The 222,989-nt window shown below is 59.1% G+C and carries 225 protein-coding genes, 1 tRNA gene, 1 pseudogene and 2 riboswitches (2 of these 229 only partly in view); of the genes and pseudogenes, 96 read left to right on the top strand and 131 right to left on the bottom strand.

Annotated elements, in window-relative coordinates; all coding sequences use genetic code 11:
* The 4 genes from ACR0B5_RS08600 to ACR0B5_RS08615 form a co-directional block, all read left to right on the top strand.
* Window positions 1–1,232, top strand: the 3' portion of a protein-coding gene (locus ACR0B5_RS08600; RefSeq protein ID WP_480539937.1) for an SLC13 family permease. The gene continues 541 nt to the left of window position 1, outside the view; the window shows 1,232 of its 1,773 coding nt (coding positions 542–1,773); its start codon lies beyond the left edge, outside the window; it ends in the stop codon at window positions 1,230–1,232.
* 16 nt (window positions 1,233–1,248) lie between these two features.
* On the top strand, window positions 1,249–1,983 hold the full coding sequence (locus ACR0B5_RS08605) for a glutamine amidotransferase (RefSeq protein WP_480539939.1): 735 nt from the start codon (window positions 1,249–1,251) through the stop codon (window positions 1,981–1,983).
* Between the two features lie 73 nt (window positions 1,984–2,056).
* Window positions 2,057–2,914, top strand: coding sequence for a bile acid:sodium symporter family protein (locus ACR0B5_RS08610; protein ID WP_480539940.1), 858 nt, complete (start codon window positions 2,057–2,059; stop codon window positions 2,912–2,914).
* Between the two features lie 11 nt (window positions 2,915–2,925).
* Window positions 2,926–4,587, top strand: a complete 1,662-nt coding sequence (locus tag ACR0B5_RS08615; protein WP_480539942.1) for an FAD-binding dehydrogenase — start codon at window positions 2,926–2,928, stop codon at window positions 4,585–4,587.
* Window positions 4,588–4,591: 4 nt separating this feature from the next.
* Here the strand turns inward: ACR0B5_RS08615 and ACR0B5_RS08620 are convergent, their stop codons facing one another.
* From ACR0B5_RS08620 to ACR0B5_RS08630, 3 genes are all read right to left on the bottom strand, one after another.
* A complete protein-coding gene (locus ACR0B5_RS08620) occupies window positions 4,592–5,326 on the bottom strand; it encodes a YbaY family lipoprotein (protein WP_480539944.1) in 735 nt (244 codons plus the stop codon).
* 98 nt (window positions 5,327–5,424) lie between these two features.
* On the bottom strand, window positions 5,425–7,203 hold the full coding sequence (locus ACR0B5_RS08625) for an SLC13 family permease (protein ID WP_170660019.1): 1,779 nt from the start codon (window positions 7,201–7,203) through the stop codon (window positions 5,425–5,427).
* A 77-nt stretch (window positions 7,204–7,280) separates the two neighbouring features.
* The gene (locus ACR0B5_RS08630; protein WP_480539946.1) at window positions 7,281–8,093 is read right to left on the bottom strand and encodes a TIGR00282 family metallophosphoesterase; all 813 of its coding nucleotides are present in this window, start codon (window positions 8,091–8,093) and stop codon (window positions 7,281–7,283) included.
* 89 nt (window positions 8,094–8,182) lie between these two features.
* Here ACR0B5_RS08630 and ACR0B5_RS08635 point away from each other — a divergent pair, with 89 nt between their 5' ends.
* A complete protein-coding gene (locus ACR0B5_RS08635) occupies window positions 8,183–8,416 on the top strand; it encodes a putative hemolysin (protein WP_170377990.1) in 234 nt (77 codons plus the stop codon).
* Window positions 8,417–8,426: 10 nt separating this feature from the next.
* On the opposite strand, the gene ACR0B5_RS08640 is transcribed toward ACR0B5_RS08635, so the two are convergent.
* Window positions 8,427–8,984, bottom strand: a complete 558-nt coding sequence (locus ACR0B5_RS08640; protein WP_480539948.1) for a 5-formyltetrahydrofolate cyclo-ligase — start codon at window positions 8,982–8,984, stop codon at window positions 8,427–8,429.
* Window positions 8,981–10,372, bottom strand: a complete 1,392-nt coding sequence (gene mgtE / locus ACR0B5_RS08645; RefSeq protein WP_170665608.1) for a magnesium transporter — start codon at window positions 10,370–10,372, stop codon at window positions 8,981–8,983. Before mgtE ends, ACR0B5_RS08640 begins: the two co-directional genes overlap by 4 nt.
* 143 nt (window positions 10,373–10,515) lie before the next feature.
* On the opposite strand from mgtE, the gene guaD reads away from it, so the two are divergent.
* Window positions 10,516–11,805, top strand: a complete 1,290-nt coding sequence (gene guaD / locus ACR0B5_RS08650) for a guanine deaminase (protein WP_480539951.1) — start codon at window positions 10,516–10,518, stop codon at window positions 11,803–11,805.
* A gap of 61 nt (window positions 11,806–11,866) precedes the next feature.
* Here guaD and ACR0B5_RS08655 read toward each other — a convergent pair whose 3' ends face one another.
* The 3 genes from ACR0B5_RS08655 to ACR0B5_RS08665 form a co-directional block, all read right to left on the bottom strand.
* Complete coding sequence (locus ACR0B5_RS08655) at window positions 11,867–13,204, bottom strand: 8-oxoguanine deaminase (protein WP_480539953.1); 1,338 nt, start codon at window positions 13,202–13,204, stop codon at window positions 11,867–11,869.
* Window positions 13,205–13,318: 114 nt separating this feature from the next.
* A complete protein-coding gene (gene hisN, locus ACR0B5_RS08660) occupies window positions 13,319–14,110 on the bottom strand; it encodes a histidinol-phosphatase (RefSeq protein WP_480539955.1) in 792 nt (263 codons plus the stop codon).
* Window positions 14,111–14,155: 45 nt separating this feature from the next.
* Complete coding sequence (locus ACR0B5_RS08665) at window positions 14,156–14,527, bottom strand: helix-turn-helix domain-containing protein (RefSeq protein ID WP_170377978.1); 372 nt, start codon at window positions 14,525–14,527, stop codon at window positions 14,156–14,158.
* Window positions 14,528–14,853: 326 nt separating this feature from the next.
* On the opposite strand from ACR0B5_RS08665, the gene ACR0B5_RS08670 reads away from it, so the two are divergent.
* Window positions 14,854–15,810 (top strand): NADPH:quinone oxidoreductase family protein, encoded by a 957-nt coding sequence (locus tag ACR0B5_RS08670; RefSeq protein WP_480539957.1) that lies wholly within the window; start codon window positions 14,854–14,856, stop codon window positions 15,808–15,810.
* Here ACR0B5_RS08670 and ACR0B5_RS08675 read toward each other — a convergent pair.
* Window positions 15,807–16,688, bottom strand: a complete 882-nt coding sequence (locus ACR0B5_RS08675) for a LysR family transcriptional regulator (RefSeq protein ID WP_480539959.1) — start codon at window positions 16,686–16,688, stop codon at window positions 15,807–15,809. The two genes, ACR0B5_RS08670 and ACR0B5_RS08675, sit on opposite strands and share 4 nt — an antisense overlap.
* A gap of 123 nt (window positions 16,689–16,811) precedes the next feature.
* On the opposite strand from ACR0B5_RS08675, the gene ACR0B5_RS08680 reads away from it, so the two are divergent.
* Both ACR0B5_RS08680 and ACR0B5_RS08685 read left to right on the top strand, forming a co-directional pair.
* Window positions 16,812–17,027 (top strand): YjiS-like domain-containing protein, encoded by a 216-nt coding sequence (locus tag ACR0B5_RS08680; protein WP_170377972.1) that lies wholly within the window; start codon window positions 16,812–16,814, stop codon window positions 17,025–17,027.
* A 178-nt stretch (window positions 17,028–17,205) separates the two neighbouring features.
* A complete protein-coding gene (locus tag ACR0B5_RS08685; RefSeq protein ID WP_170377970.1) occupies window positions 17,206–17,982 on the top strand; it encodes a Bax inhibitor-1/YccA family protein in 777 nt (258 codons plus the stop codon).
* 113 nt (window positions 17,983–18,095) lie between these two features.
* On the opposite strand, the gene ACR0B5_RS08690 is transcribed toward ACR0B5_RS08685, so the two are convergent.
* Window positions 18,096–18,275, bottom strand: a complete 180-nt coding sequence (locus ACR0B5_RS08690; RefSeq protein WP_170665619.1) for a CTP synthetase — start codon at window positions 18,273–18,275, stop codon at window positions 18,096–18,098.
* A 709-nt stretch (window positions 18,276–18,984) separates the two neighbouring features.
* Between ACR0B5_RS08690 and ACR0B5_RS08695 the strand changes: the two genes are divergently transcribed.
* A complete protein-coding gene (locus ACR0B5_RS08695) occupies window positions 18,985–19,767 on the top strand; it encodes a hypothetical protein (protein ID WP_480539961.1) in 783 nt (260 codons plus the stop codon).
* A gap of 48 nt (window positions 19,768–19,815) precedes the next feature.
* On the opposite strand, the gene lepA is transcribed toward ACR0B5_RS08695, so the two are convergent.
* Window positions 19,816–21,615, bottom strand: coding sequence for a translation elongation factor 4 (lepA, locus tag ACR0B5_RS08700; protein WP_480539963.1), 1,800 nt, complete (start codon window positions 21,613–21,615; stop codon window positions 19,816–19,818).
* A 162-nt stretch (window positions 21,616–21,777) separates the two neighbouring features.
* Here lepA and ACR0B5_RS08705 point away from each other — a divergent pair, with 162 nt between their 5' ends.
* From ACR0B5_RS08705 to ACR0B5_RS08715, 3 genes are all read left to right on the top strand, one after another.
* Complete coding sequence (locus ACR0B5_RS08705; protein ID WP_480539965.1) at window positions 21,778–22,878, top strand: Hint domain-containing protein; 1,101 nt, start codon at window positions 21,778–21,780, stop codon at window positions 22,876–22,878.
* A 2-nt stretch (window positions 22,879–22,880) separates the two neighbouring features.
* Entirely contained in the window at window positions 22,881–23,189 is a 309-nt protein-coding gene (locus tag ACR0B5_RS08710; protein WP_480539967.1) for a hypothetical protein, read from the top strand.
* A 66-nt stretch (window positions 23,190–23,255) separates the two neighbouring features.
* Window positions 23,256–24,209 (top strand): LysR family transcriptional regulator, encoded by a 954-nt coding sequence (locus tag ACR0B5_RS08715; RefSeq protein ID WP_480525234.1) that lies wholly within the window; start codon window positions 23,256–23,258, stop codon window positions 24,207–24,209.
* On the opposite strand, the gene ACR0B5_RS08720 is transcribed toward ACR0B5_RS08715, so the two are convergent.
* Window positions 24,206–24,649, bottom strand: a complete 444-nt coding sequence (locus ACR0B5_RS08720) for a low molecular weight protein-tyrosine-phosphatase (protein WP_170377955.1) — start codon at window positions 24,647–24,649, stop codon at window positions 24,206–24,208. The genes ACR0B5_RS08715 and ACR0B5_RS08720 overlap by 4 nt on opposite strands.
* A gap of 28 nt (window positions 24,650–24,677) precedes the next feature.
* Here ACR0B5_RS08720 and ACR0B5_RS08725 point away from each other — a divergent pair, with 28 nt between their 5' ends.
* The gene (locus ACR0B5_RS08725; RefSeq protein ID WP_480540219.1) at window positions 24,678–25,370 is read left to right on the top strand and encodes an NAD-dependent deacylase; all 693 of its coding nucleotides are present in this window, start codon (window positions 24,678–24,680) and stop codon (window positions 25,368–25,370) included.
* A 62-nt stretch (window positions 25,371–25,432) separates the two neighbouring features.
* The gene (locus ACR0B5_RS08730; protein WP_480539969.1) at window positions 25,433–26,041 is read left to right on the top strand and encodes an HdeD family acid-resistance protein; all 609 of its coding nucleotides are present in this window, start codon (window positions 25,433–25,435) and stop codon (window positions 26,039–26,041) included.
* 97 nt (window positions 26,042–26,138) lie between these two features.
* Here the strand turns inward: ACR0B5_RS08730 and ACR0B5_RS08735 are convergent, their stop codons facing one another.
* The 4 genes from ACR0B5_RS08735 to meaB all read right to left on the bottom strand — a co-directional run bounded on the left by ACR0B5_RS08735 (window position 26,139) and on the right by meaB (window position 28,894).
* Window positions 26,139–26,621 carry a copper chaperone PCu(A)C gene (locus ACR0B5_RS08735; RefSeq protein ID WP_480539971.1) on the bottom strand — a complete coding sequence of 161 codons (483 nt, stop codon included), beginning with the start codon at window positions 26,619–26,621 and terminating at the stop codon, window positions 26,139–26,141.
* Between the two features lie 45 nt (window positions 26,622–26,666).
* Complete coding sequence (locus ACR0B5_RS08740) at window positions 26,667–27,017, bottom strand: hypothetical protein (protein ID WP_480539972.1); 351 nt, start codon at window positions 27,015–27,017, stop codon at window positions 26,667–26,669.
* Between the two features lie 396 nt (window positions 27,018–27,413).
* Window positions 27,414–27,701: a 50S ribosomal protein L28 gene (gene rpmB, locus ACR0B5_RS08745; protein ID WP_085794823.1), complete on the bottom strand. Its 288-nt coding sequence runs from the start codon at window positions 27,699–27,701 to the stop codon at window positions 27,414–27,416.
* Between the two features lie 221 nt (window positions 27,702–27,922).
* Entirely contained in the window at window positions 27,923–28,894 is a 972-nt protein-coding gene (meaB, locus tag ACR0B5_RS08750) for a methylmalonyl Co-A mutase-associated GTPase MeaB (RefSeq protein WP_480539975.1), read from the bottom strand.
* A gap of 120 nt (window positions 28,895–29,014) precedes the next feature.
* Here meaB and hrpB point away from each other — a divergent pair, with 120 nt between their 5' ends.
* The 3 genes from hrpB to ACR0B5_RS08765 all read left to right on the top strand — a co-directional run bounded on the left by hrpB (window position 29,015) and on the right by ACR0B5_RS08765 (window position 33,647).
* The gene (gene hrpB, locus ACR0B5_RS08755) at window positions 29,015–31,465 is read left to right on the top strand and encodes an ATP-dependent helicase HrpB (protein WP_480539976.1); all 2,451 of its coding nucleotides are present in this window, start codon (window positions 29,015–29,017) and stop codon (window positions 31,463–31,465) included.
* Window positions 31,466–31,628: 163 nt separating this feature from the next.
* The gene (locus ACR0B5_RS08760; RefSeq protein ID WP_170377943.1) at window positions 31,629–32,087 is read left to right on the top strand and encodes an NUDIX hydrolase; all 459 of its coding nucleotides are present in this window, start codon (window positions 31,629–31,631) and stop codon (window positions 32,085–32,087) included.
* Window positions 32,088–32,168: 81 nt separating this feature from the next.
* Complete coding sequence (locus ACR0B5_RS08765) at window positions 32,169–33,647, top strand: inorganic phosphate transporter (protein ID WP_480539978.1); 1,479 nt, start codon at window positions 32,169–32,171, stop codon at window positions 33,645–33,647.
* Window positions 33,648–33,709: 62 nt separating this feature from the next.
* On the opposite strand, the gene ACR0B5_RS08770 is transcribed toward ACR0B5_RS08765, so the two are convergent.
* Window positions 33,710–34,684, bottom strand: coding sequence for a 2-dehydropantoate 2-reductase (locus ACR0B5_RS08770; RefSeq protein ID WP_480539980.1), 975 nt, complete (start codon window positions 34,682–34,684; stop codon window positions 33,710–33,712).
* A 74-nt stretch (window positions 34,685–34,758) separates the two neighbouring features.
* Window positions 34,759–35,721, bottom strand: a complete 963-nt coding sequence (locus tag ACR0B5_RS08775; protein WP_480539982.1) for a pirin family protein — start codon at window positions 35,719–35,721, stop codon at window positions 34,759–34,761.
* Between the two features lie 283 nt (window positions 35,722–36,004).
* Here ACR0B5_RS08775 and ACR0B5_RS08780 point away from each other — a divergent pair, with 283 nt between their 5' ends.
* Both ACR0B5_RS08780 and ACR0B5_RS08785 read left to right on the top strand, forming a co-directional pair.
* On the top strand, window positions 36,005–36,484 hold the full coding sequence (locus ACR0B5_RS08780) for a peptidase associated/transthyretin-like domain-containing protein (RefSeq protein WP_425083831.1): 480 nt from the start codon (window positions 36,005–36,007) through the stop codon (window positions 36,482–36,484).
* A gap of 8 nt (window positions 36,485–36,492) precedes the next feature.
* The gene (locus ACR0B5_RS08785) at window positions 36,493–37,089 is read left to right on the top strand and encodes a ferric reductase-like transmembrane domain-containing protein (protein ID WP_480540220.1); all 597 of its coding nucleotides are present in this window, start codon (window positions 36,493–36,495) and stop codon (window positions 37,087–37,089) included.
* Here ACR0B5_RS08785 and argF read toward each other — a convergent pair.
* Together argF and ACR0B5_RS08795 are read right to left on the bottom strand one after the other, a co-directional pair.
* Window positions 37,086–38,012, bottom strand: a complete 927-nt coding sequence (gene argF / locus ACR0B5_RS08790) for an ornithine carbamoyltransferase (protein WP_480539984.1) — start codon at window positions 38,010–38,012, stop codon at window positions 37,086–37,088. The genes ACR0B5_RS08785 and argF overlap by 4 nt on opposite strands.
* A 68-nt stretch (window positions 38,013–38,080) precedes the next feature.
* Entirely contained in the window at window positions 38,081–39,268 is a 1,188-nt protein-coding gene (locus ACR0B5_RS08795) for an acetylornithine transaminase (protein WP_480539986.1), read from the bottom strand.
* A gap of 302 nt (window positions 39,269–39,570) precedes the next feature.
* Here ACR0B5_RS08795 and ACR0B5_RS08800 point away from each other — a divergent pair, with 302 nt between their 5' ends.
* Window positions 39,571–40,461, top strand: a complete 891-nt coding sequence (locus ACR0B5_RS08800; protein ID WP_480539988.1) for a DMT family transporter — start codon at window positions 39,571–39,573, stop codon at window positions 40,459–40,461.
* Here ACR0B5_RS08800 and ACR0B5_RS08805 read toward each other — a convergent pair.
* Window positions 40,443–41,246 (bottom strand): ABC transporter permease, encoded by an 804-nt coding sequence (locus ACR0B5_RS08805; RefSeq protein ID WP_170462123.1) that lies wholly within the window; start codon window positions 41,244–41,246, stop codon window positions 40,443–40,445. The genes ACR0B5_RS08800 and ACR0B5_RS08805 overlap by 19 nt on opposite strands.
* 125 nt (window positions 41,247–41,371) lie before the next feature.
* Here ACR0B5_RS08805 and ACR0B5_RS08810 point away from each other — a divergent pair, with 125 nt between their 5' ends.
* Window positions 41,372–41,947: a GcrA family cell cycle regulator gene (locus tag ACR0B5_RS08810; RefSeq protein WP_170377923.1), complete on the top strand. Its 576-nt coding sequence runs from the start codon at window positions 41,372–41,374 to the stop codon at window positions 41,945–41,947.
* A gap of 227 nt (window positions 41,948–42,174) precedes the next feature.
* On the opposite strand, the pseudogene gntH reads toward ACR0B5_RS08810, so the two are convergent.
* The 3 genes and pseudogenes from gntH to ACR0B5_RS08825 form a co-directional block, all read right to left on the bottom strand.
* A pseudogene (gntH, locus tag ACR0B5_RS08815) lies at window positions 42,175–43,281 on the bottom strand (guanitoxin biosynthesis MBL fold metallo-hydrolase GntH); the annotation flags it as partial.
* Window positions 43,282–43,644: 363 nt separating this feature from the next.
* A complete protein-coding gene (locus tag ACR0B5_RS08820; protein WP_170766120.1) occupies window positions 43,645–44,721 on the bottom strand; it encodes a T6SS phospholipase effector Tle1-like catalytic domain-containing protein in 1,077 nt (358 codons plus the stop codon).
* 3 nt (window positions 44,722–44,724) lie between these two features.
* Window positions 44,725–44,949: a hypothetical protein gene (locus ACR0B5_RS08825; RefSeq protein WP_480539991.1), complete on the bottom strand. Its 225-nt coding sequence runs from the start codon at window positions 44,947–44,949 to the stop codon at window positions 44,725–44,727.
* A 361-nt stretch (window positions 44,950–45,310) separates the two neighbouring features.
* On the opposite strand from ACR0B5_RS08825, the gene ACR0B5_RS08830 reads away from it, so the two are divergent.
* The 3 genes from ACR0B5_RS08830 to ACR0B5_RS08840 all read left to right on the top strand — a co-directional run bounded on the left by ACR0B5_RS08830 (window position 45,311) and on the right by ACR0B5_RS08840 (window position 50,151).
* Window positions 45,311–48,472, top strand: a complete 3,162-nt coding sequence (locus ACR0B5_RS08830) for a valine--tRNA ligase (RefSeq protein ID WP_480539993.1) — start codon at window positions 45,311–45,313, stop codon at window positions 48,470–48,472.
* Window positions 48,473–48,615: 143 nt separating this feature from the next.
* Entirely contained in the window at window positions 48,616–49,779 is a 1,164-nt protein-coding gene (locus ACR0B5_RS08835) for a benzoate/H(+) symporter BenE family transporter (RefSeq protein ID WP_480539995.1), read from the top strand.
* A 39-nt stretch (window positions 49,780–49,818) separates the two neighbouring features.
* Entirely contained in the window at window positions 49,819–50,151 is a 333-nt protein-coding gene (locus tag ACR0B5_RS08840; protein ID WP_480539997.1) for a DnaJ family domain-containing protein, read from the top strand.
* On the opposite strand, the gene ACR0B5_RS08845 is transcribed toward ACR0B5_RS08840, so the two are convergent.
* The gene (locus tag ACR0B5_RS08845) at window positions 50,152–50,934 is read right to left on the bottom strand and encodes a crotonase/enoyl-CoA hydratase family protein (RefSeq protein WP_480539999.1); all 783 of its coding nucleotides are present in this window, start codon (window positions 50,932–50,934) and stop codon (window positions 50,152–50,154) included.
* 125 nt (window positions 50,935–51,059) lie between these two features.
* Between ACR0B5_RS08845 and ACR0B5_RS08850 the strand changes: the two genes are divergently transcribed.
* Window positions 51,060–52,169: a pyridoxal phosphate-dependent aminotransferase gene (locus ACR0B5_RS08850; protein ID WP_480540001.1), complete on the top strand. Its 1,110-nt coding sequence runs from the start codon at window positions 51,060–51,062 to the stop codon at window positions 52,167–52,169.
* An 80-nt stretch (window positions 52,170–52,249) separates the two neighbouring features.
* Here ACR0B5_RS08850 and ACR0B5_RS08855 read toward each other — a convergent pair whose 3' ends face one another.
* The 6 genes from ACR0B5_RS08855 to ACR0B5_RS08880 all read right to left on the bottom strand — a co-directional run bounded on the left by ACR0B5_RS08855 (window position 52,250) and on the right by ACR0B5_RS08880 (window position 61,071).
* Window positions 52,250–53,440 carry a pyridoxal-phosphate-dependent aminotransferase family protein gene (locus ACR0B5_RS08855; protein ID WP_480540003.1) on the bottom strand — a complete coding sequence of 397 codons (1,191 nt, stop codon included), beginning with the start codon at window positions 53,438–53,440 and terminating at the stop codon, window positions 52,250–52,252.
* A gap of 51 nt (window positions 53,441–53,491) precedes the next feature.
* On the bottom strand, window positions 53,492–54,124 hold the full coding sequence (locus tag ACR0B5_RS08860; protein WP_480540005.1) for a bifunctional 4-hydroxy-2-oxoglutarate aldolase/2-dehydro-3-deoxy-phosphogluconate aldolase: 633 nt from the start codon (window positions 54,122–54,124) through the stop codon (window positions 53,492–53,494).
* A gap of 3 nt (window positions 54,125–54,127) precedes the next feature.
* Complete coding sequence (gene edd, locus ACR0B5_RS08865) at window positions 54,128–55,933, bottom strand: phosphogluconate dehydratase (RefSeq protein ID WP_480540007.1); 1,806 nt, start codon at window positions 55,931–55,933, stop codon at window positions 54,128–54,130.
* 2 nt (window positions 55,934–55,935) lie between these two features.
* Window positions 55,936–57,381, bottom strand: a complete 1,446-nt coding sequence (gene zwf / locus ACR0B5_RS08870; RefSeq protein WP_480540009.1) for a glucose-6-phosphate dehydrogenase — start codon at window positions 57,379–57,381, stop codon at window positions 55,936–55,938.
* 161 nt (window positions 57,382–57,542) lie between these two features.
* Window positions 57,543–59,786 (bottom strand): phosphoenolpyruvate--protein phosphotransferase, encoded by a 2,244-nt coding sequence (gene ptsP, locus ACR0B5_RS08875; protein ID WP_480540011.1) that lies wholly within the window; start codon window positions 59,784–59,786, stop codon window positions 57,543–57,545.
* A 46-nt stretch (window positions 59,787–59,832) separates the two neighbouring features.
* Window positions 59,833–61,071, bottom strand: coding sequence for an aspartate kinase (locus tag ACR0B5_RS08880; protein ID WP_170377908.1), 1,239 nt, complete (start codon window positions 61,069–61,071; stop codon window positions 59,833–59,835).
* Between the two features lie 165 nt (window positions 61,072–61,236).
* On the opposite strand from ACR0B5_RS08880, the gene ACR0B5_RS08885 reads away from it, so the two are divergent.
* Complete coding sequence (locus tag ACR0B5_RS08885; RefSeq protein WP_170377907.1) at window positions 61,237–61,593, top strand: hypothetical protein; 357 nt, start codon at window positions 61,237–61,239, stop codon at window positions 61,591–61,593.
* Here ACR0B5_RS08885 and ACR0B5_RS08890 read toward each other — a convergent pair.
* The 5 genes from ACR0B5_RS08890 to ACR0B5_RS08910 all read right to left on the bottom strand — a co-directional run bounded on the left by ACR0B5_RS08890 (window position 61,587) and on the right by ACR0B5_RS08910 (window position 64,631).
* Window positions 61,587–62,225: an SDR family NAD(P)-dependent oxidoreductase gene (locus ACR0B5_RS08890; protein WP_170639340.1), complete on the bottom strand. Its 639-nt coding sequence runs from the start codon at window positions 62,223–62,225 to the stop codon at window positions 61,587–61,589. The genes ACR0B5_RS08885 and ACR0B5_RS08890 overlap by 7 nt on opposite strands.
* A gap of 3 nt (window positions 62,226–62,228) precedes the next feature.
* A complete protein-coding gene (locus ACR0B5_RS08895; protein WP_170471911.1) occupies window positions 62,229–62,684 on the bottom strand; it encodes a DUF1178 family protein in 456 nt (151 codons plus the stop codon).
* A 72-nt stretch (window positions 62,685–62,756) separates the two neighbouring features.
* On the bottom strand, window positions 62,757–63,218 hold the full coding sequence (locus ACR0B5_RS08900; RefSeq protein WP_480540013.1) for an NUDIX hydrolase: 462 nt from the start codon (window positions 63,216–63,218) through the stop codon (window positions 62,757–62,759).
* 121 nt (window positions 63,219–63,339) lie between these two features.
* Window positions 63,340–64,083, bottom strand: a complete 744-nt coding sequence (locus ACR0B5_RS08905; RefSeq protein ID WP_480540015.1) for an EcsC family protein — start codon at window positions 64,081–64,083, stop codon at window positions 63,340–63,342.
* A 53-nt stretch (window positions 64,084–64,136) separates the two neighbouring features.
* Complete coding sequence (locus tag ACR0B5_RS08910) at window positions 64,137–64,631, bottom strand: GNAT family N-acetyltransferase (protein WP_480540017.1); 495 nt, start codon at window positions 64,629–64,631, stop codon at window positions 64,137–64,139.
* Window positions 64,632–64,703: 72 nt separating this feature from the next.
* On the opposite strand from ACR0B5_RS08910, the gene ACR0B5_RS08915 reads away from it, so the two are divergent.
* Window positions 64,704–65,309 carry a flavin reductase family protein gene (locus tag ACR0B5_RS08915; protein WP_170377900.1) on the top strand — a complete coding sequence of 202 codons (606 nt, stop codon included), beginning with the start codon at window positions 64,704–64,706 and terminating at the stop codon, window positions 65,307–65,309.
* A 141-nt stretch (window positions 65,310–65,450) separates the two neighbouring features.
* Here the strand turns inward: ACR0B5_RS08915 and ACR0B5_RS08920 are convergent, their stop codons facing one another.
* On the bottom strand, window positions 65,451–67,085 hold the full coding sequence (locus tag ACR0B5_RS08920) for a SulP family inorganic anion transporter (RefSeq protein WP_480540019.1): 1,635 nt from the start codon (window positions 67,083–67,085) through the stop codon (window positions 65,451–65,453).
* Window positions 67,086–67,303: 218 nt separating this feature from the next.
* Here ACR0B5_RS08920 and ACR0B5_RS08925 point away from each other — a divergent pair, with 218 nt between their 5' ends.
* Entirely contained in the window at window positions 67,304–68,176 is an 873-nt protein-coding gene (locus ACR0B5_RS08925; protein ID WP_480540021.1) for an S-methyl-5'-thioadenosine phosphorylase, read from the top strand.
* A gap of 2 nt (window positions 68,177–68,178) precedes the next feature.
* Here ACR0B5_RS08925 and ACR0B5_RS08930 read toward each other — a convergent pair whose 3' ends face one another.
* Window positions 68,179–69,015, bottom strand: coding sequence for an alpha/beta hydrolase (locus tag ACR0B5_RS08930; protein ID WP_480540023.1), 837 nt, complete (start codon window positions 69,013–69,015; stop codon window positions 68,179–68,181).
* Between the two features lie 167 nt (window positions 69,016–69,182).
* Here ACR0B5_RS08930 and ACR0B5_RS08935 point away from each other — a divergent pair, with 167 nt between their 5' ends.
* On the top strand, window positions 69,183–69,812 hold the full coding sequence (locus ACR0B5_RS08935; RefSeq protein ID WP_480540025.1) for a LysE family translocator: 630 nt from the start codon (window positions 69,183–69,185) through the stop codon (window positions 69,810–69,812).
* Here the strand turns inward: ACR0B5_RS08935 and ACR0B5_RS08940 are convergent.
* Window positions 69,809–69,982: a hypothetical protein gene (locus ACR0B5_RS08940; RefSeq protein WP_170377890.1), complete on the bottom strand. Its 174-nt coding sequence runs from the start codon at window positions 69,980–69,982 to the stop codon at window positions 69,809–69,811. The two genes, ACR0B5_RS08935 and ACR0B5_RS08940, sit on opposite strands and share 4 nt — an antisense overlap.
* Before the next feature lie 324 nt (window positions 69,983–70,306).
* Here ACR0B5_RS08940 and ACR0B5_RS08945 point away from each other — a divergent pair, with 324 nt between their 5' ends.
* Window positions 70,307–70,846: an adenine phosphoribosyltransferase gene (locus tag ACR0B5_RS08945; RefSeq protein WP_480540027.1), complete on the top strand. Its 540-nt coding sequence runs from the start codon at window positions 70,307–70,309 to the stop codon at window positions 70,844–70,846.
* A 169-nt stretch (window positions 70,847–71,015) separates the two neighbouring features.
* Window positions 71,016–71,498, top strand: a complete 483-nt coding sequence (locus tag ACR0B5_RS08950; RefSeq protein ID WP_170377886.1) for a fasciclin domain-containing protein — start codon at window positions 71,016–71,018, stop codon at window positions 71,496–71,498.
* Window positions 71,499–71,534: 36 nt separating this feature from the next.
* On the opposite strand, the gene ACR0B5_RS08955 is transcribed toward ACR0B5_RS08950, so the two are convergent.
* The 11 genes from ACR0B5_RS08955 to coxB form a co-directional block, all read right to left on the bottom strand.
* Window positions 71,535–72,950, bottom strand: a complete 1,416-nt coding sequence (locus ACR0B5_RS08955; protein ID WP_480540029.1) for an FAD-binding oxidoreductase — start codon at window positions 72,948–72,950, stop codon at window positions 71,535–71,537.
* 38 nt (window positions 72,951–72,988) lie between these two features.
* Window positions 72,989–73,825: an MBL fold metallo-hydrolase gene (locus tag ACR0B5_RS08960; RefSeq protein WP_480540031.1), complete on the bottom strand. Its 837-nt coding sequence runs from the start codon at window positions 73,823–73,825 to the stop codon at window positions 72,989–72,991.
* 83 nt (window positions 73,826–73,908) lie between these two features.
* Window positions 73,909–74,493, bottom strand: a complete 585-nt coding sequence (locus ACR0B5_RS08965) for a GNAT family N-acetyltransferase (protein ID WP_170378135.1) — start codon at window positions 74,491–74,493, stop codon at window positions 73,909–73,911.
* Complete coding sequence (locus ACR0B5_RS08970) at window positions 74,493–75,755, bottom strand: M16 family metallopeptidase (RefSeq protein WP_480540033.1); 1,263 nt, start codon at window positions 75,753–75,755, stop codon at window positions 74,493–74,495. The genes ACR0B5_RS08965 and ACR0B5_RS08970 overlap by 1 nt, the downstream gene beginning before the upstream one ends.
* On the bottom strand, window positions 75,752–77,140 hold the full coding sequence (gene thrC, locus ACR0B5_RS08975; protein WP_480540034.1) for a threonine synthase: 1,389 nt from the start codon (window positions 77,138–77,140) through the stop codon (window positions 75,752–75,754). The genes ACR0B5_RS08970 and thrC overlap by 4 nt, the downstream gene beginning before the upstream one ends.
* A complete protein-coding gene (locus tag ACR0B5_RS08980) occupies window positions 77,137–77,814 on the bottom strand; it encodes an SURF1 family protein (protein WP_480540036.1) in 678 nt (225 codons plus the stop codon). The genes thrC and ACR0B5_RS08980 overlap by 4 nt, the downstream gene beginning before the upstream one ends.
* A gap of 154 nt (window positions 77,815–77,968) precedes the next feature.
* A complete protein-coding gene (locus tag ACR0B5_RS08985) occupies window positions 77,969–78,784 on the bottom strand; it encodes a cytochrome c oxidase subunit 3 (RefSeq protein WP_170377876.1) in 816 nt (271 codons plus the stop codon).
* 22 nt (window positions 78,785–78,806) lie between these two features.
* Window positions 78,807–79,382 (bottom strand): cytochrome c oxidase assembly protein, encoded by a 576-nt coding sequence (locus tag ACR0B5_RS08990; RefSeq protein WP_170377874.1) that lies wholly within the window; start codon window positions 79,380–79,382, stop codon window positions 78,807–78,809.
* Entirely contained in the window at window positions 79,382–79,543 is a 162-nt protein-coding gene (locus ACR0B5_RS08995; RefSeq protein ID WP_170462197.1) for a hypothetical protein, read from the bottom strand. Before ACR0B5_RS08995 ends, ACR0B5_RS08990 begins: the two co-directional genes overlap by 1 nt.
* A complete protein-coding gene (cyoE, locus tag ACR0B5_RS09000) occupies window positions 79,543–80,496 on the bottom strand; it encodes a heme o synthase (protein ID WP_480540038.1) in 954 nt (317 codons plus the stop codon). Before cyoE ends, ACR0B5_RS08995 begins: the two co-directional genes overlap by 1 nt.
* Before the next feature lie 81 nt (window positions 80,497–80,577).
* Window positions 80,578–81,489 carry a cytochrome c oxidase subunit II gene (gene coxB / locus ACR0B5_RS09005; protein ID WP_170471948.1) on the bottom strand — a complete coding sequence of 304 codons (912 nt, stop codon included), beginning with the start codon at window positions 81,487–81,489 and terminating at the stop codon, window positions 80,578–80,580.
* A 176-nt stretch (window positions 81,490–81,665) separates the two neighbouring features.
* Between coxB and tldD the strand changes: the two genes are divergently transcribed.
* From tldD to ACR0B5_RS09030, 5 genes are all read left to right on the top strand, one after another.
* Window positions 81,666–83,087: a metalloprotease TldD gene (tldD, locus tag ACR0B5_RS09010; protein WP_480540041.1), complete on the top strand. Its 1,422-nt coding sequence runs from the start codon at window positions 81,666–81,668 to the stop codon at window positions 83,085–83,087.
* Between the two features lie 239 nt (window positions 83,088–83,326).
* Entirely contained in the window at window positions 83,327–84,451 is a 1,125-nt protein-coding gene (gene dprA / locus ACR0B5_RS09015; RefSeq protein ID WP_480540042.1) for a DNA-processing protein DprA, read from the top strand.
* Between the two features lie 168 nt (window positions 84,452–84,619).
* Complete coding sequence (gene topA, locus ACR0B5_RS09020) at window positions 84,620–87,271, top strand: type I DNA topoisomerase (protein WP_480540044.1); 2,652 nt, start codon at window positions 84,620–84,622, stop codon at window positions 87,269–87,271.
* 101 nt (window positions 87,272–87,372) lie between these two features.
* Entirely contained in the window at window positions 87,373–88,077 is a 705-nt protein-coding gene (locus ACR0B5_RS09025; RefSeq protein WP_170377861.1) for a CoA transferase subunit A, read from the top strand.
* On the top strand, window positions 88,077–88,703 hold the full coding sequence (locus tag ACR0B5_RS09030; RefSeq protein WP_170554670.1) for a CoA transferase subunit B: 627 nt from the start codon (window positions 88,077–88,079) through the stop codon (window positions 88,701–88,703). Before ACR0B5_RS09025 ends, ACR0B5_RS09030 begins: the two co-directional genes overlap by 1 nt.
* A 33-nt stretch (window positions 88,704–88,736) precedes the next feature.
* Here the strand turns inward: ACR0B5_RS09030 and ACR0B5_RS09035 are convergent, their stop codons facing one another.
* Complete coding sequence (locus ACR0B5_RS09035) at window positions 88,737–89,603, bottom strand: lytic transglycosylase domain-containing protein (protein ID WP_480540047.1); 867 nt, start codon at window positions 89,601–89,603, stop codon at window positions 88,737–88,739.
* 353 nt (window positions 89,604–89,956) lie between these two features.
* On the opposite strand from ACR0B5_RS09035, the gene ACR0B5_RS09040 reads away from it, so the two are divergent.
* The 15 genes from ACR0B5_RS09040 to pdeM all read left to right on the top strand — a co-directional run bounded on the left by ACR0B5_RS09040 (window position 89,957) and on the right by pdeM (window position 105,587).
* Entirely contained in the window at window positions 89,957–90,193 is a 237-nt protein-coding gene (locus tag ACR0B5_RS09040; RefSeq protein ID WP_170659952.1) for a hypothetical protein, read from the top strand.
* 290 nt (window positions 90,194–90,483) lie between these two features.
* Window positions 90,484–90,723, top strand: coding sequence for a hypothetical protein (locus ACR0B5_RS09045; protein ID WP_480540049.1), 240 nt, complete (start codon window positions 90,484–90,486; stop codon window positions 90,721–90,723).
* A 247-nt stretch (window positions 90,724–90,970) separates the two neighbouring features.
* Entirely contained in the window at window positions 90,971–91,879 is a 909-nt protein-coding gene (cpaB, locus tag ACR0B5_RS09050) for a Flp pilus assembly protein CpaB (protein ID WP_480540051.1), read from the top strand.
* A 193-nt stretch (window positions 91,880–92,072) separates the two neighbouring features.
* Window positions 92,073–93,479, top strand: coding sequence for a type II and III secretion system protein family protein (locus ACR0B5_RS09055; RefSeq protein WP_170659950.1), 1,407 nt, complete (start codon window positions 92,073–92,075; stop codon window positions 93,477–93,479).
* Between the two features lie 17 nt (window positions 93,480–93,496).
* A complete protein-coding gene (locus ACR0B5_RS09060) occupies window positions 93,497–94,123 on the top strand; it encodes an OmpA family protein (protein WP_209254200.1) in 627 nt (208 codons plus the stop codon).
* Window positions 94,124–94,322: 199 nt separating this feature from the next.
* Window positions 94,323–95,558, top strand: coding sequence for a CpaE/TadZ family protein (locus tag ACR0B5_RS09065; RefSeq protein ID WP_480540054.1), 1,236 nt, complete (start codon window positions 94,323–94,325; stop codon window positions 95,556–95,558).
* 23 nt (window positions 95,559–95,581) lie between these two features.
* Entirely contained in the window at window positions 95,582–97,018 is a 1,437-nt protein-coding gene (locus tag ACR0B5_RS09070) for a TadA family conjugal transfer-associated ATPase (RefSeq protein WP_480540056.1), read from the top strand.
* 11 nt (window positions 97,019–97,029) lie between these two features.
* On the top strand, window positions 97,030–97,998 hold the full coding sequence (locus tag ACR0B5_RS09075) for a type II secretion system F family protein (RefSeq protein WP_170377839.1): 969 nt from the start codon (window positions 97,030–97,032) through the stop codon (window positions 97,996–97,998).
* Between the two features lie 10 nt (window positions 97,999–98,008).
* Window positions 98,009–98,983: a type II secretion system F family protein gene (locus tag ACR0B5_RS09080; RefSeq protein ID WP_480540058.1), complete on the top strand. Its 975-nt coding sequence runs from the start codon at window positions 98,009–98,011 to the stop codon at window positions 98,981–98,983.
* Between the two features lie 67 nt (window positions 98,984–99,050).
* Window positions 99,051–99,575, top strand: a complete 525-nt coding sequence (locus tag ACR0B5_RS09085; RefSeq protein ID WP_480540060.1) for a tetratricopeptide repeat protein — start codon at window positions 99,051–99,053, stop codon at window positions 99,573–99,575.
* A gap of 30 nt (window positions 99,576–99,605) precedes the next feature.
* Window positions 99,606–100,457, top strand: a complete 852-nt coding sequence (locus tag ACR0B5_RS09090) for a tetratricopeptide repeat protein (RefSeq protein ID WP_480540062.1) — start codon at window positions 99,606–99,608, stop codon at window positions 100,455–100,457.
* Window positions 100,458–100,460: 3 nt separating this feature from the next.
* Entirely contained in the window at window positions 100,461–101,006 is a 546-nt protein-coding gene (locus tag ACR0B5_RS09095) for a prepilin peptidase (protein ID WP_480540064.1), read from the top strand.
* 117 nt (window positions 101,007–101,123) lie between these two features.
* Window positions 101,124–102,431 (top strand): ATPase, encoded by a 1,308-nt coding sequence (locus tag ACR0B5_RS09100; protein ID WP_170377831.1) that lies wholly within the window; start codon window positions 101,124–101,126, stop codon window positions 102,429–102,431.
* Window positions 102,432–102,471: 40 nt separating this feature from the next.
* Entirely contained in the window at window positions 102,472–104,883 is a 2,412-nt protein-coding gene (locus tag ACR0B5_RS09105) for a ligase-associated DNA damage response DEXH box helicase (protein WP_480540066.1), read from the top strand.
* 41 nt (window positions 104,884–104,924) lie between these two features.
* Window positions 104,925–105,587, top strand: coding sequence for a ligase-associated DNA damage response endonuclease PdeM (pdeM, locus tag ACR0B5_RS09110; protein WP_480540068.1), 663 nt, complete (start codon window positions 104,925–104,927; stop codon window positions 105,585–105,587).
* Window positions 105,588–105,611: 24 nt separating this feature from the next.
* On the opposite strand, the gene ACR0B5_RS09115 is transcribed toward pdeM, so the two are convergent.
* From ACR0B5_RS09115 to ruvC, 18 genes are all read right to left on the bottom strand, one after another.
* Window positions 105,612–106,250, bottom strand: a complete 639-nt coding sequence (locus ACR0B5_RS09115) for a LytTR family DNA-binding domain-containing protein (protein ID WP_480540069.1) — start codon at window positions 106,248–106,250, stop codon at window positions 105,612–105,614.
* 317 nt (window positions 106,251–106,567) lie between these two features.
* Window positions 106,568–107,458, bottom strand: a complete 891-nt coding sequence (gene folD / locus ACR0B5_RS09120) for a bifunctional methylenetetrahydrofolate dehydrogenase/methenyltetrahydrofolate cyclohydrolase FolD (protein ID WP_480540071.1) — start codon at window positions 107,456–107,458, stop codon at window positions 106,568–106,570.
* 51 nt (window positions 107,459–107,509) lie between these two features.
* Window positions 107,510–107,815 carry a chorismate mutase gene (locus ACR0B5_RS09125; protein WP_480540073.1) on the bottom strand — a complete coding sequence of 102 codons (306 nt, stop codon included), beginning with the start codon at window positions 107,813–107,815 and terminating at the stop codon, window positions 107,510–107,512.
* A 60-nt stretch (window positions 107,816–107,875) separates the two neighbouring features.
* A complete protein-coding gene (locus ACR0B5_RS09130; protein WP_170471992.1) occupies window positions 107,876–109,552 on the bottom strand; it encodes a formate--tetrahydrofolate ligase in 1,677 nt (558 codons plus the stop codon).
* Window positions 109,553–109,717: 165 nt separating this feature from the next.
* The gene (locus tag ACR0B5_RS09135) at window positions 109,718–110,293 is read right to left on the bottom strand and encodes an MOSC domain-containing protein (RefSeq protein WP_480540221.1); all 576 of its coding nucleotides are present in this window, start codon (window positions 110,291–110,293) and stop codon (window positions 109,718–109,720) included.
* A 95-nt stretch (window positions 110,294–110,388) separates the two neighbouring features.
* Complete coding sequence (gene ftsH, locus ACR0B5_RS09140) at window positions 110,389–112,305, bottom strand: ATP-dependent zinc metalloprotease FtsH (protein ID WP_170639309.1); 1,917 nt, start codon at window positions 112,303–112,305, stop codon at window positions 110,389–110,391.
* Between the two features lie 76 nt (window positions 112,306–112,381).
* Window positions 112,382–113,641 (bottom strand): tRNA lysidine(34) synthetase TilS, encoded by a 1,260-nt coding sequence (gene tilS / locus ACR0B5_RS09145; RefSeq protein ID WP_480540075.1) that lies wholly within the window; start codon window positions 113,639–113,641, stop codon window positions 112,382–112,384.
* A complete protein-coding gene (gene ybgF, locus ACR0B5_RS09150) occupies window positions 113,632–114,456 on the bottom strand; it encodes a tol-pal system protein YbgF (protein ID WP_170677039.1) in 825 nt (274 codons plus the stop codon). Before ybgF ends, tilS begins: the two co-directional genes overlap by 10 nt.
* A gap of 4 nt (window positions 114,457–114,460) precedes the next feature.
* A complete protein-coding gene (gene pal, locus ACR0B5_RS09155; RefSeq protein ID WP_170462258.1) occupies window positions 114,461–114,967 on the bottom strand; it encodes a peptidoglycan-associated lipoprotein Pal in 507 nt (168 codons plus the stop codon).
* An 84-nt stretch (window positions 114,968–115,051) separates the two neighbouring features.
* Window positions 115,052–116,371, bottom strand: coding sequence for a Tol-Pal system beta propeller repeat protein TolB (tolB, locus tag ACR0B5_RS09160; protein WP_480540077.1), 1,320 nt, complete (start codon window positions 116,369–116,371; stop codon window positions 115,052–115,054).
* On the bottom strand, window positions 116,368–117,471 hold the full coding sequence (locus ACR0B5_RS09165) for an energy transducer TonB (protein WP_480540079.1): 1,104 nt from the start codon (window positions 117,469–117,471) through the stop codon (window positions 116,368–116,370). Before ACR0B5_RS09165 ends, tolB begins: the two co-directional genes overlap by 4 nt.
* Before the next feature lie 15 nt (window positions 117,472–117,486).
* Window positions 117,487–117,957, bottom strand: coding sequence for a protein TolR (gene tolR / locus ACR0B5_RS09170; RefSeq protein ID WP_170472004.1), 471 nt, complete (start codon window positions 117,955–117,957; stop codon window positions 117,487–117,489).
* A 2-nt stretch (window positions 117,958–117,959) separates the two neighbouring features.
* Entirely contained in the window at window positions 117,960–118,655 is a 696-nt protein-coding gene (gene tolQ / locus ACR0B5_RS09175) for a protein TolQ (RefSeq protein WP_170377803.1), read from the bottom strand.
* Between the two features lie 107 nt (window positions 118,656–118,762).
* The gene (ybgC, locus tag ACR0B5_RS09180; RefSeq protein WP_170554706.1) at window positions 118,763–119,146 is read right to left on the bottom strand and encodes a tol-pal system-associated acyl-CoA thioesterase; all 384 of its coding nucleotides are present in this window, start codon (window positions 119,144–119,146) and stop codon (window positions 118,763–118,765) included.
* Entirely contained in the window at window positions 119,143–119,766 is a 624-nt protein-coding gene (locus tag ACR0B5_RS09185) for a hypothetical protein (RefSeq protein WP_480540081.1), read from the bottom strand. Before ACR0B5_RS09185 ends, ybgC begins: the two co-directional genes overlap by 4 nt.
* 61 nt (window positions 119,767–119,827) lie before the next feature.
* The gene (ruvB, locus tag ACR0B5_RS09190; protein ID WP_170462271.1) at window positions 119,828–120,847 is read right to left on the bottom strand and encodes a Holliday junction branch migration DNA helicase RuvB; all 1,020 of its coding nucleotides are present in this window, start codon (window positions 120,845–120,847) and stop codon (window positions 119,828–119,830) included.
* 4 nt (window positions 120,848–120,851) lie between these two features.
* A complete protein-coding gene (gene ruvA / locus ACR0B5_RS09195; RefSeq protein WP_480540083.1) occupies window positions 120,852–121,529 on the bottom strand; it encodes a Holliday junction branch migration protein RuvA in 678 nt (225 codons plus the stop codon).
* Window positions 121,526–122,023, bottom strand: coding sequence for a crossover junction endodeoxyribonuclease RuvC (ruvC, locus tag ACR0B5_RS09200; RefSeq protein WP_170377793.1), 498 nt, complete (start codon window positions 122,021–122,023; stop codon window positions 121,526–121,528). Before ruvC ends, ruvA begins: the two co-directional genes overlap by 4 nt.
* Window positions 122,024–122,355: 332 nt before the next feature.
* On the opposite strand from ruvC, the gene ACR0B5_RS09205 reads away from it, so the two are divergent.
* Window positions 122,356–122,571 (top strand): DUF1127 domain-containing protein, encoded by a 216-nt coding sequence (locus ACR0B5_RS09205; RefSeq protein WP_170472013.1) that lies wholly within the window; start codon window positions 122,356–122,358, stop codon window positions 122,569–122,571.
* A 98-nt stretch (window positions 122,572–122,669) separates the two neighbouring features.
* On the opposite strand, the gene ACR0B5_RS09210 is transcribed toward ACR0B5_RS09205, so the two are convergent.
* From ACR0B5_RS09210 to ACR0B5_RS09225, 4 genes are all read right to left on the bottom strand, one after another.
* Complete coding sequence (locus ACR0B5_RS09210; RefSeq protein ID WP_170377788.1) at window positions 122,670–123,014, bottom strand: hypothetical protein; 345 nt, start codon at window positions 123,012–123,014, stop codon at window positions 122,670–122,672.
* Between the two features lie 108 nt (window positions 123,015–123,122).
* Complete coding sequence (locus ACR0B5_RS09215; protein WP_480540085.1) at window positions 123,123–123,995, bottom strand: 50S ribosomal protein L11 methyltransferase; 873 nt, start codon at window positions 123,993–123,995, stop codon at window positions 123,123–123,125.
* Window positions 123,996–124,061: 66 nt separating this feature from the next.
* Window positions 124,062–125,294 (bottom strand): MFS transporter, encoded by a 1,233-nt coding sequence (locus tag ACR0B5_RS09220; protein ID WP_170477551.1) that lies wholly within the window; start codon window positions 125,292–125,294, stop codon window positions 124,062–124,064.
* 80 nt (window positions 125,295–125,374) lie between these two features.
* Window positions 125,375–127,570 (bottom strand): primosomal protein N', encoded by a 2,196-nt coding sequence (locus ACR0B5_RS09225; protein ID WP_480540087.1) that lies wholly within the window; start codon window positions 127,568–127,570, stop codon window positions 125,375–125,377.
* 88 nt (window positions 127,571–127,658) lie between these two features.
* Between ACR0B5_RS09225 and fsa the strand changes: the two genes are divergently transcribed.
* The 4 genes from fsa (at window position 127,659) to ACR0B5_RS09245 (ending at window position 130,937) form a co-directional block, all read left to right on the top strand.
* The gene (fsa, locus tag ACR0B5_RS09230) at window positions 127,659–128,312 is read left to right on the top strand and encodes a fructose-6-phosphate aldolase (RefSeq protein ID WP_480540089.1); all 654 of its coding nucleotides are present in this window, start codon (window positions 127,659–127,661) and stop codon (window positions 128,310–128,312) included.
* 198 nt (window positions 128,313–128,510) lie between these two features.
* The gene (locus tag ACR0B5_RS09235; RefSeq protein ID WP_480540091.1) at window positions 128,511–129,218 is read left to right on the top strand and encodes a DUF484 family protein; all 708 of its coding nucleotides are present in this window, start codon (window positions 128,511–128,513) and stop codon (window positions 129,216–129,218) included.
* Complete coding sequence (locus ACR0B5_RS09240) at window positions 129,215–130,135, top strand: tyrosine recombinase XerC (RefSeq protein WP_480540093.1); 921 nt, start codon at window positions 129,215–129,217, stop codon at window positions 130,133–130,135. The genes ACR0B5_RS09235 and ACR0B5_RS09240 overlap by 4 nt, the downstream gene beginning before the upstream one ends.
* 88 nt (window positions 130,136–130,223) lie before the next feature.
* Window positions 130,224–130,937 carry a CDP-alcohol phosphatidyltransferase family protein gene (locus ACR0B5_RS09245; RefSeq protein ID WP_480540095.1) on the top strand — a complete coding sequence of 238 codons (714 nt, stop codon included), beginning with the start codon at window positions 130,224–130,226 and terminating at the stop codon, window positions 130,935–130,937.
* On the opposite strand, the gene ACR0B5_RS09250 is transcribed toward ACR0B5_RS09245, so the two are convergent.
* From ACR0B5_RS09250 to ACR0B5_RS09280, 7 genes are all read right to left on the bottom strand, one after another.
* Window positions 130,922–131,389 carry a hypothetical protein gene (locus ACR0B5_RS09250; protein ID WP_480540097.1) on the bottom strand — a complete coding sequence of 156 codons (468 nt, stop codon included), beginning with the start codon at window positions 131,387–131,389 and terminating at the stop codon, window positions 130,922–130,924. The genes ACR0B5_RS09245 and ACR0B5_RS09250 overlap by 16 nt on opposite strands.
* A 76-nt stretch (window positions 131,390–131,465) precedes the next feature.
* A complete protein-coding gene (locus tag ACR0B5_RS09255; RefSeq protein WP_480540099.1) occupies window positions 131,466–131,921 on the bottom strand; it encodes a methylated-DNA--[protein]-cysteine S-methyltransferase in 456 nt (151 codons plus the stop codon).
* Window positions 131,922–132,059: 138 nt separating this feature from the next.
* Entirely contained in the window at window positions 132,060–134,972 is a 2,913-nt protein-coding gene (ileS, locus tag ACR0B5_RS09260) for an isoleucine--tRNA ligase (protein WP_480540100.1), read from the bottom strand.
* Window positions 134,973–135,188: 216 nt separating this feature from the next.
* Window positions 135,189–135,899: a VIT1/CCC1 transporter family protein gene (locus ACR0B5_RS09265; RefSeq protein WP_170377767.1), complete on the bottom strand. Its 711-nt coding sequence runs from the start codon at window positions 135,897–135,899 to the stop codon at window positions 135,189–135,191.
* A gap of 59 nt (window positions 135,900–135,958) precedes the next feature.
* A complete protein-coding gene (locus ACR0B5_RS09270) occupies window positions 135,959–136,948 on the bottom strand; it encodes a YcjF family protein (RefSeq protein WP_170377765.1) in 990 nt (329 codons plus the stop codon).
* Window positions 136,941–137,396 carry a GNAT family N-acetyltransferase gene (locus ACR0B5_RS09275; RefSeq protein WP_170677002.1) on the bottom strand — a complete coding sequence of 152 codons (456 nt, stop codon included), beginning with the start codon at window positions 137,394–137,396 and terminating at the stop codon, window positions 136,941–136,943. Before ACR0B5_RS09275 ends, ACR0B5_RS09270 begins: the two co-directional genes overlap by 8 nt.
* Window positions 137,393–138,808, bottom strand: a complete 1,416-nt coding sequence (locus ACR0B5_RS09280) for a YcjX family GTP-binding protein (protein WP_480540104.1) — start codon at window positions 138,806–138,808, stop codon at window positions 137,393–137,395. Before ACR0B5_RS09280 ends, ACR0B5_RS09275 begins: the two co-directional genes overlap by 4 nt.
* A gap of 107 nt (window positions 138,809–138,915) precedes the next feature.
* Between ACR0B5_RS09280 and truA the strand changes: the two genes are divergently transcribed.
* Window positions 138,916–139,680 (top strand): tRNA pseudouridine(38-40) synthase TruA, encoded by a 765-nt coding sequence (gene truA, locus ACR0B5_RS09285; RefSeq protein ID WP_480540106.1) that lies wholly within the window; start codon window positions 138,916–138,918, stop codon window positions 139,678–139,680.
* Window positions 139,681–139,686: 6 nt separating this feature from the next.
* On the opposite strand, the gene ACR0B5_RS09290 is transcribed toward truA, so the two are convergent.
* From ACR0B5_RS09290 to ACR0B5_RS09305, 4 genes are all read right to left on the bottom strand, one after another.
* Window positions 139,687–140,646, bottom strand: coding sequence for a nickel/cobalt transporter (locus ACR0B5_RS09290; protein WP_480540108.1), 960 nt, complete (start codon window positions 140,644–140,646; stop codon window positions 139,687–139,689).
* Window positions 140,631–141,278: a DUF1007 family protein gene (locus tag ACR0B5_RS09295; RefSeq protein ID WP_480540110.1), complete on the bottom strand. Its 648-nt coding sequence runs from the start codon at window positions 141,276–141,278 to the stop codon at window positions 140,631–140,633. The genes ACR0B5_RS09290 and ACR0B5_RS09295 overlap by 16 nt, the downstream gene beginning before the upstream one ends.
* Before the next feature lie 73 nt (window positions 141,279–141,351).
* On the bottom strand, window positions 141,352–142,155 hold the full coding sequence (locus tag ACR0B5_RS09300; protein ID WP_480540111.1) for a thioesterase family protein: 804 nt from the start codon (window positions 142,153–142,155) through the stop codon (window positions 141,352–141,354).
* Between the two features lie 8 nt (window positions 142,156–142,163).
* Window positions 142,164–143,399, bottom strand: coding sequence for an acyl-CoA dehydrogenase family protein (locus ACR0B5_RS09305; RefSeq protein ID WP_480540112.1), 1,236 nt, complete (start codon window positions 143,397–143,399; stop codon window positions 142,164–142,166).
* A gap of 126 nt (window positions 143,400–143,525) precedes the next feature.
* Here ACR0B5_RS09305 and ACR0B5_RS09310 point away from each other — a divergent pair, with 126 nt between their 5' ends.
* Entirely contained in the window at window positions 143,526–144,461 is a 936-nt protein-coding gene (locus tag ACR0B5_RS09310) for a 2-hydroxyacid dehydrogenase (protein ID WP_480540113.1), read from the top strand.
* 6 nt (window positions 144,462–144,467) lie between these two features.
* On the opposite strand, the gene ACR0B5_RS09315 is transcribed toward ACR0B5_RS09310, so the two are convergent.
* Window positions 144,468–144,818 carry a hypothetical protein gene (locus tag ACR0B5_RS09315; RefSeq protein ID WP_170377750.1) on the bottom strand — a complete coding sequence of 117 codons (351 nt, stop codon included), beginning with the start codon at window positions 144,816–144,818 and terminating at the stop codon, window positions 144,468–144,470.
* 210 nt (window positions 144,819–145,028) lie between these two features.
* On the opposite strand from ACR0B5_RS09315, the gene ACR0B5_RS09320 reads away from it, so the two are divergent.
* From ACR0B5_RS09320 to ACR0B5_RS09335, 4 genes are all read left to right on the top strand, one after another.
* Window positions 145,029–145,352: a hypothetical protein gene (locus ACR0B5_RS09320; RefSeq protein ID WP_170472050.1), complete on the top strand. Its 324-nt coding sequence runs from the start codon at window positions 145,029–145,031 to the stop codon at window positions 145,350–145,352.
* 54 nt (window positions 145,353–145,406) lie between these two features.
* Complete coding sequence (locus ACR0B5_RS09325; protein ID WP_480540114.1) at window positions 145,407–146,393, top strand: type I glyceraldehyde-3-phosphate dehydrogenase; 987 nt, start codon at window positions 145,407–145,409, stop codon at window positions 146,391–146,393.
* Between the two features lie 253 nt (window positions 146,394–146,646).
* Complete coding sequence (locus ACR0B5_RS09330; protein WP_480540115.1) at window positions 146,647–148,452, top strand: autotransporter assembly complex protein TamA; 1,806 nt, start codon at window positions 146,647–146,649, stop codon at window positions 148,450–148,452.
* Window positions 148,449–152,528 carry a translocation/assembly module TamB domain-containing protein gene (locus ACR0B5_RS09335; protein WP_480540116.1) on the top strand — a complete coding sequence of 1,360 codons (4,080 nt, stop codon included), beginning with the start codon at window positions 148,449–148,451 and terminating at the stop codon, window positions 152,526–152,528. The genes ACR0B5_RS09330 and ACR0B5_RS09335 overlap by 4 nt, the downstream gene beginning before the upstream one ends.
* 4 nt (window positions 152,529–152,532) lie before the next feature.
* Here the strand turns inward: ACR0B5_RS09335 and ACR0B5_RS09340 are convergent, their stop codons facing one another.
* From ACR0B5_RS09340 to ACR0B5_RS09360, 5 genes are all read right to left on the bottom strand, one after another.
* Window positions 152,533–153,069, bottom strand: coding sequence for a thioesterase family protein (locus ACR0B5_RS09340; RefSeq protein WP_480540117.1), 537 nt, complete (start codon window positions 153,067–153,069; stop codon window positions 152,533–152,535).
* Window positions 153,066–153,851: a cyclase family protein gene (locus ACR0B5_RS09345; RefSeq protein ID WP_480540118.1), complete on the bottom strand. Its 786-nt coding sequence runs from the start codon at window positions 153,849–153,851 to the stop codon at window positions 153,066–153,068. Before ACR0B5_RS09345 ends, ACR0B5_RS09340 begins: the two co-directional genes overlap by 4 nt.
* Before the next feature lie 111 nt (window positions 153,852–153,962).
* Window positions 153,963–156,749 carry a formate dehydrogenase subunit alpha gene (gene fdhF / locus ACR0B5_RS09350; protein WP_480540119.1) on the bottom strand — a complete coding sequence of 929 codons (2,787 nt, stop codon included), beginning with the start codon at window positions 156,747–156,749 and terminating at the stop codon, window positions 153,963–153,965.
* Window positions 156,750–156,763: 14 nt separating this feature from the next.
* Window positions 156,764–158,467: an NAD(P)H-dependent oxidoreductase subunit E gene (locus ACR0B5_RS09355; RefSeq protein WP_480540120.1), complete on the bottom strand. Its 1,704-nt coding sequence runs from the start codon at window positions 158,465–158,467 to the stop codon at window positions 156,764–156,766.
* An 85-nt stretch (window positions 158,468–158,552) separates the two neighbouring features.
* Complete coding sequence (locus ACR0B5_RS09360; RefSeq protein WP_170378123.1) at window positions 158,553–159,434, bottom strand: LysR family transcriptional regulator; 882 nt, start codon at window positions 159,432–159,434, stop codon at window positions 158,553–158,555.
* 159 nt (window positions 159,435–159,593) lie between these two features.
* Between ACR0B5_RS09360 and ACR0B5_RS09365 the strand changes: the two genes are divergently transcribed.
* On the top strand, window positions 159,594–159,950 hold the full coding sequence (locus ACR0B5_RS09365) for a YybH family protein (RefSeq protein WP_480540121.1): 357 nt from the start codon (window positions 159,594–159,596) through the stop codon (window positions 159,948–159,950).
* Between the two features lie 22 nt (window positions 159,951–159,972).
* Here ACR0B5_RS09365 and ychF read toward each other — a convergent pair whose 3' ends face one another.
* Window positions 159,973–161,070 (bottom strand): redox-regulated ATPase YchF, encoded by a 1,098-nt coding sequence (gene ychF / locus ACR0B5_RS09370; RefSeq protein WP_480540122.1) that lies wholly within the window; start codon window positions 161,068–161,070, stop codon window positions 159,973–159,975.
* Window positions 161,071–161,269: 199 nt separating this feature from the next.
* Here ychF and ACR0B5_RS09375 point away from each other — a divergent pair, with 199 nt between their 5' ends.
* The 8 genes from ACR0B5_RS09375 (at window position 161,270) to ACR0B5_RS09410 (ending at window position 167,570) form a co-directional block, all read left to right on the top strand.
* Window positions 161,270–161,758 (top strand): acyloxyacyl hydrolase, encoded by a 489-nt coding sequence (locus ACR0B5_RS09375; RefSeq protein WP_480540123.1) that lies wholly within the window; start codon window positions 161,270–161,272, stop codon window positions 161,756–161,758.
* Between the two features lie 79 nt (window positions 161,759–161,837).
* Window positions 161,838–162,629: a tryptophan synthase subunit alpha gene (trpA, locus tag ACR0B5_RS09380; protein ID WP_170719482.1), complete on the top strand. Its 792-nt coding sequence runs from the start codon at window positions 161,838–161,840 to the stop codon at window positions 162,627–162,629.
* Window positions 162,630–162,763: 134 nt separating this feature from the next.
* Window positions 162,764–163,930 carry an alpha-hydroxy acid oxidase gene (locus ACR0B5_RS09385; protein WP_480540124.1) on the top strand — a complete coding sequence of 389 codons (1,167 nt, stop codon included), beginning with the start codon at window positions 162,764–162,766 and terminating at the stop codon, window positions 163,928–163,930.
* Between the two features lie 235 nt (window positions 163,931–164,165).
* Window positions 164,166–164,819 carry a 50S ribosomal protein L25/general stress protein Ctc gene (locus tag ACR0B5_RS09390; RefSeq protein ID WP_170472082.1) on the top strand — a complete coding sequence of 218 codons (654 nt, stop codon included), beginning with the start codon at window positions 164,166–164,168 and terminating at the stop codon, window positions 164,817–164,819.
* A gap of 137 nt (window positions 164,820–164,956) precedes the next feature.
* The gene (pth, locus tag ACR0B5_RS09395) at window positions 164,957–165,640 is read left to right on the top strand and encodes an aminoacyl-tRNA hydrolase (RefSeq protein ID WP_480540125.1); all 684 of its coding nucleotides are present in this window, start codon (window positions 164,957–164,959) and stop codon (window positions 165,638–165,640) included.
* A gap of 81 nt (window positions 165,641–165,721) precedes the next feature.
* The gene (locus ACR0B5_RS09400) at window positions 165,722–166,885 is read left to right on the top strand and encodes a serine hydrolase domain-containing protein (protein ID WP_480540126.1); all 1,164 of its coding nucleotides are present in this window, start codon (window positions 165,722–165,724) and stop codon (window positions 166,883–166,885) included.
* Between the two features lie 10 nt (window positions 166,886–166,895).
* The gene (locus tag ACR0B5_RS09405; protein ID WP_170377719.1) at window positions 166,896–167,273 is read left to right on the top strand and encodes a DUF2237 domain-containing protein; all 378 of its coding nucleotides are present in this window, start codon (window positions 166,896–166,898) and stop codon (window positions 167,271–167,273) included.
* 84 nt (window positions 167,274–167,357) lie between these two features.
* Window positions 167,358–167,570, top strand: coding sequence for an antibiotic biosynthesis monooxygenase family protein (locus ACR0B5_RS09410; RefSeq protein WP_480540127.1), 213 nt, complete (start codon window positions 167,358–167,360; stop codon window positions 167,568–167,570).
* A 156-nt stretch (window positions 167,571–167,726) separates the two neighbouring features.
* On the opposite strand, the gene trpB is transcribed toward ACR0B5_RS09410, so the two are convergent.
* From trpB to ACR0B5_RS09450, 8 genes are all read right to left on the bottom strand, one after another.
* Entirely contained in the window at window positions 167,727–168,974 is a 1,248-nt protein-coding gene (trpB, locus tag ACR0B5_RS09415; RefSeq protein ID WP_170676958.1) for a tryptophan synthase subunit beta, read from the bottom strand.
* 68 nt (window positions 168,975–169,042) lie between these two features.
* Window positions 169,043–169,378 (bottom strand): hypothetical protein, encoded by a 336-nt coding sequence (locus tag ACR0B5_RS09420; RefSeq protein WP_480540128.1) that lies wholly within the window; start codon window positions 169,376–169,378, stop codon window positions 169,043–169,045.
* A 46-nt stretch (window positions 169,379–169,424) separates the two neighbouring features.
* On the bottom strand, window positions 169,425–170,066 hold the full coding sequence (locus ACR0B5_RS09425) for a phosphoribosylanthranilate isomerase (protein ID WP_480540129.1): 642 nt from the start codon (window positions 170,064–170,066) through the stop codon (window positions 169,425–169,427).
* Between the two features lie 9 nt (window positions 170,067–170,075).
* Window positions 170,076–170,426 carry a lipopolysaccharide assembly protein LapA domain-containing protein gene (locus tag ACR0B5_RS09430; RefSeq protein WP_170378121.1) on the bottom strand — a complete coding sequence of 117 codons (351 nt, stop codon included), beginning with the start codon at window positions 170,424–170,426 and terminating at the stop codon, window positions 170,076–170,078.
* Between the two features lie 7 nt (window positions 170,427–170,433).
* A complete protein-coding gene (gene ihfB / locus ACR0B5_RS09435; protein ID WP_008758048.1) occupies window positions 170,434–170,718 on the bottom strand; it encodes an integration host factor subunit beta in 285 nt (94 codons plus the stop codon).
* Window positions 170,719–170,987: 269 nt separating this feature from the next.
* Window positions 170,988–172,664, bottom strand: a complete 1,677-nt coding sequence (gene rpsA / locus ACR0B5_RS09440; RefSeq protein ID WP_170377709.1) for a 30S ribosomal protein S1 — start codon at window positions 172,662–172,664, stop codon at window positions 170,988–170,990.
* 278 nt (window positions 172,665–172,942) lie between these two features.
* Complete coding sequence (locus tag ACR0B5_RS09445) at window positions 172,943–174,628, bottom strand: tryptophan halogenase family protein (RefSeq protein WP_480540130.1); 1,686 nt, start codon at window positions 174,626–174,628, stop codon at window positions 172,943–172,945.
* Window positions 174,629–174,890: 262 nt separating this feature from the next.
* Window positions 174,891–175,427 (bottom strand): hypothetical protein, encoded by a 537-nt coding sequence (locus ACR0B5_RS09450; protein WP_170659897.1) that lies wholly within the window; start codon window positions 175,425–175,427, stop codon window positions 174,891–174,893.
* Window positions 175,428–175,645: 218 nt separating this feature from the next.
* Between ACR0B5_RS09450 and ACR0B5_RS09455 the strand changes: the two genes are divergently transcribed.
* Complete coding sequence (locus tag ACR0B5_RS09455) at window positions 175,646–176,122, top strand: YHS domain-containing (seleno)protein (protein ID WP_480540131.1); 477 nt, start codon at window positions 175,646–175,648, stop codon at window positions 176,120–176,122.
* A gap of 23 nt (window positions 176,123–176,145) precedes the next feature.
* On the opposite strand, the gene cmk is transcribed toward ACR0B5_RS09455, so the two are convergent.
* The 11 genes from cmk to miaB all read right to left on the bottom strand — a co-directional run bounded on the left by cmk (window position 176,146) and on the right by miaB (window position 187,786).
* Window positions 176,146–176,760, bottom strand: a complete 615-nt coding sequence (cmk, locus tag ACR0B5_RS09460; protein ID WP_480540132.1) for a (d)CMP kinase — start codon at window positions 176,758–176,760, stop codon at window positions 176,146–176,148.
* A complete protein-coding gene (gene aroA / locus ACR0B5_RS09465; protein ID WP_480540133.1) occupies window positions 176,757–178,103 on the bottom strand; it encodes a 3-phosphoshikimate 1-carboxyvinyltransferase in 1,347 nt (448 codons plus the stop codon). The genes cmk and aroA overlap by 4 nt, the downstream gene beginning before the upstream one ends.
* An 85-nt stretch (window positions 178,104–178,188) precedes the next feature.
* Window positions 178,189–179,262 carry an amidohydrolase family protein gene (locus ACR0B5_RS09470; RefSeq protein WP_480540134.1) on the bottom strand — a complete coding sequence of 358 codons (1,074 nt, stop codon included), beginning with the start codon at window positions 179,260–179,262 and terminating at the stop codon, window positions 178,189–178,191.
* Window positions 179,263–179,347: 85 nt separating this feature from the next.
* Window positions 179,348–180,061 (bottom strand): tRNA (guanine(46)-N(7))-methyltransferase TrmB, encoded by a 714-nt coding sequence (trmB, locus tag ACR0B5_RS09475; protein ID WP_480540135.1) that lies wholly within the window; start codon window positions 180,059–180,061, stop codon window positions 179,348–179,350.
* A 108-nt stretch (window positions 180,062–180,169) separates the two neighbouring features.
* Window positions 180,170–181,351, bottom strand: coding sequence for a methionine adenosyltransferase (gene metK / locus ACR0B5_RS09480; RefSeq protein ID WP_475218646.1), 1,182 nt, complete (start codon window positions 181,349–181,351; stop codon window positions 180,170–180,172).
* A 5-nt stretch (window positions 181,352–181,356) separates the two neighbouring features.
* Window positions 181,357–181,405: riboswitch (SAM-SAH riboswitch) on the bottom strand.
* Between the two features lie 41 nt (window positions 181,406–181,446).
* Window positions 181,447–182,952 carry an apolipoprotein N-acyltransferase gene (gene lnt, locus ACR0B5_RS09485; protein ID WP_480540136.1) on the bottom strand — a complete coding sequence of 502 codons (1,506 nt, stop codon included), beginning with the start codon at window positions 182,950–182,952 and terminating at the stop codon, window positions 181,447–181,449.
* Window positions 182,949–183,830 carry a hemolysin family protein gene (locus ACR0B5_RS09490; RefSeq protein WP_170640489.1) on the bottom strand — a complete coding sequence of 294 codons (882 nt, stop codon included), beginning with the start codon at window positions 183,828–183,830 and terminating at the stop codon, window positions 182,949–182,951. Before ACR0B5_RS09490 ends, lnt begins: the two co-directional genes overlap by 4 nt.
* 36 nt (window positions 183,831–183,866) lie before the next feature.
* Window positions 183,867–184,361, bottom strand: a complete 495-nt coding sequence (gene ybeY / locus ACR0B5_RS09495) for an rRNA maturation RNase YbeY (protein ID WP_480540137.1) — start codon at window positions 184,359–184,361, stop codon at window positions 183,867–183,869.
* 34 nt (window positions 184,362–184,395) lie between these two features.
* Complete coding sequence (locus ACR0B5_RS09500) at window positions 184,396–185,418, bottom strand: PhoH family protein (RefSeq protein WP_170691052.1); 1,023 nt, start codon at window positions 185,416–185,418, stop codon at window positions 184,396–184,398.
* A 122-nt stretch (window positions 185,419–185,540) separates the two neighbouring features.
* Window positions 185,541–186,293 (bottom strand): outer membrane protein, encoded by a 753-nt coding sequence (locus ACR0B5_RS09505; RefSeq protein WP_480540138.1) that lies wholly within the window; start codon window positions 186,291–186,293, stop codon window positions 185,541–185,543.
* Window positions 186,294–186,463: 170 nt separating this feature from the next.
* Complete coding sequence (miaB, locus tag ACR0B5_RS09510; RefSeq protein WP_480540139.1) at window positions 186,464–187,786, bottom strand: tRNA (N6-isopentenyl adenosine(37)-C2)-methylthiotransferase MiaB; 1,323 nt, start codon at window positions 187,784–187,786, stop codon at window positions 186,464–186,466.
* A gap of 122 nt (window positions 187,787–187,908) precedes the next feature.
* Here miaB and ACR0B5_RS09515 point away from each other — a divergent pair, with 122 nt between their 5' ends.
* Window positions 187,909–188,772 carry a hypothetical protein gene (locus ACR0B5_RS09515; RefSeq protein ID WP_170665833.1) on the top strand — a complete coding sequence of 288 codons (864 nt, stop codon included), beginning with the start codon at window positions 187,909–187,911 and terminating at the stop codon, window positions 188,770–188,772.
* A gap of 56 nt (window positions 188,773–188,828) precedes the next feature.
* Here ACR0B5_RS09515 and ACR0B5_RS09520 read toward each other — a convergent pair whose 3' ends face one another.
* Window positions 188,829–189,626: a phytanoyl-CoA dioxygenase family protein gene (locus ACR0B5_RS09520; RefSeq protein ID WP_480540140.1), complete on the bottom strand. Its 798-nt coding sequence runs from the start codon at window positions 189,624–189,626 to the stop codon at window positions 188,829–188,831.
* 84 nt (window positions 189,627–189,710) lie between these two features.
* Between ACR0B5_RS09520 and ACR0B5_RS09525 the strand changes: the two genes are divergently transcribed.
* Window positions 189,711–190,634 carry a LysR family transcriptional regulator gene (locus ACR0B5_RS09525; protein WP_480540141.1) on the top strand — a complete coding sequence of 308 codons (924 nt, stop codon included), beginning with the start codon at window positions 189,711–189,713 and terminating at the stop codon, window positions 190,632–190,634.
* On the opposite strand, the gene irrA is transcribed toward ACR0B5_RS09525, so the two are convergent.
* Complete coding sequence (irrA, locus tag ACR0B5_RS09530; protein WP_170378119.1) at window positions 190,603–191,028, bottom strand: iron response transcriptional regulator IrrA; 426 nt, start codon at window positions 191,026–191,028, stop codon at window positions 190,603–190,605. The two genes, ACR0B5_RS09525 and irrA, sit on opposite strands and share 32 nt — an antisense overlap.
* A gap of 187 nt (window positions 191,029–191,215) precedes the next feature.
* Here irrA and fabA point away from each other — a divergent pair, with 187 nt between their 5' ends.
* From fabA to ACR0B5_RS09550, 4 genes are read left to right on the top strand one after another with little or no spacing between them, the layout of a single operon-like run.
* Window positions 191,216–191,725 (top strand): bifunctional 3-hydroxydecanoyl-ACP dehydratase/trans-2-decenoyl-ACP isomerase, encoded by a 510-nt coding sequence (gene fabA, locus ACR0B5_RS09535; protein WP_170378117.1) that lies wholly within the window; start codon window positions 191,216–191,218, stop codon window positions 191,723–191,725.
* Between the two features lie 47 nt (window positions 191,726–191,772).
* Window positions 191,773–193,002: a beta-ketoacyl-ACP synthase I gene (gene fabB, locus ACR0B5_RS09540; RefSeq protein WP_480540142.1), complete on the top strand. Its 1,230-nt coding sequence runs from the start codon at window positions 191,773–191,775 to the stop codon at window positions 193,000–193,002.
* 5 nt (window positions 193,003–193,007) lie between these two features.
* Window positions 193,008–193,799 (top strand): enoyl-ACP reductase FabI, encoded by a 792-nt coding sequence (locus tag ACR0B5_RS09545; protein WP_170377661.1) that lies wholly within the window; start codon window positions 193,008–193,010, stop codon window positions 193,797–193,799.
* A gap of 59 nt (window positions 193,800–193,858) precedes the next feature.
* Window positions 193,859–194,038 carry a hypothetical protein gene (locus ACR0B5_RS09550; protein WP_480540143.1) on the top strand — a complete coding sequence of 60 codons (180 nt, stop codon included), beginning with the start codon at window positions 193,859–193,861 and terminating at the stop codon, window positions 194,036–194,038.
* Between the two features lie 12 nt (window positions 194,039–194,050).
* Here ACR0B5_RS09550 and ACR0B5_RS09555 read toward each other — a convergent pair whose 3' ends face one another.
* On the bottom strand, window positions 194,051–194,479 hold the full coding sequence (locus ACR0B5_RS09555) for an FKBP-type peptidyl-prolyl cis-trans isomerase (protein WP_480540144.1): 429 nt from the start codon (window positions 194,477–194,479) through the stop codon (window positions 194,051–194,053).
* A 249-nt stretch (window positions 194,480–194,728) separates the two neighbouring features.
* Window positions 194,729–194,930, top strand: a riboswitch (cobalamin riboswitch).
* Between the two features lie 128 nt (window positions 194,931–195,058).
* Between ACR0B5_RS09555 and ACR0B5_RS09560 the strand changes: the two genes are divergently transcribed.
* Genes ACR0B5_RS09560 through ACR0B5_RS09580 form a run of 5 tightly spaced genes read left to right on the top strand, consistent with a single transcriptional unit; the run spans window position 195,059 to window position 198,466 of the window.
* Window positions 195,059–195,844: a DUF4198 domain-containing protein gene (locus ACR0B5_RS09560; protein WP_480540145.1), complete on the top strand. Its 786-nt coding sequence runs from the start codon at window positions 195,059–195,061 to the stop codon at window positions 195,842–195,844.
* 6 nt (window positions 195,845–195,850) lie between these two features.
* On the top strand, window positions 195,851–196,462 hold the full coding sequence (cbiM, locus tag ACR0B5_RS09565; RefSeq protein ID WP_170477725.1) for a cobalt transporter CbiM: 612 nt from the start codon (window positions 195,851–195,853) through the stop codon (window positions 196,460–196,462).
* Window positions 196,459–197,037 (top strand): cobalt ABC transporter permease, encoded by a 579-nt coding sequence (locus tag ACR0B5_RS09570; protein WP_480540146.1) that lies wholly within the window; start codon window positions 196,459–196,461, stop codon window positions 197,035–197,037. Before cbiM ends, ACR0B5_RS09570 begins: the two co-directional genes overlap by 4 nt.
* Window positions 197,037–197,819, top strand: coding sequence for a cobalt ECF transporter T component CbiQ (gene cbiQ, locus ACR0B5_RS09575; protein ID WP_480540147.1), 783 nt, complete (start codon window positions 197,037–197,039; stop codon window positions 197,817–197,819). The genes ACR0B5_RS09570 and cbiQ overlap by 1 nt, the downstream gene beginning before the upstream one ends.
* The gene (locus ACR0B5_RS09580; RefSeq protein ID WP_475218683.1) at window positions 197,816–198,466 is read left to right on the top strand and encodes an energy-coupling factor ABC transporter ATP-binding protein; all 651 of its coding nucleotides are present in this window, start codon (window positions 197,816–197,818) and stop codon (window positions 198,464–198,466) included. Before cbiQ ends, ACR0B5_RS09580 begins: the two co-directional genes overlap by 4 nt.
* A 105-nt stretch (window positions 198,467–198,571) precedes the next feature.
* Here the strand turns inward: ACR0B5_RS09580 and rplQ are convergent, their stop codons facing one another.
* From rplQ to dgcN, 12 genes are all read right to left on the bottom strand, one after another.
* Window positions 198,572–198,991: a 50S ribosomal protein L17 gene (rplQ, locus tag ACR0B5_RS09585; RefSeq protein ID WP_170334079.1), complete on the bottom strand. Its 420-nt coding sequence runs from the start codon at window positions 198,989–198,991 to the stop codon at window positions 198,572–198,574.
* A gap of 118 nt (window positions 198,992–199,109) precedes the next feature.
* Complete coding sequence (locus tag ACR0B5_RS09590) at window positions 199,110–200,126, bottom strand: DNA-directed RNA polymerase subunit alpha (protein ID WP_170377644.1); 1,017 nt, start codon at window positions 200,124–200,126, stop codon at window positions 199,110–199,112.
* A 114-nt stretch (window positions 200,127–200,240) separates the two neighbouring features.
* On the bottom strand, window positions 200,241–200,630 hold the full coding sequence (gene rpsK, locus ACR0B5_RS09595; RefSeq protein ID WP_008757289.1) for a 30S ribosomal protein S11: 390 nt from the start codon (window positions 200,628–200,630) through the stop codon (window positions 200,241–200,243).
* Between the two features lie 15 nt (window positions 200,631–200,645).
* Entirely contained in the window at window positions 200,646–201,014 is a 369-nt protein-coding gene (rpsM, locus tag ACR0B5_RS09600; RefSeq protein ID WP_170377641.1) for a 30S ribosomal protein S13, read from the bottom strand.
* Between the two features lie 208 nt (window positions 201,015–201,222).
* Entirely contained in the window at window positions 201,223–202,239 is a 1,017-nt protein-coding gene (locus tag ACR0B5_RS09605) for a DUF1254 domain-containing protein (RefSeq protein WP_480540148.1), read from the bottom strand.
* A gap of 79 nt (window positions 202,240–202,318) precedes the next feature.
* Window positions 202,319–202,963 carry an adenylate kinase gene (locus ACR0B5_RS09610; RefSeq protein ID WP_170377639.1) on the bottom strand — a complete coding sequence of 215 codons (645 nt, stop codon included), beginning with the start codon at window positions 202,961–202,963 and terminating at the stop codon, window positions 202,319–202,321.
* Window positions 202,960–204,324 carry a preprotein translocase subunit SecY gene (gene secY, locus ACR0B5_RS09615; RefSeq protein WP_170665849.1) on the bottom strand — a complete coding sequence of 455 codons (1,365 nt, stop codon included), beginning with the start codon at window positions 204,322–204,324 and terminating at the stop codon, window positions 202,960–202,962. Before secY ends, ACR0B5_RS09610 begins: the two co-directional genes overlap by 4 nt.
* A gap of 109 nt (window positions 204,325–204,433) precedes the next feature.
* On the bottom strand, window positions 204,434–204,907 hold the full coding sequence (rplO, locus tag ACR0B5_RS09620; RefSeq protein WP_170377635.1) for a 50S ribosomal protein L15: 474 nt from the start codon (window positions 204,905–204,907) through the stop codon (window positions 204,434–204,436).
* A 206-nt stretch (window positions 204,908–205,113) separates the two neighbouring features.
* Window positions 205,114–205,329 carry a DUF1127 domain-containing protein gene (locus ACR0B5_RS09625; RefSeq protein WP_170472137.1) on the bottom strand — a complete coding sequence of 72 codons (216 nt, stop codon included), beginning with the start codon at window positions 205,327–205,329 and terminating at the stop codon, window positions 205,114–205,116.
* Window positions 205,330–205,718: 389 nt separating this feature from the next.
* Window positions 205,719–206,579, bottom strand: a complete 861-nt coding sequence (locus tag ACR0B5_RS09630; RefSeq protein WP_480540149.1) for a D-amino-acid transaminase — start codon at window positions 206,577–206,579, stop codon at window positions 205,719–205,721.
* 10 nt (window positions 206,580–206,589) lie between these two features.
* A complete protein-coding gene (gene dgcA, locus ACR0B5_RS09635) occupies window positions 206,590–207,555 on the bottom strand; it encodes an N-acetyl-D-Glu racemase DgcA (RefSeq protein ID WP_170640515.1) in 966 nt (321 codons plus the stop codon).
* A gap of 66 nt (window positions 207,556–207,621) precedes the next feature.
* A complete protein-coding gene (gene dgcN / locus ACR0B5_RS09640; RefSeq protein ID WP_170640517.1) occupies window positions 207,622–208,623 on the bottom strand; it encodes an N-acetyltransferase DgcN in 1,002 nt (333 codons plus the stop codon).
* A gap of 296 nt (window positions 208,624–208,919) precedes the next feature.
* Here dgcN and ACR0B5_RS09645 point away from each other — a divergent pair, with 296 nt between their 5' ends.
* The gene (locus ACR0B5_RS09645) at window positions 208,920–209,882 is read left to right on the top strand and encodes an L-malyl-CoA/beta-methylmalyl-CoA lyase (protein ID WP_170555683.1); all 963 of its coding nucleotides are present in this window, start codon (window positions 208,920–208,922) and stop codon (window positions 209,880–209,882) included.
* Between the two features lie 53 nt (window positions 209,883–209,935).
* On the opposite strand, the gene ACR0B5_RS09650 is transcribed toward ACR0B5_RS09645, so the two are convergent.
* Both ACR0B5_RS09650 and ACR0B5_RS09655 read right to left on the bottom strand, forming a co-directional pair.
* Entirely contained in the window at window positions 209,936–210,514 is a 579-nt protein-coding gene (locus tag ACR0B5_RS09650) for a PA14 domain-containing protein (RefSeq protein WP_480540150.1), read from the bottom strand.
* A 107-nt stretch (window positions 210,515–210,621) separates the two neighbouring features.
* On the bottom strand, window positions 210,622–211,074 hold the full coding sequence (locus ACR0B5_RS09655; protein WP_480540151.1) for an Lrp/AsnC family transcriptional regulator: 453 nt from the start codon (window positions 211,072–211,074) through the stop codon (window positions 210,622–210,624).
* Window positions 211,075–211,147: 73 nt separating this feature from the next.
* Between ACR0B5_RS09655 and ACR0B5_RS09660 the strand changes: the two genes are divergently transcribed.
* Window positions 211,148–211,744: a LysE family translocator gene (locus ACR0B5_RS09660; protein ID WP_480540152.1), complete on the top strand. Its 597-nt coding sequence runs from the start codon at window positions 211,148–211,150 to the stop codon at window positions 211,742–211,744.
* On the opposite strand, the gene ACR0B5_RS09665 is transcribed toward ACR0B5_RS09660, so the two are convergent.
* On the bottom strand, window positions 211,745–212,578 hold the full coding sequence (locus ACR0B5_RS09665; protein ID WP_480540153.1) for an AraC family transcriptional regulator: 834 nt from the start codon (window positions 212,576–212,578) through the stop codon (window positions 211,745–211,747). It lies immediately after the preceding gene.
* A gap of 123 nt (window positions 212,579–212,701) precedes the next feature.
* On the opposite strand from ACR0B5_RS09665, the gene ACR0B5_RS09670 reads away from it, so the two are divergent.
* Window positions 212,702–213,664 (top strand): acetyl-CoA carboxylase carboxyltransferase subunit alpha, encoded by a 963-nt coding sequence (locus tag ACR0B5_RS09670; RefSeq protein ID WP_170639227.1) that lies wholly within the window; start codon window positions 212,702–212,704, stop codon window positions 213,662–213,664.
* Window positions 213,665–213,668: 4 nt separating this feature from the next.
* On the opposite strand, the gene ACR0B5_RS09675 is transcribed toward ACR0B5_RS09670, so the two are convergent.
* From ACR0B5_RS09675 to ACR0B5_RS09685, 3 genes are all read right to left on the bottom strand, one after another.
* Window positions 213,669–214,799: a lytic murein transglycosylase gene (locus tag ACR0B5_RS09675; RefSeq protein ID WP_480540154.1), complete on the bottom strand. Its 1,131-nt coding sequence runs from the start codon at window positions 214,797–214,799 to the stop codon at window positions 213,669–213,671.
* A 112-nt stretch (window positions 214,800–214,911) separates the two neighbouring features.
* Window positions 214,912–215,559, bottom strand: a complete 648-nt coding sequence (locus ACR0B5_RS09680; RefSeq protein ID WP_170377611.1) for a GntR family transcriptional regulator — start codon at window positions 215,557–215,559, stop codon at window positions 214,912–214,914.
* A gap of 30 nt (window positions 215,560–215,589) precedes the next feature.
* The gene (locus ACR0B5_RS09685; protein ID WP_480540155.1) at window positions 215,590–216,285 is read right to left on the bottom strand and encodes a M48 family metallopeptidase; all 696 of its coding nucleotides are present in this window, start codon (window positions 216,283–216,285) and stop codon (window positions 215,590–215,592) included.
* 100 nt (window positions 216,286–216,385) lie between these two features.
* On the opposite strand from ACR0B5_RS09685, the gene ACR0B5_RS09690 reads away from it, so the two are divergent.
* The 9 genes from ACR0B5_RS09690 to ACR0B5_RS09730 all read left to right on the top strand — a co-directional run.
* On the top strand, window positions 216,386–216,712 hold the full coding sequence (locus ACR0B5_RS09690; protein ID WP_480540156.1) for a TIGR02300 family protein: 327 nt from the start codon (window positions 216,386–216,388) through the stop codon (window positions 216,710–216,712).
* Window positions 216,713–216,850: 138 nt separating this feature from the next.
* Window positions 216,851–216,926, top strand: a tRNA-Ala gene (locus ACR0B5_RS09695).
* A 240-nt stretch (window positions 216,927–217,166) separates the two neighbouring features.
* A complete protein-coding gene (locus ACR0B5_RS09700) occupies window positions 217,167–217,853 on the top strand; it encodes a haloacid dehalogenase type II (RefSeq protein WP_480540157.1) in 687 nt (228 codons plus the stop codon).
* Entirely contained in the window at window positions 217,853–218,680 is an 828-nt protein-coding gene (locus ACR0B5_RS09705; RefSeq protein ID WP_480540158.1) for an alpha/beta fold hydrolase, read from the top strand. Before ACR0B5_RS09700 ends, ACR0B5_RS09705 begins: the two co-directional genes overlap by 1 nt.
* Complete coding sequence (locus ACR0B5_RS09710; protein ID WP_480540159.1) at window positions 218,677–219,651, top strand: threonine ammonia-lyase; 975 nt, start codon at window positions 218,677–218,679, stop codon at window positions 219,649–219,651. The genes ACR0B5_RS09705 and ACR0B5_RS09710 overlap by 4 nt, the downstream gene beginning before the upstream one ends.
* Window positions 219,652–219,706: 55 nt before the next feature.
* Entirely contained in the window at window positions 219,707–220,495 is a 789-nt protein-coding gene (gene pcaD, locus ACR0B5_RS09715) for a 3-oxoadipate enol-lactonase (RefSeq protein ID WP_480540160.1), read from the top strand.
* A gap of 11 nt (window positions 220,496–220,506) precedes the next feature.
* Window positions 220,507–221,220: an alpha/beta fold hydrolase gene (locus ACR0B5_RS09720; protein ID WP_480540161.1), complete on the top strand. Its 714-nt coding sequence runs from the start codon at window positions 220,507–220,509 to the stop codon at window positions 221,218–221,220.
* A gap of 97 nt (window positions 221,221–221,317) precedes the next feature.
* A complete protein-coding gene (locus tag ACR0B5_RS09725) occupies window positions 221,318–222,517 on the top strand; it encodes a TCR/Tet family MFS transporter (protein WP_480540162.1) in 1,200 nt (399 codons plus the stop codon).
* 81 nt (window positions 222,518–222,598) lie between these two features.
* On the top strand, window positions 222,599–222,989 hold the 5' end (the start) of the coding sequence (locus ACR0B5_RS09730; RefSeq protein ID WP_425083952.1) for a Zn-dependent alcohol dehydrogenase. 701 nt of this gene lie beyond the right edge of the window; only the first 391 of its 1,092 coding nucleotides appear in the window; it begins with the start codon at window positions 222,599–222,601; its stop codon lies off the right edge, out of view.

Consider the following 222,989-nt stretch of genomic DNA (forward strand, 5'->3'; position numbering starts at 1 on the left):
GAGGGATCGCGGCCATCGCCGGCTTGGCGTTCGTGTCGCTGATTGGCTGGCGGCTGATCCCAAACCGAGGCGCGCAGGAAGAAGCCTCCGAGGCACTGGCCGAATACATCGCCGAACTCACCCTGCCCTCCGAGTCGCCCCATATCGGCAAGCGTGTCAGCGAGCTGTACGAAGATGCCGAGAAATCCGACGTGGCAATCATTGGCCTGATCCGCGACGGCAAACGGCGCTATGGCCGATCTGCCCACGCCACTCTGAAAGAGGGCGACGCGCTGGTTCTAGAGGCGCGACCCGAAGCGCTGGATGAGTTCCGCGCGGCGCTCAAGCTGGATTTCTCGGACACTCGCCGACAAGAGATGCTGACGGCAGAAGGCGACGGGCTTGAGGTGATCGAAGTTGTCGCCACTGAGAGCGCGCGCATCACCGGCCGTACCGCACAGGGGCTAGGGCTAGCGTGGCGGCAAAGTACGGTTCTGATGGGCATCTCGCGCCAGGGTCGCCGCATCACTGAACAGGTCCGCAAGACCGAGGTCGAGGCCGGCGATATCCTGCTTCTGCTCTGCCCCCGCGACCGGGGTGTCGACGTGACAGAATGGCTGGGCTGTCTGCCATTGGCGCAGCGGGGCCTGAACGTAACGGCAAACGAAAAAGCCTGGCTCGCCATCGGCCTCTTCGCTGCCGCCGTTCTGGCGGCTAGCATCGGGTTGATCTACCTGCCCATCGCGCTGGGTTTTGTCGTGGTGGCCTACGTCCTGACCAAAATCATGCCGATCAGTGACATCTACAACCATATCGAATGGCCGGTCGTGGTGCTGCTCGGCTCGATGATTCCACTGGGCAGCGCGCTAGAGACCTCAGGCGGCACAGAACTGATCGCCAACGCCCTGATCCAGCTGACCAATGGCCTGCCCGCCTGGGCCATCCTCACCGTGCTGATGGTCGTGACGATGACGCTGTCGGACGTCTTGAACAACACGGCCACGGCTATTGTTGCCGCTCCGGTAGGCATCCAGATGGCCCGCACGCTCGAGGTCTCTCCCGATCCGTTCCTGATGACGGTTGCCGTTGCCGCCTCGGCCGCGTTCCTCACGCCGATCGGGCACAAGAACAACACGCTGGTTCTGGGGCCCGGAGGCTATCGGTTCGGTGACTATTGGCGCATGGGTCTGCCGCTTGAGATCCTGATCATCGCCGTTTCGATCCCTTCGATCCTTGTCTTCTGGCCGCTTTGATAGGTAAAGCCCGACTATGAAACGCTTTCTGATCCTCCAATTGCGCCCCGAGGCTGATGCATCGGATGCCGAATATGCCTCGATCCTCGACAAAACCGGCCTGACGCCCGAGCAAACCCACCGCATCCGGCTGGATTGCGAAGACCTGCCCAAAGGCTTGAATGTCACCGACTACGCGGGTGTCATCGTTGGCGGAGGTCCCGGCTGCGTCAGCGACGATCCAGCAACGAAATCCGAGTTGGACACAAAGATCGAAAACGCGGTCATGGGGCTGATGCCGCAGATCACCGCGCAGGATCACCCCTTTATGGGCTGCTGCTATGGGTTGGGCGTTCTGGCCGCGCATTTGGGTGGCGACGTCAGCAAGGCCAAGTTCGGCGAGCCGGTCGGCCCGTCGGCCTGCCGCCTGACAGAGGACGGCGCCGCCGATCCGTTGACTGAGGGCCTTTCGCCCAAGTTCGACGCCTTCGTCGGCCACAAAGAGGCCGTCCAGACCCTGCCCGATGGATGCGTGCATCTTGTCGCCTCGGACCCCTGCCCGTTTCAGATGATCCGCTGGGGGCAGAACGTCTACGCCACTCAGTTCCATCCGGAAGCCGATGCCAAAGACTTTGAGCAGCGCATCAACATTTACAAACACCACGGATATTTCCCTCCCGAGGACGCCCAGCGCCTGATCGATATCTGCAACGCGGCAGACGTCACACAGCCGGGCGAAATCCTGCGCCGGTTTGTAGAACGCTATAGATGACCTAACGACGCGGTTGCCTGACGGTTTCCCCCTCGCTTAGTCTGCATTGAAACGACTTTGGGAGGAGTTGTTCTTGGATTTTCTAATCAATGTCGGCCTGCCTGTTTCGCTGGCTATCATCATGCTGTCTTTGGGTATCGGGCTTGAGATCGCCGATTTCCGACGCGTCCTGACCCGCAAATACCCGTTTGCAATCGGTGCGCTGTGTCAGGTCGTGCTGCTGCCAATCGCGGCGTTTGCAACCGTTAAACTACTTGGCCTGCCGCCAGAGATTGCCGTCGGTTTCATGCTGCTCAGCTTTTGTCCGGGTGGTGTGACCAGCAACATCCTGACGAAATTTGCCAGGGGCGATGTGGCGCTTTCGGTCAGCCTGACAGCGGTGATTAGTATCCTGTCGATCCTGACTGTGCCGATCCTAGCCGCATGGACCATCGCGCATTTCATGGGCGAAGACGCGCCCGAAGTGTCGATCACTGGGCTGGCGGTTGCCATGTTCCTGATCACGACCCTGCCCGTCGCCATCGGCATCACGGTCCGCAGGTTTGCAACGGGGTTTGCAAACCGTATCGAGGGCGGGTTGTCCAAACTGGCTGGCGCTCTGTTCCTGCTGATCGTCATCGCCGCCGTGGCCGGAAACTGGCAGCTCTTTATTGAGAACCTTGGCATCATGGGCACCGGGTTGGTGTCTTTGAATATCGCCCTGCTTCTGATCGGTTTGGGCGTCTCACGCGCGGCGAACCTGTCCTGGGCCGAGTGTAAAAGCATCTCGATTGACACCGGCATCCAGAACTCGACCCTCGGGTTGACCTTGGCGGCATTGATCACGGGAACCGAGACCGGGTTCAGCACTCTGGCTTTGCCCTCGGCGGTTTATGGCGTCACTATGTATGTCGTTGTGTTCCCCTTCCTCCTTTGGTTTCGCAAACGCTGAAAGGATCTGACATGGCCAATAACACGGCAGATGCCATCGTTGTCGGAGGCGGATTGGCCGGGCTGGCGGCTGCGGCTGAGCTGGGCGACCGGGGCAAGACGGTGATCGTTGTGGATCAGGAACCAGAGAGCTTCCTGGGCGGACAAGCGTTCTGGAGCCTCGGCGGCCTGTTCATGGTCGACACGCCCGAGCAGCGCAGGATGGGCATCAAAGACAGCCACGACCTGGCTTTGCGGGATTGGATGGGCAGCGCGCAGTTTGATCGCGACGACGATCTGTGGCCTCGTAAATGGGCCGAGGCCTATGTCGAGTTCGCCGCAGGGGAAATGCGTCCTTGGCTGCACGATATGGGTCTGCGCTGGTTCCCGGTGGTTGGTTGGGCCGAGCGTGGAGGCTCCTATGCGGACGGGCATGGCAACTCGGTGCCGCGGTTTCACATCACTTGGGGCACCGGCCCAGGCGTGTTGGAACATTTCATCCGCCGCGTGAAAGAGCATGTCAGCGCCGGGCTGATCCAGCTGAAGTTCCGCCATCAGGTCAGCCACATCATCATGCAAAACGGCTGCGCCAAAGGTGTCTCGGGCGAAGTTCTGGCCGAGGATACGGTCCAGCGCGGCGCCAAAACCAACCGTGAAGAGCTGGGCGAGTTCGAATACTACGCCCCTTCGGTCATCGTCACTTCGGGCGGGATCGGAGGGAATTTTGAGATGGTCCGCAAGAACTGGCCCCGCGACCGTCTGGGCGAACCTCCGCAAGACATGGTCGCAGGTGTCCCGTTTCACGTCGATGGGCGCATGATCGCGATCAGCGAAAAGGCGGGCGGCCATGTGATCAACGGCGACCGCATGTGGCATTATACGGAAGGCGTCCGAAACTGGGATCCGATCTGGCCCGCACACGGAATTCGTATCCTGCCCGGTCCAAGCTCGATGTGGTTCGATGCCAAGGGCAACCGCTTGCAACCGCCCTGCCTGCCGGGGTTCGACACGCTAGGGACGCTGCGCGAAATTCTGAAAACAGGACACGAGTACAGCTGGTTCGTTCTGACCCAGAAGATCATCAAAAAGGAATTCGCCCTGTCGGGGTCGGAACAGAACCCAGATTTCACCTCAGGCAGTTGGAAAGAGGTAATCCGCCAGCGCATCCTGTCGGGCAGCAAAGCCACAGCCCCGGTTGAGGCGTTCAAGGAAAAGGGCGAGGATTTCATCGTCGCGAACACTCTGACCGAGCTGGTCAGCGGCATGAACCAGTTGGGCGGAGGTCTTATTGATGAGGCCCATCTGAGGGCGCAGATCGAGGCGCGGGATTCCCAGGTCGACAATCCGTTCTCGAAAGACGCTCAGATGATGGCGATTCTGGCGGCACGCAACTATCGCGGTGACAAGCTGATACGGACGGCCAAGCCGCACAAGTTCCTAGATCCCTCAAACGGCCCGTTGATTGCGGTCAAACTGCACGTGCTGACCCGCAAGACACTTGGCGGGCTGCAGACCAATCTGGACAGTCAGATGATCGGAGCGGACGGGCAAGTGGTGCCCGGCCTGTTTGCTGCCGGCGAGGTCGCCGGTTTCGGCGGCGGAGGCTATCATGGCTACAACGCGCTTGAGGGCACCTTCCTTGGCGGCTGCATCTTCTCAGGCCGCAACGCAGGGCGATCCCGCGCTGTGGCCTGACGCGTCACTGCTTGCGGACCAGTTTGATGACGGGTTCGCCCGCCTCATCCAAAAGGGCCAACGCGTCGCCCTGCACAGCGAAGGTTGTGACGCTCTGCATTGTTTTCAGGAAGGTGCGTTCGATCTCATCCAAAGGTGGCGGGCAAGCCATAAGGGTGGCCGCCATATTATCAGGAAACTCGATGCGGTTGCCTGAGATCTCGGCCTGACCAGTGAACCGATTGCACCCGCCTGTGCCCGAGAACGCGCCGCCTTGGCCAAAGATCAGCTCCGGCCGTCTCTCCGTTTCGATGGGCTCACCGTTTAGCGAGGCGGCGATCCATTCTGAATTCTCCAGCATTGTCGCCCCCTGCGCCTGAACTTGCACGAGCATCAAATCGACGGAGTTCCCGGCCTCATCTGAAATTACCGGATAGGCCGTGTCCGTGGTGAACAGCAGCTTTTGCCCTTGAGTAATCGTCGCCCTCACAGAATAGCGGTGCCCGTCCTTGATCAGGGCATCGTCATAGCTCAGCTTGAACGGAGCAGGAACGGCTGACAGAGCGTAGCGTTGCGCCGCCAGCGTCACGGCTGGCGCATCGGCAAGCGAGACATCCTGAAGCTCAACAAACAGGGTTGCATCGGGCGGAACGGTGATCCTTTCGCGATAACTGGCCGAGCCTTCGACTGTTCCGGCAAAGCCGGTGCTCGCCATCATCGCGCAGGCGATCGCGGCAATTGCGGTTCCTTTTGCAGGCATGGTCCAATCCTCTTGTCGCAAAATACATTCATAAAGCTTTGTGTATCGGCCAAGATTTGCAAGAGGCACCGCAAAATGACGGCGGGTCAGTGCCGATCTTACAGAGGCCAGAACAGCGGAATGAGAAGCGATGCCAACAGCCCAACGGTCAGGTTCAGCGGAATACCCACCTTCATGAAATCCGTGAACCGATAGCCGCCGGGTCCGTATACCATCATGTTTGTCTGATACCCGATCGGCGTCGCGAAAGAAGCCGAAGCCGCGACCATGACAGCAACCACAAGTGGACGCGGGTCCATCCCAACGGCTTGCGCCAGACCAATTGCAATCGGCGTGACAACCACGGCGACCGCGTTGTTTGAAACCAGCTCGGTCAGAACCGAGGTCAGCAGGTACACTGCCCAGATGATCAGGAACGGCGGCAAAACACTCAGCGACGGTGCAATCGCTTCGACAATCAGGGACACTGCGCCCGACGCGTCCAAGGCGGCCCCGATGGCCAGCATGGCAAAGATCAGCGCCAGCAGGCGACCCTCGACAAAGGAGAACGCCTCATCCGCGTCGATGCAGCGCGTCAGAAGAACGGCAGCAACCGCAAGGATTGACAGTAGCAGGATCGGCGCAACGCCCAGCGCCGCCAGAACCACGATCCCGACCAGAGAGCCAATCGCAATTGGCGCATGGCTTCGGCGGAAGGCCCGCGCCGAGGGTTGGGTGACATCGACCATGTCCATGTCGGCGGCCAGCTTCTGGATGTCAGCCGGAGACCCTTCGAGCAGCAGAGTATCCCCCACCCGCACGACAAGCTCATCGAGCTGCAAACCGATATTCTGGTTCCGCCGATGCACGGCCAGCACGTAGACACCATAACGACGGCGCAGACGCATGGTGCCCAGCGCTCGCCCCACCATCCGACAGCCCGGAGTGATCAGAACTTCGACCGTTTTGGTCTCGACGGCCGAAAGCTGATCAACCCGCTTGAGCTCCTTGTTGCTCTGCAGGCTCAGCAGCTCGGTCATTTCCGTGCGCAGAACCACCCGGTCGCCGACATTTAGTGTTACACCCTTGAGATTACGTCGCAAGGAATCGTCTCCGCGCAGAACGTCGATCAGGCGCACACCCGGGCGCTTGAATAGCTGTACGCCGGTGACCTCACGCCCAATCAGGTTACTTTCCGGGGGAATGACGGCCTCGGTAAAGAACTTCATCTTGGACCGGTCGCTCAGCATCGAGGCCATGCTGTCCCGCTCCGGCAAAAGGCGCGGCGCGATGAAGCGCAGGTAGACCATGCCATAGATCACCAGCACGATACCCAGCGGCGTGACTTCGAAAATCGTGAACGCTTGCATGCCCTGTGCCCGGGCCACACCGTCCACCAGCAAGTTGGTCGAGGTCCCGATCAGGGTCAGAGTACCGCCCAGAATGGCCGCATAGCTGAGCGGGATCAGCAGCTTAGAGGCAGGTACGTTCAGCGTGCGGGCGATCTGAACAAAAACCGGGATCATCACGACGACCACCGGCGTGTTCGACACCACCGCGGACGCCACCACCACAAACCCCATCAGCAAGGCAATCGCTATGCGCGGGTTTACTTGCGCCTGCTTTTGGGCCGTTGAGGTGAACGCATCCAGCGCTCCGGTCCGCACCAAGGCTCCCATGATGATGAACATCGCGGCAATCGTCCAAGGCGCGGGGTTCGACAGCACGGCCAGCGCGCTTTGATAGGGCAGAATGCCGGTCACTAGCATCAATGCGACGCCACCAATGGCCACGACCTCGGTCGGGTAGACCTCGCGAAGGAACATCACGAACATACCTGCGACCACCAAAAGCGCCAGTATCGCGCTGCCCGTGTCTGTCAGTGAGAGGAATTGCATTCGTGGTTTTCAGTCCGAACCCTAGGCCCAAGCGCCTGACTTTCAGTTTCCCGCATTGCGAGGATCAGGGCAAGCATTTACGGCCCGGCCTGCTCTAGTCGCCCGCCCACGCGGACCATGCGCACTGATTTTGCGCTGCCATCCTGATCATTGGTTTCGACAAACACCCCGCTGAGGGTTGCCTCACCATTGGCCGGGGAAAAGCGCGCCTTAGGCATACCGGTGATGAACCGACGCATCGGCTCGACCTTGTCCATGCCGATGACCGAGTCGTAGTCGCCGCACATCCCCGCATCTGTCAGATAGGCCGTGCCGCCGGGCAGAATCTGCGAATCCGCCGTAGGAACGTGCGTATGCGTGCCCACAACAAGGCTCGCACGCTTGTCACAATAGTGGCCCATCGCCATTTTCTCGGATGTCGCCTCGCAATGCATATCCACGATGATAGCATTGGCCTGTCCGCCACGCGGGTGGGACTTCAGGATCGGCTCGATCGCCGAGAACGGATCATCAAAGGGTCGCTTCATGAAAACCTGGCCCAGAACCTGAACCACCAGAACCTTGCGCCCTCCGGGTGCGTTGAACAGGCGATGACCCCGCCCCGGCGCGCCTTTGGCAAAGTTCACCGGGCGCAAGATTCGCGACTCTTTCTCGATGTGTTGCAGCATGTCTTTCTGGTCGAAGGCATGATCGCCCAGCGTCACGCAATCCGCGCCCGCATCAAGCAGCAGTTTGGCATGATCCCCGGACAGCCCCATCCCGTTCGAGGCGTTTTCGCCATTGACCACAACAAAATCCAAACGCCATTCGTCGCGCAGACGCGGCAGATGCTCTTGGATGGCCGTGCGTCCCGCGCGGCCCATGACGTCACCCAGAAAAAGTATCCTCATCCCATTGGTCGTAAGTCTGGTCAACGCGAAGCACAAGTGGTTATGCTGCCGTAATAAACCGTCAAAGCCCTTTAGATCGGAGAAACTTGATGTCGCGTATCCTATTGTCTGCCCTTGGCCTCACTGCGCTAGCCGCTTGTGACCAGGCGGGAACGAGCGATTCCAACACGCAGATTGCCAACCCTGCAGCCACATTCTGCGTGGAAAGCGGTGGCAAATATGAAATCCGCGACGGTGCCGACGGGCAAACCGGCGTTTGCATATTGGCCAGCGGCCGCGAGGTAGACGCTTGGGAGTACTTCCGCGAGAACCACTCGATCTAAGGAAGGAGCCTTAGAACGTCAGAACACGGCTTTCCGTAACGACCATATCCAGCGGCTGATCGGTGGGCTCCAACGGCAGCCCTTCGGCCTCTTGCGCATCGAAGGCAAAGCCGATCGCCAGGGTTGGGCGTTTGGCGCGTAGCCCTTCCAAGGTACGGTCGTAGAACCCGCCGCCGTAGCCCAAACGGCCGCCCTTGGCGTCAAAAGCCACCAGAGGGACGATCAGGATTTCGGGGTCGAAGTAGTCATCGACCTCGGGCACTTTCGCCCCGAACGGCCCGTCCTTCAACGCGCCCTCAGGCGTCCAACGCGAGAATTTCAGTGGCTGCCCCGCGGCCTGAATCACCGGTACACCAACGGGACCGTAGGCTGTGGCCTCAGCCATTGCAGGCAGCGGGTCAATCTCTGTCCGGATTGGCATATAGCCGGACATGGGCACGCCTCGATGGCCTGCCAGTATCTCGGACAAACGGCCCGCAGCACCCGGCACAGAAGCGTCAAACGCCGTTTTGCGACGAGCAAACGCGGCCTTGCGCGCCATCGCCTTGATTTCAGTCAGATCGGTCACAGAAGCACCACGCTGGCAAGTCCCAAGAAGATGAAGAAGCCCATGACATCCGTTGTGGTTGTCACAAACGTCCCCGATGCCAGCGCCGGGTCAATGCCCATTCGGTCCAGCAAGACCGGTACTACCGTACCTGCAAAGCCCGCGATGATCATGTTCACGACCAAAGCAGATCCGATCACGACCCCAAGCAGCGGCGAATCGAACCAAAGCATCCCGACGGTGCCCAGAACGATTGCAAAGCACAGGCCGTTCAGCATGCCGACCAACAGCTCTCGTCGGATGACACGCATGACGTTCGAGGCGGTCAGGTCGCGCGTGGCCAACGCCCGCACAGCAACCGTCAGCGATTGCGTCCCCGCATTGCCACCCATCGAGGCCACAATCGGCATCAGGATCGCAAGCGCCACCAGCTGATCAATCGCAGCCTCGAATTGCGAAATCACCAGAGAGGCACAGATCGCCGTACACAGGTTCACCGCAAGCCACGGCAAACGCCGACGGCTGGTCGCGGCGACACTGTCCGAGATCGAGCTTTCGTCGCTCACACCCGCCAGACGCAGAATGTCTTCCTCATGTTCTTCGTCCAGAACCACCATGGCGTCATCGATAGTGATGACACCGACCAAACGGCCATCGGCATCGACCACTGGCGCCGAGATCAGGTGGTACTGGTTGAAAGCATAGGCCACATCCTCTTCGTCCTGATCGACGGGGATGATGTGGAATTCCTCTTCCGCCAGATCCCGCAGCGGTACTTCGCGCCGCGCGGCCATCAGCTTACCCAAGGTGATCTGCGCAACAGGCTTCAGGCGCGGATCAACCAGCACAACATGATAGAACTGTTCCGGCAGGTCATCATTGGCGCGCATGAAATCAATGGCCTGCCCCACCGTCCAATGCTCGGGCGCCATGACGACCTCGCGCTGCATCAAACGACCGGCCGAGTTTTCGGGGTAGGACAGCGCCTGCTCTGCCGCGACCCGCTCGGAATCCTCAAGCGCGTCCAGGATCGTCTCTTGTTGCGGCTCTTCAAGATCCTCCAGCAGGTCAACGACATCGTCGCTGTCCATGTCCCGTACGGCTTCGGCCAGAACGTCGGGTTTCAGGACACCAATGACCTCTTCCCGGACGGCCTCATCCAGTTCCGAAAGGATGTCGCCATCGAACTCTTTGTCATAGAGACGGATCAGGCGCGCACGGTCATAGGGATTGATCTGTTCCAGAAGGTCAGCGATGTCGGCTGCGTGCAGCGGCTCCATCAACTCGACCAGCTTGTCGCGATCATCCACGTCCACGGCAAACAGGATCGCCGCAACGGTTCGGCGGTCCAGTGCGTAGACGTCTTCGTCAGCGGAGTCGGTTACGGGATCATCAATGCCTGTGGTCATGTGCTGCTCCCGTTCTTTATCATGCCATTGGCCCCTAATTAGAAGAAGCAGCTACCGGAAAACAATGACAATGCGCCGATTTACCCTCATCTTTCGCACGCATATGCTGATGAACGGGCTCAAACAGCTAAGGAACAAGGCGAATGGCGCAAAAGACGCTTTTGAAAGGGCGCGTTCTGAGTTTTGACGGCTCCCCTTTTGAGGGAGAGCCAACGGATTGCACCAAACTCGACGAAGCGGTCGTGATCGAGGATGGGCGCGTTCAGGCCGTTGGTGCGCTGGATCGCTTGCGTGCCGCGCATCCGGATGCCGAGGTTACGGACTACGGCTCTCACCTGATCATGGCCGGGTTCGTCGACCCGCATGTGCATTTCCCTCAGACCGCCATGATCGCGAGCTGGGGCAAGCGGCTGATCGACTGGCTGAACACCTATACCTTCCCCGAAGAGATGAAGTTCGGCGATATCGATTACGCCACCGAGATCGCCAACCGTTACCTCGACCTAACAGCCGCGCATGGAACGACGACCATGTGCAGTTTTTGCACGATTCACCCCGAAAGCGTCGATGCCTTTTTCTCGGCCGCCCAACAGCGCGGTCAGCGGGTTGTCGCAGGCAAAACCTGCATGGACCGCAACGCGCCAGAAGGGCTGCAGGATACGGCGCAAACGGCCTATGATCAGTCCCTGGTCCTGCTGGAGAAATGGCACCGCGTGGATCGTTTGTCTTACGCGATCACCCCACGGTTCTCGCCCACCTCGACACCCGAACAGCTTGAGGCTTTGGGCGCACTTTGGGCGGAGCATCCGCATTGTCTGATGCAAACCCATCTGAGCGAGCAAACTGATGAGATTGAGTGGGTCCAGTCCCTGTTCCCGGATGCGCGCGACTATCTGGATACCTATGAGAAGTTCGGCCTGCTGGGACAGAATGGCCTCTATGGTCACGTCATTCATTTGGAAGATCGTGAGCGGGATCGGCTGCGCGAGGTGGACGCCGGTTTGGTGCATTGCCCGACCTCGAACACCTTCATCGGGTCGGGCCTATTCGACATGAACGGGTTGATCCGAGATGGCCACCGCGTTGGCCTGGCCACCGATACCGGCGGCGGATCCAGCTTTTCGATGCTGCGGACCATGGCCGCGGCTTATGAGATCGGCCAGCTGCGCGGTCGCCCCTTGCACCCGTCGCAATTGCTTTGGCTGGGTACAGTCGGGTCGGCTCGAACGCTGCGAATGGACGACTGCATCGGCAATGTCGCCCCGGGGATGGAGGCCGATCTGGTGGTGATCGACCTCGCCTCGACCCCGGCTATCGCCCAGCGCGAGGCCCATGCGGAGGATCTGTGGGAGGCCGTGTTCCCCACCATCATGATGGGAGACGACCGCGCCATTGCCGAGGTTTGGATCGGAGGGGCGCAGGTCGCCCGTTGAATGCGCCTTCGGCACATGCCTCCGGCGGGGATACTTTTAGCCAGATGAAGGGCGGATCCCACTATTGGGCAAGCGCGCGGGCCAGACGGTTTTGGGTCTCGATGGTGCGCGGGAGCTCAATCGTCGTGATCTGACCATCGCGCACGATCTGGCGGCCTTCGACAAATAGATGTTTGACCTGCATTGGCCCCGCCAGAAGCAAGGCCGCCGGGTCCCAACTGCCCGCGCTTTCGAGGCTTGTACGGGTATCCCAAACGGCAATATCGGCCCGTTTGCCCGGCTTCAGCCGCCCGCAATCGGGCCGCCCAAGCACGTCGGCTCCGCCCCGTGTCGCGATCTCAAGCGCTTCGCGAGCGGACATTGCGTCTGCGCCATTCGTCACGCGTTGCAGCAACAAAGCTTGCCGCGCCTCGAGCATCAGGTTGCCGTTGTCATTGCTGGCCGACCCGTCCGCGCCAAGCCCCACCTTCACGCCCTGATCCCGCATGGTCCTTACTGGCGCTATGCCGGACCCGAGGCGACAGTTCGAGCAGGGGCAATGGGCCACGCCGGTTCCCGTCCTTGCAAACAGGTCGATCTCGACCCCGTCCAGTTTGACGCAATGGGCATGCCAGACATCTGCGCCGGTCCAGCCCAGCTCTTCGGCATATTGGCCGGGACGACAGCCGAATTGAGCTTCGGAATAGGCGATATCTTCATCATTCTCGGCCAGATGCGTATGCAGCATCACCCCCTTGTCGCGCGCCAGCAGTGCTGCGTCTCGCATCAGGTCGCGACTGACGGAAAAGGGTGAACAGGGGGCAAGACCCACCCGGCACATCGACCCCTCGGAAGGATCATGGAAGGCATCCACCACGCGGATCATGTCGTTGAGAATGTCCTGCTCACGCTCGACCAAACTGTCGGGCGGCAGGCCTCCGTCACTTTCGCCGATACTCATCGCCCCGCGCGTGGGATGAAAACGTATCCCCAATTCCGAGGCGGCGGAAATCGTGTCTTCGAGCCGCGCTCCGTTCGGGTAAAGGTACAGGTGATCGGAGCTGAGTGTGCAGCCCGACAAGGCAAGTTCGGCCAGACCGATCTGCGCCGAAGTGAACATCTCATCCGGTCCGAACCGCGCCCAGATCGGGTAGAGCGTCTGCAGCCAGCCGAAAAGCAAGGCGTCCTGCCCGCCCGGAACCGCCCGTGTAAGCGTTTGGTAAAGGTGGTGATGCGTATTCACCAACCCAGGTGTGATGACGCAGCCCGAGGCATCGTGGACCTCTCCGGTTGTTGTCAGACCCTGGCCGATTTCGGCGATCTGGCCGCCTCGGATCAGGATATCTGCGCCGTGCAGCTCTTGGCTATCATCATCCATTGTCAGGATGGTGTCGGCGTTTTTGATCAGTATTTCGGGCATTTCACGCTCCTGCTTCTGCCCGTCTCAAGCAAGGAGTGCATCAGCCAGCGGAAAACGGGCGCAAGAACTGGCTCAGACCAGTCTACCCACGCGTGGCAATTGCGGCAATGGCATTCAATAGTTACGCAGGATTTCCAACGCCGCGGCGTGAATTTCAGCGTTGGCGGCTGCCAATGCCCTTCCGCCATTGTGGGCCGGGCCACCCTGCCAATCGGTGACGATACCGCCTGCGGCTTCAATCACTGCAATCGGCGCCTGAATGTCATAGGCGTTCAACCCGGCTTCGATCACCAGATCTGCCTGACCGGCAGAAAGCAGAGCATAGGCATAGCAGTCCATGCCATAGCGAGTCAGCTGAACTTGCTCAGCTACGGCTTGAAAACCCTCACGATCCTCTAACGTGCCAACCTCGGGGAAGGTCGTGAACAGTGTCGCCTGCTCCAACACCTTTGTGCCACGCGTTTTCAACGCAGTTGTGCCCAAAGGCCCAGTCAGTTGAGCTATGTCTGATCCTCCCACAAAACGCTCACCGATATAAGGCTGATCCACAATGCCCATGATCGGACCATCTTTAGTGGACAGAGCGATCAGCACGCCCCAGGTCGGTGTACCGCTGACGAACCCGCGAGTGCCGTCGATCGGATCAAGCACCCAGGTCCGGCCCGAAGACCCCTCAACCTGCCCGAATTCTTCACCAAGAATGCCATCTTCTGGCCGACGCTGCGCCAGAACCGCCCGCATGGCTTGTTCCGCCGCGCGGTCAGCGACAGTAACGGGGTCGTAACCGCCAGCCAGCTTGTTGTCAGTTTCGAGATTGGTCTGTCTGAAATACGGAAGGATGGCTGCGCGCGCGGCGTCAGCCATTTCTTCGGCAACTTCAAGGTCGGTTAGTTCGGTCTGGCTCATGCAGCACAGGTGCTGCGAACACAGGCCGGTGTCAAGCCGTAGTGATCAGGCAACGTCGCTGAGAACGCGTGCCAGTTCAAACAGGCGGCGACGCTGGTTTTCCGGAATCGCGTAGTAAGAGCGCACCAGATCCAGAGCTTCCTTGTCACCCATCAGGTCAGCAGGAAGCGCGCTCTTGTCGGATTTCTCTTTTTGGCCTTCTTCAAGACCTTCAAAGAAAAAGCTGACCGGTACGTCCAGCGCATCGGCAATGTCCCACAGACGGGAGGCACTGATTCGGTTCGCCCCGGTTTCATATTTCTGGATTTGCTGAAACTTGATACCAACTTGTTGCGCCAACTGCTGTTGGGTCATGCCAATCAGCCAGCGGCGATGTCGGACACGCTTGCCCACATGGACATCGACGTGATGAGTCATTGGTATTCTCCTCTACTACACACACATCTGTTGCGGGACTTCGCGCCGTTCACATAAACAGAAGTTAGAGAAGTCCCCATAAGCATCCCCCAACCAGACATGTGCGATCCCCCGATACAGCACTGCCGTCCAATATTGCCGCTTTTGACTTTTTTTTCAAGTTGGTTGAATTGGAATCTCTGTACATTGGTTTATGGTTGTGCATCTCTGGGATTTTGGCGGCGCGGCCTGACCAAACTGTCTTCGTTAGCGCGCTCAATCAGCTGAACGCATTGACAATTTCGCTCATACTGCGACCTATTCTCTGAAAACCGAGATGAACCATCATGCTTGCATATCGCATTGAATCCAAAGGCGTCGACGCGCGAATTGTCGAATTGCCCATGCCAACACCTGCCGAGGGACAGGTCAGAATCGCCATCAAAGCATGCGGCCTGAACTTCGCCGATTTGCTGATGCAGAAGGGCACATATCAGGATACGCCAAACCCTCCGTTTACTTTAGGCATGGAAATTGCCGGCGTTGTCGAAGAATTGGGGCCAGCAGTCTCTGGCTTGAAGGTTGGTGACCGTGTCGCCGTGTACTCGGGCCAGGACGGGTTGGCCGAGTACGGAGTGTTCGACGCGGATCGGGCCATCCCCATCCCGGATGATACCAGTTTTGAAGAGGCTGCCGCCATTCAGATCGCCTACGGGACCAGCCATCTGGCACTGGACCATCGCGCCCGATTGCAGCCGGGTGAAACCCTGCTCGTGACCGGAGCAGCCGGTGGCGTCGGACTGACCGCGGTGGAGATCGGCAAACTGATGGGCGCGACAGTGATCGCGCAGGCGCGCAGTGCGGAAAAGCTGGCGGTTGCAAAGGCCGCCGGGGCGGATCACCTGATCGACGCCTCGGAAGACCTGCTCTCCCGCGTCAAAGAGTTGGGAGGCACTGATGTCGTCTATGATGCGATTGGCGGCGACGTATTCAAAGCCGCCTTCCGCGCCACCAACCCCGAAGGTCGTCTGCTGCCAATCGGCTTTGCCGGTGGCGATGTCCCTCAAATCCCGGCCAACCACCTGTTGGTCAAGAACCTGACGGTGATCGGCTTCTATATCGGCGGCTACCTCAGGTTTCGCCCGGATATCGTGCGCAACAGCTTTCAGACGCTGTTCCAATGGCATGCCGAAGGGAAGATCACACCTCATATCAGCCACACCCTGCCGTTGAACGAAGTCGAACACGGCCTCCGCCTGTTGAAAGAGCGCAAATCCACCGGCAAGATCGTGGTTACGCCCTAGCCCACCACAGCCCGAAGGGGTGTGCCGCCCAGCATGCGGAAATTCTGTCGCACCAGTTGCGCCAACGCTTCGATGATTGCATCGCGCCCCGGCTCTCCTCCGTAGAGATTGATCATATGCGCTGGCAGCTCGGGCAAAACACCACCCGAGTCGATCTGTTCAAGATGTGCGGCCTCGGTGCCGTCCAGCATCGCGTGAATCGCCAGATCAGCGCTGACGGTGGCTTCGATGGTGCGGTCATTCTCGGTTTCGACCGAAAGCTCCCACGGGATTCCTGCGGCATCCAGCGCCGCGATAACCTGGGGGCGGAACATACAGCGCCGCCCCAGCGCAATCGGCAACGGATTCTTGCGCCAGGCGGACCCACCCGGCGCCCCGATCCAGCGCAGAGGCAACTCGGCAATGGTCTCAGAACCGTCGGATGACGAAGGTTCGGTCGTCAGGATCAGGTCACATTCTCCGCGTTTGAACATATCCTTAAGTTGCAACGAATAGGACGAGATCAACTGCACGCGCACACGTGGGAAATCGGCGTTGAACCGCTGAAGAACACGCGGGATCGCCGGGTAGACAATGTCATGAGGCACACCCAGAACCACCTCGCCCTCAAAGGCCTGATCCGTGAGTTTTGAGATCACCTCATCATTTAAAGCGATCATCCGGCGGGCATAAGCCAGCAACTGCTCGCCCGAGGCGGTTAGCGCGATGGTCCGCCCACTGCGATCCAGAAGCTCCAGATCCAAAAGCTCTTCCAGGCGTTTCAGCTGCATGGAGACGGCTGATTGCGTCAGATGCAGAAACCCTGCCGCCCGCGTGACGCCGCCCTGATCGGCCACAGCCACAAAGGATCGCAATGTGGTGATGTCCAGATTTCTCATGTTCACGAATCCTTATGCATCCAATCAAAAATATTCGTTTTTAAAATGTGCACCAACTCGCCATATAAATCAAGGAAGTTGATGAGACCAATTCAAACCATCTGAAAAACGAAAGGATAGACCATGAACTCGATCGCCCTGAACCGACCCTGCCCTCAACACAAACAATCCCTGTTTGCGCGTATACGGTCCGTCCTGTCCGTACGACGTCAACGTCAACAACTGGCTCGGCTGGATGCCCGCGCCCTGAACGACATCGGCATCACCCGTGCCCAGGCCGACGCCGAGGCCCGCCGTCCCATCTGGGATGCCCCGCAGTTCTGGAAAAGCTGCCTTTAAAACTCATGTTTTTTCAGCGATAGGCGATCTGCGGCAGCAGGTCGCCGTTTTTGTTGCGTATTTTAGGCGGAAATACTGCAGAAACTCTTGAAACACAGCCTGCAGTTGCCGATATTCAGCAGGAAAGTGGCCAATACTTACGGGCCGCACGCAGATACGTTTAGGGAGACCTTTGTAAATGGCACAATTCGATACGATTCGGACGGCCGCAGGCGCACGCGCCGCCGAGATTGATGAGGGCCTTCGCGCCCATATGAACAAAGTCTACGGCACGATGTCCGTGGGTATGTTCATCACCTTCCTCGCAGCCTGGGCGATCTCGGGTCTGTCGATAACTACCGATCCGTCGGCGGCCGTGGCGCAGCTGAACGCGAACACCTACCTGACCGCGCTGGGTCATTCGATCTACGTCTCGCCTCTGAAATGGGTGATCATGTTCGCACCGTTGGCCTTTGTGTTCGGCTTCAGCGCCATGATCAACCGCATGTCGGCTGCGGCTGCACAGCTGGTGTTCTACTCGTTCGCCGCCGTGATGGGCCTGTCGATCAGCTGGATTTTCATCGCCTTCACCGGCCAGTCGATCATTCAGGTCTTCCTGATCACTTCGATCGCCTTCGCGGGTCTGTCGCTCTACGGCTACACGACCAAGAAAGACCTGTCGGGTATGGGAACCTTCCTGATCATGGGCGTTATCGGTCTGATCGTCGCGATGGTGGTCAACATCTTCCTGGCCTCGTCGGCCATGGCCTTCGCGATCTCGGTAATCGGCGTTCTGATCTTCGCCGGCCTGACCGCCTATGACACGCAGCAGATCAAGAACACCTACCTGCAGATGGCACATGCCGGTGATCAGGAATGGCTGGGCAAAGCCGCCATCATGGGCGCGCTGAGCCTGTACCTGGACTTCATCAACATGTTCATGTTCCTGCTGCAATTGCTGGGGAACCGAGAGTAAACCTCTCCCCCACTGCAGAAACCATTCAAACCTGCCAGGACGCGATCTTGGCAGGTTTTTTGTTTCCGGAATTTGCGTGACGGCCCCTACAACTGGCAGACGATGGCCGAGCGTCATCCCTCCAGCTTGCGCGCCACCAGATACGAGGCCGGGAAGGCCGCCACAAACCCCACCACAGCCGCCAGCACGATTGGAAGGACTGCGGTGTATCCCATCACCAGAACAGCAATAACTGCTGTGCCTGCGAGGGTAGAGCCGAGGAAGATATGAACGATCAACATCAGGGGGAGCATTGCGACCTCATTCAAGTATTCAACTGTGCGTAAACACTAGAGCGTTGATCGAACTCGGTCCTTGATCTGGGTCAGAGGTTTGGGGGTCACAGATCACTTACAACGGTCGTTGGATATCTATTCGAGGAAACACGCGGAGTGGATGAATGGAGGGGGAAGAACCGTGACCAATCTCAGCGGGTGCGCGGCGTCCCGGAAATCGTCCAGTGGACGAATTCAGCCACGAATGGGCGAAGTCCCGGAAGGTAGACGCTTTTTGAACGGTTCATCAGCATAACTGAGGGCCGAGATTGACACCCCGGTTTTTCCAGCAGAACTCCATCGTAATCATGTCAAAGGTATAGAAACCAGCCGATCCAAGCGCGAGGATCGGACTCATGGATGTGGAAATCTGCGCCACCCGCCGTAGGCTCCGTTGCGTCAAGTGAGCAGGAGGGCGGTTGGCACCGTGAGGTGAGTCTCATCCTTTTCGGAAAGAGCAGTGTTATCCCTCCCAGGAACCATTTGACAAAGACAGAACGCTGTCGCTTCACTGGATCACGAGATGGAGTTGATCTGCTGTATCTAAATTGCTTTGACTAGCGACTTGGAAAGCGCCGGAAAAATCGATGACAATGATTGCTGTTCAATTCGACGGAAATAAGTGAATATAGGATCAAAATGATATTTTACTTCAGACCTCTACCTTAAACTGTTTGCGAGATTGTTAATGAGCTCACTTGATCATAACTTTGGATATTGGAGTCCTCTTGAGAAATATGTCCCGGACTGGCGTTTAATCTCTAGCGTGTTACGAATTAAGTTCTTTTCTCGCCTTTATATTTGGTTGTTCTTGGTGCCTGTAGCTGCGAGGGCAACACAGGAATTGCCAGATATCTTGGATGTTTCAAATTTACTAGGACCCAACGCACTAATTGTATTTGAGATTCCATTCAATTGGCTTCTACTTTATGTTTCGGCCGTATTAATCTCTATCTCCCATTTACTTTATTCTGTGTTCTGCCCGAAATTCATTAGAGCCTACGATAATCCAGGAGAAGCAGTTGAAAAAGGTCTGACCGCACAAGCAATTCGTGACTTCTGCATAACTCACTTACGAACTCAACTGACTAGATTGACGAATAGGGAAAAGTTCTTCCTTCTAAAAGTGGCTTATCGCTGGGGCCTTGATGGGGACAAAGCAATTCAAACACTGGATCAAGATTCACGAGAGACCGCAGGTAAAATGGCGATCCTTTTCTCAAACACGGAAATCAAGCCTGCGCCTGATGGCGGCATCTACAACCTTCAAAATCCGGTTCACACGATCAGTCGTGAACATTTTGTCAAACTTGCATTTAGATCTCTTGAACGATTTCTGAATACGACTTCGCTAAAATTGAGGGCGTTAATCACACTAGCACTGGCTGTTAGCTTTCTACTAATTGCAATAGTATTTCTTCAAAGTTTTGTCGTTGTGCTAACTGTTTTCTACGAGAACCATATTGTCTAACTGCGCGTTTCCTTCCAAGTTGTTCGCCTCCAAAAAGGTAAAAGAACACTAGCTGTCCATCTTTAGCGCTGAAATAAACGCCTCCTGCGGGATATCTACCTTCCCGAACTGGCGCATCTTCTTCTTACCCGCCTTCTGCTTGTCCAACAGTTTGCGTTTCCGCGTGGCGTCGCCTCCGTAGCACTTCGCGGTCACGTCCTTGCGCAGGGCCGAGAGGGTCTCGCGGGCGATGACCTTGCCTCCGATGGCGGCCTGGATCGGGATTTTGAACATGTGGCGCGGGATCAGGTCTTTGAGCTTTTCGCACATCGCCCGGCCCCGCATCTCGGCCCGGTCGCGGTGAACCATGGTCGACAGCGCATCGACCGGCTCGTCATTCACCAGCACTGACATCTTGACCAGATTATCCTCGGTATAACCGGTCATCTGGTAGTCGAACGAGGCATAACCCTTGGTCACCGATTTCAGGCGGTCGTAGAAGTCAAAGACGACCTCGTTCAACGGCAGGTCGTAGACGACCATGGCGCGGGTGCCTGCATAGGTCAGGTCCAGCTGGATGCCGCGGCGGTCCTGGCAGAGTTTCAGCACGTCGCCGAGGTACTCATCCGGTACCAAAATGGTCGCCTTGATGCGCGGCTCTTCAATATGGTCAACCTTGGACGGGTCGGGCATGTCGGCGGGGTTGTGCAGCTCGATCATCTCGCCGTCTTTCATGTAGACGTGATAGATCACCGACGGCGCGGTTGTGATGAGCTCGATATCATATTCGCGTTCGATGCGGTCGCGGATGACCTCAAGGTGCAAAAGCCCGAGGAATCCGCAGCGGAAGCCAAAGCCCAGCGCGGCTGAGGTTTCCATTTCGAACGAAAATGAGGCGTCGTTCAGCGCCAGCTTATCGATGGCGTCGCGCAGGTCTTCGAATTCTGACGAATCCACGGGGAAGAGACCACAGAACACCACCGGCTGCGCGGGTTTGAAGCCTGTCAGCGCCTCTTCGGTGCCGTTGCGGTCATTGGTGATGGTATCCCCGACGCGGGTGTCGCGGACCTGTTTGATCGAGGCGGTCAGGAAGCCGATCTCACCGGGGCCGAGGCTGTCGACCATTTCCATCTCGGGGCGGAATACGCCAACGCGGTCGACATGGTGCAGGGTGTTGTTCGACATGAACTTGACCCGCATCCCCTTTTTCAGCGTACCGTCCATGATGCGGACCAGAACGATGACGCCGAGATAGGCGTCGTACCACGAATCCACCAGCATCGCCTTGAGCGGCGCGTCGAGATTGCCCTGAGGTGCGGGCAGTTGCTGCACGATGGCCTCAAGCGTCTCGTGAATGCCCTGCCCCGTCTTGGCGCTGACCTGAATGGCGTCGGTCGCGTCAATGCCGATCACGTCCTCGATCTGTTCGGCCACGCGGTCACAGTCGGAGGCTGGCAGGTCGATCTTGTTCAGCACCGGTACAATTTCGTGGTCGGCGTCGATGGCCTGATACACGTTCGCCAGCGTCTGTGCCTCGACCCCTTGGGTCGAGTCCACGACCAGCAGCGAGCCCTCGACCGCGCGCATGGACCGGCTGACCTCATAGGCAAAGTCCACGTGGCCGGGGGTGTCGATAAGGTTCAGCACATATTGCTCGCCATCATCGGCAGTATAGTCGATGCGGACCGTGTTGGCCTTGATGGTGATGCCGCGCTCACGCTCGATATCCATGCTGTCGAGCAGCTGTTCCTTCATGTCGCGATCCTTGACTGTCCCGGTCTCTTGGATGAGCCGGTCAGCAAGGGTGGATTTGCCATGGTCGATATGCGCGACGATGGAGAAATTGCGGATATGAGCGAGGTCTGTCATGAATTGGGATATGTCCGGAGTTTGTAGTCTCGTCAAGCGCTGAAGCGTTGCAAAAAAGGCCATCCTCGCAGCTTTCTGACCAGTAGCATTTACCGGATTCTAGCCAATGGGTAGAATGATTAAAGCGACTGATCCGAATAAGAACCAGAAAGCAGCTGTCAGGTGGCCGACTATTCTATCTTCGTTTTGGGCGAAAGCCAGCTTACGATTTCGGTCGCGCAAGGGCTGGACGGCCTCACCCAGGGCACCGGCATCCATCTGATTGGCGAAACAATCACGATCGACACTCTAGCTGTTACAGAAGTCTTCATCACGGACGCAGGTTCAGACACGAGCTTTGCAGACAATGATGGCAATCAGCGCTTGGACGGTGACCAAACAATTGATGGGACCCTGTTTTCCAGTGGTACGCGGGTTGAGGCCGAATATGGAATTACCCTGACAGATGGAACCAATACCTACCAGGCTGTTGCCTTCAATGTGAATAACTCCTCCCCCGCCTTTGGTACAGTTGAAGGGATAGCTTTCATCGGCGGCCCGGGCGAGTTTCCTCCGTCAGGTATCCCACTGACCGTCGTCAGCACACAAGAGGGTCCGAGCTTTGAATCCTCAGATTATGTGAGCCCCATCTGCTTTTGCCGCGGAACACTCATAGAGACCCCAGAGGGTGCTATCCCGATTGAGAATCTTCAGGTGGGCGACTTGGTCTGGACAAAAGACGACGGGTACCTGCCAGTCACTTGGGTCGGATCCCAAGATGTCATCGCGAGCGGCAGTTTTAGAGCTGTCGAAATCCCCCCCGGCCCATTGCAAAATCCAATTGCGATAAGCGTTTCACAGCAACATCGCCTGCTGATCACGCATCCTGCGGCTGAGCTAATGTTTGGGGCACCGGACGTTTTTATTCCTGCAATCAGCCTTGTTGATGTTGGCCTTGCCCGCTTTTCCGATGCACGCGCCGTTTCCTATCATCACATCTTGTTTGATCGACATAGCATCCTAAAAGCCAACGGGATTGAGTCAGAAAGCATGTTTGTTGCGAAAGCACCTCGGGACGCAGAGCCAGACGCTTTGTTTTTTCAGAATTTCAGCCCCCTAGCGACCGGGCCGATGCAGATCGCGCGAATGCCACTAAGACGTCGTGAGGCCACGGTCTTGCTTTGTGAAGTCCTACGTATTGATCCCAAGCCCCGTTTGATTCATACTCCCTCGCAGATTGAGAGGGGCACAAGATCCCTCCAAGCAGGCAAAAACGAGGCATGAGCATGAAACAGTTCCTCCTAATCGCATTTTGTGCGGCATCGCTGACGGCTATGGCTCCGATTGCAGAGGCATCGCAGATTAAGCGGGCGTGTTTGGCGTCGGATCGTCAGGCGGCGACGCGGGACCGGTGTAGTTGCATCCAGCGCGTGGCAGATCAAGCGTTGACGCGCAGTGATCAGAAGACCGTCTCGAAATGGTTCACAGACCCCCATCAGGCGCAACAATTGAAGATGTCTCAGACTGCACGCGATGACGCGCTGTGGGACCGGTATCAGAACTTTGGCCAGATGGCGCAGGCGATCTGCAGCTAGGCCCTTCTGAAACCTTGACCTGATGCCCGCTGCGCCCCAGAAAAGGCGCAGCGAAAGGTGTATCTTATGGTGATGAAAGGGCTGACCCTGCGGGGCCTTGAGGTGTTCGAGGCGCTGGCCCGGACAGGATCGGTGGCGCAAGCGGCCGAGATCACGGGGCTCAGCCAGCCCTCGGTTTCTCAGCAATTGCGCAATCTGGAAAAGGCCATCGGCACCGATCTGGTGGACCACGGGCGCAGGCCGATGCGGCTGACGCAGGCCGGGCGCAGCTTTCTCACCCGCGCGCAGGCGGTTCTGTCCGAGCTGCAGATGGCCCAGAGCGAGCTGACTGTGATGGATCTTGGCCATCTCACTACGCTGTCCATCGGCTTAATCGACGATTTCGACAACGACCTGACACCGCGGCTTGCGACCCTTCTAGCCGACAGCCTGACGCGCTCGAAATTCAAGCTGATCACCCTGCCCAGCCTTGACCTGTTTTCCGAACTTGAGGCACAGCGCCTGCATATGGCCGTCTCGGCCCATAGCGGCGAGGTACTGGAGGGTGTGGTCGAGTACCCTTTGGTGCAGGACCCCTTCATTCTGGTCGCGCCGAGCAGCGTCGGCAATGGAACCGAGGCCGTCGAGAAGCTGCCTTTCCTGCGATATGCGCGAGAGCAGCTGATCAGCCGTCAGATTGAAAGCCATATCGCCCGACAGCAAATCGAGTTCGAGGAGCGGTTCGAGATCGGCTCACACCTGGCCCTGATGGCGATGGTGGCGCGGGGCTTGGGCTGGGCGATCACCACACCGCTGGGATATATGCGCGCGGCCCGGTTCCACGAGGACCTGCAGGCCCATCCCTGCCCGCTTGGCGCGTTTTCGCGCACGATATCGCTGTTCACCCGCACCGACTGGTCCGATCAGGTTCCGCAAGAGGTTTCGGGCATGATGCGACGGCTGATGCAAAGCCAGATGATCGATCCAGCCATTGCCAAGCTGCCCTGGCTCAGCGGGCAATTGAAGGTGATGGACAGCTAGCCCTCAAGATGCGTGGCAAGCCCTTCAACTGCGGTTTCGATCAGATCCAGCGCGCCGTCGAAATCCCGCGTGTAGTACGGGTCAGGTACGTGATCCGCGCCGGCATGAGGCGCAAAATCAGTCAATAGACGCACTTGGGTCTGATTGCCGACCGGGCGCAGGGCCTCAATATTCGCGATGTTCTCGGCGTCCATTCCAACAATCAGGTCGAACCGCTCGAAATCCTCAACCACGAATTGCCGGGCCCGCAGATCGTCCAGCTTGATATCCCGCGCTTTTGCCGCGGATTGCATCGGGCCATAAGGCGGCTTGCCGATATGCCAGCCTGCCGTCCCGGCGCTGTCGGTTGCGTGATGGGGCGCACGAGCGCGAAAGGCACCCTCGGCCGCAGGAGACCGACAGATATTGCCCAGGCAAACAAAGAGGATACGATGTGTCATGGGCCAATCTGTAGCGCGTGAGGGGCATATGGAAAAGATCGTCATTCTGACCGGGGCCGGGATTTCCGCCGAAAGCGGCCTCAGCACCTTTCGCGATGAGGGCGGCCTATGGGCGCAACACCGGATCGAGGATGTGGCAACGCCCGAAGGTTTCGCCCGCGACCCCGCCTTGGTTCAGGGGTTCTACAACGCCCGCCGCGTGCAGGCCGCCAAGGTGGAACCCAACGCGGCGCATAAGGCGCTGGCCAAGCTGCAACGGGACTTTCCGGGGGACGTTGTGATCGTCACGCAGAATGTAGACGGGCTGCACGAGGCCGGCGGCGCGCAGGATGTGATCCACATGCACGGGAAACTATCCGGCGCGCTCTGCGCATCCTGTGGCCACCGCTGGACAGCACCGCCTGAGATGGAGGTGGGCGAGCCCTGCCCGGCCTGCAACGCCCCCACCGCACGCCCTGACGTGGTCTGGTTTGGAGAAATGCCCTATCATATGGAGGAGATTTTCGATCAACTTGCCTCTGCCACGATCTTCGCTGCGATAGGCACATCAGGCCAGGTCTATCCGGCGGCAGCTTTTGTCCACGAAGCTCAAGCGGTTGGGGCGCGGACAGTTGAAATCAATCTGGAGCCGACAGGCGGTGGCTTCGACGACCATCTTCTGGGCAAAGCGTCCGAAATTGTGCCAAAATGGGTTGATCGCTTACTACAGATCCAAACCTAGTGCGAACGACATAGCGGGACTATCCCGCTCTATTTAAACAAGGTTTTTCAAGAGGCCACAAAATGACCGACCCAAACCCCCAATCCGGTGAGATCCTGGACGATGACAGCATGACCGAGCGTGACAGACTGAGCGCGCAGCTCTCAAGCCTGTGGTGGACGTTCCTGATACGTGGGGTGCTGGCGGGTGCGGTTGGTATCGCTGCGCTGTTCTGGCCCTCGGGCAGCATCGCGCTGTTGCTACGGCTGGTTGGGGCACTGTTGATCATCGACGGCGGGTTGACCCTGTTGGGGGTTGGTCGTCGCGGGCTGTTGGGCGGGGCGGCCATCGGCGCTGTTCTGATCGGCCTGGTCCTACTGATTTGGCCGGAAGGCACCGTCAAGCTGGCCTTCTTCCTGCTGGGCGCCTGGGCATTGATCATTGGCATCGGCTCACTGGCCGCTTCACAACAAATGAGTGAGCGCGACCCTCAACGCGGCTCGATGCGTGGATCGGGGATCGCAGCTTTGATCATCGGTCTGGTCCTGATGATATGGCCAGCCGTTGCATTGATTGCACTGGGATGGGCCATCGCCTTTTCAGCTCTTGCGATTGCAGCCGTGATGTTCTGGCTGGCAAACCGCCTGCACAGCGCAAGCGACCGGGTCGGCATGAAAACCATAAATCGTTAGAACGCCAACATCGGCCTAGGAACGCAAAAGGCCGGGCTACGTGCCCGGCCTTACGCATGGATGACGGCCGCAATGCGGCCCGAAGACAGGCGTTCACCTAGTTCGAATGCGACCCGTGGTTGTCATGGCCGTGCTTGTCCTGGCGTTCCAGATCAACCGGAATCTCAACCACGACCTCACCTGCATTTTCAAAAACCAGCGTAACCGGCAGCATCTTGCCTTGCTCAAACGGGTTCTTCAGCCCCATGAACATCACATGGGCGCCCCCGCGCTTGAGCGTAAAGCTCTCACCCGCTGGAATCACAAAGCCTTCCTCGACATGCACCATCTTGGCCACGCCCGCATCGTCGATCATATGGGTGTGAAGCTCGACCCGAGCCGATACGTCCGAAGCCGCACGGATTAGGCGATCGTCGGTGTCACTGGTGTTCTGTATCACCATAAAGGCCGCGCCCGCCTTGGCCGCCTTACCAGACGACCTCGCATATGCGTCGTCTACAACGATGATATCGGCGGCAAGGGCTGGAACGGCCAATAAGCACCCGGCCAGTGTTGCGAACAGAGTGGATTTGAGGGACATCTCGCCTCTCCTATTTCTTTTGGTCTGACTTGTATCGAAAGGAAATCAGACCGTTGCCGGAGGGGCTCGCGCCGGTTTCCGCGGCAACGGCAGCGCGATCAGGTTTTCATCGCGGCTGAGCGGCTGAACACCACCCATCAGAGGCACATCGGGCATGACCAGAGGATGCGGATTAACCGCCCCCAGCAGAACTAAAGCATAGTCAGGACAATAGTGCGGAGGCGCTGTCGGCTGCCCGTCCGCATCCATATAGACAACAATGGGTCCTGTGCCCGTACACAGCACCATCTGGCCTACGGCGCGGTCAACTCCGCGCGAAACGGCCAATCCCTGCCCTGTCAGAACAACCAACAGGCACATCACAAAAGGCAGGATTCGAGGCACGAAACGTTTCATTCGGCCTCGATATAGGCCGCTGAGCTAACGGGCTTCAAGCGCCAAACCGTCGCGCCCGAAATCGCTTCAGTATTCCAGGCCGCGCCGCTTTACTGTTCCCTTTGTGAGGCTGGTATGAGACCGGTTCACCCGGCGCTGCATCCGGGAACATGCGGAAATTGTCTTACTTGCCAGCTTACTCAGCAAAAGAAAGAAATAAAAACTCTTAAATGACATTGGACAACACTCGTTGTTGATGAACCAATAATGGCAAAAGTAGGGCGACCTGGTCTGTGAACAAGATCACTCAAGAGGATTTTGTTTCCTAAATCTTCACAGTTCCCACCAATCATTTCCAAACAAAAAGCCCCGAACCACTAAGGTTCGAGGCTTTGAAATTTTAGTAAGTGTAAGGACTTAGGCCGCGGCTTGTGCCTTGGCGATTTCCTTTTTCACTTTCAGAGCGTTTGCCGACAGCTCTTCGTCCTTGGCTTTCGCCAGGAACGCGTCCAGACCACCACGGTGGTCGACCGAGCGCAGGGCGGCCGCCGAGATGCGCAGCTTGACGCCGCGACCCAGGGTCTCGGACTGCAGGGTAACGTCGTTCAGGTTCGGCAGAAAACGACGACGAGTTCTGTTTTTGGCGTGGCTGACATTGTTGCCAGTCATCGGGCCTTTTCCGGTCAGTTCGCAACGGCGCGACATGGTTTCTTCCTTTGTTTCTGGAGGCCCGGCAAAATGCCTGCGGCCAAATCACAAGGGGCACAACCCGAAGTCGCGCCCGAAAACTGGTTGGATGCGTGTAGTGGGAATCGCTGGAAGGGTCAAGACACGGCGGACGAATTCTTTTCCGAAACCTCTTGCAACCGAACGGCCCGCCGGACCGTGCCTGTGGCACGCGTATTTTGGAAAAGGTGAAAGCACCTTTAGACCAGACTCGCCAGCATTTTCTCGGCCGCGGCGGCAGGGCTGAGGCGACCTTGGGATACCTCGGCATCAAGCTGCGCCATCTGCGCCTTGGCCTGCGCCGTTTCTAGGCGTGCAAGTAGCGAATGCCGCACCTCCTGATCGAACCAGTAGCGGGCTTGTGCGGCGCGATTGGATTGCCAGTGCCCCGCCTCTCGCCGCCAGTCCGTCAAGGCCTGAATCTCCACCCATGCTTTGTCCAGCCCATGTTCCTCAACCGCTGAGACAGCCATGGCCTTCGGGAAACCTTCGGGGTCCTGAGGCCGCTTGCGCAAAAGGCGCAGGGCACCAGCGTAGTCGGCGCAGGTGCGGGTTGCGGTTGCCTTAAGGTCTCCGTCGGCCTTGTTGATCAGGATGATGTCGGCCATTTCCATGATACCGCGCTTCACGCCTTGCAACTCATCCCCGCCTGCCGGGGCCAGCAGCAGCAGGAACAGGTCCGACAGCTCCGAAACCACGGTTTCTGACTGGCCGACGCCCACGGTTTCGATCAAGACGACGTCGTAGCCCGCTGCCTCGCACAGGGCGATGGCTTCGCGGGTTCGGCGGGCGACGCCGCCAAGGTGGCTCTGGCTTGGGGACGGGCGGATAAAGGCGTTTTTCTCGCGGCTCAGACGCTCCATCCGGGTTTTGTCGCCCAGAATGGACCCACCCGAGCGGGCCGAGCTTGGATCCACAGCCAGAACTGCAACGCGCAGCCCCTGCCCAATCAGCATCATGCCGAAGCTTTCGATGAAGGTGGACTTGCCGACACCCGGCGTACCCGACAGGCCGATCCGCAGGGATTGCCGCCCGGACTGCGCCAGATGGGACAGCAACTCGGTCGCTTGCGCCCGGTGATCTTCGCGCTGGCTTTCGACCAAGGTAATCGCACGCGCCAAGGCCCGACGCTCGCCCTGCAATATCCTGTCGCCCAAGTCAGCTATGTCCATCCGTCCGGTCCCTTTAGAATCCGCCCTAGATGAATGTGCGGCGCGGGGTTTGTCCAGAGGCCCTGCGGGATTAACTGCGCTGCTTCTGGACGTCGGGTCCCGCTTTGGCGATAAGGCCGCATGAGCCGTTTGCCGATAGATGACGCCCTTCCTGACTTGCTGGAGGCCCTGAGAGCCCGTGGTCGTGCCGTGCTGCAGGCCCCGCCGGGTGCGGGCAAAACGACACGGGTGCCTCTGGCGATGCTAGAGGCCGGAATATGCGCCGGTCGGATTGTGATGTTGGAGCCCCGGCGGCTGGCCGCCCGCGCCGCAGCCGAACGGATGGCCGAGACGCTGGGCGAACGCGCCGGGCAAAGGGTAGGTTACCGCGTCCGGGGTGATGCGAAAGTGTCGAAATCCACCCGGATCGAGGTGGTCACCGAAGGCATCCTAACCCGCATGTTGCAATCTGAGCCCGACCTACCCGGCGTAGGTGCAGTGATTTTCGATGAGTTCCACGAACGCTCTCTGAACGCCGATCTGGGGCTGGCGCTGTGTCTTGAGGTGACCGGAGCCCTGCGCGATGATCTGATCCTATTGGCCATGTCTGCGACGCTGGATGCAGACCCCGTGGGGAGGTTGATGAAGGCCCCGCTGGTGACCTCGGAAGGTCGCAGCTATCCGGTTGAAACGCGATGGTTGGAGAAACCACTGGGTGCGCAGGCCCGGCGGCTGGATGCGCTGATTGATCTGGTCGTTAGGGCGGAGCGGGACAGCCAGGCCATCGGTGGCGGTATCCTCGTGTTCCTCCCAGGCGAGGGTGAGATCCGCCGCGCAGAAAGCGCACTGTCCGGGCGACTGCCACAGGATTGCGTTGTGCGCCCTCTCTTTGGGGCCATGCCCTTTGCCGCCCAGCGCGCGGCCATTGCGCCGGTTGAGAGCGGGCGGAAGGTGGTACTGGCAACCTCGATTGCCGAAACCTCGCTGACGATTCCCGATATCCGCGTCGTGGTCGATGTGGGACAGGCACGGCGGGCGCGGTTCGATCCTGGCTCGGGCATGTCGCGGCTGGTGACGGAACGAGTCACGCGCGCTGAAGCAACCCAGCGCGCTGGTCGGGCGGGTCGGGTTTCAGACGGGCTGTGCTATCGGTTGTGGTCGAAGGGCGAAGAGGGCGCATTGGCCGCCTATCCGCCTGCCGAGATTGAGGCCGCCGACCTGACCGGGCTTGCGCTGGAACTGGCGCTCTGGGGGGCCGAAGCCGGTGATCTGGCATTTCTGACGGCTCCGCCCGAGGGCGCTCTGGCCGAGGCGCAGGCGCTGCTGACCCTACTGGGCGCTCTGGATGACAAGGGGCGGATCACGGATCATGGGCGAGCGCTGGCTGCCCTACCCCTACATCCCCGCTTGGGTCATATGTTGGTTACGACGGGGGCGCAGGCAGCCCCTCTGGCCGCACTGATGGCGGAACGTGACCCACTGAAGGGCGCCCCGGTTGACCTGTCCTTGCGGCTTGAGGCACTGCGCGACGCCCGTGCGTTTCAGCGCAACCGGGTCTGGCAGGTCAATATGGGCGTGTTGGACCGGGTCAAGGCCGAGGCCAAACGGCTGCGGGCGCAGGCCGAAACTGAGGCGGAAAACCTAAGCCCCGCGTCAATAGCGGCACTGGCCTATCCAGACCGCATTGGCCAAAGGCGCAAGGGCGAGGCACCGCGCTATGTGTTGTCCGGCGGTAAGGGCGTTGTGCTGGACAGTGGCGATACGCTGGCAGGCGCGCCCTATTTGGTGGTCATAGATACGGACGGTAATCCGCGCGAGGCAAAGGCTCGCATGGCTGTACAAATCAGCGACGGCGAAATCCGAGACCTGTTTGCAGATCAGATCGGATGGGAGACTAGCTGCGTCTGGTCAAAACGCGACCGACGGGTCGTTGCACGACGGCAAGAACGCCTCGGCGCAATCACGCTAGAGGACCGGATCTGGAAAGACGTTCCCGAAGACGCGATCGCCCGCGCCATGCTGGACGGCGTGCGCGATCTGGGGCTGAGGTTGGAAGGCGCAGCCGCCCGGCTGGCGGCGCGGGTTGAACTGGTGCGCGCTGATGGGGTCGACCTGCCCGACTTCTCGGACCAAGGGCTGATCGACACGCTGGAAGGTTGGCTGCTTCCCATGCTCTCGGGTGTACGCAGTGCAGAGGACTGGAAGCGCTTTGACCTGCTGCCCGCGCTGCGGGCCCGTCTGGACTGGGCGCAGACGCAAGAGCTGGACCGCCGTGCGCCGGGATCCTTCGTCACCCCGCTGGGCCGCAAGGTTCCCATCGACTACGGCGGCGATGCCCCTGAAATCTCGGTGCGTCTACAAGAGCTGTTCGGTGTCACGCGCCATCCGGTGGTCGGAGGCACTCCGCTGAAGATCACCCTGCTGTCACCCGCGCAACGCCCGATCCAGATCACCCGCGACCTGCCGGGGTTCTGGGCTGGCTCTTACGCGGATGTACGCAAGGACATGCGCGCGCAATACCCCAAACACCCCTGGCCCGAAGATCCAACACAGGCCGATCCGACGTTGCGAGCCAAACGAAGGCCCGGCTGAGGCATCAGCAAGCGCCGGATTTTGTCTAATTACCCCCAAATTGCGACAAAATTGCCGCCAAACCCCTAAGAAAAGCCGTTTTTTCGGGGTTACGTTGCATTCATCTATTCCGACGACTATCTGAACATGCATTGAGGTAAAATGTTTTCCGAGCGGCAGAACAATGAAAGCGCAGTTGCAGAGAATCTGGGATGAGGTCGGACGACCTATGATACAGCGACCTAAGCGCGTGCAGGTGGCCGCCCTCTGTACGCGTCAGACCAAATCAGGCCACGAGGTTCTTTTGGTGACCAGCCGCGATACCGGGCGCTGGATCATTCCCAAAGGCTGGCCGATCGACGGACTGGACGGTGCCGGAACTGCCCTGCAAGAGGCCTGGGAAGAGGCCGGCGTGCGCGAGGCCAAAGCCAAAAAAGAGCCGGTGGGTCACTTCACCTATGACAAGGTCCTCAAAGACGGCTCGATCGAAGCGGTGTTGACCAGCGTGTACCATCTGCGCGTGACGAAACTGCTGGATGACTTCCCCGAAGCAGATCAGCGGCAGCGGAGCTGGGTGACGCCGAAGATTGCCGCTGAACGAGTTGATGAGCCCGAACTCAAGGCCCTGCTAAGGCATCTTTAAAGGTCAAGTGGCGTCATGGTTGCCCTCAGGTCGCTAAACCTGTAGGGACCGGCGTCAATCTTTTTGGACCTTATCACACCCATGTCGAACACGAACTCCAAACCGCGCTGGAAAGCGCTGGATAGCGACCTGCATCGCATCTCGCGGGTCGAGACAGCAAATGCGCATGTCGCCCGCCCCTTGCTGGCGCCGGGCATCGCGCTGGCCTTCATGGCACTGGCCGGGCTGACGGCGGCGGTTCTGTTTGGGCAGGCGGATGGTGGCGTGATCGTCGTCGCAGCGGCGGCGTTCGGGGCCTATATGGCAATCAATATCGGCGCCAATGACGTGGCCAACAACATGGGCCCGGCCGTGGGTGCAAATGCCCTGACCATGGGCGGCGCGATTGCCATCGCGGCCATTGCCGAAAGCGCAGGCGCGTTGCTGGCAGGCGGTGATGTGGTCTCAACCATCTCCAAGGGGATCATTGATCCGGCCTCGGTCCAGAACAGTAATGTGTTCATCTGGGCGATGATGGCGGCACTGATCTCCTCGGCCATGTGGGTCAATCTTGCGACCTGGCTGGGCGCGCCTGTTTCGACCACCCATTCCGTCGTGGGCGGAGTCATGGGTGCTGGCGTCGCCGCGGCAGGGCTGAGCGCGGTCAGTTGGGGCACAATGGGAGCCATCGCGGCCAGTTGGGTGATCTCTCCGGTTCTCGGCGGCGTGATTGCGGCAGTGTTTCTGGCGCTGATCAAGGCCAAAATCCAGTATCAGGATGACAAGATTGCAGCCGCGCAGCGCTGGGTCCCGATCCTTGTGGGGCTGATGGCCGGTGCGTTCGCCACCTATCTAGCGGTGAAGGGGCTGAAGAAGATCGTTGCGATTGATCTGAACACAGCTGTTCTGCTCGGTTTGGCCGCCGGTCTGCTGGCATGGGCGTTGACGGTGCCTTGGGTGCGCCGTCGCTCGCAAGGGCTGGAGAACCGCACGCGGTCGCTGAAAACCCTGTTCGGGTTGCCTCTGGTGATTTCTGCGACCTTCCTCAGCTTTGCGCATGGAGCCAATGACGTGGCGAATGCGGTTGGCCCTCTGGCCGCTATCGTGCACGCAGCCGAGTTCGGAGATTTCGCCGCCAAAGTCACCATTCCCACATGGGTCATGGTTATCGGAGCCTTTGGGATTTCTTTCGGCCTGTTCCTTTTCGGGCCTAAACTGATCCGAATGGTGGGCAGTCAAATCACCAAGCTGAACCCGATGCGCGCTTTCTGCGTCGCTCTGTCTGCCGCCATCACCGTAATCCTAGCAAGTTGGCTGGGCCTACCAGTCAGCTCGACCCATATCACGGTGGGCGCCGTTTTTGGCGTTGGCTTCTATCGTGAATGGCATTCCGACCGACGCTGGGCACACTCCAACCGCCAACGCCCGCCCGAGCAGCGACTGGCACGGGAAGAGCATCAGCGACGCAAGCTGGTTCGCCGCTCGCATTTCATGACGATCGTGGCCGCTTGGGTCGTGACCGTTCCGGCAGCGGCTGTGTTGTCCGCCGTGATATTTTGGATGCTGACCGCATTTGGGTAAGCTGGGGATTTGCGAGGCTCTGCCTCGCGCTCCGGGATATTTTTAGCCAGATGAAGAGCGGATCAGGGTCTGATCTGGGCAGGCCGCATGGGTTCTGTGGGGGTTGCACGGATCAATTCGGCAACCCGGCTGTTTATCGGGGTTGGTCTGTTTAGGGACTCGCCTAGGCGGATGATTTCGCCTTGCAGGCTGTCGATTTCCGTGGGGCGGCCGGCGCTGAGGTCATAGGCCATCGAGGTTCGCGCACTGGGGTCGATGGTCAGCATTTTAGACGCGATGCGCTTGAAAAGAGGTGTCGGCAGGCGCAGGACATGCGGCGTCATCCACGCGGGCAGCGGCGTGGTCGAGGTAACCGGGTGACCGGCGGCTTTAAGAACTGAAAGCGCCTCGGTCATCTGATCTGCCATCAGGCGACGCCAATTGCGGTCCGTCAGTTGTTCGACCAACGTAAGGCCAGATAGGGCATTCAGCGCGTTGTTGAGGTTGATGACGAGCTTGCCCCACTGAATGGCCTCGATCTGGTCGCTCTCGGTGATTGGAAGCTGGGCACTGGTCAGCTGTTCGGCCAAAGACCCTGGGCCCGCTTGTATGACGATATCCCCGGACGTGGCGCGGTGATAGGTGGCCGGTCGGTTTGGAACCACGTTGAAAGGCACCATCCCCGCGCGAACATCGTGGTTAGGCAATGCGGCGCGCAGGGTTCGGGCGTTCTCCATCCCGTTTTGCCACGAAAGGACCGGGGTCGACTGCGACGCATGCGAAGCGATCAGTGTAGCCATTTCTTCGGTTGCGCCGGATTTCACGGTGACGATGATCAGATCGGCATTGGCCAGACAGCTGGGATTTTCGCTGAGCGTCAGCGATGCTGCCGAAATCGTAAGAGTGAGACCCGAGAAATCGGTGACCGTCAGTCCCTGCTCTCGGATCGGGTCCAAGACGCGGGCGCGGCCGAGCAGAGTGACCGTATGCCCGGCGTCAACCAGCAACGCGCCGCAATAGCAACCGATACTGCCCGCTCCTGCAATGACAATCTTCATGGCGATCCCTCCGTTGCGGGAAGGATCACCGGGTTGGCGCGTCGGGGCAAGCCCAGCGCGAGGTAACGTGGCGTTCAGCGGGCCAGTCTGGGTTTAGTGCGCTCCAGTTCTGGCGAGATTGGAATGAACTCCTGATCATCGCCGGGGGGCAAGTGGAAGGCTCCGTTCGCCCAGTCGGCGTTCTTCCATTCGCGCGTCGCGTGCTCGATCTTTTCCTTCGACGAGGACACGAAATTCCACCAGATATATCTCTCTTCATTGAGGGTCGCGCCGCCGAGCAACATAAGCCGCGCCCCCATTGGCCCGGCCGTGACCGAGAGCTTGTCGCCCGGACGGAAAACCATCATGCGACCGGCTTCGAATTTATCGCCCGCAATCTCGACGGAGCCTTCGGTGACATAGACGCCCCGATCCTCATGGTCATCCGGCAGTGGGAATGATGCCCCAGAATCCAGTTCGACATCCAGATAGAAAGTCTCGGACAGCATGGTAACCGGGCTTGTCTCACCATAGGCCGAGCCGAGGATCAGGCGGGCGCTGACGCCTTTGTCCTGAATATGGGGCAGCGCGCCTTGTTTGTGATGCTCGAAATCCGGTGCCATATCCTCATGCGCTTCGGGCAAGGCGATCCAGGTCTGGATACCGAAAAGCTTGTTTTCGCGGGCGCGTGTTGCGGCACTTGTGCGTTCAGAATGGGTCACGCCGCGACCGGCGACCATCCAGTTGACCTCACCGGGGTAGATCATTTGGTGCGTACCCAGACTGTCTCGATGTTCGAACTCGCCCTGATACAGATAGGTCACGGTCCCCAGCCCGATGTGAGGATGCGGGCGGACATCGATGCCGCCTTCGGTGATGAACTCGGCTGGACCCATCTGATCGAAGAAGATGAACGGTCCGACCAGCTGGCGTTCGACCGATGGCAGCGCCCGGCGCACTTCGAACCCACCCAGATCGCGAGCACGTGGGATGATCAACGTCTCAAGCGCCGGGTTTTCCGTGACGCAGTCGGGGGTGTGAGTCGGGTTCCAGCTCATGCCTGATCTCCTTTGGTCGGACGGGCTAACTTTCTAACGTTCCTGGATGCACTGTAGCGCAGATTTCACGACATGTATCGCGCAAATATGCACATACTTGGTGCGGCATCTGGTTCGTTGAAGCTCGGTGGGCCATGCACCCTCACATAGCCGTGAACATTAAATCGTCCACGCTTGGACGGCGCGCGCTCGGTTTTCCAAACAAGCGTGCTATATTTTGGAATAGGCGAACCCGGCCTGTCAGGTCGGGGTAGAATGTGGGCCACATGACAGGAGAGTTTCCATGACGCGCCTTCAAATAACCCGCCGGTCTTTAATTGTTGCCGGCATTGGCACCCTCGCGACAGGTCTATCGGGCGGAGCGCATGCCAGCGGGCTTGCTGCGACCCAGTCTATGCGCGGTGGGTCCAACAATTATCGCCCCGGCGCGCCGGTCGTCGACAGGATCGGTGGCGGAGGGTTCTGGATGACAGGCTCCGTGCGACGCGCCGGAGACGGAGCGCCCCTGCCCGGTCAACGTATCCAGATCTGGGCGCACACGACCGAAGGGCACGAGCGCGATCTTCACAGTCACGGAGCTACCTTGACCGACGCTAATGGTGAGTTTCGGCTGGAAATGCCCCAGATCGTGCCTGCCTTCGGCCAACCGCATGGGCATCTGGCCTATGACAGCGGTGAGTTCCAGACGGTGTTCCTGCGGCCTGTGATGTCTAGCGCGAAAGACAAGACGCTGGCCGCACATTTCGTGCTACAACCTGCCTGAACCACGTGATCCGCAGCGCTCTGATTTGGCTGGGGATTGGGGCGGCGTTGCTTGTTCCGTTGATCACGGCCGCAACCAGCCCTTACTTGGCTTGGCGTGACCCCATCTACATCCTGGCAGGGTTTGCCGGGGTTCTGAGCCTTGGGTTGCTTTTGCTGCAACCTCTGCTGGCGGCCAGAATCTTGCCGGGACTTTCCCCAATGACCAGCCGTCGCGCGCATAGATGGGTCGGGATTGCGTTGATCCTGGCGATCTTTATCCATGTTGGCAGCCTTTGGATTACCAGCCCTCCCGATGTGGTGGATGCGTTGCTCTTCGTATCAGCGACCCCGTTTTCGGCCTGGGGAGTGATCGCGATGTGGGCGGCTTTTATCGCGGCGTTTTTGGGTATCTATCGACAACGCATGGCCTTGCGGTTTCGCGTCTGGCGGTTAACCCATACGACCCTGGCTTCTGCGACGATCGTCGGCAGCGTTGTGCATGCCATGCTGATCGAGGGCACGATGGAGATCATTACCAAGACCGCCCTCTGCGTTTTGGTGCTATTAGCGAGCGGGCGGGCGCTCGCCAAACTGCGTGTTTGGGACGTGAGGAGACGGGCTTAAACGCCCAGACACCACCGCATCACTGCCTTTTGCGCATGAAGGCGGTTCTCGGCCTCATCAAAGATCACGGAGTTCGGGCCGTCCATCACCTCGGAGGTCGCTTCTTCCTCGCGGTGGGCGGGCAGGCAGTGCATGAACAGTGCATCCGGCTTGGCATGGGACATCAGCTCGGTATTGACCTGATACGGGCGCAGCATGTTGTGGCGACGCTCTTTCGCGGATTGGCTGTCATGCATCGAAACCCAGGTGTCGGCAACCAGTAAATCCGCGCCCTCAACGGCCTTGTAGGGATCACGTTCAACGACGATTTGCGAGCCCTTCTGACGGGCAAACCCCATGAATTCTTCCTCGGGGTCAAACTGTGCCGGGCCGGTGAACGTAAGGTCAAAGCCGAACTGCCCTGCCGCGTGAAGGAACGAGGCGCATACATTGTTGCCGTCACCGGTCCAGACCACCTTTTTACCCGCAATCGGGCCGCGGTGTTCTTCGTAGGTCAGGATATCGGCCATGATCTGGCAGGGATGGGTGCGGTCGGTCAGGCCGTTGATCACAGGCACGTCCGAGTATTCGGCCATCTCGGTCAAGACGGTCTCGTCAAAGGTGCGGATCATGATCATATCCACATAGCGTGACAGGACACGGGCTGTGTCGGCGATGGTTTCGCCATGGCCAAGTTGCATGTCCTTGCCAGACAGAACCATCGTCTGACCGCCCATCTGACGAACACCGACATCAAAGGACACGCGCGTCCGGGTCGAGGGTTTTTCGAAGATCAGCGCAACCATATGGTCTTTGAGCGGCTGTTCATCATCCAGCGCGGCTTTTGGCCGTCCAAGGCGGGCCTTTTTCATCGCACCCGCTTGATCAATCATGTTGCGCAGGTCGGCTGCGCCGGTTTTGTGGATATCAAGGAAATGGTTCATATCGTTTCGCTTTTGGCTATCAACGGTCGGGGGCGCTGCCCCCGAGGTATTTGTGAACAGGAGAAGGATCAGGCGGTGGCCAGGTTGGCTTCGATTTGCGCTGCGGCCTTGTCGAGGCGGATCATCGCCTGGGCAATATCGTCTTCGGTCAGGGTCAGTGGCGGCAGCAGGCGAATGACGTTGTCGGCAGCGGGAACCGTGATGACCTCGTTATCATAGCCCGCGTTGACCACTTCGATATTTGTCGCTTTGCACTTCAGACCCAGCATCAGGCCGGCGCCTCGCACCTCTTCGAAGACATCCGGGTGGTCGGCCACCAGGCCTTCGAGCTTTTGGCGCAACAGGCCTGCCTTGCGGTTAACACCTTCGAGGAAGGCAGGCGTGGCGATCTGGTCGATCACGGCGCAGCCAACGGCGCAACCGAGCGGATTCCCCCCATAGGTCGAACCATGAGTGCCTGCGGTCATGCCACTGGCGGCCTCTTCCGTTGCCAGCACCGCGCCCAGAGGGAAGCCTCCGCCGATGCCTTTGGCGACCATCATGATATCCGGTGTGATACCCGCCCATTCATGGGCAAAAAGCTTGCCAGTCCGGCCCACGCCACACTGGACCTCGTCAAGGATCAACAACAGGCCGTGTTCGTCGCATATCTGACGCAAGGCCTTGAGTTCGGCGTCGGGAACGGGGCGAATGCCGCCCTCGCCCTGCACCGGCTCGATCATGATTGCCGCTGTTTTTTCGGTAATCGCGTTGGTGATGCCGTCCAGATCTCCGAAAGTTAAATGCACGAAGCCAGGCAACAAAGGGCCGAAGCCTTTGGTCATCTTCTCGGACCCGGCGGCGGCGATACCAGCCGAAGACCGTCCGTGGAACGAGCCATCGAAGGTGATGATCTCGACCTTCTCGGGCTGGCCTTTGTCATAGAAGTACTTGCGGGCCATTTTTACGGCCAGTTCGCAGGACTCGGTGCCCGAGTTGGCAAAGAACACCGTGTCCGCAAAAGTATGTTCCACCAGCTTGTCGGCCAGCGCCTGCTGCTGCGGAATGTGGTAAAGGTTCGAGACATGCCACAGCGCATGCGCCTGCTCGGTCAGCGCGTTTACAAGCGCCGGATGCGCGTGGCCCAGCGCGTTCACCGCGATGCCCGCTCCGAGGTCCAGAAAACGTCGGCCATCCGCCTCGGTCAGCCAGGCGCCTTCGCCCTTCACGAAAGTCAGGGGCGCACGGTTATAGGTCGGCAGAACGGACGGGATCATCGGATCATCCTTTTAAGATAGCTTAAGCCCTGTGAGTGATACACCGGGGCCATGGTCGTCAACTGATTTGGTGGAGAATGCGCGGATTTGGTCAGCGCAAATAGATCAAACGGGCCGGTTATGCGGTCAGGCGTCGGCGTCGAAGGCGCAGGATATGTGCGGTTTTGATCATGGCGGCTCGTATAGCGAGGTTCGATCTGTCTGGGAAGACCAATAATTGGAAAGCCCTGAAATTTCACAATGAGATGAGAAGCCGCTATTTCACGCTTGCTATTTCAATTCCTGTGGCGCACCGCTTGGCCATGACACCTACGCCCCAGAACCCGCCGCTTGCGGCCCTGTTGATCTTTGCCGCCAGCGCCCTGCTGGCAGGGACAACATTGCTGGCCAAAGCGTTGGGGACAGACACGCTTGGCCCTGCGTTGCATCCGATGCAGATCAGCCACGGGCGGTTTCTGTTTGCTTTTGTCGTGATCGTGACCGCCACAGCTGTTCTGCGCCCGGCGCTGAGGCGCCCTCATTGGGGGCTGCATATCGGCCGCACCAGTTTCGGATGGCTGGGGATCACGCTGATGTTTGCATCCGTTGCTTACATCCCGATCGCGGACGCCACGGCGATTTCCTTCTTGAACCCGGTTTTTGCGATGGTTCTGGCCATCCCGCTGCTAAAAGAAGGTGTCGGCCCTTGGCGTTGGCTGGCCGCAGCGGTGGCTTTGATCGGGGCACTGATTCTCTTGCGCCCGACGCCTGCCAGTTTCCAACCAGCCGCCCTATTGGCCCTGACGGCGGCCGCGGTGATCGGGATGGAGCTGATTTTCATCAAAAAACTCTCAGGCCGCGAGATTCCGATCCAGATTCTGTTGGTGAACAACGGATTGGGTCTATCCATCGCCTCGGTCGCGGTGATCGCAGTATGGCAGGCGCCGACCCCTGCACAATGGGCAGCTTTGGCCGGAATCGGGGGGTTGATGGCCTGCGCGCAGGCCTGTTTCGTAAACGGAATGGCCCGTGCCGATGCCTCGTTCGTTGCGCCCATCAGCTATGCCACATTGATCTTCGCGGCGTTCTACGACTTTGCGATCTTTAGCGTGATCCCAGATCGGATCAGCATCATCGGCTCATCCATCATCCTGACAGGCGCGCTGATTCTGGTCTGGCGCGAAACCATTCACCGTCAGGCCTTGAGCCGGTAGCCCGTCCGCAACATCTGCCAGGTCACCGCACCAACGAACAGAGTCGCCCCAGTGCACACCGCCATTCCCAGCCAAGGTGAGCTATCGGAGACGCCGATCATCCCAAAGCGCAGACCGTCGATCAGATAGAAAACTGGGTTCAAGTGGCTGAGTTTGTTCAGTACAGGCGGCAGCGCCTCGACCGAGTAGAAGGTACCCGACAGGAAGGCCAAAGGCGTGACGATGAAGTTGGTGATCGCCGCCATCTGGTCGAATTTATTGGCGAAAATCCCCGCAAACAGGCCCAACGCGCCCATGAAAGCGCCGCCCAGAATGACGAAGATCAGGGTGATGAACAGGTTCTGCGGCGCAATCGACAGAAACACCAGAAACGCGAGGGCCACGACACAAGCGATCAGAACGCCGCGCGCAATGCCGCCTGCCAAATAGCCAAGCAGGATCTCTAGCGGGGACAGCGGCGGCATAAGGGTATCCACGATGTTCCCCTGAACTTTCGAGATCACCATCGAGGACGAGGTATTGGCGAAGGCATTCTGGATCACCGTCATCATCATGATACCGGGCGCCAGAAAGATCAGAAACGGCACACCCATAACGTCAGGCCGGCTTGGACCGATGGCAATGGTGAAGATCAACAGGAACAATCCAGCCGTCACCAGCGGGGCCAGCAGGGTCTGGGTCCACACCGCCATAAAGCGCAGGGTTTCGCGTTTGGCCAGCGTGTAGAGGCCCATCCAATTGACCGCGCCAAACCGGCGCGCGTCCTGATCCATAAGATTCTGCATGAGAGCCTCTTAACTGATTCGAAGACCGCTTGTAACTCGGCCCGCAGTGATTAGAATAGGGCGCTGAGACGAATTCCCAAGGCGGCCCGAATCCGGGGCCGCTTTCCGCTTTTGAAAGGCAACCGATGTCCTGGACTGACGAGCGCGTAGAACTGCTGAAGAAAATGTGGGGCGAGGGCCAGTCGGCCAGCCAGATCGCCAAGGAACTGGGCGGCGTGACCCGCAACGCGGTGATCGGCAAGGTCCACCGTCTGGGCCTGTCCAACCGCGCAACCGGAGCAACGCCCGCCAAGGCTGAGCCAAAAGAAAAACCGGCACCCGCGCCCAAGGCCGAGGCGAAACCAAAGCCCGCCCCCAAGACCGAACCCGCGCGTCCCGCCCCCGCCCCGGCAGCCGAAGCGAAACCTGCGGTTCCCGCCCGCCGTCAGATCATCCCGGCCGGTCAACCTCTGCCCCCGCAGCCTTCGGCGAATGAGATCAGCCCCGAGGCACTGGCCAAGGTCAACGAGGTTGAGAAGAAAGCCAAAAAGCTGACGCTGATGGAGCTGACCGAAAAGACCTGCAAATGGCCCGTCGGCGACCCCGCGACCGAGGATTTCTGGTTCTGCGGCCTGCCGGTTGAAGCGGGCAAGCCCTACTGCGAGGCGCATGTCGGCGTGGCCTTCCAACCCATGAGCTCGCGCCGCGACCGTCGGCGGTGATTGGGAACGCCAGAACCATATTTCTATTCTGGAATGTGGGAAGGGTACGGGGTTTCTCCGAGCCTCTTATCAGAAGAGTTGCGAAGTCAGAACAACGCTAGGCGTAACGGGCGCTTTCAAAAACACCCTCGCAGCTTTCTGCAAAGGTGTTTTAGATCGGGGCGTCGGATGTGCGGGCAAAGCCGACCTCAGAACTTCCAATTCTTTGGGGTGATCCGACGCCTTATTCACTCTTGGAAGGGAATGCTTGTATAAGCTCCGACTTCGTCATTTCCTGTGCGTTCGTTGAATGCCCTGATCATTTCGTTTGTAGCTTCAGCTGCTCCGATATCCATGCTCTCGAGATCAAATTCGGAGAACGGGAACTCTGCAGCTGAGTCAGGCGGTTGCTTGGGCATTTGTACTGGTGCCGGGAAAGACTCTTCATTGGGCACTCCTTGACGAGTACGAATACTATCTTTGGTTACATTCCAGGTCATAAAATCAGCCGCCAAATCCAATGGCCCATCATATGTCTCTCGGATTGCTGAATAGACGGCCAGCGCAATGTCATGATCGTTTTGGAAGTGGTAGCAAACCGCCAATCTTGGTTCCGTTTCGGACATAATCTTGCCGAATGCTTGCGCGGAAGTGTGCCCTTGAGAACCAACAAATATTGCTTCGGAAGGGGCAAACCCATATTTCTCGATCATGAAATCTGGAGGGGTGAAGCATTCATGAATTGCAAGGTCCGCACCTACCGCATGCTCTCTCCACCATCGCGTAGGTAGCGTGTCGGATGAAAAAGCAAACTTCAGACCGTTCCATTCAAGTAGAAAACTAACTGATTGTTCACCATGTATGGCTGGCAGGGTTCTGACCTGAACACCGTTTTCGTCAAAAATGACGTTATTTACGATTTTCCAATCGAATTCGTTAACCTCAAGTTGCAGCCCTCTGGGGTCGACCGCCGCCCCACGAGTGGCTTCTTCCCATGCCCACATTTTCTTCATGTGATCTGCCCAAGACTTTGTTCCCCACTCAGGCTTGATGCCTTCGGGCCCCCAAAGGCGAACAGGCGTTAGGCGGTTGTTTACGGGACCGGTGAAGTAAAAGGCTGGAAAATCGCCAGCATGATCTAGGTGCAGGTGACCCAAGAAGACTTTATCCAGCTGATCCAGTGGAATCCCAAGCGCCATGATCCTTTCAAAGGATCCCTCTCCCATATCGAAGATAAACTTTTCGCCATTTCCCAATTCAACTAAGAAACATGCCGCAGCTTGTTTCAGACGCGGCTGAGGCATACCGGTGCCACAGGCGACAACTCGCATTTCGTCAGGACCCAGAGCCTCGGTTCCTGGATAATAAACAGTTTAGTTAGGAAACGGTTCCGTCCTAGACCACTCGGTTGGATCATTACTTTGCGCGCCTAAAGTATTCGCCGAGGCCAAAAAAAACGAAGATATTAACGCCAAAATACAGTTTCTGTTTTGGGCGGAAAAAGCCATTGCAATTGCCTCCGATTAGGACCACCGGGAATTTTCAATAGTTTGAAGCCGACTCATAATAAGATTGCAGATTTTGAATTCGTCTGGCAAGGCTTCAAGAAATCGGCGGATTTAGGGTAGGGCTTTCATTAAATTTCGGTTGCTGCATTGGGCTCGAACCTGACATTGAAGTGTCAGTGATCTTGGAGCCGCGGGCACATGATCGGCATTTTACTGCGCCGGATGGGATGGTAGGTCTGGTTCAGGTTGCCACCCAGGCACATCCTCGGGCGCGACCGAGGCGTGGAGGTGTTCGGACTGGTCCTTGCCCACTATCCGTCTTTTGCGCAGAAGAAAAATCTTGCCCCACCCGCGCCACGTTCCAACCGACGCCCCCTGAGCATTGGTCGGAAAACGAGCGCGCCATCCCTCCGGCAGCTGCAGCCCATGCCGCTCGGCCTTGTCCAGCATCCAGATGAGAGAGATGTTGCTGAGGGCGCGTGCTTCTTCATAGCCGTTCAACTGACCACCCACATCGCCATGGGTGCCCCGGAACCAGACCTGTTCAACATGGCCTTTGAACTCTGGTGTGCATTTCCACAGGACAGGTTCATAGACCTCGCGGGTCTCATTCAAGGCCATCGCGTGATATCCGTGGCGGATCGCGCGGCCCAGTTGATGATTGTGGAAGGCGTGCTTTTCCTCGGCCCAGCGCCACAGCAGCGGCAGGCGCAGACCCAGCGCTTTGACCGTGTCCCACACCCCGACCATCTCAATTGCCACATCCTCATGGCAAAATTTGCGGCGGAAATCGCGGGCCGCCGTGCCACTCGGGTTGCATTCATAGTGGCGGTAGGCCTGCTTGATGTTCCGCTCGGTCGCGTGTTCCGCCTTCAGCAGGCCGATCATGTCGATCACGCCCGCAAGGCTGCGAACACCGTAGGCCCCACGGGAATATCCTATAAAGTAAATCCGGTCTCCGGGTTTGTAGCGCGAGGCCAGATAGCCATAGGCACGACGGATCTGCCGATTGATCCCCCGCCCCATCATCACATCGAGCGAAGACTTCCAGCTTTCCCACTGCACGCCAGCCTCATAAAATACGGAAACCTGAGGCCCCATTTCCTGACACAGGCGAAACGTCTGCCCGGCATGGGTTTCGAGGCCGGGTTCCAGCGTCGACATGGTTCCGTCCAGAATGACAACATGGCTGATCGGCTCACGGTGCAGCGCTTCGGCGGAATGCTCAGAGCGTAAGGGCCGCCCGAGCCATCCAAGTACCTTTCTGCTTAACCGTGACAGAATCATATCTCAGCCACTCCTGTACTCTTCGAGGGTGCGCGCGCGTCTCAGCATTGCGCCGCGCTGGCCTTCACGGTGCATCGGCAACTGAGGCCCATGCGCCCATATCCCGCCTCCGTTCGACCGCCGGCCCATCACTTGCCCGCGCACCGGTAGGGGCGAGGTATACTCAAGGATGGGTATCATCAGCATGCCGCACAAGAGATCCAACGAAACCGTGAGACGTTGAAGCATAGCTGCAAGCCTAAGCGGGCATTTGGGCATCATCATGACCAAGGCGTGCGGCATGCGTGACCTCATCGTTAATGCCACCATATGTCTGAATATATTACGAAAGCTCAAACGCATTGCAAAATTCCCGAAACCGTCTGACGACAGATCACGAAACGAGCAGTGAAGCCGCATCTTATCGGGTCGCACCGTCTCGTGACTGCACGCTACAAGTGTAGCTGAACAACCCACTGGCCGTCTGTGGCCTGGTTCACGGTCCCGGCGGATCGAATGCCTTGTGGATTTGAGCGCAAAGCCTTCCCCTTTTGCCATCCTTTCGCTATTGCACGCACTAACCCAAGATTGATGACGCAGGACGCACCCCATGGCGATGGAAAAGACATTCAACGCGGCCGAGGCCGAGGCCCGCATCTACGAGGCCTGGGAACAGGCCGGAGCCTTCAAGGCAGGCGCGAATAAGTCGCGTGACGAGAGCTTTACCATTATGATCCCGCCGCCCAACGTGACAGGTGCTTTGCACGTGGGCCACGCGTTCAACAACACGCTGCAGGACATCCTGATCCGTTGGCACCGGATGCGTGGCTTCGACACGCTCTGGCAGCCCGGCCAGGACCACGCAGGCATCGCCACACAGATGCAGGTGGAAAAGATGCTGGCCGCCACACAGCAACCGGGTCGGCGCGAGTTGGGTCGCGAGAAATTCCTTGAGAAAGTCTGGGAATGGAAGGGCGAATACGGCGGCACGATCATCGAGCAGCTGAAACGTCTCGGTTCCTCCTGCGACTGGTCGCGCAACGCGTTTACTATGGCGGGAGCGGCAGGCGATCCGCGCACTGGCCATGAGAACTCGGCCAATTTCCACGATGCCGTGATCAAGGTTTTCGTCGACATGTACGAAAAGGGCCTGATCTATCGCGGCAAGCGCCTGGTCAACTGGGACCCGCATTTCGAGACCGCGATCTCGGACCTCGAAGTCGAGAATATCGAAGTCGCGGGCCACATGTGGCACTTCAAATACCCGTTGGCCAGGGGCGAGACCTATACCTATGTCGAGAAGGACGAGGACGGGAGTATCGTGCTTGAGGAAGAGCGCGACTATATCTCGATCGCCACGACCCGACCTGAGACCATGCTGGGCGACGGCGCGGTCGCGGTTCATCCCTCGGATGAGCGGTATGCGCCCATCGTGGGCAAGCTCTGCGAAATCCCGGTTGGTCCGAAAGAGCATCGCCGTCAGATTCCGATCATCACCGATGAGTATCCGGACCCCGATTTCGGCTCGGGCGCGGTGAAGATCACCGGCGCGCATGACTTCAACGACAACATGGTCGCCAAGCGCGGCGGCATCCCGATGTACCGCCTGATGGACACCAAAGGCGCGATGCGGGCCGATGGTGCGCCATACGCGGAAGAAGCGGACAAGGCGCAGGAATACGCACGTGGCAAAGACTTCACTGAGAACGAGATCGACGCGATCAACCTGATCCCCGATCACCTGCGCGGCCTCGATCGGTTCGAAGCGCGCGCGAAGGTGGTTGAAGAGATCACTGCGGACGGTCTAGCCGTTATGACCCGCGCGGATGATCCGCGTCTGGGTTCAACCGCTCTGAAGCCCGATCATGAGGGCGCGGACAAGCTGGTCCCTCTGGTCGAGAGCAAACCGATCATGCAGCCGTTTGGCGACCGCTCTAAAGTCGTCATCGAGCCGATGTTCACTGACCAGTGGTTTGTCGACGCGGCCAAAGTCGTCGGCCCTGCGCTGGATGCGGTCAAGGACGGTACAGTCAAGATCATCCCCGAGTCGGGCGAGAAAACCTATTACCACTGGCTGGAAAACATCGAGCCCTGGTGCATCTCGCGTCAGCTGTGGTGGGGGCATCAGATTCCGGTTTGGTATGGCCTCGATCTCTCGGCTGAGAACTTCAAGGACGACGAAAACGACGGCGACCTTGATCTGGTCGAATTGGGCCGTTTGCTGAACGAAGGCGGCATGTTGCATCGTGGCAATGTCATGGAATGCGCTGCTAGCCTTGAAGCTGTCACCGAGAAATTCCTCGACGACAACGCAAACATTCCCAGCCCTCTGAGCCACGCGACGGTTGTCGAAGTCGCTGACAAGCAGGAAGCGATACATCAGTTCGCTGAAAGCCTTGCTCAATACGCGGTCGAACAAGACCCGACCAAGCTGGTCTATCCGGTCTGGCGCGACCCCGACGTCCTCGACACCTGGTTCTCTTCCGGCCTTTGGCCCATTGGAACACTGGGCTGGCCTGAACAGACAGAAGAACTGGAGCGCTATTTCCCGACGGACGTTCTGGTTACTGGTTTCGACATCCTGTTCTTCTGGGTCGCCCGGATGATGATGATGCAACTGGCCGTCGTCGATCAGATCCCGTTCCACACGGTCTACCTGCACCAGCTCGTCCGCGACGAGAAGGGCAAGAAGATGTCCAAGACCACCGGCAACGTCATTGACCCGCTGGAGATCGTGGACGAATTCGGTGCCGACGCGCTGCGCTTCACCAACGCCTCGATGGCGGCAATCGGCGGTGTGCTGAAACTGTCCCGCGAGCGCATCACCGGCTATCGGAACTTCGGCACCAAGCTTTGGAATGCCGTCCGCTTTGCTGAGATGAACGAGGTCTTCACCGACGACGTCCCGCAACTGGATGTGGCTGACCTGCAGCCCAAGGCGGCCGTCAACCGCTGGATCATCGGTGAAACTGCCCGCGTGCGGGAAGAGGTCGATGCTGCGCTGGAAAGCTATCGTTTCAACGATGCTGCGAATGGGCTTTATGCCTTTGTCTGGGGCAAAGTCTGCGATTGGTATGTGGAGCTGTCAAAACCACTGCTGCAAGGCGACGACACCGAGGCACAGGCCGAGACCCGCACCACCATGCGCTGGGTTTTGGATCAGTGCATGGTCCTGCTACACCCGATCATGCCTTTCATCACCGAAGAGCTTTGGGCGCTGACCGGCACGCGGCCCAAGATGGTTGTCCACGCCGACTGGCCGACCTACGCCGCTGCCGAACTGATCGACGCTGACGCGGATCGCGAAATGAACTGGGTGATCTCGGTGATCGAAAACACCCGCTCGGCCCGTGCGCAGATGCGGGTTCCGGCTGGCCTCTACGTGCCGATGCTGGTGACCGAGATCGACGATCACGGCCAAGCCGCATGGGACCGCAACGAAGCGCTGATCAAGCGTCTGGCCCGGATCGACAGCCTGACCAAGGCAGACGAACTGCCCAAAGGCACCATCTCGATTGCTGCTCCGGGCGCGAGCTTTGGCCTGCCGCTGGCCGACATCATCGACATCGGCGCCGAGAAGGAGCGGTTGGAGAAAGCCAAGGGCAAACTGGCCAAAGAACTCGGCGGTTTGCGTGGGCGTCTGAATAACCCCAAATTCGTGGCTTCGGCCCCGGAGGAGGTGGTGGAAGAAGCCAAAGCCAACCTCGCTGCGCGCGAAGAAGAAGAGACCAAGCTGAACGAAGCCCTCGCTCGTCTGGCCGAACTCGCCTGATCTTCTTCTCGTTCCAAGTACGGAAATCCCGACCTCATCACCCGAGCCGGTGGTGAGGTTTTTCTTTACCTTCAGAGCTTTCCCCTTGTTCGCGCCAGCCTGCGCTTGTTAGCACTTCGGAATAACAACCCTCCGAGGCCCCTATGGCACGACCTTTCCCTCCGATGCAGACCGTCTCAACTGGACTGGTAGTCGCCATTGTCGGGTTCTTCAGCTCATTTCCCATCGTGCTGCAAGGGCTGGCTGCAATGGGCGCATCAGCTGCCCAAGCAGCCTCGGGCCTGATGACCGCCGCGATTGCCATGGGGCTGGCCGCGATTGTTCTCAGCCTGCGTTACCAGCAACCCATCAGCGTGGCCTGGTCCACCCCCGGAGCGGCGCTGCTGGCGGTTTCAGCCACCCCTGCCGCAGGCTTCTCAGGCGCAATCGGAGCCTTCCTCTGCGCCGGAGCCTTGACGATTCTAGCCGGGCTTTGGAAACCACTGGGGCGTCTGGCCGCTGCGATCCCGACCACTCTGGCACAGGCAATGCTCGGCGGTGTTCTTTTACCCCTTTGCATTGTCCCGTTCAAAGCAGCTGTTGAGCTACCTTGGCAGGCACTGCCCGTGATCCTGACATGGTTCATCGCCGGACGTCTGAACCGGCTGTTTGCCGTTCCCGCAGCCGTCGTAGCCGCAGCTCTCGTGGTAGTGTTCAGCGCCGAAGGTGCATCCGTCCGGCCCGAGGCTTATCTGGCCGCGCCCGTCTGGACGATGCCCTCATTCCCACTTGCGTCAGCTATCGGCATCGGCCTGCCGCTGTTCGTCGTCACAATGGCAACCCAAAACATCCCCGGCATCGCCGTGATGCGCAGCTTTGGCTACACGCCCGCGCCCGGCAAGCTGTTCTCTTCCGTCGGGGGGGCAAGCATGTTGTCGGCCCCATTTGGAGCCCCCGCCACCTGTCTGGCGGCCATCACCGCCGCGATGTGTTCGAACGGAGACAGCCACCCAGACCGTAGTTTGCGCTATTGGTCTGCAATCATGGCGGGCGTGTTCTACTGTGTCTTCGGTATCTTTGCTGTGGCGATCACAGGCTTTGCCGCCCATGCCGACCCGCTGCTGATGGGTACGCTGACCGGCGTGGCCCTGATTGGCGTTATGGCCAACGCCACCTTCGCAGCACTGGAAATACCCGCAGAACGCGAAGCCGCGATCCTGACCCTCGCCATCACGGCCTCAGGGATCACGGTGTTTGGTCTGGGCGCTGCGGTCTGGGGCTTGATAGCTGGGGGCGTCGCCTACCTCTTGACCACCAAGCTGCGATGATCCCTTTCTCCCCACGCCTGAAAAAGCTATCCTGCACTCATGTTCGGATCGCTTGGAAAACTGGTGGAACGCCAGATCAAGAAGGCTCAGGCCGAGGGTCAATTACAGGGTCTTGAGGGCGAAGGTGCGCCTCTGCCCGATCGCTCGGGCGAAGCGCAAAGCGATCCCGCCATTGCGGCCGGTCATCGGATCATGGCGCAAGCCGGGGTACTGCCCGAGGAGTTCGACATCAAAAAACAGTTGGACGAGGCCCGTAGACAGTATGCTAGGCTAACTGATCCCGAGGCCCGCAAATCCATGATGTCAAAGATCGCCGATCTCGAAATGCGCTACAACATGGCCCGAGACGCGCGGCGCGCCTTCATGCGGTGATCACTTGAACTCGGGCTTTCGGCCTTGCATCTGCGCCATCACGACCTCCATCTGATCAGGCTTTCCAATCAGATCCACCTGTTCCGAGGACTCGGCCAGCAAAACATCGGCGCGCGGATTAGTTTCGGCAAAGTCGATGAGGCGCTTAGCGGCACGGATGGCCGAGGGGCTTTGTGAGGCGATGTTTTCAGCCAAGGCAAGTGCTTCGGTCTGCGGATCATCGGACAGCTTGGTGACCAAACCCCACTCGGCCGCCTGTGCAGCCCCAATGGGACGCGCTGTATAAGTCAGCAGCCGCAAAACGTCTGAGCGGACCAGTTTCGGAAGCAGAACCATGCCACCCATGTCTGGGATGATGCCCCATTTCATCTCCATCACTGCAAGTTTCGCCTCGGGGTGGGCGATGCGGATATCCGCGCCCAGAGCAATTTGCAGGCCGCCCCCATAGGCCGCGCCTTGGATTGCGCAGATTACAGGAACAGGGATGCGCCGCCAGATTAGGGCCAGTTCTTGCATCTCATTGGCGTCCTCATGGCTGCGGGTCATCAGCCATTCGGTCGGGTCCATATGGGCCATTTTCGCGAAACTCGCCATGTCGAGACCGGCGCAGAAGCTTTTGCCTTCACCCGATAGGACAACAGCGCGGGCGTCCGAGGCGGCAACCTCTTGCCCGGCGGCCAGCAGCGCCTTGATCATCGCCTCGTCCAGAGCATTCATCTTGTCACCGCGCGTCAGCGTGACATGAGCGATGTGATCCTTGTAATCGACAGATACGCGCGCCATTCCGGACCTCCTTGTTTTGCAGTCTTGATAAGACTGCCCCGAATGTGAGTGTAGTTCCACCGCGACGTTGAGGCATGTCGAGGCTCGGGCTTGCAGCAACCCGCACGGTGGGCTTATCTGCGCCTATGACCAAACCTCGCTACACATCGCTCGCCCAATCCCTGCCCGCAACCGTCCCGTTTGTGGGGCCGGAAACGCAGGAGCGCCAACGCGGTGCCCCCTTCAAGGCACGGCTTGGTGCGAATGAAAGCGTGTTTGGCCCCTCGCCTCGTGCCATCGAAGCGATGCAACGAGCTGCCGGTGAGATTTGGATGTACGGCGACCCCGAGAATCACGATCTGCGCCATGCGTTGGCCGCACATCACGGTGTTGCCCCCGAGAATATCGTGGTGGGCGAAGGCATCGACGGGCTATTGGGCTACCTGGTGCGGCTGTTAATCGAGCCGGGCGATGCGGTTGTGACCTCTGACGGGGCCTATCCCACCTTTAACTACCATGTAGCGGGCTTCGGAGGAGAGTTGCACAAGGTTCCCTATCGCGACGATCGTGAAGACCCTACCGCTTTGTTTGCCAAGGCCGCAAAGGTGGATGCCAAGCTGGTCTATCTGGCCAACCCCGACAACCCGATGGGAAGCTGGCATTCGGGCGCCGATATCGTTGTCGCGCTGGAAGCTCTGCCCGCAGGATGCCTGCTGGTTCTGGACGAGGCTTATGTCGAATGCGCGCCTGACGGCACTGCTGCGCCTGTTGCCGCTGATGATCCGCGCGTGATCCGGATGCGGACATTCTCCAAGGTGTATGGAATGGCCGGGGCGCGGGTTGGTTATGCCATCGGTGCCCCCGAATTGATTGCGGCGTTCAACAAGGTGCGCAACCATTTCGGCATGAACGGGGCGGCACAAGCCGGAGCACTAGCCGCGCTTGAGGATGGCGACTGGCTGTCAAAGGTGCAGGCTCGGATAGCTGAGGCGCGGGTGCGTATTGAGCGTATTGCGCAGGCCAACGGTTTGACCCCGTTGCCTTCGGCCACGAATTTCGTTGCGATTGACTGCGGGCGTGACGGGGTGTTTGCGAAGGCTGTTCTGGACTCGCTGGTCGAACAGGGTGTGTTTGTGCGGATGCCATTTGCGGCCCCGCAGAACCGCTGCATCCGGGTAAGTTGTGGTGGAGAGGCAGAGATGGCGGCTCTCGAAGCGGCCCTACCATTGGCGTTGGCGCTGGCTCGAGCGTTATAGGGGGGCTGTCTGCCCCCCATCGCGCCAAGGCGCGATTCCCCCCGAGGATATTTTCGGCCAGATGAAGAGGCGGATCAGTACTATGTGGCCAATGTGGCGGCGGCGGCCTCCAGCGCGCCTTGGCCGCGGGGGATTTCGAGTGCCGCCATGGCGGTTTCGATGCCGCCCAGCATCGCCATGATCATCTGAGCATTTACATGGCCCATGTGGCCCAGGCGGAAGCAACCGTCCCAGTCCTCCATCCCCAAGCCGATGCCCAGCGTCAGACCAAGCTGGTTTTCGGTGTAGTCGCGCAGCGGCGTGCCGCGCCCCTCGGTCAGGCGGAGGGCGGTGACCGCGTGGCTGCGATGGGTCGGGTCGGTGACGTTGAAATGAAGCGCTCCGCTTTGCGCCCAGACATCGCAGGCGGCCCAGATGGCTTTGGCGAGGCGCTCATGCCGGGCCCAGACGTTTTCGAGCCCCTCACCGTGGATCAGGTCCAGCGCGGCGCGCAGCCCGTAGAGGTGATGAGTGGGCGCGGTGCCGTTAAAATACTGATAGAACAGCTCGGGGTTGGCGCGCGGTTGCCAATCCCAATATTGCGAAACGCGGGGCATTGCAGCACGTTTCGCCTTCGCTTTGTCGTTGAAGAAGACAAAGCCGGTGCCCGCCGGGGTCATGAGGCCCTTCTGGCAGGCTGTCACGGTGACATCGACTCCCCAAGCGTCCATCTCGAACCGGTCGCAACCCATCGAGGCGATACAGTCGGCCATTAGCAACGCTGGGTGGTTCAAGTCATCCAGCAGGGCGCGCAAGGCTGGAATGTCATTTCGGATCGAGGTGGAGGTATCCACGTGGACGGCAAGCACAGCTTTGATTTTGTGCTCATTGTCGGCGTTCAGAGCCTCGGCGATACGGTCGAGATCCCAGGGTGAAGACAAGCCGAAGTCTATCAGGTCGATCTTTGCGCCGATCCCCTCGGCCATCTCGGCCCAGCCATGGGTAAAACGACCCGAGGCTGGGGCCAGAACGGTTTCTCCGGGGGCGATCACATTCGACAGCGCGGCCTCCCACGTGCCGTGGCCGTTGGCGATATAGATGGCGACGTTGTGCTGGGTTCCGGCCACGCGCTTTAGGTCCTGAGTCAGCGCGGGCATCATCTCAATCAACGCGCCATCGTAGATGTTGGGAGACGGGCGGTGCATAGCCTGCAGCACCGCGTCGGGCATCACCGAAGGGCCCGGAATGGCCAGATACTCGCGCCCATGCACGAGGGAGGTTTGGTTTGTCATGAGGGTAACCTGCTTAACTTGTGGCCTACCCTAGCGTTTCGCCTTGCGGCGTCAATCCGTCAGGTGGGTCGCCTCACGCGCAAGCGCTTCGATCCCGGACCAGTCGCCCTCTTGAACCATCTGCTTGGGCGCGACCCAGCTTCCACCGGCGCAGGCCACGTTGGACAACGAAAGGTAGTCGCGGGCATTTGAGGGCGATACGCCCCCTGTGGGGCAGAAGGTGATCTGCGGCAGAGGTGCCCCTATCGCTTTGAGGGCCGGCGCGCCGCCCGAGGCCTCGGCAGGGAAAAATTTCAGCATGTCATAGCCCTTTTCCAGCAGGGCCATCACCTCACTCGCGGTGGCCGCGCCAGGCAGAAGGGGCAGGCCTTCGGCTTCACAGGCGGCGATCAGGGCATCGGTTGCGCCAGGCGAGACGCCGAACTGCGCGCCCGCCTCTTTGGCGGCGCGGACGTCTTCGGGAGTGACCAGCGTGCCTGCGCCCACGACGCCTCCGGGCACAGCGGCCATGGCACGGATCACGTCCAGTGCCGCAGGAGTGCGCAGAGTGACTTCGAGCGCGGGAAGACCGCCTGCGACCAGCGCCTCGGCCAAGGGGCGGGCGTGTGCGGCGTCATCGACAACCAGCACCGGAACGATGGGGGCCAGCGCGCAGATCTCGCGGGTGCGTTGGGTTTTGGTCATGGGTTAAACTCCGAAAATGCTGGCACCTGTGTCGGCGGACCCGACATTCTGGCGGAAAGCGCCGAAAAGGTCGCGGCCGACGCCGTGCTGGTTGGCAGACAGATCAGCAGTCGCTGGGCTGCGGTCGAGGACGCCGGGTGTGAGGATTTCCAGCTCACCCTTTACGGCATCGACGCGCAGTAGATCGCCGTCTTGCAGATAGCCGATGGCACCACCGTCCAGCGCCTCGGGGCAGACATGGATGGCGGCGGGAACCTTGCCCGACGCACCAGACATGCGGCCATCGGTGACCAAAGCGACTTTTTGGCCTCTGCCCTGAAGGATCGACAATATCGGCGTCAGCGAATGCAGCTCGGGCATACCGTTGGCCTTCGGGCCCTGGAACCGAACAACGACGATGACGTCATCGGTGAACTCTCCGGCCTTGAAAGCGGCTTTGACGTCGTTCTGGTCGTGAAACACACGGACGGGCGCTTCGACCACGTGGTGCTCGGGGGCCACGGCCGAGACCTTCATGACGCCCGTGCCCAGATTTCCGGTCAGGCGCGACAGGCCACCTGTAGGCTGGAACGGGTCCTTGGCCGGGCGCACAATCTTTTCATTCAGGCTGTGACCCGCGCCGTCTTCCCAGACCAACTCGCCGTCTTTCAGCTTGGGTTCTTTGGTGTAGTTGTGAAGCCCCTGCCCCGCGACGGTCAGTGTGTCGGGGTGCAACAACCCATCGTCCAACAGCGTGCTGATGGTAAAGCCCAAGCCTCCGGCGGCGTGGAAGTGGTTCACATCGGCCAGACCGTTGGGATAGACCCGCGCGACCAGAGGAACCACTGCGGAGATATCCGAGAAATCCTCCCAATCCAGCACAATTCCGCCCGCGCGCGCCATGGCGATCAGGTGGATCAGCAGGTTGGTCGACCCGCCCGTGGCCATCAGGCCAACGATACCATTGACGAAGGCGCGTTCGTCGAGGATCTGACAGACTGGTGTGTGGTGATTGCCCAACGCGCTGAGAGACAGGGCGCGGCGCGCGCCTTCTTCGGTCAGGGCATCGCGCAGAGGCGTGTTGGGGTTGACGAAGCTGGAGCCCGGCAGGTGCAGGCCCATGAACTCCATCAGCATCTGGTTGGTGTTGGCGGTACCGTAGAAGGTGCAGGTGCCGGGGCCATGGTAAGCTGCCATTTCAGCCTTCATCAAGGCGTCCCGACCCACTTCTCCGGCAGCGAATTGCTGGCGGACCTTGGCCTTTTCGTCGTTGGGCAGACCGCTGGTCATCGGACCAGCCGGCAGGAAGACGGCCGGCAGATGGCCAAAGGCCTGCGCGCCGATGATCAGGCCGGGCACGATCTTGTCGCAAACCCCAAGAAACACCGCCGCGTCATAGGTGTTGTGGCTGAGAGCCACGCCCGTCGCCAGCGCGATCACATCGCGCGAGAACAGCGACAGTTCCATCCCCGCCTCGCCTTGGGTCACGCCGTCGCACATGGCGGGAACCCCGCCTGCGACCTGCGCTGTACCGCCTGCCGCGCGGATCGCCTGACGGATCAATTCGGGATACCGCTCGAACGGTTGGTGGGCCGAGAGCATGTCGTTATAGGCGGTGACGATACCAAGGTTTCCAGCCGTCCCGGTTGCCATCGAGTTTTGATCCTCACCGGCACCGGCATAAGCATGCGCCTGACCGCTACAGGACAGATGCGCACGGGCGGGGCCTTTGGATTTGGCCTGTTCCATCCGCTCAAGATGCGGGCCACGCAAGTCGGCGCTGCGGTCCATGATCCGTTTGGTGACGTCCGAAATAACTGTATTGACCATGATTACCCTCCGATCTGACGCCAGCGGCGTCCATCGCGATGCATCAGCATCAATGCTTCTTCGGGCCCTGAACTGCCCTGATCGTATTTTGCGGGCTTGTCGCCATGCTCTTCCCAACCGCGAATGATGGGATCAACCCAGGCCCAGGCGGCCTCGGCCTCATCCCCGCGCATGAACAGGGTTTGATCGCCGCGGATCACGTCCATGATCAGGCGTTCATAGGCGTCAGGCGATTGCGCGCCATCGCCCAGCGCATCGGCAAAGCTCATGTCGAGCGCCACGTCGGACAGACGGAACCCGCCCTGCCCCGGTTCCTTTATCGTGGTGCGCAGAGTGATGCCCTCGTCCGGCTGCAGACGGATCACCAGAACATTGCCGTGCAGAGGCCCCACATTGGGGAAAATCGTATGCGGCGGGTCGCGGAAAAACACGGCGATCTCAGACTCGCGCGCCCTCAGGCGTTTGCCGGTGCGTAGGTAGAACGGCACCCCCGCCCAGCGCCAGTTGCCTATATGAGCCTTGAGCGCAATGAAGCTTTCGGTACGGCTGGCGGGATCGCCGACATGATCGAGATAACCGTCGCCGCCCTTATCTGTGCGATACTGACCACGCGCGATATCCTTCGGCTCGACAGGTTCGAGCGCTTCGATCACCTTGACCTTTTCATCGCGCACCGCGTTTGGCGCGAATTTCGAAGGCGGCTCCATCGCGGTCAGACAGAGAAGCTGCACCAGATGGTTCTGGATCATATCCCGCATCGCGCCGGATTGGTCGTAGTAAGCACCGCGCCCTTCGACCCCGACAGTCTCGGCCACAGTGATCTGCACGTGATCGACATGGGTCGCGTTCCACAGCGGCTCGAACAGCGAATTGGCAAAGCGCAGCGCCATCAGGTTCTGCACAGTTTCCTTACCCAAGTAGTGGTCGATCCGGTAGATTTGATGCTCTTCGAAACAGGCGCGTAGCCCCTCGTTTAGTGCCTTGGCCGAGGCCAGATCATGACCGAAGGGCTTTTCCACCACGATCCGACTGTCAGGCGTGGCAAGCCCGTGATCATTCAGACGCTGTGCAATGCCTGAGAACAGGCTGGGACCCACAGACAGATAAAAAGCCCGCACCACGTCAGGCCTCAAGGCTTTGGCCAGATCAGACCAGCCCGCATCGCCCAGCGCATCCACCGGCACATAGTCAACATGCGTCAGAAATCGATCCAGAGTGTCCTTGTCGTAGCTTGGCGCGAATTTGTCCATCGACGCGCGCAACTGGTCACGAAACCCGTTACTGTCCATATCGGACCGGGCGGTCCCGATGATCCGCGCATCCTCCGGCATTTGGCCCATTTCAAACCGGTGATACAGCCCTGGCAAGATCTTGCGCTGCGCCAGATCGCCCGTCGCGCCAAACAGCACGAGGTCGAACGGGTCTACCGGGATGACGCGTGAAACCATGATCAGCTTCCTTTTGTGCTTCCTGCCTCAAGAAGCAGAATCTCAGTCGCGATGGGGGTCGCTGGTGCGACCACGAATGTTATCGCTAACATTTCCACGGTTGGATACGGAACCTTGAAATAAAAATCAAGCCCGGAATCCCCAATAGGCCGACTGATGGGTCACGTTTGAGACCGCAACCACTCCATAACCGCCGGGCGCACGGATTGCTCACCGCGATGACGTGCATCCGCGATGATCTTGCGGACGTCCTGCAGGTTCGATCTCAGCAACAGGCTTTTGACTGGGCCGATCGAAGCCGGACGCATGGACAAGGTGCGGATACCCATCGCCGCCAAACACAGCGCCTCAACCGGGCGACCGGCGTCCTCGCCACAGAAACTCAGCGGCGTATCCGAGATGTTGCAGCGTTCCACGATCCGTTCGATGAAGCTGAGGAAGCTGACGTTCAACGTGTCATATCGACGTCGCACCAGCTCGTTTTCGCGGTCGGCGGCAAAGAAGAACTGTTTCAGGTCGTTGCCACCGATCGAGATGAAATCCACCTCGTCAAAGAACTTTTGCGGTGAGAACGCCAGCGACGGCGTTTCCAGCATCGCCCCCACTTCGAGCGTTTCCGGCAGGATATGGCCAAGACGTTTTTCACGCTCGATGGTTTTGTTGACCTCCCAGCGAGCCTCGCGGAACTCCTCGGCCTGTGCGACAAAGGGGAACATGATGGTCAGCGGGCGACCATTGGCAGCGCGCAACAGGGCCTGCAACTGCATCCGCATCACGCCACGCTTGTCCAGACCGACACGGATCGCACGCCAACCCAGCGCCGGGTTCGGTTCCGCCACGTGCTTCATGTAGGGTAGAACCTTATCCGAGCCGATATCGAGAGTCCGGAACACAACTCGTTTTTCTCCGGCCGCGTCCAAAACCCTCTGGTATTGGGTCACCAGCTCAGACCGTTTCGGCATCTGGTTACGGATCAGGAATTGCAGCTCGGTCCGGAACAAACCAACCCCTTCCGCGCCCGAGTTCCCGAGCGAGGGCAGATCGGCCATCAGGCCCGCATTCATCGCCATGTTGATCCGCGCGCCATCCTGCGTAACGGTTGGCGTTTCCCGGATCGAAGCATAGCGCTCCTGCGCTTTGGCCTGCATCGCGATCTTGTCGCGAAACGCGCTGACCACAGAGTCTTCGGGGCGCAGATGGACGACGCCATTGTCCCCATCAACAAGGATGTGGTCGCCGTTCAGAGCCTCTGTCGTGATCCGCCCGACATGCACGACCAATGGGATCGCCAATGCGCGGGCAACAATCGTGGCGTGGCTGCCGACCGAGCCTTCCTCGAGCACGATCCCCTTCAGAGACCGTCCGTATTCCAGCAGGTCTCCGGGGCCGATATTGCGGGCGATGAGGATCGGATCGGGCGGCAGATCGGCGCTGTCAGTCTTACCCTGTCCGGTCAGGATACGCAGCAAACGATTGCTGAGGTCATCCAAATCCGCCAGCCGTTCCCGCAAATAGGGATCGGTCACCTGCCCCATACGGGCACGGGCCTGCGATTGCTCTTTCTCGACCGCAGCCTCGGCGCTGAGGCCGAGGGCGATGTCTTCCTCCATCCTCCGCATCCAGCCCTTGGAATTGGCGAACATACGGTAGGCTTCCAGAACTTTCAGTTGCTCTTTGTCACCGTTCTGCGAGATTTCGAGCATCTTGTCGACGCCGACGCGCAGCTCCTCGACCGCCTCATTCAAACGCTCGCTTTCACGGTGCGGGTCTTCGGCAATCGGGTTGGTCACAACAACGCGCGGCTCATGCAGCCAGACATGTCCCTCGGCAGACCCTTCCTGCGCCGGACCGCCGGTCAATTGCACTGATTGCTGGTGCAAAGGAGACAGCGCCGCGCCTTCACCTACGAACGCGCCCAGTTCGGCCATCTCAGCCAGAACCATTGCCACCACTTCCAGCGCATAGATCTCATCCGCGGAGAATTCACGCGCGTCACGGGACTGCACCACCAGAACGCCCAGTTTCTGACCGAGCCGCTGTACCGGCACCCCGAGGAATGAGGAAAAGCGCTCCTCGCCCGTTTCCGGCATGAACCGGAACCCTTTGGCTGCGGGCGCATCCGCTGTGTTAACCACCTTGCCGGATTTGGCCACCCGGCCCACGAGACCTTCGCCCAAACGCATCCGGGTCTGGTGAACCGCCTCGGGCGATAGGCCCTCGGTCGCGCAAAGCTCAAGTGTTTCTTCGTCACGGAACAGGTAGATCGAGCAGACCTCGCAACGAATGCTATCGGCAATCAGCTGCGTGATGCGGTCGAGACGCTCCTGACCGGCTGCCTCGCTCGCCATTTCCTCGCGCAGCCGAACCAGCAGCTTGCGGGATTCTGTTTCCGTACCGTCCGCCATGGCCCAACCCAATTAGTGCGTCAGGCGAAACCTTTGGCTGATCAGCTTAGGCCGCCTTGTCCAGTTCAAAGGCATCATGCAGTGCCTGAACAGCAAGTTCCATGTATTTCCTGTCGACGAGGACGGAAATTTTTATCTCAGAGGTTGTAATGACCTTGATGTTGATCCCCTCATCCGAGAGAACCTTGAACATCTTGGCCGCAACACCCGATTGCGATCGCATGCCGATGCCCACCACCGAAACCTTGCAAACGTCTTCGTCGGCCACCAGCTCGGCATAGTTCAACTCACCCGCATCCTTGATCGCCAGCAGCGCCTTTTCAGCCCGCGCGACCTGATCGGTCGGGCAGGAGAAGGTCATGTCCGTACGCCCTTCGTCCGAGATGTTCTGGACGATCATATCCACATTCACGCCCTCATCGCTGAGCGCAGTGAAGATGATCGAGGCGATGCCGGGGCGGTCGGCCACGGAAACGACGGTCATCTTGGCTTCGTCACGGGAATAGGCCACACCGGCCACAACATTGGATTCCATGATATCCTCCTCGTCGCAGACCAGCGTACCGGCCTCGTCGGATTGTTCTTCGAAACTTGAAAGAACGCGCAGTTTCACCTTATAGCGCATCGCCAGCTCGACCGAGCGGGTTTGCAGCACTTTCGCGCCTAGCGACGCCAGTTCGAGCATTTCCTCGAACGAAATCCGATCCAGCTTGCGTGCCTTTTCGCAGATACGCGGGTCGGTCGTGTAGACGCCATCGACATCCGTGTAGATATCACAGCGCTCGGCCTCGAACGCGGCAGCAAAGGCCACAGCAGTCGTGTCCGAACCGCCACGGCCCAGCGTCGTGATCCGGCCTTCGGGGCTGATGCCCTGGAAACCGGCAACCACGGCCACTCTCATGCCTTCGCCGAACTTTTGGTTCAGGTTGTCCGTCGGAATTTCCTCGATCCGGGCCGAGGAATGTGCACCATTGGTCAGTAGAGGCACTTGCCAGCCCTGCCAGCTGCGCGCCGGAATTTCCATCTCCTGCAACGTCAGCGCCATCAGACCTGCGGTGACGTTTTCGCCCGATGACACCACAGCATCGTATTCGCGGGCGTCGAACAGTGGCGAGGTCTCGTTCACCCACCCCACCAATTCGTTGGTTTTGCCGGACATGGCCGAAACGATGACGATGACGTCATAGCCCTTTGCCACCTCAACGCCGATACGTTTCGCCGCGCGGCGGATGCGGTCAAGATTGGCAACCGATGTGCCACCGAATTTCATCACGAGTACGGGCATGGGGGCAAGTGTCTCCGCGCCTTGGATTTAAAGTCCCGAGCCTCATATGCGAGGGGGACACCAAGAGCAAGGGGCGCTGCATAACAGATATTGCGTCAAGGGGCCGCTTTACTTTCCGAAAACGCAATGTCAGCCTAGCGCTAAAGCAATTCCAAGAGGTTATTCATGCTTCGTTTCGCAACCGTCCTTGCCGTGATCGCATCCCCAGCCCTGTCCCAGCAGGCCAGCGTGGCTGGCACCGATGGACAGAACGCGCTGGGTACGGTTCCCTGCGCCGGTAGAGCCGGTGATCCGCTGCAAAGCTGCAACGCCGAGCTGCGCCGCCGTGATGATGGCACCGCAACATTGGCCGTGATGTTGCCCGGTGGTGATGTTCGCAGAATTTACTTCACCGATGGCATTCCGGATTCCAGCAGCTCGCCCTCACCGATCAACCATGAAGTTCGGGGCGACATCATGGTGATTTTCATCGAACCCGGCGAAGTGTATGAACTGCCCAAGGCCGCGCTGAACACTCAGTAGGCGTGAGGCTTCCCGTCGTAGGTTTCGAAACAACCTGTGCTGTCCAGCGACAGCGCATCGAAACGCTCCATCAGGCCAGCGACGGCCTGATCCACATGGATGTCCGCCGCTGCGCCACCCATGTCGGTCTTCACCCAACCGGGGTGATAAATGCCCACTGCAATCCCATCCGCCTTTAAGTCGGCCGCCAGATTACGCCCCAGATTCAAGGCCGCCGCCTTGGAGGCGCGGTAGATGTAGCTGCCGCCCGGCGCGCGGGTGTGCGAGGCCATCTGAGACGACATGATCGCAATCCGTCCGCCAGCCGCGCGCAGATGGGGCAGCAATGACTGCACAGTCAAGAAAACGCCAGTGACATTGGCCGCAAAACTCTGCGCCCACATCTCGGCGGGGTAGTCATCAATGCTGTGACTTTTGTCCAGATAAACGCCCGCATTGCAAATCAACAGGTCGACCGGCTGCCCTTTTAGCTGGTCCGCCATCGCCGCTTGCTGCGCCGGATCGGCTACGTCCAACTGAACCTCGGCGCTGCCATCACGCGCAGTTCCCGTGACGCCATGACCCTGCGCGCGATATCGCTCCGCCAGAGCCCATCCAATTCCCCGATTGGCTCCGGTAATCACGATATGCATGGGTCAGTTTGTCTTTCTGCTGGGAATAAAGGGAAGTGGCGCAACCGGTACCCCGTCTTCGATCAGGGATTTCGCCTCATCCGGTTTCACCTCGCCGTAGATCGAGCGCTCGGGTGCCTCGCCCAGATGCATCTTGCGCGCCTCCGAGGCGAAGTCATGGCCCACATAGTCCGAGTTTTCTTCGACCTTGCGGCGTAGTTCGGCCAAGACACGTTCAACTTCAGTGGGGGTGCTGGTTACGTTGATATCATCCGATGACGGTTTTGGCATTTGCGCGGTCTTCTGGGCATCCCGCGCAGGCCGGACACGCGGAGTCATGATCGCCTTTTCAACATGCGCACATCCACATACCGCGCATGTCACCATGCCCGAGGCTGCCAGCTTGTCGTAGGCTTCAGCAGATTGGAACCAGCTGTCGAAACTATGGCCCTTGCTGCACTTCAACGCGTATTGAATCATGGTCCTTCCAAAATGTCGGTTGGCGAATAGATACCGACCGAAACTCCAATATCAAGTCTCTCAGTATTAAGTTTAGTGTATCCGGGGCGCGAATTTGCGCAAAATAGCGGCAAGATCGGGCGAGTTGACTTTCGATGCGGCCTTTTGAAGCGTACTCCATTTGCGTTTCCGCTGCCCTGTCTCGGGAAACTGATTCTGAACCTGATCCACATGCAGCGGGTAAACATCCACCACGCAAAGAACCGGTCCACGCTTGGCGCAGGTTTTGGCCATCGAGAACTGGCCAAGCTTAACCGGCACACATGTGCCAATCACGCCCGCCTCTTCCCAGGCCTCCTGAGCGGCAGTTTCCGAGGCGCTTAACCCATCAATCAGCCACCCTTTCGGGATGATCCAGCGCTGCGCCTTGCGGGAGGTGATCAAAAGAACCTCAGGATGACCCCGCGACAGCCGATAGCACAATGCAGCTGCCTGAGGCAGGACCGGCACCTGCCCCATATTGAGGTCTAGACTGGACGCCCGAGAAACTTTCATCGCGCCGCACTCACTTTCGCATCAGATCAGTGCCTGTATACCGCGTCTTCCGTTAAGCTTTTGTATCGCGGCCTGTTAAACTTAGTATACCACATGATGCGACAGCGACCAAATTTAACCGCTACATACGCGCGCTGAGCCTGCGAACCAGAACATCGTGCGAGATATCCGCGTCCATCGCCAACCGGCGCAAACCAAAGTGAACATGGGCGATCTGCTGGTAGTAGCGGGTATAGATGTAATTCGTCCCACCACCCGCAAGCGCCCCCAGAACTGGTACGGATTGCGCTGCCAATTTCTGACCCAACACAACCGAGAGCTTCGGAGCCACCGCTGCAATCAGTTTCTTCATCGCGGGGCCTGTCAGCGTCAGACGCACGGAAAAGAACCCTAGATCCGCTCCGTCATCGTGTGACAAGGGACCCGCAGCCGCCAACACCCGAACACAGTCGAATTTCACGTTTTCTTCAGCCGGATCAAAGCCTTCGCGCGCTGCCGCCCCCTGGATTGAGCGCAATAGCATCGCCGTGGTCGCTGGCAGCTCAACCAAAGCGGTAGACAGGCCACCCAATCCGCCCGCAGCGCCCATCGCCGTTGTCACGGCAGTGTTCACCCAAGGCGCCTGATCTGGCACGACCTGACGCGATCCTTGTGCCGCCTGCATCGCCATCCAAAGGGCTTGCTCGGTCGCTCCGGTCAAGCCGTCGCGCAGGGGTTCGGGCAGTTGTTCCAGCAACGACTCCGCGGACCCGCCCAAAGCGTTGAGCAGTTTGACACCCGCCCCACCGGCCGAGCGGTAGTGTTTCGCCAAGCGATCCAATTCCGCATCCGCGTCAACATTGTCGATCAGTACAACATCCTGCATCCGAACCCTCCGTTCCTTGAAAGATCGGTACTTCGGCGCGGTGTTTCAATAGCTCAGCGCGTCCAGCGGGTTACGGCTCCGGCAATATTGTCCCATTTTCCGGGGTTCAGGGCCATGCCCAAAACACGGTCGGGGTTGGTCGGCGGAGGCATCTCAACCTCCGTCAACGGCGTGAAACCGAACCGGGCATAATATGGCGCGTCGCCGACCAGCATGACGCGATCCCACCCCTTGTCCCGTCCTGTTTCAACACCGGAGTGGATAAGGTAACCGCCAAGCCCCTCGCCTTGATGCGTTGGATGAACCGCGACAGGTCCCAACAGCAAGGCGTCATGATCGCCAACGTGGATCGGCCAGAACCGGATCGCTCCGGCCAGTATTCCCTGCCCGTCACGCGCAACCAAAGACAAACCCGCCACCGGAGGTACATCATCGCGCAAACGGTAAGAGGAAAGCGCCTCACGCCCCGGCGCAAAGCACAGATCATAGAGGGCTTCGACCTCCCACCAATCCTGCGGCTCTTCCGGCCTGATCGCGAAGTGCTGCACGCCTGCCCTCTTTTCCTAGCTGGCAATCGCCCTAGCACTTCGTTACGCCTTGGGCAAACGCTTGGAGACCATATGTTCTATCGCCCCGAAGACGGCCACGGCCTGCCTCACAACCCGTTCAACGCCATCATCACCCCGCGCCCCATCGGATGGATTTCGTCGCGCGACGCAAATGGGATCAACAACCTGGCCCCCTACTCATTCTTCAACGGGGTTGCCTACACCCCGCCACAAGTGATGTTTGCCACAACAGGAACCAAGCACGATCAGGACGGCGGCAAGGATAGCATCGCCAATATTGAGGCAACGGGCGTATTCTGCGTGAACATCGTAGCCTTTGCCCACCGGGATGCGATGAACGCCAGTTCTGCCGGACTGCCAAAGGAAACCGACGAATTTGCCCATGCAGGCCTGACGGCGGTCGAGTGCGAAACCATCGCCTGCTCACGCGTAGCAGATGCGCCCGCTGCGCTGGAATGCAAGCTGACCGAGATCACGACTCTACCCGGTGAGGCGAACCGCGTTGTCTTTGGCGAAGTGACCGGGGTCCATCTGCGTGACGATTGCCTGAAGGATGGCAAATTCGACGTGACAACCTTCCAGCCTTTGGCGCGGCTTGGCTACCGAGACTATGCCGTCGTCACCGAGTTGTTTTCACTGAACAGGCCTGATGATTGAGGCCTGCCCCCAAGGGGCGCTGCCCCCGCCGCCCTGCGGGGCGACTCCCCCGAGATATTTCTAGCCAGATGAAACAGAGGGATCCTTCATTCATCTGGCCAACAAATATCTCGGAGCGCGAGGCAGAGCCTCGCAAATTACTCAGTGGCCGCCCAGGATGCCGGTACGGACCGAGTAGTCCACGGCCAAGCCGTAATCCGGGTCATCGTCGCTATCGACCATCAAGTGGCCTGCTTTGTTCAGCAGCTTGTGGCAGTCGTGGCTAAGATGCCGCAGCATCACACGCTTGCCTGCGGCCTCGTATTTTGCAGCGACGTTTTCGATGGCCTGCAGGGCGGATTGATCGACCACGCGGCTTTCGGCGAAATCCACAATGACCACGTCGGGATCGTTCGGAACGTTGAACAGTTCGACAAATCCGTCCGACGAGCCAAAGAACAACGGCCCCTGAATTTCATAGACTTTCGCGCCCTTTTCCGTCTCAGAGTCGCGGGTGACAGCATGGATACGCTTGGCATTATTCCATGCATAGGCCAGGGCCGAAACGATCACGCCGACGACAACCGCAACCGCAAGGTCTTCCATCACCGTAACTACAGTCACCAGAACAATCACGAAGGCGTCCATCAAAGGCACCTTGCGCATGATCTTGAATGAGTTCCAGGCGAAGGTCCCGATCACCACCATGAACATTACACCAACCAGCGCAGCCAGCGGGATTTGCTCGATCAGCGGCGAGGCGAACAAGATGAAGATCAGAAGGAACAGAGCAGCCGCGATACCTGCGATCCGGGTACGACCGCCAGATTTCACGTTGATCATCGACTGGCCGATCATGGCGCAGCCACCCATGCCTCCGAAGAAGCCGGTGGCGACGTTCGCGACACCCTGCGCGATGCATTCCTGCGAGGCTCCGCCGCGTTTGTTGGTGATCTCACCCACAAGGTTCAGAGTCAGCAGGGACTCAATCAGGCCAATGGCGGCCAGAATGACCGCGTAGGGCAAGATGATCTCAAGCGTTTCGAAGTTCAGCGGTACCATCGGGATGTGGAAGGCAGGCAAGCCGCCCTCGATCGAGGCCAGATCACCGACGCGTGGCACGTCCAGACCAAAGCCAATCACAAGCGCTGCAACGACTAGGATACCCGCCAGAGGGGCCGGAATAATACGCGTGATCCGCGGCATGACCCAAATCACCGCCATTGTCAGCGCGACGAGGCCCAACATGGTATAAAGCTGCATGCCCGAAAGCCACTCGCCCCCGCTCATCCCGTGGCCGGTGTTTTCCATGGTTCCGGGGACCTTAAACTGGCCCATCTGCGCCAGAAAGATCACAATCGCCAGACCGTTCACAAACCCCAACATCACCGGATGCGGCACAAGGCGAATGAAACGCCCCCAATGCATCGCGCCGGCAATCACTTGCAGAATGCCCATCAAAACCACGGTTGCAAACAAGTACTCGACCCCGTGCTGCGCGACCAACGCCACCATCACGACCGCCAAAGCCCCCGTCGCTCCCGAAATCATGCCGGGGCGGCCTCCGATCAGCGCGGTAATCAGGCCAACCATGAAGGCCGCGTAGAGACCCACAAGAGGATGCACGCCCGCGACAAAGGCAAAGGCCACAGCTTCGGGCACCAGCGCCAGGGCAACGGTCAGGCCCGACAGCAGCTCAATCCGCAGGCGCGACACGGTCAGGCCCTCATCTGGCACCCAACGGAGATCGGGCTTGGCAATACGGTTGGCAAAGCTTGCCAGCATGGCTCGGGGCATGGGACGGTCCTATGGGTCTTTATGTTCGCGCGAAAGGGGGCCTTTTACCTGTCAAAGCACCCAAGAGATACCGCGCCCAACGGGACCCTGATATGCGTCCATCGCATAGCTTTACAGAGCGGCTCGCAGCGAAAAGGTGCAAATGGCTGAGACCACTTGCCAATTTCGTCTGTGACCCGCAGAGTTTTCCCGCATGGATTGAGCAGCGGAGACCCAACGTGACCCAAACAAAAATCGCCGTCATCGGCGGATCAGGCATTTACGACATCGACGGGCTGGAAAATGCGGAGTGGGTTCGGGTCGATACGCCATGGGGGGCGCCCTCCGATGAGGTTTTGACCGGCTCATTGGAAGGGGTCGATATGGTGTTCCTGCCGCGCCATGGGCGTGGACACATCCATTCACCAACCGAAGTGCCTTATCGCGCCAATATCGACGCGTTAAAGAGGCTGGGTGTGACGGATGTGATCTCGGTCTCGGCCTGCGGATCTTTCCGAGAGCATATGGCGCCCGGTGATTTCGTAATCGTGGATCAGTTCATCGATCGGACCTTTGCACGTGAGAAAAGCTTTTTCGGAACCGGCTGCGTCGCCCATGTCAGCGTGGCGCATCCGACCTGCCCGCGCTTGTCGAATGCCTGCGAAGAAGCCGGAATAGCTGCTGGCATCACCGTGCATCACGGCGGCACCTATCTGGCGATGGAGGGGCCGCAGTTTTCGACTCTGGCCGAGTCCAAGAATTACCGCGAACAGTGGGGCTGCGATGTGATCGGCATGACCAATATGCCCGAGGCAAAACTCGCCCGCGAGGCCGAGCTTTGCTATGCCTCGGTCGCGATGGTCACTGACTATGACAGCTGGCACCCCGATCATGGCGAGGTAGACGTGACCTCGATCATCGCAACCCTCACCGGGAATGCAGAAAAGGGCCGGGCCTTGGTAAAAGGACTACCGGCCTTGCTGGGCCCAATCCGGACGCCCTGCCCGCATGGGTGTGACCGGGCCCTGGACCACGCGATCCTCACGGCCCCGGAAGATCGCGACCTGACCGTGCTGGCAAAGCTGGACGCGGTGGCTGGCAGGGTTTTGTAGTCTTACAATGGGGGCAGATTGTCCTGCGCGGTCTGCCACAAGCCATGCGACCAGAGATCGTTGTGGGTGCCGCCCTCAATCATGAACAACTGCGCTTCGCTACCTTCGGCAAGCCCTGTTCCGTGATGCGGCGGGACCACGATGTCCTCGGTGCCGTGGAAGATCAGCGTCGGCACCTCGATCTGGTCGATAATGTCGCGTGTGGCGAACTTGTCGTGCATGAGAAGTGAGACGGGCAGCCAAGGGTAGCGCTCGGCCGCGACATCAACGGTTGCGGTAAAGGGTGCTTCCAAGACCAGCAGTTCCGCATCGGGGCGCTGCGCAGCAACAGCGGCCGCGACGCCGGTTCCAAGGCTCTGACCGTGGAGCACAACTGATTGGCCCTGTACGATTAACTGGTCATAAAGGGCCAAACCGTCAGCGACGAAAGCGGCTTCGGACGGAGTGCCATCGCTGCCGGGGAACCCTCGATAACTTGGCGCGAGCAGACCGAAGCCGCTGTTCAGGATTTCGCGCAGCCGGTCGGCGCGGTCCCCAAGATTGCCGCTTTGCCCGTGGAAAAACAGAACGGTCGGCGCACCCTCAGCCACTGCAGGCGCGAACCAAACCGTCAGGTCGGTGCCATCCGACATGGGCAGCGACAGGACCTCGACATCCGCCAAGCCGACCGCGCTGGGTTCAGGCAACACGCCGGATGGTTTGAACAGCAGATCGCGCTGTTTCACATACATATAAACCACGGCCAACACATAGAGCGCCGCAATCACCGCAATCAGGACAAACGCGCCTTTTCTCAGCCGCGCTGCGTGGTCGTGCGTCAGGTTCTGAGTCTGCTCCATCGGGGCCTCCATTCATCCGTCTTATCAGTCTGGGCATCGTTGCGTGGGATTCAAGAGAGATGTACCAGGCTTAATCCGGCCTTTAGAATTACTGGGCGAGGCTGAAACCGCTTGACGCCTGCCCCGTGGGAGGGCTTGCTGCGAGGCGAACAGGAACAGGATGACCCATGTCTTTAGAACTCTGGCTGGCTTTCGTGGCCGCATCGACCGCGTTGCTGCTGATCCCTGGACCGACCGTGCTGCTGGTTCTCAGCTATGCGCTATCAAAAGGGCGCAGCGTGGCGGTTGCCTCGGCCACCGGAGTCGCCGTTGGTGATCTTGTCGCGATGACAGCTTCTCTATTAGGGCTGGGCGCGTTGGTTTTGGCGTCCGCCGCGTTGTTTTCTGTGTTGAAGTGGATCGGGGCCGCATATCTGGTCTGGCTGGGCATCAAACTGTTGCGCAGCGCGCCATCGGGCGGGCTGGACCCACTTGAAACAGGGCGAGACGTCACCGCACGTGGAGTTTTCGGGCATGCGGCGGCGGTTACAGCCCTGAACCCGAAATCAATCGCCTTTTTCATCGCCTTCGTCCCGCAGTTCCTGCGCCCAGCCGAACCCTTGGGCCCTCAATTCGCGATTGTGATTGCGACCTTCGTAGGTCTCGCGTGGCTGAACGCGCTGGCCTATGCGCTTTTGGCGGATCGACTGCGGCTCATGATCGGGCGCGCGGGTGTGATCAATGCGATGACCCGGTTCGGAGGTCTGGCTCTGATCGGTATGGGCGTTGCGACGGCTGTTCTGCGGCGACCCGCCTAATCGTCTGCGTGTTCTTTCATGAACCCGCGGATAAAGCGGCGGATTTCGCGTGCAGCTGACGTGTCTAGCTCTTTGCACAATTCGACAAAGGCATCACGTTCGTCCTTGTCTAGACGCAACACCAACTGACTGTTTTTCTTGGTAGAACCCTTACCGTCTTTCTTCGCCACGCGCCTAAATCCCGCAAACTACTTGATTCTCTCCGCGATGCAATGTATATACATAGCATATAGGATGTAGATATCGGGCACCTAACAACAAAAAAAGGATTTTGGCAATGAACCTTCATGCGGCTCAGGCATTTCTTTTGAGAGACCAGCGCAATTGGCGCAAACCTCACCTGTCGTGGCTGCCCGCTACGCTGTACCGGTATTATGGGCTATCAAAGGCCGTCCCGAACCGGCGCAGATAGGCGCTGGCGGCAATCTCTCCTTGCAAGGTTGACCCCAATGGGCCAAACACCCCGGCGTGTTCTGATGCCAAAGGGGTGCCTAATGTCCAGAAACAACTCGATCAAGGATTACATCCGAACCATCGTCGATTTCCCTCATGAAGGGATCATGTTTCGCGACGTCACCACCCTGTTTGCCGATCCGCGCGGATTTCGCATGGCCATCGATCAGATGCTGCACCCCTATGCGGGCGAGCGGATCGACAAGGTCGTCGGGCTTGAGGCGCGCGGTTTTATTCTGGGCGGCGCAATTGCACACCAGTTGAGCGTCGGTTTCGTTCCCATCCGCAAAAAGGGCAAGCTGCCCGGCACCACGATCAGCCAAGACTACAAGTTGGAATATGGCGAGGCGATCGTCGAGATCCATGATGACGCCATCCAAGCAGGCGAGAAGGTCTTGGTCGTCGATGATCTGCTGGCAACCGGCGGCACCGCTGGCGCTGGCATCAAACTGATCGAACGGTTGGGGGGCGAGATCATCTCTTGCGCGTTTATTGTGGATCTGCCTGAGCTGGGCGGGCGCAAAGTGCTTGAGGATATGGGCATGGATGTTCATGTCCTATGTGAATTCGAAGGTCTGTGAGCCGAAAAAACTCACATATTATTGTATTGAAATTTGAAACAGCGTTGGCTTAGCGCTGTTTCGCGACGGTTCAAGGCAATTCTTTGCGCAAAACGCGTGATCCGTATGCGCAGATCGCCGTATCCCGATTGATGCTGCTTGAAGCATTTCTAATTTGGGAGACCACAAAATGTTCCGCAAACTCGCAGTCGCTAGCGTCGCAACGATCCTGTTGGGCACATCCGCAATGGCAGACGGTCATGGCAAAGACATCGTCGATACCGCCGTCTCAGCCGGTAGCTTCGAAACCCTCGTCGCCGCCGTTCAGGCCGCCGAGCTGGTAGACACGCTGAAAGGTGAAGGCCCATTCACCGTGTTCGCACCGACGGATGAAGCATTCGCAGCCCTGCCCGAAGGGACAGTGGCCGACCTGCTGAAGCCGGAAAACAAAGACCAGTTGGTTGCCGTACTGACCTACCATGTGGTGCCGGGCAAAGTGATGTCGGGCGATCTGTCCGACGACATGACCGCGGCCACGGTACAGGGCGGCGATATCACGATTGATCTGGATTCGGGCGTGATGGTGAATGACGCCAACGTCGTTCAGGCTGATATCGAGACATCAAACGGCGTGATCCACGTGATCGACAAGGTCATTCTGCCCGCGTCATAAAGCAATCAGACACGGTCCGGACCGTTCGGGCCGTGTCTACGCCTTCAGGATCGCTCCGGGATTCATAATCCCTTTTGGGTCCAAGGCAGCCTTGATCCCTCGCATCGCCTGAAGTTTGACGGGATCGCCATAGCGCTCCAAGTCCTCGACCTTCAACCGTCCCACCCCGTGTTCCGCGCTGACCGAGCCGTCAAACGCGTGAACAAGATCGTGAACCGCGTTCTTCACCGCTTTGCGGTGGCCATCAAAGGCATCGCGGCTCTGACCCTTGGGCGGGAAGACGTTGTAGTGCAGGTTGCCATCGCCCAAATGCCCGAAACAGTTGATACGGAACGGGCCCAGGGCGCCGATCACCTCGGCACCTTGCCGAATGAATTCGGGGATGGTCGAGATCGGGACCGATATATCATGGCTCGAGACGGACCCGACCAGGCGGTTGGCCTCAGGGATACGCTCACGCACGGCCCAAAGCGCGCGGCGCTGCGCCTCGCTCTGGGCAATCACGCCATCTTGGACAAGGCCCCGAGGCTCCGCACTGGCGAAAATCGCCTCCAAACGCTCAGACGCGGTCTGTCCGGCCGCCAATCCAAGTTCAATCAGCACGCTCCATTCGGGCGGCGTATCGAATGGCTGGCGCACATCGGGCAGCACCTCGGTCAGGAAATCCAACCCTTGCCGGTGGATCAGTTCAAACGAACTGACCGTCTCGCCCACCAAATCGCGCGCAAGGGCCAGCAGGTCGATCGCGGCCTCGGGCGAGGCCACTTGAAACATCGCTGTCCCTACCTCAGTCGGACGTGGAAACAGCTTAAGGGAGGCGGCGGTTATGATCCCCAGCGTCCCCTCGGACCCGATCAACAGATTGCGTAGATCATAGCCCGTGTTGTCTTTTCTCAACCGGCTCAGCCCATGCCAGATTTCACCGCAGGGCAACACCGCCTCTAGCCCCAGACACAGATCACGTGCATTACCATATCGCAGCACGTTGACGCCCCCGGCGTTGGTCGCAAGGTTGCCGCCGATCCGACACGAACCCTGCGCGGCCAGAGACAGGGGAAACAGCCTGTCCGCCGCCTCTGCTGCGGCCTGAACGTCCTCTAGAACGGCCCCAGCCTCGGCAATCAGGACGTTTTCGGTGGGATAAACCGCACGAATGGCGGTCATACGCTCCAGTGAGATCAACAAAGGTGCCGGACCAGAGTTCATGACCTGACCGCCGACCAAGCCCGTGCCGCCGCCATAGGGCACAACCGGCACGCACGCACCCGAGGCAAGCCGTACCAGCGCCGCCACGTCCTGCACGTTGCGCGGCAGGGCCAACAGCCCAATTTCGCCTGCAAAACGGTTGCGCGGCTCTTCCAGGTAACGTTCAGAAACCGGACGCAACACATCATCGCCCAATTCAGCGCGAATGGCGTCAGCCAGCTTGGCATCTGCGGGGTTCAAATCCATACGCCTTCCTTGCCCAACATGCGCGCGACCGGCAAGCCCTATTCCAGATCGATCAGGTATTGCGGCTCTAGCACGACAACTGTGGGCCGGTCCGGCAAACTGCGCAGCGAGACGGTCAGCTCAGACAAACCTTCGCGCACGACCGGGAAGTCATTACGAATATCAACGAGAAAGCGATCCAGCGAGAAACCGGAGAACCAATGCATTGGAATAATTACCGAGCTTTTCAACCGTTTGAGGACCGAGATCATCTCGGGCAGAGGCATGGTCGTCCCGCCATCCACGGCCGCCATCACAACATCCAACCGCCCCAGCGCGGCAAACTGCTCATCCGAAGGCACGTGATGCAAGTGTCCCAAATGACCGATGCACAGCCCTTCGACCTCGAACACGAAAATCGAGTTCCCCTTCTCCTCGACCCCACCATAGGACGACCGGATATCGGTCGAGACATTGCGAACCATCATCTCGCCCAGATCCAGATGATGGTCGATCCCCTGCCCGAACTCACCCCACCCCGGCAGCACATGGGGAATGGCAGGGTCCGGATGCGCCGTCCAATGGGTGCTGTGTGCATGGTTCATCGTCACGACATCGGGGATCAGATCGGCGCTGCCGATGAACCCGGTGAAATCCGTGACCGCGTTCAACCCACCCGCAGTCTGGATCAGAAAGGAGGCATGCGCGACATAACTGATCCGCACCGAAAACTCCGGCACCGGATCCTGCCACGCGGCTTTGTGCAGATATTCAATCCCAGGTGCTGCATCGGCGATGGCGATGCAGTGGCTCGGCCGCCGCTCCTGCGCCGCAGCCGCACCCGAGAGAAATATCAATACAGCCACAATCCAGCGCATAGGAGTAGTGTAGCGCATCCCTCCGCCAAGTCATGCCCCTTGTTCATCTGGCCAAAAATATCCCGGGGGAGGCGCGGCTTGCCGCGGCGGGGCAGAGCCCCCTAACCTGCGTCCGTCCTGCCCCGCCGATCCGACCTCAAACTGGCGTAAAGAACATGCGTCCGCCACCGCCCGTTGATCTGCAGATATGACTGCGCCACGCCCTCGTATTTGAAACCCGAGCTTTCAAGCAGCCCGCGAGAGGGTTTGTTTTCAGGCAAGCAGGCCGCCTCAATCCGGCTCAGGTCAAGACGGGTGAAGGCGTGGTGAACGACCGCTCCGATGGCCTCGCGCATGTAGCCGTTACGCGCAAAGCTCTGCCCGGTCCAATAGCCAAGCGTTCCAGCCTGCGCAGGGCCGCGGCGGATGTTGTCTAGCGTGATCGCCCCCACAAGTACGTCATCCGAACGGCGGAACAGAAACAACGGTATCGCGGTTCCGCTGGCCACCGAGCGCTGCGCCCAATAGACCCGGTTGGTGAAAGACTTGCGGCTTAAATGGTCCTGCGCCCAGATCGGCTCCCAAGGGGTCAAATACTCCTCTGAGGCGCGGCGCAGAGCGGCCCATTCGTTGAAGTCGGAATGCACAGGCGGGCGCAGCCTTAGCCGCGCAGTTTCAAGTTTCAGCTTGCGCCTGCCTAAAAGCATCACGCCGCACGCCTCTCCTGCAATTCTGCCAAGGATGGCGCGCCTGAGACCGGACCGTATAGCGCCAAGGCCGCCGGAGCCTGAACAGCCATACGTTCGGCGAAGGCCCGGACATCCTCGGTACTGACGGCATCAATCTTTGCGACGGTATCTTCCAACGAAGGCACCCGCCCCCAGATCTGCACCAGACGCGCCAGACGCTCCGCCCGGTTCGAGGGGCTTTCAAGACCCATCAGCATCCCGGCTTTCATCTGCGCGCGGGCACGAGCGACCTCTTCTTCGCTCATGTCTTCGGCGGCGCGCTTCATCTCGTCTATCGTGATGGTTGCCAGCTCTGCGACCTGATCGGCAGACGTTCCCGCGTAAATCGTGGTCGTCCCAGTATCCGCATAAGCCCCGGTCTGTGCAAAGATCGTGTAGCAGAGCCCGCGCGACTCACGCACTTCCTGGAACAGGCGTGAGGACATGCCGCCGCCCAACGCCGTCGAATAGATCTGAGCGGTATAGATCCCATCGTCGCGATAGCCGGGGCTTTCCAGCGCCAGAGCAAAATGAGCCTGCTCCAGATCCTTTTCTTGCCGGGCTTCACCACCGGTGAACCGAGCGGCCTCGGGGATCAGACCTTTGCGCGGTTGCAGATGACCGAACATCTCTTCGGCCATTTTCATCAGTGCGTCATGATCTACGGCGCCCGCCGCAGACAGGATCATTTGTTCGGGGCCATAATGCTCGGCTACGAAGCCGGAAAGATCCTCTCGCGAGAAGGAACTCACCCGCTCGGTCGGCCCAAGAATGGTGCGGCCGAGTGGCTGATCGTGATAGCTTTGTTCCTGCAGCCAATCGAAAATCACATCGTCGGGCGTATCGTAAGCCTGCCCGATTTCCTGCAGGATCACGCCACGTTCAACCTCAATCTCGCGCGGATCAAAAACCGGGTTCAGAACGATGTCACCGATAACGTCCATCGCCAGCGCCACGTCATCCTTCAGAACACGGGCGTAGTAGGCCGTCACCTCGCGCGAGGTATAGGCGTTGATGTACCCACCTACATCCTCGATCGCCTCGGCGATTTGCAGCGAAGAACGCCGCTCGGTTCCCTTGAACGCCATATGCTCAAGGAAATGCGCAATCCCGTTCTGTTCGATCCGCTCATGCCGCCCGCCGGCGGTCACCCAGATGCCGATGGCTGCCGATTGCAGCCCCGGCATATGTTCACTGACGATACGAAAGCCGTTCTTCAGCTGGTCTTGTCTGACTGTCACTCAGCGATATGCCTTCTGATATGATCCTCGAGGGCACCCAGATCATTGGCAATCCGCGTCACCCGTTCCGGACGTTCATACAGATCAGACATGCGGGATGGAAGAGGCGGATGTTCCCCGCTCGCCTTCTCGACCGCCGCCGGGAATTTCGCTGGGTGCGCGGTGGCCAGAGTGATCATCGGCACATCTGCTGCGCGGTGGTCCTCAGCCACTTTGATGCCGATGGCCGAATGCGGGCAGACCAGCTCGGCACTATGGGCCAGAGTGTGTTTGATCGTCTCAAGCGTCTCATCCTCGGAGACGCGGCCCGAATCAAAGCTCTCGCACAGGGCCTCCATCGCGCCTTGGCTAACGTTGAAGCCACCGGATTTCAGCTCATCCATCAACTGAGCGACCGCGCTGCCATCCTCGCCATAGGCATAGTACAAGGCGCGTTCGAAGTTTGAGCTGACCTGAATATCCATCGACGGGCTGATCGAGGGGATAGTCTCGCCTTTGAAATAGCCCTCACCCGATAAACAGCGGTGCAGAATGTCGTTCTGGTTGGTCGCCGCGACCAGACGGTCGATGGGCAGGCCCATACGTTTGGCCAGATAGCCAGCGAAGATGTCCCCAAAATTGCCTGTTGGCACGGTGAAGCTGACCTTGCGATGCGGCGCGCCAAGGCTGACAGCGGCCGAGAAGTAGTAGACGATCTGCGCCAGAACGCGGGCAAAGTTGATCGAGTTCACGCCCGCCAGTTTGACCTCATCCCGGAAATCGAAATCGTTGAACATATCCTTCAACGCGGCCTGACAATCGTCAAAATCACCATCCACCGCCAGAGCATGCACATTGCTGTCCGCAGGGGTCGTCATCTGACGGCGTTGCACCTCAGACACCCGTCCGTGCGGATAGAGGATGAACACATCCACCGCATCCAGCCCCCGAAACGCCTCAATAGCTGCCGAGCCGGTATCGCCACTGGTCGCGCCAACGATGGTCACGCGGTCATTGCGGCGCTTCAGGGCCACCTGGAACAGCTGACCGATCAGCTGCATGGCGAAGTCCTTGAAGGCCAGAGTGGGCCCGTGGAACAGCTCCAACAAGAAGTGGTTTTCGTTCAACTGCTTTATCGGCGCGCGGGCGTCGTGGCCGAAGCCTTCATAGGCGCGGGCGATGATCTGTTTGAACTCATCCTCTGCGAAGGAACCGCTGACATAGGGCCACATCACGCGGAACGCGATCTCCTCGTAGGAAAGGCCGGGCATGGCGGCGATCTCATCATGGCTGAGCGTTGGGATTTCGGCGGGTAGGTACAAGCCACCGTCACGGGCCAGTCCAGTCAGCATCGCCTCTTCAAAGCTCAGTTCAGGCGCTTGGCCACGGGTCGAGATGTATTTCATTGCGGGTCACTCTCAGAAGGGGCGCGATTGCGCCACAGGAAGTATCCGGTCATCGCGGCCCAGACGAGGGCCAGTCCAAACCATGTGATTGCATATTGCAGGTGATCATTGGGAATCCCGGCCGTGTCGACAGGCAGTGGGGTTACGCCTGGATCGGTCCGAGATCGGGCGATCAGCAGAATCGGCTCAGCCCCCAGAGCGGCAGCCAGATTGGGCACGTCGCGGGCAAACCAGATGTTGCTGTCTATATCGGCATCGGGCGTGTAGCTGTCGATCTCATCGGGCCAATGCAGGTTGCCTGTCACCTCCATCGGACCGGTCAAACGATCGGTCTGCTTGGCCGTGGTTGGCACAAACCCCCGGTCCACCAGAATGGTACGATCCTCGGTGCTGAACGACTGGATGATACGATATCCGGCCCCGACCTGCTTGACCGAGACCAGAACGTGGATCTCGCCTGGCTCCATATCACCAGAGATCGTCACAGGCAGATATTTGTCCTCATCCTCTGACACCTGTTGCGGCAGAGGAACCGGTTCAGCCGCGATGCGGCTGTCAATCTCGGACAGAATCTCTTGTTTCCACGCCAGACGCTGGACCTGCCAAGTACCAAGCCACAGCAAGACGCCCAAACCGGCGAGACTGAAGATCAGCAGAAACAGAGTGCGGCGCATGGAAGGACTATCGCTCGTTGCAGGAACCGGCGTCTTGTTAAGGGGGGCAGGCACGAGAATGCAACCACGCAATTGTATGGGGCGCAATCTTGCCCTCGAAAATGCGAAAAAGCCGCCCCGAAGAGCGGCTTTTGCAGTTCAAAAACAGTGTCGCTTAGAACAGCGGCGCCTGTCCCCAGATGTAGACTGCGAAGAACAGGAACAGCCAGACCACGTCAACGAAGTGCCAGTACCAGGCTGCGGCCTCGAAACCGACGTGCTTCTCGGGGGTGAAGTCCCCTTTCAGCGCACGGATCAGGCAGACTGTCAGGAAAATCGTACCGATGACCACATGGAAGCCGTGGAAACCGGTTGCCATGAAGAAGTTCGAGTAAAACTGGTCACCGCCAAACTGCCAGTCCTCATGAGCCAGCAGTTCGTAATATTCAAACGCCTGAAGCGCCGTGAACAGGATACCCAGCACGATACCGATGGCCAGACCGTTGATCAGCGCCTTGCGGTCATTGTCGTGGACCAGAGCGTGGTGCGCCCATGTAATGGCACAGCCCGACAGCAGCAGGACCAGCGTGTTGATCAGCGGCAGGTGGAACGGGTCAACCGCGTGGATATCCGGCTGGATATATTCGGTGCCAGCATAGTCGTACATCGGGTACATGCGATGTTTGAAGAACGACCAGAACCAGGCGAAGAAGAACATCACCTCGGACATCACGAACAGGATGAAGCCATAGCGCAGACCGATGCGCACAACCGGCGTGTGGTCGCCTTGGCGGCTTTCCACCACAACTTCGGACCACCAGGCGAACATGGTGTACAGCACGGCAACGAGACCGGCCCAGAAGAGCCACGGGGTCACACCGTGCATCCAAAGGACGGCTCCGAACAGCATCACAAAGCCACCGACAGCGCCGATCAGCGGCCAGATCGACGGGGCCAGAATGTGATAATCATGGTTTTTTGCGTGTGCCATCAGCGTCCCTCACCTAAAGGCGTTAGTTCGTGTTTGTGTCTTCCTGCGTTTCAAGGGCGGCATAGCCCTCGGGCAGGTCAATTTCGTAGAATGTATACGACAGAGTAATCGTATGCACATATTTCGCTTCAAGGTCTTCGACCATTTCCGGGTCAACAAAGAAGCTGACCGGCATCTCTACCCGCTCACCGGGTTGCAGAACCTGCTCTTCAAAGCAGAAACAGGCGATCTTCTGGAAATACCCACCTGCCGAATACGGCGCGACGTTGTAGGACGCCTGTCCGGCAATCGGGCGATCAGTCGGGTTGTAGGCCTCATAGAAGGCCAGCCCGGTTTCACCGATGCGCACCTCCATCTCACGCTCGACGGGCTTGAACTCCCACGCCATGTCCTTGGCTTTGGATGCGTCGAAACGGACCGTCACTTTGCGGTCGAGGATATCATCAGGCGCGGCTTCGGCGACGCCGGTGGTGCCTCCGAATCCGGTAACACGGCAGAACCAGTCGTAAAACGGCACAGCCGCCCAGGCGAGGCTGCCCATCAGGACAACCACACCCACGGTTTGCACAACAGTTTTCTGAGGACCGGACAGAGCCATCAGTTTTGCACCTCCTGCACGGGTTGCCCCAGGCTGGTGCCCGAGACCTTGACGATTGTGAGGCCGAAGATGATCACGATGAAGGCCGCAAGTGTCAGGCCAACACCCAGATTTCGGCTGAAACGACGTTGGTGGATTTCGTGGCTTTTGCGCAGGCTCATCACCAGCCCCCCATGCCGTAGGGTTTCAGCAGCGCCTCAACCAGAATCGCGCCAAAATGCAGGAACAGGTACAGCAGAGACAGTTTGAAAAAGCTCCGCTCGACCTTGAAATTGTCTGCTTCCGCGTCGTCTTCGATGCGGCGTGAGATCTGCCATGCGCCGCGCAGGAACAGGGCGTTCAGCACCAGGGCAACCGCCAGATAAATCGGTCCACCGATGTCTGAGAACGCGGTGCCAACGGCCAGAAAAGCCAGAAGGCCGGTGTAAACGAGAATATGCTTACGGGTCGCGCGACGACCATGGGTCACGGTCAACATGGGCACGCCCGCATCGTCATAGTCCGAGCGCATGAAAAGCGCCAGCGCCCAAAAATGCGGAGGCGTCCACATGAAGGTCAGAGCGAACATCAACCATGGCTCAAGCGTCATCGATCCGGTTGCGGCAACCCAGCCGATCACCGGAGGGAACGCCCCTGCCGCGCCACCAATCACGATGTTCTGCGGCGTCGAGCGCTTCAGCCACATCGTGTAGACCACAACGTAGAAGAAAATGGTGAAACCCAGAAACGCGCCGGCGAACCAGTTGGTCGCAAGGCCCAGCATGATCACCGACAGGCCGGACAGCGCCAAACCCAGCGACAGCGCCTCGCCTTCCTGTACCTTACCGGCGGGAATCGGACGGCCTTTGGTCCGCTTCATCACCCGGTCGATATCCGCATCCCACCACATGTTCAGTGCACCAGACGCGCCGCCACCGATGGCGATAAACAGGATGGCGCAGAAACCCACGAAAGGATGCACCGACGCCGGAGCCGCCAGCAAGCCGACCAGAGCCGTAAACACGACCAGAGACATCACACGCGGCTTCAGCAGGGCGAAATAATCGCCAAAGCTGGCCTCATCCGCGTATGCCTTGGCGGTCGATGTGCTGGCATTGATGCTTGCGTCAGTCATCTCGGGTCCTTTTGGGGCGAAAGCTGCGCGGTTTAGCGCGCAGCCAACGAGTATTCTAAGGCGCGAACGCCCAGTCTACGCTCAGTTCGAGGCCACCTGGAAGTTCTGCGGCGTGCCCGCATATTCTTCGATCGCGCCATTCAGCCACTGTTCATAGGCCTCTTCGCTGACCACTTTGACGGTGATCGGCATATACGCGTGGTCCTTGCCGCAAAGCTCGGAACACTGGCCGAAATAGACGCCCTCTTTGTCAGCTTCAAACCACAGTTCGGCCAGACGACCGGGAACGCCGTCCTGCTTCACTCCGAAGGACGGGATCGTCCACGAGTGGATCACGTCAGATGCGGTAACCTGCATCACGATGACCTTGCCGACCGGAACCACAACGGCGGTATCGGTGGCCAGCAGCCATTCATCGTCGCTGTAGCCCGCATCAGCCAGTTTGGCGCGCATAGCGTCATCCAGAACGAAGGGGGTTACGTCCGCATCTGCAGGGCGTGCGCCCTCATCCAGCGTGGCGGGGTGGCCAAGCAGGTAGCTGTCGAATGCGAAATCGTGATCAACATATTCGTAGGTCCAATACCACTGGTTGCCGACCACTTTGATAACCACGTCACCTTCGGGGATTTCCTGCTGCTTGAACAGAACCGGCAGAGAGAAGGCGCCGATGAACACCAGAATCAGGATCGGACCTAAAGTCCAGGCGATCTCAACCGGGGTATAGTGCGAGAACCGCGCCGGTGTCGGGTTGGCGCGCTGATTGTAGCGCACGATGCAGTAAACCAGCAGCGCAGCAACAAACAGGCAGATCACGGTGATAATCACCAGAATCATCGCGTCCAGCCTGTGAATCCCGTCTGCAAGGCTGGTCGCTGCGGGTTGAAAGCCCATTCCACCGTCAACCGGCTTGCCAATTATCTCAAGCTCCTGAGCCATGGCGGGAAGGCTGGAGAGGGCCGTAGCAAGCCCGGAAAGCATCAAAGCATTCTTCATGTCTTGTCCTGATCGTTTGATCTTTGCGTCTCTGGCGAAAAGGTATGAATCGGTGAAACCACACCCGTTGTCTTTGGCCGCGTTAAAAACCATATTCCTGCGGGTAGATAAAGCAAAATGCTTGCGTCAAACAGACGCTATTTTTGATCTGGATCAAACCGGAAAGGTCACAACCCATGACTCAGGCCCCGTTTCGCCCTTTTGAAAGCGCTCTCCCGCATGATGAAGCGCTCTCCATTTTGCAATCGGCGACCGCCGGGGCCGAGGACGGAGAATTGTTTGTCGAACGGCGGAAATCTGAGTCTCTGGTCTTTGACGATGGTCGGTTGAAGACCGCCTCCTACGATGCGTCCGAGGGATTCGGGCTGCGGGCCGTTCAGGGCGAAGTAGCAGGCTATGCACATTCGACAGACGTTTCGATTCCCGCGTTGAAACGCGCGTCCGAGACCGCTCGGCTGGCCGTTGGCGACGGAGGGGGCACCTTGGCCGAGGCCCCTATGGCAACAAACAAACGCCTCTATACCGATGAAGATCCCATCGAAACCGCCAGCTTTCCGGTCAAAGTCGAGACCCTGCGCGAGATCGACGCCTTCGCTCGCGATCTGGACCCCCGCGTCGTGCAAGTCAGCGCCACGATCGCCGCCGCGGTGCAAGAGGTCGAGATCCTGCGCCCCGACGGCGTGCTGGTGCGCGACGTGCGCCCGATGACCCGGGTAAATGTCTCAGTCATTGTCGAGCAGAATGGCCGCCGTGAAAGCGGCTCGGCTGGTGGCGGTGGCCGTGTAGGGCTGAGTGGGCTGATCGACCCTGCCGACTGGCAGAGCAAGGCGCGTGAGGCCCTGCGGATCGCACTGGTCAACCTCGAAGCTGTCCCCGCCCCGGCCGGAGTGATGGAAGTCGCCTTAGGCCCCGGCTGGCCCGGTATCCTGCTGCACGAAGCCATCGGGCACGGGCTGGAAGGGGATTTCAATCGCAAGGGCAGCTCGGCCTTTGCAGGTCTGATGGGGCAGCAGATTGCCTCCAAGGGCGTGACCGTAGTGGATGATGGCACGATTGCTGATCGGCGCGGCTCGATCACAGTGGATGACGAGGGAACGCCAAGCTCTCGGACTGTGCTGATCGAGGACGGTATCCTGACTGGGTACATGCAAGACCGCCAGAACGCGCGCCTGATGGGCGTCGCGCCTACCGGCAATGGACGGCGCCAGAGCTACGCGCATAAACCGATGCCGCGCATGACCAATACGGTGATGCTGGGCGGCGATTCCGACCCGGCCGCTCTGGTTGCTGATATCAAGGACGGGATCTGGGCCGTGGGTTTCGGTGGCGGTCAGGTCGACATCACCAACGGCAAATTCGTCTTTTCCTGTACCGAGGCCTACCGGGTCGAAAACGGCAAGATCGGCGCTCCGGTCAAAGGCGCGACGCTGATCGGGGATGGACCCTCTGCGCTGAACCGCATCCGTGGGTTGGGCAACGACATGGCGCTGGATCCGGGAATGGGAACTTGCGGCAAGGATGGTCAATGGGTGCCGGTAGGCGTCGGCCAGCCAACGGTTCTGATGGACGGACTGACCGTTGGAGGTTCCGCCGCCTGAGTCGGAATCACCTGAGTTAAGAAAGGCGCAGGGTTAACGCTGCGCCTTTTCGCCAGAGGGGTGGAGGTCAATTGGAATTTCGATCTCCGCATTCGGGAGATTTTTTTATCATTATTATTCAATAATTTAGAAACGTCACCTAAAGATTTCATCAGGAAAATTGCATCTAATTTTCGACGATTTACAGGCTGTTAACCCCGACACCCGTAAACCAGTTCTGCAATTAGGCGGAGCATCGGATGACCGAAGATCAGCATTCTTCCAATCACCCCCCACTCCCACCCACCACGGAAGAGGATCGGTTTTCGTGGCTCCGCCTATTGCGCTCACGCAAGGTTGGTCCGGCGACGTTTCGTCGGCTGTTAAGCGAACATGGCTCAGCGCAGAACGCGCTGACCGCGCTGCCTGAAATAGCACGCGCTGCCGGAATAAACGGGTATGAAATCTGCCCTCCCGGCGTGATTGAGGCGGAACTCAAGGCCGCACAAGCCGCCAAAGCGCGGCTTGTGTGCATTGGGTCCGCTGATTTTCCAAAAGCTTTCCAGGATGTATCTGACGCGCCGCCGCTTCTATGGGCTGTTGGCGATCTTACGATGCTGCAGAAACCCGCAATCGCAATGGTGGGCGCGCGCAATTGTTCCTCGCTCGGCGCGCGTATGGCCCGTGGTCTGGCGAAAGAACTCGGGGATCTCGGCCATGTCATTGTCTCCGGTCTTGCCCGAGGGATCGACACTTCGGCCCATCTGGCGTCGCTGGACACCGGCACAATCGCCGTGATGGCCGGAGGGGTCGATGTTATCTACCCGGCCGAGAACACAGAGCTGGCGCATAAGATCGGTGAGGCCGGCCTGCGTCTGTCGGAGCAGCCTATGGGGATGACACCACAAGCCCGCCACTTTCCGCGCCGCAACCGGATCATTTCAGGATTGGCGCAAGCGGTCGTGGTGGTTGAGGCCGCGGCTAAGTCAGGCAGCCTGATCACTGCAAAGGACGCGCTGGATCAGGGGCGCGAGGTTCTCGCCGTACCCGGTCATCCGTTCGATGCACGAGCCTCTGGATGCAATTTGTTGATTCGGGACGGCGCGACCTTGATCCGGTCTGCGGAAGATGTGATCGAAGCCCTGCCCAAGGGGGAAGACCTCTTCCAAACGCGTAGTGAGCCCCCTGCTCCGCTCACATCGGCACCCGCTGTAGCGCTGCACGATCAAATCCTGCAACGACTCGGCCCATCGCCTATCGCCGAAGACCAACTGCTGCGCGATATCGCCGCTTCGGCCGGTGATCTTGGTCCCGCTTTGGTAGATCTGGAACTTGAAGGCCGAATCCAGCGCCAACCGGGTGGGCTTTTGTCGCTCGCAAGCTGAAGCCACGCGGCACCCTGTAAGGCTTCGCCTGCCCCAAAGGCCTATAGGACGCTGAAATATTGGGGTTTTTCACACTGCAAAAGGAACGCATTGACATTCCGGCCTTGCCCCACACATTTTGCACGACCATAACAGGCGCCCTATTCGTCGAGCGAGGTTTCCCCTTAAATGCCCGTAGTTGTTGTAGAATCTCCGGCCAAAGCAAAAACAATCAATAAATATCTCGGCCCCGACTACACGGTTCTGGCCTCCTATGGCCATGTGCGGGACCTGCCGCCCAAGGACGGATCGGTCGATACCGACCACGAATTCGAGATGAAGTGGGAGGTCGGCAATGACAGCAAAAAGCACGTCAAAGCGATTGCCGATGCGCTAAAGGAAGACAACGCGCTAATCCTCGCAACCGACCCTGATCGCGAGGGGGAAGCGATCAGTTGGCACTTGCAGGAAGCGCTGACCAAGAGGCGCTCAATCAAGAAAGATACGCCGGTCAGCCGCGTGACCTTCAACGCGATCACCAAAGAGGCCGTCACCCAGGCGATGCAAAACCCGCGCGAGGTCGACATGCCGCTGGTTGAGGCCTACCTGGCCCGTCGCGCGCTGGACTATCTGGTGGGCTTCAACCTATCGCCGGTTCTGTGGCGTAAATTGCCCGGCGCGAAATCGGCAGGTCGGGTTCAATCTGTCTGCCTGCGGCTGATCGTCGAACGCGAGATGGAGATCGAGGCTTTCAAGCCGGTCGAATACTGGTCGGTCAAGGCCCTGTTCGAAACGCCACGCGGCCAGACCTACGAGGCGCGCCTGGTCACCTATGCCGGCAAAAAGCTGGACAAGCACGATCTGAAAGACGCGACGCAGGCAGAGCTGGCTGTTCAGGCCATCACCAGCCGCGCGCTGAGTGTCACCTCGGTCGAGGCGAAACCTGCGGCACGCAACCCCAGCGCGCCCTTCATGACCTCGACCCTGCAACAGGAGGCCAGCCGCAAGTTCGGCATGGGTGCGCGGCACGCGATGCAGGTGGCGCAACGCCTCTATGAGGCGGGCTACATCACTTATATGCGAACCGACGGCATCGACATGGCCCCCGAAGCGGTCGCCGCCACGCGCGATGCAATCTCGGACCGGTTTGGCGCCGAATATGTGCCGGACAGCCCGCGCATCTACAAGAACAAGGCCAAGAACGCGCAGGAAGCGCACGAATGTATCCGCCCGACGGATATGACGCGCGATGCAAAAGAACTGAAAGTGACCGATGAAGATCAGCGCAAGCTTTATGATCTGATCTGGAAGCGCACGATTGCTTGCCAGATGGCTGCTGCGCGCCTGGAGCGCACAACCGTTGAAATCGGCAGCGACGACGGTCAGGTCGGCCTGCGCGCAACCGGTCAGGTGGTGCTGTTTGACGGCTTCATGCGCGTCTACGAAGAAGGCCGAGACGATGTGGCTGATGACGACGAAAAGCGCCTGCCTCAGATCATGCAGGGCGATCCTGCGCGGTTTGCCAAGGACTCTCTGATTGGCCAATTCGAAAAGGCGACAGGTGAGGCTCAGGTCACAGAAGGCGCAAAAACCGCGAAAGAGGCAATCCTGTCCGAAAACGAAGCCGTTCTGGCGCTGCAGCACCACACGCAGCCGCCTCCGCGCTATACTGAGGCCACACTCGTCAAGCGGATGGAGGAGCTGGGGATCGGTCGTCCTTCGACCTACGCTTCAATCGTGACCACGATTCAGGACCGCGAATATGTGCGCAAGGACAAGAACCGCCTGATCCCTGAGGAAAAGGGCCGGATCGTCACCATCTTTCTGCTGAACTTCTTCCGCCAATATGTGGGCTACGAATTCACAGCGAATCTGGAAGAAGAGCTGGATGACGTCAGCGCCGGCGATCGCGACTACAAGGATCTGCTGGGCAAGTTCTGGCGCGATTTCTCAGCCGCGATTGGCGAAACGTCTGAGCTGCGAATCTCGGAAGTGCTGGACAAGCTCGACGAAGCACTGGCCCCGCAATTATATCCGCCTCGTGAGGACGGGTCGGACCCGCGCATTTGCCCGAAATGTGGGACGGGGCAACTGCATCTTAAAACTTCTCGTACCGGCGGGTTCGTTGGCTGCGGCAACTATCCCGAATGCACCTATACTCGCCCCATCGCGGGCGAGGGGGCCGAAGGAGATGAACGTCTTCTCGGTGAGGATGCAGGCGATGAGATCTGGCTGAAATCCGGCCGGTTCGGTCCCTATGTCCAGCGCGGAGAGCCGACGCCAGAGAACAAGAAACCCCCGCGCGCCTCTCTGCCCCGTGGGTGGAGCAAGGATGACATGGACCTTGAGAAGGCCCTGACCCTGCTGTCCCTGCCCCGCCAAATCGGTGAACATCCCGAAGGCGGTATGATCAGCTCGAACTTCGGGCGGTTCGGGCCGTATATCATGCACCAACTGCCGGAAGAGGCGAAACCGGTCTACGTCAATGTCAAAGACCCCAATGACGTGTTCGAGATCGGCATGAACCGCGCGGTCGAGATGCTGGCAGAAAAACGCGCCAATCCGGGACGTGGTCGGCGCGCGGCGGCAGCCCCCCTCAAAGAGCTGGGCGAACACCCTGATGGTGGTGTCATGCAAGTTCTTGATGGGCGCTATGGACCTTATGTGAAGTGGGAAAAGGTCAACGCCACCATTCCCAAGGACATCAAGCCCGAAGATGTGACGCAGGAAATGGCCATCGAATTGGTCAATGAACGCGCCGCAAAGAAGGGAACAAAGAAGAAGGCTGCCCCAAAGAAGAAGGCCGCTGCTAAGAAAACAACTAAGAAAACGGCAAGCTAGGGTTGGATAGGTAGAAATACCACCAGCCCTTTGGATTCGTTGACTTCCCCCTGACGCGGCGGCACAACCTGCCCATCACCATGTCATTGGGGGAGTTTTCCATGAAGAAAATCTATGCCAATGCCTCTGACGCGCTCGACGGAGTGCTTTCGGATGGCATGATGATCGCGGCGGGCGGTTTCGGCCTTTGCGGCATCCCGGAACTGCTGCTAGAGGCGATCAAAGACTCTGGCGCTCAGAACCTGACCTTTGCGTCAAACAACGCAGGCGTCGACGATTTCGGCATCGGCATCCTGCTGCAAACCAAGCAGGTCAAGAAAATGATCAGCTCTTACGTCGGCGAAAACGCCGAGTTCATGCGCCAATATCTGGCCGGAGAGCTTGAGCTGGAATTCAATCCGCAGGGAACTCTGGCCGAACGGATGCGCGCAGGTGGCGCAGGTATCCCCGGTTTCTACACCAAAACCGGCGTGGGCACCGTGATCGCTGAGGGCAAGGAACACAAAGACTTCAATGGCGAGACCTACATTCTGGAAGAAGGCATCTTTGCCGATCTGGCCATTGTCAAAGCCTGGAAGGCCGATGACACCGGCAACCTGATCTTCCGCAAGACCGCGCGGAACTTCAACGTGCCTGCCGCGACCTGCGGCAAGATCTGCATCGCCGAAGTCGAAGAGATCGTCCCCCGCGGTTCAATGGACCCGGATGCGATCCACCTGCCGGGCATCTATGTGCATCGGATCATTCAGGGCGATCACGAAAAGCGCATTGAACAGCGCACCACCCGTAAGAAGGAGGAAGCATAATGCCTTGGGATCGGAACCAGATGGCCGCCCGTGCGGCGCAAGAGCTTGAAGACGGCATGTATGTGAACCTTGGCATCGGTATTCCGACGCTGGTGGCAAACTATGTGGGCGACAAGGACATCACCCTGCAATCCGAGAACGGCATGCTGGGCATGGGCCCCTTCCCGTTCGAAGGTGAAGAAGACCCCGACCTGATCAACGCGGGCAAGCAAACCATCACTGAGCTGTCGCGCACCGCATATTTCGACAGCGCGACCTCGTTCGCGATGATCCGGGGCGGCAAGATTGCTGCCGCGGTTCTGGGCGCAATGGAAGTGGATGAAGAAGGCGATCTTGCCAACTGGATGATTCCCGGCGTGCTGGTCAAAGGCATGGGCGGCGCGATGGATCTTGTAGCTGGTGTCGGCCGTGTAATTGTAGTGATGGATCACACCAACAAACACGGCAAATCCAAGCTGCTGAAAAAGTGCACCCTCCCGCTGACCGGGAAAAAGGTTGTGAATCGCATCATCACCAACCTCGGGGTTCTGGATGTGGTTGAAGGCGGTCTGAAGATCGTCGAGATCGCAGAAGGCGTCACCGAAGACGAGATCCGCGCCGCGACTGAGGCGAACATCGTCAACTAAACAAAGATCAGGGCCTGCTGCGACAGGCAGGCCCTAGTTCAACGTCTGGAATACGCACCCATCCGAGGCATAGACCGGCGGCGTTGCGCAGAGCGCACGCGCGACCTGAAAAGCCGCGAGCACCTTGGGCACGTAGTCCCGCGTCTCTGCATAGGGCGGCACACCGCTGTGTTTGCGAACAGCACCCTCACCGGCGTTGTACCCGGCAAGCGCTAATATCGGGTCATTGTCGAACTCACCCATCAGCCAATCCAGATATTTGACCCCACCTGAGATATTCTGAGAGGGCTGGAAGCTGTCCTGCACGCCAAACCGCTCGGCCGTTGCGGGCATCAGCTGCATCAATCCCTGCGCCCCGGCCGAGCTGACCGCGTCGGCCCGTCCAGCCGATTCCACCGAGATAACCGCCAGCACCAGTGCAGGCGAAACATTAGTGCCAATGGTCGAGCGTAGGATATCGCGCCCCTGGTTGTTCACGATACCCTGCAGAGTCTGCAAACGGGGTGTCGAGACGCTTGTAGCGGCCAGGGCGTTGATCGCCGAATCCAGCCTACCTGGTCCGGCTTGTGCCAGTTCGGGCGAGATCTTCTCCCAAAACGCTTTATACGCGCCTTTCGGCGTCGCCTTAGTCGCAACTACGGGCGTGGTCGATGGCGGCACTTTGGCACGTTTGATGATATCGGGGACCACAAGCTCAGATCCCGTGCTCGGAGCCGAGGGTCTGGAGGCATGTTCTTCAGCAGAAATCTGGATGTTGATCTTTGGCCTTTGACCTGGCTGGGGCGCCTTGATCCTTTTATAGACACCACGCGGTTCGACCTCATCGGCGCGCACGGTGTCTGGCGTGCACACCAGAAACGCCAATACGCCGGCGCATGTGACTGCGTCCCGGAGATTCATTTGCCTGCCTCATGTTTTCGTTTTGATTGATTTGAACCCCGAATCTTCGCGTAAAGCCAGAAAAACCAAGCAAATTGGGGCAGTTTCGCCTCATTTGCCGCAAATTTGCATCGCTCTGGGGTTTCCGCAAAAAACCGAAGGCATTTTTAAGCACATATTTTCAATGACTTACCCATTTTATGACCAAAAAGTTAAGCCTCGGGCAAAATTTTCCCTGTTTGGCCTAATTCCTGCCACGCACAACAGGCAAACATAGATGCATACCGAGACGATCGGGAGCGGACTGAGAGAGAAAGCTCTGGAAGACGCCGAGGTTTAGAAGACTTTTTTAGATCCTTTAGGAGGGACGTAACATGATCAAGTTCATCAAGAACTTCCGCAAAGACGAAGACGGCGCAGTAACAGTTGACTGGGTTGTTCTGACCGCAGCAGTCATCGGTCTGGGTACCGTTGCTTACACCCAGATTTCGAACGGTGCAGTTGGCATGGCCACTGACGTTAACGCTGCCCTGTCCGGCGCGACCATCAGCACAGGTGAAAACGACGGCACCGCAGGTGGTATCGTAACCGCTGGTGAGAACACTAACTAATACAAGACTATCTAGTCTTGAAAATTTGACGTCGCGCCGGAAATCGGCGCGACGTTTTTTTGGGGCCTTACGAAATGCATACGGTGTCCACTCAATCAATATTTTCCCGCCCCTCTACTTTTAGTGTGGTGGTGCAAATCCGGCAAAGAATGCGGCGGACAAATCACTTTTTCGCCAAATTCGCGCCATTCCCGCAAGCCAACATTGAAATCAGGTGCTAGCAAGAAACGTCCTCGGATTTGTTCGCTCGGAAGGCAAAGCGGATACAAGACGACGTCGATAGGTATGAGATGAAAAAGATGTTTAGGACATTTAGAGCCTCTGAAGAGGGTGCCGTCACTGTCGACTGGGTCGTTTTGACTGCGCTAATTATTGGTCTGGCCACGCTTCTCTACTTTGCCATCCAAACAGCCACGATTAGCCTGAGCGGGAACACGAGCCAAGCTCTCAGCAGCGCAACCATTAGCACGGGAACATCCACCGGTGGCGGAGGCGGTATAGCAACTGAAGGCACCGCTGGCGGCAACTGACCGCACTCAAGTCAGCAACGCAACCAATCAAACAAGTCGCCATCAAAGGATGGCGATTTTGGCTTTTTTTACATGTCGTTACTGCGGCGGTTCGCGGCCAGATACTGTCGCGACATGGCTTGAAAAATCTGCACGAAAAGTCTGATTTGTCCCACATTTCGACACAATTCCATCTTACGAATACGATGAACAAATTTGACCCCCTGGCCTTTGGAAGCAAAGCCAGACAGAAATATGAGGTGGATGTATGCGAGCGGTATTCGGACTTGTCCTGATTGTCGGGCTAGCTCTGGCTGGCGGCGCTGTCTACATGGCGCGGAACTATATCTCAGCGTATCAAAACGAACTCGCCCGCGAGCGGCAGGCGACAGCGGCCGCGCTCGAGGCTGCCGCAGCCGAAAAAGCCGAGGTCGAAGTGATCCCGACAGTCAGTGTTATTGTTTCCAATCGAACCCTGAAATACGGAGAACGTTTGGCAGAAGAGGACGTACGCGTCGTTGACTGGCCAGAAAACGCAATACCGGAAGGCAGCTTTACAGACCTTGCAGTTTTGTTCCCAGCCTCCGGCGGCAAAGACCGTTTCGTTCTTCGCACGATGGAAAAAGACGAAGCATTGATGGAAGTCAAAATCACCAAGCCTGGTGAAGGGGCGGGCCTGACGTCTCAGTTGGACAAAGGCATGCGCGCTTTTGCGATTCGGGTTGATGTGGCGTCGGGCGTTTCCGGTTTCTTGCGCCCCGGAGACTATGTTGACGTCTACTGGACTGGTTCGCGTCGCGGGACTACCGCCGAAGCGAACGGCGAGATTACTCGCCTGATTCAGCCCCGAGTTGAATTGATCGCCATTGACCAAATCGCAGGCACAGATGTAACCGGAACGACCATCGCGCGTACGATCACCGTTGCGGTTACACGTGAACAGGTTGCTGTGCTCACTCAAGCGCAGAACACAGGTCGCCTTACGCTTGCCCTTGTCGGAATCGAAGACGAAACCGTGTCATCCGAAGTTATTGAGATCGACCAACGCGCTTTGCTCGGGGTTGTCGAGGAAGAAGCTGCCCCGGTCCCAGAACGCGTAGAACAACCGGTGTGTAAAACTCGAATCCGTCGCGGCGGAAGTGACATAGCAGATGATGTAATCGCCTGCACAAACTGACGCCTATTCAGGACCTTACACCTGCTGAGCCGCGCATTGAGCGCGGCTCTTTTCATTCTTATGTTGCCAATTGCCCACATAAGGAAACTTCCGGAAACCCTTGATTATTGCAATAAATTCCGTTTTCGCGCAGTGTTTCGCCTATAGGGCATAAGACCCATAAAAACGAGGCGTGATCGGAGAGGCAGGTCACATGAAAATACGTTCCTGGATCAGCGCAACCCTGCTGGGGTTGTCGCTCGTTGTAAGCCCAGTCGGCGATGCCGCTTGGGCCGAAACTCTTCGCGTGGTGAAGAAAGGCACAGTGGAAACGCTGGAAGTACCTGTAAACCGCGCGATCGTTGTTGAAAGTGAAGAGCCGTTTGCTGAACTGAGTATCGCGAATGCCGGCATTGCCGACATCTCGTCGCTTTCAGATCGCACGATTTATGTTTTGGGTAAGGCGCCCGGTCTGACGACGCTGACTCTGTTCGATGGCGCAGGCATGCTTCTGGCCAATGTTAGAGTTCGCGTAGCTCCAGACATTACAGAGTTCAAAGAACGCCTGCGGCAGATTCTGCCTAATGAGCAAATCGAAGTGCGCACAGCTAATGATGGAATCGTTTTGTCCGGGACAGTCTCGGGCTCAGCCAAGCTTGCGCGTGCTCTGGAACTGGCGGAACGCTATGCCCCGGATCGGGTGTCAAACCTGATGTCGGTTGGCGGCGTTCAGCAAGTCATGCTGAAGGTGCGTTTCGCTGAAATGAACCGTTCGGTTGCCAAAAACCTGTCTACGTCGCTTGGCTTTGGTGGCAGTGACGTCACGGCGGGTTTCAACACCCTCAACACTCAGGGTGCTTTAAGTAATGCGCTGGCCAACAACATTCCGATCGCACAACAAAATACCGGCGCCATTCTGTTCGGTTTTGGGGCTGGATCAACGCAAGTAAGACTTCTCCTTGAAGCCTTGGAAACCAAAGGGCTTGCACGCACTCTAGCCGAACCGAACCTCTCCGCACTTTCTGGCCAACAGGCGACCTTCCTCGCCGGTGGTGAAGTTCCGATCCCGGTACCTGCGGATGACGGTGTTGTTGCCATCGAATACCGCGCGTTCGGTGTTGAAATCGATTTCATTCCACGCGTGGTCGATGGTGATCTGATCAACCTGGAACTTGGCACTGCGGTTTCGAGCATTGATACGTCGTCGGACTTTACAATCAACGGTGATTCGGTCCCGAGCTTCATCACCCGCCAGACCTCAACCACCATTGAACTGCGCGACGGGGAAAGCTTTGCGATTGCAGGCCTGATTCAAGATGACTTCACGGATCTGAGCAATCAGGTTCCATGGTTGGGCGACGTGCCCGTTCTGGGCACCCTGTTCCGGAGCGCGCAATATCAGCGCGAACAGAGTGAGTTGGTTATCATCATCACCGCGCATCTGGTCTCGCCGACCCGTGGGGAAACGCTTGCTTTGCCGACAGATCGAGTAAAACCCCCCAGTGAGTTTGATCTGTTTATCAACGGTCGCGTTGCTCGGACCGAGCGCGCAGGCGCAGGTGGCGCATCGGAAGTGGCCAAGCAAGATTTTGGCAGTTCCTACGGCTATATTCTGGATTGATGAGGAGGTTAGGACCAATGAAAACGTTGATACTCACCTTAGGTCTTTCGGTTGCAGTAACCGCGTGCACTCGCGAAGCCGGGTATGAAATTGATGCGGGAACCTTTGGCAACGCGACGTTGAACAACTCGCAGGTCATGAACGGTGAGCTGACATACGCTCAGATTCTGAGCCGCCGGTTCGCCGCTGAAGTCCCCAGCCAAGTGAACTTTGCCTTCAACAGTTCTCAGCTCGATGCATCTGCGCAGCGTATTCTGTTGCAGCAGGCGGATTGGATCAAACAATTCCCCGAAGCACGGTTCCGTGTTTATGGCCATACCGACGCGGTCGGCTCTGCCAGCTACAACAAGAGCCTTGGTTTGCGCCGGGCACAAGCAGTTGTGTCCTTCTTTGCCCAACAGGGAATCTCGCGGTCCCGCCTAGAGGCGGTGGTTTCTTTCGGCAAAACGCGTCCACTGGTTGCAACAACAAATCGCGACCGCCGGAATCGCCGGACAGTGACTGAGGTTTCGGGTTTTGTAGACCGCGCGCCGCAGACTCTGGATGGCAAGTACGCCGAAATCATTTACCGCGAATACGTCGAAAGCGCGGCGGCTGGATCGAGTGTCGAGCAGGTCGATGCGACTGGCGGCGGCGGTGGATAATCCCATCTGAACGGGCGACATCGTCGCCCGTTTCCCTACAATTGGTTCTTTTGCGCCAAATTCTCGCCCAACTTCCAAGCGACATTGTGAACAATAGGGTGACCTGCGGCCAAAATTGACCGCATTGGGGCGACAGCAAATCTACCCGAGCGTACTCGTTCGCAAGAAATGCCAAGCCCTCTCTACGAGGATTGTGTATATGAGTAGCGCGACGCCGCAAGACAACGACTCGGGAATTCTGGCCTGCACCATCAGCCGGGATGTCCAGAACTTTGATCTATTGATCGAAGACATGGAAACCATTCTTGGTGAGCGTTGGGGCGATCTTGGCTTTGCCGAAGCTCTCGCGTTTTTCAGCCAACCCGAAGCGGAAACACTGGAATTCGTTGCCCTGGCCATTGATGGTGAGGATGAAGACAACCTCTCGTTGATGGGCGAAATCATCACCCAGGCAAAAGACAAGAAGATCAAAGTGGTGCTTATTGCCGAGGACGTGACCCCCGCCTCGCTACACCAGCTTTTGCGCAAAGGCGCGGATGAATTTGTCCCCTACCCTCTTCCCGAAGGCGAACTGAACGAAGCGATCGAGCGAATGAACAAGCCCGATCCTGTGGTTGCAGCACAAGCGGCCGCCGCCAATCTGACCAGTGGCGAATCAAAAGAAGGCGCTCTGTTCGTTGTACAAGGTCTGGCGGGCGGCGTCGGTTCCACGACACTGGCTGTGAATCTGGCTTGGGAACTTGCAACAATCTCAGACAAGGAAGCGCCTTCTGTCTGTCTGATCGACCTGGATCTGCAATACGGCACGGTCTCGACCTATCTGGACCTGCCCCGCCGTGAAACCGTTTTCGAGATGCTGTCCGACACCGCATCAATGGACGATGAGGTCTTCTCTCAAGCGCTTCAAAGCTATGAAGAAAAGATGCAGGTTCTGACGGCCCCATCCGACATGGTGCCGTTGGATCTGATCACACCCGAAGACATCCAGCGCGTGATAGATACGGCGCGCAAGCATTTCGACTATGTGATCGTGGACATGCCCAAGACATTGGTTTTGTGGTCAGAAACCGTTCTTCAGGCTGCTCATGTTTATTTCGCCATGATCGAACTGGACATGCGCTCGGCTCAGAACGCATTGCGTCTGAAACGCGCCTTGCAGGCCGAAGAGCTGCCGTTCAACAAATTGCGTTTCGCCCTAAACCGGGCCCCGAAATTCACCGATCTGAACGGTAAGGGGCGCATCAAACGTATGGGCGAAAGCCTCGGAATATCGATCGACCTGCAATTGCCCGATGGGGGCAAGCCGGTGATGCAAAGCGGCGATCATGGCCTGCCATTGGCTAGTTCGGCCGCTAAAAACCCTCTGCGTCGCGAAATTGCCAAGCTTGCAAAGTCGCTCCACAGCCTCGGCAGTAACGACGCCGAGGCCGCATAACACAACCCAAGGGAAGAGCCGCCATGTTTTCCAGATATAAGAAAGCGTCTGATGTGCAGCCGGTCGAGACTCCGGCCAAAGCGCCCGAAGCGGCCTCCGCAGCGCCAATGGCAACGGCAACGGCAGTTGCACGCAAGCCCGTTCAGAAGAAAGCTGGCGAAGTCACGAGCGCCGACCGCGACCGAAAACGGAAAGAGCGCCTGAGTGAGATCAAGATTGAACTGCACCGGGAGCTACTGGAAAACCTGAACCTCGCCGCCCTTGAAAACGCGGGTGAGGCCGAGCTTCGCACCGAGATCAGCGCAATTGCCAGCGAGGTTCTGGAAGCTAAAAGCATCGTTTTGAACCGAGACGATCGCACTCAGCTGAACAAAGAGCTTTATGACGAGGTCACAGGCCTAGGCCCGCTTGAAACCTTGCTACGCGACGAAACGGTCAACGATATTCTGGTGAACGGCCCGCAACAGATTTTTGTCGAACGCGCGGGTAAGCTAGAACTCAGCGATATTACGTTTAAGGACGAAAAACACCTGATGCGGATCATCGACAAGATCGTGTCCGCTGTGGGTCGTCGTGTTGATGAATCCAACCCTTATGTTGACGCCCGTCTGGCCGATGGCTCGCGTTTCAACGCGATGGTCCCTCCGATCGCTGTTGATGGCTCGCTGGTCTCAATTCGTAAGTTCAAAAAAGACAAGCTAGGTATCGATGATCTGGTCAATTTCGGTGCGTTCACCGAAGAAATGGCCGCCTATCTTCAAGCCGCGGTTTCGACACGCCTGAATATCATAGTCTCGGGCGGTACGGGTTCCGGTAAAACGACCACTCTGAACGCGCTTTCGAGTTTTATTGACGACGCTGAACGTATCTTGACCATCGAGGATACGGCGGAACTTCAACTGCAGCAGACTCACGTCGGACGGATGGAAAGCCGCCCGCCAAACGTTGAGGGAAAAGGTGAGGTCAGCCCTCGCGATTGTCTGAAAAACGCCCTGCGGATGCGTCCCGACCGCATCATCGTGGGTGAGACTCGTGGCGCCGAGGTGATCGACATGCTCCAAGCGATGAACACCGGCCACGACGGCTCAATGACCACAATCCACGCAAACTCGGCAAGGGATGGTATCTCACGTCTCGAGAACATGATCGCGATGGCGGGGATCGAAATGCCGATCAAGGCGGTTCGCAGCCAGATCTCAAGCGCTGTGAACCTGATCGTGCAGGCCAGCCGTTTGCAGGATGGCTCGCGTCGCATGACCTCGATTACCGAAATTACCGGGATGGAAGGCGATGTGATTTCGATGCAAGAAATCTTTCGTTTCCAACGCGTTGGCCTGACACCCGATAACAAAATCATCGGTCACTTCACCGCCACTGGCGTGCGCAGCCACTATTCTGAGCGCTTCCGCCTGTGGGGCTTTGACCTGCCCTCGTCCATCTACGACCCAACCACAATGTAGGAGATCACGACATGCAATTGCCTATGGAGGCTCTCATCTATGTCGCCATCTTCGTGGGTGTCCTTGCCCTGGTGGAAGGCATCTATCTTGTGGCGTTCGGCAAATCCATCAGCCTGAACAGCCGAGTCAACCGACGCCTAGACATGCTCGACAAGGGCGCGGGCCGCGAGCAGGTTCTGGAACAGCTGCGCAAGGAAATGCAGCAGCATATGAAAACGCAGAGCATCCCTCTGTATTCGTTGCTTGCTGACAAGGCCCAAAAGGCTGCCATCGCGTTTACGCCAAGACAACTGATCATGATAATGGGTCTTGTTTCGGCCGCGGCTTTTGTAGCTCTCAGCATTGGTACGGCAACCGACACTGTCTTGCGTACGGCGATTTCAATTGCCATCGGCGTCGGTGCTGTTTTCATGTGGGTCAGCAGAAAAGCCAATAAACGCATGAGCATGATCGAAGAGCAGCTTCCCGATGCGGTCGAGCTGATGGTCCGCTCGCTGCGGGTCGGTAACCCTTTCGTATCTTCGGTTCAGATCGCGGCGAACGAGGTTCAGGATCCCCTTGGGACCGAACTGGGCATCATCGCCGATGAATGCGCCTATGGTCGAGATGTGGGGGAGGCGCTCAAAGACATGGCCGAGCGCTTGGACATGCAGGATTTGCGCTTTCTCGCTGTCGCAGTCGGCATTCAGCAGCAGTCAGGTGGTAACCTAGCTGAAATTTTGGCCGGCCTGGCACAAGTGATCCGCGCCCGTTTCCGCTTGTTCCGCCGGGTCAAGGCAATCACGGCCGAGGCGCAATGGTCCGGAAAGTTCCTGTCGGGGTTCCCAGTAGCGTGCCTCGTCTTCATTCTGGTCAAAGACCCCGGCTATTATGACGAAGTACTGGACCACCCGTGGTTCATTCCGCTGTGTTTCTTTGTCGGCATCATGCTGACACTGAACCTGATCGTCATGAAGATCATTACCAACATCAAGGTCTGAGGTCAGTTCAATGGAATTCCTTTCCTCCATCAACAATGTCCTAACGCAATACCTTGGTGAGTTCGGCCCCCTGATCGTGGTCGGCGTGCTTGGTTTCGTGTTGATTGCCGTGGCCGTTCTGCTGATGTTGAACCAGCCCGAAGATCCGCTAAAGAAGCTGCAACGTAGCACAACGGCTCCGAAGAAAGAGAAGAAACCTAAAAAAGACCAACTGCGAAACGGCGGTCGGAATGAACAGCTCGAGAAGTTCGCCACCTTTCTTGAGCCCAAAAGTGAAGAGGAACTTTCCGCCGTTCAACTGACGATGCGGCAGGCTGGCTACCAGTCGAAAGATGCCGTTCGTTTCTATCACTTTGCTCAGTTCGCGCTTGGCATATTGGGCATTTTGTTCGGAGTGTTGTGGGTAACGGCGTTCTCGGGCGGTCAGGAATTTACCGGAACACAATTGTTGATCCGCGTTCTGATCCCCGGCGCGATTGGCTACTACATCCCCAAATATTGGATCACACGCCGCGTGGAAGAGAGAAAACAGGCCATAACAGCGGCCTTTCCGGACACGTTGGACTTGATGCTGGTCTGCGTCGAAGCTGGCCAATCCCTAGATCAGGCGATCGTTCGAGTGGCGTCGGAAATGAAAAGCTCCTACCCCGAGATTTCTCAGGAATTCGAGGTCGTGGCCTACGAGATGAAGGCCGGTAAAGACAAAGATACAGTCCTGCGTGATTTCGGAACCCGCTGCGGCGTCCAGGATGTCCGGGCCTTTGTAACCGTGATGATCCAATCCGCCACATTCGGCACCTCCATCGCCGAAGCTCTGCGGGTCTATGCCGGTGAAATGCGTGACAAACGTGTGATGCGCGCGGAAGAAGCCGCAAACAAGTTGCCTACCAAGATGACTTTGGTCACAATGGGGCTGACGGTGCCACCGCTGCTTGTCATTCTGGTCGGACCGTCTGCAGGTGTGATTGCTGACTTCGGAGGATGATTTAACTTCGATGCTTCCAGGAAAAGGCTGCGCCTTGCTTAGGCTTCGCCGGAGTTTTCAGGCCATCATGGTTTTCGCCATGGTGGCCTCTTGCACGGAAGGGAGCCTGTCGGATGACCTCGATGCGCCGGGCATAGACCCGACGGGACAGGCCGAAGACAACATCACCGTAGGAAACCGCCTCATGGCTGCCGGAGAATATGAGCTGGCCCTCGACAGCTTTACCCGCGCCGCGTTGGAGCAAGGGATGACGCCGCAGGTTCTGACCTCATTGGGGACGGCAAACCTGGGGCTCAGTCGGTTGGGGCAAGCGGAAACTTTGTTACGCCGCGCAGTCGAGGATGACACGGACTGGCCGATCGCATGGAATAATCTCGGTGTTCTGCTGATGGAAACCGGACAATACCCCGAAGCCGAGCAGGTGTTTCGCCGGGCCTTTGCGTTGGACAATGGCGAAAGTGACGCAATCCGCGACAATCTTCGCTTAGCTATCGCAAAAATGGAAAATCCTGTTAATAATACTGACCAAGAACAAGAATATACGCTGGAGCAGCTAGGCGACGGGCAATTTTCGCTACGCAAAATCCAGTAATCGAGGCAAGAGCAGTAAAAGGACGCAAAAATGCGCCAACAATTCTTGATTCCGTCACTCGTGGTCACTGGGTTGATCCTGTCCGCCTGTGCAAAAGAAACCGAAGAGGAAAAGGTCGAACGTACATTTCAGGAGGTAAACGTCATTGACGAAACCAACCTAAATGACGTTCTTCTGACCGCAGCCGACCCCAACGAGGCGGTCACCTATTTCCATAACGCCGCCGCCAAGAACCCCGATCGGATCGACCTGCAGCGCGGGCTTGCGATCTCGCTGGGTCGCGCCAAACGCTCGACCGAGGCGGCTGCCGCGTGGAAACGCGTGACGACCATGAACGGCGCCAATGCGGTCGACCGGGTCGAATACGCGGATGCGCTGGTGCGCAATGGGGATTGGAACACGGCCCACACCGTTTTGAACTCGGTCCCGCCGACGCATGAGTCGTTCAAGCGCTACCGGCTTGAAGCCGTCGTCGCGGATTCCCGCAAGGAATGGAAACGCGCCGATCACTTCTATGAAACGGCCGTGGGCCTGACCACGCGCCCCGGTGGAGTGATGAACAACTGGGGCTATTCCAAGCTGACCCGCGGACAATATGCCGAGGCCGAACGCCTGTTCACCGAAGCCGTCCGCCAGGACAAGAGCCTGTTTACAGCGAAGAACAATCTGGTTCTGGCCCGGTCGGCGCAGGGAAATTACAGCCTACCGGTGGTGCCCATGACACAGGTTGAACGCGCCCGGCTGTTGAACACGATGGCAATTTCCGCGGTGAAACAAGGGGATACGGCGACGGGCAAGAACCTCCTCCGCGAGGCGATTGCGACACATCCCCAGCATTTCGATGAAGCCGTCCGCTCGCTTCGCGCGCTCGAGGAAAGCTGACACATGGCGATACCGGCCTATGCGGCAGCATGGTTTCTGCCCTTTGTGCTGCCGATCTGCTTTTACGTCGCGTTCACGGATATGCGTGAAATGAAGATCAAGAACCACGCCGTCACGGCGCTGGTTCTGGTCTATATCGTCGTTGGACTATTTGTGCTGCCTCCGTGGTCGACGGGGCTGATTGGGGGGCAGATCGGCCCTCTTGATATCGCATTGCCGATCTATGTCTGGCAATTCCTGCATATCTTCGTGGTTCTGCTTGCCGGTATCATCCTGAACGCCGCCGGAGCGATGGGCGCGGGCGATGCCAAGTTTCTGGCCGCTGCCGCTCCGTTCATCTGGTTCGCAGATGTGGTTCTGCTCATGGCTATTCTGATGGCCTGTACTTTGGGGGCCGTAGCCACCCACCGTTTGGCCAAGTACACGAGGCTGCGCACGATTGCCCCACATTGGGAAAGCTGGGACAAGGGCAAAAAGTTCCCGATGGGGCTGGCCCTGTCCGGTTCGCTTGCCATGTATCTGATTCTTGGGACTGTTCTCGGATCGTAAACTATCATCTGCGCGCCTTGTCGCTGCCTTGGTCCCGCCACAAAGCTGCGCCAGATTTCACACAACTGGCCCGCTTTGGGGCTTTTGGTGTGACATCAGAACAGACGAGTCCCGCTTATGAATATGCAGACCTCCGCAGTTATGGCGCCCCCTGCCCCGAAGGGTCTGGGTGAAATGCAGCTCCCGCTTGTGATGATGCGGGACATCTTGCTGAAGACGATCTTTCGCAAGAATGCCAGCACCGTGACTGAAGTGGCCGAGGCTATCTGCCTTCCCGGTTCTGTCACGCAGGAACTGATCGACATCGCGCGTGACCAAAAATTGCTTGAGGCCACAGGCACCCTGAATGCCAATAGCGGCAATGAGATGGGATATCAGCTGACCGACGCAGGCAAGGCCCGTGCGTTGGACGCGCTCAGCCAGTCGGAATATTTCGGTGCAATGCCCGTGCCCCTGGATGTGTATCGCGAGCAGGTCAAACGCCAATCGATCCGCAATATTCAGGTCACAAGGGACCAGCTGACCAATGCGATGGGACATCTGGTGCTGCCTGACAGCCTGCTGGATCACCTCGGTCCCGCGGTCAGCGCGGGCCGGTCGATCCTGATGTATGGCCCTCCGGGGAATGGTAAGTCCTCGATCTCGAACGGTATTCGGGACGCGTTGGGTGATAATGTCTATGTCCCCTACGCGATCGAATATGCCGGTCAGGTGATCACCGTTTATGACCCGATCGTACATACCGCGATCGAGCAGGAGCCTGACGACCCCAACAGCCTGCGCCGCCGCAAGAGGTTCGATTCGCGCTATGTTCAATGCGAACGCCCAACTGTTGTGACCGGTGGTGAACTGTCGCTCAGCATGTTGGACTTGGTCTACAACCCTACCGCGAGGACCTATCAGGCCCCGCTGCAGCTGAAATCGACCGGTGGCATCTTCATCGTGGACGACCTTGGACGACAGGCCGAACCCCCTCAGGCCCTCGTCAACCGCTGGATTGTTCCGCTGGAAGAGAACAAGGATATCCTCGGTCTGCAATCGGGTGAAAAGTTCGAAGTCCCCTTCGACACGCTGGTCATCTTCTCAACCAACTTCCACCCGAATGAGATCTTCGACCAAGCGGCCCTGCGCCGGATCTTCTTCAAGATCAAGATTGATGGCCCGAACCAAGAAAACTTCCTGAAGATCTTCGCCATGGTCGCCCGCAAACGTGGCATGCCTCTGGATGAGGCCGCGCTGGTACATCTTTTGAAGGTGAAATACCCGACCATCGACAACATCTATGCGAACTACCAGCCGATCTTCCTGATCGACCAGATGATCTCGATCTGTGAGTTCGAGGGCATCCCCTATCAGATGAGCCCCGATTTGATCGATCGTGCCTGGGCCAATATGTTCGTCAAAGACGAGAAAATCGTCAAATAACGCCGTGCCATTTCCGGGATGACAGAGGTAGTCTGCGCACATGACGCAGATTCCCGCCCGGATCGGCACTTGGTTCAGCACCAAGGGCTGGACCATCCACCCTCATCAGCAGGACATGTTCGACCGGGCGCAAGACCCGGCCACTTTGCTGATTGCGCCCACGGGCGGCGGCAAAACGATGGCGGGGTTCCTGCCCTCATTGGCGGAACTGGCGGACGGTAAGCATAGCGGGCTGCACACGATCTACGTCTCGCCCCTCAAGGCCCTGGCAGCGGACATCAAACGGAACCTGCGCACGCCTGTGGACGAGATCGGATTGCCCATCCGCATTGAGGACCGCACCGGCGATACCTCGGCCACGCAGAAAAAACGCCAACGCGCCGACCCGCCGCATATCCTGCTGACTACGCCCGAGAGTCTTGCTCTGCTGACCTCATATGAGGACGCTCCGCGCATGTTTGATGGGGTGCAGCGTGTGATCGTCGATGAAATCCACGCTTTGGCCGAAAGCAAACGCGGGGATCAACTGATGCTGGCGCTGGCGCGGCTCCAGACTTTGTGCCCGAACACGCGCCGTGTGGGCTTGTCGGCCACGGTCGAGGACCCTCAGGCCATTGCCCGCTTTCTGGCCCGTCACCCCGACCCGTGTCAGATCATTCAAGCCGATCCTGGCCCCGATCCCAACATCGCGATGCTGGAAACTGCCGAGATGCCGCCATGGTCGGGCGGAGGCGCGGCCTATGCGATCCCAGCGGTGCTGGACCAAATCCGCCAACACAAGACGACACTGATCTTCCACAACACCCGCGCGCAGGCTGAGATTTTCTTTCACAATCTGTGGCTTGCCAACGAGGACAGTCTGCCCATCGGAATCCATCACGGCAGTCTGGATCGCCAGCAACGCGAGAAGGTCGAGGCCGCCATGGTCCGAGGTAACCTGCGCGCCATCGTCTGCACCGGCTCTCTCGATTTAGGCATCGACTGGGGCGATGTTGATCTGGTGATCCAGATCGGCGCGCCCAAGAACGTCAAGCGGCTGGTGCAGCGTATCGGACGGGCAAATCACCGCTATAACGCGCCGTCCAAAGCCCTGCTGGTACCTGCCAACAGGTTTGAGGTGGTCGAATGCGTGGCCGCCCTTGAGGCCGCAAAAGCCCATGACCTGGACGGAGAGCCGCGCGGCGCAGGCCCCCGAGACGTGCTATGCCAACATATCCTGATCGCGGCATCTGCGGGACCGTTCAATGCGGATGCACTGTTTACCGAGATGACCTCGGCCGGGCCGTTTGCACAATTGACGCGACCCGAGTTTGACGATTGTCTCGAATTCTGCGCGACCGGCGGCTATGCCCTGCGGGCCTATGATCGATGGCAAAGGTTACAGCAACGCGCCGACGGTTTGTGGCAGCTAAGGGACCCCCGCACCGCGGCCCGGATTCGGATGAACCTCGGCACCATTCAGGACAGCGACACCCTGAAAGTCCGCCTGAAACGCAGCAGGGGTGGTAAACCACTGGGCGAGGTTGAGGAGGGTTTTGCAGCCACTTTGACCCCCGGCGATACCTTCCTGATCGGCGGTCAGATCGTGCGTTACGAGGGCTTGCGCGAGCTTGTGGTCGAAGTCAGCCGCCGTGCCGACAAGAAGCCCAAAATCGCCACTTTTGCGGGGACCAAGTTCGCCACCTCAACGCAGCTGAGCGACCGTATCCTGCGCATGTTCGCGCAGACCGACTGGCCTCAGCTGCCGCAACACACAGCCGACTGGTTGAAGCTTCAGAGGCATGTTTCTCGCCTGCCCCAACGCAACCGCCTGCTGGTCGAGAGCTTTCCCAGCGACGGGCGCGAGCATATTTGTGTCTATGGCTTCGCTGGACGCAACGCGCAGCAAACCTTGGGCCTGCTCCTCACCAAAAGGATGGAGGAGACTAGCCTTGCCCCTCTTGGCTTTGTTGCAACCGACTACGCGACCCTGATCTGGGGATTGGACGCAGTAACCGATCCAACACCTCTGTTTCGGATCGATGCGCTGCGCGACGGGTTGGACACATGGCTGGCTGGGAATGCCGTCATGAAGCGCACCTTTCGCGCCTCGGCCACCATCGCGGGCCTGATCGAGCGCAACACAGGCGGGCAACGCAAAAGCGGGCGGCAAGCCACGTTTTCGTCAGATATCCTCTACGATACGCTGCTGAAATACGACCCCGACCACCTTTTGATGCAGATCACCCGTGAAGAAACCATGCGCGGCCTCGTCGATTTTGGCCGGATCGAGGCAATGATGGAACGGATTGACGACCGGATTGATCTGGTTCGGCTGGACCGCGTGTCACCTCTCGCCGCACCTTTGTTCCTAGAAGTTGGAAAAGTCCCGGTAAAAGGGGCCGGCGAAGAACGTTTGTTGGCGGAGGAAAGTGCGCGATTGCTGCAGGCGGCCGGGCTGGATACGCTCTGATCCACCTTGCGCGGGCGCGCAAAACGCGCGAAGAACGTTCCATGAACAAGGTTGAGTTTTCCTTTGCTGGGCAGAACCTGAGCGCCCTACCCTCGGGCGCGTTGTGGTGGCCAGAGCGGCAATTGCTATGTGTATCCGACCTCCATCTTGGCAAGTCCGAACGCATGGCCCGGCGCGGTGGCGCGATCCTGCCGCCCTATGACAGTCAGGACACGTTGGACAGGTTGGCCAACGACTTGGAGCGTACGGGCGCCGCGACCGTGATCTGCTTGGGGGACAGCTTTGATGATCTGGATGCCTCCCTGTCGCTGCCCGGCCCCGAGAGGCTGCGTATTGCAACCCTGCAAGCCGGGCGTCGCTGGATCTGGATCGAGGGCAATCACGACCCCGGCCCGGTAGAGCTCGGTGGCGCGCATTTGGCCGAGTGGACCTGCGACGCGCTCACCTTTCGCCATATCGCGCAGTCCGGGGCAAAAGGTGAGATTTCGGGTCACTATCACCCAAAGGCCACGCTGCGCGCGCGTGGCCGCAGCATCACACGCCCGGCTTTTCTGTTCGATACGCATCGCCTGATCCTGCCGGCCTTTGGCACCTATACCGGCGGGTTGCGCAGCTCGGATCAGGTTCTGACCGATTTGATGGAGCCAAAGGCGCTGGCAATCCTGACGGGCGCTCAACCGCAGATGATCCCGATGCCTCGTTAAGACGGAAGGACGTCGTGCAGCACCTCAGATCAGGCCATCCTCTTCCAGCATCGGCCGGTACTTACGGCTGACCGGAACAAGATCGCTATTGACAAGACGCAGGAAGATCTTCCCCTCGGACCGTTCAACACCCGCCACAGCCTCATCGCACACCCAATGCGACCGGTGCGAGCAATGGCCCGCAACAGGCTCCATCTCTTCTATGGCATCGGTAAAGCGTGAGCGGATCGTAAAAGTCCCCTCGGATGTAACGACGTCTACATTGTGGTCGCGCACGGTCAGGCGGTAGAACTCACCCTGAAAACTCTTGGGCAAACGGCGCGCAAGCCGTGGCATCGGCTTTAGCTCAGGTTCGGCTTCGACCTTGCCATCGTGCCATTCGGCCCGACGCACCAGCAACAGGCCTGTGGCAAACAATATGCCGTAACTGGCAACAGTAGCCATCTCAGGCGCCATATGACCACCCCAGGTGAACAGCAACCACGCCAAAAGCCAGAGGGTCGGAGTGAACATCGCAAGAATCACAACCGCATAGGCCAGATCGCGCGCGGGCAGCTGCTCCAATATCTGATGTCGTTCAATCACATTCCGCGCGGCCCAAATGGCGGCCAAAGCCAACACCATAACGCCGACCCAGAACAGCAAACGCAGGGAAAAAGGCAAATCCGCAGCCAAAAAAGGGGGAAATACGTAGGCCAGCAAAGGCAAGAAAACAACGCCTGCGACCACCCGCTGTGGGGTGCAATGAGAACGCAATAGCGCGAGGTTTAACTTCATACTTACAGAACAGCGGCCCAAGACCCAGTCAGGACATCTTGGACGGTCACGATGTTTACTCGGCAACTGACTGGGAAATAACGGATATCATGAATTGAGGTCCTGTAAAACACAATTCATGCATAGGTTAAGGCGCAGGCCGCTGATCCGGCCCGCGTCTCGTCAGGGTCGGACTGCACAGCGCGGTCCGACGAAGTCGTGGATCAGGCTGTAAGGCCTTCGGGCTCTGGCAGGCCGTTGGCGCGGCAGCACGCGGTCAGAGTGTTGGCCAGCAGGCAGGCGATGGTCATCGGACCCACGCCACCCGGAACCGGAGTGATCGCGCCCGCACGCTCAGCGGCGCTGGCGTAGTCGACATCACCGACCAGCTTGTTTTTGCCGTCGCGCTCAATGCGGTTGATGCCCACGTCGATCACGGTCGCGCCTTCTTTGATCCAATCGCCCGGAACCATCTCGGGGCGGCCTACGGCGGCGACAACGATGTCGGCGCGGCGCACGACGTCCGGCAGGTCCTTGGTGCGAGAATGCGCGATGGTTACGGTGCAGCTGTCACCCAGAAGCAGTTGCGCCATCGGCTTGCCCACGATGTTCGAGCGGCCAATTACAACCGCATCCATACCCGACAGCGAGCCGTGATAGTCGCGAAGCATCATCAGACAGCCCAGAGGGGTGCAGGGAACCATCGACTTCTGACCGGTACCCAGCAGGCCCACATTCGAGATGTGGAAGCCATCGACGTCTTTGGCCGGATCAATCGAGTTGATCACCAGGTCTTCGTTAAGGTGCTTGGGCAGAGGCAGCTGCACCAGAATACCATGAACCGCAGGATCGTTGTTAAGCTTGTCGATCAGCGCCAGCAGGTCCTCTTCCGAGGTGCCGGCGTCCAGCTTGTGCTCATACGAGTTCATGCCGACCTCAACGGTCTGCTTACCCTTTGAGCGCACATAGACCTGGCTTGCAGGGTCTTCGCCCACCAGAACGACTGCCAGACCGGGCGTGATGCCGTTTTCTTCTTTCAGCTTTGCAACCTGATCGGCCACTTGCGCGCGCACTTTCGCCGCAAAGGCTTTGCCGTCGATAACCTGGGCTACCATCCTGTGATCCCTTCTTTCCAAAAACGGATCGGGCGCTTGGCGCCCGGGTGTTTAGTCAGGGCCAATCACGCGCTCTTCGCGGGCAATCGACCAGTCAATCAAAATGCGCCAGAGCTTTTCGGCCAGATCCGGGTCCATCCCCAACTGATCCGAGCTTGCACGCACACGTTGCACCACCTCTTCGACACGGTCCGGGATTCGGGCCGGAAGGCCTTCGCCTGGCTTCAACTGCGAGGCGCGATCGATATAATCCGCGCGCGTCACCAACATCTCGATCAGTTGGCGGTCCAGCTTGTCGATCTGAACGCGCAAGTCCTGCATCGTCTCACAGTCTTGCGGCGGTGTCAGAGTGGGCATCGTGATCTCCTCATGGCCCGGGGTGTAATCCCCGGACCACGAGATGGTTCAAAAATCGGCTTAGAACAAGCCCTCAATCTGACCTTCTTCGTTGAGACGGATTGTCTCAGCGGCAGGTTTGCGCGGCAGACCCGGCATGGTCATAATCTCACCGCAGACAACTACGATGAAGCCAGCACCTGCGGACAGGCGAACTTCACGTACCGGAACCGAGTGCCCAGTAGGTGCGCCACGCAGGGTCGGGTCGGTCGAGAAGGAGTACTGGGTTTTCGCCATGCAGACCGGCAGGTTGCCATATCCGGCGGCTTCCCATTCCTTCAGCTGGTTGCGGATCTTGTTGTCGGCCAGAACCTCGTCCGCGCGGTAGATGCGCTTGGCGATGGTTTCGACTTTCTCAAACAGAGGCATATCGTCGGGGTAGATCGGCGCGAAGTTCGCTGTGCCACCTTCAACGATTTCAACTACTTTCTCGGCCAGAGGCGCCGAACCTTCCGAGCCCAGTTCCCAGTGACGCGACAGAACCGCCTCAACACCATGATCGGCGCAGTAGCTCTTGACCGCTTCAACTTCGGCGTCGGTATCGGTGACGAAGTGGTTGATCGCGACAACAACCGGCACACCAAAGGACTTTACGTTCTCGATGTGGCGGCCGAGGTTGGCGCAGCCAGACTGAACCGCGTCGACGTTTTCGGCACCCAGGTCGGCCTTGGCAACGCCGCCGTTCATCTTCATCGCGCGCACGGTGGCGACCAAAACAACGGCCGACGGTGCGATACCGGCTTTGCGGCACTTGATGTTCATGAACTTCTCGGCACCCAGGTCGGCGCCAAAGCCCGCTTCGGTCACGACGTAGTCAGCAACTTTCAGAGCGGTTTTGGTCGCGATGACCGAGTTACAGCCGTGTGCGATATTCGCGAACGGGCCGCCGTGGACGAAGGCCGGGTTGTTTTCCAGCGTCTGCACCAGGTTCGGCTGCATTGCGTCCTTCAGCAGAACGGTCATTGCGCCTTCTGCCTTGATGTCGCGGCAGTAAACCGGGGTCTTGTCACGGCGGTAAGCAACGATGATGTCGCCTAGACGCTTTTCTAGGTCTTTCAGGTCGTTTGCCAGGCAGAGGATCGCCATGACTTCGGATGCAACGGTGATGTCAAAGCCCGCTTCACGCGGGAAACCGTTCGACACGCCACCCAGCGAGGCAGTGATCTGACGCAGAGCGCGGTCGTTCATGTCGACTACACGACGCCATGCTACGCGACGGACGTCGATTTCAGCTTCGTTGCCCCAGTAGATGTGGTTGTCGATCATCGCCGACAGCAGCGAGTGCGCCGAAGTGATCGCGTGGAAGTCACCTGTGAAGTGCAGGTTCATCTCTTCCATCGGAACAACCTGAGCATAACCGCCACCTGCAGCGCCGCCCTTCATGCCGAAGTTCGGGCCAAGCGACGCTTCACGGATACAGATCATCGCGTTTTTGCCGATGCGGTTCAGGCCATCGCCTAGACCCACGGTGGTGGTGGTCTTGCCTTCACCCGCAGGGGTCGGGTTGATCGCGGTGACCAGGATCAGCTTGCCATCTTCGCGGTCCTGGACCGAGTTGATGAAGTCCTGGCTGACCTTCGCTTTGTCGTGGCCGTAAGGCAGCAGATCGGCGGATTCGATACCGATCTTTGCGCCGATTTCCTGAATCGGCTTCTTGTTCGCTTCGCGCGCGATTTCGATGTCAGATTTGTAGCTCATTGGGCAGGGTCCCTGATTGAATGCCGTGCAAAACCGACGCGGCGCGTCGGTGCTGACAAACCCATACAGTTGCATACCCAAGCAGTGGCTAAGGATTCCGACATATTCGTGCCGCGAAACGGCGTCGCCCGATTTCAAGTGTTTCCAATCGGAAACGAATGAGTGCTATGGCTGCCAGAGCGGCTGATCGGGAACAAACAGCTTCAAACGATCGCCGATATGCAGAGCTCCGGGCCGTTCGACCCATCCCGTGATCCCCCGCCGCCCCTGCGCGGACGGTTTGAAGGCGGCACCGTAGCCGCTGTGATCCGCCTCGATCTCACGTCCGGGTAGGACACAAGGTGCGTTTTCCATATCGACCGTGATCGTCAAATCCGCCTCGGACCGAAGGCGGGAAGACGGCGGGATATGAGAAAAATCAGGGATGCCCTTCAGCACGATCGAGGCCCCCAGATAGGACGGATCAAGATGGTCCATCTCCATCGCGGCGGCAATCTCGGACAGCTCCTCGGCGGACAGAATCGACACCTGACGGACATTCCGAATCTCGGTTCCTTTCGGGTAGACATTGCTGACACGCACGCAGGAAGCCCGGTTGAGGCCCTCGTGCCGTTCACCCTGCACCCCGTCAAAGCCAAACTCCAACGCCTCAACGGGCTGAGCGCGCAGTGACTGACCGACCGGGACGCGCCCCAACCAGACGACCTCGGCAGAGTATTCGGTTTCACGCAGGAACGGCATGGGGTTTTCCTTCTTCATCCATTTGCCCGCATAATGACCAGCAGTCGGCGGATGAAAAGAAAAAACCCGAGGTCTGCACCTCGGGTTTTTCGTTTTTATGCGGTTGGTTCCGGCTCCATCCCACCTTCGGGTGGAGATTTCTTGGGCTTGGTCTTTGGAATGGCCGTGACGCTGGGTGCGCTGCCCTGATCCGGGCTGTCGCCCTCGTCATCGCCTTCGGTCGGCGCATCGCCATTCATGACCCGCTTGATCTCGTCACCGGTGAGGGTCTCGTATTCCAACAGGCCCTGCGCCAGACGCTCCCATTCCTCACTCTTGTCGGTCAGAATCTGGTGGGCGCGCTCATAGCCCTGCTGGATCAGACGCTTCACCTCTTCCTCGATCAGCTCTTTGGTATGGGCAGAGACCGAGAACCCAGCGGTGTTGCCCGAGTAGCCTTCATGGGCTTCGGCATAGTCAATGTTGCCAACCTTATCAGACATACCCCAGCGCATTACCATCGCGCGCGCCAACTGGCTGGCCTGCATGATGTCGCCCGCCGGACCATTAGAAACATGGTCTTCGCCATATTTGATGACTTCGGCCGCCTTGCCCGCCATGGTCATGGCCAGCTTCTGCTCACACTCATCACGGTGATAGTTCAAACGATCCATTTCGGGCAGTGAGACAACCATACCCAACGCGCCACCACGCGGGATAATCGTCGCCTTGTAGACCGGATCGCACATCGGCAGTTCCAGACCAACAACAGCATGGCCAGCCTCGTGATACGCGGTCTTTTCCTTTTGATCCTGGGTCAGCACCATCGAGCGGCGCTCAGCCCCCATCATCACCTTGTCCTTGGCGTTCTCAAAATCCTCCATGGTGACAAAGCGGCGGCCGACGCGTGCAGCCATCAGCGCGGCCTCGTTTACGAGGTTCGCCAGATCCGCACCCGAAAAGCCCGGAGTACCGCGCGCGATGATGCGCAGATCAACATCAGGGCCCAGAGGCGTCTTGCGCGCATGCACGCCCAAGATCTTCTCGCGGCCTTTGATGTCGGGGTTCCCAACAGTCACGTTCCGGTCGAAACGTCCGGGACGCAGCAGAGCGGGGTCCAGAACGTCTTTACGGTTGGTCGCGGCCAGGATGATCACACCTTCGTTGGCCTCAAAACCGTCCATCTCGACCAGCAACTGGTTGAGGGTCTGTTCACGCTCATCGTTACCACCGCCATAGCCGGCACCACGATGGCGACCAACAGCGTCGATTTCGTCGATAAACACGATACAAGGCGCGTTCTTCTTGGCCTGTTCGAACATGTCACGGACACGGCTCGCACCGACACCCACAAACATTTCAACGAAGTCAGAACCCGAGATGGTGAAGAACGGCACACCCGCCTCACCTGCAATCGCGCGGGCCAGCAGCGTTTTACCAGTTCCCGGAGGGCCGACCAGCAGTGCGCCCTTGGGGATCTTGCCACCCAGACGGCTGAACTTCTGCGGGTTGCGCAGGAACTCAACGATCTCTTCCAGCTCTTCCTTGGCTTCGTCGATGCCAGCAACGTCATCAAAGGTCACACGGCCGTGCTTTTCGGTCAGCATCTTGGCCTTGGACTTGCCAAAGCCCATCGCGCCGCCTTTGCCGCCACCCTGCATCCGGTTCATGAAATAGACCCAAACGCCGATCAGCAGCAGGAAGGGCAGCAGAGTGATCAGGAAAGATTGGAAGCCTGATTGCTGCTGCTTGACCGCTTCGACCGGGATCTGTTCATCGATCAGCAGTTTCGTCACCTCGGCGTCACCGGGTTTGATCGTGGTGTAATTCGCGCCGCTTTGTGTGGTGTAGCGAATTTGCTCACCATCCAGCGTGACGTTCTTGACCTCACCGCTTTGAACGGCGCTGACAAAGTCGGAATAGGTGCGTTCATTGCCCTGAAGTGTCCCGCCCGGTCCGCTGAACAGGTTGAACAGTGCAAGGATCAGCAGGAACAGAACGACCCAGAAGGCGATATTACGAGCGTTGCCCAAGGAAATTCTCCTAAAAGATTTCGGCAGACAAGGACCTGCCGGGTTGCTTCTTAAAATAGAGAGGATTGGCTGAGGTTCAATGCGATAAAAAAGATGCGTGAAACTCGGGCCAATCAGGGGCCAGATCAGCGCGCCAGCCATTGGCGAATCCGGCTAGGGGTGCGGCCTCAAGAGTGTCGCCCCTCCAAACCGCCGGAGACGCTTGCAAAGCAAGCCGTGGACGCCCCGTGGCACGCCAGTCTGGCAGCATCTGCAGGCCGTTTTCACCCAAAGCCCGAATCTCAGACCCCGGAATATCGGGGCCGGACAGCACCCAACGCGCGTCCCATGTAGCCGTGATTGTCGCGGTCAGGCCGTCAACCGCGTTGAATTCCCTGCAGATCCACTGTTTTTCTGCCTTTGAAAACAGCAAACAGCCCCCAATTGCGGCGGGACCCCCGTTCAGAATGGCCTGCAACGCCTGATCCACAGTCGATTGGCGCGGCGGGTAGCCGGGGCCCGCGATCCACGACACCGCGCCAACCAGAACCCGTCGGCGGATTTCTTCGGGCAGCGCCGCAAAGCCCTCGCGATCCAGCACAACGGCCCCGGCATCGACGGCGGCAACCCGTTGGGCGGAGACCTGCGCATAGCGTTCCAGCGCCTCACGCGCTTGTGTGAGGTTGTCGGCGACACGCGTCAGGGTTTCGGCCGATATGCCTAGCGGCTTTAAATCCGACACGGCTTGCCGCGCCTTGATCCGATCAAAGCTGGTATCCTGATTCGAGGGGTCCTCGACCCAATGCGTGCCAATCTCGATCAAATAGGCCCGCAGCCGGTCCCGAGTGATCCCCAGCATGGGGCGCAACAGGTCGATCCCATCGCGGGTCCGAGCGCTTGGCATACCCGACAACCCCGTGACGCCGGCTGAACGGGCCAGTCGCATAAGAAGTGTTTCGGCCTGATCATCCGCCGTATGACCCAACGCAATCGCGCTGATGTTGTTGCGCTTTGCCCACTCAGTCAGCAAGGCATACCGCGCCTGCCGGGCGTGATCTTGCAGATTGCCTGCACCGTCCCACCCCTGCCAATGCAAGGTATCATGAGGCATACCCAGCGTGGCGGCCTGTTTTGCAACCGTTCGGGCCTCACCCGCCGACTCGGCGCGCAAACCGTGGTCAACCGTGGCGGCGAACAGTTCCACCCCCTCCTCCGACGCAATGCGGTGCAAAAGGTGCATCAGGGCAACCGAGTCCCCTCCGCCCGAGACCGCGATGCCCAGACGCTCCGGCAAACGTTCAGGCAACCGGGCGCGCAGATCGGATGTCAGTGTGTCGAGTGGCGGGGTCAAGAACACCCCAAGGAGGCCATTTCCTGCACCGCACTTGAGGCTTGACCCGAGGACGGGAAGCGCACGCCAACCTCGGACAAGGTGATACAGGCTTGATCGGTCTGTCCCAAACGACCCAAAGCTGCGCCAAGTTCAAACAGCGCCTCGGGGGCCACGGCACCTTCGGAATCTCCGGTGAAGCTGGCGAGGAATGCACGTGCGGCCTCGCGCGTATCCCCGAGCCCTTCGAGCGCTTTGCCACGGTTCAAATGCGCCTCCGGCGCAAGCGGGCTGCCGGGATAAGAGGTGTCAAATTGCGCGAACATCGTGGCAGCTGTCTGGAAGTCACCATCGGCCAGCGCCTGCGACGCATCGTCGAAATCCGCTCGCTCGCCAACGGCCAGCTCGCCCTGGTCCGAAGTGTTCGGCTCCGTCGGCGCGGGTGTTACCGCAGCGGTGGATTCCCCTTCGCCACCCAAAGTCGAGGTCTCACCCAGTGTCGATAGATCGCCGCCTTCCAGCTCGACCAATCGGAATTCAAGATCTCCGATCCGGTTGGTGCCGTCGGTCACGATGTTCTGGACGCGCTGGTTCAGTTGCTCGGTCTGACGGGTCAGGCGCTGCAATTCTGCCTCAATCGCATCCACACGTTCAAGGATCGAGCTGCCAGACAGGTTTGGCGCGGGAGAGCCGGTGGTCGAAAACTCACGCTTGAGGCGCTGTATCTCGACATGAAGCACGGTCAGCTCCTGCCGGATATCCGCCAGGGTCTGCTGATCCTGCGCTTGCGCCACGCCCGCTGTTGCCACAACTGCGGCCAGAACCCATCCTGCAACTCTCATCGTCTTACCCCAAGGTTGAACCAGTCAGCACCGTCACCGCGCGGCGGTTTTTGGAATAGCAATCTTCGGTGCTGCAAATCTCGATCGGGCGTTCTTTGCCGAAGCTGACCGTCGTCAGACGATTGCCTGCGACCCCACGCGAAATCAGGTATTCACGCGCCGCATTGGCCCGGCGTGCGCCCAGCGCAAGGTTGTATTCCCGCGTGCCCTGCTCATCCGCGTGACCTTCGATGGTTGCCACGTAATCCGGGTTGGCCAGCAGCCATTCCGCCTGCCCTTGCAAAACGGTCTGCGCCTGCGGCGACAGGGTGGACTGATCAACCGCGAACAGAACACGATCCCCGACCGTCTGCTGGAAATACGCGGGCGAGCGCGGATCACTAGGAGAACCCGCAACGATCGAGCCGCTACCACCAGCGCCGCTGCCACCCAAAGCCGAAGGATCATTGTTGGTACAGGCCGCGACCACGCTCAGCGCGCCCAAGGCCAGGATTTTGCCCAATACGTTCATCTCAAGTGCCTCGTTGTTTTGTTTGTTGCCGCCTGTCTATCACAGCGACTGTTTCTTGTGAACTTTGCCGCGCAGTGGCGGCGATCAATTCTGCAATGGCCCCCAGGACGGATCGCTGCCACCATCCGGCGTCCGCACGGGGCGCAGGTTCCGACCCGAGATATCCACGGAATAGAGCGTCGCCCGACCGCTTGCGCCTTGCGTTTCACGGGTGAACATGATGACGCGACCGTTTGGCGACCAGGTCGGGCCTTCGTCGAGGAAGGACGATGTCAGCAGGCGTTCCTCGCTGCCATCGGTGCGCATCACGCCGATATGGAATCGACCTTTGTTCTGCTTGGTGAAGGCAATCAAATCACCACGCGGCGACCAGACCGGCGTACCATACCGCCCCTGACCAAAGCTGATCCGCGTCGCTTCGCCTCCGTTTGCCGCCATCACATAAAGCTGCGGCGTGCCCGAGCGATCGCTTTCAAACACAATCTGGCTGCCATCCGGTGAATAGCTGGGCGCGGTTTCAATCGCAGGCGTGTTGGTCAGGCGCGTACTCTGACCCGAGGCCAGATCCATCCGCCACAGATCGGTGTTGCCACCCTGAATCAGCGAATACACGATCGACCGCCCGTCCGGCGAAAAACGCGGAGAAAAGCTCATAGTGCCGTCCTGCGTCCGCAGCTCGCGCCGCTGCACACGACCGACATCCAGAATGTAGATCCGCGGGCTGCCGCTTTCGTAGCTGGTATAGAGCAGTTGCTCGCCTGTCGGTGAAAAGCGCGGGGCCAGAACGATGGCCGCGCTATCCGTCATATACTGAACGTTGGCCCCATCATAATCCATGATTGCCAAACGCTTGAGGCGCTGGTTCTTAGGGCCACTTTCAGATACAAAAGCAACGCGGCTATCGAAATAGGCGCCTTCACCGGTGATACGGCTATAAACCTGATCAGCAACCTTGTGCGCCATGCGCCGCCAGCCATCCGTGGTGCCCGCCAGCTGCAGACCGTTACCAAGTTCTTGCCCCGAGAACACATCCCAGACCCGGAACCGAACCGTCAGCCGCTTGCCCGAGACATTCACAGCCCCTGTCACCAAAGCCTGCGCGTTGATCGCTTTCCAATCGGCAAACTGGACTGGAGCGTCGAAACTGCTGACCCGGCTGATGAACGCTTCCGAGGAGATTTCGCGAAACAACCCCGTTCCGGTCAGATCCGCCGCAACAACACGCGAGATATCGTTAGCGAACTGCGTCGCCGCCGGGCCGTCGGGTACGAAGTTGGGAACCGCAAAGGGCATCGGCTCGATGATGCCTTCATCAATTTCCAACCGCAGGGGGCTGTTCTGAGCGTAAACCGGAGCTGACACCAGGGTCAGCCCAAGAAAGAGGCTGGTCAGAAGTTTCATCATTTGATCCGCATCCTCTCGGGATTGAATGTAATCTCAATATCCTGCCAGTGATCGTATTTGTCAGCAGGCAGATCATATCCACGCGCGCCACAGCGCAAAATTGCGCGTCGGGCCGCCTGATAGGCTTTATTTTCGGCATCCGAAGCACCGCCAGAGCTATTCAGCAAGCGAATGCTCTCGTCGATAATCGTGCCATCTCGATTGAGCGAGAACGCAACCGTCACCACTACGTTCAGCGCATCGGTCGACAGCGATCCGACATTCCAGCACCGCGAGACCGCAACGCGCATCGCGTCCTTTTCACCGCTGGTGAGGGGCGGGCCGGAGGGTTCAGTGCCGCCCGCCAATGCCTCGGACAGCGCGTCATTGATGGCGTCGCTATTGTCCGGCGCAGGCGCTGGCGTGGGCGTTTCCGGGGCCGGTTCGGGGGTTTCTGCAACCTCAGGCGCGGGTTCAGGACGGTTGGGCCGCACACGCGGACGCGGCGAGGTCAGAGGCGCTGGCTCGTCGGTCTCTTCGGCCTCGGTCACGATCTCGGGCGCGGCTTCTTCCGGGGCCGTCTGATCTTGTTGTTCTTGCTGAGTCTCAGCGCCTTCGTCCAGTGAAACCGGAGGTGTTTCCACCTCTTCCGGCTCAGCTTCGGGCGGAGGCGGCGCGATAGCCTCGGGGGCGACACGCTCAGCCGGGCTGGGTTGTGCTTCAGGTCCCGGCGGCACCGGCAAGGCGGCCGTTTCCGGTTCCGTCAATGTCGGAGGTTCTTCGGGCAACTCAGGCTCAGGCGGAACCTCGACCGTTTCGGGGACGGTCTCAGGCTCCGGCTCTGCGGGCGTCACGGGCTCGGGGCGCGGCTGTTCTTCCGGGGTCACCTCAGGGGTGCTGACCTCAGGCTCTGGCGCCTCGGGTTGCTCCAGAGTACCCGGAGACTCCGGCAGCTCAGGCTCATCGCGCTGCGCGGTGAGCGCTGCGAATTGCTCAGCCGAAATCACGGAAACATCCTGCACTTGTGTCGGCAGCGGCTCGGACCGGAAGGTGCCGCCGAACAACGCCCAGCCGATCAGGCTGACATGCGCAATCGCTGAAATCTTGGTGCCGGTATCCACCGCGCGACCCCACCTTTACCCATCGTCCAGCGTCGGCCCGCCGGTATCCGTCACCAGACCCACATTCGAAAACCCGCCCGCATTCAGCGCGCCCATAACCTGCATCACCTGCGCGTAGGGGATCGCCCCATCCGCCCGCAGGAAGACACGGTCACTGCTGCGTTCTGCCGCGATGGCGCGCAGCCGTCCAATCAGCTCTTCGCGCGCGATGTCCGTAGTCTGGATCTGAATACGGCCATCGGCGGTCAGCGTGACGGTCAGCGGTTCCTCACTATCGCCAGGCAAAGCGCTTGCGGCAGTCTTGGGCAGATCGACCGGCACGCCAACGGTCAGCAGAGGTGCAGCGACCATGAAGATGATCAACAGCACCAGCATGACGTCGACAAAGGGCGTGACGTTGATCTCAGCCATCGGCTGGGCGCGACCGCGCCGGCGTCCGCGCCTACGTCCGTTCCCGCCCGAGCTTTGCTGAACCGCTGCCCCCATGGTCAGCTATCCAACTGGCGCGACAGGATGGTGGCGAATTCATCGGCAAAGGCCTCATAGCCTCCAACGATCCGGTCACTATCCGCGCTGAGCTTGTTGTAGAAAATCACCGCCGGGATCGCGGCCAGCAGGCCCAGACCGGTGGCAAGCAACGCCTCGGCAATGCCGGGCGCCACAACGGCGAGGTTGGTATTCTGCTGCTCGGCAATCTCGATAAACGCATTCATGATGCCCCAGACCGTGCCGAACAGACCAATGAACGGCGCAGTTGAGCCAACAGTCGCCAAGATCGGCAGACCCTTCTGCAGTGTCTCAGCCTCTTTTGCGATTGCCACATCCATCGACCGGTCGATCCGAGCCGTCGCCCCGGCGATCAAACCTCCATCCGTGCGATGCGACCTGCGCCACTCGATCATGCCGGCCGCAAATATCTTCTCGGAACTGCCATCGGGCTGCGAGCCGATCTGCTCAAACAACTCATCCAGCGGGTTGCCAGACCAGAAGCTCTCATCAAATTTCTGCGCTTCGCGCCGGGCCGCGCGATAGTTGATGAGTTTCTGAATGATGATGCCCCAGGACCAAATCGACGCCGCGATCAGCATCAGCATCACCAGTTTTACGATAAAGGTCGCGCGGGCATACAGCCCCCACATGGAGAAATCGATCTCCTGCGCCAGCGCCAGCGTTTCAGCTTCCATGAACCTGCTCTTTTTTGCCTGATGGCCGTTTGTTTGGCCTTGTTTTGCCAAACGCTAACGCAGTTGGGGTTGAAAAGCCAACAGAACCACCCCAGGCTGCGAAAATGTTACATCAATGCGCGAATCTCTGCCGGAAGGCGGATTGGTTTGCCGTCTTTGTTGATGCACACCGCTGTAACCGAGGCACGAAAAATATCGGTCTCACCCCGTTTCACCAGTTGCGCCATGGTCAGGCGCACGCCGGAAATCTCGGTTACTTCTGTTTCGACAATCAACTCGTCATCAAACTTGGCGGGCGACAGGTAGTCCGCCTCGACTCGCCGTACGACCCAAACGATCCCGTCATCCCGCATGGCGTTCTGGTCATTGCCCAAACGGCGCACCCAGTCCGAGCGCGCCCGTTCGATGTAGCGCAGGTAGTTCGCGTGATAGACGACCCCGCCCATGTCGGTGTCTTCATAGTAAACGCGAACTGGAAAGATGTGCTTCATTGCGGAGGCTCCAATCGGGCAAACAGGCGTAACGCGTGCGAGGCATCCTGCGCCGCCCCCGGCAAGATCGGATCGTAAGCGGCTCGGATCAGGCCCGCAATATCCGGGCGCAGGATTGTCGCCTCACCCGCCACAGCCAGAGGCGATTGCTTTCGAAACGCCGTATCCGACCACAGCAGAATGGTCTGCACCACTTGACTAAGCGCCAGAGTCTCGGCCGGGACTTTGGACAGTTCTTTGTCCATGCGGAGAAATACAAAGGCCGCGCGGATCGCGCCATCTTCTTCGAACCGGAAGATCCGGTACTGATTGGCATCCGCCGCGACCAGACGCTCAACCAAAGGCGCCAGATCGGGGATAAGGCGATCCAGATCCGGAACCTCCAGCAGTTCCTGCCAGTCGCGGAAGAAAAAGACCATGCAATTGGCGCCCAGTTCAGGGTCCGTTTCGGCCATCTTGTGACCGGCCAGCGTCACCACCGCCTCGAACGCGCCTTTGACGGTTGCCAGCGTCTCATCCTCGACACCGAAAACGATCGGTACGATGGGGCGACCCCACCGCGCAAACAGGAACTCTCCGCTTTCGCGCGTAAACAGCGCCTCGATCTCGTCCGGTGTCACGCCCAGCCTTTCATTTTTTAAAATGCTCTCATTGAAGGCTTAAAATCTCTGGGTGCTGCCTTCAACCAAACAGATCGCTCTGACCCTTTGGTGCAGCCATGCCCAAATGCGTCCACGCCTTTTGTGCCAACATCCTTCCGCGTGGCGTGCGTTGGATCAGCCCCTGCTGCAACAGATATGGCTCGATCACCTCCTCAAGCGAGTCGCGACTTTCCGACAAGGCCGCCGACATCGTCTCAATCCCAACAGGACCACCGCCATAGTTCTCAGCGACCAGTTTCAGATACCGGCGATCGGCTCCGTCCAACCCAAGATGGTCCACGCCCAAACGTGTCAGCGCGCCATCGGCCAATTCGCGCGTAATCCGCCCGTCGCCCTCGACGATCGCGAAATCCACCACGCGCCGCAGCAGCCGCCCTGCGATCCGAGGCGTCCCACGCGACCTGCGCGCAATCTCACGCGCGCCGTCGTCGTCTGCTGGCGCGCCGAGTTTGCGCGCGTTGCGGGTGACAATCTCGTGCAACTCATCGACCGTGTAGAATTGCAACCGGGTCGGGATACCAAAACGGTCGCGCAGCGGCGTAGTCAGCAGACCCATCCGCGTAGTGGCTCCAACCAGCGTAAACGGCTGCAATTCAATCCGAACGGTTCGCGCTGCTGGACCTTCGCCAATCACCAAATCCAGCTCAAAATCTTCCATTGCAGGATAGAGAACTTCCTCAACCGCCGGGTTCAAGCGATGGATTTCGTCGATGAAAAGCACATCGCGCGCTTCCAGATTGGTCAGGATTGCCGCCAGGTCGCCCGCCTTGGCAAGAACCGGACCAGAGGTCATACGGAAATTCACGCCCAACTCGCGCGCCATGATTTGTGCCAGCGTGGTTTTCCCCAAACCCGGAGGACCATGGAACAGCGTATGATCCATCGCCTCGCCGCGCTGCTTGGCGGATTGGATGAAGATGCGCAGGTTTGCGCGCGCCTCGGCCTGACCGATGAACTCATCCAGCCCCTGCGGGCGTAGGGCGCGATCATTGTCCTCGGGCAGAGGGTCCGGCCGCAGCGTGGGATCGGCGTCTACCATTCAATCACCCTTTCGGAGCCAGCAGCTTAAGCGCCGCGCGGATCAACTCAGCCTCGCCCGCGTCGGGCAGATTGGCCGCCGCCTCCGCCACCGCCGAGGCCGCCTCGGATGGGCCATACCCCAAATTCGACAAGGCCGATAACGCCCCCGCAGAGGCCGCCGCCGACCCCGAGGCCGGTTTTGCGGTCCGCTTCGGCACTGGTTGCGGCTCGACGGTCTCAACAACTTCCAACGCTGGGCCGTCCATCGCCTCGGTCACGGTGCCGCCCATCGCCATAACGCCCGGAGCCTTGTCCTTCAGGTCCAGCACGATGCGCTGAGCGGTCTTCGGACCGACCCCCTTGGCAGCCTTCACCGCGCCCCAATCGCCCAGAGCAATCGCGCGGCTTACCCCATCCGGCCCCAACGCGCTGAGAATGGCCAGCGAGACCTTGGCCCCAACGCCCTGAACCGAACACAGCAGTCGATGCCATTCCTTCTCAATCAGTGAGAGGAATCCGTAAAGCTGCATCAGGTCCTCACGCACGACCATGTCGGTGTAGATCGAGACCGCCTCACCCACACCCGGCAACGCAGCCATGGTCCGGTCAGAGCAATAGACGATGTAGCCAACGCCTCGTACGTCGATCAGGACGTGGTCCGCCGCGCGATAGTCCAGACGCCCTGTCAGTTTACCGATCATGCCCTCACCTCTTTCACACGCGGCTGTTGTGTCTTGCCGTAATACGCATGACAGATCGCGATCGCCAATGCATCCGCCGCATCCGCGCCCTTGGGCAGACAGCCCGGCAGCTGCAGCTTGACCATGTGCAGGACCTGCTCTTTCTCGGCATGCCCAACGCCAACGACGGTTTTCTTGACCCGGTTCGGCGCATATTCCCCCACAGGCAGCCCGGCCTGTGCCAGCGTCAGCAAAGCAACACCTCGCGCCTGACCGAGTTTAAGCGTTCCGGCACCGTCCTTGTTCACGAAAGTCTGCTCAATCGCAGCTTGGTCGGGCCTGTATTCGGCGATGACCTCGACAATCTGATTGTGAAGAGACAGCAGCCGCTCGCCCAGATCATCCCCGTCAGATTTGCACAAACCGTTCGAAACGTGGCTCAACCGGCTGCCGTTTGATTCGATAACGCCCCATCCCAGGGTCCTAAGCCCCGGATCAATGCCCAGAATTCGCATGCTTCGCCTCAGCCCGCTCGGGTTTTGTGATCTTTTTTCAACGGATAGCACGAAGCGTGAACATTTTCCAAGCGAATTGACCCTAAGTCTGAAAACGACACCGCCATCCTGCGCGCGACACGAAGGACGGTTTGCGACTTCGAAAAGTCTGAAATCGACACTTTTATGAACCCGTTTTAATCATGTTTTTAAGGTGCTTACAGATTCAGCAAGCGTTGCAAAAACTGCATAGGACACATGCAAAAAATGCTATTGCGCGGGCAAATCTTCGACACTAGATGCCGCTCAGATCGCAAGATCAAATGTTCACACAAACCAGAAGGAAACAGGATATGGCTGCACTGGACTCGACCCGCATCGCCACCACTGGCTCATTCGGCCTCGTTGGCCGTATCGGCGCATTTTTCACATCGGTTGCACATGCCGCCGTCGATTGGAATGACGCCCGCGTAACACGCAACGTGCTGACCGGTCTGAGCGACCGCGAACTGGATGATATCGGCCTGTGCCGCGGCGACATCGACGTCATCGCCGAAGGCCGCCGGTAAGACGACCCACTCGCGATACGCCCCTTTCTCCTCCCTGTAGGGGCGCAAAGAAACACCGCGAGCCGAAAGGCCGCGGTGTTTTCTGTTTCAGCTTGTGCTTAGTAGAGAACTTTGTTGAGCTGAACCGAGAGGAACTGTGAAACCGGGTCGATCTGCATGATCCAGGCGCCTGCCTGTTCGACCTGTGTGCCCTCTTTCAGGCTGTCGATGCGGTATTGATATCCTGAGGGGCCGAGGCTGGACAAAAGAAACGCTTTAAACGCGAAAACTGCCAGCAGAGTAAACAGCAGAACTTTGGCCGGAACCGCAGAGCGGACCCTTTGCGGCTTCATCACTACCAAGCCATCTTTGCGCATCGTCGCGCGATAGCCTTTGCTAAGCTTCGAGTGCTTCTTGTTCAGACGCTGAACGCGCTGATCAAATTCCAGTTGTTTTCCCGCCATGGCAGCCTCCATAAAACCGCCCCCCATCAAAATGATTAAAAAAGGGTAAGCATAGATTGCGACAAAAACGTGGCGCGACTCTAGAAAACTCCTGTAAATAGCCCTGATTTAGCCCTGTTTACTTAAGATTAGCGTCGTCCATTCACCAATCTCACCTCGATGATGCAGATTGAAGCCATTGTGGGAATAAACATTCACCACATCATCGGACTGTTCGTTCAGGATTCCCGACAGGATTGCATAGCCCTCCGCCCGCAGATTCGCCGAGATTTCCGGCGACAGAGCGACCAGCGGACCCTTCAGGATGTTGGCGAAAATCAAATCATAGGGCGCGTGCGCGTTCAGGTCCGGGTGATCGAAGCCAGCGGCCTCGACACAGTGAACCTGACCGGACATGCCATTGGCCTTCAGGTTCGCTTCGGCCACATCGACGGCAACCTGATCAATGTCACTGGCGATGATGTCCCCTTCCCAAACACGCGCAGCTGCCATGGCCAGCACGGCAGTCCCACACCCGATATCGGCGACCTTGCTGGCCGAGAACCCTTCGTCCAGCAACTGATCAAGCGCCTTTAGACAGCCCAGAGTCGTTCCGTGGTGGCCGGTACCAAAGGCCATCGCGGCCTCGATCAACAGGGGGATCCGACCTTCGGGCAGCTTGTCGGCGTCGTGGCTGCCATAGACAAAGAAACGGCCCGCCTCGACCGGGGCCAGTTCACGGCGCACATGGGCAACCCAATCGGTTTCGGGCAGCTCGGACACCACAAAGGGCTTGGCCTCAAAGGCCGCGGCCAGTACGGCCAGCGCCGTCTCATCGGGGGCTTTGGTGAAATACCCGCCAACTTCCCACAGACCCGAGCCATCTTCGACCTCAAATACTCCAACGCCAGTGGGTTCGGGATCCAGACGCTCCATCGCTTCGCCAAGGCCTTCGGCGGGTTTCTTGCCGGTCAGCGTGGTAAGAGCGGTGAATGTGGGCATGGGGGCCTCCTGTCTGGGTCAGGACAGCGCCTAGGGCTTGGGCCCACCAAGGTCAAGCTCTTGCGCCTATTCGGCGGGTGCCGGCGCGTATTTGGTCAGGATGGTCTCATTTCCCGGCTCGGGATGGCGCGGGATCAACAGAGACAGGGCTAGCGAGATCATCGCCATCGCCGCCGCCAGCGCAAACACTGCGCCGGGTGAGGCCACCCAAAGCAACCCAAGCAGCGCGGGAAGGAACACCGCCGCGATATGGTTGATGGTAAACGCCACAGCGGCCGTCGGTGCGATATCGGCGGGATCGGCGATTTTCTGGAAGTAGGTTTTCAAGGCCAAAGCCAGCGCGAACAGCACATGGTCGATCACATAGAGGGTCGCCGCCAGAACCACGCCCCACCCAAACCAGTAGATGCCGCCATATGCTGCGAAAACAATGGCTAGTCCGGCATATTCGAAGATCAATGTCCGGCGCTCGCCAAATTTGGACACCGCTTTGCCCAGCATCGGAGCCGCGGCCATATTGATCACGAGGTTGATCAGATACAGGCTGGTCAGTTCGTGCACCTCGAATCCAAATTTCTCAACCATCATGAAGCCCGCGAACACCACAAAGATCTGACGGCGCGCGCCTGCCATGAATTGCAGCGCGTAATACAGCCAATAGCGTTTGCGCAGGATCAGCTTCTTGGTCTGAGGCGTCGGCGCGTCGAATTGCGGATAGGCCAACAGGCAGAACAGAGCCAACAGCGCCGTCGCACCGCCCGCCATCATGAAGACGAAGTTATAGGACAGGTCGAACCGGTCCCATGTCAGGACGATCAGCCCATAGACCACCGCCGTGGCCGCCGAGCCCATTGCCACAAGCCATCCCAGAATCTGCGGCGCGCGGTCCTTCGGCAGCCATTGCAACTGCAGCGACTGGTTGACCGTCTCGTAGTAGTGAAAGCCGATCGAGCTGAAGAGCGTTACGAACAACAGCCCGCCAAGGCTTGGGAACCACGCAGTCACCGCCGTCGCCACTCCCAACATCATCAGCGAGATCATGGCCAGCACCTGTTCCCGCACAAATATGATCACAGCGATCACACCTACGGCTAGAAAACCCGGTATTTCCCGCACGGTGTGCAACAAGCCGATATCCGCGCCATCGAAATTCGCCACTTCGATGACAAAGTTGTTCAAAAGCGCGCTCCATCCATTGAATGCAATGGGCATAGTCAGCGCCATCATGAACAGCAGCGTGATCGGGCGACGCCAGAACGGCAGGCTTTGCGCCTCGGAAAGTGGCATGGGTTTCAACATGCGACTCCCTCTACGCCGATTTTTGCGCTTTGGCGAGAGGAGAGATCCCAGCGCACATCCGCTCTGCGCCTGTGCAGAGGTCAGTAAAAGTTCTGCGGGTCGATATCGACGGTCAGGCGGATATCCCCTTTCAGGCGCAGAGGCGCGATCCAGCGGGCGATGGCGTCCTGAATGGGCGCGCCCTTGGGGGCCTTGACCAAAAGGCGCACGCGATGCCTGCCTCGGATCCGGGCAATCGGCGCAGGCGCTGGACCAAAGACCTGAGCGCCAATCTCGCGCAACGGCGCATCATTGCGCGCCATTGCATTGCCGATATCGAAGACCGGAGCGACCTCGGGACCAGACAGCACGATCCCCGCCATGCGCCCATAAGGCGGCACACCAGCGGCTTGGCGACCGGCAGCCTCGGCCTTCCAGAAGCCTTCCTCATCACCCGACAGAATGGCCCGGATGACCGGATGCTCGGGCTGAAACGTTTGCAACAGCGCCTGCCCCGGCTTGTTTGCGCGCCCCGCACGCCCCGCCACCTGTCGCATCAGTTGGAACGTCCGCTCAGCCGCGCGCAAATCCGCGCCATGCAGGCTGAGATCGGCATCAATGACGCCCACCAGCGTCAGCTTGGGAAAGTTATGCCCCTTGGCCACCAGCTGCGTGCCGATGACGATATCTGCATCCCCTTCGGCGATCTCTTCAATCTTGGCCTTCAACGCGCGGGCCGAGCCGAACAGGTCGGAACTGAGCATTGCGATCTTGGCCTCGGGGAACGTCGCCTCGGCCTCTTCCGCCAGCCGTTCGATCCCCGGCCCAACCGGGGCCAGTTTCCCTTCGACCCCGCAAGAGGGGCATGCCTCGGGCATCGGCTTGGTCTCGCCGCATTGATGGCACATCAAGCGCTTGAGGAATCGATGTTCCACCATCCGCGCGTCACAGTGATCGCAGGCGATCTGCTCTCCGCAGGCTCGGCACAAGGTCACCGGCGCATAGCCCCGGCGGTTGATGAACAGCATTGACTGTTCGCCCTTTTCGATCCGTTGCCATACTGCCTGCCGCAAGGACGGGGAAATCCACGTCCCTGTCTGCATCTGCTCGGCGCGCATATCGATCGGCTTCATCTCGGGCAGAACCGCCGCCCCGAAGCGCGAGGTCAGATCCAGCCGCTCATACTTGCCCGCCTCGGCATTGGCCCAGCTTTCCAACGAGGGCGTCGCGCTGGCCAGAATCACCCGCCCACCGCAAATGGCCGAGCGCAGAACGGCCATGTCCCGCGCGCTGTAGTGTACACCGTCTTCCTGTTTGTACGAGGTATCGTGTTCCTCATCGACCACAACCAAGCCCAAATCACGAAATGGCAGGAACAGGGCCGAGCGCGCGCCCACCACCAGTTGCGCATCACCCTGCCCGACCATCCGCCAGACCCGGCGGCGTTCGGTCATCGTGGCCCCTGAGTGCCACTCGGCCGGACGGGCACCAAACCGAGCCTCGACGCGGGTCAGGAATTCGGCCGTCAGCGCAATCTCGGGCAGAAGAACCAGCGCCTGGCGTCCCATGCGCATTGCTTCGGCGACGGCCTCCAGGTAGACCTCGGTCTTGCCCGAACCTGTCACGCCTTTCAGCAGCGTTGTGCCGTAGGTGCCCGTCCGCTGGCCCGCCTGGAGCCGCGCCACGGCCGCCGCCTGATCCTCGGTCAGGTCTTTGCCGGGCAACTCGGGATCGAGAAAGGGATAAGGCAAATCGCGCGGGCTGTCCTCTTCCCGAACAGCGCCCAGTTTGACCAAGCCTTTGACGACAGAGGTCGTTACCCCGGCCTGCTCGGCCAGTTCCTTCAAGGTGAAGGCCAGCCCGCCATATTCCTTCAACGCCTCAAGCACCCGGGTGCGGGCATCGGTCATCCGATCAGGCTCGACAGTCCCTAGCCGGTAGACCTTACGCATCGAGGGCGGATCTCCCAAGCCCGGCGCGCGGGTCGCAAGGCGCAGCATCGCAGGCATCGGTGTCAGCGTGTAATCCGCCACTTTCCCTAGAAACACCCGCATCTCTTCACGCATGGGCGCAACCTCAAGCACCCGGATCACGGACCGCGCCTTGGCCAGATCGAACCCGCCCTGCCCCGGCCCCCAGACCACGCCCAGTACTTTTCGTGGACCCAAAGGCACCTCGACAAACGCACCCAGAAAGCAGCCACCTTCGGGCGCTTTGTAGTCCAACGTCCGGTCCAGAGGTTGCGTGGTCAACACCGCAACCAGCTCTCCTTCGTCGAAAAATCCGTTAGCGCTCACAGCATATCCTATGCAGGGGGTTCCAGCAGGGGTCTCTTTGAGGTAAAGCCATCCGCGACCAAGGCCAACCCATCAAAGGACTGCCCGCATGAAATTCTTCGTAGACACCGCCGAGATCGACGCCATTGCCGAACTGAACGACCTGGGCATGGTGGACGGCGTCACCACCAACCCTTCGCTGATCCTGAAATCAGGCCGCGACATTCTGGAAGTCACCAAAGAGATCTGTGATCTGGTCGACGGCCCCGTATCCGCCGAAGTTGTCGCCACCGAGGCCGACGACATGATCGCCGAAGGCCGCAAGCTGGCCCAGATCGCGCCGAACATCACCGTGAAAGTCCCGCTGACATGGGCCGGTCTGAAAACCTGCAAAACCCTTAGCGACGAAGGCCAGATGGTCAACGTGACCCTGTGCTTCTCGGCCAATCAGGCGCTGTTGGCCGCCAAGGCAGGCGCGACCTTCATCTCGCCCTTCATCGGTCGCTTGGACGACATCAACCTCGACGGCATGGATCTGATCGCCGATATCCGTCAGATCTATGACAACTACGGGTTTGAGACCGAAATCCTCGCCGCCTCGATCCGTACCGTGAACCACGTGACCGACAGCGCGCGCATTGGTGCCGACGTGATCACCGCACCGCCCGCCGTCATTAAGAAACTGGCCGACCACCCGCTGACTGACAAAGGCCTAGAAACCTTCCTGGCCGACTGGGCCAAAACCGGTCAGAAAATCCTCTGACCCTTTGCACGACCGCGCGGTGCCGACAGGCACCGCGCCCGGCCCAACTGTGCGGAGCTGATCTCTGATCAGCGCCAAACAGGCGGGAGCGCTCCGGACACAGCGCAAAACGAAATCCACCCAGACGTGCATTTTTCCCAAGGTAATTCCGGTTGGCCGTGCTATAAGCCGCCAAAACAAAAAACGACCGGACGGGACATGAGCAGCAACCCAAAACTCGAGGACAACCTCCGAGCCGCGATTCTGGCCAAGCCTGATGCTTTGCTGGATGACAAAGATCTGATGCAGGCACTGGTGGACGCCAATGAACAGGCCCGAGGCGACAACGTCATCGACCTGCGCGGCATCGCCATGCAACGGCTCGAGGCCAGACTTGACCGCTTGGAAGACACGCACCGGTCCGTCATCGCCGCAGCCTACGAAAACCTGGCCGGGACCAATCAGGTCCACCGCGCCATTCTGCGTCTTCTGGAACCGGTAGAGTTCGAAGACTTCCTGCGCGTCCTCGGCCAGGATGTCGCCGAAATCCTGCGGGTCCAGCGCATCACACTAGTGCTTGAAACCACCGCCCTTATGGACGATCCCGCCATCGACAAGCTGGGCGGCACGCTGACCGTTGTCGAACCCGGCTTTGTCGAACAATACCTCACCTATGATCGCGGCGGTCCTGCGCGCGACGTCATCTTGCGCGAAATCGATAGGCCCAATCAAAGGGTATTTGGCACTCTTGCCGCTCAACTCAGATCCGAGGCCTGCCTGAAGCTAGATCTCGGATCCGGTCGCCTGCCCGGTCTGATAGTCATGGGAGCCTCGGACCCGAGGCATTTCACGCCGCAACTTGGCACCGATCTGTTATCGTTCTTTGCTGGCGTTTTCGAACGCTCGATGCGCCACTGGCTGTCGTGAGCCTGATTTCGCCAGCCTGCCGGGACGCGCTCCAACACTGGTTGGAGAGTCTGGGTGCGCTGGCGGGGCGGTCTCAAAATACCCAAACCGCCTATCGCGGGGATGTCTCCGATTTCCTGTCGTTCATGACCCTACACCACGGAGACCGTCAGGGCATCGCCGCGCTCGAACGCATCACCGTTTCGGACATGCGTGCCTGGATGGCCGATCAACGCCAAAGCGGCGTGGGCGCGCGATCGCTGGCCCGAAAACTCTCAGCCGTCAAAAGCTTCTACCGTTGGCTGGCCGAGCGTGAAGGGTTCGAACCGACTGCCGTCCTTTCAACCCGCGCGCCGAAATTCACCAAAAAGCTCCCCCGCCCTCTGGCCGAGGACGCAGCCCGCGCCATGATCGAAACGGTTGAGTTGCAATCCAGCAATGACTGGGTCTCAGCCCGTGATGTGGCCGTTGTCACGCTACTCTACGGCTGCGGATTGCGCATTTCTGAGGCGCTGTCTCTGACCGGTGCAGATGCCCCCCTGCCGGCAACCCTGCGCATAACAGGCAAAGGCGACAAAGAGAGGATCGTCCCTGTCCTTCCTGCCGCGCGCGAAGCGGTGGACCACTATCTCCAACTCTGCCCGCACCCGAAATCGGACAACCTTGCCCTGTTTCGCGGTGTCCGGGGCGGAACGCTCAATCCGCGCGCGATCCAAGAGGTTATGTCGAAGGCCCGGATGCAACTCGGCCTGCCCGCAACCGCGACGCCCCATGCCATGCGGCACAGTTTTGCCACGCATCTGCTCTCAGCCGGTGGGGACTTGCGCGCTATTCAAGAGCTCCTGGGCCACGCCTCGCTCTCCACTACCCAGACCTATACGGCCGTCGATACCGCCCGCCTGATGGAGGTCTACAACCGCGCCCACCCAAAGGCCTGAGCTTCAAAAGCATACCGTCGTCAGTGTCCTTGCAACCAAACTGTCTTTTTGCTTTGCATCTGCTCCTCACATCCTTCATGACACGGGCATGACACTTAGATTCAAAGCGCTTGCCGTTCATCTTTTCACCGCAACCGGAGCCGTTTTCGCAATGCTCGCCATGCTGGCGGCCGTGGATGAAAAATGGAGCCTGATGTATCTGTGGCTTGTGGTGTCCTTCATCGTCGACGGCATCGACGGCCCCTTGGCCCGCCACTATCACGTCAAGAAAAACGCACCCGAGTTTGATGGTGTCCTATTGGATCTCATCATCGATTACCTGACCTATGTGTTCATACCGGCTTATGCGCTGTTCAAATCCGGCTTGATGGATGGCTGGACCGGATGGTTTGCGATTATCGTCATAACATTCGCCAGCGCCATGTACTTTGCCGACACGCGGATGAAGACCAAGGACAACTCGTTCTCTGGCTTCCCTGGATGCTGGAACATGTTTGTCATCGTGATCTTCGCGCTCGAGCCGAACTTCTGGGTCAGCCTCGTTCTGGTAACCCTTTTGGCCATCGCCATGTTCCTGCCGCTGAAATTCGTCCACCCCGTCCGCACCGAGCGTTGGCGCAGCGTGACCCTGCCCATGGCACTGGCCTGGACCTTCTTTGCCGGTTGGGCGGCCTGGGTTGATTTCCACCCGGAAAGCTGGGCGCATTGGGGGCTGGTTGTGACCAGCCTGTACCTGGTCTTCGCAGGCATTGCGCAGCAGGTCATTCCGCAACGCAAAAGCGCGGATTACAAAACGTCCTGAACCTCAAACTCGGTCCCGTTATGGGTGAAGACGTCGCCAGCCTGCAGGCCAATCATGGCCAGATAAATCGGGCTCTGGGTTGAGATACCCATATAGGTCTTGCCGTCCACATCAAACCGAGTGGTTGAGACGCAAACAACAAAACGGCGATTGTTGAACTTGATGACCGCGCCGGGCTGAACCGTATCAGTGATACCGAAATTGGTGTTTCCGATCACGTCGATCTTGGCATGATGCGCATGTACCGGCGCGTCGAACGCCGCTGCAAGGTCCGCATTCTCGCGCGAGGCTGCGATATCATCCTTGTCATGCCCCTCTCGATCATCCAGTTGGGCATCTTTCAGAAAGGCGTCGTAATGCGCCTGGGCCGTAGCCAGTTCCTGCGCCTCCAGAGACATCAGTCGGTCTATGATGGCTTTCTTTTCTGCGGCGCGTTCTGCTTGGTCGGTCATTCAATGGGATCCTTCGAACTCTCCTTTTGAAACAAGGTGAGGCTCGAGACGTTGGAATGCAACAGGTTTTCACCGATCAGATCAACAGACCCGCCGCCTTTTCGTGCAGCAACAGGGCCACTTTGGTCTCAACCCCGCCATCGCCTGAGAACCCGCCCAACCCATTGGCCGCCAGAACACGATGGCACGGAATGATGACAGGGATCGGGTTCGCCCCACAGGCCTGCCCCACCGGCTGAGGCGGCTGCCCCAGCTCCCTGGCGATATCCCCATAGGTGCGAGTTTCGCCAAGCGGAATCGCGTACATCAAATCACAGACCTGCCGCTGAAACGCAGACCCCACGACGTGGTAAGGCAGATCAAACCGCTCAAGCCGCCCGTCATCATATGCCTTCAACTGTGCCGCCGCTTCACGCAACAAAGGTGTCTCGGGCCCGTCGCTCACGCCGCCCCAGACAAGACGCGTAATCGCCCCGTCCTGTTCCTCAACCCCAAGACACCCAAATTGGGTCCGTACTGCAATCATCGGCATGAGCGAAGGCTGCCAGCCTTTGCAGGCAAAGCGCAACCCATAACGCGCCGCGCCCGCCTCTTCTTCTGTTTATTAAATACCTCGGAGCGCGAGGCAGAGCCTCGCAAAAGACTCCGTCCACCGCACTCAACAGGTACTTCAGCTCAGTGCTTCATCGCAGCGCCCACAGACGCCCGCATGACTATGCCGTCCCACGTCGGGCAGAATCTTCCAGCACCGCTGGCATTTGTCGCCTTCCGCCTTTTCGAATACCACACCAACGCCTTCAATCTCGGGCACGCGGAAGGCTTCGGCCGGGGCCGGATCCTTGGAGACCGTCAAGCCCGAGGTGATGCAAAGATCATCCACATCAAAACTCGCCAACAGCGCAACAGTGTCCTGATCTTCGACATGCACAATCGGAGCAGCCTCCAGGCTGGATCCGATCACCTTATCCTGACGCTGAACCTCTAGCGCTGCCGTCACAGCGCGACGCACGCGGCGGACCTTGGAAACGGCCTCTTCAAGCTCGGCATCACGCCAATCTACGGGGGTCTCCGGGAAATCCACCAGATGGACCGAGCTGTCGTCGCCGGGGAACCGCTCCAACCAGACCTCTTCCATGGTGAAGACCAGAACCGGTGCCAGCCATGTGGTCAGGCGATGGAACAGGATATCCAGCACGGTACGGGCCGCGCGGCGACGCAGGCTGTCGCCGTCGCAATAGAGCGCGTCCTTGCGGACGTCGAAGTAGAAGGACGACAAATCAACCGTAGCAAAGGTGAAGACCGCGCTGAACACGCCCTGGAAATCGAACTCCGCATAGCCTTTTCGGACCTGCTCATCCAGATCGGCCAAACGGCTGAGGACCCAGCGTTCCAGACGCGGCATATCCTCGGGCGAGACACGGTCGGCCTCGGTGAAGTCGGCCAATGATCCCAGCATGAACCGCATCGTGTTGCGCAGACGGCGATAGCTGTCGGCGGTGCCTTTCAGGATTTCCGGCCCGATCCGCTGGTCGGCGGTATAGTCGGTCTGAGCCACCCACAGACGCAGGATATCGGCGCCATATTGCTTGACGACCTCCTCCGGCACGATGGTGTTGCCCAGAGACTTGGACATCTTGTTGCCCTTGGCATCCAGCGTGAAACCATGGGTCACCACGTTGCGGTAGGGCGCACGGCCTTTGGTGCCGCAGGCCTGCAGCATCGACGAATGGAACCAACCGCGGTGCTGGTCGGTGCCTTCCATGTAGACATCGGCGATGCCATCTTCGGTGCCGTCCTCACGGTCGCGCAGAACGAAGGCATGGGTGGACCCAGAGTCGAACCACACGTCCAACACGTCGAAGACCTGATCGTAGTCATCCGGATTGGCGATGCCGTCGAGGATCTTCTCTTTGAACCCGTCGGTGTACCAGATATCCGCGCCGTCTTTCTCGAACGCCGCCTTGATGCGCGCGTTCAGATCGGCATTGCGCAGCAGGTAATCTGCGTCGGTTGGCAAAGCACCCTTCTTGGTAAAGCAGGTCAGCGGCACACCCCAGGCGCGCTGACGCGACAGAACCCAATCCGGGCGCGCCTCGATCATCGAATACAGACGGTTACGGCCGGTCTGCGGCGTCCATTTCACCAGCTCGTCGATCGACCGCAGGGCACGTTCTCGGATGGTATCACCCATCTCGCCCATGCCATCGTCCAGCTTGCGGTCGACCGAGGCAAACCACTGCGGCGTGTTGCGATAGATGATCGGCGCTTTCGAGCGCCACGAATGCGGATAGCTGTGCTTGATCTTGCCGCGCGCCAGCAGCCCTCCGACCTCGACCAGCTTGTCGATGACCGCTTTGTTCGCGTCACCCTCACCGCCCTTGCGCGACAGAATGTATTTGCCGCCAAAGAACGGCAGATCAGCGCGGAACGAGCCGTCGTCCATCACGTTATAAGTGATGACCTGCTCGAGCATGCCCAGATCGCGGTAGAGCTCAAATTCCTCCATACCGTGCGACGGTGCACAGTGGACGAAACCGGTCCCTTCGGTATCGGTCACGAACTCAGCGGCGCGGAAGTCGCGGATGTCATCCCATTCGCCATTGCCGCCTTCGGCCCCGGCCAGCGGGTGGGTCAGTTGCACACCTGCCAGCTCATCACTGGTCACATCGCGGACACGGGTCCACTGGTCGTCGTTCAGACGCGCGCGGCCCAGCACATCGGCGGCCAGATTGTCGGCCAGCAGGAACTTGTTACCCACACTGGCCCAGCATTCCTCGGGCGCGCCGGTGACTTCGTAGAGGCCGTACGAGATGTCTTTGCCATAGACGACCGCCTTGTTAGACGGCATGGTCCAAGGGGTCGTGGTCCAGATCACAACAAATGCGTCATTCAAATCACCGGCATTCACGACCTTGAACTTCACCCAGATGGTGAAGCTTTCCTTGTCGTGATACTCAACCTCGGCCTCGGCCAGAGCGGTCTTTTCGATGGGCGACCACATAACCGGCTTCGAACCCTGATAGAGCGTGCCGTTCATCAGGAACTTCATAAACTCGTCGGCGATCACCGCCTCGGCATGGTAGTCCATCGTGATGTAGGGATCGGGCCAGTTGCCAGTGATGCCCAGGCGCTTGAACTCTTCGCGCTGGATGTCGATCCAGCCTTCTGCGAACTTGCGGCACTCCTGACGGAAGTCGACGATGTTCACCTCGTCCTTGTTCTTGCCCTTCTTGCGGTACTGTTCCTCGATCTTCCATTCGATGGGCAGACCGTGACAGTCCCAACCGGGCACATAGCGCGCGTCGAAACCCATCATCTGATGCGATCGCACGATCATGTCCTTGATCGTCTTGTTCAGCGCGTGGCCGATATGGAGGTGACCGTTCGCGTAGGGTGGGCCGTCATGCAGGGTGAAAGGCTTACGGCCTTCTTTCTCGCGCAGGCGGTCGTAGACGCCGATCTTTTCCCAACGCTCCAGCCATGCGGGTTCGCGCTTGGGCAATCCAGCGCGCATGGGGAATTCGGTCTTGGGTAGGTTCAGCGTGTCTTTGTAGTCGGGTGTCTGGATCGTGTCGGCGCACATTGGGGGCGTCCTTTGGATGATCTGGTCGTACTAGGATCGAAGCGGTCGGTGCGAAGTCTCAAACACCTTTGCCCGGCGTCTCAAAGGGTCAGAGCGCCGGGGATATAATTCGAATAATGATGGCCATCTGGTCATGCATGGGGGCGCTTATAAGCCGCCCATGCCCGATGGTCCAGAGGCTCCGCCCTATGCGACGAATGGCGCTACATCATCGGGCTAAGGGTGAAACAACGACCCCACGAAATAGGCAATCATGGCCGCTGCACCGCCGATGGCAAACGTCTCCAGCCCCGAGCGCCACCACGGAGTCAGCGACCACCGGCTTTTCAGCGCTCCGATGGCAAAAAACACCCCCATGGTCATGCAGACAGAGAGAGTGAAAGCGTTGTCCAGAGCCAGCAGAAACGGCAGCAGAGGAACCATCCCGGCCACCAGAAAGGCCAGAAACGTGGCCATCGCAGCCTTCACCGGATGCGGATCGACGCTGCCAAGCCCGTATTCGCCCTCGATCATCAGGTTGATCCAGTTTTCGCGGTCCGCGGTGATAGCCTCTGTCGCATCCTCCAACACCTGTCCGGACAAACCCTTCTGCGCAAGGATCTCGCGCACCTCATCGCGCTCGCCATCCGGGTAGAGCGCGATGTGACGCTTTTCGATTGCTCGAATGCGTTTGATATTGTCCAGTTCGGCCTTGGTGCCCGAATAGTTGCCAACGGCCATCGAAAACCCGTCGGCCAGCACATTGGCCAAGCCCAGAGCAACAATTACGAACGAGGACAACCCGGCGCCTACAACGCCTGCGACAATCGCGAATGTGGTGACCGAGCCATCGATGCCGCCGTAGACGATGTCACGCAAAACGCCCCGCCCGGGCGGGTCACTTATTCTCTGTTCGATTTCCTGCTGGCTGTGACCGTGATCTGTCATGGCTCGCTTTCTGTCACATTCACTGTGACGAATTGCATGCCATCCCGCCTTGCGTCAGATCAAGTCTTACTGAACAGCCCCTGCAACGCCCTTTTGATCATTGTGCGGACCGACGGTTTGTGACGATCTGAGAAGGGCAAGGGTCGACACACTTCCATCGCGGCCACCCCGACGCGGGCGCTAAGGGCACCGTTCACCAACCCTTCGCCAAAGCGTCGCGACAGTTTACTGAGGACCGATCCACCCAGAACAGGCTCCAGCAGATCGTCGCCGACGGCCACCGCACCGGTCGCCACGAGATGCACGAAAACGGCGCGCGTCAGGCGCCAGCTTCCCAGAAACCCGGCCCGCCCACCATAAATCTCGGCCACCCGCCGGATCATTCGCAACGAGGCCGCAAGGGCCGTGACCACATCCGCAAGGGCCAGGGGCACCAAGGCCGTGACCGTAGCCACCTGCCGGGCTGCTGCCTCAACCTCACGGCTTGCGGCGGCGTCCAACGGGGCCAGCAGTTCATCCTCGGCCAAAGCCAACAGGCCAGAGGCGTCGAATTGTTCTGACATACGTTCGGACAGCCGATCACGGCCCCATTTGGTCTCATCCCGGCCTTTGTAGAAGGCAATCAGGCGGGTCGTGACCGCGCGCGCCTTGGTCAGATCAGCATCCGCCAAGGCCTCATCCGCTGCGCGGCGCAATCCGTCAACGCGGGACAGGCGGCCAATTGCAGCCAGTTCCCGGACGGCGATGATCAGCGCAACAAGGACCAAAGCTGCGATCAAACCGGTGACAACCCAGCCCAGAATGGGCGCGCGTGCGATCAGCGAGGTCGCGAAATCCCATGCGGCGACCGAAATCGCAGCCCCGACTACCGCCAGCGCCAACCCCCAGAACCAACGCGCCAAGGCTGAGGGTTTGCGGGCGGCAAATCGCGCCGCGCTTTGCATAGCCTGCCCTTGAGGTACCGCCAGATCAGGCACCGGAGGGGCCTTGGCCACGTCGGCGGCGGGTTCGTCTGTTTCGAGGTCGATCAGGACCGGGCCTTTAGCCATTCTCTGCCCCTTCACTACGCCAGACATATTTGATGTCAGGCAGGTTTTCATCGTTGTCCGCCCCGTCGCTTCGGGCGACCTCGGCAAAGCCGTTGCGTTCATAGAACCTGCAAGCGCCGGTGTTGGCCTGAAATGCAAACAGCGTCAGCCGCGAGTGCTGCGCCTTCGCATGATCGAGCAACCGCTTGCCGATCCCCTGCCCGCGCGCAGCAGGCGTCAAGTACAGGGAATGCACATCCGTTCCGTTCAGGGCCAAAAATCCAACCACTGTGTCCGAGACCTCGGCAACAGTAACCCAGCTTTGATCAATCATACGGCCGCAAAATGCGATGGTCTCAGCGCAACTGTGGAGGTCGGGAATCCAGTCATTCTCACGCGAAAACCCGTGCAAGATTTCCCCGGTTGCACCGGCATCGGTGCTGCGGGCGGGGCGGAGGGTAACCGTCACAGCCGGTCTCCGATCAGGAACTGCGCGGCGCGGTCCAACCGGATATGCGGCGGGCCGTCGCCCGGGCGTAGCGTCAACTGGGCCGGGGCGAAAGCCATGAAACCATAATCATCGCCAAGCCACGCCTCGGCCCCGTTTCGGGCCGGGCCGAGCAGATGGGATGGATCATTCGGCAGCTCTCCGGGGTAGAAGGCAGCTTGTTTGCCACTGTTAAATAGTGTTCCCCGAACGCAGGGCAATTCCGTTCCGTTGTGGTTGCGCATTTCTTCGGTCGTGGCGCGCAGCGAGGCCAGCGACAGGGCTGCCGTTTCAGCACCAGCGAAGCTCGCCCGATCCCGTGCTTCACGGGTCAGGGCCTCCATGATCGCGGTCAGGCGCGGGTGTTGCGTGTGGTGCAGATGGTCGGCTTTGGTGGCTGCAAACAGAATGCGTTCAACCCGTTTGCCCAGCAACAACTGGCTGAGCCACGCGTTGCGCCCCGGACGGAAGGCCGAGAGGATATCGCCCATGGCGCGGCGCATATCCTCGACCGCTTGCGGGCCTTTGTGGATTGCGCCCAACGCATCGACCAGCACAACCTGACGGTCGATGCGTGAGAAATGATCGCGGAAGAAGGGCTTCACCACTTGAGATTTATAAGCCTCATAGCGCCGCTCCATCTCGCGCTGCAGGGTGCGACGGCGCGAGGGTTCGGACACAGGCAAAGGCGCAAAAGTCAGAACCGGAGAGCCTGCCAGATCGCCCGGCAACAAAAAACGACCCGGCGTGCAGTCGTAGAAACCAGCGTCCCGCGCGGTGTTCAGATAGGTCGTGAACGCAGCGGCCAGAGCCTGCGCGGTCGGCTCGTCATGCGTTGCCGTCAGATCGGTGCCACGAGCCTGCGCCAGAAACTCGGCCGCTTCGGGGCGGTTTTCGATGCGCGACAGCGTCTCCTGCGACCAGTCGGCGTAGGATTTGTCCAGCAACGCGAGGTCCAGAAGCCACTCGCCGGGATAGTCCACGATGTCCAGATGTACGGTGCGCGGTCCCTGAAGCCCTGCCAGCAACCCGGCCGGTCGGGCTTTGAAGGACAGGCGCAACTCGGACACCGCGCGGGTGCTTTCGGGCCAGTGCGGCTGTGGGCCAGTCAGGTCGGAGAGATGGGATTCGTAGTCGAACCGCGGGACCGTGTCGTCTGGCTGCGGTTGCAGGTAGGCCGCGTTGATGCGCCCCTCTTGCTGCGCAACCAGGCCGCTCATGCGGCCCCGGTCCAGCAGGTTTGCCACCAGCGACGTGATGAAAACCGTCTTGCCGGAGCGCGCCAGACCGGTGACGCCCAGACGGATGACCGGCTCGAAAAACGTCTCGGACACGCTGTCGCCGATGGATTCGACGCTGCGCACAAGACTGTCTGCCAGGGATGAGATGACCAAATTGTCGCCCCGCAATAATCGTTTCGCCCAAGATAGGTAGCCGCTGCCGGACATGCCAGCGCTTTCGCCCCCTTGCCCGTTTGCGCGTCGCGCGCTACCAGCGGCCCATGCCCAGATATGCTTTGAAAGTCGAATACCAAGGGGAGCCGTTTGCCGGATGGCAACGCCAGAAAGAGCTGCCCTCGGTGCAAAGGGCCATTGAGCACGCCCTGTCCCGCATCCAGCCGGGTGATCACACCATTGCTGCCGCCGGGCGCACCGATGCGGGTGTGCATGCGCTGGGGCAAGTGGCGCATTGCGATCTGGTCAAGGAGTGGGATCCGTTCCGTCTGTCCGAGGCGTTGAACTATCACCTTAAGCCGCAGCCGGTGGCGATTGTTCAGGCTGCGCGGGTCGCTGATGACTGGCACGCGCGCTTTACGGCGGTTGAACGTCAATACCTGTTCCGCATCCTGATGCGCCGCGCGCCTGCGACCCATGACAAAGGGCAGGTTTGGCAGATCAATCATCAGCTGGATGTCGAGGCCATGCAGGCGGGTGCGGATATGTTGATCGGGCGGCATGATTTCACCACTTTCCGATCCTCGATCTGTCAGGCGGCCAGCCCGGTGAAAACTCTGGATGAGTTGCGGGTGGAGCAGGTGCAGGGTTTCTCCGGCCCCGAGGTGCATTTTCACGTTCGGGCGCGGTCATTCCTGCACAATCAGGTGCGCAGCTTTGTGGGAACGCTTGAACGTGTTGGCGCGGGGTCGTGGTCACCCGAGGATGTGCGCGACGCGCTAGAGGCCGAAGATCGCGCCGCCTGCGGGCCGGTTTGCCCGCCGCAAGGGCTGTATCTGGCACGGGTCAGTTACCCTGATCCGGTTTTCTAGATCGCTTTAAATCGCGCGCAACAACAGGCCGCTGGCAATCACGACAATCACTAGCCCTGCCACCAGTTCGATGGTCGGGGCCAGTATCGACGCAAATCGCGTGGCCGAGGCAGAGGCAAGCAACCCGCCGCGCAGGCCAAAGGACGTCCAGCCGACCAGCGTTGTGACAGTCGCGGTGCCCAGCGCCATCGCGAAAGCTCCGGCAACTCCGACCATGGCGATTCCCATCTGCCAGGTCAGGATCAGCACGAACAAGGCCCCGGTACAGGGGCGCGCGGCGATACCCGCGATCAGCACGAGCGCCTCACGCAGTGACCCGACGTTGGCGACCTCTTCCGCGCTGGGACCGTGGCGATGGCCGCAATCCGAGCAGACCTCATCGTGGTGATGATGGTGGTGGTCGCGTTCCTCATGGTGGTGGTCGTGGTGATGCTCATGCTCGTGAGAATGCCCCTGCGCGGCATCGCTGCGAGACCGTCGCGCGAAACTGCGCATCCCGCGATAGACCAACCACAAACCAATGGCCGCGATGGCCGCATAGCTGATTGGCGCCATAACCTGCTCGGTCGTGCCTACCAGTGTCTCGCGCGAGAGCTGGAATATCAGAACCCCGGCATAGACCAGAACAACCGCCGTTACGGCCTGCCCGAAGCTCGACAGCACGCTGATCGCCGACAAGCGCCAGAAGGCAACCTGACGGCCCAGACCGTAGCCTCCGATCAGGACCTTGCCGTGGCCAGGACCGATGGCGTGAAAGAACCCGTAGGCGAAACAAACTGTCAGCAAAGTTGCCACCGCCTGAGGTTGTTCGGCTCGGGCCGCCCGAAGGGCACGCGCGATCTGGTTCTGAAATTCTCGCTGTTCGCCAGCCGCCCAGGCAGCAAGGCTGTCAAACCCGCCGCTGCCCCAGAACCACAAAAGCAGGCCACATGCGAGAGCGACGGGAACAATCAGGTATTTGGACATGAAATCAAAATCTCGGTCGCAAAGCTTTCGCCGACAAGCGGGATATCGTTTTCCTCAAGGTCGTATTCTGCATCCAGGGTCAGCAGAAAGGCCTGCATCTGCGCCAATTGGCCGTCGATATCCGGATCAATCCGTTCGAGCAGACAAGTCGCCGGGCCGGACACAGTGACAGGGCGGGTGACGTCATAGGCGGTGTAATAGGTTTCATCGAAGGCTTTTGCCGAAATCGCCTCGGCCGGAACAGATCCGCCTTCGACGGCGCGCAGATGAGTGGTGACGATGCGGCCATCCTCGGTCGTGGCATACGGCTCCAACGGGCCAGACAAGGCAACCGGGGCACCGGCGGCGGTCACAACCAGATCACCGTTATAGCCTTCCATCCATTGCGCATCAAAACCGGTCAGGAACTGCTGCTCACTATCGGTCAGCGCGCCGTCGCCATCCTGATCCAACCTCATGTCCTCCAGTTGCAGCAGCGAGAACAGCTCGTCATAGGCCCAGGTCACGCGGACATGGGTTAGTTGTCCGGCCTCGTCCACGATGAACTCCAACCCCGTGTCAATGAAGACATGCGGGTGGGCCAAGGCCGGGATCGGCAGGCAGCAGGTCAGGAATGGGAACAACCATCGCATAAGGGCAAGATAGGCGTCGAAGTACGCATCGGCAATGCGATTTCCGGTCTCGATGCAGAAACTGGCCGACCGATCACTTGGGCGGGAACAGAACAATCGTTTGTAAGGCCGTCCCAACGGGTCCCTGCCTGTCATACAACACCGACTGAGACATCCCAATCCCTGAGGACTGCCAATGCGAAACTGATTGAGAGGCCATCCAATCCGAGGTGGGCTCCCGGTGGATGTTGATGGTCAGATCAGTGTTCATGAAGCCCATCTCAGCCGTTGGGGCATTCCATGAGATGCCATTGCCGCAATCCCCCAAGGCACAGAGCGATTGGATCGGAGACTGCACCTCACCCTCCAACAGGTTCGGGGTCCGCATCCACACGGTTTTCGGCCCCACTCCCTGCTTGTACCCCGCCCCGTATCTGATATCGCTAAAATGTGCGAAACCGGGCAGGTCATGGCGCACCTCTCCGATCGGGAAAGGGCCTTCGGCCGCATCTTCGAACCGCAATGGCCGCGTTTCGACATTGGGCACATCGCCCAAGTCCCGGCGCACCACATGCATCGTGGTTGCGGTTGCGCACAGAGTGTCGTCCAGATCATGCACCGTCACTCGTGTGGTCCCGAGCGTTCTGGTATGGCGCGTGGTTTCGGCCGCAACGCGCAGCCCGGCCAAGGGCAAAGGGCGCAGCAGATCGACGGTCAAGCGGGTCAGCATCTTCTCGGGCCCGACCTCGGTTTCAGCGGCACGCACGATCAGGCCGGCCACCGGCCCTGCGTGACAATGCTCCGCCGACCAAGGACCGCGCGCCGGGTCGTTGCCAACAAAAGCCCCGTCCTCTCGCTGATGAAAATAGGAGAGATCTTCGAAATCATAGGTAGCCATCCGGGGCGTCAGACCTTTTCCTGAGTGTATTTCCTAAGCTCCGCACGCGCGACCTGACGGCGATGTACCGCGTCCGGCCCATCGGCAAGGCGCAATGTCCGGACATGGGTCCAGGCATTGGCCAGCGGGGTATCCTGACTGATCCCCTGCGCCCCGAACATCTGCACCGCCTCGTCAATCACTTTCAAAGCGACCTGAGGCGCAATCACCTTGATCTGGCTGATCCACGGCGCCGCCGCCCGCGCGTCACCCTGATCCATATACCACGCTGCCTTAAGGCACAGCAGACGGGCCATTTCGATATCCATCCGGCATTCCGCGATGATGTCGTAGTTAGCCCCAAGCTGCGCCAGCTTCTTGCCGAACGCCTCGCGCTGCAGCGACCGTTTGCACATCTGCTCAAGTGCGCTTTCGGCCTGCCCGATGGCGCGCATGCAGTGGTGAATGCGGCCCGGTCCCAACCGGCCTTGCGCGATTTCGAACCCACGACCTTCACCCAGCAAGATGTTTTCCGCGGGGATGCGGACGTTGGTGAACCGGATGTGCATATGTCCGTGGGGTGCATCGTCGTGGCCATAGACCTCCATGGGCCGCAGGATCTCGATCCCCGGCGCGTCAGCCGGCACCACGATCATGGACTGGCGCTGATGCTTCGGCTGATCTTCGCCCCCTGTTTTGACCATCACGATGTAAACCTTGCAGCGCGGATCACCTGCACCCGAGGACCACCATTTCTCACCATTGAGAACATAGTCATCCCCGTCCCGCACACAGGACATCGACACATTTGTCGCGTCAGATGAGGCCACGTCCGGCTCGGTCATCAAATAGGCCGAGCGGATCTGACCTTCGAGCAGAGGCTTCAGCCATTGCTCTTTCATCTTCTCGGTGCCGTAACGCTCGAACACCTCCATGTTTCCGGTGTCGGGGGCCGAGCAGTTAAATACCTCGGCCCCAAGGGGTGTCTTGCCCATCTCTTCGGCGAAATAAGCGTATTCGACCGTTGTCAGACCAAAGCCCTTTTCGCTGTCGGTCAGCCAAAAATTCCAAAGCCCGGCGGCCTTGGCCTTGGCTTTCAACCCCTCAAGGATTTCCGCCTGACGGTCTGTATATTGCCAACGGTCGCCCTTGCCGATTTCGGCCTGATATTCCTCTTCCAGCGGCATGATCTCATCGCGGATCATATCTGCGACACGCTGCAAAAGGGCGCGGTTTTCCTCGCGCAGACCGAATGACATGTTCATGAACGCTCCTCCGTTGCCCATCGGTTCGGGCTTTACCTTCGCCTGAAGAATGGCTTAGCTGCCCGGACCCTGTCCAGTTCCGTGACGGAACGTCACCTCCATCTATTTCCAATACATGAGGCACCCATGGCACTTTTGATCGAAACCGGCCTGTCCAACTGGATAAGCGATGCGGATTTGGCCAAAGAGGTCCTGCACCAGTCGCCCGAAGCTGATGTCCGCACCCCAGACACGATCGGGAATCCAGCTGAAATCACCATGGTGGCGGTCAGCACGCTGCAGGATGCGCATATTGAGCGCCTGCCCAACCTCAAACTGGTGCAGAAACTGGGCGCTGGCGTGGAAACCATCGTAGGCAACGCCAAATTGCCCGATCATATCCGCGTCGCACGCCTGAGGCCGGACGCTCCGGCACAAGAAATCGCCGAGTGGTTTCTGGCCCATATCCTGCGCGCCCAACGCCATTTAGGAGACTACGAAGCCGCCCAGCGCCGGTCTGAATGGTCCCCCAAAGCGCCGCGCATCACGTCAGAGACAAAGGTCGGTGTACTGGGGCTTGGTACGATCGGCACGCGCACGGCCCTCATGCTGAAAGGCCTTGGCTTCCAGGTCATGGGATGGAGCCGGTCACCCAAGCAAATTGACGGCGTGACCTGCTTGCACGGTCAGGATGCCCTGCCTGAACTGCTTGGTCTGTGCGACTACGTATGCGCCATCTTACCCTCGACCCCGCAAACCGTTGGACTGTTTGGTGCCGACATATTGGCGGCGATGAAGCCCGGCAGCCATCTGCTGAACGCAGGGCGCGGCGATCTGATTGACGAGACCGCATTGATCGCTGCATTGGACGCAGGCACACCCGGCCATGCCGTTCTGGATGTTACTTCTCAGGAGCCTTTACCGCAGGACAGTCCTCTTTGGCAGCATCCCGGCGTGACGATCACGCCCCATGTCTCGGGCTGGCATCTGGGGGATGCACTTGCAGACGTGGCCAGGAATTTCGAACGGCTGACCTCGGGCAAGCCGCTGCTGCACGAGATCGACCGAGGCAGGGGCTATTGAAGCGAATCAGGGCGTCAGCAACCAGTTCCCACTGGCGTCCTTGCACCTGCGCGTTCGAATCTGCCGGTTCTGCTCATCTCCGCCGGGTTCAACGGAATGCTGCAACGAGACACAGTTCCCCTGTACCGCAGCGATACGCACGGTGCCTTTCGAACCAGTTGCATCATTGGTCCATGCGCGTTCTTGTCCAACGGACGGAGCACCGCTGGTCAACAACGCGGTCGAGGCCGCGCTCAGCACTTCGAAATCCTGCGGGCTGAGGCCCATTTCCGCAATAATTCGTGACAGAGGTTTGGCCTGAACCGCCCCAACCGTCAGAACTACAGCTGCCAAAACCAAAGAAATCCGGGCTTTCATATGTGCCTCACATGACTGAAATCAATTTGTCCTCAAGGATATACCCCAGCGCGGGCCGGGCCAAGCCCCGAGCGGTTGCACCTTCAGAAAATCCAAATTGAGCGCCTGAAACGCGCAAAGGTTCTGCGAATTTGACCCAAAAGGGTTCACAGCAGCGCCTAAATCTGGTGAAATCAGGGAAATTCTCATTTGAAAGTAGGAGTTTGCACTATGACCCTGCGCCTGCCCCTTCTGGCCCTGGCCGCGGTTGCCACTTTGACCGTCGCGCCAAGCGCCCCTGCCATCGCCAAGGAAGAGACCAAGTCCGTCGTGGTTCTCAGCCGCACTTGGGCGGTCACCCAAGTCGCCGAAGAACCAGTGATCTATCGCGCCACGCGGGACAACAACAACCTCAACCCGTTCGGCCCGCCACCGCGCCTGCGGACCCTGCAGGCCATTGCTGCAATTCAGCAGGCCACTGGCTGCAGACCCATCGTGGCCAGCATGTATCAAAACATCTCGGGCCAGTTTTTCTCGCAGGTCAGCTGCAACTGAAATTGGTACAATACTTTCATTGAGGTCGCCTGAGACGCCTGCCATAGCTTGCGCATGAAACTCGCGATCAATGGATTCGGCCGTATTGGCCGCACGATCCTGCGGCAGGTTCTGGCCTTGCCGCAAGGATCAGATATCGAGCTGGTGCTGATCAACGACATCGCGCCGCTGGCAACCTGCGCCTACCTGTTCAAATACGACAGCACCTTCGGCCCCTATGCCGGAGAGGTCTCTGAGGGAAACAGCGCGCTGGTCGTGGATGGGCAGGCTATCCTCATGACCCACAGCTCTGATCTTGCAAATATCGACCTGTCGGGCGTGGATGTCCTACTGGATTGCACCGGTATCGCGCGGACATCCGACGTGGCACAGCGTGGATTGGCCGCCGGGGCGGGCAAAGTGCTGATCTCCGGCCCCTCTCCAGCCGCCGAGGTGACCGTGGTCCTTGGCGCCAATGAGGATCAACTGGGCAGCGCTCATGTCGTCTCGAACGCGTCCTGCACCACCAACGGGCTGGCGCCTCTTGTCCGGGTTCTGGATGACATCGGCGGGATCACTACGGGCCACATGACGACCATCCACTGCTATACAAACAGCCAACCGATGGTGGATGCCCCGCGCGGTGACCTTGCCCGCTCGCGCGCAGGCGCGCTGTCGATGGTCCCAACGACGTCAAGCGCGATCCACCTGATCGACGTCGTTCTGCCGCATTTGGCCGGGCGCATCTCGGGCGCGGCGGTACGGGTGCCAACGGCCAGTGTTTCGGCCATCGACCTGGTCGTCACGCTGGACCGCAGCCTTGACGCAGAGGCCTTCGAAAAGGCCCTGCGCGATCAGGTCAGCGCGTCGCCGGTTCTCGGATGGACAGATATGCCGCTGGTCTCCTCTGATCTGCGCGCCCGGCCCGAGTCGCTGGTCATCGCTGGACCAGAGACGCGCATGGTCGGCGCGAACCAGGTCCGTGTCTTTGGCTGGTACGACAATGAATGGGGCTTCTCCGCGCGTATGCTGGACGTCGCCCGCCTGATGACCGTCGCCTGACTAGCCGCAACCGCAGCGCGCCCCGCGCGCTGCCCGGCCCAACCGGTTCGGGCGCATCTACGATGCGACCAAACCGGGCGGGAGCCGCCCCAAGCCGTCGACCCTGACGCAACACAACTGCGGACCTTATTCACTCGCCACACATCAAAAGCCTTTTCCTGAACGGCCTCAAATGCTCTAACATGAATTTAATCGACCGCGATCCGACAGCGCGGTCGAATAGTATTCGAGTTGAGGCAGTTGGAGCCATTTGATGCAGGGCAGCAGACCGCAACGCCGTCTGACGGGTTGGCTTTTGGCCGCAATGACAGCTTTGGCCCCAACCGGCCTGTTGGCCCTTGAAACCAATCTCGTCGCTCCGGGGGCCTCAAAAGAGTTAAGAGAACGCATTGAGGAGACTTCGTCCGTCACGACCGCCGACTCCCGTGGTCTGGACACCCCCTTGGAAATCCTCTCAGCCGCCCTGTCAGACTATCGCACCATTGTTCAGATTCTTTACGACGAGGGCTATTTCAGCCCCGTGGTCAGCATCAAACTCGACGGCAAAGAGGCCGCGGACCTCAGCACCCTGAGCGTTCCCGCGCAAATCAACCGCGCCGTGATCACCGTAGAAACTGGCCCAAGCTTCCGGTTCGGCAAAGCAATCGTACAGCCCGTGGCCCCGGACACAGTGCTGCCGGAAGAGTTCGCGCCGGGCAAACTTGCCACTACAGGGGCAATCCAACAGGCAACCTCGGCCGGGGTGCAGGGGTGGAGAGATGCCGGTCACGCAAAAGCCGAACTTGCGAACCAAACCATCATCGCCCGCCATGCACAGGCGCAGCTGGACGCACAGATTGATCTGGATCCGGGGCGTCGCCTGACTTTCGGCAGAATGTTCATCAAGGGCGACACTGACGTCAAACACCGCTCCATCGAAGATATCGCAGGCTTCCCAAGCGGCGAGGTCTACTCTCCCGCCAAAATCCAGAAAGTCGGCACGCGCCTGCGCCGGACCGGTACCTTCAGCGTAGTCTCGATCACAGAACGCGAGACCCCCAACCCCGATGGAACGCTGGATTTCGATGCCACCTTCGAAGACCTGCCCAAACGCCGCCTGACCTTTGGGGTCGAACTGGCCTCTCGCGATGGGTTGGATGTGACGGCCACATGGACTCACCGTAACGTTTTTCGCCGGGCCGAGCGGCTACGATTTGAAGCCGCCCTGCGCAACATTGGCGGGGCCGAGGATTTGGACGGGCGGATCGGTTTAAGACTGGACCAACCCGACCGACTAGGACCCGACGACAATACGTTCTGGAACGCTCTGTTGGAACGACGCAACACGGAAAACTACAACGTTACCGTGGCCTCATTGGCTTATGGTGCGCGGCGCACGTTTTCAGACAGGCTCTATGCCGAAGCGTCTGTCGGTTTTCAGTGGTCGGATGCCGATGACGCCTACGGAGATGGGCGAAAATTCCGATACTTCATAATCCCCTTTCGGTCAGAATGGGACGAGCGCGATAGCAAGATCAGCGCGACACGCGGGTTTTATCTGGACGCGCAGGCCACTCCCTTCGCAGGGTTCTCCGGAACCGAAAGTGGCATTCGCCTCTTCGGAGACGGACGGGCCTACACCAGTCTGGGTACTGGCGGAAAACTGGTCCTTGCCGGGCGCGTTCAAATTGGGTCTGTCATTGGCCCATCAGCAGATGGGGTAACGCCGGACTTCCTGTTCTTCTCGGGCGGTGCTGGAACCGTTCGCGGGCAGCCTTTCGAAAGCCTGGGTATTCCGGTGGGAACCGGCATCGCAGGCGGAAAATCGTTTCTCGGCTTTTCCGGCGAGGTACGCGGCAAAGTCACGGAAAGCCTGTCACTGGTCGGGTTCTATGACTACGGTACCGTGGATACATCGTCGTTCATTGGCAGCGATGCCGAAAATCACGCCGGTGCCGGTCTGGGTGTGCGTTATGATCTGGGGGGATTCGGACCCTTACGTTTTGATCTGGCCTACCCGGTTCAGGGCGACACCGGCAACGGGCTGCAATTCTATATCGGGATTGGACAGGCATTTTGAAACGCTACCTCGCATATCCGCTGCTGATCGGCACGCTGACCTTTGTGCCCCCAGCCCTGCACGCCCAAGAGGACGAAGGCGGCAGCATGATCGAGCGGTTCCTGCAGGATACGCTTTCGGGTGATGACCAGAACGTCACCGTCACGGGCCTACAGGGCGCGCTGAGTTCCCGTGCCACCATTGCCGAGATCACGGTGGCCGATGATGAAGGCGTCTGGCTGACCATCAAGGATGCGGAATTAGACTGGAACCGTCTGGCGCTGATCCGGGGGCGGTTCTCGGTCAACGCGTTGACCGCACAGGAAATCGACATCGCCCGTGCCCCTGGCACCACGACCGAGGAGGCCCCGCCCCCTTCGGCCGAGACCACGCCGTTCCAACTGCCCGAACTGCCTGTTGCCATCGAAATCGGAGAGCTTCGGATTGATGAATTGGCCTTGGGCGAGCCCTTGATCGGCGTTGCCGCTGACCTGAACGTCACCGGCAACCTGTCGCTGGCCGATGGAACATTGGATACCAGCCTCGACATCACCCGTCTGGACCGTGCCGGAGACGAAATCACCCTCAAAGCCGGCTTCCAGAATTCCAGTAGCCAAATTGACCTGGATCTCAGCGTTGTCGAAGCCTCTGGCGGCCTCATCTCAACCGCGCTGAAAATCCCCGACAGCCCACCTATCGGCTTGACGGCCAAAGGCTCTGGCCCGGTGACGGACTTTACCGCCGATATCAGTCTCAGCAGTGACAGCCAGCCGCGCGTGTCCGGGCAGGTGCGTCTGCGTGCCGCCGAAAGCGGTGCAGCGGATGGGATCGCGTTCACCGCCGATCTGGGCGGTGACCTGACGCCCTTCGTCGCCAGCGATATGGATGTATTCTTTGGCACCGACACGCGACTGTTTGTCGATGGCCAGACCCAGCCGGAAGGCGCGCTGAACATCAGTGATCTGGAATTCACGTCTCAGGCGCTGAAACTGGAAGGCCAGTTGGAACTGGCCTCGGGCGGCACCTTGCAACTGGCCGCTCTGCAGGGCCGCATCACCCCACCTGAGGGCGACAAAGTGGTTTTACCCGTGTCAGGTGGGGGTACGTCGATCGAGGCAGCTCAAATCTCGGCCCTGTTCGACCAGCAGAACGGCAATCTGTGGGACCTGAGCCTGACGGCCAATGGCCTGACTACAGACCAGATCAGCCTGCGGCGCGCGCAAATTGCGGCGCAGGGGAGCTTGGAACAAGGAGATGCCCTCAGCCTGGATGGTGACCTTCAAGCCGCGCTTGACGGTCTGGATCTGTCAGATCCGGCTCTGAACACTGCGATAGGCGACCGGATCACGCTGGACGGCGTGTTTGAATATGGCAGCGACGAGACGCTGAACCTATCCGGGTTCGAATTGATCGGGGCAGACTACACACTTGATCTCGACGCGCTGATCAGCGGGCTGACCAGCGGCCTGAACATCGACGGGTCGGCGAGGCTCGACGCCTCCGACCTTTCGCGGTTCTCGGATCTGGCCAAGCTTGACCTCGGCGGCGAGGTCTCGGCCACCGTCGAAGGCAGCGGCTCTCCGCTGGAGCGCAGTTTTGACGGGAAAGTCACCGTCAAAGGTCGCGATCTGTCCACGGGACGAGACGACATCGACCCGGTGATCACGGGCGAGACCACGATCACGCTGGATGCAAAACGCGGCTCGGACGGTGTGACAATCCGGGACTTCACATTGATCGCAGATGCCGCCCGGGCACAGGCTGCAGGAACTGTGACCACGCCCGATGGGAACCTGTCCATTGACGGGCAAGCCACGGTCAGCGCGCGGGACTTGTCGGTTTTCTCGGGCCTCGCCAAGCGTGATCTGGGCGGTTCGGTACAGGCCAGTCTGAACGGCAAAGGCACAGTCCAAACGCTGGAGTTTGACGGTACGGCCAGCGTGAACGCGCGGGATATCAAGACCGGGATGGATGATCTGGACCCACTTCTGGCCGGGCAGACCTCAATCGAGTTCGATGGAGCACTGTCGCAAGAGCAGATCGAGATTCGTCAGGCTACGATCAACGGCCGCGCTCTGACGGCCGAGGCCGCCGCGACGATCACGGATCCCACCGGTGATCTGGCCGTTGACGGGCAGGCCAAGGCGAACGTGCCCGACCTATCGCTGTTCTCAGGCCTTGCGGGGCGTGATCTGGCCGGGTCTGTGAAGGCCGATATGCAGGGCAAAGGCGCTATGGGCAGCAAGCTGTTCGATGTGCAGGGCACGGTCGAGGCCAATGACATCCGCATTGGGATCGAACAGTTGGACGCGCTGGTTTCGGGTCGCACGACTCTGAACGTGGATACCGAAAACACTGACGCCGGTATGAACATCCGCACCTTCCGGCTAAACGGGACGGCGCTGACGGCAAATGCCTCGGGCCAGCTTGATCGTGAATCAGGCGGGCTGAACTTTTCGGCGATGCTGGATGACCTCAGCCGCCTATCCACTACGTTGTCTGGTCCTTTGAAATTGGATGGCAACGTCGCGCCTACTCAGTCAGGGCTCGAAGGCACCGCACGTCTGCAAGGACCTGACAGCTCGTATGTAAACGTTGTCGGAACGGTTGAGACGGATGGCTCGGCAGATCTGGACTACGAGGCCAAGTTCAACCGGATCGAACGCTTTGTACCGGACTTCCCTGGAACAATGTCGGCCGAAGGCACTGCGAAACGCGACAATGGAGTCTGGACGATTTCGTCAAACGCGACAGGGCCCGCGGATCTCAGCACCGAGCTGTCCGGCACGTTTGATGAGGGTACGGGCCTGGCAGACGTAACCGCCCAAGGTGGGATAAATCTGGGTATCGCCAATGCGTTCATCACGCCCAACAAGATCGAAGGCTCAGCCCGTTACAATCTGGCGCTCAAGGGCCAACCCGGGCTGGAGGCACTGTCGGGGACGATCACAACCTCGGGCACGTCCTTTGCGATACCGACTGCTGGACAAACGATCACTGGAATTGGCGGGTCGGTCGATCTGGCCCAAGGCCGCGCCACGATATCTATTAACGGGGCCATGCGTGCAGGTGGCGGGTTCACCGTCAGCGGACCCGTCGACCTGACCCCGCCGTTCAACGCTCAGATCACGACGACATTGAACAACCTCGTGCTGACCGACCAGCTGCTCTACGAGACCACGCTGAACGGTCAGATCGTGTTGGCGGGCGCTTTGACAGGGAATAGCAGCTTGGCGGGGCAGATCACATTTGGCGAAACCAACATTAACCTCGCTGCCGCATCAGGCGCCGTCGGGGCAGCTCCGATCCCCGAAATACAGCATATCAACGAAAGCCGTCTGGGCTATGTCACCCGCGAACGGGCGCAACTGATCGCCACGGAAGAGCAAAGCAAAAGCAACTCGCGCATTGCGCTGGATATCAGTCTGCTGGCCCCCAAAGCCGTTTTTGTAAGGGGGCGCGGCGTGAATGCGGAACTGGGTGGGAATATCTCAATCGGTGGCACCACGACATCCGTTGTCCCTTCGGGCCAGATCGAACTGCTGCGCGGCAATCTGGATATTCTGGGACGCAGGCTGACTCTGACCAAAGGGATCGTCACACTGCAAGGGGACCTGACGCCCTATATCGAGTTCGAATCTTCGAGCAGCACATCAGACGGGACCGCAACGATCGAGATCGCCGGGCCTCTGGATTCGCCCGAAGTCAATGTTTTCTCAGACCCCGAACGCCCGACCGAAGAGGCGCTGGCCATGCTGTTGTTTGGCAACCGGTTCTCGGAACTCTCACCTTTTGTCATCGCACAGATGGCGGCCTCTCTGGCGCAACTCAGCGGGGCTGGCGGCGATGCGACCAAGGGCCTGCGCGACTCGACCGGTGTTGACACGGTGGATATCGGTGCGACCGAAGGCGGCGCGGGTCGCTTTGGCGCAGGAGCATATCTTGGGGACAATCTGTACACGGACTTCACCGTCAACACAGACGGCGATACCGAGGTAAACCTGAACCTGGACGTCACAGACAGCTTCACTGTCCGGGGCACTGTTGACGGGCGCGGAGAAACCGGGATCGGGCTGTTTTTCGAGCGCGATTACTAACAGACTACTTTCGGCGAATACCAATCGGCTGGCCGATTTGTGGTGCCGCGGGAAGCGCCTTGTGATCGGCGACCATCCGCGCCAGCCGCCTGACCGCCCAATCCGGGTAAGGCGCAGACCGCCCCGTCGCGTGGCTGACATTCATGAACAGCACCTCTTGCGTGGCACACACCGTTTCATCCGGCATTGAGACCATCTGCCCGAAATAGTGCCCTCGTTTCTGATCTGCATCTAGAAGCCGAAACCGAAAGTTTATCGTCATGTCCGGAGTGACCTCGCGCAGGAACTGCATATGCGACTGCAGCACATATGGCCCCTGCCCCATCGCGGCGACCTGTGGCTCACCCAAGCCTAGATGATCGACCAGCAGACGTTCAAAAGCCATGTCGAACGCCACGCCATAATAGCCGACGTTCATATGCCCGTTGTAGTCGACCCAGTCCGGCTGCAAAGCAAAGCCGTGGATTTCGATCGGTGCATTATACGGGCCATCATGGCCGCCAAGAGGTTGTGTATCTTGCGACATGTTGGTGATTTTCACTCCTCAGGGTCCTCAAAGATCGCGACGGCGCGGATGAACCCAGCAGACGCACCTTTGATCTTGAAGGGAAAACAAGAAATCTCAAACCCCATTGCGGGCAGTGTTTCGAGATTGGTTAGCTTCTCCATGTGGCAATAGCCTATCTCCATCGAGGCGCGGTGCCCCTCCCAGATGATCGAGGCATCTTTAGTTTCCGCATATTCCTGTGCGGTCAACGGGAAGGGCGCGTCCCAACTCCAGGCATCCGTGCCTGTGACGCGCACGCCGCGTTCAGTCAGATAAAGGGTTGCTTCCCACCCCATGCCGCAGCCCTTCATCAGATAGTCGGGCTGGCCATATTGCGTCCCGGCAGAGGTGTTGACGACTACGATATCCAACGGTTTCAGCGTATGACCGATCCGTTTCAGCTCGGCTTCGACATCCGCTGCTGTGACCACATAACCATCCTCGAAATCGCGAAAATCTAGTTTAACGCCGGGGTTCATGCACCACTCCAGCGGCACCTCATCGATGGTGATCGCCCGCTCACCTTTGTTCATTGTCGAATGATGATGATAGGGCGCATCCAGATGGGTCCCGTTATGGGTCGCGATTTGCAATCGTTCGATTGCCCAACCCTCACCGCCCGGCAGGTCATCCTTTTGCAGGCCGGGAAAGAAGGACATGACCTGCTCGGCCGTTTGGTCATGGGTCAGGTACTCGATCTCAGGCAGCATGATCGGCGGGTCTGACACGATCCCGGTTTCCAGCGGAACGGACAAATCGACGAAACGGCGGGGCATCGGCAACTCCATCATGAATGACGGTGACAGGGTTGGCCGCGTGTAAGCCGCTGTCAAGACGTGAAAAAGGCGACCCAATGGGCCGCCTTTTCCGAGCGTCTGGAATGGAGTTTACTCTGCCGCGATGGCGTCTTCGATCTTTTCGACCCGGATTGCCGAGAACTTGAACTCGGGGATTTTGCCATAGGGGTCGATGGCCGAGTTGGTCAGGATATTCGCCGCAGCCTCGACATAGGCAAACGGGATGAACACCATATCTTCGGCAATCGCACGGTCAGCACGAACCATGATCTCGATGGAGCCACGACGCGTGGTCAGGCGGATCATCTCGCCCGGTTCAATCCCCATCAGTTTCAGTGTCCGCGGGTTCATCGAACAGTTCGCCTCAGGCTCAACCGCGTCCAGAACATTAGCGCGACGAGTCATCGACCCAGTGTGCCAATGCTCCAGCTGACGACCGGTGGTGGCGATCATCGGGTATTCGTCATCCGGGGCCTCATCCGGCGGGATGACGCTGGCCGGAGTGAACCGGGCCTTGCCGTCCGCACGTGGGAAGCCGTCACCGAACACGATCGCCTGACCCGGGTCTGTCTCGGACAGGGACGGATAGGTGATGGTCTCGGTCTCCAGACGCTCCCACGTGATGTTGTTGAGCGAGTTCATTGTCAACTTCATCTCGTTGAACACCTGCGACACGTCGGTGTAGTCCCAGTTCAGCCCGATCCGCTGCCCAAGCTCAACGGTGATCTTCCAATCCTCGCGCGCCTCACCCGGAGGGGTCACGGCCGGACGTACACGCTGGACCTGACGGTTGGTGTTCGACACGGTGCCGTTCTTCTCATAGAGCGCCGAGGCAGGCAGGATGATATCGGCGTAGTTCGCCGTTTCCGTCAGGAAGATATCCTGCACGATCATCAGCTCCAACTTGGCCAGAGCGTCGCGGGCGTGACCAACATCGGGGTCGGACATGGCCGGGTTTTCGCCCTGGATATACATCCCCTTGATGTTGCCCGCATAGGCCTGATCAATGATCTCGGTGACGGTCAGGCCCTTCTCGTTCGAGAAGTCACGCTCGTCATTCCAAACACTGTTGAACTTGGCTCGGATGTCATCGTCCATGACCGACTGATAGTCCGGCAGGAACATCGGGATCAGACCGGCGTCCGAGGCCCCCTGCACGTTGTTCTGACCCCGCAGAGGGTGCAGACCCGCGCCGGGTTTGCCCACATTGCCGGTCATCAACGCAAGGCTGATCAGGCAACGAGAGTTGTCGGTCCCGTGAATGTGCTGGCTGACGCCCATACCCCAGAAGATCAGGCCGGCCTTGGCCTGCGCAAAGGTGCGCGCGACGCGGCGTAGCTGCTCGGGTTCGATACCACAGATCGGCGACATTGCCTCGGGCGTGAACTGGCGCAGATGCTCTTTCTCAGCTTCCCAGTTCTCGGTCCAGCGATGGATGTACTGGCTGTCATAGAGCTCTTCCTCGACGATCACGTTCATAATCGCGTTGAGCATCGAGACATCAGCCCCCGGACGGAACTGCAGCATTTCATCGGCAAACTTGCGCATACCGACGCCGCGCGGGTCCATCACGATCAGCTTGCCGCCGCGTTTGGCGAACTGCTTGAAGTAGGTCGCTGCAACGGGGTGGTTCTCGATCGGGTTCGAGCCGATGATGATCGCCACATCCGCGTTTTCGATCTCGTTGAAAGTCGCGGTCACCGCGCCCGAGCCCACGTTCTCGATCAGGGCCGCAACCGACGACGCGTGGCACAGACGGGTGCAATGATCGACGTTGTTGTGACGGAAGCCCTGACGGATGAACTTCTGGAAGAGATACGCTTCTTCGTTAGTGCATTTGGCCGAGCCAAAGCCCGCAACGCTGCGCGGGTCGTCTTCGCGCAGGGCCATCAGCTTGGTGGCGGCCAGATCCATCGCCTCTTCCCAGGTCGCTTCGCGGAAATGAGTATCCAGATTGCCCGGATCGACGTTCAAACCTTTTTCAGGCGCGTCCTCACGACGGATCAGCGGCGTGGTCAGGCGGTGCGGGTGGTGGATGTAGTCGAAACCAAAGCGGCCTTTGACACACAAGCGGCCTTCGTTAGCGGGGCCGTTGATGCCCTCGACATATTTGACCTTGCCGTCCTTGACCTTCAGCGAGACCTTGCAGCCTACGCCGCAGAACGGGCAGACGCTTTCGGTTTCGCTATCATAATCCTTGCTGTCACCCTTCTCCTGGTCGTCCAGCACGGTGGCGGGCATCAGCGCACCGGTGGGGCAAGCCTGAACGCACTCACCACAGGCCACACAGGTCGAATCGCCCATCGGGTCGTTCTGGTCGAACACCACCTGAGCCGTATGGCCGCGACCGGCCATGCCAATCACGTCATTCACCTGCACTTCACGGCAGGCACGGACGCAGAGGTTACAGTTGATGCAGGCGTCCAGATTGACGCGCATCGCAACGTGGCTGTCATCCAGCAGCGGGATCTTTTCGGCCTCTTTCGCCGGGAAACGGCTCTCGCTGACATCGTTCAGCTTGGCCATGTCCCAGAAGTGGCTGGAGGCGTCATGTGCCTCTTCGGGCTGATCGGCGACCAGCAGTTCCATAACCATGGCGCGCGATTTCTCGGCGCGGTCGCTGTCGGTCTTCACCACCATACCGTCTGCGGCAGGGCGGATGCACGAGGCGACCAGCGTGCGCTCGCCTTCCACCTCAACCATACAGGCGCGGCAGTTGCCGTCCGGGCGATAACCCGGCTGCGGTTTGTGGCACAGATGCGGGATGGTGAACCCCTGCCCCTTGGCGGCTTCCCAGATGGTCCAGCCCTCGGGCACGGTGACATCTTCGCCGTTCAGGTTGAACGTGACGGTCTTGGTTGGGCTTGCGTCTAGCATGGCTCTGTCTCCCTTCAGATTTCGTCGGCGAAATGTTTCATGACAAGGCGGATCGGGTTCGGAGCCGCCTGCCCCAGACCGCAGATCGAGGCGTCGCCCATGACCTGACACAGGTCTTCCAGCAGATCGGTGTCCCATTTGTCGGCTTGCATCAGTTTCACCGCCTTTTCGCAGCCGGCACGGCAGGGCGTACACTGGCCGCAGCTTTCATCTTCGAAAAAGCGCAGCATGTTCAGCGCTGCATCGCGGGCGGTATCCTGATCGGACAGAACCACCACGGCCGCCGAGCCGATGAAGGTGCCATGCGGTTGCAACGTGTCGAAATCCAGCGGGATATCATCCATCGACGCGGGCAGCAGGCCCGACGAAGGACCGCCCGGCTGATAGGCTTTGAAGGTCTGCCCTTCGGCCATACCACCGGCAGCATCGATCACGTCCAAAATGGTCGAACCGGCGGGCAGCAGGCAAACACCCGGCTTCGCCACACGACCCGAGATCGAGTAGCTGCGCAGGCCCTTGCGGCCATTCTTTTCAACCGAACTCAGGATCTGAGGCCCTTCGCGGCAGATTTTTGAAACCCAGTACAGCGTCTCAACGTTGTGAACCAAGGTCGGGCGGTTGAACACACCAACCTGCGCCACAAACGGAGGACGGTGGCGCGGCAGGCCCTTCTTGCCTTCGATCGACTCGATCATCGCGGATTCTTCACCGCAGATGTAAGCACCAGCACCCCGGCGCAGGTCGATGTAGCCTTCTTCGACAATCCCTGCCTGCTCCAACGCAGCAATCTCGCGACGCAGGATTTCCAGCACGGCGGGGTATTCGTCGCGCATGTAGATGAAGCAGGTCTCGGCCTCGACGGCCCATGCGGCGATCAGCATACCTTCCAGGAAGACATGCGGCGTGCGTTCCAGATAGTAGCGATCTTTGAATGTGCCGGGTTCGCCCTCATCGCCGTTCACGGCCAGATAGCGCGGGCCTTCATTCATGCGAACAAAGCCCCATTTCTTGCCCGACGGGAAGCCCGCACCGCCCAGGCCACGCAGGCCCGAGGATAGGACGTCTTCCTGCACCTTTTCCCAATCGCCACCGGCGCGCAGCTCTTTCAGCTTGTCATAACCGCCTTCGGCCTCATAGGCCGCGAAGGTTTCGTAGTCAGGCAGATGCGCATGGGTGTCACCCGCTGCAATTGCAGCCTGCACCTTTTCGGGGGTCGCGTGGTCGATATGGTTGTGACCGATCTCAAGCACCGGAGCGGTGTCACAGCGTCCCATGCACGGCGCGCGGACAACGCGGACCTCAGCCGGATCCAAGCCATCTTCCAGCGCCTTCTGCAGCTGCTGGGCACCGGCCATCTCGCAGGACAGAGAATCACAGACGCGGATCGTCAACGCAGGCGGCGGCGTCTCGTCCTCTTTCACCACATCGAAATGGGCATAGAAGGTCGCGGTTTCATAGATCTCGGCCTGACCGATGCGCATCTCGACCGCCAAGGCGGCGATGTGGTCGGCGCTGATATGGCCGTGCGCATCCTGAATCAAATGTAGAAATTCGATCAGCAGATCGCGGCGACGGGGGCGATCCCCTAGCAGGCGCGCAATCTCCGCCTGTGCCTCATCTGTAAACTGACGGCCTTTGGGCGTGTGCCGCCCTTTGCCTTTACCTGACTTCCAAACGCCCTTGGGTGCGCCTGATGGCTTGGTATCTAATGGTGCCATGATGCCCTCCGATTGAGGCTCCGTGTTTCATCAGATGAGGATATCGTCAAATCGTCATATGCAATCGCACGATAACGACACCTTATCACCGCAAAGACGTCACAACCGCCCTCAGGGCCTCGACCGTTGGCAATTCCGGATCTCGGGTCAGGGTCGCCAGGCAAATCGGTTTGCTGACCACTGGGTCAATCAAGGGCAGCACTTTGGTCCCCTTCAGATCACCCAGAGATCGCAGCAGAACACGCGGAACCACAGTGGCCGCCAACCCCTCGCGCGCCATCACCATCGAGGCGGTAAAGCCGCTGGTTTCAGCCACTACATCCGGGTGCAGCCCCTGATCCAGAAAGATCCGATCCAGAATACGCCGGTTCTGCATTTGCGGTACAAGCAGGCTAAGGGGGAAATCTGCAACCTTGGCCCAAGGGATCGGTCCCGTATCCTCCACCATATGCGCAGGGGCCAGGAGGACATAAGTCTCCTCGTAAAGAGGCTGCACCTGCCGCAAATCGGTGCCGATACTGTCGCCATAGGTCACGCCCGCATCCAAGCTGCCTTCGTCCAGCCGATGCTGAATGGCTGAGGCTGACATGGTCTCGATCCGGGTCACGATCCGCGGATGCGCCTTACGCAAATGTTTCGTCAGTCGTCCGGTAAAGGCGATGGCGGTCGGGATCACACCCAGCATCAACGTGCCGGTGATCTCGCCCTTTGCGGCCTGCACCTGCTGCTCCAATGCCTTGGCATCATCCAAAATGCGCCGCGCCCGCAGGACGATCATCTCACCCTCTTCGGTCAGGCCCTGAAACCGATTGGCGCGCCGGACTATCGAGACGCCCAAGCGGTCCTCAAGATTGCGGATGCGCATCGAGAAGGCGGGCTGAGAAATCCCGCACTCCTCAGCCGCTTTGGCAAAATGCCGATGCCGCGCAAGCGCGCTGAGGAGTTGGAGGTCTCGGATTTCGATCATGCGCTGGTCGTCCACTTTGAGGCTCGAGGTCACTCAAGCCGTTGTAGCCTAAAGAAAGAGCGCCGTCTGCTCGTCCGTCGATGGGACGGAATTGCGTCGTTGTCGCGCAGGTTCACGGAGACTTATATTGAAAAGGATTGCAAATTGGCGAGGTTCAAAATGGAAGCCAAAGACCTTTTTCAACAAGTGTTTGACGGATACGTTCAAAGTTACCGGTCCAAGGATGCAGCAGGATGTGCGTCGTACTTTACGGACAATGCGGAACTCTATTCGCCTTATGGCCCGGCAGCCATTGGTCGGCCGGCAATCGAGACGACGCATAAGGAGTGGGTTGAAGAAGAAGGCGAGGACAAAGCAATCGAGGTCTTGCACGCGGATGCTGAAGGCCGCATTGGCTGGTGTCTCGCTCGCTTTAGTGAAGGAAGTGCCGCCAGCGGCACATCCCTAAACGTTTTGTATCAACAGGCAGATGGTAAGTGGTTGATCGCCCAGTGCAGCTTGAACGAAGCGCTTTGAAAACCTACCGTGACCTACTGACTTACGTGTTGAAAAGGAAATGCATCACATCGCCATCTTTGACGATGTATCCCTTGCCCTCAGCCCGCATCTTGCCTGCCTCTTTCGCGCCCTGCTCGCCATTGGCAGCGATGTAGTCGTCATAGGCGATGGTCTCGGCGCGGATGAAGCCTTTCTCAAAGTCCCCATGGATGACGCCTGCGGCCTGCGGCGCTGCGGTGCCGGTGCGGATAGTCCAAGCGCGGGCCTCTTTCGGGCCGACGGTGAAATAGGTTTCCAACTTGAGCAGATCGTAACCGGCGCGGATCAGACGATCGAGGCCGGGTTCTTCCAGACCCATTTCGCTTAGGAACATCTCAGCCTCGTCCTCTTCCAACAGGCTGATCTCTTCTTCGATCTTAGCGCTGATGATGACGTGCGCGTTTCCCTGCGCGGCGGCCATTTCGGCCACCTTGGCGGAGTACTCGTTGCCCTCTGCGGCTTCTTCCTCGGACACGTTGCAGACGTAGAGCACAGGCTTTGTCGTCAGAAGCTGTAGCATCTTCCAGGCCTTGGTGTCTTCGTCCGAGACCTCAACAAGACGCGCGGGCTTGCCGTTTTCCAGCATCTCCTGCGCCTCAGACAGCAGACGGTCCTGCTGCTGCGCCTCTTTATCGTTGCCCTTAAGCTTGCGCACCAGATTGGCGCGGCGCTTTTCGATGCTTTCCAGATCGGCCAGCATCAGTTCGGTCTCGATCGTGTCAGCGTCGGCCACCGGATCAACCCGGCCGTCCACATGGGTCACATCGCCGTCTTCGAAACAGCGCAGCACATGGGCGATAGCGTCGGTCTCACGGATATTGGCCAGAAACTGGTTGCCCAGCCCTTCGCCTTTCGACGCCCCCTTCACCAGACCGGCGATATCCACAAAGGTCATCCGCGTCGGGATGATCTGCTTCGAGGCCGCAATCGCCGCCAGCTTGTCCAACCGGTCATCAGGCACAGCCACGTCGCCCACATTGGGTTCAATGGTGCAGAACGGGAAATTCGCGGCCTGAGCGGCTGCGGTTTTGGTCAGCGCGTTGAAGAGGGTCGACTTGCCCACATTCGGCAAACCCACGATTCCCATTTTAAAGCCCATGACGGTCTCCTGATGCTTTTCGCGGCTGCTTCTAGGCGGGTCGGGGTGAATGCGCAAGCCAATGTGGGTGATGGGCACCCTTCACCCTCACGCTGGTCTCACGGTTTTGTTCCACTGTTGTGTTCGCGGGCGCATTGAAAAGAGGCATCGGGAATAAGCACGTGAAAAGGAACATCTAAGACCAAACGGAAATGTTCCTATGAAGAGAATCCTCGCTTTGTCGGCTATTCTGGCCATAAGCGCCGGCGTGGCGCATGCCCAGTCCATTGTTCTTGGGGCTGGTTTCGCAGATTTCTCGGACAGCGACTCCGATGATCATGCACTTGTCGCGTTAGAGTATCAGCACCGCCCGTTTCATCAGGCGACCCGGTTCAGCGTTGGGTGGGGCGCAGCCCTGTCGATCGACGAAGCGGGCGATACCCATATCGGCACGGGTCTGGTTGGTCTCTATTCTCTGAACGATCGTTGGTTTCTGGAAGGCAGCGTCATGCCCGGCTACTTTTCCGAGGCTGATGAGCTGAACGATCTGGGCGGCAGCTTTCAGATCCGCAGCCTTCTTGGCGTAGGTTACACATTGGACAATGGCAACAAGGTGTCGATGGCCATCACCCACAAATCCAACGCCAGCACGCAAGAGGATAATCCGGGCGTCAACGCCCTGCTTTTCCGCTATCACTTCGCGTTCTGAGGCTTTGCAGCTCGGGCGGGATTGATTTTCGGCAAAACTTTCTGCACATCAGGTCCGAACCTGACTGCAAGGACATGCCATGACCCGTATCGACGCCAAGTTTGCCGCTCTGAAAGCCGAGGGGAAAAAGGCCTTTGTCGCCTATGTGATGGCAGGAGACCCAGACTATGAAACCTCGCTTGAGGTCGTCAAAGGATTGCCGGGTGCGGGCGTGGATGTGATCGAGCTTGGCCTGCCCTTTACCGATCCGATGGCGGACGGGCCCACGATTCAGCTTGCAGGCCAGCGCGCCTTGGATGGCGGTATGACGCTGCAGCGTACGCTCGATCTAGCGCGCGCGTTCCGGGAAACCGATGACACGACCCCGATTGTTCTGATGGGCTATTACAATCCGATCTACAGCCGTGGCGTCGACGCGTTTCTAGAAGATGCCAAAGATGCGGGCATCGACGGCCTGATCGTCGTCGACCTGCCGCCCGAAGAAGACGAGGAGCTTTGCCTGCCCGCACAAGCCGCTGGTCTGAACTTCATCCGCCTCGCGACACCAACCACCGACGACAAACGCCTGCCCCGCGTGCTGCAGAACACCTCGGGCTTTGTTTACTACGTCTCGATCACCGGAATCACCGGAGCGGCGGAGGCGCAGGCCACCAATGTCGGCCCTGAAGTCGCCCGGATCAAATCCGCCACCGACCTGCCGGTCATTGTTGGCTTTGGCATCAACACGCCAGAGAAATCGCAAGCCATCGCCTCAGTCGCGGATGGGGCTGTTGTTGGGTCGGCCATCGTCAGCCAGATCGGCGCGGGCAAGCCAGTGGCCGAGGTGCTGGATTTCGTGAAGTCCCTCGCGGATGGTGCCCATTCCGCATAAGCCCTGACGATCAGGTTGCTTTTGAGGCGCGGCTGACATGGGACAGCCGCGGTTTTTTGATCTCGCGATAGCGTTGCGAAACTGCCCTCTTGCCGGTTACACAGTTCGGGACAACTCAAGGAAGGTTCCCGAACATGCCCGTGATTACGACGATTGAAGACCTGCGCCGGATCTACGAACGCCGTGTGCCGCGCATGTTCTACGACTACGCGGAAAGCGGCAGCTGGACCGAGCAGACCTTTCGCGAAAACAGCTCGGATTTCGAGAAAATCCGCCTTCGCCAAAGGGTGGCTGTGGATATGGCGGATCGGTCGACCGCGTCGCAGATGATTGGAGAGGACGTGGCACTTCCCGTTGCGCTTGCCCCGGTCGGGCTGACCGGCATGCAACACGCGGACGGGGAAATGAAGGCAGCCAAAGCTGCCGAGGAATTCGGCGTGCCGTTCACACTTTCGACTATGTCTATCAACTCGATCGAGGATGTGGCGGAATACACCACCAAGCCGTTTTGGTTCCAGCTCTACACCATGAAAGACGAAGACTACGTCAGCCGCCTGATCCAGCGGGCCAAGGATGCCAAATGCTCCGCACTCGTGATTACGCTGGATCTGCAGATTCTGGGACAGCGCCACAAAGACCTGAAAAACGGCCTTTCCGCTCCGCCGAAACTCACACCCAAAACCATCGCAAACCTGATGACGAAATGGTCTTGGGGCATCGAGATGCTGCAAGCCAAGCGGCGTGAGTTTGGCAACATCGTCGGCCATGTCGAAGGTATCTCTGACGCCTCATCCCTGGGCGCGTGGACGGCTGAGCAATTCGACCCCAGCCTCGACTGGGCAAAGGTCGAAAAGCTGATGGAGCAATGGGGCGGCAAAGTGATTCTGAAAGGCATACTCGACGCCGAAGATGCCAAGATGGCGGCCAAACTTGGGGCGGACGCTATCATTGTGTCGAATCACGGGGGCCGCCAACTGGACGGTGCGCTGAGTTCAATCCGCATTCTGCCCGAGATCATGAACGCTGTCGGCGGCGATGTCGAAGTGCATCTGGACAGCGGCATCCGCTCGGGTCAGGACGTCCTCAAGGCTTTGGCACTGGGGGCAAAGGGCACCTATATCGGCCGCGCTTTCGTCTACGGGCTAGGCGCGATGGGTCAATCTGGCGTGACGACCGCCTTGGGCGTCATTCAGAAGGAGCTTGATACCACGATGGCCCTGTGCGGCGAGCGCAACGTCGCAGATCTGGGTCGCCATAACCTACTTGTACCCGAAGATTTCGGCGGGCGCTGGCAAAGCTGAACCGGCCTAGGGGGCGCTGCCCCCGCCGTCCTGAAGCGGCGACCACCCCAAGGTATTTTTTGAACAGAAGAAGCAACGGACGCTTCGCATCTTCTTCTGTTTGAAAATACCTCGGAGCGCGAGGCAGAGCCTCGCAAAATACCGCTTTCCAAACCGTAAGAAACAAGCTAAGGACGCGGCTTCACGCGGGCATACAGCCTTGGAGGATGCCCGCCCTAACATTGGAGAATATATCATGGCTGGAGAGATTCCTGATCTCGTAGCTCTGGAACGGACGGGGACAGGCAAGGGCGCCGCTCGTCAGACCCGCCGCGAAGGCATGGTTCCGGGCGTTGTTTTTGGTGGCGACAAAGATCCGCTGGCGATCAAGATCCCGTTCAACGAACTGTTCAAGCGCCTGAAAGCGGGCCGGTTCAAGTCGACCCTGTGGAACCTGAAGGTTGAAGGCCACGAAGACGTACGCGTCATCTGCCGTGACGTTCAGCGTGACGTCGTCAAAGACCTGCCGACCCACCTGGACCTGATGCGCCTGCGTCGGACCACCAAGATCGCGCTGTTCATCCCGGTTGAATTCGTCAACGAAGAAGCGGCCCCCGGCATCAAGAAGGGCGGCGTTCTGACCGTTGTCCGTCCGGAAGTCGAACTGATGTGCACTGCTGGCGACATTCCTGAGAAAATCACCGTTGATCTGACAGGCATGGAGATCAACGACGTTGTCACCATCTCGTCGGTTGACCTGCCCGCAGGCACCAAGCCGACCATCGACCGTGACTTCGTGATCGCCAACGTTTCGGCACCGACCGGTCTGTCGACCAGCGACGACGAAGAAGGCGAAGAAGTGGCCGCAGACGAAGTTGAAGTCGTCGGCCAGGAAGAAGCTGAAGAATAAATCCGAACTCGAATTGTCGGATTGTGAAACGGGGCCTAATATCGGGCCCCGTTTTCTTTTGGCACCGGGCTAGAAAACGGATGCCATTTCATGCCATCACCGCTCTGCGCTGAAGGCATGCGAAAGAGGATTGAGGCATGAAATTGTTTGTCGGATTGGGGAACCCGGGATCGAAATATGCCCGCAACCGGCACAATATCGGCTTCATGGCGCTGGACCGGATTGCCGAAGATCACGGTTTCAGCCCTTGGAAATCCAAGTTTCAGGCCGAGATTGCAGAAGGGCGTCTTGGGCACGAAAAGGTGCTTCTGATCAAGCCGCAGACTTTCATGAATCGCTCGGGTCAATCCGTGGGCGAGGCGATGCGGTTCTACAAGCTCGACTCAACCGACGTGACCGTTTTCCACGACGAGCTGGACCTTGCGCCTGGCAAAGTGCGGGTCAAGGCGGGCGGTGGGCATGCAGGGCATAATGGGCTGCGATCCATTCATGAGCATATCAGTCCGGCCTATGATCGGGTGCGTTTGGGCATCGGGCATCCCGGACGGAAAGAGATGGTCTCGCCCTATGTTCTGGGTGACTTTGCCAAAGCCGATGGGGACTGGCTGGAAGACGTACTGCGCGGCGTTGCAGACGGCGCGGGCCATCTTGCGGATGGTGACGGCGGCAAGTTCATGAATGCGGTGGCTTTGCGTACTGCGCCGCCCCGCTCTTCCACCTCGCCAAAGCCCGAAAAATCGGCCCCAAAACCTGAGGCGAAGCCTGTGCCCGAAGAAGACAACCGCTCGGCCATGCAAAAGCTGTTGGACAAGTTCAAATAGCCTACGCCCTTGGTGCCGTAAGGTCTTGATTGCGGAATGCGGCGTCTCGCGCTCCTATACCAACCGAGAGGGAGGCATTTCATGAAAGCTCTGTTCAAATGGGTGTTGCGGATCACTCTGGCATTGGTCCTGGCCGCAGTGGTTGTCGGCGTCTGGAAACGCGAAGAAATTCAACGTCTATTGGCCGTGAACTCTTTGTTTTCCGAAGAGAAGATCGTCCAGAATTTCTCTCACATGGATGAGGCTTTCCTGACCGCCGATCTGCCCCGAGGCAACGGCCCAACGTGGGAGCTGCCTTACGGCCCCGGCTTTGACTTGCCCGAAGGGACCGATGACTGGATTGAGGATCGCGCGGTCACCTCACTTCTGGTGATGCAGGACGGTCAGATCCGGTTCGAGGAATATTATCTGGGGACAGGTCCCGACGATCGTCGCATCTCCTGGTCGGTGGCCAAAAGCTATCTTTCGGCGCTTCTGGGGATTCTGCTGGACGAAGGCGCGATCACATCGCTTGATGATCCGGTGGTGAAATACGCGCCCAACCTGACCGGCAGCGCCTATGAGACCGCCTCCATCCGCAATGTGCTGAACATGGCCAGCGGGGTGGTCTTTGACGAGGACTATTTTGACCCGAACTCTGACATCAACCGAATGGGTCGCGTACTGGCCCTTGGCGGTGAGTTGGATGATTTCACCATCGCGCTACAGGACAGCTTCATCGAACCCGGAGAGAGCTGGCAGTATGTGTCGATCGACACCCATGTCATCGGCATGGTGATCCGGGGGGCCACCGGGCGCAGCGTCACGGAGCTGATGACCGAGAAAATCGTGCAGCCCCTGGGGCTGGAACGTGACGGCTACTATGTCACCGACGGGGCTGGCGTGGCTTTTGTACTGGGTGGTCTGAATTTCACCACGCGCGATTTTGCGCGCTTCGGCCAGGTGATCTTACAGGGCGGAGAGCATGACGGCGAACAGCTGGTGCCCGCAGAGTGGATCAAGGAATCAACCTGGCCCAGCGCCCCGACCGAGCCGGGAAAAATCGGCTACGGCTATCAGTGGTGGATCCCTATTGGCGCGCATGAAGGAGAATTTCTGGCCCGCGGGGTCTATGGTCAATATATGTATTTCGACCAGCCTCGTGGCGTTCTGATCATGACAACCGGTGCGGATCGCAAATTCCGTGATCCGGGCGTCAACGAACAGAATGTCGAAATGTTCCGCAGTATCGCGCAAAGCCTGTAGGGTGAGCCTCATGCAGAAAGAAGACAGCATCAATGTTCTCGGCGGCGTCCTGGCCGATTGTTCGAAAGACCCTTTGACCGGGTTCTTCCGCGATGGGGCCTGCAACACCTGCATCGAGGATCAGGGCAGTCACACCGTCTGCGCCGTCATGACGGCTGAGTTTCTGGCCTATTCGAAATACGTTGGCAACGACCTCAGCACCCCTCGACCCGAGTTCAACTTTCCGGGCCTCAACCCCGGGGACAGCTGGTGTCTCTGTGCCGGTCGTTTCCTTCAGGCGCATGACGAAGGCTGTGCGCCCAAGGTGCATCTTGAGGCCACGCATCAGCGGGCACTTGAGATCGTGCCGCTGGACATCCTGCGCCAACACGCAGCGCGCGCCAATTAAGGGCGGACGGGGAATACTCTCTATGCCAACAGCCCGCCGACATTTCGTTTCGCCAGCCTGAAACACGACAGAATGGGGAAAGCCATGAGCTTTATTGCAATGAACCGTTTCAAGGTCCGGCCCGGCAGTGAAGCCGATTTTGAAAACGTCTGGAAGGAACGACAGAGCCGTTTGAACGAGCTGAAAGGGTTTCAGGAATTCCGCCTACTCAAAGGGCCTGAAGGCGACGGATCCCGCCTGTATTCCAGCCATGTGATCTGGGACAGCCGCGAAGATTTCGAAGCCTGGACCAAGTAGGAACAGTTCCGCGACGCACATAAAAATGCAGGGAACAGCAAGACCCAATCCGCCCTGATAGGTTCCCCGCAGTTCGAAGGTTTCGAAACCGTCCTGCAAGAAGGCTAAAGAAAAACCGGCCCTTTCTGGGGCCGGCGCCATTCGCTTGACCGAATATTAGTCTGCCGTGCGGCCCTCAGTATCCGACATGTCGAAGTTCAGATATTTCGCCACAGTCTGCACATCCTTGTCGCCACGTCCGCACATATTCATGCAGATCAGGTGATCCTTCGGCAGATCCGGTGCGATCTTCATCACATGGGCCAGCGCGTGGCTGGGCTCCAGCGCCGGGATGATGCCTTCGGTGGCACAGCAGAGCTGGAACGCCTCAAGCGCCTCTTTGTCAGTGATGGCGACGTAGTTCGCACGACCGATATCGTTCAGCCAGGAATGCTCGGGCCCGATGCCCGGATAATCCAGACCGGCCGAGATCGAATAGCCTTCGAGGATCTGGCCGTCATCGTCCTGCAGCAGATAGGTCCGGTTGCCATGCAGCACACCCGGACGACCACCGGTCAATGAGGCGCAATGCTCCATCTTCTCGTTCACACCTTTGCCACCCGCTTCGACGCCGATGATGTTGACATCTTTGTCGTCGAGGAACGGGTAGAACAGGCCCATCGCGTTTGAGCCACCGCCAATGGCAGCGATGATCGTGTCTGGCAGACGGCCCTCGGCCTTCATCATCTGCTCTTTAGCTTCCTTGCCAATGATCGACTGGAAGTCGCGAACCATAGCCGGGTACGGGTGCGGACCGGCTACGGTACCGATGCAGTAGAACGTGTCGCGCACATTGGTAACCCAGTCACGCAGCGCATCGTTCATCGCGTCCTTCAGCGTCCCACGGCCGGAAGTCACCGGAATAACTTCGGCCCCTAGCAGACGCATGCGGAACACGTTCGGAGCCTGGCGCTGCACGTCATGGGCGCCCATATAGACGATACATTTCAGGCCGAACTTGGCGCAGACGGTGGCTGTGGCCACTCCGTGCTGCCCGGCCCCGGTTTCCGCGATGATCCGGGTTTTGCCCATGCGGCGCGCCAGGATGATCTGGCCCAGCACGTTGTTGATCTTATGCGCGCCGGTGTGGTTCAGCTCATCGCGTTTGAGGTAAATCTTCGCCCCACCCAGGTGCTCGGTCAGGCGTTCGGCGTAGTACAGAGGCGACGGGCGACCCACATAGTTCGCCCAAAGATCGTCCATCTCAGCCCAGAAGGTCGGATCATCCTTGGCTTTGTCATATTCCTCTTCCAGCGACAGGATCAGCGGCATCAGCGTCTCGCTGACAAATCGCCCGCCGAAAATGCCAAAACGCCCCTGTTCGTCAGGGCCGGACATGAAGGAATTGAAAAGATCGTTGGCCATGGAAGTCTCCCGCGTCGTATCCGTTGTTCATAGGAGGTAGCGGCAGGTTTTGCCATGGGCAAAACGCCTCATTCGGCAGCCAGGGTATGATGCCGCCAAAGCTCAAGCGCTTGCTCAGCCGTTGGGATGCCTATGCAAGGAAAATGGTGGAACTGGTTCACATCCGCCAAGCGGTTCGCCTCCTGCATCAGGCGACGGTGCGGGCCTGATTGGGCGAAGGTCAGCATCGCCTCTATATCGTGCCAAACGCTGAGCGAGAAATAGAGACCGTCTTGACGGAAAGTCGCCGCATGCAAGCATAGCGGATCGCCCCGCGCCTGACGCAAAGCCTGCCCCGCTCGCCAGAAAAACTCTGGCGCGTTGTACCAGTGTTTCAGAGAAACGCCGCCTATAGCCGCCAGCATGTTTGTACCCCTCCGTCGAGAGATACGGCGCGAATTCGAGATCAGATCACTGCGTCGCGTCGATAAATGCCTTCATCAGGGCAGCATCTTTCACCCCCGGCGCGCTTTCGACGCCGGATGCGACATCAACCTGACGCGCGCCCGTCATGCGGATCGCCTCGGCCACATTGTCAGGTGTCAAGCCACCCGCCAGCATCCACGGCTTGCGCCAGTATTTGCGTCCCGCCAGCAGACGCCAGTCAAACGCCAAGCCATTGCCGCCGGGCAAAACGGCATTCTTTGGCGGCTTGGCGTCAATCAACAGCTGATCCGCCACGTCACTGAATGCATCAATGGCGGCCAGGTCAGCCTCATCGGCCACCCCGATCACCTTCATCACCGGCAAGCCATACCGGTCCTTGATTTGTTGCACGCGCTGAATCGACTCGCCCCCATGCAGCTGCAGGATATCTAACGGAGCATTCTGCGTGATGTCGTCCAGCACCTCATCCGGGGCATTCACCACCAACGCCACCTTGGCCACGCCCGCCGGCACATGGGTCGCCAACTCGGCGGCTTGCTGAGGCGAGACATAGCGAGGGGATTTGATGAAGAAGTTGAACCCCAGATACCGCGCGCCTGCATCAACCGCAGCGCGCACGTGATCAGGGGCGGTCAAACCGCAGATTTTGACAGACACATCAGGCATTGCTTTGGCTCAGCTTGCCTCATCCAGAATGGCGAGAACCTCGTCCTTGCCTTCATTCTGCTTTTTCTTGAGCTTCTTGACCTCGCGCTCAAGCTTGCGCACTTCGCCTTTTTTGACGGTCGCGTCGCGACGATGCTTATGCTCGCGCATCCATTCCCACAAGAACCCGATGACCAGACCGGCCACAACGCCGCCCAGCACCACCAGAAACAGCGGTAGTGAGGTAGACAGGTTGAAACCCAGCAGCTCGGCCAGAGGGTCGGGCATAAGCTTGAGTTCAACGGATTCTACGTTGGCAAGGGAGACCGAGACCAAGATGATCCCCAGTGCCCCCAGAAAAGCATATCGAATGTAGCGCATCATAAGGTCAGGCTTTACCGTTCAATCGGTCCCTAAGCAACTTACCCGTCTTGAAAAACGGCACACATTTTTCTTCGACCTGCACAGTCTCGCCGGTGCGCGGATTGCGACCAACGCGGGCGTCGCGCTTTTTCACCGAGAACGCGCCAAATCCGCGCAGCTCGACCCGGTCGCCACGCGACATTGCGTCGGTGACTTCCTCGAAAACTGTATTCACAATCCGCTCGACATCGCGTTGATACAAATGCGGGTTTTCATCAGCAATTTTTTGAATCAATTCAGAACGGATCATGCGCGCTACCCTCCCAGGCGACCGGTTTACCATCTCTAGTGTTCTGGACAGTATAGAAAAAAACCCGGTTCGGGGGAACGTAAACTCTGTGTGTAGAAGCTGCTATTTCGGGCAAACTCGCATGATTTTTAGCTTGAACACCCAAAATCCCGTTCATGCACATAGTATGTACATTTTAACGCCCAGTTTGGGAACTTGTTGATTCGCAACAAAAACGGCCCCGCACACATGTACGGGGCCGTTGATTTGTATCGGGTCAGAGACCGGGTTTAGTCGCCGGATTTCAGCGCTGCACCCAGGATATCGCCCAGCGACGCGCCCGAGTCGGAGGAACCGTACTGTTCCACGGCCTCTTTCTCTTCGGCGATCTCGCGTGCCTTGATCGACAGACCCAGACGGCGGGTCTTGCTGTCGACATTAGTGACGCGGACGTCGACCTTGTCGCCGGTGTTGAAGCGCTCAGGGCGTTGCTCAGCACGATCACGCGACAGGTCCGAACGACGGATGAACGACTTCATGCCCTCGTACTCGACCTCGATGCCGCCATCTTCGATCGCGGTGACTTCAACGGTGATGACCGAACCACGCTTCACGCCGCCCACGGCTTCGGCGAACTTGTCACCGCCCAGGGCTTTGATCGACAGCGAGATACGCTCTTTCTCAACGTCAACTTCCGAGACAACGGCCGAAACCATGTCGCCTTTGCGGTAGTTCTGGATCGCATCCTCGCCACGCTCGTCCCAGGACAGGTCGGACAGGTGAACCATGCCGTCAATGTCGCCTTCGAGGCCAATGAACAGACCGAATTCGGTGATGTTCTTGACTTCGCCTTCGACCTCGGTGCCCTCGGGGTGAGTTTCTGCAAACACTTCCCATGGGTTGCGCTGAGTCTGCTTCAGGCCCAGAGACACGCGACGCTTGGCGCCATCGATTTCCAGAACCATGACGTCGACTTCCTGGCTGGTCGAAACGATCTTGCCGGGGTGGACGTTTTTCTTGGTCCAGGACATCTCGGACACGTGCACCAGACCTTCGACACCGGCTTCCAGCTCGACGAACGCGCCGTAGTCGGTGATGTTGGTAACGCGACCCTGATGGACCGAGCCCAGCGGGTACTTCGCAGCAACCAGATCCCACGGATCTTCCTGCAGCTGCTTCATGCCCAGGCTGATGCGGTGGGTCTCTTTGTTGATCTTGATGACCTGAACCTTGATGGTTTCGCCGATCGTCAGGATCTCGGACGGGTGGTTCACACGGCGCCATGCCATGTCGGTGACGTGCAGCAGGCCGTCAACGCCGCCCAGGTCAACGAATGCACCGTATTCGGTGATGTTCTTGACAACACCCTCGACGGTCTGACCTTCGGACAGGTTGCCGATAACTTCGGCACGCTGTTCGGCACGCGATTCTTCCAGGATGGCGCGGCGCGACACAACGATGTTGCCACGGCGGCGGTCCATTTTCAGAATCTGGAACGGCTGCTTCAGACCCATCAGCGGGCCAGCATCGCGCACGGGGCGAACGTCAACCTGCGAGCCGGGCAGGAATGCAACTGCGCCACCCAGATCGACGGTGAAGCCACCTTTGACGCGACCGAAGATTGCACCTTCGACGCGCTGGTCGTCGGCATATGCTTTTTCCAGACGGTCCCACGCCTCTTCACGGCGGGCCATCTCACGCGAGATGACAGCTTCGCCACGGGCGTTTTCTGCGGCGCGCAGGTAAACTTCGACCTCGTCACCAACAGCGATTTCAGGGGCTTCGCCGGGATTTGCAAATTCTTTCAGATCAACGCGGCCTTCCATTTTATAGCCTACGTCGATGATGGCTTGGCCGGCTTCGATCGCCAGAACCTTACCTTTGACAACAGAACCCTCTTCGGGTGTGTCCATTTCGAAGCTTTCATTCAGGAGGGCTTCGAATTCCTCCATGGATGCGTTAGCCATGTGGCGTTGTTTTCCTTTACATACGTTTTTGCTGGCCGAGCGGTTGTTTCCGCCGGTCTTGTTTCATGATGCCTTTGGGCGTGACCCGGTGCGCATCTGACTACACAAACACAAAGGGCCGAGGTAACCCGGCCCTGCTCAGATACGTCATCCGGACGTTAACCGCCCTTGTTCAGACAGCGCGCGTATAGGCTGTTTCAGCCAGATACGCAAGGGCAAAGCCTAAATCTCGGCACCGCAGCGGGTGTCGAAGATTACTCTGCCCATGCCTAAGCGCCCTAGAACAATTGCAGGTCCTTCGCACCGCTTTGGATTTCGGCCAGGTTCGGCATGTTCTGAACCACAACCGGAGCCGGCTTTGCGCCCGGCATGGCCACAGTGGGTTTCACTGCAGCCGCCTTGCCAAAAGCTGGCCTCTTCAGTTCACCCCGAATGTCGCGCAGAAGCGTTTTGTGATCCGGCATTGTTTGCAGAATCTCGTTGAGGTGCATGCGCGCACCCTTCCACCAATGGAACCAGATCGGTTTCTTCAAAGGACGCAGACGATCGCGGATTCCTTCGCCATAGCCCGTATCATAGACCTGTTTGCCCAACAGAACCGTCTGGTAGACGCGGTGATCGAACAGTGAGACGAACTCGATATCATGCTCCATCGGCAAGCGATGCTGCCAGAGTTCAAGGTTCTCGGCCAACCGGTCAGGCAGTTTCATTTCGGTCCGCGCGTCGATCCAGTATTGGTCATCGGTGCGATTGCCGAGGCGGTAGTGCAGACAGATGAACTCCAGCACCTCGTTATAGAGCTTGTCCATCTGCCGGTTATAGCGCGCCCGCAAGGCCGGTTCGATATCCTGTGTTGGCAGATGCTCGGCGAACCAGCGCACGGCATGGTCGATCATGTGAATCGCGGTGCTTTCCAAAGGCTCAATGAACCCGCCAGACAGGCCGATTGCCACGCAGTTCTTGACCCATGCGTTACGCACGCGCCCAACGCGCATCGGGATCACGCGCGGCGTCAAACCCTTGCCGCTGTCGCCCAGCCACTCAAGATACTCATCTGCCGCCTGATCATCCGTCCGGTGCGCGGATGAGAACACATAGCCCGTGCCCACTCGGTTGAAGAGCGGCACGCGCCATGTCCACCCTGCCCCAAGCGCGGTTGAGCGTGTCAGGCTTTCGATCTTTTCCGGATCCGGATGTTCAATCTGCAACGCCATGGCCCGGTCATTCGGCAAATAATCCGAGTAATCCATGAATGGCTCACCCAGAGCCTGATTGATGATCAGCCCTCGGAACCCTGTGCAGTCAATGACCATTTCAATGTCGTGACGGCCTTTGCGCTCCAGCATCAGGTGACTGACATTGCCCTGCTCATCCAGCTCGACCGATTGCACCTCATCCTGAATATGCTCAACACCGCGCTTGGTGCAGACCTTGGTCAGCATGCCTGCGAACTTCACGGCGTCCAGGTGATAGGCGTAACCAAAGCGCTGCTCGAACTCCGGTGCCCCTAAGGGCCGCGCGCCTTTGCACATCCGTCCCAGATCATCATGCGGTGAGATGGACTGCGTGAAATCCCGATCTCCGTTGCCAAAACGCAGGAAATACTCGGCCGTCTCCAACCCCTCCAGCATCTGACCATGGGCAAACGGGTTCACATAGTCGATGCGATTGCCCTTGGCGTCCTTGTTCCAATTGCAGAACTTCACGCCCAGCTTGAATGAGGCATTGGTTTCGCGAAAAAAGTCCCGCTCGGAAATGCCCGCTTGCCTCAGCGTGACCGGCATTCTCGGAACCGTTGCCTCACCCACACCGACGGTCGAGATATTGGGGCTTTCGATCAGGCAGATACGTGGGCGATCCTTGGGCGCGGAGGTGCGCGACAGCACCATCTCCAAAATCAACGCGGTCATCCAGCCCGCGGTCCCACCACCCACGATGGTGATTTTGCGCAAACGTTTGGTCATGTTTGTCTGTCCCTGTTGGCTTAGGGAATTTTGTGGCTACTTCCCCCTTTTTTGGAGGTTTACGGCGGCCTTCCCTTTATTGCTTGTGAGGGGAGCATAACAGTTTTGTTACATCTGGCTAGGGTCCTGTCGATGTGGCTATTTTACCCTTCTTGCGCAGATGCTTACTAGGTTTCACTTGATCTTTTAGCCCCAATTTGATGGCGATAAAAATCCGGTAACGGCGAGGTGTGTCAAATTGAAACTCGACCACGTTCCAGGTTCAGATCTCTTCGCCCTTTTTCAAAAGCTCATCGATCAGCGCACGCTGCAGATCGCCGCTGTCACCCCCTCCGAACTCAGCCGCTCCGCCCGAATACAGAGTGCCATAAGTGTTTGCGATGTTCACCGTCTGCGCCAGGCCCGAGATCAGCTGATCCTTTTTCAGCGGCGACAGCGGGTGGATGAACACGGCCCACAGGGTTCCGTTGGCAATCGCATAGCGCGCGTCCAGCGTGCTGTCGAAATTGGCCTGCATCATCCGTTGCAGATCCTCCACAGACAGATCTGCCGTGCTGCTGATGGGCACCATAGCGCGCATTCGATCGGCCACTACATCGGTGATCACCAGAACCGGCACATCCGCAATGGTGATCTGGAACCCTGGCCCGCTGGGCTGCGTCTCCGGATCAAGCGCAAAGAGAATCCTGCCCAACCGCTCATATGTCATCGGAGGTTCGCCCTCAGGCACGGGCGGTTCGGCCTGTTGCGCGCTCACGCTGCCGGCGATGAGGAACAAAATCACAGCTAGTCGGATCATGAGGCCGCTCCCATAGTTGCCCCCCTACCTTAGAAAGCAACCGGGTCACTGGCCAAACAAAGCTGTGTGAAGTGTTTTTGCGTGTAATCCAGATGTTTGAACGATCTGCACAGTTTTGCGGCTTATCTGCGATTACACGTACAAAAATCCTGTCCTAACTTTGTCACATCGGCGGAGGGATACCTCAGCCAGGATCTGAAAATGAAAGGATGACCCAAATGAAATCGCTCGTCTTCACTGCTTTTGTTGCTGCGCTTGCCCTGTCGGCCCCGGCTTTTGCTGCGGATGAAATCAATGTCTCCAAAGGCATCTCGGCGGCTGGCGCGCCGCTTGCTGCGCATGGGGTAGATCTGGTCGCACTGGTCAACAGCGGCAACCCGGTCGAGGGTTTTGCCACCCACTCAGCCACCTATGATGGCGCGTCCTACTACTTCGCCACCGCCGAAAACCGCGAGGCGTTCGAGGCCAACCCAGTAGCCTACCTGCCCCAGCACGGCGGCTTCTGCTCGTTCGGTGTTTCGGTTGGTAAGAAGTTTGACGGCGACCCGGATCAGTACCTGATCTCGGACGGCAAACTGTTCCTGTTCCTGAACGCCGAAACCCGCGCAGCCTTCCTGAAAGACGTGGTTGGCACTGCCAAAACCGCTGATGACCAGTGGGCAAACATCAAGAGCATCGCCGTCGGTGAACTCTGATCCGCTCAGACAACGGCCCGCAGTTACGCTGCGGGTCTTTTCTGTGTGATGATTTCGACAGCCTGTGCCAGAGCGTCGTCGATGCTCAGTTCGGACGTGTCCAGCAGAACGGCATCTTCGGCGGGTTTCATGGGGGCGGTGCTACGCTCCGCATCGCGCGCATCCCGTTCGCGCACATCGGCCAGGACCTGATCACGTGTTACATCAGACCCTTTGGCGCTAAGCTCCAAAAACCGGCGTTCTGCCCGAACCTCAGCACTGGCAGTGACAAACAGCTTCACCTCAGCCTCGGGGCAGATCACCGTCCCAATATCGCGCCCATCCAATACTGCCCCACCCGAACGTCGGGCAAAGGCGCGTTGGAAATCGACCAGCGCGGCCCGCACCTCAGGGATGACAGCAACTTTTGACGCCACCTGCGCGATCTCAGCCGTGCGCAGATCGCCTTGCTCCAATTCTTCTGCGGTCAGAGCTTGGGCCGCAGAGACGGGGTCGACCCCGTCCAACACGCGCCGTCCCACCGCTCGATACAACAGCCCCGTATCCAGATGAGCAAACCCGAAATGCGCCGCGACGCCTTTCGAGATCGTCCCCTTGCCCGCCGCCGCAGGGCCATCAATGGCGACGGTAAAGCTCATGTCCGTTCGACCTTGGCACCCAGCGAGGCCATCAGCGGCTCGAAGATCGGGAAAGAGGTCGCGATCGGGCCGCCATCATCGACCGAGACGGGCGTTTTCGCGCCCATGCCCATCACCATGAAGGACATTGCGATCCGGTGGTCCAGGAAGCTTTCGCAGGTGCCGCCGCCGGGAACGTTGCCGATGCCCAGCCCTTCGACCGACCACCAATCATCGCCTTCATTCACGGTCACGCCATTGGCCCGCAACCCGCGCGCCATCGCGTCGATCCGGTCGCTTTCCTTGACGCGCAGCTCTTTCACGCCGCCCATCATCGTAGTGCCGGTCGCATTGGCCGCCACCACGGACAGAACCGGGTATTCGTCGATCATCGAGGCGGCGCGCTCAGCCGGGACCTCGATCCCCTTCATGTTGGGCGAGTATTTCGCGCGCAGATCGGCAACGGGCTCACCGCCCTCTTCGCGTTCGTTTTCATAGGTCAGGTCTGCACCCATCTCACGCAGTGTTGTGAACAGGCCCGCGCGGGTCGGGTTCAGGCCGATGCCGGGCACAAGCACGTCCGAACCGGGGGTGATCAGCGCCGCGCAAACCGGGAAAGCCGCGCTCGACGGGTCACGCGGGACGGCAATGACCTGAGGTTTCAGTTCAGGTCGACCGGTCAGCGTGATCACCCGACCTTCATCCGTATCTTCAACGGTGATCTCGGCCCCGAAACCGGCCAGCATCCGTTCCGAATGGTCACGGGTGGCTTCTTTCTCGACCACAACGGTCTTGCCGGGGGCGTTCAGGCCCGCCAGTAGAACGGCCGACTTCACCTGAGCCGAAGGAACCGGAACCTCATAGCGGACCGGGGTCGGATCCGCTGCGCCCACGATGGTCATCGGCAGGCGCCCGCCCGAACGGCCAACCGACTGCGCGCCGAACAGCGCAAGCGGATCGGTGACCCGCGCCATCGGGCGCTTGTTCAGGCTGGCATCGCCCGTGAAGGTCGCCGTGATCGGCGACGTCGCCATCGCGCCCATGATCAGGCGCACGCCGGTACCTGAGTTGCCGCAGTCGATCACCTGATCGGGTTCGGCAAAGCCTCCAACACCGACACCATGCACGGTCCATTCACCGCCGCCATGGTCAGTCACTTCGGCCCCAAAGGCACGCATGGCCTTGGCGGTGTCCAGAACATCTTCGCCCTCAAGCAGGCCCGAGATCTTGGTTTCCCCAACCGCCATCGCGCCAAGGATCAGCGACCGGTGCGAGATCGACTTGTCGCCGGGCACCTCAGCCGTTCCGTTCAACGGGCCGCAGGGATGCGAGGTCATCGGGATGGGCGTGCCGTGTCCGGACATGGGGGCTCCTGTTTTCGCTATCAGTCCATGCCGATTAGCGAATTGGGACCAGTTGGTCCAGCGGCAATAAGGGTATGGGTGTCTCTCAGGTCTCTCCCAGCCATTTTGCCGGGTTTTCCTCGGCGATTTGGCGAAAGATCTCTTCGCCCAGAACGTTGCGCAACCGGATACAGACCGCCTTTTCCGACAGCGCCTCTTGCCGGGTCATGTAGTAATCCGACCCGAACAAAACGCGCGACCGCAGGCGTTCGCTTTCCTCATCCTCACCCATCAGGAAAAGCCGCAGGAACGGCGCATAGTCTTCGAATTGGAAAAGAGTGTAGGAGATATCCGTCCACAGGCCATCGTAGTCTCCGCTGCCGATCAAGTCGCGAATGGATCTCAGCCAATTCCGGTTGAATGCATCGTCTAATGAGTCGGTGTGATCGGGATTGACATAGGCATGCCAGTCTCGCTGCCCACCAAAATGTGCCAGACAAATCCGCAGGTTGGGAAAATCTCGCATTACCGGGATAAACGCCTCTGGTTCCGTATAGCGGTCGGCCCAATAGTCGGAAAGATGCCGCCCCTGAACACCGCCTCGCGAACAATGCGACATTACCGGCAGGTTCTTGTCCTGCAAGCGCGGATAGACATGCTGCATCAGGACCGGGTCATTCGGCGCAAAGCCTAAACGGGGATAGAGCTTGACCCCGCGAAACCTCAGATCGTCAATGGCGCGCCACAGCTCGGTGGCATTGGGATCAGCCCGCGGGTCGATCGTTGCGAAGGGAATCACCGACGGGCCAACCTCAGGGTCAGTGGAGAGCTGCGCCAGTTCGTCATGCTGCTCTCGTAGGGGCACCTCGGGCGCGCCGAAGCCAAAGGCCGACAGATCCATCGGCAAAACGACAAAGCGGGTATTGCTGGGGTAATGTCGCCGCAGGTTGTCCAGAATCTCGCGCTGGCTGCCCTCATCCGTTTCCTGCTGAAAACGATAGAGCCGATCCAATTTGTCGGCGACGCCAGGCTGGCCGATCAGTCTGGCACCAAAAGCCAGAGCCTTGATCAACCACGGCATCTTCTTGAACGGTTTTAGTGCCGGATAGGGATAGTCCTCGGGCACATGGCGCGAGTGAAACAGATGCGTGTGGCAGTTGGTAATCCGAATATCAGACATGGTAATCCTTGAAATAAGCTATGCTTAAAACGCGTAACGCGCACAGCCTAGCATAGCGTGCAGGATTACAGAAATTTGAAACGGATCAGGCGTCTGTTCGGCGGAAGGTCAAATAGTGTGGGGTCCGTCCTTCCCGCAGGGCCTTTTGCTCATAGCGGGTCGAGATCCAGTCACCCCAAGGCTCGCGCCAATCGGCAGGGCGTTCAGCCAACCACTCGAAACCAGCGCGGGGTACTTCCTCAAGCGTCTGGCGCACGTAGTCGGGAATGTCTGTGGCCACGCGGAATATCGAGCCGGGTTTCAGGACACGGGCCAGAGGCTCCAGATGTTCGGGCGTCACGAAGCGGCGGCGATGGTGGCGCGTTTTGGGCCACGGGTCGGGATAGAGAAGGAAGGCGCGTGAAATACTGGCCTCGGGCAGCACATCGAACAGGTCGCGCGCATCACCGGGATGCACCGCGAGGTTTTCGACCCCAGCCTGACGGATCTTACCGAGCAACATGGCGACACCGTTGATGTAAGGCTCGGCCCCGACGATTCCGATATCGGGGTTGTTCGCGGCCTGATGCACCAGATGTTCGCCACCGCCAAAGCCGACTTCAAGCCAAACATCCTTACCACCAAACAGCGCATCGAGGTCCAGCGGGTGGCGTTCGGGGTTCGTCTCCCAATCCACGGCACCGGGCGACAAGGCTTCGAGGTCTTCGTTCAGATACGTCTTCTGGCTTTGCTTCAGGGTTTTGCCCTTGAAGCGGCCATAGAAGTTTCTGCGGGGGCGTTGGGGTGTCTGGTTGCTCATGGCGGTGCCCTTACTGTGGCGCGCGCCGTGTGACAAGGGGCTGACCCTCGGAGTATCTCGAAAAAGAGAAAGGGCGCATCCTGCGAGACGCGCCCCTTTTGTCTTGGATCAGACTGCCGCTTTCAGGGCTTCGATGAGATCAGTGCGTTCCCAACTGAAGCCGCCATCGGCTGCGGGTTCACGGCCGAAATGACCGTAAGCTGCGGTGCGCTGGTAGATCGGCTTGTTCAGTTGCAGATGCTCACGAATGCCGCGCGGGGTGAGGTCCATGACCTGACCAACTGCTTTTTCGATCACGGCGTCAGCAATCTGACCGGTTCCATGAGTGTCGGCGTAGATCGACAGCGGCTTGGAGACGCCAATCGCATAGCTCAACTGAATGGTGCAGCGTTCTGCCATACCGGCAGCAACCACGTTCTTGGCCAGGTAACGCGCAGCATAAGCAGCCGAGCGATCCACCTTGGTCGGGTCTTTGCCCGAGAACGCTCCGCCACCATGAGGGGCTGCGCCACCATAGGTGTCGACGATGATCTTGCGACCCGTCAGGCCCGCATCTCCGTCCGGGCCTCCGATCACGAACTTACCGGTCGGGTTCACGTGCCATTCGGTATCAGCGCTCAGCCACCCTTCGGGCAGGGTTTCGGTGATGTAGGGCTCGACGATCGCACGGATGTCGTCCGAGGTCAGCGCTTCATCCAGATGCTGCGTGGACAGAACGATCGAGCTGACGCCAACCGGCTTGCCATCGCGGTAAACAACGGACAGCTGCGATTTCGCGTCCGGGCCCAAAGCAGGCTCGGTGCCGTTTTTACGCACTTCGGCCAGACGACGCAGGATCGCGTGCGAATACTGGATCGGGGCTGGCATCAGCGCAGGTGTTTCCGTCGTGGCGTAGCCGAACATGATGCCCTGATCGCCTGCGCCCTCATCCTTGTCACCCGAGGCATCAACGCCTTGAGCGATGTGAGCAGACTGTTCATGCAGCAGGTTCGTCACTTCGACTGTTTCGTGGTGAAACTTGTCCTGTTCGTAGCCGATATCCTTGATACAGGCGCGCGCGATCTCGTCGATGCGGCCCATATAGTCGTGCAACTTTTCCTGATCAGACAGACCTACTTCGCCACCGATGACGACCCGATCGGTCGTAGCAAAGGTTTCGCACGCCACGCGCGCTTCGGGTTCTTCATTCAGAAATGCGTCGAGTACGGCGTCCGAAATCCGGTCACAGACCTTATCTGGGTGCCCTTCGGAAACTGATTCCGAAGTAAAAGTGTAGTTCTGTCGGGACATAAATGTGCTCCATTGAAGTTCCTCTGTCACGCCAGGAAGCCGTTGTGACAGGCAACAAGGGCATACGCGCGTTGCGAAATGACGTCAATCGGAAACTAGGCGCTACGCGGCCGTGGCATGCGCCACAGCAACACGGCCAACAGCAGCAAGACCGCGAACACGGGCAGGTCCCCCATGCGGGAATAGATCGTCGGTGCAAGAGGCAACGGCAGATCGGCGTCCACAAACCCGGCCTGCCCCAAAGGGAGCGAGGCGGTGATCCGCCCCAAAGGGTCGATCATCCCCGAAATGCCGGTATTGGCGGACCGCATCATTGGCAGTCCCTGCTCAATCGCACGCATCTGGGCCTGGGCCAGATGCTGGTAAGGGCCGGAACGGGTTCCGAACCACGCATCATTGGTGATCTGCAAGATGAAATCGGCGCGTTCAGGCGCGCCGTTAACGTCCTGCGGGAAGACGGCCTCGTAGCAGATCAGCGGAAGGGCCCGCCCCAGCTTGCCCGCCTGCATAACTGCCGGCCCCGGCCCCGAACTGAACCCATGACCAGCCGTTGTGGCCATGCCGTGAATACCGAAACGGGCCATCAGGTTTCCGAACGGGACATATTCGCCAAACGGGGCCAGATGGTGCTTGTCATACAGGCCGGTCTGCTGTCCGTTCTCATCCAGATAGATCATCGAGTTGTAGATGCGCGGGCCGTCCCCTCGCTGAATGCCCAGAATAACCGGAACGCCCTGAGCCGCGTCCGTCGCGGCATCAAGATAAGGATCGGCGCTGCTGAGCCACGCCGGAATTGCAGTCTCGGGCCAGACGATCAGGTCGGGACGTGGCTCTGCCGCGGTGAATTCGATCTGCCGAGCGAAGAAAAGGGGCGCATATGCAGGATCCCATTTCTGATGCTGAGGCGCATTCGGCTGGATCAGTCGGACAGTGTTTTCACCATACTTTATGGTCGGCCTGCTGGAGGCGTAGACCATGGCAAGAGCGGCGGCACCGGCGAACCCAACGAACGGAACCAAAAGCGAGCGGAGAGCTACAGGTTGCACCATCGCCGCCCCAAGCGGAAACGTCGCTGCGAAGGTCAGCGCAGCCAGCCCATACGGACCAACCAAAGACAAAAGTTGCGCAAACGGTGTGTCGACCCAGACCTGCGCAACCCCGGCCCAAGGGAAGCCGGTCAGAAGATAGCCGCGACCAAACTCGGCCAGTGACAATGTCAGTGCCAGCAACACAGCCTGTCGTACAGCCGGAGCATCAACCCGCCGCGCCGCCCAGAATGCCGCCGCCCAGAACAAGGCCAAGCCGCCAGCCATGAAGACCAGCGCAAACGGAGCCATCCACGCATGGCGCTCGGCGTCCACTTGGAAAGGCTCGATGATCCAACTCAGCGCATGGGCGAAGTAGCCGGTGGCAAAGGCCCAGCCCAACCACGCGGCACGGGCGCGGGTTTCACAGGCCAGAAAAAACGCCGGGATCAGGATCAGCGCAATCAGAGTCAGCGGCCAGTAGCCAAACGGTGCCAAGCCATAAGCACCCAGCGCCCCTAAGGCCGCTGCGGCACCAAGTCTAAGCCAGAATGGCCAACCCCGGACAGGGATCATGCAGCGACGTCCGGCAACATGACGCGCAGACGCTTGATGCGGCGCGGGTCGGCATCGATCACCTCAAACTCCGGGCCTTCGGGATGCAGTACAACCTCACCCCGCGCCGGAACACGACCCGACAGCATGAAGACTAGACCGCCCAGAGTTTCGATCTCTTCCTCGTCCACATCCTCGTGGCTGGTCAGAGAACGTCCGATCTCGGCCTCGAAATCCTCAAGCGGAACGCGGGCCTGAACGACGTAGCAACCCGGCTTTTCCTGCAGCCAAAGCTGATCTTCGTGCGCATCATGCTCATCGGCGATTTCGCCGACGACCTGCTCAATCAGGTCTTCGATGGTCAACAATCCGTCAACGCCGCCATATTCATCGATCACCAACGCCATGTGACGGCGTTCAGTCTGCATCTTGGTCAGCAAAACACCGATCGGCATCGAGGGCGGCACAAACAACAGCGTGCGCAGCATCGAGGTCAGGTCGAACTCGGCTCCGCCACCATTGAACCCATGGGTCAGAGCAAAATCCTTGAGGTGGACAAAACCCAGCGGCGTATCCAGCGTACCTTCGTACACGGGTATCCGCGACAGGCCGCTTTCGCGAAAGACCTGCGCCAGCTCATCCTTGGAAATCGTTGAGGGAACCGAGACGATTTCAACGGTCGGAATGGCGACATCCTCAACCCGCTTGCGACGCAGGTTAACCATGCCGCGATGTTGATTGTCGGCTATTTCATGCCCGTTGACCGGAGCGCTTTGCTCCTCTTCGGCCCCCGAAATGGCATCCATAATCCGCGAAAAGAAACCGCTTTTCTCTTCAATGTCCAAATTCTCAGACTGCGCGCTTTGCGCCGCCCTAGAACTGCCGTCTGTATCGCCCATTGTCCTCTTCCAATTGATCGGGTGAAATAACCCGTTTCATCTATTATATGGGTCATTGATACCCAGTTTGCCAAGTATCTTGACCTCAATCCCTTCCATCAAGGTCGCATCGGGGTCACGAATGTGATCATACCCCAGCAAATGCAACGTTCCGTGAACGATCAGATGAGTCACGTGATCAGACATGGATTTGCCCGCCTCAGCAGCTTCTTGCGCGCAGGTGTCGTATGAGATCGCGATATCCCCTAGCGCGATTTCGCCGGTAAAATCGGGTTCTGGCAGTTCGGGCGTTTCACCTGCGACATCGGCCGCGAGGTCTTCGGCGGGCCAGCTCAGAACGTTCGTCGGTTTCGGCTTTTCCCGAAACTCGGCGTTCAGTTCGGCAATTCGGGTGTCATCGCAAGCCAGCACGCTGACCTCACACAAATCCGGATCCAGCTGGCAATAGTGCAGGACCGCTTCAACCGCGCGCAAGGCCAGAGTCTCCAGCCCCTGCCAGCGGTCATCTTCCACGGTAAGTTCAAGGTTCATCCTGTCGCCTCAAAGCCTGATATCGGGCCTTGAGCTATCCTGTCTCGCGCCCTGAATCGGCCTCATACGCTTCGATGATTGCAGCGACAAGCGGGTGCCGCACCACATCTTTCGAAGTGAAGTAGTTGAAGCTGATATTCGGGATCGTTTTCAGCAAACGTTCAGCATCCGCCAACCCGGATTGAACCCCACGCGGCAAATCGACCTGAGACCGGTCGCCCGTGATGACCATACGGCTACCCTCGCCCAGACGGGTCAGGAACATCTTCATCTGCATGGTCGTCGCGTTCTGCGCCTCATCCAGCACCACAAAAGCATTGGCCAACGTCCGCCCTCGCATAAACGCCAGCGGAGCGATTTCGATTCGCTTTTCTTCGATCAGTTTGGCGAGCTGTTTTCCGGGCAAAAAGTCGTTCAGCGCGTCGTAGAGCGGCTGCATATACGGATCGACCTTGTCCTTCATGTCGCCCGGCAGGTAACCCAGCTTTTCCCCGGCCTCGACCGCAGGACGGCTGAGGATGATGCGGTCCACATGGCCACCGATGAACATCGACACGCCCACGGCAACGGCCAGATAGGTCTTACCGGTACCCGCCGGGCCGATTCCGAAGGCCAGTTCATTCTGGAAAAGCGACTGCACATAGGCTTTTTGCGCATCCGTGCGGGGTTCGACCAGCTTTTTGCGGGTCTTGATCTCAACGGTACCGCCCTTGAACATCTCAAGCTGGTCGCCGTCCCGACTGCCTGTACCCTGTTCTGAGCCGCCCATGCGCAACTCTCGGTCCACGTCGGCGGCTTCAACCTCGCGCCCGCCTTCCAGACGGGTGTAGAGGGCCTGCAAAACCTCTATGGCGTTTTTCTGCGAATCCTCTTCGCCCATCACCACCAACTGATTGCCGCGGCGCACAATCTGGACCGAGAGCTTCTGTTCGATCTCGGTCAGGTTGCGGTCATATTCGCCACATAAATCAATCAACAAGCGGTTGTCGGGGAATTCTACAAATGCCTCGCGCTGGGGCATCTCATCTTGCGGTGGGGTCAGGGCACCGATGGCCAATCCGTTCTCCTGTCTTGGCGTTTCACCTTGAGCGTAGACAAGAACTCGGACCGGGTGCAAGCCACAGTTTCAAAAATTCGAGCGGCAATGACAAAAGCGCCGATCAGACGCTCTGCCCCGGTTTAGAACTTGTAGTTCAAACCGAACCTCAGACCGCGATAGTTCGGTGTGGATTTTGTCGAAAAACCCGAAGAGAATTCAATATCCTTAGAGTCGAACTGGACGTATTCAAACTCACCTGTGATCGACCAGTCTTCCGTCAGATAGTGTTCCGCACCAATGCTGAGCGAGAACCCGTTGCGCCGATCCGAGGCCTCAAACGACTGCGTGCCAGTGGTGGAGGAAATACTGTTTGTCGTCTCTACGTCACCCCAAAGGTAACCGACACTGACGAAATAAAGGATTCGCCCGCTGCGGTTGGTTAGGCCATTCCGAAACCGCAAGGTGACAATATCCGAGACTTCTGACCCGCCCTGAACCGTCTCAGAGCCGACCACGGTGGATACGCTGTCGTCCAGCGATCCGAAATCATATCCCAGCTCAAACCCATATACGTAGTCACGACCGCTCCGAGCGGGCAGGACACCGCGCCAGCCGCCACGCACACCGCCATAGGTTCCGCTGATGTCCTGATCGCCGATTGCGAAAGTATCGGTTGGAGTGGTCAAACCGAAACGGTCATCGCCCCCGCCGCCATAACCTGCCGTCAAACCAAGATAAAAAGCACTGACATCGTCGCTGAAGCGCTTGTTACTGATCACCTCGGGATCAGATATGTCCCCCGTTTGATCACTCGCCCACGTCGCGCTGGCCCCAAAAGCCACCAAAGTTGCGACCGACACAGACCTGAGACCTCTGCACTTCAGAACTACCACTCAATACCCTCCATCGACGCCACTTTCGTGATCGGCAAAAACAAACCTTCCGCAAGCGGTCGAGGCCCAACAGAAAACTTGGCTCCTCTCGGAACATAGTTCTAATTCATAAATCAAGGGTAAATTTTAGATATATTCGTACGCGCACGACGTGCCCGCAAAGAACCGCCTTATTGCAACAGTTCCCCGGCCAAAGAGTTCGCGCCAGACTTCACGATACGCACCTTCCGCAGGTCTCCCACGTTCAGGTCAGACCCAACCACGTGCACCGAGTGAAGATAGTCTGACTTTCCAACCATTTGCCCTTCGAGCCGCCCGGGCTTCTCGAACAGAACGCCGACAGTGCGACCGACCATGGAATCTTGAATCTCGCGCTGATGCTTGGTGATCAGGGCTTGCAAGCGTTGTAAGCGGTCATCCGCCGCCGCCGGATCAACCTGGGCGCGCTCCGCCGCCGGAGTGCCCGGACGGGTCGAGTACTTGAACGAGTAGGCATAGCCGTATTTGACTTGCTCGACCAAATCCAAAGTCGCCTGGAAATCCTCTTCGGTCTCTTCAGGGAAGCCAACGATGAAATCCCCCGACATCACGATATCCGGACGCGCAGCGCGGATACGCTCGATCAGGCGCAAATAGCTGTCCGCCGTATGGCTGCGGTTCATCCGCTTGAGGATCCGGTCCGACCCTGCCTGCACCGGCAAGTGTAGGTAGGGCATCAACTTTTCACAGGTACCATGCGCCTCAATCAGATCATCTGCCATGTCATTGGGATGCGAGGTGGTGAAACGGATACGCTCCAGCCCGTCGACCTTGCTCAATTCCCAGATAAGCCCAGCCAGCGTCATGTCTCCATTGGGGCCGGCACCGTGATAGGCGTTGACGTTCTGACCCAGCAGAGTGATCTCGCGCACGCCGCGTTCGACCAGATCCTGCGCTTCACGAATGATGCGGTCGGCCGGGCGGCTGACCTCGGCCCCGCGGGTATATGGCACAACGCAGAAAGCGCAGAACTTGTCGCAACCCTCCTGTACCGTCAAAAACGCCGTTGGGCCGCGTTTGGCTTTGGGACGGTTCTTAAGCTTTTCGAACTTGTCCTCTTCGGGGAAATCCGTGTCCAGAGCTTTGGCACCTTCACGAGTCTTGGCCTCCATCTCCGGCAAACGGTGATAGCTTTGTGGTCCGACCACCAGATCGACCAGAGGCTGACGGCGCATGATCTCTTCACCCTCGGCCTGCGCAACACAGCCCGCCACCCCGATCTTGAGGTCGGGCTTTTCCGCCTTCAAACCCTTGAACCGGCCAAGTTCGGAATAAACCTTTTCGGCGGCTTTTTCGCGGATATGGCAGGTGTTTAGCAGGATCATATCCGCATCGTCCGGCGACTTGGTCTCGACATATCCCTGCCCACCCAAGGCCTCGGCCATACGCTCGCTGTCATAGACATTCATCTGACAGCCATAGGTCTTGATAAACAGCTTTTTGGGTTCAGACATGGATCGGGCCTTTGCAGTCGCTGGATCGGCGTCATCTATATGCTTCGAACGCCGCTTGCAATGCCGGCGCAATTACCCGAATTTGGCGAAACTTTCCAGCAAGACGCGAATGAAAACCGGCGATGCAGTACGAATCCCTCGACAGCCTTCTGAATTCAGGCCAATCCGCCCTGTCAAAAGGCCCCGTGGCCCTGATTTTCGCCGAAGACGAGACCGAGGTCGAAAGCACGCTGCACCACCATCTAGGCCTCGGCTTCAAGTCCGTTGTGGCCTTTATGCCCGCCGAATTCACCCTCAGCGAGGACCTGTCAACGCGGATAAATCGCGTGACTTTCAGATGCGCACCCCGGACCGTGGTGTTCGACGCGATCAACCGCATCACGAAAGCCGCGCCCAGCGTCTGGATGTACTACTGCTACAACGCCGAATACCTGTTCTACCCTTTCTGTGAAACGCGCAGCGTAGGGGAATTGCTGGCCTTCCACACCGAGGAACGTCGAAGCGCAATGTTGTGCCACGTGATCGACCTCTATGCGGGTGATCTGAGGCAGTTCCCGAACGGCGTGGCCCCTGACCAGGCCATGTTGGACAGCACCGGATACTATGCCCACACCCGCCACGATCCCACAGGCCGCCCTGTCGAGCGCCAATTGGACATGTCCGGCGGCCTGCGCTGGCGGTTCGAAGATCACATCCCCTATGAACGCCGCCGTATTGACAGAATCGCCCTGTTCAAAACCCGCAAAGACCTGATCCTGCAGCCCGACCACACGTTCAACGAGGCCGAATACAACACCTATGCCTGCCCATGGCACCACAACCTGACGGCTGCGATCTGCTCATTTCGGGCAGCCAAAGCCCTGAAAAGCAACGCAGGTTCAGCCTTCGATATCTCGAGCTTCCGTTGGCACAATTCCGTCTCATTCGAATGGACATCGCGCCAATTGCTCGATCTGGGATTGATCGAACCCGGCCAGTGGTTCTAATCCGCTCTTCATCTGGCCGAAAATATCCCGGGGGGAGTCGGCAGGGGCAGAGCCCCCTATCGCTGTAGCAACATCGGGAACCAGTCTTCCCGCAAACGTTGCCCCGGCATCATATCATGCCCCGGGAACGGAGGCGACGTGCGGCCCGGACGCTCGACATAGCGCGCATCATCCCCGACCAGCCGTAGTGAAAACGCCCGACGACGACTGTCCGAGTGATTCCCTCGCGCCCCATGCAAGGTACGGTAGTTGAACGCAACCGCATCACCGGGTTCCATTTCGAACTCGACCACTTTCATCCCTTCCGCATCCGGATCGGGGACCGGAATGTACTGGCCTTCATCAGCAAAAAACCCCTCTTCGCTGACCCAACGGGTCGGCAGCACCTCTTTCTCCCACCTGTGCGATCCCGCTACACAGCGTAGGGTGGCTTGCTTCACCGGATCCAATGGTGACCAGAAGCTGATCGTCTGCTGCCCTTCAACAAAGTAATACGGCCCGTCCTGATGCCAGGGCGTCGCCATTGAGGTGCCCGGCTCTTTCACCAGCACATGGTCGTGAAACATCTGCACCGTTTTCGACTGCATCAGGTCCGCTGCGACCTCAGCCGCCGCGGAAGTCTCGATCACCTCGCGGAATTGCGGGATACGGGTCCAGTTGCAGTAATCATCAAAGAACAGCCCGGTCTGCCCCTCTTTCTTGTTGTCCGAGGCATAGGGTCCCGGCTTGGCCATATTGGCGGCAACCCCGTCGCGCAACGCGTCCACGTGATCGGCAAAAAGCCCTTTGATCAGGACAACCCCGTCTTCCTGGTAGGTGTCGATCATGTCCTGAGAAACAAGAGGGTGTGGCATGGCGTTCTCCTTGTGCTTGCCCCCGTTTAAAGGACAGCAAAGCCTTCTGTTCAAATCATATATTTCGAAGTAATAATTAACCTGATGTTATATATCTCGCTGCGCCAATACGAATATGTCTGCGCCATCGGCCGCCATGGCAGCTTGTCGTCCGCGGCCCACGCGCTGAACGTATCGCAACCTGCCTTATCGACGGCCCTGACGCGGGTTGAGTCGCTTCTGGGATATCCGCTGTTCATGCGTCGACGAGGGGCGGCGATGACCACAACCCCTCAGGGGCGCCTTTTCATCGAACAGGCGGAAAAGCTGTTGCACTCTGCCGCGCAGATCGAAAATCCGACAGATGCGCCGCACGGGTCTTCACACCTGCGGCTGGGCTGTTTCATTGACCTGGCACCGTTTCATCTGGCCTCGGCCTTACGCAGTCTGAAAACTGCCCTGCCCGATGTGACCATCACCTATCAGGTGGATAGTTTCGAGGGCTTGCTGGACGGTCTGATCAACGGTCAGACGGATATCGCGATCACATATGACCTTGGCATGGATGCAGGGTTTACCCGGCAAGAGCTGTTCGACAGTGTCCCTCATGCTTTGGTTCCACCTGATCACGCGCTTGCAGCAGCCCGCAGCGCGACTTTGACTGATCTGGAACAGGAACCCCTGATCCTGTCAAAGGAGGGGCTTTCCGCGCAGCACGTCTTGAACCTGTTTCGGCGCAAGGGCCTTAACCCAACGGTCGCCCATAGGGCCGCTACACTCGAGATTCAGCGCAGCCTCGCTGCTCACGGCGAGGGAATCGCGATCAGCTATGCCAGCCCCAACAATTCGATGAGCTACGACAATCGAAAGCTGACCCGCCTGCCAATTTTGGACAAGGATGCTGCTGAGCCTGTCGTCTTGGCGCGCCACGGGACCGGCCCCGTCGAAGCCACATTGGCCTCAGCGGAATGTTTCCTGTTTGATGCGCTGTCCGAAACTAGACCTGAGGTTTCTTGCGAAGACGGATAACCACGTCGACCGAGGCGATCTCGACCCCTTCCGGTGCCTGCGGGAGGCGCTGAATCACCAACTCTTCGGACGGAGCGTCGCTCAGGCGGCTTTCGTCTTCCCAATAGAAATGCGGGTGATCATGAGTGTTGGTGTCAAAATAGCTTTTCGACCCATCCACCGTGATCTCTTGCAGCACACCGGCATCGCAGAACGCGCGCAGCGTATTGTAGACGGTCGCAAGCGAAACGGCATCGCCCTTGGTCTTGGCCGAGTCAAACAGGCTTTCCGCTGTGACATGCCGGTGACGACCATCGCCTACAAGCAACTCGGCCAGCGCAACACGCTGACGCGTCGGGCGCAATCCGGCGCTCTCCAACCAGTCTGTAGCTATCTTACGGCTCTGAGGTGTCATGAATCCGATACCCATTTTTGCTGCTTATATATATAGGGGCGCAGGGATGCCAATTTCAAATGAAATTCATTCGCAAAGACCACCGGGTCGCAACATCATCCGGCCACTGCTCTTGCAGGACCTTGCATACGGGTGCTAGGTGAGGCCAAATGTAATGAACGGACCCAAGGCAGAAGAGGCGGCAAGAATGGCCCAATTCCCAAGCAGTTTTGACAAAGAGGATCTGCTGAAATGCGCGCGAGGCGAACTTTTTGGCCCCGGCAATGCGCAATTGCCTGCCCCTCCGATGCTGATGATGGACCGGATCACCGATGTTTCGGGTGACGGAGGCGCACATGGCAAAGGCCATGTTGTCGCAGAATTCGACATCACGCCTGATCTTTGGTTCTTTGACTGCCATTTCCCCGGCAACCCGATCATGCCGGGCTGCTTGGGTCTGGATGGCCTGTGGCAGCTGACGGGATTCAACTTGGGCTGGCGTGGCTGGCAGGGGCGCGGCTATGCGTTGGGCGTGGGCGAAGTCAAACTTACCGGCATGGTCCGCCCGGATCGTAAGATGCTGACCTATTATGTTGATTTTACCAAAGCCGTACAGACACGCCGTCTGACCATGGGGGTCGCGGATGGCCGTGTCGAAGCGGATGGTGAAGTAATTTACCAAGTCAAAGATATGAAGGTTGCACTGTCCGAAAGCTGACGCCAGCGGACACTACGCCAACAGGAACGGAACACAGGAGAACGCATATGCGTCGCGTCGTCGTCACCGGTTTGGGGATCGTCTCCTCGATCGGGAACAATGCCGAAGAGGTTCTCGCCTCGCTCAAAGCAGGTAAATCCGGCATCGAGGCCAATGAGCAGATGGTCGAACATGGCTTTCGCAGCCAGATCGCCGGGTCGCTCAAGATCGACGTGTCCGAGCACGTCGATAAACGCACCCTGCGCTTCATGGGACCGGGCGCGGCCTATGCACACATCGCGATGGGACAGGCGATTGCTGATTCCGGGCTGACTGAGGATCAGGTCGTCAATCCGCGCACCGGACTGGTCGCGGGTTCTGGCGGACCGTCCACCAGCGCAATGCTGACCGCGCATCAGACGGTGCTGAAGAACGGCGCCACCAAGCGGATCGGGCCTTTTGCCGTGCCGAAATGCATGTGTTCCACGATTTCAGCGAACCTTGCCACAGCCTACAAAATCAAGGGTATCAACTACTCGATCACCTCGGCGTGCTCGACCTCGCTGCATTGCATCGGCAACGCGGCGGAACAGATCATGCTGGGCAAGCAGGACGTGATGTTCGCAGGCGGCGGTGAGGAGCTGGATTGGACCCTGTCCTGCCTGTTTGACGCGATGGGCGCGATGTCGTCGAAGTATAACGACACTCCGCAGAAAGCATCGCGCGCGTTCGATCAGGACCGCGACGGCTTCGTGATCTCGGGTGGCGGCGGCATTGTCGTGCTTGAGGATCTGGACCATGCGCTGGCGCGTGGTGCCAAGATCTACGCTGAGGTGACCGGCTATGCTGCAACCTCGGACGGTCATGACATGGTGGCGCCGTCCGGCGAAGGCGGTGAGCGCGCGATGCGTCTGGCTCTGTCGACCCTGCCAGAAGGCCGCAAAGTTGGTTACATCAACGCGCACGGCACCTCGACCCCGGTCGGAGATGTGGGCGAAGTTGAAGCCGTGCGTCGCATCTTCGGCGAAGGCAACGTGCCGCCCATCTCATCCACCAAGTCGATGACCGGGCACGCACAAGGCGCGGCCGGCGCGCTTGAGGCGATCTTCTGCCTGCTCATGCTGGACAATGATTTCATAACACCGTCGATCAATGTCGACACACTAGCCGAAGGCATCCAGCCCGGTGAAATTGCAACTCAAGTGGTTGAAAATGCAGGTTTAGATTCGGTCATGACCAACAGCTTCGGCTTTGGCGGCACAAACGGATCCATGATCCTGTCAAAGTATAACGGGTGAACGAGATGTCGGAAGTTCTAAAAGGGAAACGCGGCCTGATCATGGGTGTCGCCAATGACCGGTCGATTGCCTGGGGTATCTCGAAAGCGATGCATGAAGCAGGGGCTGAGCTGGCTTTCACCTATCAGGGCGACGCGTTCGGGAAGCGTCTGCAGCCATTGGCCGAAAGCCTCGGCAGCGACTTCATGGTGGATGCGGATGTCACCGATGACGCCTCGCTGGACCGCGCCTTTGGCGAGTTGGGCGAACGCTGGCCAACCATCGACTTTGTCGTTCACGCGATTGCCTATTCGGACAAGAACGAGCTGACAGGCCGGTTTCTGAACACCACAAGGGCCAATTTCAAGCACTCGATGGATGTGTCGGCCTACTCTTTCATCGAGGTCGCCCGTCGCGCCTATCCGCTGATGAAGGACAATGGTGGCTCGCTGCTGACGCTGACCTACCAAGGCTCGAATCGTGTAGTTCCGAATTACAACGTCATGGGCGTTGCCAAAGCCGCGCTGGAATCGGCGACACGGTATCTGGCCAACGACCTCGGCCCCGAAGGCATCCGTGTGAACGCAATCTCGCCCGGTCCGATGAAGACCCTGGCCGGGGCGGCAATCGGCGGTGCGCGCAAGACCTACAAGTTCTGCGACCAAAATGCACCCATGCGCTCGAACGCTACGCTGGAGGCCGTTGGCGGCACGGCGGTTTACCTGACCTCAGACGCGGGGGCCTGCACCTCGGGCGAGATCATCCGGGTGGATGGCGGTTTCCACGTGCTCGGAATGCCACAGCCGGATTTCATGTGACCATATCTTTCCCAGACGCCGCCAAGATTTGACCATCTTTCGGCGTCAGGGATATGGGCATGAGCAAAACTGACCAGATCCTTGCCAGCAATACGCGTGGCACCCAGACCAAACGGAAGTCGGGGTTCCTAAGCCCCCGCGCCCGTGTTCTGCTTTTGACGCTGACCACATTGCTGGTGTTGTTCGTGTTCTTCACGCAACCGCAAGTCCGTGCAGCGCTTGACGGGCTTTGGGGCTAGAACCCCAAGCCTTTAGCTCACCGAGACAACCTCGATATCGAAAATCAAATCCTGCCCAGCCAGCGGGTGATTGGCGTCCAGCGTCACCGTGGCCTCGTTCGCCTCTACAACCGTTACCGGCAGCGCCTGACCGTCCGGGGTCTGCATCTGCAACTGGGTTCCCGGCTCTAGTGGGATATCATCCGGAATACCCTCACGCGGGATGTCCTGCCGCATCGCCGGGTTGATCGGGCCATAAGCGTCGACACAGGCAATCTCGACCCGCTTCTTGTCACCAACCGCCAGTCCTGGCATCGCACTGTCCAGGCCGGGTATGATCTGGCCCGAACCAACCACGAACTCTAACGGATCGCGCCCGTCTGAGCTGTCAAACACGGTCTCGTCCAGCAGCGTGCCAGTATAGTGGATGCGAACGGTGTCGCCTTGTTTGATCTCAGACATTGGGCCTCCGGGGCTTGTGGGAAATTAGGCGCCGAACACAAGCGCGCTACGCCGGAGTCTGACGCAGCGCAGGATGCATCCATCTGATTCTGATGTCCAGATTACGTTGCAAGCGCGCGCATTCTCTGGTCGTCGCTTGCACGCGTGCCTGCAATGCCCAGTGGGCAGAACGGTAACATCCCATCCTATCGACAAGATGTTATCGCTACAGTCTTAAATAGAGATTGACCGATGATGGGAATCTCTGCCATCAGCGTCCTCATGTCCGGTTCCGGGTTCGCCCGGAGAAAAGGGAATGCGGTGCGGGGAATTCTGATCCACCCAATGCCGCAACTGCCCCCGCAACTGTAGGCGGTGAGCAGGGCTGACACGCCACTGGGTTCCACCCGGGAAGGCCAGCCCGATGCTTTGACCCGCAAGTCAGGAGACCTGCCGGATATGCACCCTCGGAAGGGGTGTGTCACCGATGCCGGGGTGTGCATCGGGCCGATGCCCTCATTTCGGGTACATGGTCTCGTTCGCCCCGATATCAAGCAAGAAACGTGCCGGGGTTGGCACGAAGGACGAAGGAAAGACCTTGTGAAGAAACTATTTTGCACGGCTGCGGCTGCGCTGGCGATTCCAGCGATGGCACAGGCGCATTTTCTGCTGGAATACACCACCGACACGCTGATCGAGGCACCGGGCGACGTGCCGGTCAAGCTGATCTTCTGGCACCCGTTTGAAAACGGCCATGTCATGGATCTGGAAAAGCCGCAGGAATTCTACGTGATCCACAATGGCGAAAAGACCGACCTGTTGGACACGCTGGAACCCATCCGCTTCTCAAGCCCTGAAAACGAAGGCGCGGCCTTTCAGGGATCTGTTCCGGTCAAGCGTTCTGGCGACTACGTGATGGTCACGGTGCCTCAGCCCTACTACGAAGAGGCCGAGGATATTTATATCCAGCAGATCACCAAGGCGTTCCTAAACCGCAACGAACTGCCGACCGACTGGATGAACCCCGCAGGTCTGGCGACCGAGATCGTGCCGCTGAACAAGCCCTACAACATCATCGCTGGCTCGACCTTCACCGGTCAGGTTCTGGCAAATGGCGAACCGGTTGCCGGCGCTGAGATCGAGATCGAATACATGGCCGCCAAGCCCAGTTTTGACAACCAAGCCTCGTCCGAGCCTACCGTTTCGCCGATGCCGGGTGGTGCTGTTGTCGCAATTTCTGACGCCAATGGCTATTTTTCCTTCGGTGTGCCGAAAGCTGGTTACTGGGGCTTTGCCGCCCTCGGTGCTGGTCCTGAAACCGAACATGAAGGCAAAGAGCTGAGCCAGGACGCGGTGATTTGGATCCGCGCCTGGGACATGGAGTAACCCCCGATGCACATCGTCGACGGAGCCCTGTCCAACCCGGTCGTCATCGGCGGAGCCGTTGCCGCCGCTGGTGGGGTCGCAATGGGCCTCAGGTCGCTGGATCTGGACCGCATCCCCACAGCAGGGGTGCTGGCGGCCAGTTTCTTCGTGGCCTCGCTGATCCATGTTCCGATCGGGCCGTCGTCGGTGCATCTGATCCTCAACGGTCTGGCCGGGCTGCTGCTCGGCTGGGCCGCCTTCCCGGCCCTGTTTGTGGGCCTGCTCCTGCAAGCCGTTTTCTTCGGCTTCGGCGGGCTGACGGTACTGGGGATCAACACGCTCAACATCGCCTTTCCGGCCGTACTGGCGGGGCTGCTGTTCCGACCCCTGATCGGTCGCGGCTCACCTGTTCATGGCGCGATCTGGGGCGGCATAGGCGGCGCCTTTGCCATTGCGGCCACGACCGTCATGGTGGGCATCTCACTGGCCCTGTCAGGGGACGAATTCCTCCCCGCTGCCAAGCTGGTCTTCTTTGCGCATATCCCCGTGATGATCATCGAGGCCGTTCTGACCGGATTTGCCGTTCTACTGGCACGAAAAGTCAAACCTGAACTGTTCCTGACAAGGCCCGCCACATGAGAAAGATTGCCCTCATCCTGGCCCTATGCGCGGCCCCTCTGCCCGCGTTGGCCCACAAGGTGATTGCCGGTGTTTTTGCATCCAGCGATGCGATCGAAGGGGAAATCGGCTTCTCCAACGGCACCATGGCGACCGATACCGAGGTTGTCGTGACCGATCCAAACGGGGTCGAGCTGGGCCGGGCCACGACCAACGCAGACGGGTTCTTCATCTACACGCCCACCACAGCCGTCGCCCATACCTTCTTTGCCGACCTCGGCGCCGGTCACGTGGCCGAGGTCACCATGCCCGCCGATGACGTTGCCAAGATCATGGGCGTCGCCATCAAGAACAAGCCTGCAGCGTCACCCACGCCTACGCCCTCCTCGGAGGGCGTCACAGTGGCCTCTCTCAGTGATAAGGAGCGTCAAGCTATCGCAGCAGCCGTTCGTGACGAAATACGCCCCCTGCGCCGGGAAATCGCCGCCTATCGCGAACATAACGACCTCCAGACCATTCTGGGCGGCATCGGATACATCTTTGGCCTCTTCGGGCTGGGCTTCTACCTCGCGGCGCGGAGGAAACTCGCAGGCTGATGGCACACGTACTGGAACCACAGGAACGGACGCTGGCCGAGGCTGGCACGATCGGTCAACAAGGGTTGATTACCTCGCTTGATCCGCGCGTGCGCATCGTCATGTCTGTTTTGTTTGCGGTCGTTGTGGTCTCCCTATCCTCCCTGCCCGCGCTTGCGGCGGCGTTGATGATCGCGCTGGCTCTACTGGTGCTATCCCGACTGCCTTGGCGCAAAACGCTCAAGCGGATGGCGATGATGGACAGTTTCATCATCTTCATGCTGGTCCTCCTGCCCTTCACGATGCCCGGCGACCCGATGTTTACCATCTGGGGGTTTCCAGCCAGCTGGCAGGGGCTCTGGAAAGCTGTGGAAATCGCGCTGACCGCCAACGCCGTGATCCTGACCGTAATGGTTCTGGTCGGCACAATGGAGCCTGTCACTCTGGGCCACGCCCTGCACCGGCTGCGCTGCCCGGAAACACTCGTGCATCTTTTGATGTTCACCATCCGCTACATCGATGTCCTACATGAGGAATATCAACGCCTCCGCGCCGCGATGAAAGTCCGAGGCTTCCGCCCCGGCACCAACTGGCACACCTACCGTAGCTTCGGCTACCTGGTCGGGATGATGCTGGTCCGGGCAATCGAACGGTCCGAGCGCATCCTCGGCGCGATGAAATGTCGGGGGTTTTCAGGCAAGATGCTGTTGCTGCAAGACTATAGCCTGACCCGCCGGGATATTGTCTTTGCTGCCGGGTTTGGAGGCCTCTGCCTCGCCCTGATCCTAGTGGAATTCGCATGACACTCATCGCGCTGGACGACATCTGCTTTGCCTATCCCGGACAAGCACCGGTTCTGAACGGCGCAAACCTGCGGCTGGAGCCCGGACAACGCCTGTCACTGACCGGCCCGAACGGGGCCGGGAAATCCACGCTTCTACGTATCACACTTGGTCTGCAGCGACCGTCCTCGGGTATGGTGACCGTCTTTGGCAAACCAAGGCAGGCCGAGGCCGATTTCCATGACGTGCGCCGCCATATCGGCCTTGTCTTTCAGGACCCCGACGACCAGTTGTTCTGCCCCACTGTGGCCGAGGACATTGCCTTTGGTCCACTGAACCTCGGCAAGACGCGCGACGAGGCCTTGGCAATCGTGGATCGCGTTCTCCGCGATCTCGACCTCATGCATCTTAAGGAACGAACCACGCATAAACTGTCAGGCGGGGAAAAGCGTCTGATCACGCTGGCAACGGTTCTGGCTATGGAGCCACAGGCCCTGCTGCTGGATGAGCCGACCAATGCGCTGGACACTAAAAACGAGGCGCGGTTGCTCGAAATCCTGCAATCTCTGCCTCAAGCTATCCTACTGGTCAGCCATTCTCCTGCATTTCGCGATGCGCTTGCCCCGGACAGGCTGGAATTGCGAGACGGCAAGCTGGTCGCTGTATGAGAAAGCCTATTTTGGTCGCGCCGATGCAAGCAGTTTGCAAATGCGCAAAACAAAAAAACCCCGCGTCGAGGACACGGAGTTCTTTTTTGAAAGCTGTAGGCTTTCTTATTCTTCTGCGGCCTCTTCGGCTGCAACGCGGGCTTTGTCAGCCGCGCCTTTGGCGTCGACGTCACGATCAACGAATTCGATGATCGCCATCGGGGCCATGTCGCCATAGCGGAAGCCAGCTTTCAGGATGCGGACATAACCGCCCTGACGCTCCGCGTAACGGGGGCCCAGAACTTCGAACAGCTTTGCGACGTCTTTGTCTTCTTTCAGCTGTGCTGCGGCCTGACGACGAGCGTGCAGGTCGCCGCGCTTGCCCAGAGTGACCAGCTTTTCGATGATCGGGCGCAGTTCTTTTGCCTTGGGCAGAGTTGTTTTGATTTGCTCATGCTCGATGAGCGAGCCTGCCATGTTTGCAAACAGAGCTTTGCGGTGCTCATGAGTACGGTTCAGGCGGCGGTAACCACGTGCGTGACGCATTTTTCAGTTCCTATCTTGCGTTTTGCTTTGTCTGGCCGGCGATGCGTGTCACCGGCTCTCCTTGGGGCGGAAGTGCCCGTATTGTCCCCGGAAATCCCGGGCATTTGGGAAGACGCGCTTAAAACGCGTCTTCGAATTTCTTCGCCAGATCTTCGATGTTGTCGGGCGGCCAATCCTCGACATCCATGCCGAGGTGCAGACCCATGCCGGACAGCACTTCTTTGATCTCGTTCAGCGACTTTCGGCCGAAGTTCGGAGTGCGGAGCATCTCGGCTTCGGTCTTCTGGATCAGGTCGCCGATGTAAACGATGTTGTCGTTCTTCAGGCAGTTTGCCGAACGGACCGACAGCTCCAGCTCGTCGACTTTTTTCAGCAGCAGCGGGTTGAACTCCAGACCATCGTCTTCGTCCTGGCGGCCAGCCGATTCCGGCTCGTCGAAGTTGACGAAAATCGACAGCTGATCCTGCAGGATACGAGCCGCATAGGCCAGCGCGTCTTCCGGCGTGATCGAACCGTCGGTTTCGATCTTCAGGGTCAGCTTGTCATAGTCCAGAACCTGACCTTCACGGGTCGGCTGAACGTCATAGGCAACCTTTTTGACCGGCGAGTAGATCGCGTCGATCGGGATCAGGCCGATGGGTGCATCTTCCGGCTTGTTCTTCTCAGCTGAGACGTAACCCTTGCCGGTGTTGACGGTCAGCTCCATGAACAGGTCGGCGCCATCGTCCAGGTGGCAGATGACGTGATCGCGGTTCAGGACCTCAATGCCAGCGCTTTCGCTGATGTCACCAGCGGTCACAACTGCGGGGCCTTTGGCATTGATCGACAGGCGCTTGGGGCCTTCGACTTCCATGCGCAGCGACACGCCTTTGAGGTTCAGGATGATGTCGGTGACGTCTTCACGTACGCCCGCAACCGAGGAGAACTCGTGCAGGACGTTGTCGATTTGAACGCTGGTGATGGCCGCGCCTTGCAGCGAGCTCATCAGAACGCGGCGCAGCGCGTTGCCCAGGGTCAGACCAAAGCCACGCTCCAGCGGCTCAGCAACCAGGGTCGCCTGACGCGCAGGGTCGTTGCCCGGCTTACCGTCCAGCTGGGTCGGCTTGATCAATTCTGCCCAATTCTTGTGGATCATGTAATCCCTCCATTCCTGTCCGCGCCCCATGACCAACAAGGTGCAGACGCCCGAGGTTCAAAATGACGTGCTGGGGCCGTGCAAAAACACAGCCCCAGCCAAATTCAAAATCGCTTAGACGCGGCGGCGCTTCGGCGGGCGGCAGCCGTTGTGAGCGATCGGAGTCACGTCACGGATCGACGTGATGTTGAAGCCCACGGCAGCCAGCGCACGCAGAGCCGATTCACGACCCGAACCGGGGCCCTGAACTTCGACTTCCAGCGTCTTGACGCCATGTTCCTGCGCCTTCTTGCCTGCATCTTCTGCAGCCATCTGAGCGGCGTAGGGTGTCGATTTCCGCGACCCTTTGAAGCCCATGGTACCGGCAGACGACCACGAAATGGCGTTGCCCTGCACGTCCGAGATCAGGATCTTGGTGTTGTTGAAGGTCGAGTTCACATGGGCGACGCCCGATGCGATGTTCTTACGCTCTTTGCGCTTAACGCGAGTCTTATCACGTGCCATCAGTCAGACCCTCCCTTATTTCTTCTTACCAGCGATGGCCTTTGCGGGGCCTTTGCGGGTACGAGCGTTGGTGTGGGTGCGCTGACCGCGAACCGGCAGGTTGCGGCGGTGACGCAGACCGCGGTAGCAGCCCAGGTCCATCAGGCGCTTGACGTTCATTTGAACTTCACGACGCAGGTCACCTTCGACGGTGAAGTTTTCGTCGATGAATTCACGGATCTTCAGAACTTCAGCGTCGGACAATTCGTTGACGCGACGGGTCGCTTCAATGCCCACGGCTTCGCAGATCGCTTTGGCCGAGGTGTTGCCGATTCCGGTGATATATGTGAGGGCGATTGGTACCCGCTTTGCAGTCGGGATGTTTACGCCGGCAATACGTGCCACGTGTCACTTTCCTTTTCGTTGCGGTTCCGTAACTCCAGAACCTTTTTTCACAACGCCTAACCGTGGCAGTGTCGCCAGAGGGCTCAGCATTTTATGATATGATCATGTGAACGGAATACCCGCGCACAATTCGATTCTCTTCCGAGATAGCGTCAATTAGTGTCGCGCGACCCGCGCGTCAAGCGCAGATCGCATATTGATCCCGAATTCACTCCGCAGGCTCGATTTCGGGGAAGGTCCAGGTCCCGTCAATCACTTCGGGCGCGGGCTGGTAGAGACGTACAGTATAGTTCCATCCCTCCGTGATCGGCAGGCAATTCACACGGCCGTCGTCGCAACCACCGAAATGCACCGTCATCGATCCATCCGGATTGCTGTCGCCCGTCACAGAGTTGATCACGTAGACACCCAGATCATTCTCTTCAAAGAATCCCGCCGCGCTATACAGGCTGACCGACCAGAACGCGTCAACCGGAACCTCGGCAGGAACCTTGAGCTTGTACGCCCCCAGTTCCAGCCCCGGTTCGACGTTCAGATAGAAGGCCTGTGCCTCTGGCAAGCCACCCCAACCGAACGCTGTTCCCAGCAGGTGGCGCACAGGGTCAACCGCCTCTTTCGAACCGAATGTGCCAGTACTATCTGGCAAGAAACGGGCAAGCTCCAACGCGGCGCTCAACACCTCTTCAAACGCATCCTTGTCGTAATGCGCTTCGTCAAAGGGACGCGCGGAATTGGCCTGCAGCGTGACCCCATCCTGCAATGCGGTCACTGCGGCTATGTCTGCGGGGTCCTCCGAGTCGACGAGGTACCGAAACAACAGCGCAACGTAGGGCGTATCGAACTGCTCGACCGTCAGCTCATAAGTTCCACCGCCAAGGAACACGTCGTTGACGTAGTGATACTGATTGACAACCTGAACCGAGACATAGCGATCACCGGTCTCCGGCACGGTCAGCAAAGCGCCGTCCGAAATATCAACCACCGCCATGCTATAGAGCGTATCCCGGTTCATGCGGATCGTCGGTTGCATATCCAACGGTGTAGGCTCGCGCACATGAAACAGCGTGTTGACGCCGCCCGACTGCGCCAGATACTTCCGAAATTCGATATCTGTCGCCGCACGGACAAAGTTGTCGATGGTCACCGGCGTCGGTTCTGCACAAGCACCGATTGCTGCCATAGTCAGAGCGGACGTCATCGCGAGCGATTTAAGCGATAGACTCATAGCTATCTCCCAACAAAAAATGCGCGCGTTGGCCGAAGTGATACCTCGTCAAACGCACGCATTCAATTGTCGAGATGTGTTACCTTAGGGCAGCTTCGATCGCGCCCTGAACCTCTTCGATTTCGCCCAGACCGTTGATCTTGGTCAGTTGACCTTTGGCATAATAGTAGCCGATCAGCGGCGAGGTCTTCTTGTAGTACTCCATCAAGCGGGTCTTGAGGCTTTCCTCATTGTCATCCGCGCGGCGTTTAAAGTCATTCTCTTTGCCGCAATTGGAGCATTTGCCGTCCGCTGGAATTGGCTTGGTGATGTCGTTGTAGACCTCACCACAGCCGCCACATGTCGACCGCGCGGTGATCCGTTCGACCAGAGCGGCGTCGTCGACTTCCATCTCGATAACGGCGTCCAAGCTGTTGCCGGTGCTGTCCAGCAACTCACCCAGCGCGTCGGCCTGCGCCAATGTGCGCGGGAAGCCGTCAAAGATGAAACCGCCCTCTGCGCCTGCGTCCAGCTTTTCGCGGATCAGGCCGATCACGATCTCATCGGTCACAAGCTGCCCTTTGGCCATAACCTCGGCCACACGGTTGCCCATCTCGGTGCCGCTATCCTTGGCCTCGCGCAGCATATCACCAGTGCTAAGCTGCACCATACCGCGTGTTTCGACCAGATGACGCGCCTGGGTACCTTTACCGGCACCCGGGGGGCCAAGCAGAATGATATTCATCGACGAGCAGCTCCCTTTCTGCTGCGTTTCTTGCCTTTGCCGCGCAGTTGGGACTTTTCGATCAGCCCTTCATATTGGTGCGCCAGCAGGTGGCTCTGAACCTGTTGGATCGTGTCCATGGTTACAGAGACGATAATCAGAACCGAGGTGCCACCGAAGTAGAACGGGATGGCAAACTGGTTCCGAACGATTTCGGGCAGCAGACAGACCAGCGCGAGATAGGCCGAACCCAAAACCAGAACGCGGTTGACCACGTATTCCAGATACTCGGCAGTTTTCTTGCCGGGGCGGATGCCGGGCACGAAACCGTTCTGTTTCTTCAGGTTGTCGGCCACGTCATCCGGCTTGAAAGAGACGTTGAACGTATAGAAGTACGCGAAAAACACGATCATCGACGCGAAGAACAGCAGATAGAGCGGCTGTCCCGGGCCAAAGTTCGCCAGCAGCCACGACATGACCGGACCGTTGGCCGCACCCGACGAGAAGGTCGAGATCGTCACCGGCAGCAACAGCAGCGAGCTTGCAAAGATCGCAGGGATAACGCCCGACGGGTTGACCTTGACCGGCAGGTGGCTGGAGCCGCCTTCGTAAACCTTCATACCGGCCTGACGGCGCGGGTATTGAATGTGGATCTTGCGCAGGGCCCGTTCCATGAACACCACAAAGGTGATCACGACGATGACCATGAGGATTACACCAACGATCACGGCCGGGCTGATTGCGCCCGAACGACCCGAGGCAAAGAACTGAGCCAGAGCGGCCGGAACCTCGGCGATGATGCCGACGAAGATGATCAGAGAGATCCCGTTTCCGATGCCGCGCGCAGTGATCTGCTCACCCAGCCACATCAGGAACATGGTGCCGCCGACCAGAGTGATCATGGTCGACATGCGGAAGAACAGGCCCGGATCGGTCGCCAAATCACCCGATTCCAACGAAACGGCCAGACCATAGGCCTGCACGGTGGCCAGCGCCACAGTACCGAAACGAGTGTATTGGTTGATCTTCTTGCGGCCCTGCTCGCCCTCTTTCTTGAGTTGCTCGAGAGCGGGAACCATGGAAGTCAGCAGCTGCACGATGATCGAGGCAGAGATATAAGGCATGATGCCGAGGGCAAAGATACCCATCCGACCCAGCGCCCCGCCGGTGAACATCGAAACCATACCGCCGATGCCTTGCCCCGCTTGCTCCATGAATTCACGCAGCGCTTGTCCGTCGATTCCCGGCACCGGAATGAAGGTGCCAAGGCGATAAACGATCAACAAACCCAGTGTGAACAGGATGCGGTTGCGCAGATCGGTGGCTTTGCCAAGGGCAGACCAGCTTGTGTTGGCTGCCATTTGTTCTGCTGCTGATACCATAAATCGGTCTCTCTTATGAAAACACCGCCCAGAACCGTTTTCCGGCTCGGGCGGCGTCTGGGAAAACTTAGTGCTCTATGTAAGCGGGTCTTCGCCCGCTCACAAGCGCTTACTCTGCCGCAGCAGCTTTTGTGACCGTCAGTGAGCCGCCCGCTTTTTCAACTGCCTCAACGGCAGCTTTCGAAGCACCTGTAACTTCCAGGTTCAGTTTGGCGCTCACCTCGCCTTTGGCCAGAACGCGGATACCGTCCAGCTTGCGACGAACCAGACCCGAAGCAACCAGAGCGTCCTCGGTGATCGCAGCCTTGGCGTCCAGCTTACCGGCGTCGACGAATTTCTGGATCAGGCCCAAGTTGATAACGGCGAATTCCTTGCGGTTCGGCTTGTTGAAGCCACGCTTGGGAAGACGCTGGTACAGCGGCATCTGGCCGCCTTCGTAGCCGTTGATGGCCACACCCGAACGGGATTTCTGACCTTTGATACCACGGCCACCCATTTTACCCTTGCCGGAGCCCGGACCACGGCCAACGCGGGTCCGTTTCGGTGCGGCGCCTGGGTTATCGCGCAATTCGTTCAGTTTCATATCGCTTCTCCTAAGCCGGATGTGACCCCCGAAGCGTGATGGGCCAAACACGGCGTTTCTTGGTTTTGATTCTCGTGGACGCAATGCCACCGGGGCGCTCTACAGCTTTGTGACGTGCGTTGCAAGTGGCGCGTGGATGTGCAGCCCATCAAACGCAAAAGAGACGCCCAAAAGGACGCCTCTTCGCGTGTGAGTGGTGGGGTAGTTCAGGCGCAGTAAGCGTGCTTGTGCGCAATATCAGCGATATCGCAGCGACGGACTCCGATATCGTCCAGCTCGCGATTGCTGAGCCGCTGCAGTTCGGAGTAGGTCCGCTGGTATTCGGCAGCCCGAGCCCGCGCGACTTTGATGCGTTCAATAAGTGCGGAAACGCGTGCGCCGAAATTGAAGGTCGAGGGGGTGAGTGTTGCAGTATGTGCCATTTTCTTTCCTTTCAGACCGAGGCGTATTCCCCGGCAAATTTTGTGTTCCTTTTGGATACAGCGAGCAGATAGGAAGAGGTCGCGCGGCCAACAACGCCAGTTACGGTCTAGCCGCTATGCAAGGCGGACATATCCAACACTGACTTGAAGGCGATCGGCGAAAAAACCCCTGCAATGACCAGCCGACCTTGCTGACCGCGCAATTCGCGAAGGCTTACATGACCGCTGGACACTTCATGCGCGCGGGATAGCTGCAGAATGCAGGAAAATCGCGGATCGGGTCAGAACTCAGAGCAATTAAAGCTCTTGCACGGATTGGTTGGCCCGACCTACGGCCAACCAATGTGTATTATTCAGAACCTTACCCAAAAGGCCCTGATCCTGCGCGCTTAAATGGCTGCCTTGCGGCTTTCGTCCAGATAGATCTCGCGCAGACGTTTGGCGATTGGGCCGGGGGTGCCATCGCCCAGCGCCACGCCATCAATCTCAACCACTGGCATGACAAAGGCGCTGGCCGAGGTGGTGAAAGCCTCATCAGCCTCTTTCGCTTCGTCGATAGTGAACAGGCGTTCCTCGACCTCCATCTGCGCCTCGGCAGCCATGCGCAGAACGGCCTTGCGGGTGATACCGTGCAGGATTTCATTCGACAGCGGGCGGGTGACGATCTTACCGTTCTTTACGAAATAGGCGTTGTTGCTGGTGCCTTCGGTGACATAGCCATCCTCAATCATCCAGGCATCATCGCAGCCAGCAGCCTTGGCCATCATCTTGCCCATCGAGGGATAGAGCAATTGCGTGGTCTTGATGTCCCGACGACCCCAGCGGATATCCTCGATCGAGATGATCTTGGCGCCTTTTTGCGCCGCAGGGCTATCCGCCAATCCCGGCTTGTTCTGCGTGAACAGAACCAGCGTCGGTTTGGTGTCAGCGGAGGGGAACACAAAATCTCGGTCCCCATCGCTGCCGCGTGAGACCTGCAGATAGACCAGACCTTCGTCAATCTCGTTCAACTCAACCAGCTTGCGGTGGATCTCCAGCAGTTCATCCTTGGTGCAAGGCTCAGCCATCTGCAGCTCGTCCAAAGAACGTTTCAGGCGCACCGCGTGGCCTTCAAAGTCGATCAGCTTGCCATCCAGAACACTTGTCACCTCATAGACGGCATCTGCCATCAGGAAACCACGGTCAAAGATGGATACCTTGGCCTCGGTTTCGGGCAGGTATTCGCCATTCACGTAAACGGTGCGGGTCATGTCACTCTCCTCAGCCCCAAAGTTCCGCACTTGGCGGATGCACTCCGGCGTCGTCAAAAATAAGCGGGTTGGTGCGGTCTTCGGCCAACAGAAGCGGGCCGTCAAGGTCTGTCACCATCGCACCCTGCGCCAGCAATGTCGCAGGGGCCATGGCCAGAGAGCTGCCGACCATGCAGCCGACCATGACTTTGTAGCCCTCCGCCAACGCCGCCTCGCGCAGCAGCAAGGCCTCGGTCAGACCGCCGGTCTTGTCGAGCTTGATGTTCACCACATCATACTTGCCCTTCAATTTGGGCAGGCTGGTCCGGTCATGGCAGGATTCGTCTGCGCAGACAGGCACCGGACGTTCCATGCCAATCAGCGCGTCATCCTGGCCTGCGGGCAGCGGTTGTTCGACCAGTTCTACGCCCAGCCGCACCAGATGAGGTGCCAAATCCGCATAGACCTCAGCCGACCAACCTTCGTTGGCATCAACGATGATCTTGGATGTCGGCGCGCCTGCACGCACGGCCTCCAACCGGGGCATGTCGTCCGGGGTGCCCAGTTTGATCTTCAAAAGCGGGCGGTGCGCGTTTTCTGCCGCCTGCTTTTGCATCGCCTCGGGCGTCGCCAAAGACAGGGTATAGGCGGTTATTTCAGGCCCCGGAAGCGGCAGACCGGCCAAGTCCCAAGCGCGCTTGCCCGCACGTTTGCACTCCAAATCCCAAAGAGCGCAGTCCACGGCGTTCCGCGCGGCCCCGGCGGGCAGCAGGTCCATCAGCGATTGCCGCGTGAACTCGGCAGGCAGCGCCGCGATTTCAGCTTCGACCGACTCGAGCGTTTCGTCATAGCGCGCATAAGGCACGCATTCGCCCCAGCCCTGATGAGTTCCGTCCGAGACTCGAACCGTCAGAACTTTTGCTTCGGTCCGCGACCCGCGCGAGATGGTAAACACCTGCGCCAGCCGAAACACATCACGAGAGACCTCAACCTGCACGCGCCTGCTCCTTCATCTTTTCAAAAATACGCCCGCCGGAGGCGATCCTCCGGCGGGTTTCTTTGATCACAGAGCGGACAGAGCATCCACCAGTTTTCCGGCACCAAAGCGGTATGGGTCAGTGGTGGGCAGGCCCATCTCTTCCTCGACCTTGGCCAGATAGGCCTTGGCCTCGTCTTCGCTCAGGTGCTGAGTGTTGACCGAGATGCCGGCAACCTGGCAGGCAGGATTGCCAACCCGTGCCAGAGGCAGGGCGGTGTCGCGCAACTGCTGCAGCGTTGGCAGCGAATACTCGGGCAGGCCGCGCATATGGGTCCGGGTGGGTTCATGGCACAGGATCAGCACGTCGGGCTGACCGCCATGGACCAGAGCCATCGTGACGCCCGAATAGGACACGTGATACAACGAGCCCTGCCCCTCAATGTGATCCCAGTGATCGTCATCATTGTCGGGCGTCAGGTATTCGACAGCACCCGCCATGAAGTCCGCAACAACCGCATCGAGCGGAACACCTTGGCCGGTGATCAGAATACCGGTCTGGCCTGTGGCGCGGAAGGTGGATTTCATGCCGCGCTTGCGCATCTCGGCATCCATCGACATCGCCGTATACATCTTGCCCGCCGAGCAATCGGTGCCGACAGCCAGGCAACGCTTGCCGCTACGTTTCTTGCCGTTTGCGATGGGGTAGCCAACGGTCGGCACACGCACATCGTGCAGGGTGCAGCCGTGGGTTTGAGCAGCCGCAACCAGATCGCCTTCGTCCCGCAACAGGTTGTGCAGACCCGACGCGATGTCATAGCCCATTTCCAACGCCTCGATCAGAACGGTTTTCCAGGCCTCGCTGATCACGCCGCCACGGTTGGCAACACCGATCACCAACGTCTTCGCGCCGGCCTCTTTCGCCTCGGCCAAAGTCATGTCCGTCATACCCAGATCGGCCTTGCAGCCCTCCATGCGGTACTGGCCCACAGCGTTTTCCGGACGCCAGTCACGGATGCCGATGGCAACTTTGGCGGCCAACTGGTCGGGCGCATCGCCCAAAAACAACAGATACGGTGTCTCGATCATTGCGTCGCACTCCTTTGATTCCGCGCAAAGCTAGAGAACCACGAGAACGAGCGTTTCGCGAATTTTCGCCACGTAGACACCCTCGCCAAGATTTTTTCGCGCATTTTTGCATCTAATCGCAAAATTCTTCGAAGTTTTAAAACTGAACAATCTTCAAGCACTCGCAAACTGCACCTTGCGCAACAAATGCTGCGCTCGCATTGCCGCATCTGCACAATGACCCTTGCGCCGCATTGCGCAATTTAATATCCCGAACGAGAACCAAAACGTAACTTCATTACTCTTGCGAGGTCCCGATGAGTTTCCGCATCCAACCCGCCGCTCCGGCGCGGCCAAACCGTTGCCAGTTGTTCGGCCCCGGCTCGAACACCAAGCTGTTCCCGAAGATGGCGGCCTCTGCTGCGGATGTGATCAACCTGGATCTTGAGGATTCGGTTGCACCCTCTGACAAGGACGTCGCCCGCGCCAATGTCATCGAAGCGCTGAACTCCGTCAATTGGGGCAACAAATACATGTCCGTTCGGATCAACGGGCTGGATACGCCCTATTGGTACCGCGATGTGGTGGACCTACTGGAACAGGCCGGAGACCGCCTTGACCAGATCATGATCCCCAAGGTCGGCTGCGCGGCGGATGTCTACGCCGTCGACGCTCTGGTCACCGCAATTGAGCGCGCCAAGGGTCGGAGCAAGCCGATCTCGTTCGAGGTGATCATCGAATCCGCGGCCGGCATTGCCCATGTCGAGGAAATTGCAGCCTCATCGCCCCGGATGCAGGCGATGAGCCTGGGGGCTGCGGATTTCGCGGCGTCCATGGGCATGCAGACCACCGGAATCGGCGGCACGCAAGAGAACTACTACATGCTGCGCGAAGGTGAGAAGCATTGGTCGGACCCGTGGCATTGGGCGCAGGCGGCCATCGTCGCCGCGTGCCGCACCCATGGCGTTCTGCCAGTCGATGGGCCCTTTGGCGATTTCAGCGACGATGAGGGCTATATCGCGCAGGCCAAACGCTCGGCCACTTTGGGTATGGTCGGCAAATGGGCGATCCACCCCAAGCAGATCGCGCTGGCCAATCAGGTCTTCACTCCATCGGATGAGGCTGTCTCCGAGGCGCGCGAAATCCTGGCCGCGATGGAACAGGCCAAAGCCAATGGTGAAGGCGCGACAGTCTACAAAGGCCGTCTGGTCGACATCGCGTCGATCAAGCAGGCCGAGGTCATCGTGGCGCAATCCGAGCTGATCGCTGCGAACGGTTAAACTAAAAATGAAAGAGCGCCAATTTGGCGCTCTTCCTATTGCAGGTACTGCTTTCAGCGGCCGAACGCGCTGTCAGGTGTCCAAGTAAAGTCTTCGCCCTGCTTGCCCCATTTCATCATCAAACAAGAAGTGCCGAGCTTCTGAAAGTAGACGATGTGAAGTGGGTACCATCCGGCTTTCGGAACCTCGACTTCGGTTCTTTGGTTGGCCTCGCAACCCTGAATGCCCCTAACAAACCCGATTTGTTGCCCTCCGACAAATGCCTCGAGCCCATCATTGGACCATGTTTCAAGCTCATAAATGCCTGGGGAATCAAAGCGAATGTAGCCGTTGATATCAGCCACGACATTGACGGATTCACCGAAAGTCAGAACAGGGTCACCCTTGTTAGTGTCTCGGTAGTCCAATCCAAGCAGAGGTGTGCCGACCTCAGCGTTGGGCAATAGGGACTTGGCGTGGCTCAGATCGCGAATTTTGCGCTGCGTTCCGTTCCATGCATATTTCACATTAAGGCCGGATTGCACATTGCCAGGTTGCGGGTTAGCCGGTTCCAGCTTGAGCGGCGCCGCCCCGACGTATCCGGCAAGAATGGTGAGCGCGGACGCGATCAACCCAATTTGAAGATGGTTCATGATGGTCTCCCAGTATACGCGCCCATTTCGTCTTGGGCGTCTTTGCCAACGACCCTAAGACCTGAGCTTTTACCCCGCAAGGGTGTGATACCAGCGCGAAAGCCAAGCTACGCTCGCAAATCCTTGGGCGACCCCATGACAACGTAAGACGTGATCGACGTGACATGAGGCAATGTTCCCAGCACATCGGTGTGAAAAATCTTGTACGACGGAAGGTCCGCGCACTCCACGCGCAACAGGTATTCGATTGTACCGGTGATATTGTGGCACTCAACCACCTCGGGCGCGCGCTGCAGGGCCCGCTCAAATCCTTCCTGAGCGGCCTTTGTATGCTCGCCAAGACCAACGCCGATATAGGCGACAAACCCCTTGCCCAGCGCGGTCGGGTCCAGAACAGCGCGATATCCGGTGATGACTCCGGCCTTCTCCAACTCTTGCACGCGGCGCAGACAGGCCGAGGGGGACAGCCCGACACGATCCGCAAGCTCAAGATTGCTGATGCGCCCATCCGTTGAGAGTTCGCGCAATATTTCGCGGTTTATTCGATCCATTTTAGTCATTAATTGCTAATTTAGACCGTTCACGCACAATAACGCAATTTCATTTGCGGCATTTGCGGTAAATATCCCCCACATGACCTACGATATCCTTCTGGCCCTGATCGCCTTTGCCTTCGTCTCGTCCATTACGCCGGGCCCGAACAACCTGATGCTGATGGCATCTGGTGCCAATTTCGGTTTTCGGCGCACGATTCCTCATATGCTGGGAATCGGGCTTGGCTTCACCTTCATGGTGCTGCTGGTGGGCGCGGGTCTGGTGCAGGTGTTCAACCAATACCCGGTCAGCTACACGGTGCTGAAGGCGGCCTCGGTGGCGTATCTGTTGTATCTGGCGTGGAAGATCGCGCATGCCGCACCGGCCGAGAAAGGCGCTGCCGTGGGTACGCCGATGAGCTTTCTACAAGCCGCCGCCTTTCAATGGGTCAACCCAAAGGCCTGGGCGATGGCGCTGACCGCGACAACGGCTTATGCGCCAGGGCAGACTCTCAACGTCATCATCATCGTCGCGCTTGTGTTCGGAGCGGTCAACTTGCCCTCGGTCAGCACCTGGACGGTTCTGGGGCAACAAATGGCGCGGCTCCTGACGAATCCGCGCCGGTTGGTGGTGTTTAACTGGACAATGGCGGCCCTACTAGTGGCCTCGCTCTATCCGGTGTTGTGGCCGAGCTGATCACTTCAGCGGCAGGCATATCTCGGTCAACAGATCTTCGGGCGCAGTTTCGCGCGGATCGTTGAGGTAGATCTCATAGCAGGGTTGATCTGCTGGCTCTTCCCCTGACTTTGGTAGCCAATTCCCAAACAGGCTGTGGTAGGCGGCCTCTAGGCCAGAATAGGGCCCATTGTAGGTTAGCACCGCTGTCTTTCCCCCGGCGATCTGCACGTCCTCCATCCCATCGGGAGTACCTTTCCCACGGAATTCGGCCCCGGCATAGCTGCGCAACTGATCCTCTGGCACCTCATCTGGGCTGTCAAAGTAAATACCAACCACAGGGCCAACCTGCGGCCAAAGCTGACGAGATTCGCACAGTGCGCCGAACGCTTCAAAACTTTTGCCTATTTCGGAATACGCGCCTTTGTGCGGAAGGGCGATCACACGGCGGGCGGGTTCGGTTCGGGTGGTCACGGGATGCATCGGATATCCTCCGGTTTTGAAGTTTGGATGGGCTGGCAGAAACTGACCGGCTTTGCGGAAAGCGGCGGGGCTGCTGCCATAGGCCTCGGTAAAGGCCCGGATGAAAGAGTTCGGGTTGGGGTAGCCAACGGAATGCGCAACCTGCGAAACCGAGGTATCTGACCGGACCAGTTGAACCGCCGCACGGTGCAGCCGTATCCGACGCACCGCCTGGGCGCAGGTCTCGCCCGTCAATGCGCGGAAAACGCGGTGCCAGTGGAACCGCGACATCGCGGCGACATCAGCCAGCGCATCCAGTGACAAATCCCCATCGGGGTGATCGTGGATATAGGTCAGCACCCGCAGGATGCGGTCCTCGTACCTGGTTGCCATTTGGCATCCCTTCCTTCTCTCTGCCCAATCGTGGTCGCATAATCGGCCCTCACAAATCTTGCTGAGTTGCATCCCAAGCGACCACGCGTCATATAGCAGGGAACTTCCGCGTTGAGAGGCGTCATGACCCAGTATCTGGATTTCGAAAAACCGCTGGCCGAGATCGAAGGCAAAGCAGAAGAGCTGCGCGCCCTGGCCCGCGCAAATGAAGAGATGGATGTGGCCGAAGAAGCCTCGGCTCTGGATGCTAAAGCCGCCAAGCTGCTGGATGAGCTGTATGCCGATCTGACCCCCTGGCGGAAATGTCAGGTCGCGCGCCACCCCGAGCGCCCCCATTGTCAGGACTATGTCAAAGAGCTTTTTACCGAGTTCACTCCACTGGCCGGGGATCGCAACTTTGCCGACGATCTGGCGGTGATCGGCGGGTTGGCCCGGTTCAACGATCAGCCGGTGATGGTGATCGGGCATGAGAAAGGCTCTGACACCAAATCGCGCATCGAACGGAATTTCGGCATGGCCCGTCCCGAAGGTTACCGCAAAGCGGTCCGCCTGATGGAGATGGCCGGGCGGTTTGGTCTGCCGGTCGTGACCCTGATCGACACCGCAGGGGCCTACCCCGGCAAGGGTGCAGAGGAGCGCGGTCAGTCCGAAGCGATTGCCCGGTCGACCGAGATGTGCCTGAAAATCGGTGTGCCCCTGGTTTCTGTCATCATCGGCGAAGGTGGCTCTGGCGGGGCTGTGGCCTTTGCCACCGCGAACCGCGTCGCGATGCTGGAGCATTCGGTCTATTCGGTGATCTCACCCGAAGGCTGCGCCTCGATCCTTTGGAAAGACGCCGAGAAGATGCGTGAGGCCGCCGAGGCGCTGCGCCTGACCGCGCAGGACCTGTACAAGCTGGGCGTCTGCGACCGCATCATCACTGAGCCCAAAGGCGGGGCACATCGGGATCGTCCGGCCGCGATTGAATCGGTCCGTGCTGCCATTGCGGCCATGCTGAAAGAGCTGGACGGCAAGGATGCGGCGGCCCTGATCAAGGACCGCCGTCAGAAGTTCTTGGATATCGGCTCAAAAGGGCTGGCGGCGTAATCCGTCAGCCGCCCAACTGGCGCAATAGTTCAACCGAAGGTTTGCCGGTGACCGGCAGACCATTGGCGCGCTGGTAACCACTGATAGCCGCTTCGGATTTCTTGCCAATCACCCCGTCCGCGCCTTCGGTATCGAACCCGGCCGAGGTCAGGCGGCGTTGCAACTCTTTGCGGTCTTCCAGCGTCAGGCCGGTTTCATCCGGCCCGAAGGACGCCTTGAACGGGCCGCCTCCGGCGATTCTGTCGGAAAGATGGCCCACACCGATCGCATAGCTGTCCGAGTTGTTGTAGCGTTTGATCACGTTGAAATTGCGGAATACGGCGATCTTTGGCCCCGGCACCTGCGGCTGCAAGACTGCGACGGGCGTGCCGGAAACGGTGCCGACCTCTCCGCCCCAGGGCTGACCCCGCACCCATCCAGCCCGCGACAGATAGGCAGCGGTTGAAGCCAGTGAGTCCGACGGATCCTCGGACCAGATATCGCGCCGCCCATCACCGGTGAAATCGACCGCATAGGCCAGATACGAGGTCGGAATGAACTGCGTATGCCCCATCGCACCCGCCCAGCTGCCGGTCATATTGTCCGCCGAGGTGTCGCCCGCCTGAATGATCTGCAAGGCCGCGACCAGTTGCTTTTCGAAAAACGCTCCGCGCCGCCCATCATAGGCCAAGGTCGAGGTTGCCGAGATCACCGGCACATCACCGCGGCGTGCTCCGTAGCGGCTCTCCAGCCCCCAAACGGCCACGACGACCTCTTTGTCGACGCCATATTGCGCCTCAATCTGTGACAGCACACCGTTGTGGCGCTGCAGCATCTGTTTGCCGGTGCTGATCCGCTCATCCGAGGCGGCGATGGCCAGATAGTCCTCAAGCGAGCGTTTGAACTCGACCTGATTGCGGTCCCGTTCGATCACACCGGGCAGATAGCCTGCCCCCTGAAAGGCGCGGTTCAGTGTGGATTGTGAGATGCCCTGTGAGGAAGCGCGGGATTTGAAACCTGCCACCCAGGCATCATAGCCCGCATTGGAAACAGGCTGCATTCGGGATGCAGGCGCGCGCGCCGGTGCGGTCGCATCGCTACATGCGGCCAGCAAGGTCGCCCCAAGGCCGAGGGAGAATGTGCGTCTATTGATCATGACTGAAATCTGCTCTTGTTTGTGATTTGCCCCAGAGTAGCGCAGACCGCGCTTGCAAACCAGAACGACAAGCCACGATTGGACCTGATCGAGACGCTCGGCGGTTGGTTGCTCAGCTCACCAGCAACCGCAAGCCCTGCGTCACATCCGACCGGACCGCAAGGCGCAGGCCCGGCTCGTCCCCCGCTTTCAGCGCGGCGATGATCAGCTTGTGGTAATGCGGCGGCTCGGTGCGCCGCAAACGACCATAAAGCGCACGCATGGTCGGGCCAAGTTGCAGCCAAACAGTTTCCGCCATGGCCAACATCGCAGGCGCCTGAGCGCGCAAGTAGAGCGTTCGGTGAAATTCCAGGTTTGTCCGGATATAGCCCACCGCATCGCGCTTGGTCACCATCTCGGCGACGTTCATATTGATGCTTTGCAACCGGTCAATCAGCGCCATATGCGCCCGAGGCAAGGCACGGCTGGCCAGCTCAACCTCCAACAGCGCCCTCAGGGCGGCCAGCTCTTCGATCCGGTCATTTGTCAGCTCAGGCGTCGAGACGCGCCCCGATGACGACAAGAACAAAGCCCCCTCAGCCGCCAGTCGGCGCACCGCTTCGCGCGCAGGCGTCATCGAGACACCGAATTCTTTGCCGATTCCCCTGAGGGTCAAAGCCTCGCCCGGCGCAATCTCTCCGTGCAGAATGCGCGATCTCAGGGTGCGATAGACCCGATCATGTGTTGCGATGCTCGAGTCCGTAGGCCTTGTCGTTATCATGCCCTCATGTGATCACAAAATTCGGTGACGTCAACTCGCTGGCCCGTCAAATCGGAAGCGATGCAACACGGCTCCGTTGTCCCTGAGCCAGCGACGCGGGGCATCGTACGGGCCGAATATACGCTCCACCTGCGCCCAGAAGGCCGACGAGTGGTTCATCTCCGCCAGATGCGCCACCTCATGCGCAGCGACATAGTGCAGAACCTCGGGCGGGGCCAGAATCAAGCGCCACGAGAACATCAACCCGCCGTGGGAACTGCAAGACCCCCAGCGCGACCGCGTGTCCCGCAGCGATAGAGTCGTGTAGGACCGGCCCAGAATGGCGGCATAGTCATCACAGGCCTCGTTCAGACGATCCCGAGCAAGTTCCTTGAGAAAACGGGCCAATCGACGCCCCTCAGCCCCTGCCGGGACAGCCACCGTGTCCGCGCCCAACTGCACGCGCCGACCGGTTGCCGGGACGATTCGGCGTTCAACGCCTTCGACAGGGATCAGGCCACCGACGCGAACGTCCTCCCGCTCGGGCTGGCCCGCCAGATGCTGGCGGATCCAATCTTCCTTGCTGCGCGCGAAGTTCAACGCCTCATTCTCGGGCACGCCGTTTGGATAGGTCAGGGTAACCCGCCCGTCCAATTGGGAAATCCGCAGACTGATCCGCCGCGCCCGCGCGGATTTGCGCAGCGTCAGCGGCACTGGCGGCCTGCCCGGCAAAGCGTGTTCCCCCATATCCCGTCCTCTTCCGCGCAAAGGCTTTGACAGCACCCGCCGCCTGTGGCAGGTGAACTGAATCTTTTAGACGACTCACCTGATATCAAGGGGATTTGACATGCCCAAGGAAGAATGGGGCGTAAAGCGCGTTTGTCCGACCACCGGTAAACGGTTTTATGACCTGAACAAAGACCCGATCGTCAGCCCCTACACGGGCGAGATCGTGGAACTTGAAACCGGCAAGAGCCGGATGATCGCCGCCGATGCCGAAGATGCGGCAACCAAGAAAGCGCGCGAAAACGCATCCGAGGATGATCTGGTTCTGGATGATGACGACAATGTCGACGTCGATCTGGATGACGATCTGCTGGATGATGATGACGACGGCAATGAGGATGTTTCGCTGGACGACATCAAGGACATGTCGTCAGAAGACGAAAACTGATCCGATACGGGGCGGCCAGTGGCCGCCCTTTTTCGTTTGCGAGGCGGTGAATAGTTTTTCGCAGATTTCAAATTTTGCTCTTGCGCTCGTGCGCGCTGTCTCATAAACGTCCGCCCACTGCTTCGGCAGTACCTGGAAGGGGCCTTAGCTCAGTTGGGAGAGCGCTTGCATGGCATGCAAGAGGTCAGGGGTTCGACTCCCCTAGGCTCCACCAAATCTCACAACTATATCTATATCGGAATGGTTTTGCTCCCTTGAGCGGCAGGCTATGGGCACGCCTCTTTAGCAGCGAGACTGCCAGAAGAAATGCCTGGTCTCTCGCTTAAGCAAAAGCGCAAACCGCTACTGGCACTACGCCTAACTAGCCCGCGCCTGACAAAATGTTGTCGGACCTTGGCTCTTTCCTGCACCGCCCTCTTGTGCCACCTTGCGCCAGAAAAAGGGGAGAGAGCTGATGGCAATCAAGACCTGTGTATTTGACGCTTATGGCACATTGTTCGATGTGGCGGCTGCGGCACGTCAGGCCGCTGCCGAGCCCGGTTTTGAGGCGGTCCGCGATACGTGGCCAGATTTGGCCAATCAGTGGCGGCTGAAGCAATTGCAATACACATGGCTGCGCGCCGTCGCAGACGCTCATTGCGATTTCTGGGATGTCACACAAGACGGGCTGGACTGGGCGCTTGAGGCGACGGGGCTGCATGGGGATGCCAAACTGCGCCAACGGCTGCTGGATCTTTACTGGGAGCTACGCGCCTATCCTGAGGTGCCTCAGATGCTACAGGCCTTGAAACAAGGCGAGTTGCAGACGGCGATTCTGTCGAACGGGTCGCCTCCCATGTTGGATGGCGCGGTGCAATCGGCCGGTATTGGCGATGTTTTGGACGATGTGCTGTCGGTCCAAAGCGTCGGTATCTTCAAACCCCACGCCAAGGTCTATGATCTGGTGCAAGACAGGTTTGGCTGTTCCCGAGATGAGGTTCTGTTCGTCAGTTCGAACGGTTGGGACGCTGCCGGAGCCAGCGGATACGGCTTTGTCACCGCATGGGTCAATCGCGCGGGCGAACCGATGGATCGACTGCCGTGGAAACCAGCGCATGTTCTGTCAGACCTGACCTCAATCCCCGAACTGGCCGGGCTATAATGGCGGAATTCAAAACGTCTGACGGGCTTCGGCTGTACTATGAGGATAGTGGCACAGGCACTCCTCTTCTGTGTCTTGCAGGGTTGACGCGCAACGGACGCGATTTCTCGCTTCTTGCTCCGCATATAGCCGATGCCCGCCTTATCACATTGGATGCGCGGGGGCGTGGGCAGTCGGATCATGATCCGAACCACGCGAACTATAACGTCCTGCGCGAAACTCAGGATGTTGTCGAACTGCTGGACCATCTGGCCCTTGACCGGGTGGTGGTTCTGGGCACGTCGCGCGGCGGGATGGTTGCGATGACGCTTGCGACGCTGCAGCCGGACCGGCTGGCGGGCGTTATCCTCAATGACGTGGGTCCGGTGATCGAACCCTCAGGTATCTCTCGGATCATGGATTACGTGGGCGTAGCACCCAACTCAAAGACCTACGATGAGGCCGCCGCCGTCCTGAAAGCGGTGATGGCGCCGCACTTCCCCGGCGTCCCCGTGGAAACTTGGCGCATACAGGCCGAGAACCAGTATAAAGAAACGCCGGAGGGGCTGGCCTTGCGCTATGATCCGGCCCTGCGCACGGCCTTATTGGAGCAGGCCGCAGCTGCCAACGTGCCGGACTTATGGCCCTTCTTCGAGGCGCTACAGGGCATTCCGACGGGCGTTCTGCGCGGCGCAAACTCGGACATCCTCAGCCAGGAAACACTGAAACAGATGCAGACCCGCCATCCGGGCCTGATCACGGCTGAAGTCCCGGATCGCGGCCATGTACCCTTTCTGGACGAGCCGCAATCCCTCACCGTTATTCGCAAGATTCTGGACCAAGCATGAGTACACTAGAGCTGATCGAAGCCGCCGCCCATCGGCTACAAGGGCATGTCCGCGAGACGCCCCTTCTGACCTCACCCTTTCTGGACGAAATCGCCGGGCGGCGGGTGTGGGTCAAACCCGAATGCCTGCAACACACCGGCAGCTTCAAATTCCGCGGCGCATGGTCGGCCATCTCGGCGCTGAGCAAGGCGGAAAGACAGCGCGGCGTGATCGCCTATTCCTCGGGCAATCATGCGCAGGGGGTGGCCTTGGCGGCGGCGAAGCACGGGATCTCCTCGGTCATCATCATGCCTTCGGACGCGCCGCAGCTGAAGATCGACAACACGCGTGCCTTGGGCGGTGAAGTTGTCCTGTACGACCGAAGCACGGAAAGCCGCGAAGAGATTGGCAATGCACTGGCCTCTGAACGCGGCCTGACCCTGATCCGCCCCTACGACGAACCCCAAGTCATCGCAGGACAAGGCACCGCCGGGCTCGAGATCGCGCGCCAAGCCAAAGCCGCGGGCGTGACCGATGCCGACGTTCTGGTCTGTTGCGGCGGCGGCGGTCTGACCTCGGGCATCGCGCTTGCGCTTGAGGCGCACGCCCCTGGCCTGCGGGCCCGCCCGTGTGAACCGGACGGGTTCGACGATGTCAAACGCTCGCTGGAGGCGGGGCAGATCCAAAGCAACCCTACGACTGCTGGCAACATCTGCGACGCAATCCTGACCCCGCAACCGGGTGACATTACCTTTCCGATCCTCAACCGCCTCTGCGGCCCCGGCCTGTCGGTCACCGAGGACGAGGCGCTGCACGCCACGGCGCTGGCCTTTTTGCGCCTCAAGATCGTGCTGGAACCGGGCGGTGCGGTATCGCTGGCCTCGGCCCTGTTCCGAAAGGATCAGATCAAAGGGGATGACGTGATCGTTGTCGCCTCGGGCGGAAATGTTGATCCAGGCCTCTTTGCGCGTGCGTTGGAATTCCTGACCTGACACCCATATCGGGTTTGTGCAATCTGCACGCAAAGGCCGAGCAAGGAACCAAAGCATGACGATCGCTGAATTGGGTGGCGTTCAGCTAAACTACCGGATTGATGGCGCGCCAGATGGTGCGCCTATCGTGTTTGCAAACTCGCTGGGCACGAATTTACACCTGTGGGACGATGTGCTGCAACATCTGCCCGACGGACTGCGGATCATTCGCTATGACAAGCGCGGTCACGGCAAATCCTCGGTCCCGCCTGCGCCTTACGCCATGGGCGCGCTGATCCGCGATACCGAGGCGCTTCTGGATCACCTCGAAATTCGGGATTGCGTCTTCGTTGGCTTGTCGATTGGTGGTATGATTGGCCAAGGGCTGGCGGTGAAACGGATGGATCAGGTCCGCGCGCTGGTACTGTCGAACACCGCTGCCAAGATCGGGATGCCGAAAATCTGGCAGGACCGGATGGAGGCCGTCCGAACCGGCGGGATCGAGGCGCTGGCCGATGCGACGATGGAGCGGTGGTTCTCGCGCGATTTTCGGGCCGCCAACCAGCACCTCGCATGGCGCGAGATGATGGTCAGACAGCCGTCCGAAGGGTATCTGGGCTGTTGTGCCGCCATTGCGGGCACCGATTTTTACACGCCGACCAGCGGCCTGCGCCTGCCCACCCTTGGGATCGCGGGCAGTGAGGACGGCTCGACCCCACCGGATCTGGTACGCGAAACGGTGGACCTGATCCCCGGCTCGCGGTTCGAATTGATACGCCGGGTGGGCCACCTGCCCTGCGTCGAAAAACCCGCTGAATACGCTGCCCTTTTGCGGCAATTTCTGACCGAGATCGGTCACATCTGAAGGAGCGTCCCTTGGCCGAATTTCTATTGGTCCATGGATCCTGTCACGGCGCCTGGTGCTGGCGCGACCTGATACCCGAGCTTGAAGCGTTCGGCCACATCGCTCGTGCCATCGACATGCCCAGCCACGGCTCGGACCCGACACCAGTCTGCGATGTCACGCTGGAGAGCTGCCGAGACGCCGTGCTCGCGGCCTCAACACCAGACGCGATCCTTGTCGGGCATTCCTGGGGCGGCTATCCGATCAGCGCCGCGGCCGAGGCCGACCCGCATGCCATGCGCGCGCTGATCTATCTTTGCGCCTATGTCCCGCAAAATGGGTTGTCTCTGGTCGACATGCGCAGAAGAGGTCCTGAGCAAACCATTGGCGATGCAGTCGACAAATCCACTGACGGGCTGTCCTACACCGTGCATCCCGACCGCGTTCAGGACCTGTTCTATCATGATTGCACGCCCGAGATCCTGCCCTATGCATTCGCCCGGCTCTGCCCGCAGGCCATCAAGCCACAGGACACACCGCTTTCAATAGGGGATCACTTTGACAAGGTCCCAAAGGCCTATATCCGCACCAATGAAGACCACACCATCCATCCGGCCTATCAGAAGGACATGAGCAAGCGCATTCCAGCGCATCTGCGGCGGAATATCGACAGCTCACACTCTCCGTTCTTTTCGCACCCGCGCCATCTGGCGCAAATACTGGATGAGCTGTCGGACAAGCTGTAACTGACTGACGAGACGTCATCCTGGGTGGCTACACAGCGCCCTTCCCTCATCCCGCTGGCCCCTCTAGTGTGAGCGATGGGTCATATAGCCGGGTTCCATGCGTCTGCCATTTGTCTTTGTTCTTCTGACCGTCATGATTGACGCGATGGGTATCGGTCTAGTCATGCCGATCATGCCGCAACTGATCGTCGAGGTGCAGGGCGGAACGCTTGCCGACGCCGCCCTTTGGGGAGGCGTCCTCAGCACTGCCTTTGCCGCCATGCAATTCGTGTTCGGGCCTATTCTGGGCAACCTGTCAGACGCCTATGGCCGTCGGCGCGTCCTGCTGGTTTCGTTGTTTGTGATGGCTTTGGATTATGTGGTCATGGCCATCGCGGGCAGCATCTGGTTGCTTTTGATCGGTCGTCTTGTGGGCGGGATCACAGCCGCAACCCACGCGACAGCGGCCGCGTTTATGGCAGATGTCTCGAAACCCGAAGACAAAGCCGCCAATTTTGGCCTGCTCGGCGCGGCTTTTGGCATGGGATTTGTTCTGGGCCCCGTGATGGGCGGCCTGCTTGCCGAATACGGAACGCGCGCGCCGTTCTGGGCGGCTGCGGCACTGTCCGCTCTCTCGTTCGGCCTCGGGCTGATGGTCATGCCCGAAACGGTCACAGACAAAACCCGCCGCGCCTTCAGCTTGCGACGCGCCAACCCTGTCAACGCGCTAAAGGCCATCGCCGCCCTGCCCGGAATTCGCCCCCTATTGTGGGTCTATTTCCTCTATTCGGTGTCCATCTACGTCTACCCCGCGATCTGGTCCTATTTCACGACCGAGCGTTTCGGGTGGTCGCCGCAGATGATCGGGCTGTCTCTCGGCGTCTATGGCATTGGCATGGCCGCCGTTCAGGGCGGTTTGATCAGACCCGCGACCCGTCATCTTGGGGAGCGCATGACCATTATTTGCGGCATGGGTTTTGAGGTCATCAGCTTCGCTTTGCTAGCCTTCCTGACCAATGGCACTATCGCCCTGATGCTGATCCCGATCACCGCCTTGGGCGCGGTGATCACGCCCGCGCTGCAGGCATTGACCTCGCGCGCGACGCCAGACTCGCAACAGGGTGAACTTCAGGGCGTCCTGACGTCTCTGCACGCCTTGTCCATGGTGATCTCGCCCCTGTTGATGACCAGCGTGTTTGCGTGGTTCATCCGGCCTGAAACATCGCTCTACCTGCCCGGAGCACCATTCCTCCTAGCACTGGTTCTTATGGCCGCGGGGTTCTTGCTGTTTCTGCGCGCCCGACCTGCCGTGGCGTAATACCGACATACCCGTGACGGTTTCCGTCTTGCGAGATGCCAATTCCCGCGCCACCGTAAACCAAACGAAGCGAGGGACGATATGCAAACCATCAAAGCCGCCGTATGCCGGGCGTTCGGGGAACCTCTGACGATAGAAGAGGTCCAACTGGCCGCCCCTGGCACCGGCGAAGTCGAGGTTACACTGGACGCGGTGGCCATCTGCCATTCGGACATCTCATATGCCGATGGTGCATGGGGCGGGTTCCTGCCCGCTGTCTACGGACATGAGGCCGCCGGGGTAGTCAGCGCAGTTGGAGAGGCTGCAGGGGATTTCAAACTGGGCGACCCGGTGGTCGTGACGCTGATCCGGGCCTGCGGCTCCTGCCCTTCATGTGCAGGCGGCAAACCTACGATCTGCGAAACCCCCTATGACACGGTCAAAGGGCCTTTGCGCACAGGTGACGGCGGACCTTTGGAACAGGCGATGGCCT

The organism is Ruegeria sp. AG1 (assembly GCF_056541705.1).

What these genes read in the sequence shown, in the direction of transcription:
- trpB (WP_170676958.1), bottom strand. Translation starts at nt 168,974, where the DNA reads ATGGCCAACGATCTTTTCAATTCCTTCATGTCCGGCCCTGACGAACAG.
- aroA (WP_480540133.1), bottom strand. Translation starts at nt 178,103, where the DNA reads ATGTCCGGACACGGCACGCCCATCCCGATGACCTCGCATCCCTGCGGC.
- ACR0B5_RS09675 (WP_480540154.1), bottom strand. Translation starts at nt 214,799, where the DNA reads ATGATCAATAGACGCACATTCTCCCTCGGCCTTGGGGCGACCTTGCTG.
- ACR0B5_RS08670 (WP_480539957.1), top strand. Translation starts at nt 14,854, where the DNA reads ATGCTTGCATATCGCATTGAATCCAAAGGCGTCGACGCGCGAATTGTC.
- dprA (WP_480540042.1), top strand. Translation starts at nt 83,327, where the DNA reads ATGACCGAAGATCAGCATTCTTCCAATCACCCCCCACTCCCACCCACC.
- ACR0B5_RS08715 (WP_480525234.1), top strand. Translation starts at nt 23,256, where the DNA reads ATGGTGATGAAAGGGCTGACCCTGCGGGGCCTTGAGGTGTTCGAGGCG.
- ACR0B5_RS09580 (WP_475218683.1), top strand. Translation starts at nt 197,816, where the DNA reads ATGACACTCATCGCGCTGGACGACATCTGCTTTGCCTATCCCGGACAA.
- pal (WP_170462258.1), bottom strand. Translation starts at nt 114,967, where the DNA reads ATGAACGTATTGGGCAAAATCCTGGCCTTGGGCGCGCTGAGCGTGGTC.
- ACR0B5_RS08990 (WP_170377874.1), bottom strand. Translation starts at nt 79,382, where the DNA reads ATGGCTCTGTCCGGTCCTCAGAAAACTGTTGTGCAAACCGTGGGTGTG.
- ACR0B5_RS09265 (WP_170377767.1), bottom strand. Translation starts at nt 135,899, where the DNA reads ATGACAGATCACGGTCACAGCCAGCAGGAAATCGAACAGAGAATAAGT.
- ACR0B5_RS08720 (WP_170377955.1), bottom strand. Translation starts at nt 24,649, where the DNA reads ATGACACATCGTATCCTCTTTGTTTGCCTGGGCAATATCTGTCGGTCT.
- ACR0B5_RS09290 (WP_480540108.1), bottom strand. Translation starts at nt 140,646, where the DNA reads ATGTCCAAATACCTGATTGTTCCCGTCGCTCTCGCATGTGGCCTGCTT.
- ACR0B5_RS09515 (WP_170665833.1), top strand. Translation starts at nt 187,909, where the DNA reads ATGCAGTACGAATCCCTCGACAGCCTTCTGAATTCAGGCCAATCCGCC.
- ACR0B5_RS09450 (WP_170659897.1), bottom strand. Translation starts at nt 175,427, where the DNA reads ATGATCCGACTAGCTGTGATTTTGTTCCTCATCGCCGGCAGCGTGAGC.
- ACR0B5_RS09665 (WP_480540153.1), bottom strand. Translation starts at nt 212,578, where the DNA reads ATGGCAACCAGGTACGAGGACCGCATCCTGCGGGTGCTGACCTATATC.
- ACR0B5_RS08795 (WP_480539986.1), bottom strand. Translation starts at nt 39,268, where the DNA reads ATGATCCCGTCCGTTCTGCCGACCTATAACCGTGCGCCCCTGACTTTC.
- ACR0B5_RS09105 (WP_480540066.1), top strand. Translation starts at nt 102,472, where the DNA reads ATGACGCAGATTCCCGCCCGGATCGGCACTTGGTTCAGCACCAAGGGC.
- ACR0B5_RS09030 (WP_170554670.1), top strand. Translation starts at nt 88,077, where the DNA reads ATGCCTTGGGATCGGAACCAGATGGCCGCCCGTGCGGCGCAAGAGCTT.
- cbiQ (WP_480540147.1), top strand. Translation starts at nt 197,037, where the DNA reads ATGGCACACGTACTGGAACCACAGGAACGGACGCTGGCCGAGGCTGGC.
- rpsK (WP_008757289.1), bottom strand. Translation starts at nt 200,630, where the DNA reads ATGGCACGTGATAAGACTCGCGTTAAGCGCAAAGAGCGTAAGAACATC.
- ACR0B5_RS09045 (WP_480540049.1), top strand. Translation starts at nt 90,484, where the DNA reads ATGAAAAAGATGTTTAGGACATTTAGAGCCTCTGAAGAGGGTGCCGTC.
- ACR0B5_RS08655 (WP_480539953.1), bottom strand. Translation starts at nt 13,204, where the DNA reads ATGCCCGAAATACTGATCAAAAACGCCGACACCATCCTGACAATGGAT.
- ACR0B5_RS09035 (WP_480540047.1), bottom strand. Translation starts at nt 89,603, where the DNA reads ATGAATCTCCGGGACGCAGTCACATGCGCCGGCGTATTGGCGTTTCTG.
- zwf (WP_480540009.1), bottom strand. Translation starts at nt 57,381, where the DNA reads ATGGTTTCACGCGTCATCCCGGTAGACCCGTTCGACCTCGTGCTGTTT.
- ybgF (WP_170677039.1), bottom strand. Translation starts at nt 114,456, where the DNA reads ATGAGAGTTGCAGGATGGGTTCTGGCCGCAGTTGTGGCAACAGCGGGC.
- ACR0B5_RS08770 (WP_480539980.1), bottom strand. Translation starts at nt 34,684, where the DNA reads ATGAAGATTGTCATTGCAGGAGCGGGCAGTATCGGTTGCTATTGCGGC.
- ACR0B5_RS08905 (WP_480540015.1), bottom strand. Translation starts at nt 64,083, where the DNA reads ATGCAGGATGTTGTACTGATCGACAATGTTGACGCGGATGCGGAATTG.
- ACR0B5_RS08995 (WP_170462197.1), bottom strand. Translation starts at nt 79,543, where the DNA reads ATGAGCCTGCGCAAAAGCCACGAAATCCACCAACGTCGTTTCAGCCGA.
- ACR0B5_RS09385 (WP_480540124.1), top strand. Translation starts at nt 162,764, where the DNA reads ATGCCCGTGATTACGACGATTGAAGACCTGCGCCGGATCTACGAACGC.
- ACR0B5_RS09550 (WP_480540143.1), top strand. Translation starts at nt 193,859, where the DNA reads ATGAGCAAAACTGACCAGATCCTTGCCAGCAATACGCGTGGCACCCAG.
- ACR0B5_RS08900 (WP_480540013.1), bottom strand. Translation starts at nt 63,218, where the DNA reads ATGAAAGTTTCTCGGGCGTCCAGTCTAGACCTCAATATGGGGCAGGTG.
- rplO (WP_170377635.1), bottom strand. Translation starts at nt 204,907, where the DNA reads ATGAAACTGAACGAATTGCGCGATAACCCAGGCGCCGCACCGAAACGG.
- thrC (WP_480540034.1), bottom strand. Translation starts at nt 77,140, where the DNA reads ATGAAATACATCTCGACCCGTGGCCAAGCGCCTGAACTGAGCTTTGAA.
- ACR0B5_RS08895 (WP_170471911.1), bottom strand. Translation starts at nt 62,684, where the DNA reads ATGATTCAATACGCGTTGAAGTGCAGCAAGGGCCATAGTTTCGACAGC.
- lnt (WP_480540136.1), bottom strand. Translation starts at nt 182,952, where the DNA reads ATGATCCCTGTCCGGGGTTGGCCATTCTGGCTTAGACTTGGTGCCGCA.
- ACR0B5_RS09215 (WP_480540085.1), bottom strand. Translation starts at nt 123,995, where the DNA reads ATGCCCACATTCACCGCTCTTACCACGCTGACCGGCAAGAAACCCGCC.
- ACR0B5_RS09300 (WP_480540111.1), bottom strand. Translation starts at nt 142,155, where the DNA reads ATGGCTACCTATGATTTCGAAGATCTCTCCTATTTTCATCAGCGAGAG.
- argF (WP_480539984.1), bottom strand. Translation starts at nt 38,012, where the DNA reads ATGAACCATTTCCTTGATATCCACAAAACCGGCGCAGCCGACCTGCGC.
- ACR0B5_RS09135 (WP_480540221.1), bottom strand. Translation starts at nt 110,293, where the DNA reads ATGCCGTTCCTGCGTGAAACCGAATACTCTGCCGAGGTCGTCTGGTTG.
- cyoE (WP_480540038.1), bottom strand. Translation starts at nt 80,496, where the DNA reads ATGACTGACGCAAGCATCAATGCCAGCACATCGACCGCCAAGGCATAC.
- ACR0B5_RS09365 (WP_480540121.1), top strand. Translation starts at nt 159,594, where the DNA reads ATGGAAGCCAAAGACCTTTTTCAACAAGTGTTTGACGGATACGTTCAA.
- ACR0B5_RS08740 (WP_480539972.1), bottom strand. Translation starts at nt 27,017, where the DNA reads ATGAAACGTTTCGTGCCTCGAATCCTGCCTTTTGTGATGTGCCTGTTG.
- hisN (WP_480539955.1), bottom strand. Translation starts at nt 14,110, where the DNA reads ATGAGCCAGACCGAACTAACCGACCTTGAAGTTGCCGAAGAAATGGCT.
- ACR0B5_RS09255 (WP_480540099.1), bottom strand. Translation starts at nt 131,921, where the DNA reads ATGCCGATGATTGCAGTACGGACCCAATTTGGGTGTCTTGGGGTTGAG.
- ACR0B5_RS08765 (WP_480539978.1), top strand. Translation starts at nt 32,169, where the DNA reads ATGTCGAACACGAACTCCAAACCGCGCTGGAAAGCGCTGGATAGCGAC.
- ACR0B5_RS08780 (WP_425083831.1), top strand. Translation starts at nt 36,005, where the DNA reads ATGACGCGCCTTCAAATAACCCGCCGGTCTTTAATTGTTGCCGGCATT.
- ACR0B5_RS08935 (WP_480540025.1), top strand. Translation starts at nt 69,183, where the DNA reads ATGTCTTTAGAACTCTGGCTGGCTTTCGTGGCCGCATCGACCGCGTTG.
- ACR0B5_RS09305 (WP_480540112.1), bottom strand. Translation starts at nt 143,399, where the DNA reads ATGAACATGTCATTCGGTCTGCGCGAGGAAAACCGCGCCCTTTTGCAG.
- cpaB (WP_480540051.1), top strand. Translation starts at nt 90,971, where the DNA reads ATGCGAGCGGTATTCGGACTTGTCCTGATTGTCGGGCTAGCTCTGGCT.
- ACR0B5_RS09430 (WP_170378121.1), bottom strand. Translation starts at nt 170,426, where the DNA reads ATGCGCTACATTCGATATGCTTTTCTGGGGGCACTGGGGATCATCTTG.
- ACR0B5_RS08710 (WP_480539967.1), top strand. Translation starts at nt 22,881, where the DNA reads ATGAAACAGTTCCTCCTAATCGCATTTTGTGCGGCATCGCTGACGGCT.
- ACR0B5_RS08775 (WP_480539982.1), bottom strand. Translation starts at nt 35,721, where the DNA reads ATGAGCTGGAACCCGACTCACACCCCCGACTGCGTCACGGAAAACCCG.
- ACR0B5_RS09445 (WP_480540130.1), bottom strand. Translation starts at nt 174,628, where the DNA reads ATGACCAAACGTTTGCGCAAAATCACCATCGTGGGTGGTGGGACCGCG.
- ACR0B5_RS08860 (WP_480540005.1), bottom strand. Translation starts at nt 54,124, where the DNA reads ATGACCAAAACCCAACGCACCCGCGAGATCTGCGCGCTGGCCCCCATC.
- ACR0B5_RS09670 (WP_170639227.1), top strand. Translation starts at nt 212,702, where the DNA reads ATGACCCAGTATCTGGATTTCGAAAAACCGCTGGCCGAGATCGAAGGC.
- miaB (WP_480540139.1), bottom strand. Translation starts at nt 187,786, where the DNA reads ATGTCTGAACCCAAAAAGCTGTTTATCAAGACCTATGGCTGTCAGATG.
- pcaD (WP_480540160.1), top strand. Translation starts at nt 219,707, where the DNA reads ATGACGATCGCTGAATTGGGTGGCGTTCAGCTAAACTACCGGATTGAT.
- ACR0B5_RS08890 (WP_170639340.1), bottom strand. Translation starts at nt 62,225, where the DNA reads ATGCATATCGTGATTACCGGAGCCAATCGGGGAATTGGATGGGCTCTG.
- ACR0B5_RS09040 (WP_170659952.1), top strand. Translation starts at nt 89,957, where the DNA reads ATGATCAAGTTCATCAAGAACTTCCGCAAAGACGAAGACGGCGCAGTA.
- ACR0B5_RS09655 (WP_480540151.1), bottom strand. Translation starts at nt 211,074, where the DNA reads ATGACTAAAATGGATCGAATAAACCGCGAAATATTGCGCGAACTCTCA.
- ACR0B5_RS08845 (WP_480539999.1), bottom strand. Translation starts at nt 50,934, where the DNA reads ATGGCGCGCGTATCTGTCGATTACAAGGATCACATCGCTCATGTCACG.
- ACR0B5_RS09090 (WP_480540062.1), top strand. Translation starts at nt 99,606, where the DNA reads ATGCGCCAACAATTCTTGATTCCGTCACTCGTGGTCACTGGGTTGATC.
- pth (WP_480540125.1), top strand. Translation starts at nt 164,957, where the DNA reads ATGAAATTGTTTGTCGGATTGGGGAACCCGGGATCGAAATATGCCCGC.
- fsa (WP_480540089.1), top strand. Translation starts at nt 127,659, where the DNA reads ATGAAATTCTTCGTAGACACCGCCGAGATCGACGCCATTGCCGAACTG.
- ACR0B5_RS09025 (WP_170377861.1), top strand. Translation starts at nt 87,373, where the DNA reads ATGAAGAAAATCTATGCCAATGCCTCTGACGCGCTCGACGGAGTGCTT.
- ACR0B5_RS09100 (WP_170377831.1), top strand. Translation starts at nt 101,124, where the DNA reads ATGAATATGCAGACCTCCGCAGTTATGGCGCCCCCTGCCCCGAAGGGT.
- ACR0B5_RS09390 (WP_170472082.1), top strand. Translation starts at nt 164,166, where the DNA reads ATGGCTGGAGAGATTCCTGATCTCGTAGCTCTGGAACGGACGGGGACA.
- dgcN (WP_170640517.1), bottom strand. Translation starts at nt 208,623, where the DNA reads ATGATCGAGACACCGTATCTGTTGTTTTTGGGCGATGCGCCCGACCAG.
- ACR0B5_RS09055 (WP_170659950.1), top strand. Translation starts at nt 92,073, where the DNA reads ATGAAAATACGTTCCTGGATCAGCGCAACCCTGCTGGGGTTGTCGCTC.
- ACR0B5_RS08630 (WP_480539946.1), bottom strand. Translation starts at nt 8,093, where the DNA reads ATGAGGATACTTTTTCTGGGTGACGTCATGGGCCGCGCGGGACGCACG.
- ACR0B5_RS09680 (WP_170377611.1), bottom strand. Translation starts at nt 215,559, where the DNA reads ATGATAACGACAAGGCCTACGGACTCGAGCATCGCAACACATGATCGG.
- ACR0B5_RS09650 (WP_480540150.1), bottom strand. Translation starts at nt 210,514, where the DNA reads ATGAACCATCTTCAAATTGGGTTGATCGCGTCCGCGCTCACCATTCTT.
- ACR0B5_RS08625 (WP_170660019.1), bottom strand. Translation starts at nt 7,203, where the DNA reads ATGCAATTCCTCTCACTGACAGACACGGGCAGCGCGATACTGGCGCTT.
- ACR0B5_RS09315 (WP_170377750.1), bottom strand. Translation starts at nt 144,818, where the DNA reads ATGAAAGCCCGGATTTCTTTGGTTTTGGCAGCTGTAGTTCTGACGGTT.
- ACR0B5_RS08665 (WP_170377978.1), bottom strand. Translation starts at nt 14,527, where the DNA reads ATGACTCATCACGTCGATGTCCATGTGGGCAAGCGTGTCCGACATCGC.
- ACR0B5_RS09375 (WP_480540123.1), top strand. Translation starts at nt 161,270, where the DNA reads ATGAAGAGAATCCTCGCTTTGTCGGCTATTCTGGCCATAAGCGCCGGC.
- ACR0B5_RS09710 (WP_480540159.1), top strand. Translation starts at nt 218,677, where the DNA reads ATGAGTACACTAGAGCTGATCGAAGCCGCCGCCCATCGGCTACAAGGG.
- ACR0B5_RS08985 (WP_170377876.1), bottom strand. Translation starts at nt 78,784, where the DNA reads ATGGCACACGCAAAAAACCATGATTATCACATTCTGGCCCCGTCGATC.
- ACR0B5_RS08615 (WP_480539942.1), top strand. Translation starts at nt 2,926, where the DNA reads ATGGCCAATAACACGGCAGATGCCATCGTTGTCGGAGGCGGATTGGCC.
- ACR0B5_RS08825 (WP_480539991.1), bottom strand. Translation starts at nt 44,949, where the DNA reads ATGCTTCAACGTCTCACGGTTTCGTTGGATCTCTTGTGCGGCATGCTG.
- ACR0B5_RS08735 (WP_480539971.1), bottom strand. Translation starts at nt 26,621, where the DNA reads ATGTCCCTCAAATCCACTCTGTTCGCAACACTGGCCGGGTGCTTATTG.
- ruvB (WP_170462271.1), bottom strand. Translation starts at nt 120,847, where the DNA reads ATGGTAGACGCCGATCCCACGCTGCGGCCGGACCCTCTGCCCGAGGAC.
- rpsA (WP_170377709.1), bottom strand. Translation starts at nt 172,664, where the DNA reads ATGGCTAACGCATCCATGGAGGAATTCGAAGCCCTCCTGAATGAAAGC.
- ACR0B5_RS09250 (WP_480540097.1), bottom strand. Translation starts at nt 131,389, where the DNA reads ATGACCGACCAAGCAGAACGCGCCGCAGAAAAGAAAGCCATCATAGAC.
- ACR0B5_RS09400 (WP_480540126.1), top strand. Translation starts at nt 165,722, where the DNA reads ATGAAAGCTCTGTTCAAATGGGTGTTGCGGATCACTCTGGCATTGGTC.
- ACR0B5_RS09405 (WP_170377719.1), top strand. Translation starts at nt 166,896, where the DNA reads ATGCAGAAAGAAGACAGCATCAATGTTCTCGGCGGCGTCCTGGCCGAT.
- ihfB (WP_008758048.1), bottom strand. Translation starts at nt 170,718, where the DNA reads ATGATCCGTTCTGAATTGATTCAAAAAATTGCTGATGAAAACCCGCAT.
- ACR0B5_RS08830 (WP_480539993.1), top strand. Translation starts at nt 45,311, where the DNA reads ATGGCGATGGAAAAGACATTCAACGCGGCCGAGGCCGAGGCCCGCATC.
- ACR0B5_RS09235 (WP_480540091.1), top strand. Translation starts at nt 128,511, where the DNA reads ATGAGCAGCAACCCAAAACTCGAGGACAACCTCCGAGCCGCGATTCTG.
- cmk (WP_480540132.1), bottom strand. Translation starts at nt 176,760, where the DNA reads ATGAGCTTTACCGTCGCCATTGATGGCCCTGCGGCGGCGGGCAAGGGG.
- ACR0B5_RS09065 (WP_480540054.1), top strand. Translation starts at nt 94,323, where the DNA reads ATGAGTAGCGCGACGCCGCAAGACAACGACTCGGGAATTCTGGCCTGC.
- ACR0B5_RS08725 (WP_480540219.1), top strand. Translation starts at nt 24,678, where the DNA reads ATGGAAAAGATCGTCATTCTGACCGGGGCCGGGATTTCCGCCGAAAGC.
- ACR0B5_RS09355 (WP_480540120.1), bottom strand. Translation starts at nt 158,467, where the DNA reads ATGGCACCATTAGATACCAAGCCATCAGGCGCACCCAAGGGCGTTTGG.
- cbiM (WP_170477725.1), top strand. Translation starts at nt 195,851, where the DNA reads ATGCACATCGTCGACGGAGCCCTGTCCAACCCGGTCGTCATCGGCGGA.
- trmB (WP_480540135.1), bottom strand. Translation starts at nt 180,061, where the DNA reads ATGAGCAACCAGACACCCCAACGCCCCCGCAGAAACTTCTATGGCCGC.
- ACR0B5_RS09270 (WP_170377765.1), bottom strand. Translation starts at nt 136,948, where the DNA reads ATGGCTAAAGGCCCGGTCCTGATCGACCTCGAAACAGACGAACCCGCC.
- ACR0B5_RS08685 (WP_170377970.1), top strand. Translation starts at nt 17,206, where the DNA reads ATGGCACAATTCGATACGATTCGGACGGCCGCAGGCGCACGCGCCGCC.
- ACR0B5_RS09075 (WP_170377839.1), top strand. Translation starts at nt 97,030, where the DNA reads ATGCAATTGCCTATGGAGGCTCTCATCTATGTCGCCATCTTCGTGGGT.
- ACR0B5_RS08820 (WP_170766120.1), bottom strand. Translation starts at nt 44,721, where the DNA reads ATGATTCTGTCACGGTTAAGCAGAAAGGTACTTGGATGGCTCGGGCGG.
- fabA (WP_170378117.1), top strand. Translation starts at nt 191,216, where the DNA reads ATGGCCCAATTCCCAAGCAGTTTTGACAAAGAGGATCTGCTGAAATGC.
- ACR0B5_RS09455 (WP_480540131.1), top strand. Translation starts at nt 175,646, where the DNA reads ATGAAATCGCTCGTCTTCACTGCTTTTGTTGCTGCGCTTGCCCTGTCG.
- ACR0B5_RS08885 (WP_170377907.1), top strand. Translation starts at nt 61,237, where the DNA reads ATGCTTCGTTTCGCAACCGTCCTTGCCGTGATCGCATCCCCAGCCCTG.
- ACR0B5_RS09630 (WP_480540149.1), bottom strand. Translation starts at nt 206,579, where the DNA reads ATGACCCGCACCGTTTACGTGAATGGCGAATACCTGCCCGAAACCGAG.
- ACR0B5_RS09545 (WP_170377661.1), top strand. Translation starts at nt 193,008, where the DNA reads ATGTCGGAAGTTCTAAAAGGGAAACGCGGCCTGATCATGGGTGTCGCC.
- ACR0B5_RS08635 (WP_170377990.1), top strand. Translation starts at nt 8,183, where the DNA reads ATGTCGCGTATCCTATTGTCTGCCCTTGGCCTCACTGCGCTAGCCGCT.
- secY (WP_170665849.1), bottom strand. Translation starts at nt 204,324, where the DNA reads ATGGTATCAGCAGCAGAACAAATGGCAGCCAACACAAGCTGGTCTGCC.
- ptsP (WP_480540011.1), bottom strand. Translation starts at nt 59,786, where the DNA reads ATGGCGGACGGTACGGAAACAGAATCCCGCAAGCTGCTGGTTCGGCTG.
- ACR0B5_RS09345 (WP_480540118.1), bottom strand. Translation starts at nt 153,851, where the DNA reads ATGCCCCGCCGTTTCGTCGATTTGTCCGTTCCGCTGGAAACCGGGATC.
- ACR0B5_RS08850 (WP_480540001.1), top strand. Translation starts at nt 51,060, where the DNA reads ATGACCAAACCTCGCTACACATCGCTCGCCCAATCCCTGCCCGCAACC.
- metK (WP_475218646.1), bottom strand. Translation starts at nt 181,351, where the DNA reads ATGTCCCGACAGAACTACACTTTTACTTCGGAATCAGTTTCCGAAGGG.
- ACR0B5_RS09085 (WP_480540060.1), top strand. Translation starts at nt 99,051, where the DNA reads ATGGTTTTCGCCATGGTGGCCTCTTGCACGGAAGGGAGCCTGTCGGAT.
- ACR0B5_RS09325 (WP_480540114.1), top strand. Translation starts at nt 145,407, where the DNA reads ATGAAACTCGCGATCAATGGATTCGGCCGTATTGGCCGCACGATCCTG.
- fabB (WP_480540142.1), top strand. Translation starts at nt 191,773, where the DNA reads ATGCGTCGCGTCGTCGTCACCGGTTTGGGGATCGTCTCCTCGATCGGG.
- ACR0B5_RS09220 (WP_170477551.1), bottom strand. Translation starts at nt 125,294, where the DNA reads ATGTTGAAACCCATGCCACTTTCCGAGGCGCAAAGCCTGCCGTTCTGG.
- edd (WP_480540007.1), bottom strand. Translation starts at nt 55,933, where the DNA reads ATGGTCAATACAGTTATTTCGGACGTCACCAAACGGATCATGGACCGC.
- ileS (WP_480540100.1), bottom strand. Translation starts at nt 134,972, where the DNA reads ATGTGCGCCGACACGATCCAGACACCCGACTACAAAGACACGCTGAAC.
- irrA (WP_170378119.1), bottom strand. Translation starts at nt 191,028, where the DNA reads ATGACACCTCAGAGCCGTAAGATAGCTACAGACTGGTTGGAGAGCGCC.
- ACR0B5_RS08835 (WP_480539995.1), top strand. Translation starts at nt 48,616, where the DNA reads ATGGCACGACCTTTCCCTCCGATGCAGACCGTCTCAACTGGACTGGTA.
- ruvA (WP_480540083.1), bottom strand. Translation starts at nt 121,529, where the DNA reads ATGATCGGTAAACTGACAGGGCGTCTGGACTATCGCGCGGCGGACCAC.
- ACR0B5_RS08840 (WP_480539997.1), top strand. Translation starts at nt 49,819, where the DNA reads ATGTTCGGATCGCTTGGAAAACTGGTGGAACGCCAGATCAAGAAGGCT.
- tldD (WP_480540041.1), top strand. Translation starts at nt 81,666, where the DNA reads ATGACTCAGGCCCCGTTTCGCCCTTTTGAAAGCGCTCTCCCGCATGAT.
- ACR0B5_RS09610 (WP_170377639.1), bottom strand. Translation starts at nt 202,963, where the DNA reads ATGAATATCATTCTGCTTGGCCCCCCGGGTGCCGGTAAAGGTACCCAG.
- ACR0B5_RS08760 (WP_170377943.1), top strand. Translation starts at nt 31,629, where the DNA reads ATGAAAGCGCAGTTGCAGAGAATCTGGGATGAGGTCGGACGACCTATG.
- ACR0B5_RS08695 (WP_480539961.1), top strand. Translation starts at nt 18,985, where the DNA reads ATGAGCTCACTTGATCATAACTTTGGATATTGGAGTCCTCTTGAGAAA.
- tolR (WP_170472004.1), bottom strand. Translation starts at nt 117,957, where the DNA reads ATGGGGGCAGCGGTTCAGCAAAGCTCGGGCGGGAACGGACGTAGGCGC.
- ACR0B5_RS09605 (WP_480540148.1), bottom strand. Translation starts at nt 202,239, where the DNA reads ATGAGTCTATCGCTTAAATCGCTCGCGATGACGTCCGCTCTGACTATG.
- ACR0B5_RS08620 (WP_480539944.1), bottom strand. Translation starts at nt 5,326, where the DNA reads ATGCCTGCAAAAGGAACCGCAATTGCCGCGATCGCCTGCGCGATGATG.
- ACR0B5_RS09080 (WP_480540058.1), top strand. Translation starts at nt 98,009, where the DNA reads ATGGAATTCCTTTCCTCCATCAACAATGTCCTAACGCAATACCTTGGT.
- ACR0B5_RS09295 (WP_480540110.1), bottom strand. Translation starts at nt 141,278, where the DNA reads ATGCGATGGTTGTTCCCATTCCTGACCTGCTGCCTGCCGATCCCGGCC.
- ACR0B5_RS09725 (WP_480540162.1), top strand. Translation starts at nt 221,318, where the DNA reads ATGCGTCTGCCATTTGTCTTTGTTCTTCTGACCGTCATGATTGACGCG.
- ACR0B5_RS09690 (WP_480540156.1), top strand. Translation starts at nt 216,386, where the DNA reads ATGCCCAAGGAAGAATGGGGCGTAAAGCGCGTTTGTCCGACCACCGGT.
- ACR0B5_RS08805 (WP_170462123.1), bottom strand. Translation starts at nt 41,246, where the DNA reads ATGCAGAATCTTATGGATCAGGACGCGCGCCGGTTTGGCGCGGTCAAT.
- ychF (WP_480540122.1), bottom strand. Translation starts at nt 161,070, where the DNA reads ATGGGCTTTAAAATGGGAATCGTGGGTTTGCCGAATGTGGGCAAGTCG.
- ACR0B5_RS08730 (WP_480539969.1), top strand. Translation starts at nt 25,433, where the DNA reads ATGACCGACCCAAACCCCCAATCCGGTGAGATCCTGGACGATGACAGC.
- ACR0B5_RS08855 (WP_480540003.1), bottom strand. Translation starts at nt 53,440, where the DNA reads ATGACAAACCAAACCTCCCTCGTGCATGGGCGCGAGTATCTGGCCATT.
- ACR0B5_RS08800 (WP_480539988.1), top strand. Translation starts at nt 39,571, where the DNA reads ATGACACCTACGCCCCAGAACCCGCCGCTTGCGGCCCTGTTGATCTTT.
- ACR0B5_RS09310 (WP_480540113.1), top strand. Translation starts at nt 143,526, where the DNA reads ATGGCACTTTTGATCGAAACCGGCCTGTCCAACTGGATAAGCGATGCG.
- guaD (WP_480539951.1), top strand. Translation starts at nt 10,516, where the DNA reads ATGGCGCAAAAGACGCTTTTGAAAGGGCGCGTTCTGAGTTTTGACGGC.
- ACR0B5_RS09660 (WP_480540152.1), top strand. Translation starts at nt 211,148, where the DNA reads ATGACCTACGATATCCTTCTGGCCCTGATCGCCTTTGCCTTCGTCTCG.
- lepA (WP_480539963.1), bottom strand. Translation starts at nt 21,615, where the DNA reads ATGACAGACCTCGCTCATATCCGCAATTTCTCCATCGTCGCGCATATC.
- ybgC (WP_170554706.1), bottom strand. Translation starts at nt 119,146, where the DNA reads ATGAAGCACATCTTTCCAGTTCGCGTTTACTATGAAGACACCGACATG.
- fdhF (WP_480540119.1), bottom strand. Translation starts at nt 156,749, where the DNA reads ATGCTAGACGCAAGCCCAACCAAGACCGTCACGTTCAACCTGAACGGC.
- ACR0B5_RS08965 (WP_170378135.1), bottom strand. Translation starts at nt 74,493, where the DNA reads ATGCTTTTAGGCAGGCGCAAGCTGAAACTTGAAACTGCGCGGCTAAGG.
- ACR0B5_RS09205 (WP_170472013.1), top strand. Translation starts at nt 122,356, where the DNA reads ATGGCTGCACTGGACTCGACCCGCATCGCCACCACTGGCTCATTCGGC.
- ACR0B5_RS09490 (WP_170640489.1), bottom strand. Translation starts at nt 183,830, where the DNA reads ATGGGCGATACAGACGGCAGTTCTAGGGCGGCGCAAAGCGCGCAGTCT.
- ACR0B5_RS09520 (WP_480540140.1), bottom strand. Translation starts at nt 189,626, where the DNA reads ATGCCACACCCTCTTGTTTCTCAGGACATGATCGACACCTACCAGGAA.
- ACR0B5_RS08880 (WP_170377908.1), bottom strand. Translation starts at nt 61,071, where the DNA reads ATGCCCGTACTCGTGATGAAATTCGGTGGCACATCGGTTGCCAATCTT.
- ACR0B5_RS08980 (WP_480540036.1), bottom strand. Translation starts at nt 77,814, where the DNA reads ATGCGCCGCACTCTGTTTCTGCTGATCTTCAGTCTCGCCGGTTTGGGC.
- ACR0B5_RS08960 (WP_480540031.1), bottom strand. Translation starts at nt 73,825, where the DNA reads ATGCGCTACACTACTCCTATGCGCTGGATTGTGGCTGTATTGATATTT.
- tolQ (WP_170377803.1), bottom strand. Translation starts at nt 118,655, where the DNA reads ATGGAAGCTGAAACGCTGGCGCTGGCGCAGGAGATCGATTTCTCCATG.
- ACR0B5_RS09645 (WP_170555683.1), top strand. Translation starts at nt 208,920, where the DNA reads ATGAGTTTCCGCATCCAACCCGCCGCTCCGGCGCGGCCAAACCGTTGC.
- ACR0B5_RS09070 (WP_480540056.1), top strand. Translation starts at nt 95,582, where the DNA reads ATGTTTTCCAGATATAAGAAAGCGTCTGATGTGCAGCCGGTCGAGACT.
- ACR0B5_RS09555 (WP_480540144.1), bottom strand. Translation starts at nt 194,479, where the DNA reads ATGTCTGAGATCAAACAAGGCGACACCGTTCGCATCCACTATACTGGC.
- topA (WP_480540044.1), top strand. Translation starts at nt 84,620, where the DNA reads ATGCCCGTAGTTGTTGTAGAATCTCCGGCCAAAGCAAAAACAATCAAT.
- ACR0B5_RS08955 (WP_480540029.1), bottom strand. Translation starts at nt 72,950, where the DNA reads ATGGATTTGAACCCCGCAGATGCCAAGCTGGCTGACGCCATTCGCGCT.
- pdeM (WP_480540068.1), top strand. Translation starts at nt 104,925, where the DNA reads ATGAACAAGGTTGAGTTTTCCTTTGCTGGGCAGAACCTGAGCGCCCTA.
- ACR0B5_RS08950 (WP_170377886.1), top strand. Translation starts at nt 71,016, where the DNA reads ATGTTCCGCAAACTCGCAGTCGCTAGCGTCGCAACGATCCTGTTGGGC.
- ACR0B5_RS08675 (WP_480539959.1), bottom strand. Translation starts at nt 16,688, where the DNA reads ATGAGAAATCTGGACATCACCACATTGCGATCCTTTGTGGCTGTGGCC.
- ACR0B5_RS09570 (WP_480540146.1), top strand. Translation starts at nt 196,459, where the DNA reads ATGAGAAAGATTGCCCTCATCCTGGCCCTATGCGCGGCCCCTCTGCCC.
- ACR0B5_RS09130 (WP_170471992.1), bottom strand. Translation starts at nt 109,552, where the DNA reads ATGAGCTACAAATCTGACATCGAAATCGCGCGCGAAGCGAACAAGAAG.
- ACR0B5_RS08930 (WP_480540023.1), bottom strand. Translation starts at nt 69,015, where the DNA reads ATGGAGCAGACTCAGAACCTGACGCACGACCACGCAGCGCGGCTGAGA.
- tolB (WP_480540077.1), bottom strand. Translation starts at nt 116,371, where the DNA reads ATGATGAAACTTCTGACCAGCCTCTTTCTTGGGCTGACCCTGGTGTCA.
- ACR0B5_RS09685 (WP_480540155.1), bottom strand. Translation starts at nt 216,285, where the DNA reads ATGGGGGAACACGCTTTGCCGGGCAGGCCGCCAGTGCCGCTGACGCTG.
- ACR0B5_RS08605 (WP_480539939.1), top strand. Translation starts at nt 1,249, where the DNA reads ATGAAACGCTTTCTGATCCTCCAATTGCGCCCCGAGGCTGATGCATCG.
- ACR0B5_RS08810 (WP_170377923.1), top strand. Translation starts at nt 41,372, where the DNA reads ATGTCCTGGACTGACGAGCGCGTAGAACTGCTGAAGAAAATGTGGGGC.
- ACR0B5_RS09320 (WP_170472050.1), top strand. Translation starts at nt 145,029, where the DNA reads ATGACCCTGCGCCTGCCCCTTCTGGCCCTGGCCGCGGTTGCCACTTTG.
- ACR0B5_RS09410 (WP_480540127.1), top strand. Translation starts at nt 167,358, where the DNA reads ATGAGCTTTATTGCAATGAACCGTTTCAAGGTCCGGCCCGGCAGTGAA.
- ACR0B5_RS09705 (WP_480540158.1), top strand. Translation starts at nt 217,853, where the DNA reads ATGGCGGAATTCAAAACGTCTGACGGGCTTCGGCTGTACTATGAGGAT.
- ACR0B5_RS08915 (WP_170377900.1), top strand. Translation starts at nt 64,704, where the DNA reads ATGTTCTATCGCCCCGAAGACGGCCACGGCCTGCCTCACAACCCGTTC.
- ACR0B5_RS09330 (WP_480540115.1), top strand. Translation starts at nt 146,647, where the DNA reads ATGCAGGGCAGCAGACCGCAACGCCGTCTGACGGGTTGGCTTTTGGCC.
- ACR0B5_RS09425 (WP_480540129.1), bottom strand. Translation starts at nt 170,066, where the DNA reads ATGCCTGATGTGTCTGTCAAAATCTGCGGTTTGACCGCCCCTGATCAC.
- meaB (WP_480539975.1), bottom strand. Translation starts at nt 28,894, where the DNA reads ATGGACATAGCTGACTTGGGCGACAGGATATTGCAGGGCGAGCGTCGG.
- ACR0B5_RS09245 (WP_480540095.1), top strand. Translation starts at nt 130,224, where the DNA reads ATGACACTTAGATTCAAAGCGCTTGCCGTTCATCTTTTCACCGCAACC.
- ACR0B5_RS09360 (WP_170378123.1), bottom strand. Translation starts at nt 159,434, where the DNA reads ATGATCGAAATCCGAGACCTCCAACTCCTCAGCGCGCTTGCGCGGCAT.
- truA (WP_480540106.1), top strand. Translation starts at nt 138,916, where the DNA reads ATGCCCAGATATGCTTTGAAAGTCGAATACCAAGGGGAGCCGTTTGCC.
- ACR0B5_RS09060 (WP_209254200.1), top strand. Translation starts at nt 93,497, where the DNA reads ATGAAAACGTTGATACTCACCTTAGGTCTTTCGGTTGCAGTAACCGCG.
- rplQ (WP_170334079.1), bottom strand. Translation starts at nt 198,991, where the DNA reads ATGCGTCACGCACGTGGTTACCGCCGCCTGAACCGTACTCATGAGCAC.
- ACR0B5_RS09625 (WP_170472137.1), bottom strand. Translation starts at nt 205,329, where the DNA reads ATGGCACATACTGCAACACTCACCCCCTCGACCTTCAATTTCGGCGCA.
- ACR0B5_RS09525 (WP_480540141.1), top strand. Translation starts at nt 189,711, where the DNA reads ATGTTATATATCTCGCTGCGCCAATACGAATATGTCTGCGCCATCGGC.
- ACR0B5_RS08690 (WP_170665619.1), bottom strand. Translation starts at nt 18,275, where the DNA reads ATGCTCCCCCTGATGTTGATCGTTCATATCTTCCTCGGCTCTACCCTC.
- ACR0B5_RS08680 (WP_170377972.1), top strand. Translation starts at nt 16,812, where the DNA reads ATGAACTCGATCGCCCTGAACCGACCCTGCCCTCAACACAAACAATCC.
- ACR0B5_RS09700 (WP_480540157.1), top strand. Translation starts at nt 217,167, where the DNA reads ATGGCAATCAAGACCTGTGTATTTGACGCTTATGGCACATTGTTCGAT.
- ACR0B5_RS09125 (WP_480540073.1), bottom strand. Translation starts at nt 107,815, where the DNA reads ATGCCCACTCTGACACCGCCGCAAGACTGTGAGACGATGCAGGACTTG.
- ACR0B5_RS09210 (WP_170377788.1), bottom strand. Translation starts at nt 123,014, where the DNA reads ATGGCGGGAAAACAACTGGAATTTGATCAGCGCGTTCAGCGTCTGAAC.
- ACR0B5_RS09590 (WP_170377644.1), bottom strand. Translation starts at nt 200,126, where the DNA reads ATGATCCACAAGAATTGGGCAGAATTGATCAAGCCGACCCAGCTGGAC.
- rpmB (WP_085794823.1), bottom strand. Translation starts at nt 27,701, where the DNA reads ATGTCGCGCCGTTGCGAACTGACCGGAAAAGGCCCGATGACTGGCAAC.
- folD (WP_480540071.1), bottom strand. Translation starts at nt 107,458, where the DNA reads ATGGTAGCCCAGGTTATCGACGGCAAAGCCTTTGCGGCGAAAGTGCGC.
- ybeY (WP_480540137.1), bottom strand. Translation starts at nt 184,361, where the DNA reads ATGAACCTTGAACTTACCGTGGAAGATGACCGCTGGCAGGGGCTGGAG.
- ruvC (WP_170377793.1), bottom strand. Translation starts at nt 122,023, where the DNA reads ATGCGAATTCTGGGCATTGATCCGGGGCTTAGGACCCTGGGATGGGGC.
- ACR0B5_RS08945 (WP_480540027.1), top strand. Translation starts at nt 70,307, where the DNA reads ATGTCCAGAAACAACTCGATCAAGGATTACATCCGAACCATCGTCGAT.
- trpA (WP_170719482.1), top strand. Translation starts at nt 161,838, where the DNA reads ATGACCCGTATCGACGCCAAGTTTGCCGCTCTGAAAGCCGAGGGGAAA.
- ACR0B5_RS09095 (WP_480540064.1), top strand. Translation starts at nt 100,461, where the DNA reads ATGGCGATACCGGCCTATGCGGCAGCATGGTTTCTGCCCTTTGTGCTG.
- ACR0B5_RS09420 (WP_480540128.1), bottom strand. Translation starts at nt 169,378, where the DNA reads ATGCTGGCGGCTATAGGCGGCGTTTCTCTGAAACACTGGTACAACGCG.
- hrpB (WP_480539976.1), top strand. Translation starts at nt 29,015, where the DNA reads ATGAGCCGTTTGCCGATAGATGACGCCCTTCCTGACTTGCTGGAGGCC.
- ACR0B5_RS09470 (WP_480540134.1), bottom strand. Translation starts at nt 179,262, where the DNA reads ATGTCTGATATTCGGATTACCAACTGCCACACGCATCTGTTTCACTCG.
- coxB (WP_170471948.1), bottom strand. Translation starts at nt 81,489, where the DNA reads ATGAAGAATGCTTTGATGCTTTCCGGGCTTGCTACGGCCCTCTCCAGC.
- mgtE (WP_170665608.1), bottom strand. Translation starts at nt 10,372, where the DNA reads ATGACCACAGGCATTGATGATCCCGTAACCGACTCCGCTGACGAAGAC.
- ACR0B5_RS08920 (WP_480540019.1), bottom strand. Translation starts at nt 67,085, where the DNA reads ATGCCCCGAGCCATGCTGGCAAGCTTTGCCAACCGTATTGCCAAGCCC.